Source organism: Alteromonas sp. ABV4_150, assembly GCF_056311745.1.
In genome coordinates this window covers 1-230,686 of the sequence record NZ_CM149971.1, presented here as the reverse complement: position 1 = coordinate 230,686, position 230,686 = coordinate 1, and the positions used below count along the sequence as shown (strand labels likewise).

The following is a 230,686-nucleotide window of genomic DNA, read 5'->3' as shown; positions in this document are numbered from 1 at the left end:
ATGACATTATTATAAAAGGCTGGGTTACCGAAGATGAGCTTATTCAAGCAATGCAAACCTCAAAGGTGTTTATTTTTGCATCGCGCGAAGAAGGCTTTGGGTTTCCTCTTGTGCAATCAATGGCCTCTGGAACACCAGTAGTAACTTCTGAAGCTGACGTGCTTATAGAAATTGGACAAGATGCGGTTTGTAGCGCAAAAGCTGAAGACTCTCTTGCGCTGAGTAGTGCTCTACGTAGCCTTCTTACAGACGAACAGCTCTACAATGAAAAAGTACAAAAAGGCCTAACGATTTCATCCAAGTTTACTTGGGAGCATACCGCCGAACATATTGCGTCTACATACTTGACATTATTGAAATGAAAATAAAAAAAGGAATGTATTTCTTGATTTCCAAATTGGTGGAACCTTTGCGATGGCGTTTTGAGCTGTATTTTGCTGAAAAATTTGATCTTTATGGCTCACTTTCATTCTACTTAAAGCAAAAGTTCACAAGGAAAAAATACTTAAAAACCGCTCCTGTCGTTTACATTTACGCAAACAAAAGAAACGTTGGGGACTATATTTCCCATCTTGGTTTAAAAGAAATAGTGGGTAAAGACGGCCCTGACCTCTTTTGTTCTCCCGTATGGTTAAAGGAGTTTAAAGCGCACATTGACTACTTAAAACAGCATAACCCAAATGTGCTGCTGGTAATTGGCGGAGGAGGTCTTTTACAGCCAGTCTTTGAACCTTTTTGGCAGGTTGTGCTTCAAAGTGGATTGCGTTTCACCGCGCATGGTATTGGCATTAATAAGATGTCTGGAAGAGGGGAAATGAAAGGTGATTTATTTCCTAAAATCGCGAAAGGCGCCGACCATCTAGGCGTGAGAGATGAATATACTTTCAACTTTTTAGAGCAATATGCACCCAAAAAACTATTTCTTACCGCTTGTCCCTCAATAAACTATTTGGTTCCTCGTTACTGGCAATCACAAGCACGTTCTTCAAACATTCTTTTACATCTAATCCATCCGTCAGATGTAAGGTTGGCAGGTGCTGACCTAGATACAATATCAAAAAATCTGATGGCTGTGGCTGAAGCTTTGGGTTTGGAATATCAAGAACATACTAATATGGATTCTTCTCATGTTCGTATGTTGAAAAAGGTAAGTAATGCTCGCGTTATTGTGAGTAGTCGTCTGCACGGCTGTATAATGGGGTTCGGTATGGGGATTCCTTTCTTGCCGTTACTGTGCGATGACAAAATGAAGGCATTCTTGACATCACATACGGATGTTGACGGGGTCAATGTTAAGCAAGCAGAAGACGCCTCTGTTTTGAAGCATAGAATTGAGTTGCTTCTAACTGAATGTAGCAGCGACCGAAAGAAGGTTGACGTGAAGCTTGTTGAAAATGCAGAAGCGGGCAGTTACATAAGTAGCCTAGCGTCAAAAATCGCTAAAGATTAACCAAAAATGCAATAAAGCAGCAAGTCATAGTGTTAATGCAAAAATACTTTGTGGAATTGCGTTCTTTGTTTGAATTCAGAAAATAAGGATTTAAAAGTTTGAACTTAGCAAGAAAAGTGGCCAGCAGTACGTCGTTGATCCTTATTGTTCGATTATTCCAACGTGGCATAGGTATTATAAGCCTGCTGATTCTTGCGCGTTTATTAACGCCCGAAGATTTTGGCGTAGTCGCTATAGCTACAATGCTTGTTTTTCTTTTTGATACATTGTCCGAGGGAGGCACTCAGCAATATATTATTCAGAAGAAGACACTGGAAGATAACGACATTGTAACGGCATGGACGATTTCAATATTGTCTAAATTAGCGCTGTTTGTTACGCTGCTTGCGCTTACGCCTGTTCTAGCCAACTTTTTAAACGCTCCAGAAGCTGAATCTGCGATACGTGTTATGGCACTTGTGTTACCAATTTCAGCTTTTGCAAGCCCCCAGCTCTTTACGCATAGAAGAGATTTGGAATACGGTATTATTTCTAAAATACTCTTAATTGAAAGAGTTGTTAGTTTCTTAGTCACAGTGGTGCTAGCTTTCATTTTAGAGAATTATTGGGCCATGATCGTTGGTGTGCTGGCGGCATACTCCAGCAAAACACTGCTCTCTCATTGGTATGCGCCTTACCCTTTAAAGTTTTCATTGAGCCGCATAAAAGAGCAAATGAGTTTTTCACTGTGGATGCTCATGCGTTCTATTTTGGGGTACGTGCGCGCCGAGTTCGACGTGATTTTTATTAGTAAAATGTATGGTGCAGATCAGCTTGGTGGTTTTAGTTTAATGAGAAATCTTTCATTCTTACCAAGTAGAGAAATAATTGCTCCCGTATCTAATGTATTCCTAGCAAGCTTTTCTGAAATAAAAAGAAGGGGGGCTCCAATTGGCGATCACATTGTGGTTGTGCTTACCATACTGCTTTGTCCGATTTTTCCCATTATCGGTTATCTACACGTTTTTAATCAAGAACTTGTTTCGCTGTTTTTAGGACAGCAGTGGCTGCCCTTTGCGCACTTATTGCCACTATTAGCTATGTTCACGATTACATTTGCTGTATCCACTTTTGTTCAGCAAGGGCTTATTGCAAATGGCGATGTAAAGCTTTTATCGGTTTATGAAATAGTAACACTGAGCTTGTTATTGGGCTTAATTGCGTTTTTCTTCTCAGGCAGTATGGAAGAATTTATTATCACAAGGTTAGTATTCTCTTTCATTGTTCTAAGCATCTTGTTGATATTTTGTTTTATGCGGTTTGGGCTGCCCATAGTTAGCTTACTGTTTATATGCACGTTGTTGACCACGGCGTGTTTTGCTGCTGTCTTGTCAGCGCAACTGTTCAAGGGACAGGGTATACTCTACCTTGTATTAGGAAGTTCTCTGTACTTTGGAGTTTATCTTGTCGTGTGTTTATTTTTCCTATTTTTGTTTAAAAAGCACAAGGTGCTCGAAAAAGTCATCTCTTTAGCCGCGCGGTTTATTCGGGCAAGAGTGAACAAATAATCAGGGTGGCCTCACAAACATTTATCATCTGAACATCCGAATCAATCCTAATCTAAGTATAACTGTAGGGTGATCGGTATTTTTAACGATTATTTTCAATAGAATAGAGATATAAGTATAGTATCTTCAGACACAAATGGCGGTTGCGTAACTAACCATTTAACCACTCATAAGCACATATTAGATGTAAGTTTTGATTGGGTTCAAAATCTAAAAGACTTATAGTAAATCATGTTTACAGAGAGCACTTATTGACGATTCAAAACAATTTAAAAAGGAATTTTGTACGTGGTCTTAGATGATAAAATTGAGAAACTTCCGTGGTTTCTTCCCGCGACTCTTATATTGGCGTTTAGTCTTTTTATACCTAGTATCTTCGACATTGATGATTTAGTAATTAATATGATAATAAAGGGTACGGCTATCGCGAGCGAACCACTGCCCTATCTTTACTATTGCAACTACTATTTCGGCAAGTTTTTATCGTCGCTGTACACGACTTTTCCTGACATAGCATGGTACTACTATTGGCTCACGGCCTTACATTTTTGTTCTGATTTAGTACTGGGGTATTTCCTTTTTCGCCCGAAAAAGATATTGCCAGTGCTCGGCTACATTACCTACCTCACCACAATTTCCTTAAACGTGTATCTTACTATCTCATACACGGCTGTTATTGGTATTTCTTCCGCGGCTATAGCGGTGGCATACTTCAACTTTGTCCACGTGAAGAGTAGTTGGAGAGTTGGGGGAGTGCTGTTTGCGCTGTTATTTGCCGCAAGTTTTACCCGATTTGAACCGGCTTTTATAGGAATGGCGATATTTGCACTGCCTTCTCTTTATCTTCGCAGAGGCGATTTTACGGATCTTCAAAAAGGGAATTTTACCTGTTTAAAACTGTGGTTACCCATTATCCTTATTGTAGTTGTTATCCCTTTATCAACAACGTTGGCCTCAAGCGAGAAATTTAAAGAATCTGGCTGGACAGAGTTTCGCGAAGTAAACAAGTTAAAACAACAAATAAACGATTATGGACGCGTGAGCGATGATACTTCTCTCGACGAAAAATTAGCGTCTGTTGATTTGACGAGACAAGATTTAAATGTATTCAAAAACTGGATTCTATTTGACAAAGAAATCTCGAATAGCCAAACCCTAAAAGAAATTGTTTCTGAGTGGGAGGCACCCTCATTAAATAAAGTGTTGAATGTCTCGTTTCAATTTATTAATTCTCCTCATTTTCTGGTTGTCGCATTGTTCCTATTGATTATTCATATAGGTCTCAGTAAACACGAACGCGTTTTGTCATATATATGCTTAGCTTCTGCAATACTTGTAGCAATGATTTTTGTTTTGTATTTTCAGCGGGCAACCGGCTTTGTCGTCATGGCATTTTATGCATCAGTTTTGGCTTTATACTCTATGGTTTTCGCTCATCACGCGAGTGGAGGAGGTATGAATAAGTGGGCGCTTTCGGTAACGCTTTTTTCGTTGCTTTTTATCCCCTACTACTGGGCAAAGTTCATGTTACTGAAGCAAGAAGGGATGGTATATTCATATAACCTGTTCCAGAGTTTACCTAGAGAGCAATTATATGTGATTCATAGTCAAAACCTCCTTCAAGTCGATCCAAGTAATAATTTGAAAGAGTTTGAGGGCTTAGAAATAATGCTTTTGGGTACGCCTTCTCTCGCTCCCTTTACAGATGTGCGCTTATCCGAATTGGGCTTCAGCAATTACTACGAAATGCTTTTACATTCAAACACTCGATTTATAGGCGAAGAGGAGCGATTAATACAGTTGAAAAGGTTTATCGAACGCCGTTCTGGGGCGTCGACTAAAGCCGTGAAAGTGAATTCGCACAAGTACATATTAGTCTCAAGTAGCGAGCCAAGCTAACAATATGTGTTTAATGCGCATAACAATTTTATCTCATTATTTAACTTTCATCTTTTCGAGGTGACTGCGTTGCTCGTTGTAAACGCTCGATTCACATATTTAGTTATCTGAGTGATCGCTATTGACCTCATTCATAATTAAATATCTAGGTCTTCTTTTCGTCTCCATATACGTTTTTGCAACGTACTCACCAATCATCCCCAAGCTTAATAGTTGTACACCGCCTAATAGGTACATGGGTAAAACAGACGATGTCCAGCCAGGAATAGCATCGTCGGTCATGAGGTAGGTATATACCGCCCACATTGAGACCATCATACTTATGACGAAAATAGCGAAACCCAACCCTGAAATTAATCTCAGTGGCGCAATTGAAAACGAGGTTACTCCTTCTAAAGCAAGAGCGAGCATTTTCTTTAATGGATATTTGGACTCACCAGCAAAGCGTTCTGAACGGGTATAAGTGACCTGTGTAGTCCTAAACCCTAACGTTGGTATAATGCCTCTAAGAAACAAATTTACCTCGCCGTAGTTCTTTAACGCTTCGATAGTTTTCCGAGACATCAACCTAAAATCTGCATGATTGTAAACAATGTCCACGCCAAGCTTTTTTAACAGCCAATAGTAACCTTGAGCTGTATTGCGTTTGAAGAACGTGTCTGTCTTGCGAGAAGCGCGAACACCGTAAACAATGTCGTTACCCTTTTTGTACGCTTCGATCATAGTGGAAATAACTGAAATATCGTCTTGTAAATCAGCGTCAATACTTACTATTGCATCACCGTTAGCGTTTTCTAATCCGGCTAACAATGCAAACTGATGTCCTCTGTTGTGCGCAAGCCGTAATCCCTTGATATGTAAATTTTCTTTTCCTAGTTCTGAGATTAGATGCCACGTTCCGTCTTTACTTCCATCGTCTACTAGCAACATATGGCTATCTGATGCAATTTTATTATTTGCAATATCTCGCTGTAACAAAGCGGTTAATCGGCTGACCGTTTCAGGCAAAACTTCCTCTTCGTTGTAGCACGGTATAACTATTGATAAGACTGGTGCAGCAATTTCCATTTGAGATCCCTTTCGATTATTTATAGGCCCAATGCTTCAATAACAAGAAGTTTGAAACAGTTACGAAACACGTTGCGATGACTTGACTAACGATATAGTCAATATGATGCATTTCTGATAAAAAAAACACAATTGTTGAATTAATAAGCAAGCCGAGGGATGCAATGATTGAAAATCTACTTACCGCTGCGATGTGATTAGCTGAACTCTCGAATGAAAAATAATAATTTACGGTATAATTAAAGCCAGCGCTGACAAAATATCCAATAAAGGAGGCAATATAAGGAGCTACGCTTGTTGTCTCTACTAACAAGATTAAAAAGGCGTATTGGATAAGGGTGGCAATTCCGCCTACACTCAAAAACTTCGCAAAGAGCTTCATGTCAAGCTTTCTTAATCTATACTATACAAAATATCGATAACGGATAAAGTTATTGAGGTAATTTTACCTATTGTAAAATAAGAGCTTTTGCTAAATTAGTAAAAAATCCTCCCAAGATTACTCCGATGTTAAGCTGACTGTTTTTTAGAGTCAACAGGCAACATGCAATTCATTGGACTATGTGTGCGAACATAATTGTGCGTTAAGGAGAAAAGGTGTCTCAACGATCTACTTAAGAATTTAAAATACCAGCTGTTAACCAAGTGACCGACAAAGGCTCTTCGGTAGCTAGCGTTTCTAAGAGGCTAGGTATCAAAGCTGTCGTTTTAGACTTGTATCTCGCGCTGTGGTTGGTCGATGAGTTATTGCATGAAATCAGAACTTGTTAGTCAGTGCGGTATAGCGACGAATGCAGAAAAAGCAGGTGCTTATATACTCAGGTTGCGGTATTCAATGAATTACGCAACGCTGCCTAAATTGACGAGTGGTGCACTTCAGAGCTGAGTTCGCGCCTTTTAACAGAGCTTAATCTTAAGGCCAGCCAGCCTGGGAGGAAACTGCCACGACAATGCCTTTGCAGAGAGCTTCTTCCAACTAGCCAAGAGAGAACGAATAAATAGAAAAGTTTATACTACACGTGAACATGCAAGAGCCGATATATTCGATTAGACCGAAATGTTTAATAACGCTAGACGCAAGCATGGTGAAGCGAATAATATGCCCCCATTGGCTTATGGAAAGCTAGAAGAATTCACACGAAAATCAGTCTGGTAAAGTCTGAACGATTCATCATTTTCTTAGTTCTGCGCTTAATTCGCTAAAGGCGGGCAAGTTGATTGAATGAAAGGGAATTCTGTTGAAAAATAGATAGTGAGTCGCAGCAATTAATAGTGCAATGATAATTCAACTTATTATTTTCACTTTTATTGAATATGTTCACTTTCCCGTTTGATAGAACAGGATAAATAGATAGTAATGGATAAAGAGTTTGCTCGCTCAAAAGGCGAAGATGACCCCCTAGGAACCGAGCTATCGATTTCAACGCATATAAAATGGCGAATAAAACTCGTTTTTTTATCGTTTCTCGCGTTTGTCATTTACGGCAGTTTAGTTCCGTTGCAATTCAACGAACTATCTTTTAGCAATGCACTTCAGTTGTTTTTGTTACTTGATAAAAGCGATCTTGCATTAACTGCGACAAATCGGTCCGATTGGTTTACAAACTTCCTATTGATGATGCCTCCGCTCTACACAGCTATGTTGCTAAAGTCTGAAAGACCGCTAGGAATCAACTCTTTGATGTACGCTACTGCAACGGTTTGCTTGCTAATTACTGTTTCGTTATTGATTGAATTTTCACAGCTGTTTATAAAACAACGAATCAGCTCATATCGGGATGTCTATACACAAAGTTTTGGGATGATATTGGCGCTTGTACTTTTCTATGCAACCCGCAAAAAGGCACATGGACTATTAGTGAAGTTGTCGTCAAAATCACAGTTAGATAAATGGGAAGTCTATGGGGTTTCATTATTAGGCGTCTTGCTTATTTACAATATGATGCCATTCGATTTAACGCTAAGCTTTACTGAACTCTTCAAAAAGTGGGCTAGCGGAAAGATTTCGCTTGTTCCTTTTTATAACAAGACAATAACTCCATTAAACCTGATATTTAATAGCATTGTAGATACTGGGATTTGGGTAATAATTAGCTTTTGCTTCATAAAATCACATAAATACTCTGCTTTAAGACTTTTATCAATTTTACTCAGCGCAGCGTTGTTTATGGAAGTTGCACAACTATTAGTTTTAAGTCGTTACAGTGATTCTACGGATATAATTACTGCCCTACTTGGTATTTTGATAGCATTGAAATTGTTCAGCGCACATGAAAAGAATCTTAACGTTTTTGCCACCAATAGCATACTGACCCATTTATTAATTATTCTCTTGTATTACCTTACCCTTTTGTTTTTTTACACGTACCCAATTGAAATTACCACTAAATCAGCGCTATCTGTTAAGTGGGATGATTTCTTCACTATTCCATTCCTGGTCTACTGGCAGGACGCTCCGTTTAATGCAGTCACACAATTGTTGAGAAAGGTTCTGTTGTTTATTCCTTTCGGTATCCTCACCCAGTCCCTTATTTGCGAGATTGATATAAAACAGCGCAAAGGCGCGATTTCGCCTGTAGCTCCAAAAGCTAAATCACTAAAACTGCTCGCAATATCGAGCGTTGTTCTCATGATTTTCTCACTCGAACTAATGCAGCTACCAATTGTAGGTAAAGTTTCATCAGGCTCAGATTTAGTATTAAACATAATAGGGTTAATAATCGGTAGCATGGTTTTTCGATTCCATTCAAAAAGCGCAGAATTAAAACCTACAGAACAAACGGGTACTAAACAAGTTGCGCAAAGAACGAATTGGTTGATAGGGTATTTTATATGTACTTGTTCATGTTTAATTTTTTGTTTAACAATGCTTTCGCTTGAAGCAACCCCCTATAATATCAAAGAACTGTTTAACCAATATCCAACAATTATTTCTGCATTCTTGGTATCGACGTTTACTACAACATTAATCTTTTACCCAGTGTGGTTTGCTAAAAAGTGCAAAGCTCGAACAAAATTGGAACTCAAGCATTTAGTGAAAAATGTGGTGTTACTCGCGCTTTTAGTCGCAATAATCAGCGTTATAATTTTTCCTTATGAAGCATTGCACGATATCGTGGGCTACCCAAAATGGTCGTCGGTACCACATTGGTTGGAAATTTCTTACCGACTATTCTGGCTTGTTATACCTTTCATTTTTTTATATCTGTATCAATCCAGCAAGAGGCTGGTGAGTGGAGTAGTTGATAAGGAGTTTAACTTGAATCTAAAGCTTAGCTGTCTTTTTTTGTTTTTAATATTACCGTGTTCATATACGGTTGTAGTAATCCATGCAGGGACTGATAACCTAACTGAACTTCTAGAAAATAATGGATACAGTGTCGGAATTATAAGTATTATTATCTACGTGTACTTAATACTTTTTCTGTCTTCTAATTACAGCCGACTTAGCCACCGTGCTCTTTCACTTTACCCGGTTGCCTACGCATTTATCATTGTACTATCAGCTCCTTTGTCGTATTGGCTCATACAATTCGCTCTTGTCGACTACATTTTGAAATACGAAACCTTGTTCACACCCCTACAGTTTTTATTTAGCCCGAATAGGGAAAGTCTTTACTCTGTAGCCAAAACTAAATACATTTTTTATGGCGTGCATTATTTAGCTATCATTTTGTTCGCACTATGCTTTGCGACTCAGCGCCACTATTTTCATGTTAGTGAGAACAAATTTCAATGGAAAAATTCTTTATGAGCAGCCTGCCAATCAACACATTAAAAGCTGCTATAAGTTAATCTTCAGTTTTCTTCTTTTATAACATAAACAGTGCTGATAAAAGTGGAACTGAACGCTTCTACTGCACTGCCTCACAATAGTAATATTGTACAAGCTCATCACTGTTTCGGTGTGATTGCCATGTTAATGTGGTCTTAATCGAATTTGTCTTCATCATCACCTTTTCGGTGCCATCGATGCGCATGCCATAGGTTAGAGAGTAACCTTTATCACGATTGGCTTTCCCATTCTGTAAGCTTTCTGATAATTTCGCGCTCCAGTTGCTTGGCTATGATCTGGGCATGCCTAACGGAGACATGGTGCGCGTCTTGATAGTACAAATGCTCTTTATCATAACCATAACACTTGTTGTCATCACAGAAGCTATCATCAAAATCAATAACCCAACTGTTTTTGAAATAATTTTTGAAATGCTGCGTTTTTATATCGTGTGACTCTCGCTCAATAGAGGCTATATTAACATCTTCATATGCCCTAAAGTAATAATCAGGGATATGTGTTTCCTGCTTTGGGAATTGCGCGATAAACAAACTTCGGATCCCTGTCTGTTCGTAAAATGACTCAGTAAGTTTAATACCCTGTCCGAGCGCTCTATCAGTGTTCTGTTCACCATTAATTTCTAACAACTCTAAGTCAATGTAATTGTTCCAAGCACTGACATTTAACACTAGATCATATTCCTGCGGATTAGATTGCAGATATTCTCTAATAAACTCATTGTGCTTGTAACAGTCTTGATTACGTTTTCGGTGGATACCAATAAGAGAGGGGCAACCAGAAGTGTTAAACGCATCCACGTTTATTTCTTCGCTGAACTCAACTAAAGCTGACATCAATGCAGAAGCATGAGAATCTCCCCACAATAATATCTTGTATTTTGCATTTTGGGATTGATGTAATTGACAAATTTCATAATACCCTTTTAATCGTTTTACGTCAGTGCATTCATCACGGTATGGCTCATTTCGGATTCCAGCTTTATACATGGCCAACGCGTCGGAGGGCAGGTTAATGACCTCGTCATTTTTGTATACGGTAAAATAAGATATTGATGCGACAAATATGATCACGCTGGCGATGGCGGTATTTCTCATTATCGGTTTACGATAGGTTTGCGGGTTTCTAAAAGGCCTTTCAATAAATTGATAAGATAGATAAGCAAACAAAAATGTCAAAACAAAATAAGCAATCAGCATCACCGGCGATTCTATGTCCCAGTACCAATTGATAATAACGAGCAATGGCCAATGCCATAAATACAAGGAATATGAAATAAGGCCGACAAATACTAGTGGTTTACTGCACAATAACTCATAGCATAAGCCATCCTGAGATTTATCAGCTATTACCAACAGAGTACCTAGTACTGGCAATAAGGCGTAATAACTCGGAAAAGCGAGTTTGCTGCTGTATGAAAATACAGCCAATGTAATTAATGCAATACCGATTTCTCTGAGATAAAGTCGCCGAGTTGGATTTAATAAGCCGTGGCACATTAATATCGCCAATAATGCGCCTAGGCCCATTTCATAAAATCGTGTAGGCAACACATAAAAACCAACGAAACTCATGCTGTTAGGCGCGTATTTAACGGATAGTGCCAGTGAAATTAGACACGCTAAAATAATGATTGGAATGATAAATTTTTGCTTAGCACGAAAAAACACTGCTATGACTAAAAATGCAGGGAAAAGAAAGTAAAACTGTTCCTCTACACTTAAACTCCATGTATGCAACAAAGGCTGTAATTCTAATGACGGACTAAAGTAGCCTGATGTTTGCCAGAAAAAGATATTGGAGACAAACAAAATTGACGAGACGGCCGAGTGTATCAGTATCGAGAATTGGTCGGGAGGATAAACAAAAGCAAGGCTTAATACCGAGAATAGAACAACAGTATAGCCGGCAGGTAACAAGCGTCTTGCTCGTCGCAAATAGAAATCTGTGAATGAAAATTGTTTAGCGATAATTTTAGGGTAAATGATACTGGTGATTAAAAATCCACTGATCGCGAAGAATACATCCACACCGACATAGCCGCCCCTAATCCAATCCAATTTAGCATGAAACAATATTACAGGAATAATGGCAATTGACCTTAAACCGTCAATATCTGCTCTGTACTTCATGATTTTTTCCCTAACAACCCTTAACTCGTTGAGTATAAGTAAAACAAACTATCGATACCACGCCTCACACTATTGTGAAGTTTCGTCATTGCTTTGATGAAATTTCCAAGTTTATGATAGTTAAGTTTTTTCTTCCAAAAAGACTCGCGCCCCATTGTGCCATGCCGGTCACCGGTTGAGATAGTGTTATCAATCGTGTGAGGCCATGTGTCACTGTAAGTGTTTTTCTAAATATGTGCGAGCATTGGATTCAAGCTTTATAATTTAAGTGTCAAATTCTGCCGCAATTGTTTTTAGTCGCTTTGATACGTTACCCCTGAGGATGCTGTCATTCAAGGCTACATAGTACCCATGAACAAAGGCAAATTATGTAATTTCTCTTTTATCTTTATAAAAGATGTCAAATGAATCAACACTATCATTAAAGAACTAGCGGCATATCTACCCGGTCTTTTCGATATGCCAGTATTTACTTTTACGGGTACTCTATAAAAGTGTTTATCCTGTCCACTGCGAGTAAATTTCTTGTATATGACTAAAGTTAGCGAGTGGTGCACTTCGGAGTTGAATTCGCGAGTAATAAAACGGCGTTAGCACTTCGGTTTAATTGGAGAGCAATCTCGTGCATCATAGTAGGGATAAGCTCTGGAATTGTTGCAATTTCACCTGACTCTTAACCAATATTTAGGAGACTTTCTCAGTCAAAATTTAATATAAATCTATTAAGAAAAGTATTTAGCAGTGTATTTATAAATAAAATTATTCATGTAAACCCTACACTGCCGTAAACTCGTATTTCCCTTTACAACTTGCGCCATATCAGATGCTGAAAACATGACACCTGATAAGTTAAACGTCTCTTAAAACAGTGGCCAACAACGTACAGCATTCTAGCCATGTTATTGCAATATTTAATGCTTACTCTTTCCAAGTTACATTAGTGAATTTCCCTTTAAGTGAATACTCGTAAATAGCGCGTATTTTAAAGTAGTTATTACCGTATAGATTTACTTTTTTACCTAACTTAGCCGCCGCAATGGCTACGTGCAGCCTGTTCGTGTTAATCGTTTCAAAGGCATTAATGTGAGATAAAAAACGAAATGTAGACAGCTTGGCGAGCTTAGGTTCGCACGAACTCAACTCATAAAGTGCCGAAACGTCCACGTTGTCTGATGGAATGGGAATGTCGGTTTTTTCAACGTCTATTCTAAATGCATTGAGTTCACCGCTTTGAGGTTTGCTCGGGTAGGGATGACCAAACAGTGATTTTAATGTGTAGGCAAGGTAGTGCTTCAGCGATATACCAAAATCTTCATTTTTAAAAAGTACGCGGCGCTTCAATTCTGAACCAACACTACCCAATGCCGATTGGCTGGCAGGTTTTGATAGCATCTTTTCCACATCTGCGCTCAACACCATGTCGTCGTGAAGATATACGTTGGCTCTTGTTACCATTTTGCTAGCAAATTCATAAGAAACTCGTTCTCGGCAAAAGAGATGAACGGTTTCAGAAAGCGATTGCAATAACTTTTCTGCACCAAAAAGCGTGTGAGGTAACAATATAAAGGCTTTCACGCGAGAAGCGTATTTTTTGATGTAATACCCAACACGGCTATTTTCACCACCAAAATTGCCGCCTCCACCATAAACAAGAATATCATTGTCTGAAATATCTTTTTCTGACTGGCAGCATTTGTACTCTATATTGTTTCTTTCAAAAAATTGATACGTTGCACATGCGATAAGTGAGTCACCTGCATTGCCAGGATTGGGAAGGTAGTTTACCTTTCCACCAAGCTGTTGGATTAACACTACCAACTCATCATCTTTCTCTTTATTCATTTTAGTTTCTTTTCAATCCAGCTATAACAATCGTCAAATGCATCCTGCTCTTCATAAAGATAATGCATCCCATGTAAGTCATTCACTTTTACTGCGAGGTTTGAGCGCCATTTTACGTCGCTATTTTGTTCTAACTCGTAGTCTCTTATCACGTCTTGCATCATTTGAGTGGCTACGTCGCAATTTCTGTTGTTTAAAATATACTCTCTTGGAGAGAAGGTTCCCTCATTGTTTAATAAACTCAATACCTTAATTTCAAGATCTTGCTCGTTTGCAAAGTAACCTGTTTGTGCATTTATAAAATCGTATTTTTCACCGTAATTATGGTTTTCTCTCATTATTACCGGTGTATCACACAGCATTCCTTCAATAATCGCCCTATTGTTACCCTCAAACTTTGACCATAAGACGTTTATTTTTGCCCGCTTATATAATTCAGCGACTTCTTTAGGTGTTATCCATTCGTAAATCTTTACATTGTCAGCAAGCCCCATTTCATCTGCATACGAAAGGATATCAGATTGTGATATGTCACCAGGGTATCCGACTAATACAATCTTGAAGTCGGGCTTTCTTGACACTACGCCCTTCAAAGCTTGGAAAAGTGCTCTGTGACGCTTGTACTTCGCCCATGCAGCCACAACAATTAAATCTATGTCTCTTTCTTCATCTTTAAGGGGGGGAGCGAAATTCTTATAATTTATAAACCAGCTTGGGCCGACCTTAATTGGAATAAGATTTGAATTGAGTGCTTTAACGAAGTTGTAGTCTCTTTCTTCATAGGTTTGAATGAATATTGGAAACTTTAGCTGCGTGTAAATAAGAATATTCGACTCGCAAAACCCTGCCCAACTAGGCTCCAGAATGAGATGATAATTTTTTAAAATTTCTTCTGCTTTGAAAAAGCGCAGGAACAAAGGGAAATAGTAACTATAGTTAATAATAATTACGCCTTTCTCAGACCCATTTGGCTTTTTCAGTACGGTGATAATTCCATTTAGCATCTTTTCTGGTGCGGTAAAGAATTCCGCCGTATTTGATAGAGGCTCAACGGCATTAATAAATGCGTCCTGTATTTCGTTTTCATATTGCTGACCGTTAACGAAATACCGTTTAGCGTACTCTACACCTAGTGAGTAACTGCCAGACCACCCCGTTCTGAAAACTGCTGAAACCAGAGCGAACGCCTTACTTCTAGAACCAAGTTTCCATAGTGCAAATGCACATAACCTTACACACGCAACAAGTAGCCCTTTTTTGCTGTTGTGATCGAACTTAATAAATTCTATTAATCGATCCTTACTATGTCCCAACTTCATATTTATCGCTTCTTTTGGGTGATTAAGTTAACAAAAGTTCGCAATATGCGCTTAACGCTCATAGCATTCCCTTTGCATAGAAAAAGATTTAACGAACATTGCAAAGAGAAAAGGTGATCGTTTTTCTCTTCAGCGATATAAGAAAAAATAAGATAAGCACGGCATTTAGCTTCTTTTTTTAACGTACTGTTTCTCAACTCATCGTCGTTGAAGGTTTCATGAAGAATTTCGAGATGCACAGGTAATAATGAGCGTGCATTGCGAGACGTAGATTGGGGTTGAACTCTATAATCTAAAAGCACTTCGTCACATAGAACAATTGGATGCTCCTTAGCAATTTGAAGCCATAGTTTCCAGTCTTCCAGCGCCACTAAAGACTCATCAAAGCCGCAAAAGCGTTTAAAAATATCCGACTTAATTAACAGTGATGAAGTAGTGATAAAATTTTCGACAGCTAAATGCGCGAATATATTTTCGTCATAAAGGCGGCTGTAAGTAGAGCGGTAAACCGTTTTGTCCTCGTATCCCAGACCTACATATTGCGAATCGCAGTGCGACCATGCCGCGTCTCCCATTGTATCTAATTGGCGTTCAAGCTTGTTTGCATACCATACGTCGTCCGAGTCACAAAATGCGATAAAATCGCCCGAAGACTTCGAAATAGCATTGTTGCGGGCCGCAGAAACACCTTGATTTTTTTGTCTCATAGCAATTATGCGGTCGTCACGTTCTGACCATGTATTTATTATGGACCACGTCTCATCTGTGGAACCATCGTCAATCACTATAAGCTCAATGTTTCGGTGAGTTTGATTCAGCACACTGCTTATCGATTCTTCTACGTAGTGAGAAGAATTATAAGCAGGCATAATGACGCTCACTTTTTGATTATTCTGTTTCATTTTTTTTGAGTGGATACTTTACGTTTGTAGGTAAGAAACAAAGGTGGCCTAGCATATTTTCCTAGCGTGTCGCCTGTTGTTAAAGAAATAAATAGCCTACCTTGCTCAGCATCATAATCGGCTCCACCTATTGCCAATCCTTTGTACCTTGCAGGCAAAGGAAACTTGCCGTGTTCGTATGGTTGAAGATTGTAGGGCATTATTAAATTAAGCTTGGCTTTCAGTAAATCTACCACGTCCCATGCCCAATAAAAGCTATAGTAATCAGATGCATCGTATGGGCATGGCCCTCCGCATTTGTGTCCATTGTTTTGCTCAATTTTATAGCCTATACCACTTTCATGACCTGCTGACTTACCCAGTGTCAAATAAGTGCGTGTACCAGGGATAATGAAACCAAAAGAGGCCCCCGAAGACAGTGTCCACATCTTGTTTAACCCGTCTTCGTTAATACTTAAAGGTTTAAAGTCCGGTTGAAATTCATACACGCTGTGGTCGTAAAGTGGGTTTTTCATGGAAAAGTCGAGCAGGGCCTGTGTTTGAACGAACCCGGATGGGCCGTAAATAACATCTTTTCTGGGGTTAAAGGCAAATGCCGTCGGGCCAATAGACAACCTAGAGGATATCGCTGCGTTAGATTGTGAGCCCGTGATGTGCGAAGCGTCAAAAAGGTCGGTTAAATTAGACGGAATTTCGCTTAACCAGCCAGCTGCATGAGCTGCGCCTTGTAATTGGTAAGGGCCGTACATCTTGCTCTCAGCAAGATTATTTGCATCCCATATCATAATACTCGTATCAGTTTCCGTGGCCGTTGCATCATACCAGTTGATGTAGTTGACCATTAACGCATTATCAATTTGCTTAATGCCAGTAATGCGAAAGTAACCCCCGATACCGGTTGAAACTCTTGGGTTATTTATTAGCGGAATAAAGTTCTGCAGAACAGTTTCGCCTTTCACAAAATCCCTCAAGTCTTCTGACTTTGTTATTGGTGGGATAAGGAATTCACCAATGCCTCCCAATCTTGGGTTGCTAGCCACAAGCATCGATTTTTTAGATGTACTAAGACTGAATATACCCAATGAAAAATCGACAGTTGAGTTCTCCGTTTCGCCTGCGCGTTTGGTCGATAGCCGGAAACCGCCTTCGTATTCCCATGCCGAAATGTCAAGTTTAGGAGCGTGAATTAATTCGTACGCTTGTTCAACTTGCGAGCATGTTAACAACGCTTTTTTCTTTTTTAGCCCCAGGTATTGCAATACTTCTTGTCGTTTTTCGTCACATTGCTCGCTGGCAGAAGCCGTAGTCACACAGGTTAAACCGAAGACACTAACCACAATTAGCAGGAGAAGTTGAGTAGAATTTTTTATCAAACACATAGTTATCTTCCTGTTATTTCCCGATAAAGATGAGCGTATTGTGTCACCATATTCTTCGCAGTAAACTTTTCGCAAAACAGCCTATAGCCATTTTCGCCCATTTCCTTGATAGATATGGGGGATGAGCAAAGTGTATTGATAGCGCTAGTGAATGCCTTCTGATTTGCGTTTTCTGTAACCAGGCCAGTTTGCTGGTGCTCTACAATCTCGGAATTTCCTCCTGCATCGGTAACAATGCAAGGCTTAGACAGTGACATAGCTTCAAGCAGCGTCATTGATGTGCCCTCACTCAATGAGGAAAGTAGGAAAATATCCATAATGGCCAGATGGCGGCTTGGTTCTTTTATATAACCAGTAAAGCGCACATGAGCTTCAATTCCTTCTTTTTGCACAAGAGCTTCAAGTGTTGGTCGCATTTCACCGTCTCCAACAAGTACAAGGACTAAATTTTGATTTTCTTTCAAAGCTGCTGAGAATGCTTTTATCATCATTTCTTGATTTTTAATCGGGTCAAAACGCGCTATCGTGCCAAGGACAATACTTCCTTCTGGAATGGCTAGTTCGCTTTTTGTAATGGCCTTTATTGTATGATCGACTTCAAGTGGTTTAATGCCATTATAAATAACGTCTATTCGTGCTTTAGGAATAAACTCATATTCTTCGAGTGCGTCTTTGGTTGCGTGCGAGATTGCCGTTGCCTTTTTAGTTGCTCTCATTAAAACTGGGTTTACAAGCTGGCGTTTCCAGCTTGTTGAATCAGGGTAAAATCTACCGTGTTCTGTGAAAATAACTTTGGCTTTAGTGAACAATGCGGCAAGCGTGCCGTAAACCCAAGGAGTATACTGATGGCAATGCACGACGTCGATGTCATAGTGCTCGATATGACGTTTTAACGATTTAATAAGCGAAGTGTCAAAGCCAGGTTGACGATGAGCGGTAGAGATATCCGTGCCAGCTTTTCTCAGCTCTTCTCCCCAAGGTCCTAAAGGCTCTTCAATACAGAATATCGACATCGCAATGGAACGATCAGAATTGCCGTCAATAATATTCTTTATTACCATTTCAGTGCCGCCAATACGCATGTCATAGGTAACGTGTAGAACTTTAATCATATACCTTCCATCTTCATCTTTTGAGTTCTATCGTTGTGCGCACGGGACTGCGAAAACGAAAACTTAGAGCGAGACTTCATAAAAGGCAACTCTACGAAGCGATACAGACACTCAGACAACAGCAGAGTAATAAACAACGCCGCTACGTAGTAGATTGAAAAAGCAGTGTTGTTAAGGTCGAGTTTATTTAATACTGCGAGTGCGTCAACGTGCAGCAAGTACATGGCATAAGATCGTGTAGATATGTGCATGACAGCGCGCGACGCCATACCTGTTGGATTGAAGTTGGTTTGCTCGCCCCAGACAATCCAAATCCCAAACATGAATGCAAGCCCCAAGCTGCTAGGGTCACCGATTTCCCACTCACGATTGTACCTGGCGATATAGAAAAACGCGTAGGCTGCAATTGAAGCAATAAAAAAAACGTTAATTTTTTTCTGTGCTTCACCCCAAACATGCTGCCTATAGTGCTTCAAATAAGCTAGTAATACACCCATCGCACAACAATCTAACCTAACGTGAGTTTCGGTATGAGAGGAGTAAAGTTCGAGGTACCGAAAAATAGAAGGGCAAACTAATAACGTTAATAAGACGAAAACTTGATACTTTTTGTCGAGAGCTAATGTAAGTACGAACAATGGGGCAATAAATAAGTAAAATTGCTCTTCCACGGATAAAGACCAACTTACATAGAAAACACTAAGATCACCAAGGTAGTTTTGCAAAAAGAACAGATGAGGCCAGGGAAAAGAGAAATCTTCTTTTGTTAAGTAAAGCTGTAAAATAGTGACAAGTAGCACAGCATAATAAGCTGGCATAGTTCGCATCCACCGCCTGATCCAAAAGCGCGGTACATCAATATCACCAAATTTTTTCTTTTCCAGCAATAATTGGTTGCCTATTAGCCAGCCTGACAACACAAAGAAAAGGTCCACGCCAGTTCCTCCGAATTGAAACGGCGCCAAAATGGCAGGTGCACCAAAAGCTAAAATGCTGTGTGCGGTAAACACTAACATAATGGCGAGAGCTCTAAAGCAATCCAATGAAAAATTACGCTGCATATTTTGCAAACCACATTTGATACATCAACATGCTCCACAGTACTATGCCGTGGTCAGCTTTACGCGTTTGATGTTCTTCCCAAAGTTTCTTTATAACACCGCTATCGAATACGGCGTTAAGCCCACGCTGTGAATCAATGATTTGAGATTCAGACAGTGATTTCAATTCACCTCTAAACCACTCATCTAATGGCGTGCTGAAGCCCATTTTCTTTCTATACAACAGTGAATCGGGGATAAAGGGCTTAAAGACTTCTTTAAGTAAGTATTTTTTCTCACCGTCGCGATATTTATGTGAAGAGGGGAGGGTAGCGGCGAACTCTGCAACCTGATAATCCAGAATAGGCGCTCGTACCTCTAACGAATTTGCCATACTCATGCGGTCGACTTTTACCAAGATGTCGCCTGTCATGTAGGTCTTGATGTCTGTGTAAAGAATTTTGCTTAAATGGTCCGGACCGTCGGCTTTGTTATACATGTCTAAGGTATATTGACTAGGGTGGTAATTGGCGAGCTGCTGTGCAACCTCAGGCTTAACTAAGCTTTGCCACATTTCGTCAGTCATCATACTGTTGGTAATGTAAAAGCCCATAGCAGGCTCGTGAGATAAGCTTGTGAGTAATGATTTCGCTTTTTTACCGACTGTGCCTGGCACTTTTCCAGCCATCTTAGCCAAATGCGGAAAAACAGACTTTCGAACCGTTTCGGGAAACTTACTTCTAAGTTTATTTTCAACGTCGTCAACTGAGTATTTTTCGTAGCCCGCAAACATTTCATCACCACCATCTCCCGCAAGGGCGACGGTTACCGCTTTCCTTGCTAGTTCCGAAACGAAGAAGGTCGGCACTAATGAGGGGTCAGCAAAAGGCTCATCAAAAAAGCTTACGATATGTTCTAGTCTGTCGCTAACGTTTTGGTGAACGGTAAATTCATGGTGCTCTGTTTCGTATTTTTCAGCTATTTCACGAGCGAAATCCGCTTCGTTAAATGCTTTATCATCAAATCCTATGGTACAGGTTTTTACGGGAGTTTCGCTGGCTTGTGCCATCATAGCCACAACACCCGAGCTATCCACACCGCCGCTTAAGAAAGCGCCAAGCGGAACATCACTGATCATTCTTTGTTTAGTGACTTTTTCAAGTAAGGTCTTTAACTGCGCTTTATTGGCATCTTCACTGGCACTTGTGGTGTTTTTAAAGCTCAAATCCCAATATTCATGAATGTTGAAACCGTCTTTATTAAGAATTAAATAATGAGCAGGTGGTAACTTGTGAATATGCTTAAAAATACTCTTTGGGTCGGGAACGTATTGATATGCAAAGAAGTCATATACGGCGTCTAAGCGAATTTCCCTTGGAATGTTCTCCAACGCCAATATAGCTTTAATTTCAGAGCCAAACGCAAATCGACCATTATCATTAAAATAGTAAAGGGGTTTTTTACCCAATCGATCTCGTGCAATAAACAGTTCTTGCTTGTTTTTGTCCCACAGAGCAAAGGCAAACATTCCGTTTAGTTTATCTAAACACTTGGTTCCTTCGCGTGCATATAGCTCTAAAATAACTTCGGTATCTGTATGGCTTTTAAATGTAACACCGTCGTTTTCAAGCTCGGCTCGCAATTCAAGGAAGTTGTAGATCTCGCCATTAAAAACAATAACCAAGTCACCATCTTTTGAGTACATGGGCTGATTGCCTGCTTCTGTGAGATCAAGAATACTCAGCCGCCTATGACAAAGGCCGATATGTTCATCGATATACATGCCGCTGGCATCTGGGCCTCTGTGATGAATAGCCTTGTGCATAGCTTCTAATGAAGTTTCACCGCCTTCGTTGAAATTAAAAAGGCTAAATCCTGCAATGCCACACATGAATGGTTATCCCTACAAACTGATATAAGGCCGAAGAATTGACCCAGTTACAATGGTAAATTTTAAGGGAAGTTCACGCCAAATGTTTTCGGCTATTTCTCTTACCCTGCTTGAGCCTGACTTAGCGTCGCTTTTAGCGTCTATCAACTCATTATTTTTATCAAAACTCTGCCAGTTAAGCAGTTGAGGTTCTGCGCCCCATTGTTTTTTAAATTTATATGTGCCTTCTTCAAAGGTTGAGCGGCCAAAGTCAAAAACTTTCACGCCATTGTCGGCGCAATGGGAAAGCAAAGACCAATACAACAACATATTAGGAGCAAGGCGATTGAAGTCACGAAGTGTTGAGGCCCATGGAATAGAAGCGTTGTCACCCGATTTTATGATAACGCCACCACCAATAGGCTGGCCATCGTGATAAACCACGCTAATTAAACTACTTTGGCCGTAACTTTTTATAATTGCCTTAAACCATTTTTCGGCATGAACAGGAGAGCCGAGATCTCTCATGTTTTGAGCATATACGTTGTAGAAATCACTTACTAGGACGTTCGATGTGCCTAACTCAAAGGTAAGCCCATTTTTTTCCGCCTTCCTTATTTGGCTGCGTAATTTAGATTTGAAACTTGATAACAGTATTTCACTTGACTCAGGCAGTGGCAAAAGCATACGTACTTTTTTGTTTTCAAACTGGATTTTGTCTAAAGGTGATTGTTCTATACCTCTAATTTCCAATTTTTTTCCTGTTACGTTTCGCATCTGCGCAGCAAGAAGCGCATGCATGTCATTTAACACCTTGTCGTTGTCGGCTAAGCCATAGCCTACATCGCAATAAGGTAAAGAACATATTTGCTTGCCCAGCAAAGGTATATTCATTAAAACAGCAGGGAAAACACCAACAACTTGCCCCGTATTAGCACATGTGGCAATAACGCCAAGCATTGAATGACCGTAAGCGGCCTTTACTGCTTCAAGCCACGCAAACTTGTGATAAGCGGAAGCATTTTTGTGTTGTGATACATAGGCATCCCACAAAGGTTTGTCGCTGGCTGACGCTATTCGTAACTTTGTATTTTTATGTGCCGTCATTAATTTTGGTCACCCTTAATAACACCGCTTGAAGCGCTGCGGTTACTTAAATGCACCTTGGCTTCTGAGATAGTGCAAAATTTTACATTGGCATTTTTCGCTAAGTGTTGAGTAACAACCTCAATGCGCTGGCATATTGTTTCAAATGCATTTGGCCCATCTAAAAGGCCCGTTGCTCCGTCGATTAAACTAGAGCTGTGTAAGTACATATGAATAACGGGTTGTTTTTTCTGAATGCTTTGGTCGACTAACGCAAGCATGTCTTCGATTTCGGTAAGCTCTGGACTCAAATAAATCTTTCTTAAAAGTTTACTGTGCCAAAGCAAACCGACAGATTTAAACCAATTAAAAGGTGGTTTAGATAGTCGATTATGAATGCGTTCACCAAGAGAGAAGTTTTGAATATTAAACCCTGCGGTAACAGGGATCTCAAGCAGTTGACGCTGCTCTCCAGGAGCCAGTGCGTTGTCAAACGAAGGCCAATAAGGCGATTCTGGTGCACCTAGGCAGCTAAAATAGTCGTTCCTGTAAAAAGGATAAACGCTTGAATCTACGACATAGCCTCTTGATGCAAGTAATCTAAGCATTTTGGCACTTACGCCCCATCGCCCGCTTCTAAAGGACTGTGGGCGAACGCCTATTTCGTCGTGTAAAAGGGCGTTTAGTGCATCGAGTTTTTGCTCTACTTGCTCTAAAGGAAGGTTTATTACGTGAGATTCAGCTTCGGTTGTCTTACCGAAATAGGGAGGGTTACACCAAGGGTGTAGATGTGCTCCAATTTCCGCGCTGTTAGACTTAGCAAAGGTTCGCAGAGTTTGACTGCCAACATTATTGCTTGCAACGGCGTAATCAACAAAATACGTAGGACGGATACCAAGACTTTCACAGAAAGTTTGAAATGCAGGAAGCTTTTCAACGTTTTCAACTGAACAGTTATGCTGCGGAAACTCTTCGTCCCACTGCCATTCTTCTTCAGTATCAATAGTTAAAACAAATAACACGTCCTGTTTATGCATTTACACTCTCTTTCAGGATTCCTTCGAATAATTCAAGGTATTCATCAGCCATTCTCTTAGCAGAGAAATTGGCTTCTACAAACGACTTTGAGTTTTGAGCTAGTGAGGTGGCGAGTGCTTTGTCATCTAGCAGTCTCTCCCAATCTTTCTCAAGCTGCTTGCTGTTGTGAAGAGGAGCCAATAAACCAGACTCGTTGTGTGTTATTAGCTGGTCGATACCCGCAATGTCATAAGCAGACACCGGAATTTCCATGGCGCATGCTTCCATTAAGCAGCGAGGGATGCCTTCAAGCGTCGACGTCATTACGAACAAGTCAAAGTCGCGCAGCAGCTGTAGCCTGTCATTTCTAAAGCCTAAAAAATGAATGTCGCTGGCACTAGCCAGTGTTTTTGAATACGCCTCTAAGCTGGGGCGGTCTTCGCCGTCACCCAGCAGTACTAATTCAATATCTTGACGCTTTTTATATAAAGACTCGAAGCAGTCTAAAATGGCTTTTATATTTTTCCGGCTGATCATTTGGCCCACAAAGCCAATGGTCTTCTTTTCTTTTGGCTTGTCTGTTTTTGTTTGTCTAACGGCTTCTACTTCAGACAAGTCTACGCCATTTTGGATATACTCAAGCTTGTCAGGCGATATATTAAACTTCTCCACATCACTCATTAGTTGCTTAGAAAGTGGAACAACTTTGTCGGCAAAGCGCATCGACTGACACCCTAACCAAATAAAGAGACGGAGTTTCAAGTCAGCAGCATTTTCAAAGCCGTGGGGTGTTACAACACACGGAATACCTGCTTTTCTAGCCGCCATTACGCCCAAAATATCTGACTTATAGCCGTGAGTATGGATAATATCGATATCTTGTTCTTGAATTAAATCCGCCAATTTCGAAACGGCACGCAGGTCAAAACGACCCTGCATAGGAATGTGGTGAGTTTTTCCTATCGCTTTGAACTGTTTTACAAGCTCTAGCTCTTCTGTACCCGGCTCTAAGGTAACAACAAGTTCACTCGAAACACTATCTGGCAAATGCTTTGATAACGCTAACACCCATCTTTCTGCACCGTAGAAACCGGTTGAACAAATAAACTGTAAAACTTTCATTGTTATTTATGCGAGCTGGTACTAACAGCGCCGCGTACTCCTATTAATGTTCCAAGTGCTCTAGCCGGAAAATAAAGCAGATAAAAAAGTGAACAATGCCACCAAGTTACTTGCTGCTTAACAAGCCTTTTTAGTCGCCACGTGTACGCGGTAAAAGGCAGTAAAGCGCCTACTAACATAACTATAGCGACAATAGGTTGCGAGAATATTATCGCGAGAAAAGCCAGTAAAAGACCACCTGTAAATGCAAAAGGAACAACAAAACTTGGCCATTCTCTCAGCGGAATGCGCCTTCCTTTTAAAGATGCAACATTGGACTGGCCGCGCCATATTTCTTTTTTATACATCGGTGCGTAAGCTTTGTCTTCGCCAATGTGAATATACTGGGTTTGTGAGGTATAAAACAACTCACCTAATTTACTAACCTTATCGGTAAAGAAATAATCTTCACAAGTAAGAAGGTGTTCAGGAAACTTACCTGCCGCTTCAAATGTTTCCTTTAAAAGAAATAAGTTGCGGCCAGGTAGAAAACTGACAGGCACATCAAGTTCAGCATTGCTTAACGCCGTTCTGATTCTCTCTAAAGGCGGCGCGTTAGGGCTGTTCACCTGCATGGCGCTGACTAAAGCCGTATTGTCTCGTGTTTTGAGAGTGTCAATCATCACGTCTAGCCAATTCGAAGCAAGTGCAACATCTGCGTCTAAAAATGCCAAGTATTCACCTGTCGCCAAGCCGGCGCCCAGATTTCTAGAATGTGAAATCGTATTATCTTCGTTGTTATATACAACACGCAAATTTACTGTTTCGATAAATGCGCTGAGCGTATTTGAAATTTCTTTATTCTGACTTACCAAAACAACTTCGTATTGTTCTTTAGGTGTTGTTAGGCCCGCAATACTTGTTAGTGTTTCTATGAGCATGTCTTCACGCCCCTTATGCGGAATGACAAAAGACGTATTAATACTCATGGTTTACCTAACCATTTTTGAAGTTGTGGAAAACGTTTCACTAGCTGTTTTCTCTCTCTTGACGGAGATAAATCGATAAGGTTAGACAAAAGAAAACTCAATGAATTGGATTTCTCTGTTAAGGCCTGACCTTTTTGTGTAGAAGTCGATGAAAGAGGGCGGGCAGCTTGCTTAAAACCGGAGTAATGACCGTTTTGCATCATTAAACAAAGTACGCGCGTGGTACCCGTTTCTGTACTCGTACTAAGGCGCTGATAAATTGTATCTGCTAGTTGCTCGGCTTTTTGCTCAGCAAGTGAACGTTGGGCTTCAGTTAAATAGTTAGATGCAAAATGCAGTACGCATAGTTTTCTTAGGTCTTGCCCACTCCACGTTTGATTCGGAAACTCAAGTATGTCAGGCTTGTCCAGATAAGCATATTCGTTCACTGCCATCCAATTGGCATAGTGAGTAAGTGAGTCTACTGCGTATTGATAGCTCGAGTCACATTCACAGCGCTGTTCTTTAAGTGATATAAATCGGCAAACTGCTTGTAGGAATACAGTATAAAACCACGTTGCTTCGACATTATCCAATTGCAATTGGTCGAAGTCATCTGTGGGGGAGACCGTATTCGCTATAATATAGGACGCGGCTTCAATGTCACTATCACAACCTTGTAGTTCGTATCTATCTAGCCTTGCTTGCAGGTAGTTACCTGTACCTCTGTCTAGAGGGTACTTTCCTGTTTTTACATTTTTAACACCAGGAATATCGCTATTTTTAAACGCAAGCAGGGCGCCTACAAACGTACCGTCGCCTTCATAATAATTGGTTACCCATTGCGTTATGGATAATGCGGCGTCTCGAGACGGTGTGTAGCCAGTAAGCAAATGATGCAAAGTGAGACCATTGGTATAACAATGTTGCCCACCCGGACCGCCGCCTCCAGCATGATCATCGTAAACACCAGACGGCTGATGTTTAGAGTACGTTCTATGAGAAGCTGTATATGCCTGAACATAATGGTCGGTATGCCAAAACAGTCCGCCGCTATACTCGGGCTTATCGTCACTGGTGTGATAAACATCTATATCTGCAACGTGCTTGGCAAGATCATCGGCTAGTTCAAACCAACGAGGATCGCCGCTTAACAACCACTGCATCAGCATTCCAAATATAGGGTCGTATTGATTATTGTAATGTGACACGAAAAAGGGCTCGTCAGGTGCGAGTGCCTTTTCGTGATCCGCATACAGCTCACCAAAATGTCGCCAGCCAAACTCGTCGATATCAAGCCGCTTTTGATAAAAAGAAGACGGACCTTCAATGCCACTTTTTATAAGTGAGTCAAACTCGCATGGTTTAGAAGGGAGAAAAGGCAGTACAGATGCCTTTCTTAACCAAGTGCTATCAATGAGTACCTGTAGCGATTGGATTTCAAAAGGTGCGATTGAGATGCATCGTGTCTTTTGTTCACCAGGTTGAAGTTCAGTACATTCGCTATGCCTTGAACCCAATAAGCTAACGTTTAGCGTGTTTGCTGATAAATGTGCTGAAGAAGGAAAATTTTGCCAAAATTTATCAACATGAATGCTAAAAGTGCTACCGCTGTTTGAGATGGTAATTTGCGGTTGTGCTTGGTCACCTGAAAGCAATAGGTGGTCTGATTTATAAAGCTTAAAACCGCGAAACGTAAGCGAGTTAACGTTGTTTTGATTTACATGAACTGGACTTTGCCAGTTCTCAAAGCCACTGGAAGCCTGATGCAGTGTCAGTTCTTCATGTTCAGATGAACTGAAGGCATCAGAATTTAGCGTCAGCGTAGGCTCTAGCGATTTACCTTTGAACGAGATACAGCATTCTTTTAAATAAATACTGTTTGGGTCTCCCAAGTCCCACTTCCCATTTGGGTGTGACGCAGCGCTTGGGTTTCGCATTGTTAAATGAGCACAAACCGTTCCAGTACTAAGGAAGATTGACGCTTCTGTTTCCACAATCAGCTTTTTATCGCTGCCAAGCCTAATCTCGTATTCTTGTTCAACGGTTAATGCGCTGTATTCGTTGTTATTGCAATGAAGAGCATAAGAGAATGCAATAGGGGTTATCGATTGAGGAGTAATATCAACAATATCGAAAGAGCTGGATAAGTGCTTGTTGGTTGCAAACTCAAAAGGCTTGGCTTTGTTAATTGTAAACGTTTCGCCACTGCCCAGAGACAAAGAAAGCGCCTCATCGTTATCGTTTACAGGTGAGACAAGCTTGTTCAATGGTGAGTCGCTCACCACCGCTTCTAGCGTCAGAACTATTTCATCGCTTACCGAATGGTGCTGTAAATCAATCAAACCTTCACATAACAACCACTTTATTGAACCATCTGGCCATAGCTGCGAGGTTTTGATAAAAGCATCAGTTAGGAGTATTTCGTTTGCGGCAAGCCGAAATTGAGTGACGGCGGGCCACATTCCCTTAGGGCAGGGCAACCCTGTTTTAAAATGTCCGCACGTCTCTTTGGCTAAAGAGGCAACCTGGATAGTTCCAACCGTTTGTGTCATTACTGCTTTCTTTATTTCTTCCGTGAGCAATGTTCTTGATGAACATATGCATAATGACTCTAGTATGCCAATGGAATTGCCACTTGTGTAGCCTTCATCACTAATTTGTTACTTTGACCTTATATTTGCTTCGAAGTAGTATGACTACAGGACAAGTAAAAATACTGAAGATAGCTTGGAAGGCGCTGATGTCGAAAGTTTGCGTGTTGTCGCAAAGAGTACCGTATCCCCCAAATAAGGGCGAAAAACTTAGAACATATCATCAAATTGAATTTCTAATTCGCTTAGGGTACGAAGTCGAAGTTTTTTCTCTCATAGAAACTGCAGAAGATAAGAAAAATGCCGAAGCGTTAGCCAAGCATCTTGGAATTTCGGTTAACTCTTACCAGTTAGGTAGTAAATTCACGCGTTATGCTTCGGCCTTACTGCAAGGTTTGCCCATAAGTGTTGGGGCGTTTTACTCAAAAACACTTCAACATGTTATTGATGAAAAACTGAAAGAGGGTAAGGATGCGCTGCTGTTAACCGCGTCGAGTTTAAGCTATTACATCTTCAACTCGCCTTATTACAACACTACCCATTGTCGCTTGTTTATGGACTTCATGGACGTTGATTCAGATAAGTGGGCGCAATACGCAGATTCTTCTTCTTTCTTAATGCGCTACGTATACCAGCGTGAAAGCAAAGGTATAAAAAAGCTTGAGGCTAAAACAAACCAACGGTTTGATGAGTGCTTTTTGATTGCAAGCGAAGAGGCGCAGCTATTTAATTCTTCAGTAGACTCATCGAAAGCGATAACCGTGCTTGGAAACGGATTAGACTTCGATGCGTTTTATCCAGCGAAAACACAGCCTTGCGCGGCTACAATAAGCACTGGGCCGCATTTCTTGTTCACGGGCGTGATGGACTACAAACCTAATGTAGACGCGGTTCTTTGGTTTGTTAAAAATTGCTGGCCACTCATTCGTGAAAAAGCACCGAATGCAAAATTTACCGTGGGTGGTATGAACCCTGTTGAAGAAATAAAGGCGCTGTCAGACCGCGATGGCATAGATGTCACGGGCTTTGTCGATGATATATTGCCTTATTTTCACCAAGCTCATGCGTTTGTGGCGCCATTTAGGTTGGCAAGGGGCGTGCAGAACAAAGTGCTTCAAGCGGCAGCATGTAAATTACCGATAATAACCACGTCTATGGGAGCTGAAGGGATCTCGTTTGCCAACGCCGACAGCATGTGGATAGTAGATGACGTAGAGAGCTTTGTAGCTGCATGCGTGGAAAGTATTGAGAACTTTGAGCTATCACAACATAAAGCTCAACGTAGCTATCAAGCAATAGTTAGCGAATATAGCTGGGAACAACAACTGAGCCCATTGAAAGTGGCAATGGCACGAATATGAAATCAATAATTAAGAAGAGTTTTTTTGCCCTTTGTGCACTTGTAATGTTTCCTTTCACGCTTATGTATTTAATGCTGTCTATTGTGGTAAACAAAGACTCGCTGCTTTCCTCTTTTAGCCAGCTGCTATCGCTTATACCCGGTAAACTAGGGTGTTATTTACGTTCGGGCTTTTATCGGTTTGTCATGACCTCGTGTGCACCAAACGTTCTCATCGGTTTCGCCACGTTGTTTTCACAACAAGATACTGAGATTGACGAGGGGGTGTACATAGGGCCGCAATGTAACATTGGTAAATGCGCTATTGGGAGAAATACTTTGTTGGGAAGCGGTGTGCACATTATGAGTGGCAAAGGACAACACAATTTTTCTGACCCAGAAAAGCCGATTAAAGATCAGGGCGGCGTTTTCACCAAAGTCTCTGTAGGAGAGAACTGTTGGTTGGGCAACGGTGCACTGGTTATGGCCAATATTGGCAAAGGAAGTGTGGTAGCAGCAGGTTCTGTAGTTATTGATGATGTGCCTGCGGGGGTTATAGTAGGTGGGAACCCTGCGAAGGTCTTGCGTGCTTTGCGAGAGTAACTGCTGCATTTGCCAAGTAATTTCTCAATCGTGTGAGAACACCTTTGAATGTCATCGTTGGAATTTGTAACGAGTGAAATACAACAGTGTCATTGGACAAAGTTTGTTTGTATTGACTTGCTCCTCCCATAAAATCGTACCAACTTAACCCTTGTTGCGCATAATACTCCATTAAAGCAAGATGCAGAATATAACCAGGCTTAATATGCTTAGATGCAAACTCAAGGTTTACTCCAGAGCAGTAAAAAAAGACCGCGTCTTTTTGTACGAAGTTGAGTGTATACCCTAGCAAAGCATCTCCTGCTGTAACTTTTGCTATTTCACAAAGCTTGCCATTACTTATCAAAAAGTTCTTAAGCGTGCCTTTGAAGACCTTATTTTCAAATCCGCTCCCAAAGGTAGAGTCTCCCCATCGCTTTATGTGAAGTATTTCTAATTGCTCTAGAAATAAGAGTTTTTGTTCTAAACATTCAGCAATTGTCACGTTAATTGCACCAAAGCGAAGATGTACTTCTTTTATACTCCTTCTTAACTTGCTTCTACTATTAGCTGAAAGGCGAGAGATTAGCTGCTCTATAGTAAGTTCTGGTGAAAGAGAACGACGAAAACCATATGAAATATGAGCGTCATTGCGTAAGTCGTTCAAGTATTTTTTGGGAAAAAGAAATTCACATGTCATTGAAACATTAAGAATATCGAAATTTTGGCTTTTTAGTTCTTTTAAGAGTAAATCAAAGAAACGGTTTTGATTTTCAGGTAAGCCAAGTGACGTGTTGTACTCTATCCACACTTGGTCGTTATCAGGACAACCAGTTTGGTTTATATGGGCTAACTTAAAAGTCAGCCCATATTTCTTTTTAAAGCTCTCACCGATTAACGCAAAGTGACTCACAGTACTTTGTTCGTAGAGCAAAAACATATGAACCGGAAATGTCTTTTGGGAAAACCATGCTTTGATAAAACCCTCACTCAAAAACGGCGAAAAGTTATCACAGTTTACTTCATGTAAGGCAGTGGAGAGTTGCTCCCAAGTTACATTTGTTAGCCATTGTGTTTCTTCCATGTACTAATTTTTTACGTCTTTTGAAATACGCTCGTACAAAGATAAATCTTCTTCAGTCAAACTCGACTTTTCGACAGTCGCTAAAGCCTTCTGAGCTTGGGTTTGTTCGTCAAGATGCATGTGTGCGTTTGCTAACAAAAGCGCATTAGCGTTAGAACTAACATTATTTGAAAACGGGGTTATCTCATCATAACGCTCTGAAGAAGTTAAAATGCGAAACAACGTATCTAAATAGTCTTGGTTTGATGCATTTAATTCAACGACTCGCTTGGCAATTTCAAAAGCTTTGTCGTTTTTACCGTCAAGGTAAAGGACCCATGCATAGTTATTTAATACATCAGTGTTACCACTTGTTTTACTAATGATGTCTTCAAAAATAGCTATCGACTGAGCGTTGTCATGTCCTATTAATGACTCAGCTAATAGTGCTTTTATTGATAGGTCGTTAGGATGTTGCTCAAGGTGCGCTTTAAGAACCCCATAGTCGACATTGCCACGCCTTAGGTTTAGCGCATGAAGTAATTTAAGCGTATGAGAATTGCTTGACTCGTTATAAGCTCTTGTGAGCAATGATGTCGCTTCATCCAAATTATTTTGCTTAATAGCGTAGGTACCGTTTAGGTAATCTAACAGCTCTGATGGAGCGTTCGACTTTTTCTCAATCTGTCCGATTTTATACTTCGCTTTAGATAAGTTCCCTTGATGAATGTAAAGGGAAACTAGCTTTGCATCTAACGCAAGGCTTTCTTTTGGTCGGTCAAGAGAGTGCGGGACTTGTTCTAGTACTGAGATCGCTTCTTTTAATTGGCCTGTGTTCTCAAGGTATGTTGCAAATGCAATATTTGGGCGTGTGCTGTCAGGGAACTGTTTATTCCATGCCTTGACTATATCTCTTGCTTGATTGGCGTTATTCGAACGGCTCGCTAGGTAGAACTGTAATTCCCAGTATTGATTGATTAGTTTTGCCTTTTCGGCATCTGTAGTGTTTAGAGTTCTTTGAGCAAGCTCATTTGCGCCTTGAGTAGCGAAAATACCCGCCTTCATCAATTTAAAAAGAACATTGTCGTCAAATTCTGAAATAGCTTTATCAATATAGGTATGTAATTTCGATTCGTATTCTTCATTTTTAGAAAGCTTTTGGAAAGCAAGGTATAACTTGAGCACAACGACATCGTTGAGATTATTTTCTAGTATTTTATCAAGAGAATTCAGTGCACTCTCATAATCTTTGTTCTTCGCAGCAGACTGAGCCATGAACATGTGAGCAGCTCTATTTGTAGGCAAAAGCTCCAAAGAGTCTTGATAAACTAACGCTGCGCTATCTCTGTCACCTTTAGCAATAAGGATGGCAGCTTTATAGTTCATGACTTTTACTTTGTCAGTTGTTCTTTCCAGCCACTTGTTTACATACTTTAGCGCTTCGTCAAATTGAGCCTTGTTCATCATCATCGCAACTTGAATGAGATTATAAGTGCTATCTGAAGTGTCGCCTGGTTTACTTAGTGTTTCAGAACTCCCTTCACGTGCTAACTCGATAAGTCCGCTAAGCACCCTTGCTCTAGGCGATTCGCTTTGAGCGAGCTTTGATTGAAGCGTAATCCACTCTCTGGCATGGCTTTCTGTGCCTATAAGCTGTCCAATGGTAGACACATCCAGCTCTGAGAAGCTTTCTTGAGTTGCTAGAGTTTCTAGTGCATCGTCGGTAATGCCCAGTTTGACTTTGGTAGCAACAAGCATGGTATTTGCCAATTCGTTGTTTGGTGCCATATTTGTTGCTTTTTCAAAGCTACTTAATGCTGATTCATAATTTTGAGAATTGAACTCTAAAAGCCCTTTCGTTAACGAAACAGAAGGCATATCTATTCCGTAGGTATCAGCTAAAGATATGGCGTTATATGCTTCATCATGTTTATTTTCGCTTAATAAAATTAGACTATTAAGGTAATTAGCCATTGGGTTTTTAGAAAATCTCGCAAGAACAGGGGTTACAAGTTCTTTCGCTTTTTTAAAGTCATTATTAACTAGCAAAGCTTGAGCTAATGGCATATTGATGTTCAATACGTTAGGGTTATTTTTCTTATACGCATTATAAACTGTTATCATACCGTCAATATTATTCGACCGCCTTAATAGATCGCCCATCACAAGCAGTTCAATATCGGATGTGGAATTGTCAATTAGTGGTGAAACATCTAAGCTTGTAAGAGTGTTGCTATTAAATGCTTCAAAGACGCTAAATACGGCCGTGTCGCCTTCTATTCTTTCTAAATCTATAGAGTTTGATCGTGCGACGCTAGACCACGCTTCTGCCAACATACAATCGCGACAAGTACTGTTTTTATCTATAAGTCTTTGGAAACTGCTATCAAAACTAAGGATAGCTATTTGTGCGTTTAAGCTCTCAGCTTTGCTCTGTTCGGATGGGGTTAGCGCTTCAATATCTACTTTTTCGAGTTGCTGTTTGGCACCAATTATGTTGCCATTTAGTAAGTAAACTTCTGTAAGCAATAGTCTGAGTTCAGATGTTGGCTCCTCACTCATCGCTTGTTTAATTAATACTTCAGCCTTTTTTGATTGCCCATTCTCAAGTGCAACTTTGGTTTCCTGAACGTAATCTTGGTGAGCCTTTGGTGTGCATCCGATACAAGTTAATAGAGCGAGAGTAGCAAATTGAATATTTTTTTTTAGCATTTTAACACTTCTAACGTCCGTGAGTTTACCTTGATAAAGGTATCGTGCTTTTTAATAAGTGACAAGAAGTATTAAGATAGTATAAAAAAAAAGCCGGATTACAATCCGGCTTTTCTTATAAAGACAATGATTACTTTTGCTTTCTACGGCGAGCTGTTAAGCCCAAGCCCAGCAAGCCGAATGCAGCCATCGCTAGCGTAGTAGGAGCAGGTACAAGCGTGGTCTGAACCGTTGATGATTGAGTAATGGTCAACTGATAAGTACCAGCACTAACGTTTGCCCAGCCTGACGTGAAAGTCTCGCCGTTACCTGAACGAACAATTAAGTCGCCTAAACCAGGTTGATCAATTGCTATATCGTTAAATGTTACGCCTGATGGGCCATCTGTAAGAGACACTGTATCTCCAGTGATGCTTGCAAGTTGAATACCAAATGTCGCTTTAGCTGTAGCTGTAGCCGCTCTTAAACTATCATTAGCGATATCCGGCGAGATAAATGCATCAACTAAGTAATCCAACAAAGCACTAAATCGCACATTAATATCTGTCAGCGCATCGAGTGTAAATTGCGTAAGGATATCGTTTGCGATGTTACTATTGGCACCCGCGCTTTCATCGTTACCAGCAGCAATACCCGCATCCGCATATGTAAAACCGCTAGCACCAGCACCTAGCGCACTGCCTGAAACTTGAGCGTCAGCCACTGAATAGTAAAAAGCGTCACTCGCAACTAAATTGGCACCTTCAACAGACTGGCCATTGTTGGTAAGACCTAAAACTCCGCAAGAAGAACCTAGGCAGAGTAAGTCTGCATCAGAATCAGCTGTGGCAGAGGATTTTGAATCTAAATCTGAATCTGAAGCGCCATTGTTATCAGCGAACGTACTTGTTGACCTTGTGCCACCCGGAAGGACAGAAATAAAGTCAAGAGGGTTAACTTGATCAGGTTCCAAGTCGCCGTCAGTATCGATTTGAACAAGAAGATTATTTAATTCTAAATAAGCTGTTGCAGATACTCCAGCTGTTGCATTCGAAGCTGTAACAAGAGCTCCCGCAATCGCTGCATATTTGATAGTTGTTGCAAATTTCATTTTCCACGCTCCGTTGTTTTGAACAGTAGGTCTGTTATACGTTGTTAACATAAGCATGCAACGTGCCATTTTTTAAGTGTTTAATTTTTAATGTTTTATTTTGTTTTCATTTGCGTGTTGTAAAATTTTTAGACACTAATTTATATTTTGAAGGAGAGATGACATTACAAGGATCAAAATAAGATTTAAGTTCAGGGAGCTCAAAAGGTAGCGGTAGATGCTGTCGATTGAGAAAGTGATTGGAAAGCGTAGACATTCTATACTGAAGGAAGCCCATGGAAGCACACTTAAGCATTATTTCTTGATAGCAAGCTAAAGCTTGTTCTTCCTCCTCCTCTTTTTGTCTATCCCATGAAAGAGATAATACACACTCCATTGTTCTTTCATTTATAAGGGTTACTGAGATTGGACTTTCTAAACTATACTTCTTACATGTTTCACTCATGATAGAAGTAATTAATTTAAAATCTTTGCTCGATATTTCAGAGCAGGGCGCGCCCCATAGCAAACCTACTTTGTCTTGACTTGGATTGGGCACCTTATCTGTTAACTTTTGAAGGTTTCTCCAATAAATGGTTCGAAGAAATTCATTGCTAGGAGTTCCTTGTTTTATTTTACATAATTCTATTAGGCTCTTTCTCAGAGCAAGTTTAGCGCCTATTTTTCTGGCTATACCACTATTACTGGAAACTAGTTTTTTAACTAAAGCTCTATTATGTTTAGGAGTAATAGACAGCGTTTTCTTAATAAAGCTGAGCTTTTCTTTGTCAATGAATAAAGGTTTTACACCTAGTTTTTTCATCGCGGTCTTAAGATCTTTAATATGCGCTTTGACTTGGTTTTTGGTTCCGTACATCCCTCCTGAAAGCGTCCAATCATCTAAACCGAATTTGCGGATCAACTTGTTTAACTCTTCGTAATCATACGATTTAATTAGATTTGGAAATTCTACAGCAAGTAATTGGAGTGTCTTCATGTTGTTTCCAATGTGTGCAGCACTGTGTATGGTGTTTTGTTTTCTCAGGATTGCACAAGTATCAATCATTTGATCAATATCTTCTTCTTTGAATGGTATGAAGTAAGCAACGAAACAATCAGGTTTTTTCAAAAGCTTAATTGTAAGGCTTGTTACAATTGAAACATTATTTTGAATCACGAGACCTGTCAGGTCAGGGCCGATGCTATAGGTTCTGGTTGCTATTTTCCCGTCAATTTCAAATGATGTACCATCGGTTGATGTCACAAAATGTGTAGGTGCTTCTTCTTTATTGTTGGGAGTGATAATTTCTGCATGCAGAATATTCTTAGCGTGCTCAGCGAGTGGAGTATGACCAAAACCCCGTTCAAGATAGTTTCCGATGACGCTTGCAAATTTTGGCGCTCCAGTAGTGTCATGTATATGGATATCACCGTTTTTTATTAAAAATTCACTAATGGCTTCTTGTGATACTCCTGGTTCTACTGTTATGTGTCCTCTTGATTTCTTGTAGTAACTTATTCTTTTAAACTCACTTAAATCCAAGGCAATACAATTTGAAGCGTAGGGCTCTTTACCTCCATAACCTAAGTTGGCGCCTCTACTGTAGGGGTGAACAGCAAATCCATTGCATTTTGCAAGTTCTATTATCTTAATTATTTCCATATATCGCGAAGGTCCATCGGATTCGGAAGGATATGGTTTAACGACCAATATAGCTGAATTTTTTTCTGGATACGTGATGTACGCATCGTTAGTGTCGACAAATAATATCTGTGATGACCGAAAGCCAGAAGTTAGTAGAAGGTTTTTCAGCTGCTCAAACCCAAAGTCTAATGTTCTCATAAATAGTTCCTAACGCACCTGAAAAATATCGCAAGACTGGAATGCAATGTATTTGGTAAAGAGCACCAGGCTCGGCAAAAGTAATTAGAGTGTTTAGACGCTTCTCTAGTCTCGAGGATACTTCTCAACTTGATGCTGTATGTTTTTCAACATTATTTTAAAGCTAGGCCTTAAATTAGCGTAGAGCAGTGATGGGTTGATATAATAGGGTGCACGCCTACCATGATAGTCAATAACGGGACCAACCTGCTCAAACTGAATGCCCACAAACCTCATACTTCGGGCAAGACGTGGTTCCATCATAACATACGTATGTTTTATATTATTGTGCATAACTAAAGCTGCAGCAGAGAAGTAAAGCCCGATGGCGATAAAGGGGAAACACCTTAATTCATTTTCAGAATACGTATGTTCATTAATTACACCTGTCGCAGCACCAGAAAACCGGTCCATCTGACGCTTCCGAAACTCAAGTGGAACTGCGAGTCGAGATATCTCGCAAATGTCTTTCCGTGCAAAGTTACGTGGGTTCAGAGTTTCATGAGTAATTGAATTAATGCAGTATTTCTCAATAGGGAGAAGTTGGTTTTCTATCTGGGGTCTAACCAAACGTACTGTCCCAGCATAGTGACCTGAGCCTTTATGTCTTATTAAACAAGGGCTCGAGAATTTATCGAACTCGTCAGTTTCAAGACAATTGTTTTTGAGTGGTTCAAACTCGAGCTCTTCACAATAAACTTTATGTCTAATATTAAAGCTCTCAGTACGTGTATTTTCGGACTGCGCAACTACTGGCTCTAAGAAATCGGAAAAGTGTTTTGAGATGAACTTGGCTTCTTGGAGTTTTTCCAACCCCCCAAGAGCCTTTCCCAATCTACTGTCCCGACCGACAATTGACTTCACGCGTCCTATTATTGTTTTATTAGCCACTAAACTTTGGTCCACACAAAAAACGTCCTTCAAAACAGTCTAGCAAATCTTTTCGATAATTTGCCTAATCCTTTTATACTATTTTTCCAAAACATGGTATTTCACTATTGCCAAGTATTCGTATATCGCTCTTCTAGTGCGCTCTAATGCTAGAATTGAAGGAAGTGAAAGGAAAGGATTTAATTCCCCAGAGCTTTGAAAATCAACTTGAAAAATCTCTGAGTTTATATCAGTGTTTTTTAGGATCTGAGCTAATCGATATTGGTGAGTGGCGCTTGTTACGGTTACTAGAGTTATGTGGCCAAATCTAGTTTTTAATGCTTCAACCTCTGATAGTGAGTCGGTACCTTCAGGTATTGAAATCACTTTATCAGGAGTTAGCCCTAATGTTTCAAGAAATTGCTTTGCTTTTTCTGAATATTTAACATCTTTATCAGCAAGGAAACTTCCCCCCGTAACTATAATCGGGATTTTCAATTCATCAGAAAAAATCTTAGCTTGAATCAACCGTTGGATTGAACACTCGTGCCAACGCGAAACTTCTGGTAGATCGTATTGCGTTTGATAGTAGCATGCAGGAACAAATATAGCGTCACTTCTAGTTAAATCGGATGAATGATAGCGTTTGCTGTTGTACTCTAACGGATAAAGTAAAAGGTTTGCCACCCATGGTTGAGAGCAAACCATCAACACAAGTACACCCATTAACAAAATTTTCTTCCCAGTGTTCAAATAATTTGCCCGTTTGAAAGCATATGACATTAGTATTAGCAATACGCTGATAGTTAGAGGGGATATTAAAAGTAGAATTATTTGTTTTAAAAAATCCATTGTTATCTTACGGTGTAGTTCGGTTAAAGTTATTAAGCTAACGCTCAACTGGGAAAAAATACATGAAAACTTTAATTATTTGGATTTTAGTGCTGTTGGGATTACTGACTCAGAGTGTAGCAGCAGATAATGATGTTACCTCTTTTACTTCTATTGTGAAATCAGTCTCCAAAGGAACTGTTGCCGTAGCTGTTGATGCGCCAATTAAGCACAGTGCACCAAGGGTATTAGGGACGGGGTTTATTGTAGCAAACGGTTTTTTTGCAATTACAAATTATCACGTGGTATCTGAAGATTTAGACCCCACAATAGTTGAAAGTTACGTAGTCCTAAGTGGTGAAGGTACAGTAGTAAAAAAAATTAAAGCAGAAGTCTTAAAGATTGATCCTAAGCATGATTTAGCATTGTTAAAGTTGGACTCCCCCTTACCTGCATTGAAACTTGGAGATGATGAATTGTTAGAACCTGGGTCAGAAATCGCGTTAACGGGCTTTCCAATTGGCGCTATTTTGGGTTTATATCCTGCTACACACAGAGGGTATATTTCTGCAATAACGCCAGACGCAATCCCAGCGTTAAATAGCAACCAATTAACTAATACCATGATGGCACGCTTAAAGAGCGTAAGCCTAATTTATCAACTGGATGCAATTGCTTATCCAGGCAACAGTGGTAGTCCCTTGTACGACCCTCGAACAGGAGAGGTAATTGGTGTAATAAACAAAGTTCTAGTAAAAGATACAAAAGAAAGTGCACTTGCTTCACCAACTGGTATTTCATATGCAGTACCTATTCGGTTTGTAACCACCCTGTTGAGGGGAGCTACAAATTAACTCTATAACAGTAATTAGATATTTTATGGTGCATTATTTGCTAACTGTTTTTTATTTTCTTAATTCAAACTATAGAAACTTTGCCGACCAAGAGCTGAGCTTTATGTAGCATAGTTAACTGACAAGGCTAGTTTTATAGAATTAGGTTGTATAAGACTTCTATCGCTCGTTTGAACTAGAATAAAGCACGAGCGTATCAGTGATACTTTAATTTAAAATACGAAATCCAAGGGATTAATAAATGAAAATCTTAGTCACCGGAGCAGCTGGTTTCATTGGTGCAGCTGTATCGCAATACCTTATCAATCGTGGTGACCAAGTTGTCGGGATTGACAACATTAACGATTATTACGATGTAAATTTAAAGCACGCTCGATTAGACGAGATTAAGTCATCACCAGCGGCTGATTTATTCTCATTCACGGAAATGGGCGTTGAAGAGCGCGACAAAATGGCAGCGCTTTTTGAAGAGCACAAATTTGATAGAGTGGTGCATTTGGCTGCTCAAGCTGGTGTGCGTTATTCTCTTGAAAATCCTAACGCTTACGTCGACTCAAATATTGTTGGCTTTGTGAATATTCTAGAAGGGTGTCGTCATAATAAAGTCGAGCATTTGGTGTACGCGTCATCTAGCTCAGTTTACGGTGCGAATGAAACTATGCCGTTTTCAGAACAGCATAACGTAGATCATCAAGTTAGCTTGTATGCGGCTTCTAAAAAAGCTAACGAGCTAATGGCTCATACTTATAGTCACCTGTATAACTTGCCTACAACGGGGCTGCGCTTTTTCACTGTTTACGGGCCTTGGGGCCGTCCAGATATGGCGCTGTTCAAGTTCACGAAAGCAATTCTAGAAGGCAAAACAATACAGGTTTATAACTACGGTAACCACCGTCGTGATTTCACTTATATCGATGATATCGTTGAAGGCGTAATTCGCTCATTGGATAATGTGGCTAAACCTAACGAGAATTGGGACGGCGGCAACCCAGATCCAAGTACGAGTAAGGCGCCCTATAAGGTATACAATATTGGTGCGCAGACACCAGTTCACCTTTTGAAGTTTATTGAAACCCTTGAAAGCGCTTTGGGTATTGAGGCGAAGAAAGAACTTCTTCCTATTCAGCCGGGCGATGTGCCTGACACCTATGCTGATGTGTCGTCGCTCGTTGAAGATACTGGGTACCAGCCATCTACCGATGTTGAAACTGGCGTAAAGGCGTTTGTCGATTGGTATCGTGACTTTTATAAAGTGTAAGCGCTAGCGACTGATAATTACTTTCTGAAATCGTTACAGTGCACTGCTTCTCATAAATCCCGCACACTTTTTGGGCAAGAACTCTTTCGTGGTTGCATAACCGAGCTCAAAAAGTGTGTTCTTAATTTCAGGTGTAAGCGAAAAATCTACCGCGGAAATCTCCCCGGTATTTACCACCACCGTATTGTGCCAATACTTCGCATTGACGTACTCCCTAGAAATTGCCGTCATAAACGTGCGAATTAGCATGCTGACGTATTGCGGCAGTTGAAGTAAGTTCTTTTTAATAGCCTTGCGTTTTTGTTCGGTGCTTTGCAGTCTGAAGCATACTGATGGCGTGCCATCACCTCGCCAGTCTTCAAACAGAGCATCTTCAGACAATATAGCCCCATCTACTAGCAAGTGCTCTTTGAAAGGCTTAAATGAAAAGATTAGGGGTATCGACATAGAATACCGTACTGCCTCTGATACTTTCATATCAGGAGAGGTCTGCTTATTAAATAAAACTGGCCCGCCGCCATTTACGTCGGTAGCGAGTATATGCAGGTTAAGGGGGAGGTCGGCAAAGACTGCGCCCTCTAATTGTTCGTCAATCCACCGCTGAAACACATCGCCAGAAGAAAGACCGCCTTCTCGAAGCAATCTCACAATCGAAAACTCTGTGAATTGCTTGAAATCGGTAACGAGTGCTAGCTCTCGCATTTGCTCGACAGTGTACCCTTTGGCATAAAGTGACGCGATAATAGAGCCGCCAGATACGCCAACCAAAGTATCAAAATAAATGTTCATATCGTGCAGCGCTTTTATGATGCCGATATGGGCACTTAAGCGCGTACCCCCGCCTGAAAAGATGGGCACAATTTGCGTTACATCTTCTCGTAAAAGTTTATTCGGTATTGCCGGTGAGGCTATCTGCATGTGCATACTCCAAACTAAGGAGGCCTCGCGCAAAGTGTTTTAACTTAGGCCGTAAAACGAAATGCACTTCCTCTCAATAAAAGCGTAGTTTATTGGTAAGGTATCAGCAAAGTATGAGAGGTTAGAAGAGAGGAATCTTTAGTATAAGGTGTTGCTATATCGCTACATTGAATACTGTTCTGTGCCGTTAACTGTAAGCCCAACTGGCCCTTCACACTTTGCAATTGTTTGAACAACGTGGAAACGACCCATAAAAAAGGCTCACTTCTGGGCTAACAGAGTGAGCCATGTTTATATGCATTTGTGTCGCTAACGCGCTTTGTGACCTTGCTTACAAGCCTGAGATTCTAACCAATAAATACACGTCTAAAATTAACTCGCGGCAAGCTTCGCTTTCATTTCGCGGCGACGGGCGTGCAGTAAAGGTTCTGTGTAACCGCTAGGCTGCTCTTTACCTTTGAAGATAAGGTCGCGTGCGGCTAAGAAGCCAATTGAGCTGTCTAAATCAGGTGCCATCGGAATGTACTCAGGGTCATCTGCATTTTGCTCATCTACCAGCACTGCCATACGAGCCAAAGACTCTTTTACCTGATCTACACTTACAATGCCGTGCTCTAGCCAGTTAGCGATATGCTGCGATGAAATACGCAAGGTTGCGCGGTCTTCCATTAAGCCTACATTGTTTATGTCTGGCACTTTAGAGCAGCCTACACCTTGGTGAACCCAGCGCACTACGTAGCCCAATATACCCTGAACGTTATTGTCTATTTCACGCTTGATGCCTTCACGCGTAAGTGTAGATGCATCTTCTAACAATGGAATGGTAAGTATGTCAGCAAGGCCATCAAAGTCTTCATCTAATGACTTCTGAACGTCAAACACATTCACATCATGATAATGAAGTGCGTGCAGTGTTGCTGCAGTGGGTGAGGGTACCCAAGCGGTATTAGCACCAGCTTTAGGATGGCCAATTTTAGCGGTCATCATATTTTGCATTTCATCAGGTATCGGCCACATGCCTTTACCGATTTGCGCTTTGCCAGAAAGACCGCAACGAAGACCTACAGCCACGTTGGCAGTCTCATAAGCCTTAATCCATGCCATAGACTTAAGGGCAGCTTTCTCTGCAAAAGGCCCGGCTAGCATTGAGGTATGAATTTCATCACCGGTTCTGTCTAAGAAACCTGTGTTGATAAATACAACACGTGAAGTGGCTTCAGCAATACAAGCCTGAAGGTTGATACTAGTGCGGCGCTCTTCATCCATTATGCCCATCTTAAGGGTGTTGGCTGGAACATCGATAATTGCTTCAATAGCACCAAACAATTCGTTAGAGAATGCCACTTCCTCTGGACCGTGCATTTTAGGTTTAACAATGTAAATACTGCCCTCGCGGCTGTTTTTAAATTTACTGTTTCCTAAAAGGTCATGCTTTGCGATAAGTGAAGTGACTAAACCGTCCATGATCCCCTCTGGCACTTCTTCGCCGTCAAAGAGCATAGCATTGTTAGTCATAAGGTGGCCCACGTTTCTAACAAACATAAGGCTTCGACCAGAAAGTACTAGTTCGCCGTCTTTTAGCTTGTCTTGCGAAGCGTGTTTAGACGGCTGATAGCTTCTGTCGTCGTGCATGGCGCGAACAAGATGCTTGCCGCCCTTTGTCATTTCAATGCTTAACGAGCCTTTCATCAAACCTAACCAGTTGCTGTACACCAAGGTTTTATCTTCAGCGTCAACAGCAGCAACGGAATCTTCGCAGTCCATAATGGTGGTTAATGCAGCTTCAACCAGTACGTCTTTTACGTTTGCGGCATCGCTCTCGCCAATAGGGTGAGTCGGGTCTAGTTGAATTTCAAAATGCAGACCGTTGTGTGCAAATAGCAGGCTTGACGGTGCGCTAATGTCACCTTGGTATCCTTGCCATTGCTCTGTGTTCGCTAAGGTGGTTTCATCGCCGTCGACAAGAGTGATCGCTAATTTACCCGATTCAATCTTATATTCAGTAACGTCAGCGTGGCTGCCTTTCGCTAGCGGTATCATGCTATCTAGATAGTCTTTCGCTTTCGCAACGACTTTGGCGCCGCGTACGGGGTTGTAGCTCTTGCCAGGCTCGGCGCCACCGTCATTGCTTATAACGTCAGTGCCGTATAGTGCGTCGTAAAGGCTTCCCCAACGGGCATTTACCGCATTAAGTGCATAGCGAGCGTTGTTGATTGGCACTACTAGCTGAGGGCCTGCCATTGTTGCTATTTCGGCGTCTACATTTTGTGTTTGTGCACTTACTTGTGACGGCTGCTCAACAAGGTAACCAATGCTTTTTAGGAAGTCGGTATATTCGTTTCCGTTTACCGGGTTACCAGCTTTATGATAATCGTCGATAGCGCGCTGAAGCTGTTCTCGCTTTTCTAATAGTGCGCGATTTTGAGGAATGAATTTTTCGAAGAGGGTTTCTGCACCTTGCCAAAAGGTGTCTTTATCTACGCCTGTGCCAGGAAGTGCCTGTTCATTAATAAAGTTATCGAGTTGTTCGGCAACCTGTAGTCGGCCTCTAGTAATATATCCTTGCATAACTACCTCTATACGTTTGTCTGTTCACCCAGTGTAGTGTGTATAGAGATAGTTTTTTAATTTATGGTTTGTATTTCTGCCATATATTTTGTGAATGTTCAGCCCGCATTCATTTCGCTAGCTACATCGCTGATTAAGCGGCGCAACCAAATGTGACCTGCGTCGTGGTGAAGTAGGGCACTCCACGCCATTTTTAGCGCAATTGGTGGTATGTCGAAAGGCGGCTCTTTAATCACCACATCTGGGTCGTGTTTGAATAAACGCGCCGCTTTGCTTGGTAAGGTAGCAATAAGCTTTTGCTTTTTCGCAATCTGAAGCGCTGCATGGTAATGACGAGTAAATACGCGAATAGCACGCTGTTTGCCAATTTTTGTAAGCTCAGCGTCTACCCAACCCAACTTTTGAACTTCGTTCGGGTCAATACCTACGCCAACACCAAACCCCGTTTTACTTACCCATATATGCTGGGCACTCAAATACCCTTCGAGATCGCATTTTTCTACCAGCGGGTGGTCAGCACTCATCACGCAGCTAAACGAATCGTACCAAATAACTTTTTGGTGAAATGACAAAGGAAGTTCATCGAAGCGATTAATTGCCATGTCCACTTTACCTTGTTCTACATCGTGGAAAGTCACATCGCTAGGCGTAATGAGATCAAGGGTAATATTGGGTGCTAGGTCGGCCAGTCTTCCAACCAGTTCAAGTAACAAAGTGCTCTCTGCATAGTCACTGGTCATAATGCGAAAGGTTCTGTCACTGGTTAACGGGTCGAAATCAGTTTCTGGCTGAATAGAGCTTTCTAATCGACTAAGTACATCGCGGATAATAGGCTGAAGTTCAAGCGCGCGCTTGGTGGGGGTCATCCCATCGCTGGTACGAACTAAAAGCGGATCTTTAAATAGATCGCGAAGTCGCTTTAAGCCGTTACTCATTGCTGGCTGAGTAATGCTTAGCTGGTTTGCAGCTTTCGTTACACTCCCTTCGCGCAACAGCACATCTAAATAAACCAATAAATTCAGGTCGACCTTCGCTATATTCATTATTCTAATGCTCTTTTTAAACCTAATTAAATATAGCTATTATAAAGCTTTTTTATTTGATTGTCAGATAAGCGTTTAGTCTTAACTTTCTCAATTTTATAACGGTAAATTATTGATAAATATGATGTATATGAATTTATTATGAGGTTTTGGAAAATATGGCTCCATTTATTTTTCTTTGAAAATATAAATGAAATGAATAGCGTGCACAAAAAAGGGCACCCGAAGGTGCCCTGTAGGAAAGGTTGGGATACTTTCCGTTTAACTCATTGCCTGTTCGCGTTATACGTCGAACTGGTTCATGGTGTTATCTTCACCAGACGCTTTAAGTGCACCCTCACCTGAGAAGTACTCTTTGTGCGTATCACCTAGGTCAGAACCTGCCATCGCTTGGTGCTTAACGCACGCTAGGCCTTGGCGAATTTCTTGACGCTGAACACCGCGAACATAAGCAAGCATACCTTCTTCACCGAAGTAGCCTTTTGCAAGGTTATCTGTAGATAGTGCTGCAGTATGATAAGTCGGTAGCGTAATAAGGTGGTGGAAGATGCCTGCTTCACGCGCTGCATCAGCCTGGAAGCTCTTGATCTTCTCGTCCGCCGCTGCTGCAAGTTCGCTGTCGTCATAATCAGCAGACATAAGTTTCGCGCGGTCATAACCAGAAACGTCTTTACCTTCTTCTGTCCAAGCATCAAATACTTGCTGACGGAAGTTAAGCGTCCAGTTGAATGATGGAGAGTTGTTGTATACCAGTTTAGCGTTTGGAACTTGTTCGCGAATAGCGTTAACCATTTCAGCGATCTGACCAACGTGAGGCTTTTCAGTCTCAATCCAAAGTAGGTCAGCACCGTGCTTAAGTGACGTTACACAGTCAAGAACTACACGGTCAAAACCTGTGTTGTCTTTAAAGCGGAACAAGCCGTTTGGTAGACGCTCAGGCTTAACCAATTTGCCACCTTGCTTAAGAACTAGGTCACCTTCATTTAGGTCGCCTGCGCTTGCAACTTCAGTAGTTTTAAGGAATGCATTGTACTGAGCAGCTAAGTCGCCTTCTGATGTAGATACTGGGATCTTCTGAGTAAGGCCAGCACCTAGTGAGTCAGTACGTGCAACAATTACACCTTCATCAACACCTAGTTCAAGAAATGCATAGCGTACTGCATTGATCTTCGCTAGGAAGTCTTCGTGTGGAACGGTTACTTTACCGTCTTGGTGACCACATTGTTTCGCGTCTGACACTTGGTTTTCAATTTGGATACAGCATGCACCTGCTTCAATCATTTGCTTTGCAAGTAGGTACGTAGCTTCTTCGTTACCAAAGCCCGCATCGATATCAGCGATGATTGGAACTACGTGAGTTTCGTAGTTGTCGATCTCAGCTTGAATCGCAGCTACATCACCACCGTTTTTCTTCGCGTCGTCTAGTTTGTGGAAAAGGTCACCAAGTTCACGTGCGTCTGCTTGACGAAGGAAAGTGTAAAGCTCTTCGATAAGTGCAGAAACTGACGTTTTTTCGTGCATCGATTGGTCAGGAAGAGGACCAAACTCAGAGCGAAGCGCTGCTACCATCCAGCCTGAAAGATAAAGGTAGCTTTTGTTAGTTGTGCCCTGGTGCTTTTTAACTGAAAGCATTTTCTGTTGGCCTACAAAGCCATGCCAGCAGCCAAGTGACTGTGTGTACTGAGACGAATCTGCGTCGTATTCAGCCATGTCTTTGCGCATGATACTTGCTGTATAGCGAGCAATGTCTAAACCTGTTTTAAAACGGTTTTGAACCTTCATACGTGCAGCGAATTCTGGGTTGATACCTTCCCAAGCTCCGTTTTGTGCTGCCTTTAATGTGGCGAAGTTATCAATGTCTTGTTGATATTGCGACATGAGCGTCTCTCCCGACTATAATTGAAATTCTTAACGTTGTTTATGTTCACGCTGTAGGGCGTTCCCGTTGATTCCATTTCATCCTAGTGCGGGATTTTGAATAAGAGAAATATATAATTTGCATTGCGGTCATTCATTTTGTGAATGTTTTATTGGGGCGTTGTTGTTGTGTTGTCAAACTTCAAGCTAAGTCAGGAGACGCTCATTTCATGCTCCGGTAATGTGCGATAGCAAATTCATTCATTTATCGCTAAAACAGCATAGAGGGGCTTTACTGGAAAAAACGCGATATTAATTAAGAGAGCATGTTTCACCTTGTTCGCCTATATTTAAACTACCTTTAGGTAATAACAACGCACTGCGCGCGTAATTTCGGTGAAGGCAAACACGCGTTGACGTATTTGAGTGAGTCGCTGGTAAATAGCTAATGCTAGTCAATAAAGTTCCCAAGGTTTGTGACCATTGCCAAGGTGGCTTTACTGGTAAAACCTTAATTATGTTGATTTTTTCAGCTGTCTATTAGCTAAAAGGGTAATAGCTTTGTTATGACTGTAAGAGTAACTTTAGCGATAAGTTGTTGTGGCTAAGCCAATTAATATTACGATGTTAAATTGGCTCTAGGCCTTTGATAGTAAAATGAATAAGTGGGCGTTATGAGTAACAGTGTATTGTCGTCGGTGGATCAAAGAACCAAGCTTGTAGGGGAAAACAGGCTTGAGCTTTTGATGTTTCAGCTTGGAACCCGTCACATTTTTGCCATGAATGTCTTTAAAATCAAAGAAGTTATCAATGTACCCAAGCTTAACATTATGCCTGGTTCCCATAATAACCTTAAAGGTGTAATGAATTACCGCGGCAGCTCTATTCCAATTATAGACTTGCGTCAGGCGATAAAAATGCGCGGAGCAGCCACGGAAGCTACGGCGAAAAACGTTATTATCACCGAATACAATAGAAGCGTGCAGGGCTTTATTATAGGCGAAGTTAAAAATATCGTTAATACCTCTTGGGGGACCATACAACCGCCCCCTAGCGGAATTGGTAAATCTAATTATTTAACCGCCATAACTCAGGTGAATGTTGAGGGTAAACAGGAGCTGGTTGAGATAATAGATGTTGAAAAAGTGCTCGCTGAAATCATCGATTACGATACATCTATCTCTGAGGAAGTGTTAGACCAAGATATCGTTAATCACTTTGTAGGCAAGAAAGTGTTGATTGTTGATGATTCCAGCACGGCAAGAAAACAAATAAAGGATACATTAGAGCAGCTTGGTATCACGATTATCGAACGAAAAAACGGTGCTGAAGCGTTAGCATTACTCAAAAAGTGGGCCGACGAAGGGAAAAAACCTACGGATGAAATTTTGCTTATGTTTACTGACGCAGAAATGCCAGAAATGGACGGATATCGGCTTACCTCAGAGGTACGTAGCGACTCTCGAATGAGCAATCTGTTCATAGCACTCAATACTTCATTAAGCGGTAGCTTTAATGATGCTATGGTTGAAAAAGTAGGTTGTAATAGATTTATCTCTAAATTTCAGCCTGATATGCTTGTAGACGTGGCGCAGCAGCGCATGCGTGAATACCTTGCAGCTCAAAGCAAATAGGCTTTCCTTTATCTAAAATCGTCCATTTAGACGAGGTGACTACACGGTCATCTCACCACAAGCTTATTTTATCCAAAAGCTTTGAGCATATTGCCTGCCTGATTTACACTATTACCTCTTATCGCTTTGCTAATACCTTTATGATCACCAAAGAATCATTCGCGATAATTTCGATTTTTGCAGTAACTGCGGCTTATAACGTCAGCAGGTATCTTTACTTACTCAGGGAAGTTTAAATGATTAAACAATTTGTTCGCACATCATTGCTAAGTTGTGCGTCTATTGCTGTTCTTGCGGGCTGTGGTATCACTGAATCAAAGACCGAATCAGCAAACGCAAACAATAGCCAATTCAAAGGCGTGCCGAAAAATATCATTATGGTTGTTGCCGACGGTATGGGGCCAGCTTACACCACTGCTTATCGCAATTATGTAGATGATCCGTCAACACCAGAGGTAGAGACGGTTGTGTTTGACGACATTTTAGTAGGTAACGCGTCGACTTACCCCGCTCGTGTATCGGGTTATGTTACCGATTCAGCAGCTGCCGCAACAGCGCTTGCCACAGGTGTTAAGTCATACAATGGTGCGATAGGTGTTGATGTTGATAAACAGCCAGTGAACTCGGTGATGTACCATGCCAAAAGTAAAGGTATGCGTACTGGTTTAGCTGTAACCTCACAAATTGTTCATGCAACACCAGCGTCATACATTGCACACAATGAAAGCCGCAAGAACTACAACGAAATTGCCGAGGATTTCTTCGACGTACGCGCAAATGACGAGTTTGTGGCAGACGTAATGTTAGGTGGTGGTACTTCCTATTTTGAAAGAGAAGACAGAGATATTCTGGCGCAGTTCATTGATGCGGGCTACGAATATGCCGACACATATAATCGTCTGGCTTCGGTACCAGCAGGAAGTAATGTGCTTGGTCTGTTTGCTCCTGTAGCGCTGCCAGCAGTGCTGGATGATAAGCGTAAAAACCGTCTCGAGTACTTAACTCAACATGCTATCAAGCACTTAGAAAACGACAATGGTTTCTTCCTTTTAGTAGAGGCGAGCCAGGTAGATTGGGCGGGTCATGCGAATGATATCGCGTCTGCCATGGCTGAAATGCACGACCTAGCGTTAACAATGGAATATCTGCGCGACTATGTAAAAGCTAACCCGGATACACTGGTTGTACTAACTGCTGACCATAGCACCGGCGGTTTAACAATTGGTGCAAATGGCGACTATCGCTGGAGTCCTGAACACCTTAAGTCAATGTCAGCCTCGGTAATGACGATAGCGCTTAATATGGCTAATGAAGAAAATCCTGGCGAGTATGTTGCGCAGAAGCTTGGGCTTTCGTTAAGTGAAGAAGAGTTAGCCACGTTAAATAGTGTATCGAATCAAGATGATAAAACTCGCTTTATGGCGGTGAAAACCTTCCTAGATACAAAAACAAATACAGGGTGGACTACAGGCGGCCATACTGGTGTAGATGTTGAAGTGTTTGCTTTTGGAGCTGGCTATCAGTCGTTCATGGGGCAGATTGACAATACCGATATTGCTAAAACCATTTTCAACTTTATTGATAAAAAACAGCCTATGAAAATCAATAATGACGCAAATGAAGTATCAAGAAAGGTGACCACCAATATCGAGCTTACGTCTGATGAAGATGATGACGGCTTATGCGACTTTAAAGAAGACTGGCGCTGTAACTAAGCGTCGGCTGTACGTGCGGGCTAGGGCTTTTGTAGCACAGTGCATTATTGAAGCAACACATAGCCAATAGAACTTAACTAAAATGGAAGCGCCAGCGTTTTTTAAACAGGCGCTTTTCTTTTATTTACAAAAAAATATTAGCAAAAAAGAGGTCAAACGAGACAATGGAAAGCGAAATGCTATCGTTACTGCAGGATATTTATGACGAAGTCGAGCCTATGCTTGGCATGGGTAAAGTCGCGGACTATATCCCGGCGTTAGCCACTGTTAACCCTCGTCAGTTTGGCATTTCTATTTGCGATATCAATGGGCACATCACGTCTATTGGTGACGCTAGCGTGCCCTTTTCTATACAAAGTATCTCAAAAGTTTTTAACTTGGTTTTGTCCATCAATCACTACGGTGAAACCATGTGGGAGCGGGTGGGGTGTGAGCCATCTGGGCTGCCGTTTAACTCCTTAGTGCAGTTAGAATACGAACACGGTATTCCGCGCAACCCTTTTATTAACGCAGGTGCGCTGGTGGTCAGCGATATGGTGCAATCGCGCTTTGCATCACCTTTTATTGCCATGAGAGATTTTGTAAGACGGTTAAGCTGTAATGGGGAAATTATAGTTAATAAAGAAGTTGCCGATTCGGAGTTCGAGCACCGTTCTCGTAACGCGGCAATGGCGTATTTGATGAAAGCCTATGGCAATTTCGAAAACGACGTGGAAGATGTGCTTCGCAATTACTTTCATAATTGCGCATTAGAAATGAGTTGTGAAGACTTAGCGCGTTCGACAAGCTTCCTTGCTAACGCGGGCTTCTCAACCTGCGCAAATGAGCAGGTGTTAACACCTTATCAAACTAAGCAGGTGAACGCGCTCTTGGCAACCAGCGGTATGTATGATGAAGCGGGCAGCTTCGCGTTTAAAGTGGGTCTGCCGGGTAAAAGTGGGGTAGGCGGTGGTATTGTTGCCGTGGTACCTGGTCGTTTCACTATTTGCGTATTTTCTCCTGCTCTTAACAGTGTGGGGAACTCTCAGCTAGGCGTGGCGGCGCTAACTTCGCTAAGTGAACGGATAAACTGGTCTATTTATTAATATCCCGTCAATTCCATGAAGCCGCTCCCTGAGTGGGAGCCTTCTATTTCGACTCTTCCCTCATAGTAGGGAAATAAACTGTTATTCCACTGGTTTTCTTTAAACGCGCTAACGGAAATATCGATGTTTTTTGTCGGTAACTGTATGCGCCACGCTGTGGGAACGGAACGGACTGAGCTGCCTTGTTCACCTTCTACTTTGCTTTCTACTTGAATTGGCTCATAGCCTGTTGGCGTAATAGATAGGCTGTCTTGCTTGATGGTCTCTTTCATTCCATCTTTAGTTATGAAGCTGGCCGTTGTGAATACTTCCGCGTTTTGAGTTTTACTTTTCTCTTCACTGTCAGTATTCGCATGCATTCGAAACGCCATGAGTTTGCTTCCGTCGTTTAAATGCAGCGAGAACCAGTCCCACCCCAGCGCCTCACTGTTGGCCAAGTGGCTCGTCCACTCGTGATCAAACCAGCCTTTACCTTCAACTTTTATGTTATTGTCCTCTATGTTTAAAGTGCCCTTCGCATTGATGAATGGCTGGCTGTAATAGTAAGAGCGAAGCCGTTCGTCTTGCGTCTTTTTGCTATAGCCATTTTCGCCCTGTTTTATAAAAGGGCCCGAAGAGTCTAAGTTAAGCACAACATTAATGGCTTTATTAATTGGAACTACGTCATTATTTAACTGTGTATCTGCAGGTGAAGCTCTATCTACAGCACCATTTTGAGCTTCATCGTTTCTAGGTAGCGCACTTTCAGGAGGTTTGGAGGTTGCATTAGACGGCTTATTTATATCGCGCGTATGGTGTTTACCAAAAGCAAAGGTTAACGTGGAGGGAAACATAGCTTTGCTTTCTACTTTGACTGCGGCTTCCGACATTGGTTGTGCTGCCTTCCAAACCCAATCATCTATGACCGTAGTGAAGGGGCTTTGTTTTACGTATGCGTTACCTACGCCACCGCTCGCAAACCGCTCTTCAAAATAATGATGCTCTAGGGTGTGCAGTGAGGCGTGCCCCATCCATTGCTGTCCGTTAGTCCAGTTTCGCGTGGCTGATTTATCAGTACTCATATTGGCGGCCGTATCGGTATTGAATCGAAAAAGCGTATATTGCAAGCCGAATTCCTGACCGTTCTCGCCACTTAATACAAAGGTTAAGTACCACCATTCTAATTGAAAGTCGGAATGGCTTTTATGATCTTCAGGAAGCTCAACATACGTGTTTCTTTCTACTGAAGTAAAGGCGTTGCTCGATTGCATCTCGCCAAAGAAACCACGAGGTGAAGAAGCTTTTGAGGACTCACTACTCTTGCTTTGCTCGTTTATCTTTGAACTGTCATTGCAGGCAGACAAGAATGAGCAAGTGAGAAAAAGCAATAAACAGCTAAACTTGCTGAAAGGCCAACGAGAATAGTGGCTGGTGCGATTTAATGTATGCGTCATAGCTGGACTTCCTGCCTTAAGTCGATTTTGGGTTTGAGTTTCCCTAGAGGTAATAAAAGCACCAGTGATACGATAAGCAGAGAAAGGCTCACACTAGAAAGAATGACGTCTACTTTAATTGAAAGAGGGTATACCCAGTTAAACGCGTATCGATTGACTAAATTTATAAAGACGTAAGCTAAGTAGATGCCAAATGGAATAGCGAGCAATGCTGAAACAAAACAAAGTAACAGGTACTGCATAAATAGCGATGCCTTAACTTTAAGCTGGCTAACTCCCAGTGCTCTTAGTACAGACAGTTGCGCTGAGCTGCCTATAGTCAAAACGGTTAAAGACACCGCGAAGGCAATGCCTGCAACGAGCAAGGTTGTAATATTCAGGCCGTCGGTCAAAACAAAAGTGCGGTCAAACGTATCCATGGAGGTATTTAAAAGCGCTTGCCTGCTATAGAGGGTTATGTTGGCTTCATCTCCAAGGTGAGCTTTTAGCTGTTGTTCCAGTTCATCTTTTGTGAAGGGAACGTCGCTAATCGCTGTCACCTTTCGGTAGACGTTTGGCTTAGGGTATATAGCCAACACGCCGGAAAATAGGTTATTTCTTACTACAATGTTTTGTTGGTTGAATAAAGGGAGTGGCGCTAAAACTTGCCCATTTAAGTTGCCATAGTCAGGGTATATACCAAGCACTTTCCATTCAGGCCGTGTTGAGAAAATACTTGTATTTGAAGACCAGCTTGGCGAGTCGTTGGCAGAACTGGCTTTCGTCCCGTCAGCTTGATCGGTTGTTAAGTTTGTAGATTGGGTAACGTTTGAACTACTTCCATTTATAGCTTTGCGAAACCTTATATCAGCTATATTTAGCGTGTCACCTAATTCAGCATTAAGCGCGAAGGCGAGTTGCTGATTAATAAATACCCCTTTCCCTTCTTCGAACGCCCGCCAAGCTGCACTAAGGTCGTTTTTTATTACACTATCGAGGACCAGACCCTCTTGACCACTTTGGTGAACTGGGTAGCTACTAATAGAAATGTAAGTAGGCGGGAGGGCATTTACTTTGCTTACTTCTACTGTGCCATTTAAACGTAACACATCACCGTCAGCTTTTAGCAAAGGCGTTACGGCCAATGGTGATAGTGAATTGTCCGATAGTGATTCTATATTGCTAAGTGGCGCGTCGGTATAAAGGTAGAAAGGCGCGTAAAGCCTTTGATTTAACCATTGCTCCGTTGCACTTCTAAAGCTGTCGGTCATGGTATTCATGCCGATATTTGCTGTTAAGGCAATGAAAAATGCGCAAACAGCAAGACGTGTCTTGCTAGACAACAAGTGCATATTAGCAATCACGTAATGAAATACAGGCCATTGTCTTGGCACAAATGCGCTAAGTAGTTTTGCTACGATGGGTAGCCACAGAAGCACAAGTCCGCAGCTTGTAAGTAGTAATAATGCAACAAAAAATAATGCAGAAGCCGCAGAGGTAACAAAGGCTTCAGTAATAAATAGAAAAACCAAGGCCGCTGCTGATACAAGGCCTGCAGTCCTTTGCTGCATCATTTTCTTTTTTGTGGGGCGCACAGTTAACGCATTTGAAAGCTTAACGATAGAAGCTAAAGAGAAAACGACTAAGGATGTAAAAGTCGTTATTAAAGCGAATCCAAAAATAAAAAGGAGGTTGACGTCAGGGGTAATAAATACGGCGTTAAACAAAGATGTGAAGGTACCACTTATTACCGGCGATAACATCGATGCGGCTTGAAAACCAATAAACATGCCTATTGGAATACTGATCACGCAGTAAATCAGCAGCTCAACAAAGAGTGCCCCACCTAATACGCGTTTTGATATGCCTAGCTGTCGTAATCGAATTACGTTGGGTAAACGTGTGCGATACATCAAGTTTAGCGCGTTCAACACTATAAAAAGTGATACCACGCCCATAAGCGCGCTCATTGCCCACAGGTTCAATCTAAAGCTATCCGGTAACGAGCCGGTATCATTGTCATTACTGGATTGTTTAACAGATATTCCAAGTAATGTTTCTATCGTTTTAAGATCTTTTTCTAAAAGCGGCGAGAGAGCAACTAAGCTCGTAAGCGGCACAAAACTTTTATGTTGTTTTGGAATATCGTCAGCCCCGGGCTGTGCATTATCCTTGCCGTGAGCATTGTCTTTGCTATCTTTGCTATAAGAAGGGCTTATTCCTCCTCTATAAAAAGCGTCAATAGAGAGCAAAATAGTATCTTGCGGCACAAGACTACTAACATGAGCATTAACCGTCACAGGCCAATAGGGGGGAGGTGTCGACGTTGTATAGTTCTCATTTAGCGTATTGTGACAGCTGAGTTTGGTATTTGTAACAGGGTGAAGTAGCCCATTTACGGAAAAGATATTTGGAGGATTAGCACGCAATATCCGTGCTGCAAAGGCTTGCTTACTTTCTTCAGCTCCTAAAAAAAGAGACGAGAGCGAAGCGTTTTCATCAGCAGCTCGGAATGTGCTTCCTAGAAAAGGCTGAATATCAACGCCAAGCAACTTGAGGGTAATTGGTGTTGCTTCCCTCATCACTGCATGAAAGGGTAATACTGCGTTCAGATATAGCTATAAGCTGGGTAAAGCCATGCCTGCGAAGGGTGGCATAGTCTTCCTTTGTAAAGCCTTTATAAGTAAAGCGCTGATGTGTGGCCTGCTCATCTTTAACGCTGTCTTGCGAGTGTTTACCTTGTTCAAGCTGTGCTCCGCTGCCGACCGGGGTGATGACCCTGCCAGGAAAAAGGCCTTGATTCGACTGCAACAGTTCACCCTGTGTAGCACCTTCGTTTATCAGTAAAACGCTAACAAGCCCAGCATTGGCCAAAACTATTGCGGCCATGATCATCAAGGGTTCCCACGGTCTATGTCTTGCCATTGCGAGAAGGCTAGAGAGGCTTAGCAATAAAGTGCGTGGCAAGGCGCTTTCTCTCTATTATTGGGTTTAATTTTAAGAATACCCATATGGTTAAACATCACCGCCTTAGAGCTCGTTTGCCGAAATATGCGGTGAAACAGGGGCGCTATTCATACGCTCAGGCTTTGCCTCTTCCAATATGCCTTTATGAAGCCGCAAAACACAATCCGCTTTTACCGCGACGTCTTGGCTATGAGTCACCACAACAAGAGAAGTGTTGGCCTCTTTACAGGTTTTAAAGAGTAAGTCAGACACGGTTTCGCTGGTGGTCTCGTCTAAATTGCCAGTGGGTTCGTCGGCCAAAATAAGCGAGGGGCGATGTACAAGTGCTCTAGCAATGGCACAGCGCTGCTGTTCACCGCCAGATAACTGACTTAGCGGCTTTTGCGCTAAAGGTAATATCCCAAGCTGCTCCATTAACGCTAGTTGGTAGTCGTTATCTACATTACCTTTTAGCCTTGCAGTAAAGGCAATGTTGTCCCACGCATTAAAGCAGTCGAATAGATTGAAGCTTTGAAACACAATACCTAAATGCTGTTTGCGAAAATTATCGATATCCTTCGCTTTAAATGTGTTATCGAGTTTGCTATTGCCAGCAATCGACAATCCATTTACCGAAATATCTCCTCCGTCGGGTGTCTCAAACCCTGCAATAAGCGAAAGCAAGGTAGATTTACCGCAGCCTGAAGCACCCTGAACACTCACCGATTCACCTGTCTTTACAGCAAGGTCAAGGTTGTTGATGAGCGGAGCCCCTGTCTGTGAAAAAGATTTCTTTAAGTCTTTTATTGTCAGCATAATTCGCCGTTTTGTAGTTAACCGTTTTGGTGTAAACATAAGGAAGCGAGAATGCACGCAATACGCAGTGCTGATGGCTTACTGCTAAAGGTGCTTTGCGCGCTTTATATTGGCGCTAGCATGCTCTGATAGAACGGTTTATTTTACCATTGAAAGTATACGTAATACCCACGCTTTTTGGTTAAAAGCGGTGTGGAAATTTGGTGGGCTAATATTCTTGTGCGTTTTAGGGTATTGCTGAGGAGGCTTAGGATACCAGGTAGGTAGCAGCCTTAGTCGTAGGGCGGGGCGTTAAGCCCCTTATGATTTTCTTTTTACTGATTAATAAAGTTATCGAGTTCTTCGCCAGTAATTTTTTTGATTTGAGCAAATAAATACCAGAGCGCTGCAATAAGTAAAATCATGCTTGGGATCACAATGACTGGGTAGCTAAGCGCAGTCATTCGGCCTAACTCTTCAGTATATGCCGTCGTGCCCGGCTCACTGACCAAAATCATCTTTGCCAAAATGTAGTTAAGTGCAGAAGAGAGGAAAAATGAACTCGCGACAATGTAAGAGCTTACCGCAACCTTCTTTTTAAATTCTGGCTGCTTTCCCTTGGCATCCAACACCTGATTGAGGTGAGGCCAGTTTATGATCTGGTCGTTAAGAATAAGCATTTTGACCAGGGGTTTATTAGTGTATTGGGTCACTAACACCGCTATACCGATAATGCCCGGAATGGCCGCTTCTTTAATCGCAATATACTCTGCTGGCAGTTTAAGCAAGCTAAACCCACCGGTAAGTAACACGCTGATAATCCCAAGAACAGAAAAACCATTTACCTTTCCTGATTCTTTCAGGTCCCATAAACCATAGCCAATGGGGAAGCTAAGTGCGGCTACGATACTCCAAGCCGGCCCTAGGTAATCTTCTGAACTCGCATAACTCATTAACACCACGGGAATAACAATGTTAAACGCGAGGTTGCCGAAAAAGCCTTGGTTTTTTTGTGTAGGTTCTTGTACTGCTGACATATCTAATTACAACGTCTTATCTTGAGGCTAATTATACGTAAACTAATTAGCGTGCCCAGTGCCATGCGGCAAATAAGCCGCCAATAAAGCCAAACAGATGATATTCAAAGGAAATAAATTTTGATGTGGGAAGCACACCAACCAGCATCCCTCCGTATAGCGCTGCAACTACTAGTGAAATAAGCAAATACCGCACTTTGTTACTTCTAAAACCTGCCAGCACAAGGAAGCCGAAGTAGCCATATACCATGCCGCTCGCGCCAATATGCGTAGCGCTTCTGCCAAACAGCCATACGCCTAAGCCACCTATAAGCAGTGCACTTAGCGTTGCGATGAGAAACGTACGTTTTCCCCATTGCATGGTAAGCCACATAAACAGCAAAAGAGGCACTAGGTTGGCCATCAAGTGAGTCGGCGTTCCATGAAGAAAAGGTGCAGTAAAAATATAAGGCAGAGTTGATAGGGTGCGGGGCACCACTCCAAACTGATTAAGTGCATTGCCAGTAAGTAGATTTGCTATTTCTATTACGATTAAAAGTGCGCCCAACGTTAGCAGTACGCGAATTTGAAATGAAAGCGGCTTCATAGAAAGGCCCCTTAAATAAATTACAAAATAATATGGGGAAGGTAGCGAGAAAGATCTTGAGTTATCGCTGAGGCATCTTCTCTAACCGAAATACCCGCTGGCATGTCATCTACTAACCAACTACCTATAAGCGTATGATTACCTTCAAAAACAGGCAATGGTTCAAAAGCTTGAACAATAAAACCTTCTTCACCGTAAGGGCCATCACTCAAAACGCTCTCAACGCCACTTTCGATAATTGATACGTTGGCTCCCTCTCGAGAAAAGAGGGGCTTTTTAATCCATTTACCAGACAGACTCTTTGTATTTGTTTCATCTGAAAAATAAGCGGGAAGTAGGTTGGGGTGACCTTCAAACTTTTTCCAAAGCTGGGGAAGCAGCGCTTTATTTGAAATAATTGATTTCCACGCGGGCTCCAACCAATTAACTTGGGCGTCTCCTAACACATCGCCAAACTCTTCGCGCAGCATAAATTCCCAAGGGTAAAGCTTAAAACAATCAGTAATAGGGGTATCTTGAAGATCAGTAAAAACGCCAGTGTCAGCTAGCCCAATATCTTCGATAAACACAAAGTCAGCCATAAGCCCAGCTTCTTTGGCGCAGTCTTGAAGGTATTGCACGGTTCCGCGGTCTTCTACGGTATCTTTACAGCACGCCATATGCAGTTGATTTATATTGTAGTGCAGCGCAATTTCACGAAAGCGATGGACTAACTTTTCTTGCAAGCTGTTAAACTGATCGGCATGCAGAGCAAGTTTACCAGCATCAACATTTTGAGAAAGCCACAACCATTGCCAAAACCCAGATTCATACAGGCTGGTGGGCGTATCTGCATTATTCTCAAGAAGTTTTGCCGGCCCTTTACCGCTGTAAACAAGGTCAAGGCGAGAGTACAAACTTGGGGCTCTTTCGTTCCAGCTATTGCGCACTAAATCCCAATGCTGCTCGGGGATGCAAAAGCGAGTAAGTAATTCCTCACTATTAACCACATCTTCGGTCACTGCCAAGCACATTTGATGTAGTTCGGCTGTGGGGTCTTCAATGTCGTTTTCAATTTGCGCTAGCGTGAATTGGTAGTAGGCACTTTCATCCCAATACGGTTCGCCATACATGGTGTGGAAATGAAAACCAAACTCGTTAGCCAACTGCTGCCAGCCCTTTCGAGGCTGGCTAGGCATTCTAAACATAGTTATCCGCCCCAGCCGCCTTTACGACTGCTGCTACCCCAAGATGATTTAGCGCGCACACTGCTGCCAAAGCCGCCACGTTTCATAGTGCGATTAACCGTTGGTTTTGGTTTGTAAACACTTTTATTTACACGGTACTTTCTTTTTCGAATATCGCCATCGAACACATAGCCGTCTGCCGTTATCCAGCGTGAACGAAACGGTGAATTATATGAATAGGAAGTATATAAGGGCTGTGAGTAATAGCGATTTGGCGATAGCAGAGAGCTCACCATGTAGCCTGCCATGAACGGCATGAAAAAGCTGCCGCTGCTGTTGTTTACGTATTGGCACTGATTAGGGCCAAACTCGTGCTCACAGTCATATTCAGAACTAAAGCGCGGACTGGTGCGCATGGCCTCGTCGACCGCTGTCTGGTAGGCAGCTTCGCAGCGTTCTACAGCATCAGGAAAATCCTGTTTACAGTCTTCTAGCGAGGTGTAAATGGTGGCGTCTTCTTTTTCACCGCCACAACCACTCAAAATAACGCTGGCCACCCCCAATGCTAAAGGCTTAACGTTAAAACCTTTGCGCATGCTGTCAAGGTTGATGTGCTTAGTGCGCTTCATAACAGTTCGCTCACTTTGCTGGTTATCAATACTTTGACGTTCTAGGTTACTTTTATCAGTCATCGCTGCCCCCTTAATAGGTCATGCAAGCGGCATTGAGTAAGCCTACGGCAATAGACATGCTGGCAAGCATAACACCTGCAGAGACTTCATTATTGTTTATGCGCTCAGCGATTTTCGGCATAAAGCTGAATCGTAAAATAGCAAACGCTAGAGACTGAGCAACAACCGCAACAAGCGCCCAAATAGCAAAATCTACTACAGCAACAGAGTTTGAAGCTGCGCTGCCCAGGGCAATAGCAAAACCGATTATAGCGCCACCAAATCCAATAGCTGCAGCTACATTTTTTTCTTCTTTTACCAGCTTCCATTCATCATGAGGTGTAACCAAGGCGTACACCAATTTGAAGATAAACAAGAAAACAATCGATAGGCCGAAGTACAGCGCAAAGTTATCCAGGCCGGCCAAAGAGTGCATAATGGTATCCATAGTTATTCCTTTTTATTAACCGTTTATCGTAATATCTGCAGGCTCAACATCGAAGCCTGTAGAAATCACTAAGCATCTGTCTAAATTGTTACCCACTTGTTTTTCTTCACCAACAACAAGCAAGGTCTCAACTCTATCGTTACTGATAGGGCGTTCGTATAACATCATAAACTGATCTGTTTTACTGACATCACCGTCTTCTTCGTAGGTTGTTTCGGTAACCGCAACAGGCGGCGATTCGTCGCCCACAGCCCCCCATACGCGGGTATAGACCTTACCGTCAAGCTCATAGGTGGGCTGGCTGATAACGTTTTTCAAGCATTCGTTCCACTGAGCAGTATTACCAATGGTTTTCGTTTCATAAAAGTGCCACAGCTTAACATCGGTAATGTGATTCTCAGACAAGCCGCCGTCGGTGACTACCTGTAAAAATCCATCATCGTCGGTGTAAAAGCGAAGTAGGGTGCCACCTGTATCTAAAGGCGCTTCGCCTACCGCTTGGATAAGCTGAGAACGGGCTGCACCTTCAATAGTGAGCTCCGGTTCTAATAGCGAAAGTTTCAAGTTATCTAACTCGAAAGAACCACCTAAATACAGCCCCATTATTTCCGGGGACTTAGGTTTATTAGGTTCTGATTTTTTAAATAGTTTACTAAACATATTTACGCCTCTTAATCAGCGTCCAGTGAAGACCAGTTTATTGAATTAATGCGTCGCTCAGCGATGTAAAACAAGGTATCACCTGGGTTTAACGTAGCGTCTAACGGCGGGTTCACCACCATTTCTTTCACAAGGCCATTGGGGGCATAACCGATAAAGATCGCGTCGTGTTTACGCTTTAAATTGATAAATAACTTGGCAACGGAAATCGCTTGGCAACTTTGCGGTATTTTTACTGAAAATTGTGCTTGCCCTTCATCAATACTTAGCAAATCGTGATGGAGCATACTTGAACCAGGATCGAATGCAGCTTTAACCAGCATTTCTATTGCAACACTGGGTGTGCATTCCACTTTAGGGCAGTGGTCCTGAAGCAAATTAACTAAGCTGTCATCGTCGAAATAGGCCACCTGATGTGCATCGGGGTTGCGCTTAGTACAATATAGCGCAGTAGTCATGGTGACATCATCTTGCGGGTTATCGATAACAATAGTTTTGGCAGAGTTTACACAAGCGCGGTCCATGTCTTCGTCTTTGTTGAACGAATCGACTTTTACAAATTCAATGACGCCGGGCATCGGGTTGGTAATATCAGCTTTTACGCAAAGTACAATGTCAGGGCGTTCAGACATTGCATCTCGTTCTTGAAGAATCAAGTCAAGCAGCATCATAGTGCGCTGCTCATTCCACCCAATCACCAAGATATGTTCATTAAGCATCAAGCTATTCATACCCAATAATCCTTTCTTCCACGTTAAAGAAACCCAAGCTGCAATTCGGCCAATTACCATGGCGAAGATACTCAAACCAAGCGGTATGACGTAAAGCGCTACAACCAGTTTCCCCGCTGGCGTGACGGGAGATAAATCACCATAGCCCACTGTAGAGGCGGTGACCGCAAGCCAGTAAATAAAATCGGCGTTGGCAATTAAATCGTGCTCGTCTGCAGCGTAAAGTAGCCAATAGCTTGTTACTGCGTAAAACGCGGTCGCACCGACAATAGTGTACCAGCGTGATTCTGCAAAATATTGCAGCATGATTTTTCGCAGTTTTATCCATGGAGACATAAAAGAAACAGCCCTTGTTATGCGTGCCCTTACTCTGCCTTGAAGTACTTGATTTGTCTAGGTTAGCGCTTTACTTAACGGTAATTTACCCAGGAAATTATTGTAACAAGAATTAAAAATGGGAGCGCGTAGCTCCCATTTTTCTAACTTATTTGCCTAAAATTCGCGCTAGCTCGTCATCGGCCGAGGTTTTACCCCCTTTGATGCCCGCTTCGGCTAGGCGTTTTTCTAGGTCGCTGCTCGACTCCTCGCTAGCTAGTTCCTCGGCTGCTTGAAGTTCCGCGTTGCGCATCTTTTGCTTATCCTGAATTCGAGACAAAGACTCAGTCGCTGTCTTCATTTTGCTGTTCGCGCCCATGTGGCGTGAAGATACTGCAACCTGCGCTTTTTGAACACTTTCAGTAGCTTTGACCATATCCACTTGCTGCTCCAAGCGACGCAAATTCGCTTTAGCTTGCTGAATATTATTAGCCAACTGCTTTTCAGACTGTTTGAACTGATCAAGGTAGGCTTGTTCTTGCTCACGTTCTTCTTTCAACTCTGATACTTTCTGGGCACAGTCAAGAGCAAGCTGACGATCATTATCTATCGCTTTACGCGCATGCTCTTCGTACTCGGCTATTGACGAGTTAAAGCTATCTACTTTTTGTTGAGAAAGTTTACATTTCGCCAAAATCTGCGTTCGTGCATGGTCAGACTTACGTAGTTCTTCTTTGGCTTCTCTGATTTCTTGTTCCAAAATTCGAATCGCCTGACTGTCTGCAACAGACTGCGCAGCTTCGGTAGCACCACCTTTTACTGCAGTAATTAGTTTTTTCCACACTGACATTCGCTTCTCCTTAAGAAGTAAATTTTAGTTAAGGTGTGTTTCGTAGGCATCTAAGAAAGATGCAACATTTTGAAACAGGGTTTCCACTTCAATAACAATACTTTCGGCTTTCGACTGGGCACTTAGTGCACCAAAGGCAGTGTAATACTCTTCGCCACCAATATTCGAAATGCCTACCGTGGTAAGAGGAAACACCATGTGAGTAGACAGTATTTCATGGTCAAGCGCAGGCTTATCTTTTACTTCCGATGCGGCGAACAAGAGACTTTCTACCAAAATTTGCTCACCGCTAATTGCAAGCCATGCATCAATGCCGTCTTGATTAGCAATAAGTAAGCAGTTCTCCTCATGTGTTACCACAAAGTCATCGTGCTCTTTAAATAAGGCTTCGATGCTTTCCAGTTCCCAGCTCATACCTTTCTCCTTTAGTTATTAAAGCGATAATGTTGAAAACGAATGTCGTATATGTGGTGTCTTACAACGCATTGCTTTGCTTAAAACTGTGTTGAAACACAAAACTTAAAACCTAGCATTACTAAAAGAACAACCGCAGTTACTGTAACGACTATTTTCGTCTTCGCCAATATCTTGACTTGCAGTGTAGACCTGTTGTGCCATAATCGTCAACATTAAATACATGCTATAAGTGTAAAAAAGTGTGTTTTTGTAAAATATATATCACATTTGTGTGGTTTTTGGAGGCTGTGTGAACACAGGAAATACGCAGAGTGCAAAGAATGCATGGCGACAAACGGTTGCAAGAGTCGTGAAATCTGAAATGTCTGTGCGCGGCGTAAAATATCAAGCGCTAAGCCAAAGGTTGGAAGAGATTGGTGTGGAGCAAAGCGCAGATAACCTTAGAAATAAGGTAAATAAAGGTATTATGGGCGCCGATTTACTTCTGCAGATTTTGTACGTGTTGAAGGCGCGTCCATTAGATGCGGCGCTTTTAGAGGAAATCTTAACTGATCTTCAGCAATAAACAGCGTAAAATACTGCCGTTTATAAGATATCGATATTCAACTTACCTGTCGCGCAGAGGAATCGAAGATTTGCAATAACGTTGCGATGAGTGAAGGCAGGCAGGGAAAACAAGCAGATAAAAAAATACCCAGCAAGTGCTGGGTACGAATGATAAGGAATGTTTATGGGAGAACATCATCACTATCTGCAGGTATCTTAACCGTTTAAGGAGTTAAGTGCTATTTAATAAATTGAATTGTACGTATATTGTTCAATATAAAGTTATTTTATAATATACGTTAATTTTTAATTTGTTGATAATCAATATTTTTTGTTTTTATTTTGACTTTAGCTTAATTTGTGAATCTATTTTTATTAGCCTTTAGTTGCAACTTAAATAACACTTAACATTCCACTTTTGTCTAACTTTTATGCCGTAATTTAGTCGTATTTATGAAACTATCAGATTTTAGCTTCGAGCTGCCCGAAAAACTTATCGCCAAATACCCAACTCAGCAACGTACAGCGAGTCGCTTGTTACATTTAGATGGGAAGACTGGCAATGTAGCGCACACGATGTTCGCTGACATGCTGAAATTTGTAGAGCCAGGTGACCTCTTGGTGTTCAACAATACGCGGGTTATTCCTGCGCGTTTACTTGGTAAAAAAGAGACTGGCGGACAAGTAGAAGTGCTGATTGAGCGTATTACGTCAGACAATACTGCGCTGGCACATGTTCGCGCGAGCAAGGCACCTAAACCCGGAACCAAGCTTATTCTTGAAGAAAAAGTGAATGTGACGGTTACAGGGCGAGACGATGCGCTATTTATTTTGCAGTTTGATCACGATGAAACCGTACTAACGCTGTTGGAAAATCACGGCCACATGCCGTTACCTCCTTATATAGACCGTCCAGATGAAAACTCAGACAAAGAACGCTATCAAACTGTTTATAACCAAAAACCAGGCGCTGTTGCAGCACCAACCGCAGGACTTCATTTTGACGACGCTATTTTAGAAGCATTAAAAGAGAAGGGGGTGAACTTGGCTTTTGTGACCCTGCACGTTGGCGCGGGTACGTTCCAGCCTGTGCGCGTTGATAATATTCAAGAGCACAAGATGCATGCAGAGTTCGCCGAAGTACCACAAGACGTTGTTGACGCTGTTCTAACCACAAAGGCCAACGGTAAACGCGTTATTGCAGTGGGTACAACCTCTGTACGCTCTTTGGAGTCAGCGGCAAAGGCAAGTGCAGAGCGCGGTGACGAGGAAGTTATTGCGCCATTTAACGAAGATACTGAGATTTTTATCTACCCTGGTTTTGAGTTTAAAGTGGTAGACGCAATGTTCACCAATTTTCACCTTCCAGAGTCCACGCTAATGATGTTAATTAGCGCGTTTGCCGGTAAAGACAACGTAATGAATGCCTACCAAGAAGCGATAGAGAAAGAATATCGATTCTTTAGCTACGGTGATTCAATGTTTATTGAGCGCGCCTAAACATATTTGACCACGATACAAGGCATGTAAATCGGTATTTTGCATGCCTTTCCATCTTAGTTACAGATAAACATAGATACGGGGCATGATCTCAGCCAAATTACTGGTATAATCGCCGCCAATTTATTTTTATACCCAGCGCAAAAGCGCACCAAAGTGGGAATGCTTTCACATGCAATTTGAGTTGTTAAAAACCGAAGGCCGAGCACGACGCGGTCGTTTGGTGTTTGAACGCGGTGTTGTTGAAACCCCAGCGTTCATGCCAGTAGGTACTTACGGTACTGTTAAGGGAATGACCCCTGAAGAATTAAAAGACAGCGGTGCACACATCTGTCTTGGAAATACCTTTCACCTAATGTTACGCCCTGGTACTGGCATTATCCGCCAGCACGGCGATCTGCACGACTTTATGAATTGGGACAAGCCGATCCTTACTGACTCGGGCGGCTTCCAGGTATTTAGTTTGGGTGACTTGCGTAAAATCACTGAAGAAGGCGTAACGTTCCGCTCGCCAATTAATGGCGAAAAGATTTTGCTTACGCCTGAAAAGTCGATGGAAGTTCAGCGTGATTTGGGTTCTGACATCGTAATGATTTTTGACGAGTGCACGCCGTACCCTGCTACTGAACAAGAAGCGCGGGTTTCAATGGAAATGTCGTTGCGCTGGGCGAAGCGCAGTAAAGAAGCTCACGGCGATAACCCCGCAGCACTGTTTGGTATTATCCAAGGCGGTATGTACGAAGGGCTGCGCGACGTGTCACTTGCTGGTCTTGAAGCGATTGGCTTTGATGGCTATGCCATTGGCGGTCTTTCTGTAGGCGAGCCAAAAGAAGATATGATCCGCATCATCGACCACACTGCGCCTAAAATTCCAGAGGATAAGCCTCGCTATCTAATGGGCGTTGGTAAACCAGAAGATTTGGTTGAGTCTGTGCGTCGCGGTATCGATATGTTCGACTGTGTAATGCCTACGCGTAATGCGCGGAACGGTCACTTATTCGTGACAGAAGGCGTTATTAAAATTCGCAACGCGAAACACCGAAACGACACCTCGCCATTAGATGAGAATTGCGATTGCTACACTTGTAAAAACTATTCTCGCTCATATTTACATCATTTGGACAAATGCAACGAAATCTTGGGTGCGCGCTTAAACACCATCCATAACCTTCGTTATTATCAGCGTGTGATGCAGGGTCTTCGCGATGCGATTGACGCGGGTACGCTTGACGAGTTTGTACAAGAATTTTATGAACAAAAAGGGTTGCCGGTTCCGGCACTATAACAACGATAATATTTGGGGAATTTTATGAGCCTATTTATCTCTAACGCTTACGCACAGTCTGCTGGTGCGCCGCAAGGTGGCGGCATGGAAATGATTATCATGCTAGCTGTATTCGGTTTAATCTTTTACTTCTTGCTTTACCGCCCACAGGCTAAGCGTGTGAAAGAGCATAAAAACCTAGTATCTTCACTAGGCAAAGGCGATGAAGTACTAACACAAGGTGGTTTGGTAGGCAAAATCACTAAAGTGTCAGAAGAAAAAGACTTCATCGAAGTTGCACTTAACGATTCAAATAACATCGTTGTTCAGAAGTCTTCAGTAACTGCTGTGCTGCCTAAAGGCACAATGAAGTCACTGTAAGTAACAATCGCCGGGGCCGGGACGCTTCCCGGTACTGGCACGAAAGGATTATCCAGTGCTAAACAAAAACTCTATTTGGAAAGTACTGAGTGCACTCATTGTTGTTGCGATGTGTGCACTTTATGCGCTTCCTAACATTTACGGCGAAGACCACGCCGTACAAATCTCAGCAGGCCGTGACGCTGTGGTAACAGATGCCACTGTTGAACAAGTAAAAGCCGCACTTAGTGAAAAAAACATCTCTCCAAAACGTGTTGAGTTTGAAGGTGAACAAATTTTAGTTCGCGTTTCTGATTCTGATACACAACTAATCACTCGCGAAACTTTAGAAAAAGCCCTTGGCGATGATTATTACGTTGCTATGAACCTGGCCCCTGATACGCCAGAATGGCTTGAAGGTTTAGGTGGGGCGCCGATGAAGCTAGGTCTTGACCTTCGCGGTGGGGTGCACTTCCTAATGGAAGTGGACATGACCGAGGTTATTACCAAGTCTCTTGAAGATGCAGAGGGTGGTTTTCGTACTTCATTGCGCGAAGAAGGCATTCGCTATCGCGGTGTAAAGCAAGTTGACGATCATATCGACATTACCTTCCGCGATGAAGATACACTAGATAAGGCCGAGTTCTTTTTGCGCAATCAAAGTCGCGACCTTACTTTTAACCAAGTGGATGACTTAACCCTTCGCGCTATTTTTGCTGAAAGTAAGCTTCAAGAAATTCGCGACAACGCGGTTAAGCAAAACATCACGATTATTCGTAACCGTGTTAACCAGCTTGGTGTTGCTGAGCCTCTCGTTCAAAAGCAAGGTGCTGACCGCATTGTTGTCCAGCTTCCAGGTATTCAAGATACCGCCCGTGCGAAAGAAATTCTGAATGCCACCGCAACACTAGAATTTCGCATGGTAGACCAAAAGAACGACATCCGTGACGCTTTAAACGGTCGCGTTCCTCCTGGCTCTCAGGTGATAGAAGATCAGCAGGGCATTCCTCAGCTGCTTGAAAAGCGTATTATGCTTACTGGTAGCCACATTATTGATGCGAATAGCGGTGTTGATGAGTACGGGCTTCCGAACGTAAACATCTCGCTAGACTCTGAAGGCGGTAATAAAATGTCTCGCTCAACCCGCGGCAACATTGGTAAGCCAATGGCTACGGTCTTCATCGAGTACAAATCTACCGGTGAGAGAAATGACGACGGTAAGCTTGTATTTGAAAAGCATGAGCAAGTTATCTCGGTTGCCACCATTCGTGCGCAACTGGGTAGCAAGTTTCAAATCACAGGTCTTGATTCACCGAAAGAAGCCCGTGACTTAGCGTTGCTACTTCGCGCAGGTGCACTGATTGCACCAATTCAGATTGTTGAAGAGCGTACCGTTGGACCGAGCTTGGGTAAAGAAAACATTGAGCTGGGCATGCAGGCTATTATGTATGGTCTAGCTGCAGTACTTGTTTTCATGTTGATTTATTACAAAGCGTTTGGTGTGGTAGCGAACATTGCACTTATTACAAACCTAGTGATGATTGTAGGCATTATGTCGATGATCCCTGGTGCAACACTTACTCTTCCGGGGATGGCAGGTATTGTTCTAACCGTTGGTATGGCGGTAGACGCAAACGTGCTAATTTTCGAGCGTATTCGAGAAGAGCTACGTGAAGGGCGCAGTCCGCAACAAGCTATCCATCAGGGTTACGACAGCGCGTTTTCAACCATATTGGATGCAAACATCACTACTTTCATTGCTGGTCTTATTCTGTTTGCAGTAGGTACCGGCCCAATTAAAGGCTTCTCTATTACGCTAATGATTGGTATCGCAACCTCTATGTTTACCGCTATTTTGGTTACTCGCGTTATTGTTAACGCAGTATGGGGTGGTAAACGTCTTGAGAAATTAGCGATTTAAGGAGCGTAAAATGCAGTTATTAAAATTATCCGAAACCGTTAATTTCATGCGCCTTCGCATTCCTGCGATGGTGCTGTCGACAATTCTTATTATCGGCTCGTTCGTTTCTTTGGGTGTAAATAGCCTTAATTGGGGTTTAGACTTTACAGGCGGAACGCTTATTGAAGTTGGCTACGAAGATGCGGCCAATTTAGAAGCTATTCGCGTTCAGCTTAATGAATCGAATTTCGAAGATGCTATCGTACAAAACTTTGGAAGTAGCCAAGACGTACTTATCCGTATTGCTCCTCGTGATGGCGTTAAAGCCGTGACTATTGGCGAGCAGGTGCTGGCTGCCCTGCGTGCTGACGGTACTGCGGTTGATATGCGTCGTATCGAGTTCGTAGGTCCTAACGTAGGTGAAGAGTTAACAGAGCAGGGCGGCCTAGCGATGCTAGTCGCACTTTTGTGTATTCTAGTTTATGTCGCGATGCGATTTGAATGGCGATTCGCTTTGGGGTCAGTATCGGCGCTAATGCACGATGTAATTCTCACGCTGGGTCTATTCTCGGTACTTCAAATTGAGTTCGACCTAACGGTACTAGCAGCGGTGCTTGCGGTAATTGGTTATTCACTTAATGATACCATTGTTGTATCTGACCGTATTCGTGAGAACTTCCGCAAAATTCGTAAAGGTGAGCCAGTTGAGATTATCAATATCTCACTAACGCAAACCCTAAACCGAACTATCATCACCTCATTAACCACGGTGTTGGTATTGGTCGCGTTATTCTACAAAGGTGGTGCGCTTATTCACGGATTTGCCACTGCTTTGTTGTTCGGTGTAGTAGTAGGTACTTACTCGTCTGTCTATATTGCGAGTTCAGTAGCGCTTGCGTTGGGCATCAGCAAAGAAGACCTAATGCCACCACAAGTGGAAAAGGAAGGCGCGGATTTAGATCCTATGCCTTAGTCCTATCTTCGTGATACGTACAAAAAGCCGCATCTATGATGCGGTTTTTTTATGCCTAACGGCCACAAAAAAGGCGCCGTTAATAGCGCCTTCACTCAATGTTCCAATGTGGGTTCAGTCCCAATCTGCGTAGCAAAATCTTACTTAAGGTGCTTCTTACTTAAGATGCTTCTTACTTAAGGTGCTTGACTAGGCCTTGAACCACCTTCACGCTACCAGCAACAATCTCGCCTTTGTGAAGTGGGTCGTTACCACCTTTAAAGTCTGTGACCAATCCGCCAGCTTCACGAACAATAAGCTCACCTGCTGCGATATCCCAAGATTTAATGCCGCGCTCCCAGTAACCGTCGTGGCGGCCAGCTGCAACGTAAGCAAGGTCTAGCGCTGCACTACCTGCGCGGCGAATGTCGCCCACTTCGTGGAAAATTTTGTTAAGGCTTAGTGCATACTCGCCAAATTGAGACTTGTTCTTAAACGGTAAGCCAGTAGCAATAATGGTTTCAGAAAGGTCACGAGGCTTAGAGGCGCGAATACGATAACCGTTAAGCTGGGCGCCTTGACCACGGCTCGCGGTGAATAGTTCGCTGCGAATAGGGTCGAAAACAACCGCTTGATCTAAGCGACCTTTATGAAGAAGTGCAATAGATACGGCAAAGTGAGGAATGCCTTTTACAAAGTTAGTGGTGCCATCTAGTGGATCGATAATCCACTGATAGTCAGTTTCTGTGCCCAAAACTTCACCCGATTCTTCACCTAGGAAGCAATGGTTCGGGTATGACTGCTGAATTTTGGCAATAATTGCTTGTTCTGCTTCTTTATCAACTTGAGTAACGAAGTCGTTTAAGCCTTTTGACTCTGTCGCTACTTCATTATGTTTTTCAAAACCACGAACAATAACTGTTCCAGCCGCACGCGCAGCGCGCACCGCAATATTCAGCATAGGATGCATAGATAAACCACCAATTGTAAAAGACCAATGAAACAAACTAGCTGTATAAAAAATAGCTAGTTGCTTTCGAAAACGGGCGGAGTCTACCAGAATCTATGCGCGATGCAAATGAAATCCCAGCACAATAGCGTGAATAGCCATCTATACTGCCGCTGTGTTAAACTTCACGCCATTAAAGTCTAAAAGATAGTGCGACAAAACCGCATATTATCGAATTAAAGACGCTATCCAAATAAGTACGTAGGTATTACACGCATGCTCGAGAATATTCGCATTATTTTAGTTAACACGTCTCACACGGGAAACATCGGCTCGACAGCAAGAGCTATGAAGACCATGGGGCTGAGCAGCTTATATCTTGTCGACCCAGTAAATGAGCCAGACGGCCAAGCCAGTGCATTGGCGGCAGGGGCTGGTGATGTGCTTGCTAACGCGAAAATTGTAAGCACGCTGGAAGAGGCAGTTAAAGACTGTGGCTTGGTAGTAGGGACGTCTGCACGCTCTCGCACGCATTCATGGCCTATGTTAGGCCCGCGCGACTGCGGCGAGAAGCTGGTCCAAGAAGTAGAAAAGTACCCGGTAGCTTTGGTGTTTGGGCGTGAGAACAGTGGTTTAACTAACGAAGAGCTGCAGCAGTGTCACTTCCATATGTGTATTCCAGCCAACCCTGAATACAGCTCGTTGAATTTAGCCGCAGCAGTGCAAACACTTTGTTATGAGATTCGCATGGCCTATCTAAATCGCGAAACCTATCCAAGCATTGAGGAAGAATATCCACTAAATGACGATTTAGAGCGTTTTTATACCCATTTGGAAACCACGCTTGAAGGCACGTCGTTCATACGCAAAAGTCATCCAGGGGTGGTTATGACTAAGCTGCGCCGCTTGTTTAACCGAGCACGTCCTGAGTCTCAAGAGCTTAATATATTGCGCGGTATATTGGCGTCTATTGATAAATCGGTGAAGAATGCTAACTCAGGCGATGCAGACCCTGCACCAGCGATAGAAGAAAAAGAGTAAACACTATGTTCGCCCGTATAAAAGATGATATTCAAGGTGTATTTCATCGCGACCCAGCGGCCAGAAACACCTTTGAAGTGCTAACTAACTATCCTGGCCTTCACGCTGTCTGGCTTCATCGCATCAGCCATAAATTATGGAAGGCTGAATGGAAATGGCTGGCGCGCAGTTTATCTACGTTTAGCCGATGGCTTACGGGCATCGAAATTCATCCTGGCGCTACGCTAGGGCGGCGAGTATTTATCGACCACGGTATGGGTGTGGTTATTGGTGAAACCGCTGAAATTGGCGATGATGTAACGCTTTACCACGGTGTTACTCTTGGTGGAACAAGTTGGAAAGCAGGCAAGCGCCACCCAACCCTCAAAAATGGTGCAGTTGTCGGCGCTGGCGCCAAAGTGTTGGGGCCTATTGTTATTGGTGAAAATGCCAAAGTAGGGTCTAATTCGGTCGTGGTAAAGGACATTCCTGACGGTGCTACCGCGGTTGGAATTCCTGGCCGCGTTATTATTTCCAAGCAACAAGATGCAAGTGCTACCGTTAACCCGCAAAGAGACAAAATTGCGCAAAAATATGGGTTCGATGCCTACGCCGTAGCGCCAGATAACCCTGACCCGGTAGCCAATGCTATGGGCATCATGCTTGAACACATGCACCAAATGGACACCAAAGTGGAAGAGATGTGCAAGGTTATTCAATCTTTGGGCGGTGAAGTATGCACGGACAACTTGCATAACATTAGCGCTGAAGATTTCGCTGAAACGGGTTTCGACCTAACGGAAACCCAAGAGCGAGAGAGGGCGCATTCTTCTTTCGATCCCGCGATATAAGAAATGGCTGTAGGCAGCGGAGCGCTCTAATTTAACTGCAACTGGTTAACTGTGCCTATAAAAATAGCAAGCGACGTATCAATGACATCGTCGATATCGGCTTGATATTGGCTGTTTACCCATACCATTGCACTATTAATTAAGCTGCCTGTTAGCGCTGCACCAACAAACTGCATTTGCGTATCAGATAGTTGTTTTGTGTCAGGCAAAGACGAAGTTAAATAAGACATCATCAAAGCGGCAAAATCTGCTGAGCAACGACTATAAAGCCGGTCAACACGTTCACTTACGCCTAATACTTCGGCGTGCGTGATTCGGGCAAACTTTGGGTCAGACATGGATCGATAAAAGCATTCTAGCCCAGGACGGATGCGCTGCGACGGCTCGCTATTTTCTCTTGCTTTTTCAAGCACCTCTTTTAATTGATGACGAAAATCATCCATCAGTTTCTCGTAGCAGGCTACGAGCAAATCTTCTAAGTTCGAGAACGACTCATAGAAATAACGGTTTGTTAACTCTGTTTGTGCTGTCAGCATACGCATAGTTGTAGACTGAAATCCCACTGTGCCAAACAGTAAAATACCTGCTTCAATAAATCGCTGGCGGCGCAGCACAATTCTCTCGGACATTGAGATGCCTGAATACGTGCGCTCTGTTGATGCTTCGGATGTTAAAGAATTATTTTTCATAGTCAGCATATTATGCATTGACGACTCAGTTGCAACAACATATATTAAAGTGACAACGCTTGTTATCACTTTGAGGTTTGCATGCAAAACACAGTGCCATTTTTAGATGTATTGATTGTCGGAGCAGGTATTTCAGGTATCGGCTGCGCTTATCACTTGCAAAGTAAGTGTTCGGATTTGACCTACTCCATAATCGAAGCTCGTGCAGATCTGGGAGGGACCTGGGATCTATTCAAATACCCCGGTATTCGTTCAGATTCAGACTTGTTCACGTTTGGGTATGACTTCAAGCCTTGGAAAGAAAAGAAAGCTATTGCTGACGGTAGCTCCATCAAGGCATACATCGAGCAAACAGCAAATGAGAATGGCATCAGAGAAAAAATACGCTTTTTAACACGAGTTGTTGAGCTAAATTGGCAAAGTGATAAGCAGTATTGGTTAGTGACCTTACGCTCAGAAGAAACAGGGCATACTGAAAAAGTCGCAGCCAGATGGGTTTTTAATGCATCGGGTTATTATCGTTATGACAAAGGGTATACACCTGAGTTTAACGGACAGTCGAATTTTTCAGGTGACATCATACATCCCCAGCAATGGCCCGAAAATTTAGAGTATGAAGGTAAGCGCGTAGTTGTAATAGGAAGTGGCGCTACTGCTGTCACATTAGTACCTTCAATGGCAAAAGCGGCTTCTCACGTAACCATGCTGCAACGAACGCCCTCGTACGTATTGCCCGTTCCAACACAAGATCCTATAGCGAAGCATTTAAGACCTCTAGTCGGCGATAATTTAGCTTTCAAAGCTGCTCGACGATTTAATATTGCGAAGCAGCGTTGGGTATATGCTTTTTGCCAACGCTTTCCTAATCGAGCTCGAAAAATTATACGTGATTTGAATGCTAAAATGCTGCCTGAAGGATTTCCGGTTGATACGCACTTCAACCCCCCTTATAACCCATGGGAGCAGAGACTCTGCGCAGTACCAGGAGGAGACCTGTTCAAAGCGTTATCAAATGGTAGTGCATCGGTAGTAACAGACAATATTAAAAACTTCACAGAAACAGGTATTCAACTTGAATCTGGGGAGCATATTGATACAGATATAATAGTTACTGCTACGGGACTTAATCTGCTGCCACTAGGGGGGCTCGTTCCGAAAATAGATGGAAAGGCAGTATCGCTTCCTCAGTGTGTTACATACAAAGGGATGTTACTAAGTGGCGTGCCTAACTTTGCTATTGCAGTAGGGTACACATCCTCTTCGTGGACTTTAAAAATAGGTCTTCTGTGTGAGCATTTTACGCGGTTATTGAATCATATGAAGCAGCACGATTATTTACAATGTACGCCTATTGCAGACCCAAACATGGAAACACAGCCGTTGCTAAATTTCGGTGCAGGATATATTCAACGCTCAATCGAGCAGTTACCGCGTCAGGGGACCCATTTCCCTTGGTCGATGTCTTGGAACTATGCAGAGGATGTAAAGATATTTCGTAAAGGTAAGGTGGACGATCCTGCCTTGGTGTTTGAGAAGAGCCTTGAGACAAAAAATACTGCCGAGGTGGCACTATGAGCCTAGCCTTACACCAAGAACAATTTATTACGCTAAAGAATGGGGATACGTTTTGCTATGCGGAGCATGGTAACGACACACAAGGTACAATTTTGCTTATTGCGGGCCTTGGGCTGCAATTAGTGTACTGGCCAAGCGCCTTAATAGAGCGGTTGGTGACTAGCGGTTACCGAGTAATTTGCTTTGATAACCGTGATGCAGGACGTTCAGTTCGAAGCACCACTCCTCACCCCAATTTGCTTCAACAGTTAAGAGGAAAAGCGCCAAATGGAGCCTATGGGCTAGAGCGTATGGCAGAAGACACTGCGCAGCTTTTGGCAGGATTAAACATCAATAGTGCACACGTAGTTGGTATGTCGATGGGGGGAATGATAGCGCAAACACTGGCAAGTACTTACCCAGATGTTGTTGATTCAATGACCTCTATATTTTCAACTACTGGAAGTAGAAAGGTTGGCCAACCCTCTTACTCTACGTTATGGCGAATTGCCAGAGCAAAGGCACCGAAAAGTGAAAATGACGCGATTATAAATTATCGCGCCATGATGACTCATATAGGCGATATCAATGCAGAAGGGGCGACAAGTCAATGGCAACAGTATGCGAAGCTTGCCTGGCATCGAAACGGTTCTAAAAGTGACTCAAAAGCTGTATTTCGCCAAATTGGCGCCATTATGAAATCAGGTGATCGCACTCGATTACTCAACAAAGTGTCAGCCCCCACATTGGTCATTCATGGTGATGTTGATCGCATGGTGCACCCAAGTGGCGGTGTTGCGACAGCAAATGCTATTTCTGGCGCAAAGCACCAAGTGTTACGTGGCCTACGTCACCAAATAGATACGATACAGTCTCATCGAATAGCCGATAGTATATTAGGCCATATTAAATTACACACGGGGCATAAACATGGAGCTTAAAGGAAGTGTCGTAGTATTAACGGGTGCCGCAAGTGGAATTGGTAGAGCATTAGCTATTCAGCTATGTGCATCGGGGTGCAACTTAGCGCTCGTCGATCGCGATGAGGGGGGATTGAAAGAAACAGTTTCGTGCTTACCTTCTCACAGTCAGAGAGTAACCTTGCACATTTGTGATCTGTCTATAGCCGAAGATGTGAAATCGCTGCCAAATAATATTCTCACAAAACACAATTCTATCGATGTGCTGATAAATAATGCAGGAGTAGCACTTGGAGGTAGTTTTGAACAAGTTAGCGAAACAGATTTTAACTGGCTAATGAAAATTAACTTTGACGCTCCAGTTTCGCTTATTCGCGCTATATTACCGACTATGCGCAAAGTCGGTAGTCCCACAAAAATAGTCAATATTTCAAGTCTTTTCGGGCTAATTTCGCCACCTGGGCAGGCTGCATATAGTGCTAGTAAGTTCGCCATTCGCGGTTTTAGTAATGCCCTTAGATATGAATTGAGAGATACAAATGTAACCATCTTAGTCGTGCATCCAGGGGGCATTGCCACGTCGATTGCTGATAATGCTAAAGCACCATCAAGTGCCAGTGACGCTGAAATATTTCGCCAGCGCAGATTGATGAACGCATTTCTTAAGTTCCCACCTCAAAAAGCGGCGAGTGTGATTATTAAAGCTATTGAAAATGATAAGTCCCGCTTGCTCATAGGGCTCGATGCAAAAATTTTGTCGTTTATCGAACGGTTGATGCCAGTATCTTATTGGAGCGTGATTGGAAAACTGATGAAACGATAATGTTTAAACCCTCTTCGTTAAACCGGTTTGGTTTTCACTAAGCTGCGCCGTTTAATAACCGAGCACGGCCTGAGTCTAAAGAGCTTAATATATTACGCGGTATATTGGCGTCTTTCGATAAATTGATGTAAAAGCCCATCCCACTGAATATTTGGGATGGGTATGCTTTGTTATTGGTTCTGAAGCTTTTTCAAAACGTTATGATGGCATTGCGCGAAGCGTTCTGAATGCTTCTCCGACATGCTCACTAATAAAATGGCGAGTGTACTCGCTAAGAAGCCAGGAATAAGTTCATAAACATCACTAGTGTTAAGTCCAAATCCTAGCGAAACGTTCATATTCGACCACAAGATAGTCGTTAGACCTCCGCAGACAATTCCTGCAATGGCGCCGTTTTTCGTCATTTTATCCCAATAAAGGCTGATAAGGATCAAAGGTCCAAACGCTGCCCCAAAGCCTGCCCATGCATTTCCTACTAATGATAGCACGCTGTTACTTCTATCTTGTGCAAGAAAAAGTGCGACGAAAGCTACTCCAACAACCGAAAGTCGTGCAACGATGACTCGTTCTTTTTGACTCGCTTTTTTTCTAATGAAAGCGTAGTAAACGTCTTCTGTTATCGAACTCGATGACACTAATAGCTGAGAAGAAATCGTACTCATTATCGCAGAGAGGATAGCCGCTAATAAAAAGCCTGTGACCCAAGGATGAAAAAGCGTGGTAGACATCACGATAAAGATTGTTTCAGAGTCCGCTATGGTAAGCCCGTTTGCGGCGGCAAAAGCTGCGCCTGTTAACCCTACACCAATTGTTCCTAGTGTGACGGTCAACATCCAACTCATGCCTATTCGTCTAGCGGCAACCAGGTCTTTCAATCCACGGATTGCCATAAAGCGCACTATGATATGTGGCTGACCAAAATAGCCAAGCCCCCAAGCCATGGCTGAAACAACAGTAATAAGGGCAGTATTTTGAAAGGAGAGTAGGGAGGGTTGCAGGCTTTCTAACTGGGTTATCGTTGTGTTTATACCTCCTATTTCTAAAACCGCCACCACAGGCACCAAAACTAATGCAACCAACATAATACAACCTTGCACGAAGTCAGTAACACTAACCGCGGTAAAGCCACCGAATGTGCTATACGAAACCACAACTAACGCTGTGAGGTAGATTCCTGTCTCGTAGCTTAAACCAAATGAGGATTCAAACAGTTTGCCACCTGCAACCAAGCCGGAGGTGGTGTATATGGCGAAAAATACAATGATGACGGCGGCACACAATACACGGATTATGCGACTGTTATCGTTAAATCGACGCTCTAAGTATTCAGGTATTGTCACGGCATCATCAAGTTGTTCTGTATACACGCGTAGCCTAGGGGCGAGTAGCCTGTAATTTAAATAGGCGCCGATGGTCAATCCGATGGCCATCCATATACCATTTATTCCGACTAAAAATATGAGCCCAGGAAGACCCATTAAAATCCATCCGCTCATGTCAGATGCACCCGCGGACAGTGCTGTCACCGCGGGGCCAAGTTGACGTCCGCCAAGCATGAAGCCCGATACGTCATTTTTTGTAGAAAAGTATCCGTAAGCACCAATTCCTAATAGCACAATAAAATAAAGTGCCAACGATAGATAAACACTATCTAGCATAATTCTCTCTTCTTTTTAGTATGATCAAATAGGGGCTCTGGAAACGAGCCCCTATGCTATATAGGTATGATTAGAAGTTTGCCGATAGTCTCAAGTAGTAACTACCACCACCAAGTCCAGCAGGGTGGTTAAGCGGATATATAGCGCCTAGGAAGCCGCCATCTCTACCCGTAAAACCTGCGGTTTCCCATTCGTCAGGGAACTCGTCAAACAGGTTTTTGGCACCTACTGCAACAGACATATTCTCATTAATGTCGTAGGCTAATTCAGCATCGACAACAAACATACTGGGTGTTACAACCGGCAGCGTTTCATCATTGAAGAGTGACTCATACACTTCACCGTAGTAGTTTACGCGAACAAGTGCGTTAAATGGTTCGAAGCTATGATCAACAGTAAAGGTTGTGCGATAGTCAGGCAAGGCGTCTTCTACTTCACGAGCCCTTGCATCTGATACGGTTTCACCTTGATTGGTCACTTCGGTGTCGGTGTAATTCACTGCCAATGTGAACTTTGTATATGAGTTGTCCCAGTTGATAGGGTAGTTTGCAACCACATCTACACCTGATGTTTCGGTATCGAAGTCATTAACAAAGAACGAGATTTGGCTTACGGTAGCTGCCTCAGCTATGCCACCTGCGACTAACTGGTCGCGCTGTTCTGGTGTGAGTTCACGAGTAACTTGTGCAATTCTATCGTCAACTTTTATATTGAAGTAATCAACGGTCAACGATAGGTCACCTAAAGATGTGGTAAAACCTAAACTCACGTTGCGAGCGTCTTCAGGCCCTAACTGACCTCCACCAAATAGCGCCGCAAATGGACTTGTAGTCGAAACAACTAATAGCTCTTCTAACTGTCCATTATTAAAGTTAGTCGCTGCTCTTTGTAAGTTAGACTGTCCAACACTAGGGGCCCTGAAGCCGGTGCTTACTGCCCCACGTATTGCGAAGTCATCATTAACCATATAACGAGCGGTTAACTTTCCATTCGTGGTAGTACCAAAATCACTGTAGTCTTCGTATCTAATTGCAAGGCCAAGTAGCAAGTCATCGGTAACATCCGCTTCAAAATCTACGTATGCACTTGAACTATTTCTAGAGAAATCTCCAGAGATGCTTGGATTGAAGCCTTGGAATCCGTTAGAGCCTACTGAAAAGCCTTGTGAAACAAATTCACCGGCCGTATAAGAAGCCTCGTCTCCGGGAGTTATTTCAAACGATTCATCATGATACTGAAGGCCGAAAGCGACGTTTAAATCTGATGCGAATGCAGCAACTTCAACAACCTTTGAGAAGTCTGCGTTGAAAACGGTTTCATTCTCAATTTGCGCGCCTAAGTAAAATTCAGTAGGAGAAGCAGAACCTAACGATGCGTTAACGGTATTGTAAATTTCATAAGACAAATTATTTTCGCCGTTAACCACACTTACGTCGTAAGTTAAACCGCTATCGAATTCACCTTTAAACCCAAGCGCTATACTGTAGTCCTCTACACTTCCCCCAAAACGAGGCGTAAATCCACCCGGGAACCATGAAAAGAATGAAAAGCAGTTATCGCCAGCACCATTTACAAAGTTCTGTGCATCGTCAAAGCTGGTCGTTGGAAGAGGTCCTGTAGGACAGCCTTCACCGGTAGAGTCGGCAAAAAGTGCGTCTGAACCGCTAGCGAAAACGCCTTGTCTGTTAGTTGGATTACGGTAGTAAAAGCTACCATCGACGTCACGAGTCGCGTAGTTTGCAAAGCCATAAGCTTGCACGTATTCATTGATATCATAGCCGCTATTTACAAAAAATTTGTAATCGTCAGAGACTTCGGGGGCACCCCATACAACCACCGGGTTTTGAATAGGAAAACCTGCAGCATCTAACGCAGTTGCGCCGCTATTGGTCCCTTCGCCATCCTGAATACCTCGGCTAGTTGGGCCTGAATCTTTTGCTTGAAATGAAGCGACCAAGAAGCCATCGTCACCCAAATGGAATCCATAGGCACCTGAAACCTCAAACGTTTCGCCATCGTTGTAGTATGACTTACCATACTGAGCAGTAATCATTCTTGTTTCAGGATCATCTTCAAGTGCATAGTTGATTACGCCCGCGATTGCATCAGAACCATATTGCGCAGCCGCACCATCTCTTAAGATTTCTACGCGTTTTAGTGCCGCACCAAACAATGGCGTTACGTCTACACCTTGCGCTCCACGGTTAACACCAGAAACAAGTTCGCCTACTACCGCACCGCGATGACGACGCTTACCATTCACTAATACAAGCGTTTGGTCTGCTGCAAGTGAGCGAAGGTTTACAGGGCGCACCATACTTGCTGCGTCAGATATAGGTTCTCTGCTTGCGTTTAAGGAGGGGACAACAGCTGTTAGTGCGTCAATAGCATTAGTACTGCCCTGACGCATTAATTCTTGAGAATCCACAATGTCTATTGGACTTGGCGTTTCCATCGCCGAGCGTGCTTGCGCTCTCCTTGAACCCAATACGGCTATTTGTTCATAGTCAGCTGCGTCATCTGCTGCCTCTTCGGTTTGCGCGTATGCCTTTGCAGAAAGGTAAGCTGTCGAAGATAACGCTATAGCTATCGACAGCGGTAAGAACTTTCTTTTGTTGAAGTTATAGTTCATTTTATTTCCTCTACTTGTTGTTTGTTGTTTGTTGTTTGTTGTTTGTTGTTTTCTTAATTGTTTTAGTTTTAGATTAGCAGGCAATCGCTAGTAGCGATGCGTTCCCTCCTGCTGCAGTTGTGTTAATACAGACGTGTCGCTCAAAAGTACAGCATTTTTGAACGTCTTCTGGCGAAGTTGTGAGTGATAGTATTGCTCCTTCTCGTAGTGATAATGCTTTTCTTATTTCTCTTAATCGATTTTTTTCGCTGTGAGTAACTACCCCGTAAAAGCCACTCAATTTAGTTAAATCGTTTGCTGAAAGAGTGCCATCAATAGCGTTGGCACCTTTTGCGCCTTTACAGATAATAAGAGGTATCGCCCCAGCTTGTTTAACCGCTTGAGACTGACGAACCGCTTCATCGAAATGTTCTCCAAGACACAAAATAACGCCCTTGCCGAATTCTCTAAGTACATTCAATTCGCCTGTAGGTCCTGGCATAGTGGTTTCGTTAAGTATGTGACGATTGTGAGTTTGGCCGAGGCTGTTAATCTTGTTTTGGACGACGTCAAAGGCGAGTGTTTCTTTATCAATGTCGTGAGACGCCAAATTCAGCATGGTAGATTCAGACTTAATGAATTTACTTAGGTAATGTGGTCCACCTGCTTTTGGTCCTGTACCGGAGAGGTTCTCTCCGCCGAAAGGTTGTGAGCCAACGATGGCACCAACCTGATCGCGGTTCACGTAGATATTGCCAACGTTTAGGCTTGATACGAGTTTTTCTACGCGAGAATCGATTCTGCTGTGAATGCCAAACGTTAAGCCGTAACCACTTGCGTTTACGCGCTCTACTATTTGGCCAATGTGCTTTGCTTTAAACTTTGCAACATGTAAGACAGGACCAAAAATCTCAGTCTCAAGTGCATCAATTCCTGATGTTTCTATAACAGTAGGTGGTATAAAGTAACCATCATTTGGCACTTTACCTTCAAATGACACAGCAATGTTGTCTGCGTTTTCGTTTATATAAGTACTTATGGTGTTCAGCGCTTGTTCGCTAATTACAGGTCCAATATCCGTGTCTAAATGCCACGGGTCAGCAACTTTTAATTCATTAATTGCACCGCGTAGCATTGATAAAAAGCTTAGGTAAATATCTTCCTGAATATAGAGCATGCGTAACGCTGAGCAGCGTTGGCCAGCAGATTGAAACGCAGAGCGCACCACGTCTTTTACTGCTTGCTCTAAAAGCGCGGTAGAGTCTACGATCATGCAATTAAGACCGCCCGTCTCGGCAATTAACGGCGCGTCAGGGGCGCAATGCTCAGCCATGTTGCGGTTGATGCGTTGCGCGGTGAGCGTTGAGCCTGTGAAACATACACCGTCGATTTTCGGAGAAGCTGTTAACGTATTTCCGACCGTAGCTCCTTCTCCTGGAACCAGTTGAAATACGTCACGTGGTACACCCGCTTGATAGAGTAACTTTGTGGCAAACCAAGCGGAAATCGTTGTCGTTTCGGCAGGTTTTGCTACAACACCATTTCCACTCGCCAGAGCGGCGGCAACTTGGCCGATAAAGATAGCGAGCGGAAAGTTCCAAGGAGAAACACAAGCAAAAATACCACATGGTTTCGATGTTTTTTGGTTTATCGCTTCCGCCGCATAGTAGCGTAAGAAGTCTACTGCTTCGCGAATTTCAGCGACCGCATCAAACGCATTTTTTCCCGCCTCGCGACAGAGTATGGCAAAAATTTCTCCGCTGTTTTGTTCGAGTAAGTCCGCGGCCCGATTAAGAATTGCACCCCTGGAGCGTACGCCTTGTTCTCTCCAAATGCGGGCACTATCAATGGCTCTGAGCACATCAGACTCATCTGCAAAGACAACTGAACCAATCGCGTCATTATGATTAGCAGGGTTTACAACTTCAAATGATGTCTTGTGAGAAACGTCATGGTTTACCAGTGGGGTAGCCTGCCATTGCGTATTCGAAAATTGGTATCGCAATTCATTGAATGCATCTTGGTCTATGGGCTGAAAGAGATCGAATCCTTTAGAGTTTTTGCGATGTCCACCAAAAATGGCCTCAGGCATAGCAATAACCGATGGCTTAGGGCTCTGAACTTGAGTGAGTGGGTACTGGGTGACTTGTGTTACGGGTACCGATTTATCGACAATCTGATTGACGAAAGATGAATTTGCGCCATTTTCCAGTAGTCGACGCACTAGGTATGCAAGCAGATCTCTGTGTTTACCTACTGGTGCATAGATTCGGCATTTTAGTTGCTCTTTTGATAAAAGGTGGCGGTAGAGACTTTCGCCCATACCGTGAAGACGTTGAAACTCAAAACCCTTTGTATCATCTGTCATTTGTAAAATGGCGGCGACAGTACATGCATTATGTGTTGCAAACTGAGGGTAAATTACCTGTCGCATATCTAAAAGTTTTTTAGCACAGCATAAATATGACGTGTCGGTTGCCGCTTTAGAGGTGTAAACCGGGAAGTTTTTAACGCCATTTACTTGCGCTTTCTTAATCTCCGCATCCCAATAAGCACCCTTAACAAGTCTTACTGTTATTTTGCGAGATAGTCGCGTTGAAAGTTCAAATAGCCAATCTAAAACGTGTGGAGCTGCTTTATTATAGGCTTGAACCACAACACCGAAGCCGTCCCACCCTTCTAAGCTAACATCACTTAATACGTCTTGAATAACCTCAAGCGACAGATCAAGTCGATCAGATTCTTCAGCGTCTATGTTTAGCCCTAAATTGCCAGACTTGGCAAGTTGAGCGAGCTCCAGCACCTTTGGTGTAAGTTCTTCTAGAACGCGATCTTTGTTTATAGATTCATAACGGGGATGAAGAGCCGAAAGTTTTATTGATATGCCCGCGTTTTGATGTATGTCGCAATTTTTAGGCTGCTTGAGCAGGTGTTCAATCGCATTTTTGTATTCAGCAAAATAGCGCTCAGCGTCGTGTTGTGTCAACGCCGCTTCACCCAACATATCATAAGAATAACCAAAGCCAGCTTTAACATTCGCTTGCCCGCGCTTCACTGCTGATGAAATAGATTCGCCTAATACAAACTGATGCCCAAGCTCTTTCATTGCCATTTTTACGGCAACACGAATAGTAGGCGCACCAAGGCGCTTAACAAGTGGCTTAACTTTTTTGGTAATGCGTTTCTGCTCGTTGTTGCTGAGTACTTTCCCAGTTAGCATTAACCCCCAGGTTGCCGCATTAACTAAAGACGAACTAGACTGGCCTAGATGCTTATCCCATTCGGAAGAGGCTATTTTATCTTCGATTAATTCCTCGGCAGTAAAACCATCTGGCACCCGCAGTAATGCTTCAGCCAAACACATCAGAGCGATACCTTCATCCGTTGAAAGACCATACTTTGCTAAGAAGGTCTCCATTAAGCTCGGCTTAACATCATTGCGAAGGTGATGAACAAGCTTTTGTGCATACTCTTTTGTCAGCTCTTCATGGGCTAAAGGCAAAGATAGCTGGTCAACAAGCTTCTTTATCACAACGGATTCGTCTTCTCTGATTGCGTTGCTGATGTCAGTTCTCGAATGTAGTTTGCATACGTCAAGCATACAGTTAGGTCTCGTTAAAGTGATTAAAGTCTGAGCATGATTCTACGCTCTGAGGTGTGGTTTTATTTCCTTAAATTAATCGATTAAGTATGGTTATGCGGCTTTTTTATTGCTATTTTTAGGTTGTTTTGGCTTTAAAAAGGGGTTTTTTAGTGAATTTGGATGCTTATGATAAAAAGATCATCAAGGAGTTATCCTCCGATGGCCGAATGTCCGTAAGTGAATTAGCGGATCGGATAGGGCTTTCAAAAACACCGTGTCAGAATCGACTAAAGCGACTTATAGAAAACGAATACATATTAGGTTTTAAAGCGATTGTTAATCATGCAAAGCTGGATATGGAAATGGTAGCGTTCACAGAAGTCACTATGTCAGATACAAAAGAGTCAGCGCTTGCAGCTTTCAATACAGCAGTCAGCAAAATACCTGAGATAGAGCAGTGTCATTTAATAGCGGGAACATTCGATTACCTCCTTAAAATACGAACTAGAAACATGAATCAATACCGTAAAATATTAGCGGAAACTGTTTCTGTTCTTCCGTTCATAGAGTCGACGTCAACTTATGTTTCTATGCAACCTATCAAAGAGCAAGGGTAAATAAACTTGGTATTACCTTTAAGAAAGCGAGCATTGACGGCAGAGCAACGGCAACATAGAGCAACGAAAGATCAATGCCCCTGCGTTAGGGATACACGGTGATGTGCAGCGCATGGTTCATTCAAATAGTAGTGCTGCGACAGCCAAAGCAGTTCCAAGAGTAAAACATCAGGTTCTGCGCGGGTTACTCCATCAAATAGATACCGTGCAATAACATTGGATAGCAGACAGTATTCTTGCTCATATTCACTTGAATGCAAACAAATAGCGCTTATGTGGTTGGGGCCAAAATGAAACGAAAGCCTTGATGTACAAAAGCGATTACCCGCATCAATAATACCTGACTAGTTTACTGGGTCTTATACTTGACCATTTTAGTCGGGTATGTGAAAATTCCCGCACTACAAAACGGCGGGAGAATCCAATGAAACTCACTTCTAAAGGGCGCTATGCGGTTACCGCAATGCTTGACGTCGCTTTGCATTCAAAGCGTGGTCCAGTGCCTCTTGCCGACATTTCAGAACGACAAGAAATTTCTTTATCTTATCTAGAACAGCTTTTTTCTCGACTGCGTAAAGAGCAATTAGTAGACAGTGTTCGTGGGCCTGGCGGCGGCTACTTATTAGGCCGTGAAGCTAGCAAAATCGCCATAGGCGAAGTCATTCGCGCCGTCGACGAGTCTATTGATGCGACACGCTGCCAAGGACAAGCAGACTGCCAAGGCGGCGATCGCTGTCTCACGCATAGCTTGTGGCAAGACCTAAGTGATCGCATTGCGGCGTTTCTAAATTCAATAACGCTGGGCGAGTTAATGGCAAAGCGTGATGTTCAAGAAGTAGCCGACCGTCAAGACGGAAACGCATCACTTCGTAATATCACCAAAGATATCGAAGTTAGTATTCAACTTTAAATTGGTATTGAGTAACGAATGGCTTTATCAACACCCATTTATTTAGATTACGCAGCAACAACACCGGTAGACCCAAGTGTGGCCGAGGCAATGGCGAAATGCCTAACGCTGGAAGGCAACTTTGGTAATCCAGCGTCTCGTAGCTATCGCTTTGGCTGGATGGCAGAAGAAGCGGTTGATGTTGCTAGAAATCAAATCAGCGACGCGCTTAATTGCGACCCTAGAGAAATTGTTTTTACTTCGGGGGCCACTGAATCGAACAATCTTGCTATAAAAGGCGTCGCCCAAGGTTATGCCAATAAAGGTAAACATATCATTACCGTTAACACCGAACATAAAGCGGTGTTAGATACCTGTGAGTACTTACAAAGCCAAGGCTTTGAGGTTACCTATCTTGAAGTATTGCCAAACGGTTTAATTGATTTAAATGATCTCGAAAACGCGTTGCGCGACGACACTATTTTGGTGTCAGTGATGCATGTAAACAATGAACTTGGCGTTATCCAAGATATTCAAGCTGTTGGCCAGCTTTGTCGTGACAAAGGCGTTCTTTTACATGTTGATGGTGCGCAAAGTGTTGGCAAAATTGCCATAGATTTAGCTGAGCTTCCGGTTGATTTGCTGTCTATATCAGCGCACAAGGCATATGGCCCGAAAGGTATGGGGGCGTTATATGTGCGTCGCCGTCCGAAAATCAATCTGGTGGCACAAATTCATGGCGGTGGTCACGAGCGCGGTATGCGGTCGGGTACACTAGCCACTCACCAAATTGTTGGGATGGGTGAAGCCATCGCGCTAGCCTCCTCAAAAATGGAAGAGGACAGCGCGCGCATATTAGCGCTGCGTGAATCACTGTGGCAGGGCCTTCAGCAGCTCGACGATGTCTATTTAAACGGCCACGCTACGCAGCGTATCCCGGGTATTTTGAATGTGAGCTTTGCGGGTGTAGACGGCGAAAGCTTAATGATGGGCTTAAATGATATTGCCGTATCTTCAGGGTCGGCATGTACGTCAGCGAGTTTAGAGCCTTCGTATGTGTTAAAGGCGATTGGCCGCAGCAACGAATTGGCGCATGCAGGAATTAGATTCAGCGTGGGGCGTTTTACGACCCAAGAAGACATTGATTACGTAGTAAACAAAGTGGTTGATGTAACCACACGACTACGAAAAGCGGTTTCAGCATAAACGCCTATACCGTCGTTGAGCACCCGTTTTTGTAGTAGGCAAAGCGTAGTTAGTGTTAGCGCATTCTCGTTTATTTTCGTGAATGTGGAAGAAAATTAATGCGCGTTTGAAGGAAATTGACCTTTAAGCAGCGTTTAAAACGCGTAAGTGGCCATAAATTAATGGCTGAATATTTGAGTGAAATAGTCGGGTATTATATACTACGGCACCAAAATTTTAGGCTGTCCGCAATATAACTGGCAGTTTCGACAATGCTGTTGGGGAATTACCCAAATAAATTAAGTTGTTGAAGTTGAAAGTCTATATAAATTACCAAGACCGTGGGGTGATTTATTTGCCAGTTAAGTAGAAAGGTTAGTGGCAGCAAATGCAGGCAAACAAGTGAGATCCCAACATGAGTGAACAGATCGAACAGGCGTTAGAAAGAAAGTACGATGCGGGTTTCTATTCAGAGATCGAATCGGAAACGTTTGAAAGCGGCCTGGACGAGTCGGTTATCCGCCGCATATCAGCAATGAAAAACGAGCCTGAATGGATGCTTGAATGGCGTTTGAAGTCTTATCATGCATGGCTAGAAATGGAAGAGCCTGATTGGGCGCATGTCGACTATCCGAAAATCGATTATCAGGCCATTTCTTATTACTCGGCACCAAAGAGTATGAAAGATAAGCCTAAGTCGCTAGATGAAGTTGACCCTGAACTACTTCGCACCTACGAAAAGCTGGGTATTCCACTGCACGAGCAGGAAATGCTGGCAGGCGTAGCAGTAGATGCGGTATTCGACTCGGTATCGGTTGTAACTACGTTCCGCGATAAGCTTGAAGAAGCGGGCGTGATCTTTTGCCCAATTTCTGAGGCAGTACAGAAGTACCCAGACCTTGTAAAGAAATACATCGGCTCGGTAGTGCCGCGCACAGATAACTATTTTGCTGCGCTTAATAGCGCTGTATTTACTGACGGTTCATTTGTTTATATTCCAAAAGGCACACGTTGCCCAATGGAGCTTTCTACTTATTTCCGTATTAACGAAATGAACACCGGTCAGTTCGAGCGTACCTTGATTGTTGCTGATGAAGGCAGCTACGTAAGCTACCTTGAAGGTTGTACTGCACCACAGCGAGATGAAAACCAGCTGCATGCGGCAGTGGTTGAGCTAGTGGCAATGGACGATGCGCAAATTAAATACTCAACGGTACAGAACTGGTACCCAGGTGACGAGAACGGTAAAGGCGGTATCTACAACTTCGTGACAAAACGTGGTGTAGCGCATACTAATGCCAAAATCTCGTGGACACAGGTTGAAACCGGCTCTGCGGTTACGTGGAAGTACCCAAGCTGTGTACTTAAAGGCGACAACAGTGTAGGTGAATTCTACTCAGTAGCGCTAACGCGCGGTCGCCAGCAGGCTGATACCGGAACTAAGATGATCCACGTGGGTAAAAATACCAAGTCGACCATTATCTCTAAAGGTATCTCAGCGGGTAACAGTAACAACGCCTATCGCGGGCTGGTTCAAATGGGCCCTCGCGCAGACGGCGCACGTAACTTCACCGAGTGTGACTCGCTACTTATCGGTGACAAATGTGGCGCGCACACATTCCCGTATATCGAAAGCCGCAACCCTTCAGCCATTGTTGAGCACGAAGCAACAACATCGAAGGTGAGCGACGAACAATTATTCCTGTGTCAGCAACGTGGCTTAGACACAGAAAAGGCCGTTTCTATGATTGTTAACGGTTTCTGTAAAGAAGTATTCAAAGAGCTGCCAATGGAATTTGCCGTAGAAGCCGGCAAGCTGCTCGAAATTAGTCTTGAAGGTTCAGTGGGGTAATCAATGCTTAGTATCAAGAATTTACATGCCAGCGTGGAAGAGAAAAACATCATTAAAGGTCTTAACCTTGAAGTTAAACCTGGTGAAGTACACGCTATCATGGGCCCCAACGGTGCCGGTAAAAGTACACTAGGCTACGTCCTATCTGGTCGTGACGGCTACGAAGTAAGCGAAGGCGAAGCCACGCTTAACGGTAAAGACCTATTAGAGCTTGAAGTAGAAGAGCGTGCCCGTGAAGGCCTTTTCCTTGCGTTCCAATACCCAGTTGAAATTCCTGGCGTAAGCAATATGGAATTCATGAAAGAGTCGGTTAACGCTATGCGCGAACAGCGCGGCGAAGCGCCATTAACTGCTGCTGAGTTTTTGAAGAAAGCAAAAGAAGCGTGTAAGCAAGTACAGCTTCCATTGGATTTCTTGAAGCGCGGTGTAAACGAAGGTTTCTCTGGCGGTGAGAAGAAGCGTAACGAAATCATGCAAATGATTTTGCTTGAGCCAACGCTTTGTATTCTTGATGAGTCTGACTCTGGCCTTGACGTTGACGCACTTCAGGTTGTTGCCGATGGCGTTAACAGCCAGCGCGATGGCGAGCGAAGCTTCATCGTTGTTACCCACTATCAGCGTCTTCTAGACTATATCAAGCCTGACTTTGTACACATTCTTGCCGACGGCAAAATTGTGAAAAGCGGTGACGCGTCACTAGCGCTAGAAGTCGAGAAGAGCGGATATGCATTCCTAGGTAAAGCGTACGAGGAGGCTGAAGCATGAGTCAATGGCTAGAACAGGTCATTGATGCGGCGCAAATCTCCGATTACTTAGCGCCCGTGCGTCAGCAGGCCTTAGAAAAGTTAAAAGCTGATGGTTGGCCAGCCCGTAGAAACGAAAGCTGGCGTTTTACGCCGCTCACGCCTGTAGAAAAGCGTGAAGCGAAACAAGCTGTTCAAGCAGACAGCCTGCCAGTTCCAGCAATAGAAAACCTGAATGCTATCGACTTAATTTTCGTTGATGGTGTATTGGTAACGCAAGTAAACACCTTGAACGTGCCTGCTGGCATGACAATTACGTCGCTCAATACCGATGATTCGGCTACGCAGCAAGCGATCAGCAGTGTTTACGGTCAAGTTAAGCCAACCCGTCATATGTTTGGTTTGGTTAACGACGCGCTTTGCCAACACGGTATATTTATCAATGTTGAAGCAGGCGTAAAAATCGACACGCCGGTACGCATCGTGAACATGGCTTCACAAAATGTAGACGCTCATACGCGCGTGGTAGTGAAAGTAGCAGAAGGCGCAAGTGCTACTGTTATCGAGCAAGGTTTTGGCGATACGGAAAGTTTAACCACAGCGTTTGCTGAATATGATTTGGCGGATGATGCTCACCTAGAGCACTATCGTTTTGCTATGTTTACTGGCAAAGCTAAGCAATTAGGCGGCAGCCACTTTAAGCTTCATAACCGCACTACGCTTAACAGCACTATGGTGGGCTATGGCAGTGAGCTATCTCGTTTAGACGTAGATATTCACCATGCTGGTGAATTCGCTGACGCGAAAATGAACGCTATTTATCTTCTAGCAGAAGGCGAGCTATTCGACCTTCACTCTACCATTGAGCACGCGATGCCTAATGGTACAACAGAAGAAAACGCGCGCGGTATAGTTGGTGACAAGGCCCGTGCGGTATTTAACGGTCGCATTCATATTCATCGTGACGCGCAAAAAACACTTGCTGAGCTTAATAACCGCAATCTATTGCTATCTCGCCGAGGCGTCATTAATACCAAGCCTGAACTAGAGATTTATGCTGACGACGTGAAATGTGCCCATGGTGCGACTGTGGCAGAGATTGAAGAAGAAGCGCTGTATTACATGCTTACTCGTGGTATTTCGCGTAGTAAAGCACTAGTTATGCTGAACTTCGGTTTTATCCAAGAGCTTATCAACGATGTGCCAAACGTAGCAGTACGTGAGTGGCTTGCGCCTATCTTGAGCGAGCGTTTCGCCCAGATGGAGGTGAAATGAGTTTAGACGTTGCAGCACTTCGTGCCCAGTTTCCTATTTTATCGAAAACGGTAGACGGCAAACCGCTGGTATACCTCGATAACGCGGCAACAACGCAAAAACCACAGGCGGTGATTGACGCCTTGGTAGATTTTTACACGGGTACGAACGCAAACGTGCACCGCGGAGCGCATCATTTATCGGATGAAGCCACGCGCCGCTACGAAAATGCACGTACCAGCGTTGCTACGTTTATTAACGCTAACGTTCGCGAAGAAGTCATTTGGACTGCCGGTACCACCGAAGCTATTAATATTGTCGCTAATGGTTTAAGTCAGCTACTTACTGAAGGCGATGAAGTGATGGTGACCGAGCTGGAGCACCACGCTAACTTAGTGACTTGGCAGCAAGCTTGCCGCCGCTCGGGGGCAACGTTAAACGTTGTGCCTATTTTCGATAATGGTGAGCTTGATGTTGAAGCGTTCGACAGATTGCTGTCTGAAAACACTAAGCTGGTGGCTTTTCCCCATGTATCGAATGCGTTAGGCACGGTTAACCCAATTAAGACACTTACCCAAAAAGCGAAAGCAGTTGGCGCATGGGTGCTGGTTGATGGCGCACAAGGCATTGCTCACGGCGGTGTTGATGTACAAGACATTGGCTGTGATTTTTACGCATTTTCAGGCCACAAGCTATTCGGCCCAACTGGCATTGGGTGTCTGTGGGGCAAAAAAGAAGTGCTTGAAACCTGGCCAGTATGGCAGGTAGGCGGCGAGATGATCAAAGATGTGACTTACCATGAAGCCACATGGGGTGCATTACCAAACCGCTTAGAAGCAGGCACGCCAAACATTGCAGGTGCGATAGGTATGGGCGCCGCAGTAGATTGGTTTAGCGCCCTTGATATTAATGCGCTGCACGCGCATGAGCAGAAGCTACTTGCTTACGCTACCGAGCAAGCCGAAGCGCTTGACGGCATGCGTATCATTGGTACTGCTCCTAATAAAGTAGGGGTGCTGAGCTTCCTACTTGATGGCGCTCACCCTGCGGACGTAGGCTTCATTCTGGATAGACAAGGCGTGGCAATTCGTACCGGTGATAACTGTGCACAACCGCTAATGAAACGCTTTGGTATTCCGGGTACTGCCCGTGCGTCGTTCTCAATTTATAATACGCTTGAAGAAGTAGACAGCTTGTTCGCTGCGCTTAAGAAAGCAAAAATGATGTTGGCCTAAGGAGGCATTATGAGTGTTGAAACTTTCGTACCTAGTACAAAGCTCATTACGCTAACTGACAGTGCCGTTAAGCATTTCGAAAGTAAGCTTAAAGACAAGCCTGGTCAGTTAATTCGTTTATCAACAAAAGTAAGCGGCTGCACCGGTTATGCTTACGTGCTTGATTTCGCTGATGGCGCACAATCAGGGGATGAAATTGTAGAGATTTCTCCTATTGTAAATGTGGCTGTCGCAGCCGATGCAACAGACCTTTTGCGTAATACAGAAATCGATTACGTGACTGAAGGTGTGAATGGCGTCATCAAGTACAACAACCCTAACGTGGTTGATGAATGTGGGTGTGGCGAGAGCTTCAACGTGGGCTAAAGCCTGCGTTCATAGCCCACAACGAGTATTACCAAGAGTACAAAGTCGTATATGAAGCAAAAAATGGTGACCACCGAGCGCGAATGTAAGGCGCGTTTGGTTCCTGCAGGCAATCCCACCGTTATACCCGAAGGTGAGTTTGTTAATATCACGCAAGAGCTAGGTGGTAACTACACCGTGACTTGGCGTGGTAATATGTATCGAATTGATGGTACAGATGCTGGTGCTATTGGCCGTAAAGCCATGATGCTAAGCTTTGACGCGCCAGAAGATGGCAACATTAGTGAGCAGCAAGTGTGGGATGCTTTAGAAACTATCTATGACCCAGAAATCCCCATCAACCTAGTATCGCTCGGCCTTATCTATAGGGTGGATATTGACCAAGCATCTAGAGCTGTAAATATCGATATGACGCTTACAGCACCGGGCTGTGGTATGGGGCCAGTTTTAGTAGGTGATGTGGAATATCGTGTGGCTATGGTTCCTCATGTTAAAAACGTGAACGTTGAGTTGGTTTTCGACCCAGCTTGGTCACGAGACATGATGAGTGAAGAAGCACAGCTTGAAGCGGGTTTGTTCTTTTAAGCGGTAGATGAGCCGCCTACCTATAATTATTTTTACACAATTACGGAAATAGCAATGCAACTACCTAGCAGTGACGAAATTATTGATGATTTAGCGTTCTTCGACGATTGGGAACAGCGTTATCAGTACATCATTGATTTAGGGAAATCTATTCCGGGCTTGCCTGAAGATGCTAAAACTCCCGAGCGTTTGGTCAAAGGGTGTCAGAGCAGCGTGTGGCTGGTTGAGTCTTACGACGGTAACAAAGTCAACTTTGATGTCGACAGCGATGCAGTTATCGTTCAAGGCCTTCTTGCGTTAGTTCTTGCCGCTTATAATGACAAAACGCCTAAGGAAATTTTAGCGTTTGATATCGACGGTTACTTTGAAGCGCTAGATCTTGAGCGTCATATTACCCCAACCCGAGGTAACGGTTTACGGGCTATAGTGGGTAAAATTCAAGAGCTTGCAAAAGCTAACGTCTAAAACCTAGTACTTTATCGATGGGTTAGTCATCTCACTTAACGTTCATCACCGATAGCAGCCACAGTAAGTGCAGATATTATTGCTTTAAAATATCTGCCTTCACAAAATAATGTATACTCTGTCATCATATTGTCACAGCTAGCGGGTTAATCTGACGCTACATTGCAAGTAAAAACAATACGTTACGCCGAATTTAAAAAGGCGCTGGTCAAGCCGTTATTAATTGCCTATAATTCGCGGCCAAAATTTAAAGATACATACACTATTTGTTTGGAGAGAGAACATGGCTCTTGAGCGTACTTTTTCGATTATCAAGCCTGATGCGGTAGCTAAAAACGTAATCGGTGCAATTTACAACCGTTTCGAATCTGCAGGTCTTCGCATCGTGGCGTCTAAGATGATCCACATGAGCAAAGAGCAAGCAGAAGGCTTCTATGCAGAACACAAAGAGCGTCCTTTCTTCGGCGCACTTGTAGACTTCATGACGTCTGGTCCAGTTATGGTTCAAGTACTAGAAGGCGAAAATGCAGTTCTAGCTAACCGTGAAATCATGGGCGCAACTAACCCAGCTGACGCAGCTGCAGGTACACTTCGTTCAGACTACGCTGCGTCAATCGACGAAAACGCAGTTCACGGTTCTGACGCACCTGAGTCAGCAGCACGTGAAATTGCTTACTTCTTCTCTGAAGAAGAAATCTGCCCACGTACTCGCTAAGATTACGTATGTAGATAAACGGGGCTATAAGCCCCGTTTTTTGTTTCTGAGCGCCTGAGCACGCTTTATGCTGCTTTGCTCGGCGCTCATTTAGGCAAGCTAAACCACGCTTCTCGCGCATTGCCTAAAGCGCGCTCAGATTCTCAGAAGATAGATACACGCTTTATGCTGCTTTGCTCGGCGCTCATTTAGGCAAGCTAAACCACGCTTCTCGCGCATTGCCTAAAGCGCGCTCAGTCACTCAGAAGAAAGATGCACGCTTTATACTGCTTTGCTCGGCGCTCATTTAGGCGAGCTAAACCACGCTTCTCGCGCATTGCCTAAAGCGCGCTCAGATTCTCAGAAGATAGATACACGCTTTATGCTGCTTTGCTCAGCGCTCATTTAGGCGAGGTAAACCACGCTTCTCGCGCATCGCCAAACTTAACGTTTCTCTGCGTTAAATCGGCTTTTTCTCAAATCTCATCTGTGGTAAAATCCGCGCAAATTTTAATCAGCGTATTTGTTTTTCTTAAATGTCGCTTAAGGCATAACCGAATCGCTGGTTTATACACCATATTCAGCAGTCAGAGGGGCACCCCTCGAAGGTAAAAGGGTCATCTTATTCATGGCAAAAACTAACTTATTAAACTTAAATCGCGAAGGCTTGCGCAATTTCTTTAAAGAAATGGGCGAGAAGCCATTTCGTGCCGACCAGGTAATGAAATGGATTTACCAGCACGGTGTTAGCGATTTCGAGGAAATGAGTAACCTCAACAAAAACCTTCGCGCGATGCTGATTGAAAATTGTGAGATTAAAGCGCCTGAAATTGCTTACTTTCAAGAAGCGAGCGACGGCACTATTAAGTTTGCACTTACCCTTGAAGGCGGTCAGGAAGTTGAGTCAGTTTGGATCCCTGAAACTGATCGTGCGACTTTATGCGTATCTTCACAAGTAGGTTGTGCCCTAGAGTGTACCTTCTGTTCAACGGCGCAACAGGGTTTCAACCGTAACCTGAGCGTGAGCGAAATTATTGGTCAGGTATGGCGTGTAGCTACTTTCCTTGGTCTATCAAAAGATTCAAGCAAACGCCCAATTACCAATGTAGTAATGATGGGTATGGGTGAGCCGCTTCTGAATCTCAAAAACGTAGTGCCGGCCATGGATATCATGCTAGACGACTTTGGCTTTGGTTTATCTAAGCGCCGCGTTACGCTAAGTACATCTGGCGTTGTACCTGCACTTGATATGCTAGGCGATCAGATTGACGTGGCACTTGCTATTTCACTACATGCGCCCACCGACGAACTGCGTAATGAAATTGTACCGGTTAATAAAAAATACAATATAGAAGCCTTCTTGGCAGGCGTACGTCGTTATCTGGCTAAGTCTAAAGCTAACCAAGGTCGCGTGACGGTAGAATACGTTATGCTTTCAAACATTAATGACAGCACAGAACAAGCGCATCAGCTGGCTAAGGTATTGAAAGACACCCCTAGTAAAATAAATTTAATACCTTTTAATCCATACCCGGGTTCGCCATACACATGTTCTAGCAATTCGCGCATTGATAGATTCTCAAAAGTGCTTATGGAATATGGGTTTACGACAGTTGTGCGTAAAACTCGTGGCGATGATATTGACGCGGCATGTGGTCAATTAGTGGGCGATGTAGTAGACAGAACGAAAAGATTGTTAAAAAAACAGGTGAAGGGTGAAGCAATTTCAGTAAAAATGGCCCAATAATCATTAAGATAATAGGGTAAGACTATGGTTGCAGGATTGCGAACTTCACTTAGAGTTGGATTATTAAGCGCGGTAATACTCGCTGCTGGTTGTGTTAGCAACGGTCAGTCAGGCATGTATGGTGGTAACTTCGATCACGAAGAAGCCGCCAAAACGCGTATGTCTCTTGGTCTTACCTACCTACAAAATAATAACTACACGCAGGCGAAAAAGAACCTCGACAAGGCGCTTGAGTTTAACCCTCGCTCCGCAGATGTACAGTACGCTATGGCATATTACTATCAGCTAGTAGGTGATAACCTGAGGGCTGAAGAGTTTTACAAAACTGCTATTGACCTAGCTCCCAACAATGGTGATATTGCCAACAGTTATGGGGCATTTAAGTGCCAAAATGGCGATTACGAAAAAGCCAAAGCGTACTTCTTTGAAGCGATTAATAACCGTCTGTATGCGAACGCAGCGCAAACCTACGAAAACTTGGCCTTGTGTGCTCAAAGCCAAGGGAAGCTCGATGAGGCAATTGGTTACTTTGAAGATGCTTTGCAGCACCAACCAGCCCGAGGTAAGACGTTATTTTTGCTTAGTGAACTCTATATAGTGTCACAACAGTGGGACCTAGCTGAATCAACACTTCAAAAGTACCAAAGGGTTGCGAAGGTTACACCAGATTCTTTGTGGTTGTCTTACGAGATTGCCAAAGGCAAGGGTGATGTGGAAAAGGCCGCGGGGTATGGCGATATGATGTTATCGCTGTTTCCTGAAAGTGAACTCACGAAGCTATATACAGTCCAGCGGGAGCGGTTACAAAAGAAAATCGTAAAAACCTCTAAGGCTTCTAATAATGCAGAAAAGGCACAAGAGGTCACTGTTGAACAAGCAACTAAAGAAAAAGCCCCGCAGCAAACTAGCGAAATAGCGAGTGAGTCTGCGTCTTTTAATGAAGACGCAATTAACCAACCAATTCAGGAGACAAGCGTTAAGCAAAAGCCTGTCGCCTCAGTAGCAGATGAAGGTGACGAGAAAAACACTGAATTATCTGAGAATAACGATAAATTCCATGTAGTAAAAGAGGGTGAAAACTTATATCGTATTTCTTTATTGCACAATATAAGAATGGCAACACTGCAAAAGTGGAATAACCTAGAGAATACTGGCGCTATTATTGCTGGTCAGACGCTTTGGTTAGTACCACCAAGTATGCAGGAGGAATAAGGTTTAATGGTGTCAGAAGAAAACGCGAATAAAGAAGTAACTTCGCAACATCAAGAAAATGCGCCAAGCCCAGGGGCAATGCTTAAAGCACGTCGCGAAAAGCTAGGTTTGTCTCAGCAAGATATTGCCGATAAATTGTTTTTAAAGGCTCAACAAATCAATGATTTAGAAAGTGATGTAATTGATGAAAACTCTTCAGTTACTTTTACTAAAGGCTACGTCAGGAATTATGCCAAACAATTGGGAATGAATTCCCATGAGGTTATAGAGGCGTTTGAACGTTTCCATAATCAAACATCAGTGCCTTCCTCGGAAAAACTACAGAGTTTCTCTAAACGTGTCGCAAAACAGACACACGATGACCGTTGGATGATGGTGACGTATGCAATCTTACTTCTCATCATCGCGGGGGTTGTCGTGTGGTGGTATCAACAGCCAAGCGACGATGCCGTTTCTGAACTGCCTTTAAATGAGGCTGTAAAGAGAGAGGCGGCAAACACACCAATTTCTTCAGAAAATGGGGCTGCAACGGGAGATATAGGCGGTGCTAACTCTTTCCAAGGCGACGCGTCTGACACATCACTAACGCAAGAGCAGGATTCATTTCAAACGAATAATGCTTCTGATGCAGGCTCCGATGACGCTGCCAAAGTAGGTGAAAATAGCGATGTTAGTGACCAGAGTAATGGTTTTACCCAAGGCGGTGACCTAGACGATGGGGCCATTTCTTCTCCTGATACTGCAGTTGATGACAGTAACAACCTAACCGCACTGGTAAATGCGTCAGATAGCGATAATGATTTGTTAGCCGAAAGCTTCGTTAGACACTCAAGCTGACGCGGCGCCAATATCGATGGTTTTCACCTTTGACGATGACTGCTGGGTTAATATTAAAGATGGTACCGGTGAAGCCATTGCTTACGGGGTAAAACAAAAAGGTCGTGTAATGGAAATTCAGGGCGTTCCTCCTGTTGAAGTTACGCTCGGCGCACCGGATAATGTGCGCATATCAGTTAACGGCGACGCTGTTGATATTTCTCCATATCAAAATGGCAGAACAGCTCGCTTTGTACTTCCTTTATAGGTAATTAGATGTTTGCAGAAAGCCCTATTAAGCGCAGAAAGTCTACGCGCATAAATGTAGGTAACGTTCCCATAGGTGATGGCGCTCCCATCGCTGTTCAATCTATGACAAATACCCGCACCACTGATGTTGCTGCGACTGTTGATCAAATAAACCGTATTGTTGCTGTGGGCGGCGAAATAGTTCGTGTATCAGTTCCTACAATGGAGGCTGCTGAAGCCTTTAAAGAGATTAAGCAACAGGTAAGTGTGCCACTCGTTGCAGACATTCACTTTGACTATCGCATTGCGCTTAAAGTAGCGGAATACGGTGTGGACTGCCTGCGCATCAATCCGGGAAATATCGGTAACATGGAGCGAGTGCGTTCGGTTGTTGATTGTGCAAAAGACAAAAACATCCCTATCCGAATTGGTGTAAACGGTGGCTCGTTAGAAAAAGATTTACAAGAAAAGTACGGTGAACCCACGCCAGAAGCCCTTGTCGAGTCGGCTATGCGCCATGTAGACATTTTAGATAAACTCAATTTTGACCAGTTCAAAGTCAGTGTTAAAGCATCGGATGTTTTTCTTGCCGTCGGCGCATATCGCTTGCTGGCGCAACAAATTGATCAACCTCTACACTTAGGTATTACTGAAGCTGGCGGACAGCGCGCAGGTGCCGTTAAGAGTGCGGTGGGGCTAGGCATGCTTTTAGCCGAAGGCATCGGCGATACCCTTCGTGTTTCACTGGCGGCCGACCCAGTAGAAGAGATAAAAGTAGGCTTTGATATTTTGAAGTCACTTCGCATTCGCTCTCGCGGTATTAACTTTATAGCGTGCCCGAGCTGTTCTAGACAAGAGTTCGATGTTATTGGCACCGTAAACGCACTAGAGCAACGGCTAGAAGATATTCTTACTCCAATGGACGTGTCTATCATTGGTTGTGTAGTAAACGGTCCTGGCGAGGCCGAAGTGTCTGATTTGGGCCTTACTGGCGCGCGCAATATGAGCGGTCTTTACGAAGACGGAAAGCGCGTAAAAGAACGCCTTCCAAACGATGATTTGGTCGACAAGTTAGAAGCCAAAATTCGCGCCAAGGCATCACGCATGAGTGAGCAAAACAAAATTCAGGTCTCGGTAAAAGACTAAGAGAATTTTTGTTCATTGTTGTTTATTCCCAAAGCCCCTATAATGCGGGGCTTTTCACTATTTAGCAGTATGAGAATTTCACGTGGCTAAAACTATTCAGGCAATTCGAGGCATGAATGACTGCCTACCGGAGATTTCCGGTACATGGCAGAAGGTAGAATCTGTACTTCGTCAAGTGGTGGCGAGCTACGGTTACCAAGAAATACGTACTCCCATCGTTGAAAGCACTGACCTATTCAAACGTTCTATCGGTGAAGTTACCGATATCGTTGAAAAAGAGATGTACACCTTCGAAGATAGAAATGGCGATAGCTTGACGCTGCGCCCTGAAGGAACCGCAAGTTGCGTACGTGCAGGTAACGAACACGGTTTATTATACAACCAGCAGCAGCGCTTGTGGTATATGGGGCCCATGTTCAGGCACGAACGTCCACAAAAAGGTCGCTATCGCCAGTTCCATCAATTTGGTGTAGAAACCTACGGCATGGACGGCCCTGACATCGATTTGGAAGTTATTCTTCTTAGCGCACGTTTTTGGAAAGCGTTTGGCATCGATCAGCATGTAAAGCTACAAATAAATACTTTAGGTTCAAACGAAGCGCGTGCGGCTTATCGCGATACGCTGGTTGAATTCTTAAAAGAACGCGCAGACCAACTTGACGAAGATTCGTTACGTCGACTTGAAACGAACCCACTTCGGGTACTCGATTCTAAGAACCCTGATGTGCAAGCAGCTATAGCCGATGCGCCAGCGCTAATCGATCATCTTGATGAAGAATCAAAAGCACATTTTGATACGCTCTGTGCACGCTTAACCCAAGCTGGTATCGAGTTCGAAATAAACCCTCGCCTAGTACGTGGGTTAGATTACTACAACCGTACAGTGTTTGAATGGGTTACCGATAGCCTAGGTGCACAAGGTACAGTATGTGCTGGCGGTCGTTACGATGGCTTAGTTGAGCAGTTAGGCGGTAAAGCTACACCTGCGGTTGGTTTTGCTATGGGCATTGAGCGTTTAGTGCTGTTGTTGACAACACTTACAGAAGAAGGTCAGGATACGAGCTTCGCTGACATATATGTCACGGCAATGGGTGACGATGCACAGTCTTACGCAATTGAAGTGGCGGAACATCTACGAAATACCCTTCCTAATACGCGCGTAATGATGCATTGTGGCGGCGGTAACTTTAAGAAACAATTGAAGCGTGCAGATAAAACAGGAGCACGTTTAGCGCTGCTTTTAGGTAATGATGAAATGCAGTCTCGCGAAGTCGGTGTTAAACCACTGCGCGACGGTCAAGAACAAGTTACGGTCAGCTTTGATGCCTTATCTGGTAAGGTTGCAGAGATGCTGAGCGCAAAATAAAAAGAGGACATCATGGAACAGTTCGCAACAGAAGAACAACAAGTAGAAGCGATTAAGCGTTTTTGGAAAGAGCACGGTACAGCTATTATCGTCGGCGCTGCGCTAGGTTTAGGCGGCTTATGGGGCTGGAGAGCGTATTCTGAAGCGCAAATTGAAAATAAAGAAGCTGCATCGGTTGCGTATCAAAATGCGGTAGAAACATTTGGCACCGAAGGAAGTGACGCGAAAGTTAAGGCCTTCATCGAAGAAAATAAAGATAGCGGGTATGCGAGTATTGCCAGCCTTCTTGCGGCTAAGCAAGCGGTAGATGCAGGCGATTTAGATGCTGCTGCTTCGCACCTAAATAGCGTTGTTACCTTTGCTGAAAACGATGAAATGAAGGTGCTAGCGTCGCTTCGTTTGTCTCGGGTGCAAATTGAAATGAACCAGCTTGATGCGGCGTTGTCTACGCTTAGCAATGTTACTAACGACGCATTTACAGCAGAGGTTTCTGAACTAAAAGGCGATGTGTATCAAAAACAAGGCAAGTTTGACGATGCTCGTTTAGCTTATTCAAATGCGTTAGAAAAAAATGCCAACAATCCGCTTTTACAAATGAAGTTAGATAACCTGTCGGTTTCTGCTGCACAGTAAGCGATGCCCACTGGGCTGGTGTAAATAATAAAGAGGTACGCAATTTGTTTCACAACACGTGTGGCCGTAAAGGTCGATTTGCTCGCACGATAGGTATGGCACTGGCAGTGTCTATCACAATGTCTGGCTGCTCTACGATTTCAGACTGGTTTGCAGATGAAGAAGAACTGGAAATTCGTCGTTTAAAGCCGATTGAAGCTAAGTTTACTCCTGAATTAGTGTGGGACCGTGATATTGGTGATGGTGTAGACCATTACTTCTCACGTCTGCGCCCTGTATATGCTTATGACAAGCTTTTTGCTGCTGATCGTCATGGCACTGTTGTCGCGATGGAGCCTGATACAGGAAAGGTGTTGTGGGAAAAAGACTTCGCACAGTTTCGTTCTGAAGGCATGATGAGTTCAATCACTAAGCTATGGCAAAGTGGTGAAACAGCCCGTATTGGCGGTATTTCTGTTGCAGATAGACATGTATTCATCGGTACTGAAAATGGCTATGTAGCGGCAATGGACGCAGAAACAGGTGAGCTTGTGTGGGAAGCGACGGTACCTGGAGAAATTCTTGCAGCCCCAGCTGCTGATGAGGGGATCCTTGTGGTCAACACTGGCGCTGGAAGTTTGTTTGGCTTTAATACCCGAACCGGCGAGCAAATGTGGAGACACGAGGGCGATACCCCTCCATTAACGCTTCGCGGTATCTCAGGCCCCATTGCTTCAAACGGCGGCGTTATTGTGGGTACCTCGACCGGTAAAATTCAAGTAAACCTTATTGAAACCGGTGTTCTCGCTTGGGAAACGGTAATTGGAACACCTTCTGGCGCGACAGAACTTGAACGTATTGTCGATGTTGATACTACCCCAGTACTTTATGGCGGAATAATTTACACCGTTTCTTATAACGGCACATTGGCTGCTGTAGAGCTTCGTTCAGGTCGCGTTATTTGGAAGCGTGAATACGCATCATTCCGCAATCTGAATATCAATGGCAACAGTATTTTTGTTGTAGACAACAACTCTAATGTTTATGCCCTTGACAGACGAAATGGCGTAGAGTTGTGGTCTCAGGGGCTGCTCAAACAGCGTTCGCTAACTGCAGCGACCCCGGTGGGCGAGCATATTGTAGTAGGTGACAACTGGGGCTTCTTACATTGGATAGAGCAAGAATCTGGTGAGGTAGTGGCTCGACTAGATGTGGGCGGTGATGACGAAGATGACGCTATTTTCGCGGCACCGCTGAACGTTAACGGTAATATTATTGCTGTGACTAGAAATGGCGAAGTAGTCTCGGTACGCACGCCAAACTAGCACTTCATAATTTAATACATCCCTTTAAGGGCGTTTTAGGTGTGACCTAGAACGCCCTTTTTATTTGTTATTCAATTCGTAGCTTGGCATGAATATTTTTACCTTGATGTAGAACCACAATACCTGCGGTAACACGCCGCGATTACGAACATTTTAATTCTCGCTGAGTGGGCAATTATCTATGCGGATTGGTATTAGGTAGTGAACAAGGTATAATGCGCCCATTCTTTAAAGCCTCATCGCAAATTCTGAATCGTTAGAGAACAGACTTCCTAAACGTTACTTGATTACAATGTGTATGCGGCTTGTGCTTTTTAGCTTTCATGACCCTTAGGATCTGATAAATGTTACCCGTTGTTGCTTTGGTAGGCCGCCCTAATGTTGGCAAATCAACCTTGTTTAATCGCCTCACTAATACCCGTGATGCACTTGTTGCAGATTACCCTGGGTTAACTCGCGACCGTAAATACGGCCAAGCGAAGTTTGAAAAGCGCCAGTTCATTGTTGTTGATACCGGCGGTATTACAGGTGATGAAGAAGGTATTGATGCCGAAATGGCGCAGCAGTCTTTATTGGCGATCGAAGAAGCCGATGTGGTTTTATTTTTGGTTGATGCAAGAGCTGGGATGCTACCCGCCGACCAAGGGATTGCCGATCACCTCAGGCGTATAAATAAAAAAGTGTTTGTTGTAGCCAACAAAGTGGACGGTATCGACGGCGATAGTGAAAGCGCAGAATTTTATTCTTTAGGTTTAGGCGAGATAAAGCAAATTGCAGCGGCTCATGGCCGTGGCGTTAGCCAATTACTGCAGGACGCCCTGAAGCCGCTGGAAGCCGACTTTCCAGACATGGAAATCGTCGACGAAGAGCCAGAGGAAGAAGAAGATGCTGAAGCTCAGCGTCAGCGTCTACAAGAGTTGCCTATTAAGCTAGCTATTGTAGGAAAGCCAAATGTAGGTAAATCTACACTAACAAACCGCATTTTAGGTGAAGAGCGGGTTGTTGTGTATGATATGCCGGGTACAACCCGTGACAGCGTCTATATTCCTATGGAAAGGGATGAACGCGAATACATTCTTATTGACACTGCTGGTGTAAGAAAGCGCAGAAAGATCAGTGAAGCCGTAGAGAAGTTTTCTATCGTAAAAACCCTTCAAGCAATTGAAGAAGCAAACGTCGTGCTATTAGTTATCGATGCCAGAGAAGGCATTACTGATCAAGATTTAAGCTTACTTGGTTTTGTTTTGAATTCAGGGCGCTCGCTAGTTGTTGCTGTGAATAAATGGGATGGGCTAAGTATCGACGTGAAAGACGACATAAAGCGTGAAATGGACCGACGCTTGGGCTTTGTCGACTTTGCCCGTATTCACTTTATTTCAGCGCTTCACGGCTCGGGTGTGGGCAACCTATTCGAATCAGTGCAAGAAGCCTACATGAGCGCGACCAAGCGCATTAACACTGCGTTGCTTACTCAGATTATGGAAATGGCACAGGACGACCATCAGCCACCGCTTGTTCGCGGCCGTCGGGTTAAAATGAAATATGCCCACGCAGGTGGTTACAACCCGCCCGTTATTGTTATTCACGGCAATCAGGTTGATGACTTACCAAGCTCTTACAAACGTTTCTTAATGAATTATTTCAGAAGAGCACTAGAAATTATGGGCACGCCTATCAAGATAGAATTCAGAGAAGGCAACAACCCGTTTGAAGGTAAGAAGGCTAATTTGACCTTGGCGCAGCAGCGTAAGCGCCGCCGTATGATGTCTTACTACAAAGACAAAAAGTAACTCTAAAAGCACCTCTAAAAATTAAGGCGCTATTTCTCATTTAGTTGAAGTAGCGCCTTTACTCTCTCTCCCTCTCGCTGATTCATAATTACAATTGAGTTGTAGACTTTACGCTATTCGTAGTTTTTGCGTTGCTCGCCACTTGTAGTAATACCGTCTTGCCCCTTTATGAATGAAGCATTACTTTACAGGCAAGTGTTGGCCCCTTTTTTGCTGCTACATGTGCTTAGGCTTAAGGAAAACGCACTGTAGTTAATTGAAATCGGACGTTATTTTGTCAGTAGAAAAATTATTTAGAAGCTCGCCCATACTTCAAAAAAATCAAATGTATAACTGGTTTGACAGATACAAACCCGAGGAACAGCAGACGGTCTATATTCTCAGCAGTGACATAGAAAAAAAACCAAGACTGAGATTATCGTTTACAAAACGAAACGGAGTGCGAAAAGCTTAGAGCTGGCTCTCCAAGAGCAAGGTACGAACCTTTTTCATCATTTCAGATTCTCGCGGCACTTCAACCTTCACGATTAACTGATTGACAATATTGTCTGAAAAGTCAGGAGGAAAAGTCGTAGACACTTTTACGATTTTATCTTGTAGCTTAAAGACATAGGTTGTCGCGTAAATTGTTGGTGATGTTTCAGATGCCGCGCTCAGCCCCAATCTCCATCCTCTTAATGCGCTGTTAACCTCGTAGCGTGAGGCTGGACTGATTTGAGACAAAGTTAACTGCTGTAAATCGGCTGTAGCACTAGCTCTTTGCAGATCACTTTCTAGTTGCTTAGGAAGTAGCTCGTTTTCATCTAAAGAAAGCTGATCTAAAAAGGGATATACGGTGACATCAACGAGCGCATCTTCAAACTCAGGGTGTATATAGCGAGTAATTGCACCGTTAAACGGGTCTGGGTATAACTGAGTATCTAATTTAGTGAAGTCGCCAATGGCGCTTGGTACCTGTAATCCTCCTTTATAGTCGCTGGCTTCTAGCGCGTCAAACAAAAACTGGCTGGTAAATAATCCAGTATGTTTGGCATGTTGAATCCAGCGGGCAATCAACGATTGCGCTTCTTCTTCGGCTAAAGGGGTTTCCGTTTTCACATCTTTGTTCTCAACGGCACTCGCATCAAATGAAGATGAATCAATTTCTATCCCTCGCCATTGTAGAGTGAATTCTGCAAATTGTTTTGCGTGCTGTCGATGCATGCCAGGCGCTGCGCCAACGTTAGCAATCAATAGTTCGTAGTCGTTTCCTTCGCCATAAGGGAACAAATGACTGAATTCTCCTGATTCGCTTAGAAGTTTAATAAAGCTGTCCGGCGAAATAGCATCTTCAAAACACAAGTTAGTGGATTGTGAAGCATTAGCTTCGCTTAATGCTCGCTGGGCTCCACAAGCCCTGAGTAACGTCTCGCTTGGGTAGGTAGAAAAAACAGAGACAGGTTGATTGACCATAGAAGCAAAGGTGAAGTCAGGCACTAATAACAGAACAAAAACGCACAAAGGTGTCAAAATTTTTGGTACAGCGAACCGCAGTGACTTTAGGCTCCAAAATGCACAGGCCCGCTGGTAAATACTGGAAAAGGAAAACGCGTTTACTTGAACGGGCATAATACTAAAGGCTACCTATTGCCGCTGAATGTTTGTCACTGTACTGGTTATTTCACCGTCAGTCACCCGAGATTTTATCTCATCACCTACATTTACTTTATTCACGCTATTAATGGCTGTTTTGTCGGACAAAGTAATGCTGTAACCACGTGCGAGCGTTGAAAGAGGACTTACGGATTGTAAGAGGCTAACTTTACCACCAAGTTCATTTTTTTTGCTTCTAATAAGTGTATTCATGCTTGATAAGAGCTTAGTGCTAACATAGTTTAATTTGTCTTTTGCACGCGCCACGTTTGCTGATGGCGATTGTTTGTTTAGCCTGTAATCAAGACCTTGTAATTGCTTCTCTGCTTTTGCCAAGTCGTTTTGCATCTTATGCGCTAAACGAAGTTGTAGTCTGTCTAACGTTTGCCACTGCGATTGAATGCGGCTTTGTGGATGCAACGCATTTAACCGTTGTTTCTTTAAAACAAGCTGTTGTTTACTCGTTTGAAGATACTGATGTATTGCCCTTGCTAAGCGTTGCTTTTGCTGACTTAACGTTTGGTAAAGAGCGGCAGAATCCTGACTTAAGATTTCGGCAGCAGCAGATGGGGTAGGGGCGCGAACATCAGCGACGAAGTCACTAATGGTGAAGTCTACCTCATGGCCTACGGCGCTAACTATGGGCAAAGCACTTGCAGCGACTTCTCTTGCCAAGCTTTCATCATTAAAACACCACAAATCTTCTAATGAACCTCCGCCTCGCGTAAGTAACAGCACATCCACTTCTGCGCGGCGGTTAGCCGTTCTTAACGCATTAATTAACTGTAAAGGTGCGGTTTCACCCTGAACCATCGACGGATAAACAATAATTTCGGTTTGTGGGCTTCGTCGTTTTAATACACTTAATACATCGTGAAGCGCTGCACCGCTTGATGAAGTTATTACGCCGATGCGATTAATACGCTCAGGTAGCGCACGCTTGTTAGCAGTATCGAACAAGCCTTCATTGTTGAGTTTGAACTTTAAGGCTTCGAATGCTTGCTTAAGCGCACCTTCGCCATCGCTTTCCATGTGTTCGACAACCAGTTGATAGTCGCCGCGTGCTTCGTAAAGGCCAACCGACGCGCGCACTAAAATTTTGTCGCCTTCTTTAGGGCGAATGCGAACATTGCGGTTCGATCCCTTGAACATGGCCGCGCGCACCTGCGCTTTGTTATCTTTCAGCGTGAAATACCAATGTCCAGAAGCCGCTGCCACAAAATTGGATATTTCAGCCGATAGCCAGATAAGGCCGATTTCGCCTTCTAATACGGTTCTGGCTAAGCGATTTAGCTTGGTAACTGTTAAAATTTGTCGAGACGTAGATGGCGAATTTGTAAACATAAAAAAAATCACTGGGTTTAATACATTTAGAGTTTACCTGAAAACTAAAAAACACTACAATTGCGCCGCAATTAACCCTCAACTGAATAGGTGTTGTTGCATGCTACGTATCATCCAAGAAGCCCTGACGTTCGACGATGTGTTGCTGGTTCCCGGCCACTCGACCGTCCTCCCTCACACTGCAAACTTACAAACCCGTCTAACCCGTGGTGTAACGTTAAATATTCCAATGGTGTCTGCTGCCATGGACACGGTTTCTGAAGCCCGTCTAGCCATTGCGCTAGCCCAAGAGGGTGGTATCGGTTTTATTCACAAAAATATGAAGCCTGAAGAGCAAGCTAAACACGTACGTGAAGTTAAGAAATACGAAAGTGGTGTGGTATCTGACCCGGTAACGGTTGAAGAAAATGCGACCATTGGTGAAGTTATCGCGCTTTCTAAGCGTCTTGGTTACTCTGGCTTCCCGGTGACTGACAAAGATAATAACCTAATTGGTATTGTGACAGGCCGCGATCTTCGCTTTGAAAAGCGTTTGAATTTGCCTATTAGAAACGTAATGACCGGGAAGGATGATCTGGTTACCGTTAAAGAAGGTGCAAGCTCTGACGTAGTGCTAGATTTAATGCATGAACACCGCATTGAAAAAATTCTTGTTGTTGACGATGCGTTCAAGCTTACAGGCCTTATCACCGTTAAAGATTTCCAAAAAGCAGAAAACAAGCCTAATGCGTGTAAAGACTCGCTAGGTCGTCTTCGCGTAGGTGCGGCAGTTAGCGTTGGTGCAGGTACTGATGAGCGTATTGCCTTACTTGTTGATGCAGGTGTGGATGTTCTACTAATCGACACTTCTCACGGTCATTCACAAGGCGTTATTGACCGTGTTAAGAAAGTACGTGCTGACTATCCTGATGTACAAATTATTGCGGGTAATGTGGCAACAGGCGATGGGGCAAGAGCACTTGCTGATGCTGGCGTAGACGCGGTTAAAGTGGGTATTGGCCCTGGTTCAATTTGTACTACCCGTATCGTAACCGGTTGCGGTGTACCGCAAATTACAGCGGTATCTGATGCCGTAGAAGCGTTAAAAGATACAGATATCCCCGTTATTGCTGACGGCGGTATTCGTTTTTCTGGCGACATTGCCAAGGCTTTAGCGGCTGGCGCAAGCTGCGTAATGGTTGGCAGCATGCTAGCAGGTACTGAAGAAGCGCCAGGGGAAGTTGAGCTTTTCCAAGGCCGTTACTATAAGTCATATCGCGGCATGGGTTCACTAGGCGCTATGGATCAAAGCCACGGTTCGTCAGACCGTTACTTCCAAGATTCAGACAACGCTGAAAAACTAGTACCAGAAGGTATTGAAGGCCGCGTAGCGTATAAAGGTCCTATTGCCAATATCATTCACCAGCAAATGGGCGGTCTTCGCTCGGCGATGGGCTTAACAGGCTGTGCTACCATCGAAGAGATGAATACTAAAGCGCAATTTGTGCGCGTAACCTCCGCAGGAATGGGTGAGAGCCACGTACACGATGTAAGCATTACCAAAGAAGCGCCAAACTACCGTTTAGGTTAAGGCGACCGACGACTGCGAGGCTGGTAATACACCAGCCTTTGTTCTTTTATTTAACGGGTAAAAATAAAACATGACCACAAATATCCACGACCAACGCATACTTATTTTGGATTTTGGCTCGCAATACACGCAATTGATAGCACGTCGTGTTCGCGAAATCGGCGTTTACTGCGAGCTTTGGGCTTGGGATGTGACCGAAGAGCAAATCCGCGAATTTAATCCTCAAGGGATTATCTTGTCTGGTGGCCCAGAGTCAGTAACCGAAGAAGGCTCACCGCGTGCACCTGAGTATGTGTTTGAAGCCGGCGTCCCCGTGCTAGGCGTGTGCTATGGCATGCAAACTATGGCGCACCAGTTAGGCGGTGGCGTACTGGGCTCAGACAAGCGTGAATTCGGTTATGCACAAGTAGAAGTGATTAAACCAAGTCCTCTGCTGGATAAAATTGAAGATGCCATTGGCGACAACGGTGCGGCGCTTCTTGATGTATGGATGAGCCATGGCGATAAAGTAGCAGCTATTCCTGAAGGCTTTGAAACTATTGCGCAAACGGCTTCTTGCCCGCATGCGGCAATGTATAACGCAGAGAAGCAATTCTACGGCGTGCAGTTCCACCCAGAAGTGACGCACACTCGCCAAGGTATGCGTTTACTTACTCACTTTGTAATGGATATCTGTAAGTGTGAAAAGCTGTGGACAGCTGGCGCTATTATTGACGATGCTATTGAGCGTATTAAAGAGAAAGTCGGTGACGAACGTGTGATATTAGGTTTATCGGGCGGTGTAGACTCTTCGGTAACGGCTATGTTGCTTCACCGTGCTATTGGTAAAAACCTTACCTGCGTATTCGTAGATAACGGATTGCTGCGCCTTAATGAAGCCGATCAGGTTATGGAAATGTTTGGTGACCACTTTGGTTTAAACATTATTCGTGTCGATGCTGAAGGCCGTTTCCTTGACCGCTTAAAAGGGATTGAAGATCCTGAGCTTAAGCGTAAAGCTATTGGTAACGAATTCGTTCGTGTATTCGATGAGGAAGCGAGCAAGCTTGAGAATGCTAAATGGTTAGCACAAGGTACTATCTACCCAGACGTGATTGAGTCAGCAGGCTCAGCGACCGGTAAAGCCCACGTGATTAAGTCGCACCACAACGTGGGCGGCCTTCCAGAAGATATGGAACTGGGTCTTGTTGAACCACTGCGTGAGCTATTTAAAGACGAAGTACGTAAAATCGGCCTAGAGCTAGGTTTGCCGTACGACATGCTATACCGTCATCCATTCCCTGGGCCAGGCCTCGGCGTTCGTGTACTGGGGGAAATTAAGAAAGAATACTGTGACCTACTACGTCGTGCTGACGCTATCTTCATTGAAGAGCTTTATGCAGCTGATTTGTATCAAAAAGTCAGCCAAGCGTTTACCGTATTTCTTCCTGTACGCTCGGTTGGCGTAATGGGCGATGCGCGTAAATACGACTGGGTGGTAAGCCTTCGCGCTGTAGAGACCATCGACTTTATGACGGCACATTGGGCACATTTACCCTACGACTTCCTAGGTAAAGTGTCGAATCGCATTATTAATGAAATTGACGGCATAAGCCGCGTAGTATACGACATTTCTGGTAAGCCACCTGCTACGATAGAGTGGGAGTAGTTATTTAGTTAGTCGTGTTGCTAAAGGCCGGTTAGTGAACCGGCTTTTTTATGTCAAATGCCCTTGCATAAAAATGTGGATAGATAAATGCGGTTAATGATTTTACCTGTTAATAACTTCCTTCAGCATAAACAGACGATAAGAAAGAGTTCCAAGAGCCGCTTCAGTAACCTCTAAAACACCAAAATAAATTACGGAATGACACATCGTAAAAGAGAATACAAACTGTCAATTTTGTTTACAGTTTTTAATTCTAGTTAGGTTCTTGAGTGAGATTGGATTTAAATTGAGGGGATTTGATAGCAAAGTAAACACGCAAGAGATATTCCTCCGCACTCAGGATAAAGATAGTTCTGGCAAGGAAAGAGTAGAACTAAAAACAGGAGTGCGCTGGTCTTCTGAGAACCAATTTGTTTTTACTTACGACCCTTATACCGGTAAGTTGGCAATAGAAATTATAAATGACCTGAACCCCGATGGATTCGTATTTAGTCAAACAATATCTGATGTTTGGCAAATTAATTCTCTCAAGCTAGACGTTGCTGATAGAGATGGCGATGAAATAAAATTCCAAAGTTTAAACGTAAATGGCTCAGCTTTAGACCTGACTGAAATAATGTCCGATCTTGGTAATACTAGGTTTAGTGATTACGTTATCACTGATCTTGCTGATATAGGTAGTGGTGTTTTGAATATATCGGGAAGCTTTTCGTTAAGCGGTAACTTTTCAAGTCAGGAGAATAGTTTAATTGCTATCTACGCAAGTGGAATAGCTGCTGAAAGGTCGGACTTCAAACCTGTTCCAGCACCTCCTGTTGTCGCACTTATTATTGGCGGCGTCATTGCTTGTTTATGGAACCGGCGCCAAAAACGTTTAAAAACTAGTGAAATAAAATGCGTTTTGTTTTTTCACTGCGATGTTATAAGACCATCTTAACAATTCTGTTTTGAATAAGGCACTATTGCTCATAGCTTTCTGATAAAAGCCTTTTGGTATTATATGTTGCAACAGCGCTTGCGAAATGTACGATAAGAATGCCAGTCAAAAGGGTGACTGGCATTCTTTATGGGTAATACTCCACTTAATAAAAATACAAAAGGCTCACTAGCCGGCATCTAAAGGGTTTACCCAAAGCTGCTCATCACCTTTTACAGTCCAAGAGCGTTCTTGAAGCATTTTAATAAAGGGTTCCATTTCGGGAGGGCATACGTTACGGAATTTAGAGTTCTCTTCTTCGGCAACGCGCACAAGATCATCTATTTGTTGCTGTGGGTCGAGTTGATTAGCCATTAATCTCGCCACATCTTCCATTACTGAAACAGGTAACGTTGTTGTTTCGGGGTTGAACCAGGTGGCCATTGTGTCTTCTGCACGATCGTTAAATCCGGTTTGGTAAGCGCCGGGCAATACCGAACAAATTTCAATTCCAGAACCTTGCAGTTCTACTTTCAACCCTTCAAGCAAACTCTCTAGCGCGTGCTTAGTCGATGCATATACAGAAACCGTGGGGACAGTCATAAGTCCAACGGTTGACGTTACAGTGACAATCTTGCCTTTTCCTCGCTTGGCCATTTGAGGTACAAAACCTTGAATCATGGCAAGGGTGCCAAAAACGTTTACTTCGTAGTTGTGTCTTACGTTATCTAGAGGTATTTCAGCGGCAGGACCGCCTTCAATGACCCCAGCGTTATTGATCAATACATCGATTTCGTGCTTGAACGCTGCTCGACGCTGCGCTTCATTTGTAATGTCAAGGACAATTACATCCAGCACTATGCCGCGTTGTTCGGCCTCGATAAGCAGCTGCGTTTTTTGGGGGGGATAATGGACTGCTGCAATAACGTTGTGACCATTAGAAGCCAACTGAAGTGCTGCTCCTTTACCAAAACCAGACCCAGCACCGGTAATAAGTATACGTTTAGACATTCGTACTCTCCATCTTGCAAAAATAATCTTGAACAAAAGAAAGGCACAAACAGAGTTGTGCCTTAGCAAACAGTGTTATGCAATTACGCTATTGAGTATCTGACGAGCCTCAGATAGCGTAACGCTCTGGTTTTCGGTGAGAGCGGTAAGGCCGTGACTCTCAAGCTTAGTAAGAACGGCTTCAACTGCTGCATTTTTGTCACAGCTGTGTTCGGTTAGTTGAGTTGCCACACCTAGATCATGATAGAAACTTTCAATTGCATCGATGGTGCGTTCAGCTAAATCAGAGCCAGCAACAAGGTTAAATACGTTCTGGCCCATTTGCTCTAGCTTTTCGCGCTTGTACTCAATTTGATTGCGAAGCAATGAAGGTTGAATAATGGCCAGTGAACGAGCATGGTCAACATGCCAAAGTGCCGTCAGTTCATGGCCTATCATATGCGTTGCCCAATCCTGCATAACCCCTAACGAAAGTAATCCGTTTAGAGCTTGGTTTGCAGTCCACATAAGGTTAGCGCGCCATAAATCATTGTCCCGTTCGGCGTAGCTTTCCCCGAGGGTTTTAAGCGCGCGTAAAAGTGCTTCAGAATAGCCGTCTTGTACTAAAGCGCCTTCAGGCTTAGTAATATACTGTTCACAAACGTGAACCCATGCGTCAACAATGCCGTTGATTAGCTGCTTTTCAGGCAGTGTTTTCATCACATCTGGGTCCATTACCGCAAACTGAGGCTGAACAGATTCTGAGGCAAATGCTAAGCTTCTGTTGTGTTTCCTGTTTTGTGATCACTGAGTTACCGTTTGATTCTGAACCAGTTGCAGGGATAGTCAGGATCACGCCGATGGGGGTAGCAATTTCTGGCTTATAATCGCCAGTCAGAATGTCCCAACCATCCCCGTCATAGTGGGCTGCGGCGGCTGCGTACTTTGCACCATCAATAACCGACCCTCCACCGACAGCAAGAATAAAGTCTATATTTTGCTCTTTTATAAGAGCAACAGCTTTATCCATGGTTTCTTTTGTAGGGTTAGCCTCAACACCAGAGAACGCTACCCAAGTATGTTCGCTAAGCGCATTTTCTACCTGTTGGTATACGCCGTTCTTCTTCACAGAGCCGCCACCGTATACAACGAGTATCTTCTTCGAAAGCGCGATTGCATCAGTAATACTGGCAATTTGGCCTTGGCCAAAGAAAATTTTGGTTGGGTTTAGGTACGAAAAGTTCATGTTTGACCTCGTTGTTTTCTAAATTAACGTTCAAATTATTTACAATGTGTGCATAATAGTCCTCATGAAATGACCTTAAAAGGTCAATAAATCCAATTAGCATGACTAATCCTACAAACATGAAGCCTCTAGGGGAAAATGATGTCGTTGAAATCTCTTATGCAAAGATATGTGGAAGTAGAAGGCCTTCACGATTTAGAAGGTGATTACCCTACTAAAATTGAGAATGTGCGCTTTTATAGAAGCGCTAAGGGGCATGCGCGACAACCCACAATGTATAAGTCGGGGCTTATTGTGTTAGGCCAAGGGCAAAAAGCACTCTATGCCGGAGGAAATCGCATTCCTTACGGAGCGGGTGACTGCTTAGTCATGGGGGTACCTATGCCCGTGGAGTGCGAAGCGTTTCCTAATGAGGATGAGCCCTTGCTTGGTTTAGGTATAGAAATACCGCTGCCTATTTTGCAGAAGCAAGTTACTGCAATAAAAAGTCACTCTGCACAAATACACATGATGAGCAGAGGCAATGAGTCAAGTATTCGTAGGGAACCTATTGATAAACACTTTGAGAAAGCCTGTATTCGCTTGATGGAAGCACTTTGCGACGATCTTCAGGCAACAGCTTTGGGGCAAAATTTACTTGAAGAAGCAGTGTTTTTCGCACTGCTGAGCAATAGCGGGGATACATTATTTACGCTTGCAGACCAAGAGGGTAAATATGCGCGCATCGCCGCTATTCTGCAACATATTCACACCCACTATTCAGGAGCGTTAAACGTTGGGGAGTTGGCGTCTACCGCTAGTATGAGCATTTCTGCTTTTCACAGTGCCTTTAAAGAGGTTACGCTTGAATCACCAGTGCAGTACATTAAAAAAGTACGCTTGAACAAAGCGCGCGAATTAATTTGTTTTGAGCAAAAGAGAGTCAATGAAGCAGCAGACCTTGTTGGCTACTCAAGTGCCGCGCAGTTTAGTCGAGAGTTCAAGCGCCACTTTAATCAAAGCCCTAAAGAGGCATCATTTAGCGCGTAGCCTTAATTTCTTTCCGTTAAATCCTTCACCGCCAAAATGCAAAATTGTAGCTTTAGTCATGTTAATTGGCTTTATGGGTGTTAATAGCGGCTCTTTAAAAGACTAATATGCAACCTTCTGTAGCTCAGCTACCACTAATCACCTCAGCAGAGTCAAAGGTAGTGGGTCTGTATATTTGTTTTATTCAGTAGAATATTAAAGGGTAATCGCAAAAATGAAGCATCCAATTAAAGTTGAGCAGATAGGAATTCTTGCGCTCACTCTAGGCGCATTTACGCTGGGTCTAGGGGAGTTTGCAATGATGCCTATGCTGCCTTTATTTTCCGAGTCTTTTTCGGTGACGCCGAGTGAGAGTAGTTACGCAATCAGTGCATATGCACTTGGTGTAGTGATCGGAGCCCCTGTGTTTATGCTCTTAACATCTAAGATGAACAAGCGAGCATCGTTAATACTGTTCGCATTTATGATGGTTGTCTTCAATGGCTTAGGAGCATTTGCTCAGTCGTTAGATCAGCTGGTAATTACACGTTTTCTTAGCGGGTTGCCCCATGGCTGCCTTCTTCGGTACTGCAGCTATTGTCGCGGCAAAAATGTCTAGGTCAGGCCAGACGTCGTCGGCAATAGCTAAGGTCTTCCTTGGACTTACCGTGGCCATGATAGTGGGTGTGCCAGCGGCAACCTTAATTGGTCAGAACATCGGGTGGCGAGCCTGCTTAGTGCTTATAGCATTACTGTCTCTAGCTTCGCTGCTGTTGCTTCGAAAGCTACCAGATATCACGGAAACGCAGCAATCAAACATTAAAGATGAATTTGGTGTACTTAAAAATAGTGCTGTGTTGTCGGTATCATTAGTTGTTATTGTTGGGTTTGCAGGCATATTTTGTATTTATACATATGTTGCAGATACGATATTGGCACAAGGTCAATTTCCTGAATATACCGTTTCAATCGCAATGGCAATGTTTGGTATTGGCAGTACTGTGGGCAATGTCGTGTTGAGCAAAATAGGTGATCGCTATCCTCTCGCCACGGTGGCTCTTACATTAAGTGTGGCTGCCGTATTTTCGATAATATTTGTAGTGGTACATGACAACCTGCTTTTGTTATATGGTGTAGTTTTCTTTATTGGTTGTACCGTGGGACTCGCATCAATCATACAATCTTTAATGATGAGTCTATCACCAACTGGCCATTCTATGATTGGCGCTATTGTGCAGTGCTCATTTAATACGGCTAATGCGATTGGTCCTTGGGCAGGTGGTGTCTACATTGCCTCTGGTGCCAATATTAACGAAGTAGGGAATGTAGCTGCATTGCTGTTTGGTGGCGGCGTGGTTTTATGTTCGTTGAGTACGTTAATCATGAATAAAAAGCGAGGCTACGAAGGACTTAACTAGGCCAGTAGCTAAGCTTACCTTAAGAAACGGGGCATGATTTGCCCCTCTACTCTTTTATACAAATATTGCTGTTAAAACAACGATATCGTTGTATGTAGTGCGTGCGGTATGAGATGCTATATGTTGGTATGTAATTTAATACTCTGGATGTAACCATACCGTCATAAAAATATCATTTAATGGCGACGTCCTTCTTTAAATTTATACTAAAGGTTAAGCCGTGTTCAATTACACAAGCATCAGCCGTTTGGTGATGACGCCTGTTCTCGCCAGCTTTTTAATTCTTGTACTATTAAACGGTGCCTCAATTCTAAAGTCTTTCTCGTTACTTAATTCATTCGATGAGTTAGAAAACACCCTTGTTCAGTCTGAACGGGATGTTAATACCACGCTAAGTGCATTCAAAACCCAGGTTCAAGAGTGGAAAAATGTACTGCTGCGTGGTCACAAAGAAAAAGACAGAGAAAAATACTGGGAGCGATTTAAACAGCGTGAAGCTGATATTACTCGGCAGTTCGACATGATGCTATCAAGCGATGTGGTGAGTGATAGCGTGAAGTCCGATATCAGGCAGTTTCAAAAAGCCCACGCAGTCATGGCAGAAAAATACCGAGAAGGCTACGACGCATTTGTTAACTCAAGTTTTGACCCTAAAGTTGGCGATAGCTTTGTGCGCGGTATTGATAGGGAGCCCGCTAAGCTTTTATCAAGCATTGCATCAGAAATTGCAGCAGATTCTGCTAACGCAATAGCTGAGCTTAAAGCCAATACGCGCACTATGCTTTGGATAATTCTTTTGGCAGCTATTGCATTGTCAGTACTTTCAGTTGTGTATGTTATTGCTCGCTTGCGCTCTCAAGTTATCAAGCCAACGAAGGCTGTTGCTGCGTGTATATCGAACTTAGCTAATAGCCGCTATGACTATGAATTAACTTACACAAGTGAGCACGAACTGGGTATGTTGGCTGATTCCGCACGAGCTTTGCAATATAAGTTAAATGATTCGGTTGCACAGCTTCAACAGGCAGAGCGAGAAATGGAAAAGGCTTTCGGCACCCTTGGTAACGTCAGCCAGTCTATTATGGAGGGAGCAAATGGTCAGCGCGATGCATCGCGCTCACTTGATAGCAGCACAGATAAACTGAAAGAGATTGTACAAAATTTAGTGGCCATTACTGACCAAGTTGCTGTTGCTACGAATAACTCTGAAAAGAACGTGGCGAGTTGCTATGCCACGTTCGAAAGCGCTAATGCAGGCTTTAAGCAGCTAGCTAAAACGGTAACGGAATCAAGTAATATCGTGTCAGAACTGCAAAGCCGCAGTACCAATATTCTAAAAGTGGTAAATGTTATTAATGAAATTGCCGATCAGACTAACCTGCTGGCTCTAAACGCAGCAATTGAGGCGGCTAGGGCAGGCGAACATGGCCGTGGTTTTGCTGTGGTAGCCGACGAGGTTCGAGCACTTGCAGCTAAAACACAGCAGTCGACCAAGGAAATTAACGACATTTTAAGTAGTTTTGAAGCTGAAGCAAAAGGGGCCGTTGCGGCGATGTCGTCAGGCAAGCAGCTGTCAGACACAAACGCAGCAGAAGCAGCGACAGCGCTTGAAACTCTCAATAACGTGGTGAGGGACATTCAAGAAACGGCCAGTGTAGTGGTGGCGCTTAACGAAGCGGCAGATGAGCAAGAAGCCGTACTTCAGCAGGTGGAAGCCATTATAAGTAACGTAGTAACATCGTCAGAAAAGTATCATCAGCTAGCGCAGCGTGATGATATGTCGCGCTCCATGAAGAGTATGTCAGAAAACGTTGAAAAGGTAGTGAACAGTTTGACCCGATAACTGGGCTTTGTCAGTATTAGTACTAGTCCATAAAGATAATAACCTACTCAGCGAGCAATTATCTAATCGGATTGGTATAACGTGAAACATGAATAAAGGAGTGCATAAACAAGTCGCGCTCCTTTTCTTTTTGCTGATACCGATTTTATGCTCCCATAAACTAGTACAGATAATAATGACACCACCACTCGTATTTCACCCTATTTATAGCCAATTAGATCTTCCCGAGCGACACCGCTTTCCTATCGAAAAATATGTGGGTATTCGAGATGAACTTGTAAAACGCGGTGTCGATAAAGCGCGCTTTATTACTCCGTCACCTGTCGATTTATCCTTTCTTACGACCTATTACAACTCGGACTATGTCGATGCGCTCACTTCCGGCGCACTAGACAAAAAAGCCATGCGCCGTATAGGCTTTCCTTGGTCACAGCAATTAATTGAACGTACCCGAACCGCCGTTGCAGGCACGTGCTTAACAGCAAACCTAGCGTTAGAGCATGGCAAAGCCTTGAATTTAACCGGGGGGTATCATCACGCGTTCGCGGACTTTGGTTCTGGCTTTTGTCTATTTAACGATTTGTACTTAGCGGCAAAAACCATGCAGCAAAATCCAACCATTGATAATGTACTCATTATCGATTTAGATGTGCACCAAGGAGACGGCACAGCCAAGCTCGCTGAAGATGATCGCGATATCTTCACCTTATCAATTCATGGCGAAAAAAACTTTCCATACAGAAAGCAGCATTCGGATATTGATATAGGGCTTGCTAAGGGAACGGAAGACGACGAGTATTTAAGCACGCTTGAAGAAGCGCTTACGTTGGCTAATAGGCAGTTTCAACCGGATGCCATTATCTATGACGCAGGTGTGGATGTTCATGTGAACGACGATTTAGGGCATTTGCATATATCCACTCAAGGTGTTTATGAAAGGGACAAGACAGTATTTGCTTTAGCTGACCGTTTAGGTGTGCCAATTGCGGCGGTCATTGGTGGAGGATATCAGAGGGATATTGCTGCGCTGGTAGATGTGCATATTCAGCTTTATCGCGCTGCGGGTGTAATTGACTAGATGAAACAAGTTGCTATCGAACAATAGCAAGCGCGCTCAAACGGTTGATATAAACGAATCGTTGATGGCGCGCTTTGTAATTAAGCGTACTTATCTGTTTTACAAAAAGTGCAGCTGAAAACCAATACCAATGCGTTCCTGAGAGCGGTTATAGTCGATAAGAGAGTCGCCATAGCCATTGAAGTACTGGAGCAGTAACTCATATCGGTCAGATATAGGGTAGGTAAAATCTAGCTGAATGCTGCCTCTGTTTTCGTCAAAATCCAAGTTATTTCTCAGCAGTGCAAGCACCTTGAAAGCCCCAATTTTCCTACCGTAACCCAATTCCATTCTGCCATAGTAATCTTGAATGTCCGGGTTATCATCTCCTGTAGGATCAAGCGGATCCGTCTTTTCGTCTTCAGGAATACGATACCAAGTTTTAAGGTAGTATATATCGTCGTTGTCGCTAAACACTATTGATGCAAAAAGGCGGTTCCAACTACGAGAGCGCAGACCACTTTGACCGTTCGACATGTGATTGAAGCCGAACTGGAAGGTATTAAATTTGTAACCAAGTACCGAATAGTCAGCGGTTTCTTGCCAGAAAACTTCTGGCTCGTAATTGGTTTCACGGAAGGGCTTCGACGCCTCACTATTATAAAGCTGCCAAAAAGAGGTGACCGTAAAGCCAAAGTACAAGCCGTCAAATCCAGTATCTTCCAAGTACAGCGGTAGCTTAGCGCTCACTTGAAACTTAGCTTCTTTATTATCTACATTTTCTTCTGTTAACTCTTCATTACCAAAGGTGTTTGGGTTAGAAACGTAAGTAATAGGAAGTAAATAGTTTTGTCTGTGCTGTGTAATAGCAAAAACGTTATCCAGTGCTTCTTTATCGCCCTCCAGGCGTTCATCTAGCGCACTTTCTGTAGTTGTGTCACGCTTAATGATATCTATAACCTCAATACCGCTTTCTTCTTGCGGCCGCTGCTCATCTGCCTTATTAACAACGCTTTCCTGTTCGCTGTTCTCAATAGGCGACGTTTGTTCGCTTGCCGCTTCTTGAGCGCATACCGACGTGCAGGCAGCAAACGCTGCCAATATTATAAAAGGCTTTAACACAGACACCTTAAATTCTCCGTTACAAGGGGTTGTTATATTTTATTGAAGTCCAATGTTTGGCCTTCTGAGGAAGCAAATACGTGTAAATTAGACTCTGCCACTGTGACATATTCATTACAATGTTTTACAACGTCATCTATATCGTTGTCGGTGCGTTCTGGATCATGACTATATAAAGCTAATTGCTTAACATGACTTGCCATGGCTAGTTTGACCGCTTCTTCAGCAACGGAATGGCCCCAACCGTTTTTGGCGGGCATGTCAGATAACATGTACTGTGCGTCGTGAATGAGCAAGTCTGCATTATTAGCGAACTTAGCAAAATCTAGAAAATCTGTTTCTTTTTTATAAGGAGGGTAGAGCTCGTTATCGGTGATATAAGCAATTTTGGCACCGTCGGCCTCAATACAGTAGGCGCTTCCGCTGCCTGGGTGATTCATGGCCAAGCGAGTAATAGTCGCACTTCCGATGGTAAATGCATTTTCTGTTGCAGAATATTCAATAAGGCTTATGGAAGACTTTAACGCGCTTTTCGGTACGGGAAATAATGACCCTTCCATTTGTTTTAAAATTTGATCTGGTTCATTGAGCTGGGTAAGGCCTGGGTAAATGTTTATTTCCCGTGACTCTTGGTAAATAGGCGCGAAAAAGGGAAAGCCTTGAATGTGATCCCAATGGTTATGACTTAATAAAAGATGGATTGGCGTTGTTTTCTTAACTAAGTGATCGCCAAGCAAACGGATACCTGTGCCTGAGTCGAGGATGATATCAGTACCATCCTCGAGCTCAATGTGAACGCATGCGGTGTTGCCACCATAACGAACGTAAGCTGCCCCCGGAGTGGGTATTGACCCTCTTACGCCATAAAATGTTAACCGCATACGCCCTCATCTACTTATCTAATGGGCAAGTTCAGGTGTTAGAGTGCGGCTACAAAATCTTTTGCTGCGCTGAGATCTAATAACTGTTTCTCGCCAGTACGTCTATTTTTATATTCAACCTGTTGATTATCCAGATTTCTTTCACCAATGACAATGCTGTGAGGTATGCCAATTAACTCCATGTCATTGAACATAACACCCGGGCGTTCTTTTCTGTCGTCAAATAGTACTTCTACGCCCAGTGCAATAAGGCCTTCGTAAAGCGCTTCTGCAGCTTCTTTAATGCGGTGAGACTTGTGCATATTCATAGGTATTAATGCAATTTTAAACGGTGCAATAGGATCTGGCCACTTTATGCCAAATTTATCGTGATTTTGCTCGATAGCTGCAGCAACAATGCGTGATACACCAATGCCGTAACACCCCATAGTAAGCGTTTGATGCTTACCTGATTCACTGAGCACACCGCAATTCATAGCTTCTGAATATTTGCTGCCAAGTTGGAAGATATGACCCACTTCGATACCGCGCTTGATATCAAGTGTGCCTTTACCGTCAGGAGCCGCATCGCCAGCGACGACATTGCGAATATCTACCCTAGAAATATCATCAGACCAATTTACGTTGATATTCATTTTACCGCCAGCGCCAGCGCCTGTTGTAAAATCTGCTAGGGCTGCAGCACTCGCATCCACGTTAGCTGGGATTGGAAGGTTAGTTGCGTCTGCAAAATAGGGTACTACACCAAGCACTTCTTTCGCTTTGTCGAATGACGCTTCAACCAGCGGTGTAGCAACACCTTCAATTTTCTCTGCCTTAACATCGTTAAGTTCGTGATCTGCACGCAGTACCAGCGCGACCCAATTGTCTTCTTGTACTTCTTCGCCTTTGTCATTTGTTGCGTTTGCTGCTTTTACTACTACAACTTTGACTGCATTTGTTATATCGGCGTCGATACTTTTGAGTATTTTTTCGAAATCTTTTCCTTTCGCATCTTTCGTTTCTACCGAAGCACCGCTTGCTTGGGCTTTTTCTGGCGCCACAGCGGCGGCCATTTCAACGTTAGCCGCATAGTCGCTGCCTGATGAGAATGCAATGGCGTCTTCACCAGAGTCAGCTAGCACATGAAACTCATGAGAATGATTTCCACCGATTGAGCCTGAATCGGCTATTACTGCTCTGAAGTCTAGGCCCATACGCGAAAAGATGTTGCAGTAAGCGTTATACATTTTCTGGTAGGTTTTTTCCAAACAGCTTTCTTCTAAGTGAAAGCTATATGCATCTTTCATGGTAAATTCACGACCGCGCATAATACCAAAACGAGGACGAACTTCGTCGCGGAATTTAGTCTGGATTTGATAAAGGTTCAGTGGAAGTTGCTTGTAGCTACTAATTTCATTGCGTACAAGAGCCGTAACCACCTCTTCGTGAGTTGGGCCTAATACAAAGTCGCGCTGGTGGCGGTCTTTAACGCGAAGCAGTTCCGGGCCGTATTCTTCCCAGCGCCCTGACTCTTCCCATAGGTCAGCAGGTTGAACAACGGGCATAAGCACTTCAATTGCGCCTGCTTTGTTCATTTCTTCACGAACAATATTGGCTACTTTATTAAGTACACGAAGACCTGACGGCAGCCACGTGTAAAGACCTGAGGCAAGCTTTCTTATCATACCAGCTCTCAGCATAAGCTGGTGGCTGATAACCTCTGCATCAGCAGGTGTTTCTTTCTGCGTGGCAAGCAAATATTGACTAGTGCGCATGTAAAGCAGGTATCCTGTTTTCAATGTATTTATGACTGTTGGTATGCTGGCCTTTTGCAATAAGTTATACGCATTATGCAATTTACGAAATTATTGCTAAATGCGTTAACAAGAGAGTGGCCATCACACGTTTGGCGGTATTCTAATTAACTGTGAGCCATTTCGCCACAGACTGTTGACACTAAAAGTGCAATTATCCTAAATGAACGAGCTCAGTGACCCAAACGACATTATTTTTCACTTTAAAACCTACATCAATATCGTACAGGGTAACGCGATAGGTTTTCTCGTCGTTATCCAGTTTTTGTTTATACGCTGGGCGTGGGTCTTGCGCCAGTACTGCTGTAACTAAAGCGGTAAAGTCGCTGTACTTTTTGTCTATTTCAGAAAGCCTTGGCTTGAGCGTATCTAAGAACGCTACGTGGCGTTGGGGAATGGGGCTGATTTCGTCAAGCTTATCGCTCGCGTTTGGAACACTATCTGCGTAACCAATATAAGGTTTAATATCGACAAGTGGCGTACCGTCTACTAAATCCACGCCTTCTACAAGTAAATGCGTTTTGCCGTTATCGTGCACTAGCCCTTTATTTTTCACAACAGACATGCCAATGCTGTTCGGTCGATGAGTGCTGCGAGTCGCTAATACACCCATAGTGGCATTGCCGCCAAGCCGAGGCGCCTTTACTGTATTTTTCCAACCGCGCTCAATATTCTGATGAAAGATAAAAAGCAGCCACAGATGACTATAACTTTCTATCCCCTTTAGCATATGGATATCGTTAAACCCTTCTTCAAACGCAATTACCCCATGAGCTTTTGCTAAGTTAGGTTGCCTCGGGATGGCAAACTTTTGTTTGAAAGGCGTAGCGATAGTTGCGATTGTCGATACAGTAAATGAAGTTGGGGGAGTCACGGGTCTGCTTTAACCTAATTGAAAATAATTTTTGCTGTCATATTACTCTCATACTTAACAGGTAATGTAACAGTGCAAGTGAAAACTTGAACCAAATACAGCATTTTTTCGGTTCACGAATGGGATGTTTATTTGGGTTCCCTGGATTAATCCAACTTTTTGGGCCTGAACAGTTATTGCACTAGGACTTTTTCTAGCACCAGTTTACAAAACTTGTGTGCATAGCAGAGCAAATTAAAACACTTGTGTTTTACTGCACAGGCTTATCTTTTTTCATTGTTTCCAATACGTTCTTAAAATAAGGGCAGCCTAGTGCCCGCGCCTTATCGATGTTATGACTGAATATCTTTTCCGCATCCTCTTCTTTTTTCATATAGCGAGTAATGTCTGCTTCGCGAATTAAATGTAAAAGCGGGTAGGGTGAACGGTTCGTGTAGTTTTCAGCATCGTTAGAGTCGCTACCGTCAAACACATAGTCAGGGTGAAAGCTCGCGAGTTGATAGGTACCGCTGTACCCCCAGTCATGCAGCATATTATTGCCAATAGCTAGCACATCAAGATACTCATCAAAATCATCAAGGGTTGGATGTGCCAGTGCGATAAGCGTGGTGGCGGTGCTTTCATTCTCTTCCAAGTGGCGAAGTTCATCGTACAAAGATTGAATAATGTCCCCTGCATCCCCCGCTATTACTTTACAACGAATTTGATTTGGTGTTCTTACATAGCGCGCAAAGGGGCAGAAATTGTGTTTTATCACAATATCATCAACCCACTTAAGCGTTGCATCAATTACGTGTTGTTCGCTCAACGGAGATATTGGTTCTGCCATAAAGAAGTTATTCAATTTAGTTCTGTATTTAAAGAGAGAGGGGAGTATAAAGCAAAAAGGCAGAAATTTAATTTCTGCCTTTAAAATTTGAGTGAATCTTTGTGCTTTAGGAATGAAACTTAACGTACGCCTCAAGCGTGTTTTCTATCAAACTTGCAACTGTCATAGGACCAACACCCCCAGGTACAGGAGTTATCCAGCCTGCACGCTCTTTGGCTTTTTCAAAATCAACATCGCCTATTAACGAGCCATCATTAAGACGATTAATGCCTACATCAATTACAATCGCACCAGGCTTAACCCAGTCGCCTGGTATAAAGTTAGGTTTGCCGACAGCTACAACAAGTAAGTCTGCACGCTGGACATGGCTTTTAAGGTCTTGGGTAAACTTATGACAAGTGGTAACAGTGCAGCCTGCTAACAATAATTCAAGACTCATTGGGCGGCCCACAATATTCGACGCGCCAACAATAACGGCGTCTAACCCCTTAACAGGGCGTTTAGTAGACTCGATCATGGTCATGATGCCCTTAGGAGTGCAGGGCCGTAAAGCGGGAATGCGTTGAGCAAGGCGACCAATGTTATAGGGGTGGAAGCCATCAACATCTTTATGAGGGTGAATACGCTCTAGCACTTTCTCTGCGTTGAGACCGGCAGGCAGTGGAAGTTGAACCAAAATGCCGTCTATCTCTTTATCTTCGTTTAGCTCGTCCACTAAGTTAAGTAAGGTTTCTTCCGTAGTGTCGGAAGGAAGGTCGAAAGAGCGAGAAACGAAACCAACTTCTTCACAGGCTTTACGCTTATTTGAAACATAAACTTGAGAAGCGGCATCACTGCCTACAAGAACAACGGCAAGGCCAGGTTGTCTTTTACCTGCTTGGGTAAGTGATTCAACATAGGATGTTACGTGTTGGCGAACTTGTTTGGCAATTAATTTGCCGTCAATAAGATGGGCGGTCATAGTCTTGTACGATTCTTATATGGTTGGGTGGTCAACAAGTGCCCTTTATTGTTTCATAAAACAGGGGGAATACTCTAGCAATTATTAGATAGTAGTTATTGGCCGTAACCGAATTTATATAAGTTGGACTTAACCGTATAGCTCGTGTAACTGAGTAACCGTTCAACACAAAAGTTATAACGAGAGACCAACAACTTCAAAAATTGTCTTCGTGATAGTAAGCAAAGCCCTTTTCTTAACGCTTAGTTGTCCGGGCCATCTTGCACGATTAACTTTTCCATATCAGTAATATTGCAAACCCGTTCGCGGGCTGCTGGGCTCTACTAGCTGCTGGGCTCTACTAACTATAAGTAGCGAAATATAAGCAAGATTGTACAAAAAAACATGATAATGAGTGCTTTGTGAGCGGTTAGTGATTTTATTTAAAAAAGTGTTTGACGAGGTGGGGGGATGTCAGTAATATTCGCACCCCGTAACGGCACAGAGGCTTATGCATCTTGGTCGATACGGCAGTCGGTGAGTGGCGCAGCTTGGTAGCGCACTTGTTTTGGGTACAAGGGGTCGCAGGTTCAAATCCTGTCTCACCGACCACTTTTTGCAGCGAAGATTCGCCAAGCGCCCGTAGCTCAGCTGGATAGAGCAACGGCCTTCTAAGCCGTGGGTCGCAGGTTCGAATCCTGCCGGGCGCGCCATGCGAGTCAGGTAGGTCCTGATAGCAAGGCTGAATTTTTGTATCTACACTGCTAGTATAAAGCATGTAGACTGCAACACACCTATGGTGGGCGTAGCTCAGTTGGTAGAGCCCCGGATTGTGATTCCGGTTGTCGTGGGTTCAAGTCCCATCGTCCACCCCACTTTTAGCGGAAGTGGTGGAATTGGTAGACACGCTGGATTTAGGTTCCAGTGCTTCACGGCGTGAGAGTTCAAGTCTCTCCTTCCGCACCATATTTTCAAGCTTTTTTAAAAGCTTAAATTAAGCATTCCTGTCGGTGAGTGGCGCAGCTTGGTAGCGCACTTGTTTTGGGTACAAGGGGTCGCAGGTTCAAATCCTGTCTCACCGACCATTTATGCTTATTTGACTTAGCAACAACCCGCAGCTCAGCGAATAAATCAAAGAGTGTTAAAGGTTGAAGTCAAATCAGACTATCGAGCAGCAAAGTAAGATCCTGACAGTTCGATAGAGGTTTATGTGTTTATCAGTTCGCACGTAAACAATCACAGGATTACTGTGGTGGGCGTAGCTCAGTTGGTAGAGCCCCGGATTGTGATTCCGGTTGTCGTGGGTTCAAGTCCCATCGTCCACCCCACTTCTAGCGGAAGTGGTGGAATTGGTAGACACGCTGGATTTAGGTTCCAGTGCTTCACGGCGTGAGAGTTCAAGTCTCTCCTTCCGCACCATATTTCTAAGCTTTTTTAAAGCTATGATTTATACATTTTTATCGGTGAGTGGCGCAGCTTGGTAGCGCACTTGTTTTGGGTACAAGGGGTCGCAGGTTCAAATCCTGTCTCACCGACCATTATCTCTTATTCTCTGTTTTTCTATCTTCCCTCAATAGCGTCTCAAACCGCTAGTTAAAGTCGTTTTTCAATCTATTTTTCTTACTAGTTTCGCAATTTGTTTAAAATGCGTTCAATTGGTTGTTACAAACTTGTGTTTCCCTCTCGACTCTTGTGGTGTGCGGCTGTATACTACCGCGTCTTTTTTTAACCAGTACGTTTGTTTCAGGTTGGCTTTGTGGCACGATTTTGTGTCCTAACTTTGATTTTATAAACGTCGAATAACGACCTTCTACCCCGGAGTGATATGCAATTAATGCATGACGGGAGAGGGGATTGAGAACAAAACGCCTGTAGAGGCGTATAGTTGAGGTAACATAATGCAAGTTTCAGTCGAGACGACCCAGGGTTTAGAACGCCGTCTTACTATCACCGTTCCATCTGACACGGTTGATTCAGCAGTTAAGTCACGCCTACAGCAGTTGGCAAAAACACAACGCATCAACGGCTTCCGTCCAGGTAAAGTTCCTGTAAGCGTAATCAAAAAGCGTTTCGGCCAGGCAGTTCGCCAAGAAGTTGCTGGCGATGTTATGCAGCAAAACTTCTACCAAGCAGTCATTCAAGAGAAAATTCAGCCTGCTGGTATGCCAAAGTTTGAACTGACCAAAGACGAAGACGGTCAGGACCTAGAATTTGTCGCATCTTTCGAAGTTTACCCAGAAGTAGAAGTGAAAGGTGTTAGCGATATCGAAATCGAAAAGCCAGTAGTAGAAATTACTGACAAAGATCTTGATAACATGATGGAAACGCTTCAAAAGCAGCACGCATCTTGGAAAGAAGTTAAGCGTAAAGCGAAGAAAGACGACAAAGTTATCATCGACTTTGTTGGCTCTATCGACGGTGAAGAGTTCGAAGGCGGAAAAGCAGAAGATTTCGCGCTAGAGCTTGGCAAAGATCGCATGATCCCAGGTTTCGAGAAGCCACTAGTTGGTGCGAAAGCGGGTGAAGAAGTAACCATCGAAGTTACTTTCCCAGAAGATTACCACGCTGAAAACCTAAAAGGTAAAGACGCAGTTTTCCAAGCGACAGTTAAGAAAGTAGAAGGTCTAGACCTTCCAAAAGTTGACGAAGAGTTTGCTAAGCTATTCGGTGTTGAAGAAGGCGGTGTTGACGCACTTAAAGCTGAAGTTCGTAAGAACATGCAGCGTGAGCTAGACCAAACGCTAAAAGCGCAAGTTAAAGAAGACGTTATTGCTAAGCTAGTTGAAGCTAACGAGATTGATATTCCTCAAGCGCTTATCGATCAAGAAGTGAATGCACTTCGCGAGCAAGCTAAACAACGTTTCAGCCAACAAGGCGGTGGTCAGAACCTTCCAGACCTACCAGCTGAATTGTTTACTGACAACGCTAAGCGTCGCGTATCTATTGGTCTACTTCTAGGTGAAGTAATCAAAGAAAACGAACTAAAAGCAGACGAAGCTAAAGTTAACGAGATGATCGAAACTGCAGCTTCTGCGTATGAAGATCCGCAGGAAGTTGTTGACTACTACAACAACAATCAAGAGCTTATGCAGCAAATGCAAAACGTTGCGCTAGAAGAACAAGCTATCGAGTGGGTTCTTGAGCAAGCAAAAGTTACTGAAGTAACTAAAGCTTTTGACGAGGTTATGAACAAACAGGCGTAATTTTTTACTGTCTGATTGACAATACTTGTCAGCAACTGCTTAAATGCTCGGAGCCTTCCGAGCATTTTTGTTTTTAACGCTAGATAATCAAGGTAGCTATGACTAATACCCCGTTTGACCCAATGAATGCACTTGTTCCTATGGTTGTTGAGCAAACCTCAAAAGGTGAGCGCTCATACGACATTTATTCTCGTCTCTTAAAAGAAAACGTAATTTTCTTAGTAGGGCAAGTTGAAGATCACATGGCCAACCTCATCGTTGCTCAAATGTTGTTCTTAGAAGCTGAAAATCCAGAGAAAGATATTTTCCTATACATCAACTCGCCGGGCGGCTCTGTGACTGCTGGTATGGCAATCTACGACACAATGAGATTCATTAAGCCGGACGTGAGCACAGTGTGTATGGGCCAAGCTGCAAGCATGGGCGCATTTCTACTATCTGCAGGAGCAAAAGGTAAGCGTTATTGTCTACCTAACTCGCGCGTAATGATTCACCAACCGCTTGGTGGCTTCCAAGGTCAGGCATCTGATTTTGAAATACATGCGAAAGAAATTCTGTCTATTAAAGAGAAGTTGAATCGCCTAATGGCAGACCATACCGGTCAAGACTATGAAAAAGTCGCGCGCGACACAGACAGAGATAACTTTTTAAGTGCAACCGAGGCAAAAGATTACGGCCTAGTTGACCAAGTTTTAGCAAATCGATCTGACGTAGCCGGAACTAAGTAGTATAGTTATAGATGACCCGAGCCAGTGCATAGCACGAATTTGGTTTTCGGCTCGGGTAAGGCAGAGGCAAAAGTAATGAGTGATAAGCAAAGCGGTGACGGTGATAACAAGCTACTGTACTGTTCGTTTTGTGGCAAAAGCCAACACGAAGTAAGAAAGTTAATAGCAGGCCCGTCGGTTTTTATTTGCGACGAGTGTGTTGAGTTATGTAACGATATCATTCGCGAAGAAATTAAGGAAATCGCGCCTAAGCAAAAGCAGGACGCTTTACCTAAACCAACAGAAATTCATGCGCATCTTGATGATTATGTTATCGGTCAAGAACATGCGAAGAAGGTGTTGTCAGTAGCGGTTTATAACCACTATAAGCGTTTGCGCAATGGCGATGTTCACGAAGGCGTAGAACTTGGAAAAAGTAACATTCTGTTAATTGGCCCTACCGGTAGTGGTAAAACACTATTAGCAGAAACACTTGCACGTTTACTTGACGTGCCATTCACAATGGCTGACGCAACCACGCTGACGGAAGCGGGCTACGTGGGTGAAGATGTTGAGAATATTATTCAAAAACTACTTCAGAAGTGTGATTACGACGTTGAGAAAGCGCAGCGCGGTATTGTTTATATTGACGAAATCGACAAAATCTCTCGTAAGTCTGACAATCCATCAATTACTCGCGATGTCTCGGGTGAAGGTGTTCAGCAGGCGCTTCTTAAGCTGATTGAAGGCACAGTTGCGTCGGTTCCTCCGCAAGGTGGGCGTAAGCATCCTCAGCAAGAGTTTTTGCAAGTTGATACTTCAAAAATACTGTTTATCTGTGGTGGTGCGTTTGCGGGCCTTGATAAGGTTATCGAGCAGCGTGCTCAGAAAGACACAGGTATTGGGTTTGGTGCTACGGTTAAGTCTAAAGACAACAGTAAGCAAATTAGCGAACTGTTCAAACAGGTTGAGCCTGAAGATTTAGTGAAATACGGGTTAATTCCAGAATTCATCGGTCGTCTTCCTGTAGTTACCAGCCTAGAAGAGTTGAACGAAGAGGCGCTAATTCAAATTTTACGTGAACCTAAGAATGCAATCACCAAACAGTATGGTGCGTTGTTCTCTATGGAAGACGTTGAACTTGAGTTCCGTGACGATGCACTCAACGCTATTGCTAAAAAGGCAATGGATCGCAAGACCGGTGCTCGAGGCCTTCGTTCAATTGTTGAAGCTGTTTTGCTTGATACAATGTATGACCTTCCTTCAATGGAAGATGTTAGCAAAGTGGTTATCGATGAAACGGTAATTCGCGGTGAATCAAAGCCCATTTTGATTTACGACAGTAATGAAAAAAAGGCCGCATCTGAATAGATGTTAGCTTGATTCAAAAAAGGTCCTGCGGGACCTTTTTTTGTTTCTAAAGGTTGATAATTGGTCGTAAGTAACCTTGTGATAACTGACAGCAACTGATGAGGTAATATCGAAGGTGGTTGATATTTAAGCGAACAAGAGCAGTAAAGCTATCCTTTCTACTAGATTTTTTAGTTTTGTGTTGCCATTCGGTGCAAAATCGATAATGGTTATATTAAGGTCGACTGGCCCTAGAGCAGGGAAGGTAAGGTTAAGGAATTAACACACTTTAATAAGTTTCGATTGAACTTTGCTCTTGCATCCCCATATAAAAATGACATTTCAAAACTAATTGAGAACAAGTATGACAGTTGAGCGTGAAAATCGCATTGAAATTCCTGTGCTTGCCTTGCGGGACGTGGTTGTTTACCCGCATATGGTCATACCCCTATTTGTTGGGCGTGAGAAATCAATCCGTTGCCTTGAAGCGGCAATGGATAATGACAAACAAATTTTTCTAGTAGCACAAAAAGACGCGGGCGTTGATGAGCCTGAAGCAGATGACATTTACACTGTAGGTACCATTGCTACTATCCTACAGCTTTTAAAGCTTCCTGACGGTACTGTAAAGGTACTTGTAGAGGGTAGCGTACGTGGTGCAATCGAAAGCTATAAACAATCAGAGCCTTTCTTTGTCGCTAACGTTGATAAGTTAGAAGATGAAGGCATTGATGAGAGTGAGCAAGAAGTCTTGATTCGCTCTGCAGTCTCACAGTTTGAAGGTTATGTGAAACTGAATAAGAAAATCCCGCCAGAAGTACTGACTTCACTTAATGGGATTGAAGATGCGGCGCGTCTAGCAGATACCATGGCTGCGCACATGCCTCTAAAGCTTACTGAAAAGCAAAAAGTGCTAGAAATGCAGGGTGTTAATGAGCGCCTTGAGTATTTGATGGCACTGATGGAAGGCGAAATTGATTTGCTGCAGGTGGAAAAGAAAATTCGCACCCGCGTTAAAAAGCAAATGGAAAAAAGCCAGCGCGAATATTATTTGAATGAGCAAATGAAAGCCATTCAAAAAGAATTGGGTGAGTTAGACGATGCGCCCGATGAGTTCGAGGCACTATCTAAAAAGATTGCCGACGCGAAAATGCCGAAAGAGGCAGAAGATAAGGCGAAAGCTGAACTTCAAAAGTTAAAAATGATGTCACCGATGTCAGCAGAAGCGACTGTTCTTCGAAGCTACATTGATTGGCTTACTAGTGTTCCTTGGAATAAGCGCTCGCCGGTGAAGAAAGATCTTTCACGGGCTGAAGATGTGCTTAACGAAGACCATTACGGCCTAGAAAAGGTAAAAGAACGTATTCTTGAATACCTAGCGGTTCAACAGCGTGTTAAAAAGCTTAAAGGCCCAATTCTATGTCTTGTGGGGCCTCCAGGTGTAGGTAAAACCTCGCTTGGCCAGTCTGTCGCTAAAGCGACGGGACGTAAATATGTCCGTATGGCCTTGGGCGGCGTGCGAGACGAGGCCGAGATACGTGGTCACCGTCGTACCTACATAGGCTCACTGCCGGGTAAACTCGTTCAAAAAATGGCGAAAGTCGGGGTTAAAAACCCACTATTCTTGCTTGATGAAATCGATAAGATGTCATCAGACATGCGAGGAGACCCTGCGTCAGCCCTTCTTGAAGTGCTAGACCCAGAGCAGAACAACAGCTTTAGCGACCATTATTTAGAAGTGGATTACGATCTATCTGACGTTATGTTCGTCGCAACCTCTAACAGCATGAATATCCCTGGTCCGTTGCTTGACCGTATGGAAGTAATTCGACTATCAGGTTATACCGAAGACGAAAAGCTTAACATTGCGAAGAACCATTTAATTGGTAAGCAAATGGAGCGCAACGGCCTTAAAGCGAAAGAGCTTGAGATTACAGATTCTGCTGTCATCGGCATGATTCGTTACTACACGCGCGAAGCGGGTGTTAGAAGCTTAGAGCGTGAAGTGTCTAAGGTATGCCGTAAAGCGGTTAAAGATATCTTACTTACGAAAAGCAAAGATAAGGTGGTTGTTACTCAAGATAATCTTAAAGACTATCTTGGTGTTCAGCGCTTTGACTACGGCAAAGCCGACAAAGACAACCAAATCGGTCAAGTTACCGGTTTAGCTTGGACTCAAGTTGGTGGCGACCTACTGACCATTGAAACCACATCGGTTCCAGGTAAAGGAAAAATGACTTCTACAGGCTCTTTGGGCGATGTCATGCAGGAGTCAATTAAGGCAGCGATGACTGTGGTAAGAAGTCGCGCTGAAAAGCTTCGCATTAATGACGACTTTTATGAAAAGCGTGATATTCATGTGCACGTTCCTGAAGGTGCAACACCAAAAGATGGCCCAAGCGCGGGTATTGCAATGTGTACCGCTTTAGTATCTTCACTAACAGGTAACCCTGTGAAGTGTGATGTTGCCATGACGGGTGAAATTACTCTTCGCGGTGAAGTACTTGCTATTGGTGGTCTAAAAGAAAAGTTACTTGCAGCACACCGTGGTGGCATCAAAACCGTGGTTATTCCGAAAGATAACGAGCGAGATTTGGAAGAAATTCCAGACAATGTGAAGAAAGATTTATCCATTCACCCGGTTAAATGGATTGATGATGTTCTTGATATTGCGCTTCAGGAACCCGTTGAAAGCTTCGAAGTGGCTAAAAAGTAACTGATGTGATTGGCTGTAGACCTTTGTTTTTAAGGGCTTGCAGCCTTGTTTTTTCTATAAAACTGCAATAATTGACTAAATTATGTGCATTAAGCGATAGAAAACCTCATTTTTTTTAAAATAGGGCTTTCATGTCGTAAAAGTTGTGTTACCTTTAAATGGTTATCGCTTGAAGCCTTGCCACAAAAGGGATTGCAGCGATTAATTTAAAAAGTTAATTATTTGTGACTGAAGCTTGATGTTAACGATCAAGCTTGCTATAACGTTCAAGCAAAATCGTTTTGGACAAACAGTATAATAACAATCGAAGGGGATCTAATTGTGAACAAGTCTCAACTTATCGACCAAATCGCTGCTGGTGCAGACATTTCTAAAGCAGCTGCTGGCCGCGCTCTTGACGCATTCACTGACTCAGTAACTGCGGCGCTTAAAGACGGCGAACAAGTTGCACTAGTTGGTTTTGGTACTTTCTCAGTTCGCGAACGTTCAGCTCGCAGTGGCCGTAACCCACAAACTGGTGAGACTATTCAGATTTCAGCAGCGAAAGTTCCATCTTTCAAAGCTGGTAAAGCACTGAAAGACGCTTGTAACTAAGCAAAAAAATTATAGAAAAAGGCGATGGCTAGTCCATCGCCTTTTTTATTTCTAAAACAAAGAATTCAATATTGGGGTCAGAGTAACGACTCTGACCCCAATATTTAAAAAGTAAAAATACCCTCGTTAGGCATGTCGATTCTTATACATGCTATTGCAACGCCTTTACTTGACGAAAGACAGTACAAATAGTGTGTTTTGGCGTTTATATTCGGCGGCATTGGGTTATAATCAGCGCTTATTTTATCCTGTCCTCGCCAGCAGGTGATGGGTTAGGGTAATTGTAGTAAGCAACGGAGTTGAAGAACAATCATGCTAGAAAGAATCAGAGAAGGTTCTCAAGGCCCTTGGGCGATGGCGATTATTGCGCTTATCGTTTTGAGTTTCGTATTCGCAGGTGTAGGTAGTTACCTAACATCATCAGGCACTACCGCAGTAGCAACTGTAAACGGCGAAGAAATTTCGGCACAAGAACTAGAACGTGCATACCAAAACCAGCGTGCACAAATGGAGTCACAGTACGGCGAAAGCATCGCGCAGCTTTTCTCTAGCGAACAATACCTCGCAGATTTTAGAAAAAATGTACTGGACAGACTTATTGCTGAAAAGCTGATTCAGCAACAGGCTACCGATATGGGCTTGCGTGTAAGCGATGAACAGATTCGTGAAACGATTGTACAAATGCCTGAGTTTCAGTTTGGTGGTCAGTTTGATAACGAGCGTTTCCAAGCTATTCTCCGTCAAAATGGTTTTCAAGTTGCAGACTTCCGTGATTACCTAAGAACGCAAATGACTCAGAACCAGTTGGCGGCAGCGCTAACGAATTCTTCATTTTCTCTAGATGGCGAAGTGCAACAAGCTAATGCTCTTCAACGCCAAACTCGTGATGCAAAATACGTATTAGTAAGCTCTGACGAATTTGCTGGTTCGCTCGAAGTTACCGACGCTGATGTAGAAGCCTTCTACAACAACAATATTGCTTCTTTCGATACTGAAGAGCAGGTGAAACTGGCGTATGTAAAACTGAGCGTTGAAGACCTTAAAGGTCGTGTTTCTGTAGACGAAGAAGCTGTACGTACTTATTACGATAACAATTTAGGAAGCTATGGCACGGAAGAAGAGCGCCGAGTTTCACATATTCTTATCGAAGCGGGTGATGATGAAGACGCTGCGAAAGCAAAAGCAGAGTCATTAAAAGCGCAGCTTGACAGCGGTGCTGACTTTGCTGTGCTTGCCGAAGAAAACTCTGACGATACATTCTCAGCTGAAAACGGCGGTGACCTAGATTTCATTATACCTGAAATGATGGACCCAGCATTCGATGAAGCTGCGTTTGCTTTAGAAAACGTCGGTGATGTATCTGACGTTGTTGAGACCGAGTTTGGCTTTCACATTATTAAGTTAACAGATGTTAAAGAAGCGCAAGTTAAATCATTCGATGAAGTGGCTAGCGAGATTCGCGATACCCTTCTTTACGATGCGGCAATGGAGAAGTATTTTGAGCTTCAGAATACCTTGGCTGAAATTGCATTTGAGGTGCCAGATACGCTTGAAGATGCAGCTAACGCTGTAGATCTTCCTATACAAGAGTCTGTTCTTTTCAGTCGGAACACGGCGCCTGTTGAACTGAGCTTTCCTGGCTTACTGGATGTTGCTTTTTCATCAGAGTTAGTTGAAGAAGGTCTTAACAGCGATATCATTGAGCTTGATGACGAAACGGTAGTTGTTGCACGTGTTATTGAGCATCAACCACAACGCACTCAGTCGCTAGATGAAGTTCGCGACGGAATTGAAGCATCAGTAAAAGCGGAAAAAGCGAAAGAATCAGCAGAAGCTTGGGCCTTTGATATTGCACAAAAAGTACGCGCAGAAGAAAGTGTTGAAAGCGAACTGGCGGAAAAATCAGTAGCTTGGGAAACGGCTGCAGCAGTGCCAAGATCAGGTGGTACACTGGCACGTGCATTAGTTGACACGCTTTTCTCACTGGGCCTTGAAGGTGAAGATAGAGTTGACGTAGCAACAACAGTTAACGGCGATGTTGCAGTTGTAATGCTAGAAGGCGTAAATGCTGCTCCTGAGCTTGAAAACGAGCTAGGTGAAAGCCTGAAACAGCGTCTTGCTCAAGTACAAGGTCAACGTGTTTATCAGCAGTATATCGATGCGCTTCGCGCAAATGCTGACGTGACTATTTCAGAGTCATTGTAAGTAAAGTTGAGCCACTCAATAGCTGGGTGGCAACAATGAGATAAATAGTAAGAAGCCAGCTTTAACAAAAGCTGGCTTTTTTGATCGACTGCCTTATTTCGCTGATGGTTATCTAGTAGATTCTGCGGCGTCACCAATATTTCGGTAGGTCTACGCACAAATCTGTTAGGCTGTGTTGGGTTAGCGCATAGATAGAGATTACTATAAATAAAAAAGAGCTAATTCGTTAAAAACAACATAAGCGTATAAAATGCAGCAATAACACCGGAAAGCACGAATATGTATAGAAAACCTTGTTTGCCTTGTTCTAGAGTATATTTATTGGCTTGTAAATAACCAAACCAAAGTAATGACAAGATGAGGGGTATCAAAACAATTATTTTTAACACAGTAATGCCTTCTTATTAGTAATACTCTATTTATAACAATGTGCGCAGCGATAGACAAACATTGCGAAGGTCGCAAGAAACTCTCACAAACTTGTACTCATCTTTCTTCTACTACGCACGCTTTGCGTGCATGGGGTTTGTTGTCATGGCTTTGTCGCAAATCTGTTATTAGTGTGTCACTTTAAATTTGTGTAATAGACCCATGTTTCTAAATTGGGTCACATGAATGTCAATTCAGCCTTTACCTTCTCTAGCGCCAGCGCGCAGTATTCACTTCGCCGAAGTATTAATGGCAAGAGAGTCTATCACTCCAATGGATGCAGGTTGTCAAAGCTACCTTATTTATAAACTTGAAAAACTTGGCTTTGCATGTGAAAAACACAAAATAAACGGTGTTAAAAACCTCATTGCCAGATGGGGGCATGGTCCTGTCCACTTAGCATTTAGCGGCCACACTGATGTCGTGCCTCCTGGCCCTCTTGATAAGTGGAAATCTCCCCCTTTCAGCCCGGTCATAAGTAAAAATAAACTTTATGGGCGCGGCGCTGCCGACATGAAAACAGGCATTGCAGCTATGCTAGCTGCGACTGAGCGAACTATTGCCTCTTTAGATCCTGATAAAATATCTTACTGGTGGCTAATCACCAGTGATGAAGAGGGGGAGGCGGAGTGGGGCTCTAAATGGATAGCTGAATATTTAGCATCTAAAAATGTACAGCTCGATATGTGTCTAGTGGGCGAACCTTCGGCATCTGCAAAAACCGGCGATACGATAAAGATTGGTCGCAGGGGTTCGCTTTCAGGCACTATCCATATTGCAGGAAAGCAAGGGCATGTGGCCTACCCAAAGACAGCGGTGAATGCTATTCACAAAGCGAGTAGAGTGGTTAATGCACTAACTCAATATCCATTTGATAAAGGAAGCGATGACTTTCCTGGCACCACGCTTCAAATAACACATATGGATACAGGAAGCTTCACCGATAACATAGTGCCTAGTGCTGTTCGTATAGAGTTTAACGTAAGATACTCGTGGCAGTTTGATCAAGAGCGCTTATCTGCTTTGCTACGCAATATCATCAATACCGTTGATGTAGAAGCCGAAGTCAACTTTTCAAGGCCCTGTGAAGCATACTTAAGCAAGCCTAATAGTAATGCAGAGTGTTGCCTAATAGCTTGCGTTGAGAAAGCCATTAAAGCCGCCACAGGTCGTTACCCAGTGATAAGTACATCCGGCGGCACTTCAGATGGGCGTTTTTTTGCGAGTGAGCATACGCAGGTGGTTGAAGTTGGCGTACCTAACACCACTATTCATCAGGTAAACGAACACATTCACTTATCTGACTTGCTTACACTTGAAGATATCTACACAGATATACTCAAAAATGTTGGCGGTCGATAATTACATTTGATATTTCTAGTAAAAAAGAAAAGGGAGCGTCAATTAGGTGCTCCCTTTTTAGCTTTTGTGTAGGTTTTATAAGAGACGTGTTGCTCCCTAAAACATTAAGCCGTGGCTTTAAGCTGAATGTCAGTTAAATAGCGTTTGCGCTTTTTTTCGGTGAGCGTTTGCATATCAACTACCACCAAACCATCAATACAATCATTGAAATCCGGGTCGACATTAAAACCTAAGAACGCCACACCACCGTCTTTGGACAGTTCAGAGTATTGCTTATAAAGCGTTGGAACGTTAACGCCCATATTAGCCAATAAATCCTTTAGCTCGGTAAATTCGGCTTTGTAATCGTTACCTTTGAATTGATGTAGCGCATCGTTAGCCATTTGATAAGGGCGTTTACAGGTCGCTTCACCAAACTTTGCAGGAAAATACGTGGAGTAAAATTGTACCAATAGGTCTTTAGCTGGTTCTGGATAGGCATTGCTAAGTGACACTGCACCAAATAGATAACGATATTTGGGATAACGACTTAAAAATGCACCAATACCAAACCACAAGTAATCTAAACTGCGTTTGCCCCAGTAGCGAGGCTGAACAAAGCTTCGCCCTAATTCTAAGCCTTCCTTAAAAAGTTTGTCGTTGTTTTTGCCGTAATTAAATAAAGTGGCAGAATAAAGTCCCGTAGGGTGATCGGGCGCTGTCAAAAGTTCTGCATCGCCAAAGCGATAGGCGCCTACAATTTCCAAGTCGCTGTCGTCCCATAGCACAAGGTGATAATAATAAGAGTCGTATTGATCAATATCTCTACGTTTATTGGTGCCTTCTCCCACGGCGCGAAATGCGACTTCTCGCAAGCGGCCTATCTCACGCATAATTGGCGAGCAGCTTTTGTGCTGATACAGGTAGATAGACTTTCCATCACCCGTTTCTCCGAGATGCTCACATTCTCGAATAGCGCGGGCGAGCTCTTTTTTGTCTTCGGGCATAGCAATAGACGCCTGCGTTTCAAAAACGCCTTTCTTGTTGCTGCCAATGCGATATAGGTGGCGCTTAAACAGCTTTACCTGCTCTTTTAGCGGTATATTGGTTTGCTGGTACGCTTCAAAAGGAATAAGTTCGCCAATGCGCATAGGTAAGTGCTTTTTGCGCTGTTTGAACATTTCTTTAACCAGCAGAGCAGTGGCTAGTGGTTTGTATACCATAGATACGCTGTAAAAAAGGGGGCTATTTTTTGCATCAATATAAACCGGCAATATCGGCGCTTTAGCTTGCTTTGCAATACGTAAAAAGCCAGTGTGCCATCGCGTGTCGCGAACACCTTGCGGGCGTAATCGAGAGACTTCACCGGCAGGAAAAATCAATATAGCACCGTCGCTTTTGAGGTGTTTTTGGATAGCCGACAAATGCTGCTTCGGTGTACCACCCTGCATATTATTTACTGGTAGCAACATATCGTGAAGAGGCTCGATAGCCATGAGCATTTCATTGGCCACTACTTTTAAGTCGTGCCGCACTTCACTCACTAGCTTAATTAAGGCAAGGGCATCGAGAGAGCCAATAGGGTGGTTTGCGATAATTACCACTTTGCCTTCGCTTGGAATGCGTTCTTTTTCCACATCACGGGTGGAGTAGCTGATATTGAAGTACTCCAACACTTGTTCAACAAAATCAATGTCTTCATAGTGCGGGTAGGTTTCACCAAACTCGGTAATTTCGCGTTCGTGAAGAAGGTGTCTTAATACGAAAGACAGCGATTTAAACAGAATAGGATTGTTCGCTACTTGAGGATAATGCTTGTTCAGTACGTCGTTTACAGTAAACATAGAACCTGTTTCTCTTTCGGTTTTGGCGAACAATAGCAGGACAATGTGACGCTTTTCACACAGTTTGATGGCAGTTATTTGACAGTGTTAAAAAGATGTTATTGAAGCTGGCTCGACAAGTTTGTTTCGCGTAGAAGGGTTCAACAAAAGCAGTGATAGGGGGCCTGTAAGCCCCCCAGAAAAGTAGCATTAACTACGCAGCTTTTGATCGAGAGGTTTTGGTTGTGATTGATGTTACCGTAGCTGATTCTAGTGAATCGAGATAATGAATAAGAGATAAATTACCATTCATGTCTTCAGCGAGAGCGCTACAGTTTTCTATCCAGTCACCATCATTAATGTAGTGTATGCCGTTTTCAAAACTACTTTCAGGGTGATGAATATGACCACACACTACACCATCTAGCCCCATATCGTCGGCACGCTTGCAGCATGCTTCGCGATATCGAGCAATGGCTTCATTTGCTCCTTTAATGTGCTTTTTAATGTAGCCCGCTAGTGACCAGTATTCTCGCTTGCGCCACGCGCGCAAACGGTTGAATTCGCGATTTAGGAAAAGCAAGAGGTCATAACCTTTATCGCCAATCCACGCATGGAATCTGCCCATGGTCACATCGCCATCGAACTGATCGCCATGTAAAACCAGGTAACGTTTTCCCTGTGCCGTGGTGTGCACCAGCTCACGCTCTATTTCAATATCGCCAAAGGCCATACCAGAGTAAGATTGAATTGGCTCATCATGATTGCCGGGTAAGTACACTACACGTGTACCTTCCTGACTCATTTGCATGAATTTGTGCATGACTTGATTGTGCGCCTTTGGCCAGCGAAATTGTTTGGTCATTTGCCACATATCAACAATGTCGCCCACCAAATACAAGGTGTCTACCGTGATGCTGTCCAGAAAGGAAAGTAAGTATTCAGCTTTGCAGTCGCGATTTCCCAAATGGATATCTGAAAGCCAAAGCGTACGATAATGTGTCTTTTTCATAGCGGTTTCCCAAAGCGATGCCTTGGACCGTCACTATAGGTCTGCAAATTGACACTACCGTGACGCTTGCTTGACTATTGTGTTACAGAAACGCAAGCGCTGTTATAGCCCCAACTTATTCGCCACTTCTAAAAGCTTCTCTCGCATCCATATATTGACTAAATCATCATCGGCATTTTTATGCCAGTACATGTGTACGGGGAGTGGCGGTACCTCAAACGGAAGGGGCAAGATTTCAATATCGAATTTATTACTGAATTGTTGAGCAAATCGCGTTGGCATTGTCAGCAAAAGGTCGCACTGACTCACCACATTAACAGCGGCAAAGTAGTGCTCACATTGAAGGGATATTTTTCGATGTAAATTGTGTTGGGCAAGGGCGAGATCAACAGTGTCCAGCTTGGAATCTTTCAAAGATACGAGAGCATGCTGTGCCGCTGAGTAGTGCTCAATACTGGGATTGTCCAGGTAGTTATTTGTTGGTGCACATACTACCACAAAGGTTTCCTCGCAGATAAACTGAGAACGTATCTCACTGCTGGTAGGCACGAGGGCATCAATGACAATATCGATCTCTTTGTTAGTAAGTGCGGGGGCAAGTTCGGGCCAGGTTACCTGCCTGCTATTTACCGTGATATTAGGCGTGTTTTGAACAAGTTCAGGAATTAATGTTGGAAAAAATATAGATTCTAAAATATCGCGCAGCCCAAGGTTAACCGTGCGTGGTTTATCACCTATGTCGAACTCCACCTTGCCTTTTAAAGTATTTTCAAGGGTTTCAATTGATGTCACGACCGATGTAATGATGCCTTGGCAGAACGGGGTAGGCACGACTTGTCTCCCATGACGAATAAATAGCGGATCATCAAACTTATCTCGTAACCGCCCTAATGCGTGACTTACTGCAGGCTGAGTAATATGTAGTGCATTAGCGGCTTTCGTAATACTGCCGTGCTCATAGACTGCACGTAGCACCACGAATAAATTAAAATCTAATTTTCCATGCATATTATTTATGGGTTTCCATAATAAGGCATCATTTTTATTTATTGTTTAACAGAGTACACTGGCTTTAATGTTAATAAAAGGTTTCTTTTGTAAGGGGCGTGTGCATGCAGGCATCTGTACTTACCGAGGTGTTGTTACCTCTAGCGTTGGCATTTGTGATGTTTGGCATGGGGCTAACCCTAACCCTTGCTGACTTTGCCCGATTGATTAAAGCGCCTAAGGCGGTCGTAACTGGCTTTATAGGTCAAATTATCTTGTTGCCTTTGCTAGCTTTAGGTTTATGTATTGCGTTTGGGGTGCCCGACTATATTGCTGTTGGCGTAATGGTTTTAGCTGCGTGTCCTGGCGGTACTACCAGTAATTTAATCAGCCATATTGCAAAAGCCAACCTAGCCCTTTCAGTTAGCCTAACCGCTATTTCTACTATTGCTTGTGTATTTACCACGCCGTTTATTATCCAATTTGCGATTGATCACTTTGTAAAAGAAAACGCGCCAGAATTTTCTATTATCCAAACCGTTATAGGGCTCGTCGGCGTGTCGATTCTACCGGTCGTTATTGGCATGACAATTCGTCGATTTTATCTGGTGTTTGCCAAGAAAACAGAGAACTTTTTTCGGCAGTTTTCTATGTATTTCATGTTGCTCATGATTGTCGGTGTTCTGGTTTCTGAAAGAAATAATTTAGCCGCGTCCTTTGAAAGCGCGTTTTTGATATGTTTAACGTTAAATCTTTTATCGGTATTGTTAGGCCTCGGGCTTGCTAAGCTTTCAAACTTAGTATTTAAAGACTCGCTCACGCTGGCCATTGAAATAGGCGTGCAAAACGCAGCGCTTGCCATGCTGGTATGCATTACCTTTTTACAAGCGCCTGACTACGCCATCGCTCCCGGCGTGTACGGCATAGCAATGTACATCGGGCCCGCATTATTAGCTCTGTGGGCAAAACGGAATGCCAGAATAGCAGTCAAAGCTACCCCCAAAATACTCGTGAAATAATAATAAGTAGGAAATACACCATGCGCATATTGATTACCGGTGGCGCTACCGGCTTAGGTCAAGCCATTGCTCTTAAGTGGGCGGAAAAATGGATAAACAACGATAAAAATATAAATATTTGCATTGCCGATATTAATCAAGAAAGGGGTGTTGAAACGGTAGATATGCTTTCTGCACAAGGTGCAAATGTGTTTTATGTTCACTGCGATATAACCTCTGACAATGACGTTAAAGCGCTAGCGCAAACTATCGAAACTCGATGGGGCAGCGTTGACTATGTGTTTAATAACGCTGGGGTCGCTACGGGGGGCAGTCTTTTAGACGAAACTATCGATCAGTGGCAGTGGGTATTCGATATTAACGTGTTAGGCATGGTAAGAGTAAGTCGTGCGCTATTACCGTTAATGCGAAAGCAAGGCAGTGGTTACTTTATTAATGTTGCTTCGCAAGCAGGGCTAACGCCTATTCCTTATATGGGAAGTTACAACGCAGTTAAAGCCGCAGTCGTGTCGTTTTCTGAAACTATGAAGTTGGAACTGGCACCAGACAATATAAACGTTAGTGTGGTTTGCCCTAGCTTCTTCAAAACAAATTTAGATGAGTCGATGCGAAGTAGTAATCCTGCCTCGCATAAGATGATCAACAAGTTTTTCGCTAAGGCAGGCATGACTAAAGAAGAAGTGGCAGAGTCAATATATCAACAAGTCAGTCAAAGGAAGTTTCTTATTCTCACTCACAAGTTAGGCAAGCGTGCGTTCTTATTGAAAAAGTTGTTACCCACGCAGCGCTATATTAGCAATATGCTCAATCAAACTAAAACGATGAAACGAGCGATGGAAAAGAGCAATTAAAGAATAAAAACAGGCTTTTTGTTAGCGCCTTATTGCCACAAACCTTGTTAATACTCGCTAATATGAGTTAGGTGATGAGCTGCGAAAGACAAAATTAGTTTCGAATAAATGCGTACCAATAACTAGCTTTGAATAAGCGTTTAGTAAAAAAATAAAAGAAGAACGATATATGCAACAACAGGTAATAGATAAAGCGAATAGCGTGCGTGTAGGCGAAGAGCTAGACGTCGGCGCTGTACACAATTGGCTTAAGGAAAATATTAGTGCCTCGAGCTCATTGTCAGCCGCTATACAAAGTAGCGAAACTTTACCTAAAGTAACCCAGTATTCCGGTGGTGCTTCTAATTGGACATATTGCTTGGACTATCAAAGCAGCGATCAAAAACAGGGCGAGCAAACGTCATTAATTTTGCGCAGGGCACCAGCAGGTACAAAAGCCAAAGGGGCTCACGATATGGGGCGAGAGTATCGATTACAGCACGCGCTAGAGCCTGTCTACCGGTACGTGCCAGAAATGCTTGGGCTCTGTGAAGATGAAAGCGTATTAGGCACTGAGTTCTACTTAATGGAAAAGTTTACTGGCGTGATACCACGAAAGAACTTACCCAAAGGTTTAGAGACAACAGATCAGCAAACCAAGCAGCTCTGCACTAATGTACTTGATAGTTTAATTGAACTTCATAAAGTGGATTATAAAAAAGCGGGGCTTGAGCACTTAGGGAAAGGTGCTGGGTACATAGAGCGGCAAATAAGCGGGTGGAGCGAGCGCTATAGTAAAGCGAAAACCTGGAATGTCCCCTCGGGTAAAAAAATTATGGGCTGGCTAGAGAACAACATGCCTGACCAAGAACGCATATGTATTACTCACAATGACTTCCGGTTCGATAATGTGGTGTTAAAGCCGGATAACTATACCCAAATCATCGGTGTTCTGGATTGGGAGTTAGCCACATTGGGCGACCCGCTTATGGACTTAGGCAACACCTTAGCGTATTGGGTGCAAGCTGATGATGACTTTTTAGCGCAATCAACGCGTCGTCAGCCAACTCACTTACGGGGAATGCTCACTCGTAAACAAGTTGTGGCGTATTACTGCAAAGAAATGGAGATAGATGTTGAAGATTTTGCTTTCTATGAGGTTTACGGACTTTTCCGTTTAGCCGGTATTGCCCAGCAAATCTACTATCGCTATCACCACAAGCAAACCAATAATCCAGCGTTTAAAAACTTTTGGATCTTCATTCATTACTTAATGTGGCGTTGTAATAAGGCCATAAAGGCATCAGGAAAACGATAATGACAACAAGACGCAATATTCTGATAACGGGCGCGAGTTCAGGCCTAGGCAAGGGAATGGCGATTGAATTTGCCAAGCAGGGGTGTAACTTAGCGCTATGTGCAAGACGCTTTGAGAACTTAGAAAAATTAAAAGAAGAGTTACTCTCAATCAACCCAAACATTGATGTGTATATTCGCTCGCTGGATGTCAATGATCACGATGCGGTTTTTGAAGTGTTCGACGCATTCAAAGCCGACATGGGGACCCTTGATAGAGTCATTGTGAACGCAGGAATGGGCAAGGGCGCGTCTATTGGTACTGGGTATTTTCACGCTAACAAGCAAACGGCGGTGACTAACTTTGTGTCGGCGCTAGCACAATGTGAAGCGGCTATGGCTATCTTTAGGGCGCAAAATAGTGGTCATTTAGTAACGATTTCATCTATAAGTGCTGTGCGCGGGTTTAGACGTGCTATGACTGTATACGCGGCAACAAAAGCAGGGCTTACATCAATGACTGAAGGCATTCGAATGGATGTAATGAACACGCCGATTAACGTCACCTGTATTCACCCCGGTTTCATTCGCAGCGAGATAAACGAAAAAGTAGAGAAGGTGCCGTTTATCGTTGATACCGACGTGGGCTGTCGCGCTATGGTGAATGCAATCAATAAAGAAAAGGCGAATGCGTTTGTGCCAAGCTGGCCGTGGGCAATTCTTCACTGGATCATGCGTATCGCACCAGCAAGCTCAATAAGGAAAATGAGCTGAGTGAGTAATACCAGTCCGTGTAGCTAATTACCTATGCGGACTGGTATAAAAAGCAGATACAAAAAAAGCGCCGAAGGGCGCTTTTTTAACTACTAATCGTAAAGATTAACCTAGTGCTTTGATTTGTGCAGCTAGACGGCTCTTATGACGAGCAGCTTTGTTCTTGTGAATCAAGCCTTTAGTAGCCATTCTGTCAAGTACTGGAGTAGCAGCAGTAAGTGCAGCTTGTGCCGCTTCTTTGTCACCGCTTGCAATTGCAGCGATAACTTTCTTGATGCTTGTACGAGTCATTGAACGACGGCTAGCGTTGTGCTGACGACGCTTTTCGGCTTGGATTGCACGCTTCTTAGCAGACTTAATGTTAGCCAAGGTGTAACTCCCAAAATAAATTCATGTCAAAAACGAGGGTGCGGATTGTGCCTACCAAACGCCCAAATGTCAAACGATTTAAAACTTAAATCGTTCCGCATTAAAACGCGCAAGCTATTGAACACAAAGTATGCTCAACACGTTGCACATTCTTTGCGACATTTCTCTGCGACATTTTTTGAAAGAGAGCCATAACGGAATTCTTTCAGGACATTCAAGCGATAGACATGCATAAACAACAGCACCCCATATCGGGCGCGGATTATAGCAAGAAAGTTGTTAAAGGTGCACAACTATTTTGAATAAATCGTTTCGTAGACCATAGGCTTTCGCTATTATGGCTCGCTTGCAACCTATTGTTGCCGCTTTACGCCTAGCAGACGCCTTTAATTAGTTTTTTAAAAAGCGTTTGCTGTTCAGCCTATTTTTACCTCTATTGGAAGTGTGACGTGTCACGGAAGTTAATAAAATCTGGTCTGATTGTCAGTATTATGACCCTAGTCTCGCGGGTTCTGGGCCTGGTACGCGACGTTGTTGTTGCCAAGCTTATGGGTGATGGGGCAGCAGCTGACGTATTTTTCTTTGCCAACAAAATACCTAACTTTTTACGTCGTCTGTTTGCTGAAGGCGCATTCGCGCAAGCCTTTATTCCGGTATTAACCGAAGTTCACGAAAACGACGACAAAAAGCAGTTGAGAGAATTTGTTGCCAAAATTAGCGGTACCTTAGGCGCTATTGTGTTTGTAGTATCTATTATTGGTGTTATTGCATCACCTGTTTTGGCAGCCCTCTTTGGTACCGGTTGGTTTATGGCATGGCTTGAAGGCGATGAAGCGGGCGACAAGTTTGTGCTTGCGTCAACCATGCTAAAAATCACCTTTCCTTACTTAGCATTTATCTCTTTAACAGGGTTGGCTGGCGCAATACTCAATACGCTCAACAAGTTCGCGGTTGCTGCTTTCACCCCGGTTTTACTAAACGTATGTATTATCGCGTGTGCAATATATTTAGCTCCTACGCTGGAGCAGCCCGCTTACGCCCTAGCGTGGGGCGTGTTTATCGGCGGTATTGTACAGTTCTTGTTTCAACTACCGTTTTTGTTCAGGGCTGGGCTTTTGGTAAAGCCGAAGTGGGGCTGGCGCGACGAAAATGTGGTTAAAGTGCGTACCCTTATGATCCCCGCATTATTCGGTGTGTCAGTAGGGCAGATTAACTTGCTTTTTGATACCTTTATCGCCAGCTTTTTAGTTACCGGCTCCATAAGCTGGTTGTATTATTCTGACAGGCTGCTTGAATTCCCTTTAGGATTGTTTGGTATCGCCATCGCTACGGTCATTCTGCCTACGCTGTCTAGAAATCACGTAAGCAATAACCCCAAAGCGTTTGCTGCGAATATCGACTGGGCGTTTCGCATGGTTTGTTTATTGGGCATTCCGGCAGCAGTAGGGCTTGGCGTAATGGCAAGGCCTATTTTAACTGTTATATTCCAACGCGGTGCATTTACTGCTGAAACGGCAATCATGGCCTCTTATTCGCTTACTGCGTATTCTTTTGGCTTACTCAGCTTTATGCTGGTTAAAATTCTTGCGCCAGGCTTTTACTCCCGACAAGACACCAAAACGCCGGTGAAATTTGGTATTTGGTGTATGGCCGCTAACATGGTGTTTAACGTAGTTCTTGCTATACCTTTTGGTTATGTAGGTTTAGCTATTGCAACTAGCATGTCAGCTACGCTCAACGCTGCTTTGCTCTATATAACGCTTCACCGTCAGGGAGTGTTTGCTTTAAGCCGTACATCGGCTCTTTTTATTGCGCGTGTGATAATTGCAAGTGCTGCCATGGGCGGGCTTATTTATTATCGAGACAAAGGCTTAGGCTTCTTTGATTTATCGCTTTCTGCCCAAATGTTAGAGGTAGGAACAACCATTTCGCTATCGGTGATAGTATTTATGACCTCCATGCTCGTGCTGGGCATGCGGCCGAGGCACTTCAAAAGCGGTGGCGAGTAATTTCTAGTAAGAGTGAATCGATAGAGCATGAATGGTGCACGCGCTTGGTATTGTGCTCGCGGTCGGCTATAATCGCGAGCTTTGAATTTCTAGCAGTTAAAAGGTAGTGGCTAACAGTGGAATTTATCCGCGGGCTAAACAATGTAAAACCACACCACAAAGGGTGTGTTCTCACCATCGGTAAGTTCGATGGTGTACACCGTGGTCATCAAGCTGTGCTGGCAAATGTGCTTGAAAAAGCGAAATCGCTATCACTTCCAGCCACCGTGATGGTCTTTGAACCGCAGCCTGAAGAAGTTTTTATGCCTGATAAAGCGCCAGCGCGTATTAGCCCTCTTCGTGAAAAATACGAATTGCTGCGCCAGCAAGGTGTAGATAGACTGCTTGCAGTGCGCTTTAACGCCGAGTTTGCAAAACAAAGTGCCGACACTTTTGTCCATGACCTGCTGGTAGACAAACTAGGTGTTAAATTCCTAGTGGTGGGTGATGACTTCCGTTTTGGCAATGGCCGTGAAGGTGACTTCGAGATGCTTGAAGCGGCGGGGCGTCAGTATGGCTTCGATGTAGTAAGCACCCAAAGTTTTACCATGCATGCACATCGCATAAGCTCAACAGCGGTGCGAGAAGCGTTGGCTGACAGTGATTTCGGGTTATCTACCGAAATGCTAGGGCGCCCATTTGCAATTCACGGTAGGGTTGTACATGGCGAGAAAAAAGGCCGCACCATTGGTTTTCCGACCGCGAATGTCATGCTAAAACGCCAGAAAACGCCAATTCACGGTGTGTTTGCAGTGCGTGTTGATGTTGATGGTAAGCACTTTAATGGCGTTGCGAACATTGGCACCCGTCCCACTGTTAACGGAGTACGAAACCAGCTTGAAGTTCACATTTTCGATTTGTCATCCGACCTATATGGTAAGCCAATAACGGTGTTTCCGATGGCAAAAATAAGAGATGAAATTAAGTTTGATTCTTTCAATGCGTTGAAAGATCAAATTCAAGCGGATGCGGCGCAAGCGCGTCTGTTATTAGCATAGTTAAACGTGATAAAGTCACGTCAAGTTTCTGCGCGTATTGGTTTTATTGAGCTCGATTTTTTAAACGTGGCTCCTTGATCGTGATACCTGCAAGAGCATTATAGTGCTACAACATATTTGGTCGGCCTCGCGTCAGTGAGGGCGACACCCAGTTTTACGTTGAATCTTTCAAATTCAGCATTTTAATTTGAACATCGCAAAATGAATATCGCCTTCACAATGTCTTAGTGCATTGGGTGAAAATTAAGGTAACCGGATAATACAATTTTATGAGTGATTACAAAGCCACACTGAACCTTCCAGAAACTGCGTTTCCCATGCGCGGTAACCTTGCTCAGCGCGAGCCGAAAATGCTTAAAGACTGGCAGGAAAAAGGGGTATACAGCAAAATTCGTGAAGCGAAAAAAGGCAAAAAGCCATTCATCCTTCACGATGGCCCTCCATATGCAAATGGCGATATTCACATTGGTCACGCGGTTAATAAAATTCTTAAAGACATTATTGTAAAGTCTAAAAACCTTTCCGACTTTGACTCCCCGTATGTTCCTGGTTGGGATTGTCACGGTCTGCCAATCGAGTTGATGGTAGAAAAGAAAGTTGGTAAGCCAGGTAAGAAAGTTACGGCGGCTGAATTTCGTCAAAAGTGTCGCGAATATGCACAAAAGCAAATTGACGGCCAAATGGCTGACTTTAAACGCTTAGGTGTGTTTGGTGAATGGGATAACCCATATAAAACCATGGACTTCAAATCTGAAGCCGACATTATTCGCGCGCTAAGTAAAATTGTCGATTCGGGCCACCTAGAAAAGGGCTTTAAGCCTGTTCACTGGTGTACAGACTGTGGTTCAGCACTTGCTGAAGCAGAAGTTGAATACAAAGACAAAGTCTCTCCCGCCATCGACGTTAAGTTTCCAGTAGCCGATGTGGCAGCTATCGCAGAAGCGTTTGGCGTATCTGAAAGCGACTTAACCACACATAAAGCAGGCGTTGTAATTTGGACCACCACGCCGTGGACGCTGCCGGCTAACCGTGCGATTAGCTTACACCCAGAGCTTACCTATACGATTGTAGAGATTCAGCCTTCAAATGAATGGCTAGTGGTAGCACAAGATTTGCTTGAAAGCTGCATGAACCGCTACGGCGTTGAAGATTTCCGTGAAGTGGCAACCTGTACCGGTGCAGCGCTTGATAAGCTTAAAGTTAATCACCCTTTCTTAGACCTTGAAGTACCGTTAATTCTAGGCGACCACGTTACGACTGATTCTGGTACAGGTTGTGTACACACAGCACCAGCTCATGGTGTTGACGATTTTAACGTGGGCAAACAATACGATATCGAAGTGTACAATCCAGTAGGTAACAATGGCGTGTACCTTGAAAACACACCGCTATTTGCAGGCAAGTTTGTATTTAAAGCCAACGATGAAATTATCGAAACGGTTAAAGATAAGGGTAATCTTGTCTTAAACGTAAAATACGAGCACAGCTACCCGCATTGCTGGCGCCACAAAACGCCAATCATTTTCCGCGCTACGCCTCAGTGGTTTGTAAGCATGGATAAAAAAGGCCTTCGCGCTGAATCACTTGAACAGATTAAGCAAACCAAATGGATCCCAGACTGGGGCCAAAACCGCATTGAGAAAATGGTTGAAGGTCGTCCAGACTGGTGTATTTCACGCCAGCGTACGTGGGGTGTGCCTATCCCTTTATATGTGCACAAGCTTACTGGTGAAATTCACCCTGAGTCTGGGGCATTAATGGAAAAAGTGGCCCAAGAAGTTGAAGCGAAAGGCATACAAGCTTGGTGGGATCTCGATGATGCAGCATTGCTTGGTAGCGAACTAGATAACTACGAGAAAGTGACCGATACTTTAGACGTTTGGTTTGATTCAGGTGTTACTCACTACTTTGTTGTAGACCGTCGCGACGACATTCCGGCATCTGCCGATTTGTATCTTGAAGGTTCAGACCAACACCGTGGTTGGTTTATGTCTTCGCTTATGTCCTCTACTGCAATGCACGGTCACGCACCTTATAAAGAAGTGCTAACCCACGGCTTTACGGTAGACGCCCATGGCAGAAAAATGTCGAAGTCGGTAGGTAATGTTGTAGCGCCTCAAGAAGTTACTAACAAGCTAGGTGCTGATATCCTTCGTCTATGGGTGGCATCTACTGACTATCGCGGCGAGATCGCAGTATCAGATGAAATCTTAAAGCGCGCTGCAGACAGCTATCGTCGTGTACGTAATACGGCCCGTTTCCTTCTTGCTAACCTCAATGGTTTTGATGTTAAAGATGCGGTTGCAGAAGACGATATGGTTGCCCTTGACCGCTGGATTGTTGCACGCGCCAAGGCGCTTCAGGAAGAGCTTATTGAAGCGTATGACAACTACGACTTGCTAGTTGTGTCACAGAAGCTTACGCACTTCTGTTCAATTGAACTGGGTTCATTCTATTTAGACGTAATTAAAGACCGTCAATATACAGCCAAAGCAGATGGTTTGGCCCGTCGCTCATGTCAAACGGCCATGTACCACATCATTGAAGCACTGGTTCGTTGGATGGCGCCTATCACCAGCTTTACCGCTCAAGAAATTTGGGAAACGTTACCAGGTGAGCGCAGTGAGTTCGTATTTACTGAAACCTGGTATGAAGGGTTTAATAACTTCACGCAAAGCGAAACGTTTAACGATGCCCTTTGGCATCAGGTGTTAAGCGTAAAAGATGCGGCAAACCAGGCAATGGAGCAGGCGCGTAAAGATGGCGAACTGGGTGGTTCACTTGAAGCGAGCATCTCGCTTTATGCTACCGAGTCACTTTATAACGTACTTGCAAAACTTGAAGACGAGCTTCGCTTCGTACTTATTACATCGGGCGTTTCACTAACCAAAGTCGATGAAGCTCCGTCTGATGCGAAAGCCACAGACGTTGAAGGTCTATGGCTAAGCGTTGATAAAGCAAGCGGTGAAAAATGTGTGCGCTGTTGGCATCACCGTGAAGACGTTGGTTCACATGAAGGTCACGAAGAGCTTTGTGGTCGTTGTGTGACAAACATCGACGGAGATGGAGAAGAGCGTCACTATGCTTAAGCTTTTTCGCGAAACGGGGTTGCGGTTTCTATGGATAAGCGCGATTGCGTTTATCCTTGACCAATGGAGTAAGTACACGGTTATCGATAGCATGTCGCTGTATCAGTCGATACAGGTACTGCCGTTTTTTAACTTTACTTACGTGCATAATTACGGCGCCGCATTCAGCTTTCTAGAGAATGCCGGTGGTTGGCAGCGTTGGTTTTTTACTGCCATAGCCGTTGTAGTAAGTGCAGTTATTTTGTGGTGGCTTAAACAGTCACCTCGTTCGCAAAAAATGCTGCCCGTAGCATTTGCATTTATTCTAGGTGGTGCACTAGGTAACGTTTACGACCGTTTAGTCCATGGTTATGTCATCGACTTCTTAGATTTTTACGTAAACAATTATCACTGGCCAGCGTTTAACATTGCTGACAGCGCAATATTTATAGGCGCGGCTTTACTCATTATCGACATGTTTAAAAATGGCGATAAAAAAAGTGAAGAAGGCGCAGACGCGCAAGTAAGTGGCGCGAAAAGTAGCGAAACCATTAAGTAGTATTTGGAAAGGTTATGACAGATTCTTTAGTAATTGGCGCAGATAGCGAAGTTATTCTTCACTTCGATTTAAAACTTGAAGACGGCTCCGCTGCTGACAGCACTCGAGTTAACAACAAACCTGCCAAAATGGTAATGGGTGACGGCAGCCTTACGCCGAACTTTGAAGCGTGTTTACTTGGGCTTAAAAAAGGTGACAAAAAGTCATTCACATTAGGCCCCGAAGATGCGTTTGGCCAGTCTGATCCGAACAATATTCACTATATGGACAGAAGCCGCTTTGGTGCTGACTTGCAAGTAGAAGAGGGCATGATTCTAGCGTTTGCACAGCCAGATGGTTCGGAAATTCCTGGAATTATTCGAAGTGCTGCTGGCGATTCAGTAACAGTGGACTTCAATCATCCGTTAGCCGGTCAAACGGTTATCTTTGATGTGGAAATCATTGATGTTAAACCTGGCGCTTCTGCACAAGGTGGAAATTAGTTATGCAAATTCATTTAGCTAACCCTCGTGGTTTCTGCGCAGGCGTAGACAGAGCGATTACCATAGTCGAGCGCGCGCTTGAAATGTTCGAACCGCCCATTTATGTGCGCCACGAAGTGGTACACAATAAATTTGTGGTAGATGGGCTACGTGAGCGTGGAGCGTTATTTGTGGATGAACTTCACGAAGTGCCAGACGATAGTATCGTAATTTTTTCGGCGCACGGTGTGTCGCAAGCAGTAAGAAAAGAAGCGGAAAATCGCGGTTTAAAGGTCTTTGACGCCACGTGCCCCTTAGTGACGAAAGTACATATGGAAGTTACCCGCGCTAGCAAAACAGGCACTGAATGTATCTTGATTGGTCATGCTGGTCACCCTGAAGTAGAGGGCACCATGGGGCAGTACAGCAATGAAGATGGCGGTATTTACTTAGTTGAATCCGAAGCTGATGTGGCAACGCTAGAAGTGAAAGACCCAGCAAATCTTTATTATTGCAGCCAAACTACGCTATCTGTTGATGATACCGCCGATGTAATTGACGCCCTTCGCGCTAAGTTTCCTGAAATCAACGGCCCGAGAAAAGACGATATTTGCTATGCCACACAGAATCGCCAAGACGCGGTGCGCGACTTAGCGCAAGACTGTCAGGTACTGTTGGTTGTTGGGGCACAGAATAGCTCGAACTCGAACCGTCTTCGCGAGTTGGCTGAAAAAATTGGCGCAAAAGCGTATTTGATTGCTGACGCAAATTGCATTCAAGAGGAATGGCTAGAAGGTGTAGAGCATATTGGCGTTACCGCTGGTGCATCTGCCCCTGAAGTTTTGGTGCAAGGTGTGGTAAACAAGCTCAAAGCATGGGGAGCGGTTTCAGCCTCTGAGCGTGCTGGACGCGAAGAGAACGTAGAATTTGCTGTTCCTAAAGAATTGAGAGTTAAGCAAGTCGTTTAAACTTGCTATATTTTCAAAGTATAAAAAAACACCGCACTTTGTTGCGGTGTTTTTTTATGCTTTTGTCTACTGGAAATTCAACGACTTGCGAATAGATAATAATACCTTAATGTAAAGGCGTGTTCGCTGCTCAAATGTTTAAATATTTGTTCACGGGAAACGTGTCAGCGGTGCTTAGGACAGATATGAGAGCTTGAGGTTAATGCTCTTGTACGGTGCACGCTAGCTTTGTGGAATCGGTTATTTTAAATGCGCTAGAGTTTATATTTCCAAGCGTCGTATCCCAAGAAATAAGCGCTGCGTTTATAGTCAGGTTGTAACTTTAAAGATAGCTAAAAATTATACGTTTTAATAACCAATGATACCCAGTGTAAAGCGCTTTTGTCTTACTATACTAAATTGGTGATAACACCCATTCTTACGTTTAGAATTTGGCAAAAGTGATGAGAGTTAAAAAGGTGGCGAAAAACCAAGTGAAAGGAAGCACAAACTACGCTCAACGTGGTGTAGGCCTAATAGAGATCTTAATTACTCTATTTATCTTAGCGGTAGGTCTGCTAGGCGTAGCTGCGCTTCAGTTTACCGGCTCTTTCGCTAACAAAGACGCCATCAGCCGAACGCAAGCAGAAATGGTTGCCGCACAAGTAGCGGAGCGATTACGCGCAGCGGCTCGCCCAGCAACAGTTGGCGATGGTATGGTCGCTAACAATGACTATTTCACAGACACAACCTATAACTTCTCAGGCTTAAGTTGCTCGAATGCTACCCAACCCTATTACGGTTGCTGCTTAACAAGACCCGCCAATATTCCGAACTGTGAAGGACAAACCTGTAGTGAAGTTCAAATGGCCAAGTATGATGGTTGGGCACTTTCTTGCTCTGCAGTGCAGACAAACCCCCAAACCACAGTTTCGGTAACCTGTGATGATAACAACGGTGCTGACACTTACAACTGCAGTCCAGGCTCTCGCGTTGAAATATTGCTTATGTGGCCCGTGTCATCCTCCGGAAACCAGCAATACCAACTTAACTCGCGATGTAATAAAACCGAAGGTGACAGTAATGCATGTGTGTTTAAGGACGTCACGTTATGAAGAGCTACCGTCAACGAGCGCAATATGGTTTTTCACTGGTAGAGTTAATGATTACTTTGACTCTAGGCCTTATTATTTCCGGCGCCGTTATACAGGTTTTAATCAGCTCCAGCGTTACAAATAAAGTTAATCAAGCGGTAGCCCAAGTTCAAGAGTCCGGGCGCTTTATTATGGCCCGCCTGTCCGCCGAGTTTTACGAAGTTGGCCGTTACGACCAAATCGTTGCAGATGTAGATACATCTGTTGATATCGTTGCTGAAGCGGCCTATGTGGAAAACCATCCTGTAGCAGTGCCCGGAGACTTCCCTACCAAAAATACATTGGGTAGCGTACAAACCTCCAGCGGTGGCAGCGATAAACTCGTTGTGAGTCTTTTGAGTAATGAAGACTGTACGGGTAACACCCATGGTTACGCGGGCCGTGAATTTCACGTGGTTAATCATTATTTCGTGAGCGGCAGCACCTTAAAATGCACCGGTTACGATGGGCGTGTCTTACTTGGCCTTAAATCACAATCCGTTGACCCTGTAACAATAACATTGCTGGATAACGTAGAAAGCTTTCAAGTGCAGTTTGGCGTGTCAGATGTTATCACAAGCTCTAATGGTCAGGCCGTCACCTACGTAACGGCCGATGATATCAATAATCTAAGAGCACTCAATCAGCAAGTGGTGTCATTACGGTGGGCAATAATGCTTAAAAGCTATCAAAATGAAGTGAGGCAAACTCAGGCACAAAAATATGCGCTCTTAAATGAAGCGTCTAAAACAATGACGACCGACCACTATTATCAAGTCTTTTCGAAGACCTTAGCCCTAAGAAATATGAAGAATTTTGTCAGGAGTTCGAAATGAGGCAGCAAGGCTTAGTTATGGTATTTGCGCTACTTGTTTTGCTGTCTATCACGGTTTTAGGCGTAAGCGCTGTAACCAGCAGCTTGTCTCAATCAAAGATGGCCGTGTCGATGCAGCAAAGCGGTTTAGCATTTGACGCTGCCGAAGCGGCAATAGCAGGCGTGTTTTTTGAATCTGAAGATGAAACCTTGCTCACTGACTCAGCAAAAACAGATCCTCTGTCAGAGGCTAGGCAAGGCACTATTTTTGATCCTGATAACGATACGATGAGTTGTTTCGATGAGAACGAATGGACTGATAGATACATGACCGAAGGCGGCTTAACCATTGGGGATAGGCATACTACAGATGGTACCTATCAAAACGAAAGCTTCTTCAAAAAGCTGGTCGCGGACGGCGTTTATTCGTGAACAAGCGTGCCGAGGGTCAAGTAATGTCATCGGTGGAAGTAATGTCAACTGCCACGTATTTATTATTAGGGGTTGCGGAAAAGTTTCAGGTAAGTCCACTGTGGTTGCCAATAGCCTGGCTGCGTCCGTCTTCGGCCCAGCTTCACAATAGGTATTATGATGAAAAAAATAACACATTACCTTGCTTCTATTACGCTGTTTAGCTGTATTGGCTTTTCCGCCTTTGGTGATGATCTTGATATCTACCTGGGGAACGCTAGCAGTGCGGTTACCTATAACCCAAATGTACTCTTTATAATGGACTCATCGGGAAGTATGGGGTCTTATGATAACACCAGTCAGACCAGAATGCTTCGGGTACAAAACGCGCTGAAAGACGCGTTGCGCTCTGCCACAAACATTAATGCTGGTCTGATGCGATTTTCTGATTATGGCGGGCCAATCCTTTATCCTATACGTAATATTGATGAGGCTGTGCGTCCTGAAATTATTGTTTCAACTAACGACAATAATCATGATGCCCATGAAATCAATGGTAGTGTGACTACAGATAGCAACGACTTGATATTAAGTAGTGGCACACAAACCGTAACTTCTGGTTTGCGCTTTACTGATTTAAACATACCGCAAGGGGCCACTATAGTTAGTGCTAATATTCGACTTACCTCTGAAGGGTTTAACGTAGCAGGCACTTCATTGGTCATTTCAGCAGAAGCATCAGCGTCTAGTACCGAATTTTCTTCAAGCAGTAATAATATTAGCGACCGGACCAAAACAGCCGCCAATGTAGAATGGTTAACTGATAATAGCTTTCCCGCTTCAGGCGAAATTATCACTACACCAGATATAAGCGCAGTAATACAAGAAGTTGTGGATTTGTCTGCTTGGTGTGGCGGAAAAGACATAAATATTCTGATCGAAGGTTCAAGTTCAGATACCGCTAGTGGTCGAGAGGCGAGGGCGAGTGATGTGGGGCAAAGCGGCGCACCGCAGTTAGTCGTGTCATATGACGATTCTACGGCGACGGGGTGTGTGCAAGGCGAGGGTATTTACCAGGTTGGTAACGCTAAAGATAACTCTGAAGAGGATTATAATGGCTACCCTAACACCGGTGGCGAGCTTACTTTTAGTTCTTATTACAATGACTACATCGGCGTTCGCTTTAGAAACGTCAATATTCCACAGGGCGCAGAAGTTACAGAAGCATATTTAGAGTTTACGGCATACAGTACTAGAACTTATGGAAATGCGAGTATGCGTATACGAGGGGTAGCTGCCGATGATGCATCAGATTTTCATCCCAATAAGCGCTATCGGTTGAGGAATCTGCCAAAGACCTCTGGCATTATGTGGTCAATGCCCAGCTTCTACAACAATAACGATTATCGAACGCCCGATATAAGCAGTATTGTTAAGCAAATCGTTGACCGTTCTGGTTGGCAGTCAGGCAATGATATGGCTTTTGTAATGGACGATTTCGTGTCGTATCGAGGAGCGCATACCTATAATTCGCCATCTAAAGCGCCAAGATTGATCGTTAAATACAACGGTGCTGCTACGCCTGGCTCTACTGCATCAGTACGCGAACACTTAATTAGTAAAATTGACGAACTAAGTGCCAACGGCTTTACACCTATTGTAGATACATTGTTAGAAGCCACGAATTACTATGGAGGCCGAAGTGTTGATTATGGCCGCAAACGTGGTGAGAATGATGTCAATAACTCCGTTAGAAGAAGTACTAGGGTAAGTCACCGTAGTTCCTATATTGGTGCGGACTCAATTTTGCCGTCAGGATGTACAGAAGATAATTTATCTGACACCGATTGTGTTACAGAACAAATTCCGACTCCCGCGACCTATATTTCGCCGGTATCTGACTTACAGTGTCAAACCAATAATCACATCGTTTTGTTATCTGACGGTGAAGCAAATAACAATCATAGTGTGTCTAAAATTCAAACGCTGCTAGGTAAAAACTGTACGGGTAGTGGCGGCGAAAAGTGCGGCCTTGACCTGGTCAAAAACATCAGCGATACGTCTACATCGGTTATTGGGCCTAGAGTAATCACGCACACGATAGGTTTCGCGGCGAATAATACCGCTAATAACTTCCTTAACCAACTTGCGCTGCAAAGTGGCGGAGGTTTTTACCAAGCAGACAACAGCACTGATTTGCTTGAAGCTTTCAATACTATTCTACGTTCTGTGAAAGACGTGAACGCCACGTTTGTTTCTCCTGGTGTTGCGGTAAACCAGTTAAACCGTCTTACCCACAGAGACGAGCTGTATTTCGCACTATTTAAGCCCAGCGAAGGCGCAATTTGGCCGGGTAATTTGAAACGCTACAGATTGAGCGGAGACGAAATTCTGGATAAGAACAGCCACGGTGCAGTAGATAGCGAAACCGGGTTCTTTGCCGAGAATTCCCATAGCTATTGGTCGACACTTGCTGACGGCAGTGAGGTGAGTGAAGGTGGAGCCGCTAGTCGTTTGGGGATGAACCGCAACATATATGTGTTTGACGGCACGGGTAGTATAGTGGGTGAGGATAACGCGCTTCATGAAGATAACTCTTCAATTACGACTGAAGACCTCGCGATTCAAAATGAAACTGATGCCGATGACCTTAGAGAAGCAATATTAAAGTGGGCGCGTGGTGTTGATGTAAAAGATAGCAATGGCGATGGCAGTACTAGCGATTACAGAACCCAAATGGGTGACCCTATTCACTCACAGCCTATTATCGTGAACTACGGCACTAATGATTCGGCTATTTTCGTGGCGACTAATCAAGGCATGCTTCATTCATTTGACACTGCTACTGGCGAAGAAAACTTTGCCATTATGCCAAAGGAACTGCTGCAAAACTTACATCATTTCTACCAGGATACTCCATCGCTAGACCATGAATATGGAATAGATGGCGATATGGTTCTGCGAACAGTGGAAGACAAGAAGTATCTTTATGTAGGCATGCGTAGAGGCGGCCGTAACTATTATGTCTTTGACGTTACAGCCAAAGATTCACCTAAGCTTAAATTTCAACTTACCGGTGGCGAGGGAGCGTTGACTAAGCTTGGTCAAACATGGTCGAAACCTACTATCACAAAAGTAAATATGGGCGGTGTGGTAAGAAATGTGATGATTGTTGGAGGCGGTTATGACGACGCTCAAGATGACCGCTCTTTAAGAGCTAACGATGTAGTTGGCAACGCAGTCTACATGTTTGATGCTGATACCGGAAGTCTGCTCTGGCACGCTAGTAACGAAAATTCTAATCTTGACTTGTCCAATATGACCTACAGTATTCCTGGGCGTATTTCTGTCATCGATAGAGATAATGATGGTGAAGCCGACCACATGTATGTGTCTGATACAGGTGGTCAACTGTTCCGTCTGGACATCTATAACGGTGAGTCTGGCGCTGACTTTATAAAAGGTGCGCGTATTGCCGATTTCGGTGGCGATACTGAAGAAACCAATCGCCGTTTTTACTATGGCCCGGATGTAACGGAAATCGCATTAGGTGATGAATTGTATTATGCAGTTGCGCTGGGAAGCGGGTGGCGTGCATCTCCACTTGATACCGTAGTGGATGATAACTTCTACATGCTGAAAGACAGTGGTGTATTCAAACGCGATGAGAACGGCAAATACACGTACATGACTACTGTGACCGAAAGTAAAATGTATAATGCAACTAGCCATGCATTAAACAGCAGCGATGAGAATGAGCGTGCATTAGCAGCCGCAGCTTTTGCCAATAAAGACGGGTGGTATTTGAACTTAACAACGAATGGCGAGAAAGTACTGTCGTCTCCCCTTATTATTGACTACAAAGTGTTCTTTACTACCTATGTTCCGGCTGTAAGTAGCACAAGCGCCTGTGCACCGCCTACTGGAAGTAGTCGCGCCTACCTGGTTAGTATGTTCAACGGCAATGCTGTCACAGATGTGAACAATGACGGTGAGGTAAATGGCGATGATCGCGTTGCTGACTTGAAGCAAACCGGTATTGCACCTGAAACCAAAATACTCATCGAAGATATTGTTAGCCCGGTTGTATGCCTAGGCACCGAGTGCGTGTCTGCAGTAATCGAGGTTGACGAGGACGGTAACGACGAAGCCTGTGCCAGCGCATTTGAATGTTTAGCTGAAAACATCTACGGACGGTTTGAACGTATTCAGCGTGGTAGCTGGCATTCAGAAATCGAAAGGGAATAATCATGAAATTAAAAAGAAACGTACAGGGCTTTTCACTTATCGAACTGATGATAGTAGTGGCTATTGTTGGCATAATCGCTGCCATTGCCTATCCGTCGTATCAGGGGGTGATCGCTGACGGATATCGTGGTACGGGTCAGGCCGATTTATTAGGTTTAGCGTCCGCGATGGAGCGTCATCATAGTGGCTCTTTCAGTTACAAAGGCGCTGGAGCAAGTGGGGGGGATACAGGGGCTCCTTCTATTTTTGCATCACATTCACCTTCTTCAGAGCCAATAGCTAACCGTCGCTATAATTTGACTATTCAATCTGCGAGTGCGACGGATTTTGAATTGAGAGCAACTCCTGTGTCGGGCTCTGGACAAGGGGCAGATGGTACCCTTTACTACTTCAGCGATGGTAGAAAAGGGTGGGACAAAAACAATAACGGCTCGCTTGAAACCGGTGAATATTGCTGGTCTTGCTAACGCTGAACTGATGCATCTTTTTATTACACCTTGGCGAACAATAATGCGCTAAGGTGTGATTATCGGAATACCAAACACTGCCATATCCTCCCAGCGTTGCTCTACATAATCTTGCGTGTGGGCTAATCTCGTAGTATTTAACTGTTGTGTCTGTTCGTCTTGCAACTTTAATGTTGCCTGCAAAAGTACCCGCGTTTTAATCTCGCTAGAGAGTAAATAAACACTAGAGCTCATAAAAATAAAAAGCGCGATGAGTACCTCTATTAACACTCCGCCGTTGCATGCATTGCCTCGGAGAGAACTTAACTTATCATTTTTAAGCGCAGTCACGTTTTTAGCTGGCAGTATGCTTTTGAACTCTTTTTGATGTGGTTTTTTAATCGATGTCATACCAAGTTCCCGGAACAGGGATTATTTTCGCCATCTGAGCACCTGTTTGTAGATTTCTAAGAACCTGCGCTGAGGGTATCAACAGGCCACTAATCTGCTGTTGCAACTGAGCATTAGATACGAATGCGCCTTCGATTGAGCTTGAATCGGCAAGATGAAGTTCATGGGTAGCTGCAGATGTCGAAAGCATGACGATGAGCCCAAAAAAATGAGTATTCGCACTTATAGTAAGATTTCCATCTACCACGATTAGCAAGGTAGGCGCTGAACTCGATGTATGTGTTAGGTCACTATACGACAAAGCGCAGTCTCCATTTATCCAATAGACGGTGGCATCCAGCAAGTTGTGGCAATCAGAAGCTGTCACGCTATTTGGAAAAAATGCTGAACTTAGTTCGGCCACACTTCGATTGAACAACCACAGAGTCAGTTGGCTATCCCATGAAAATAGCTGCGCTGTGGTTGGCAGTCTTAGAAGGGCAGGGTAACGAAGAAAGTTAGCTTTATATTTAATGCTTTCTGTACTGTGAGAAACGCTTACTTCGTAGTGCGTGAGCGGCTGCTGTTCATCACCCTTTAGGCTTTCTTTATGCACTGTAGTCGAGAGAAAAGGCTTGTTTGTAGTGCTTAGTGCCGTTGAAATGCTCTGCGTTCTAAGCGCCATTGCTACACTTTTAAGGTGTTTCTTTAACATTTCGTGAGAGCTTACACTATCTTGTCTGATTTTATGAATGGCATAGTACTGTTGAACGTTTTGCGATGTGGTTATGGTAGTAAAGGTTACTACACTCAGAAGTATGGCGACAATTGCGAGGATCGCCATACCTTGTTGTTTCCCTCTTAAAAAGTAAGGCGTGCATATAAAGCTATGTATGTATGTGGTGGTATTCTTCTTTTCTAATAATGCTTTACCTCTCATTAACTACCTCCACCACAAACGTTTTGCTTATCACAAAGCTGGGGTCTATCACACTTTGTAGGCTGAAGTTAATTTCATAAGCGGCACCCCAACTGCTTTTGTGCAATACATTTGCTGCGAATTGAGTCACTTCGATAGTCTTCGGGTCGGTCAAATCAAACCATCCCCCTTGCGCACAGGTTTTTCCTCCCACTCTGTATTCAATTGACTTATCGTGTAGTCGATACCCAAACATTTCGTCCTGCGTCGCAGAAATAGCGCCGCTGCGATTTTTGTCATAGGAAAACGTAATGCAGCTGTTTGGTGTTTCACCAGCGCGGTGACTAAGAGTCACGTTTGGCTGTGAATGACTGGTACTTGCAAGAGTTAAAAACGGCGTAAGAAAAGTGTTATTTTCAATAAATCCAGCCCTACTTAGATGCCGAGAGACAGTATCCTGTAGTGCTCGCGCGTCTTCTTCTACAGAAGTGGCGTGCTGTAGCGACGATAAGCTCACGTGAGACTTTACACTGTATGTCGTTATCGCTGTTATTAGTATGCCTGACAGAGCGCAAGCCACCATTATCTCTGTAAGACTATAGCCGCCAATTTTATTTGTATTTGAGCAGTTTAACGTCTTTGAGAAAGCTAGCATGGCGTAATGCCTGTAATGTGCTGTTCGCTACATAACTTCACGCGTCCCAGCGGGCTAACAGTGACTTTGGCGGAAAATTGATCGCTGGACAGCTTAAATGTGGTGGCGCTGCCGAAATTGAGTGTACCCTGTTGATTGAAAGCTACAGTTTTGTCTTTTGCGTTTAACGTTGTTAGCTTTGAATTCCATTTGGCGGGAAGCTCCCAATACGCGGCATCATTTTGCGCGCAGTGCCGGTATGTTGAACAGGTACAGTCTTCATCGTCACTGATTATTACGCAGTTCGCATTTTCAAATTTTGTAATTAGGTAAAAAGGCCTTTTACGGGTTAGTGCATAAATACGCGCTTGCTTAGCGGCGTTGGCTAACTGCGACGCAAAATATTTGAAATCGTTTCGTTCTAACCACGCTTGAAATGACGGAACCGCGCTTACCGACAATATGCTTGTAATACATATTACGATAAGTAGTTCAGTGAGCGACATGCCTATTGCGCGCCCATACCCATTCTTTTCTCTGTTTTTATTTCTTCTTTCAGGAAAAGCCATACGCAAGTCCAGTAAAAGTGCTAACGGTAAATTGTTAGGCTTAATTTACCGAAAAACTTATTGAGAGAAAGCTGTACCATGGAAGGGAATGACATTAGATTAGACAGGCAAACTTTTAGGGCTGGATTTACACTTGTTGAGGCGCTAGCGGTGCTGGCGATTGTAAGTATATTGAGTTTGGCAACGACTACAGCGATTATTTCAGCTTGGCAATTAAGCCAAGTAAATCAAGTTAAAGCGTACTTGTTATCAATACAGTCAATGCAGTCGAGAAGTTGGTTAGAGACTGGTGTTTATCTGCCGTTAACCGCACTTCCTCAAGCCAATATGGACAAAGTCAGCATTGCGCAAACAATGAGTCAAAGCGGTGAGTATGAAGTTGCAGCTACGCTCTTATTTAAGAAACAAGATGACAATTGCAGGACTATAAAAATCAATGAAACGTCGTTGGCACCAAGAGAATGCTGGTAACATAGTAATGGGTATGGTCTATCAACTGCGCATACTAGACTCGGCTAGTAATTGTGGAAATTAGCTTAGGCTATCAACTACAAGACAGCGCATTTCCATCTAAGTCTTCTTTTTTACCATCACCGTCACTGTCTACAGCTACTGAAATTCGTCCATATAGCGAAAGTATCAGGGCCGACGCATAGTCAGCATCATTGTCCTTGGGGCACAGCGTAATTGTGGCTGCCGTGCTTATTGCGCCTTGCTGATCAAAGGTTAAGCTTCCTGTTACACCGTAGATAGCGTTTGCAGAATTAAGCGGATCGCTTGCGACAATAAGCGCCTCGCTATTGTCACGGTTACCGTTACCATTTGTGTCGACAAACACCATTTTCGCTTTTTTCCAGCTGCTTGTGCAGACTGTGTAATTTTCTGTCGGACATAAAACGACACTGGCTTGTTCGTCTACCGCAGTAAACCTTGCCCGCTGCACCACGGCACTTAAATTATTGATATCTGATGTTATTTTATTTTTGATAAGAACGCTTTGTATACTTGGCGCGACAGTGGTAAGAATAATCGCCAACACAGCAACAGCGACCAGCATCTCCAACAGCGTAAGGCCTTTTTGATTGATAAAGACTTTTGGATATTTTTTTAATTCTGTTCTTATCATTGTGAGGGTGCTAATTTCCGAACTTTACTGAATTTTAACTCATGAGTTGCACTGAACAAACAGTAGGTAAAGCCAATGCTCAATAGGTGCCTCAGTCACTAGGGCTTACCTAGAAGAAAAACCTTCTTCACCTTCAATTTATTTTTTATTCTATCTTCGATGTAATGATACCACGCGATAAATATGCACTACTCGTCTATCTTTTAGGGTAAACTAAAATACGGTCGCAAAGGTATGTTTTACCGTGATATCGCATAGTTGACCATACGCCTTACGGTTAACTATTTCGCACCACCGATGCCTACGCCCAACAACAATAAAATAAAGACCTCTTGCACTTTCCTTTGAACAGTAAGTGCAATGTAAATCAAAGAGATGCGAGGATATCACTAACATCTGAAGTGATATTGTCGTAGAATCGAGTTCCAGGACGCCTCAAAAATACGTGGATATTACAATGCAAAAACAAGCAGTTATTGATGAAATGAAAGTGCTGCCTGAAATTGACGTCGAATATGAAGTTGCACGTCGAGTATCTTTTATCAAGAAGCAGTTGCTTACCTCAGGTTTGAATTCGCTGGTACTAGGTATTAGTGGGGGAATTGATTCATGTACGTTGGGTCGGTTAGCGCAGTTAGCAGTAAACGAATTAAATGACGAACATCATGAAAATTACCAGTTTATTGCGGTTCGATTGCCTTATGATACGCAAGCTGATGAAGAAGATGCACAAAAATCTATTGATTTTATTCAACCCTCCCATTCGCTAGCGGTGAACGTCAAACCAGGCGCAGACGCAATTCATGCCTCAACTTCACAAGCCCTCGCTAACGCCAACCTTCTTCCTGAAAGTGATGCGAAGCAGGACTTTGTCAAAGGCAATGTCAAAGCGCGTACTCGTATGGTAATACAGTATGAAATTGCAGGTATGGTTGATGGACTTGTTCTCGGTACAGACCATTCGGCTGAAAATATTACAGGATTTTATACCAAGTACGGTGATGGAGCCTGTGATTTAGCGCCATTATTTGGTCTTAGCAAGCGCCAAGTACGTGCAGTGGCAGCCCATTTAGGTGCACCGCATAATGTAATCACTAAGGCGCCAACCGCCGATTTAGAAAGCCTGTCGCCACAGAAAGCTGATGAGCAAGCGCTAGGCATGTCTTACGACCAAATCGATGACTTTTTGGAAGGCAAGCCTGTTTCTGCAGAAGTGGAAGAGAAATTGCTCTATATTTATGAGCGTACACAACATAAACGTGTACCAATTCCAACAATTTACGATGAGTTGTAGTCATGAAAAAAATTGAAGCTATCATTAAACCGTTCAAAATGGACGATGTTAGGGAAGCGCTAGCTGAAGTCGGTATCGCAGGGATGACAGTGTCAGAAGTGAAAGGGTTCGGACGCCAAAAAGGTCATACTGAACTTTATCGTGGTGCTGAATACCAAGTTGACTTCCTACCTAAAATCAAAATTGAGCTTGTGCTAGATGATGACCGCGTTGAACAAGCGGTAGAAGCCATTCAGTCATCTGCTAAAACGGGCAAAATCGGTGACGGCAAAATTTTCGTTTACAGCGTTGAAAGCGCTGTGCGCATTCGTACTGGTGAACAAAACGAAGACGCTATATAAATTAACCGTACTATTCGAAAATGAAAAAGGGAGCCAGCGGCTCCCTTTTTGATACGTTGAACACAATTTAGTGCTTATCTTCTGAGCATTCGCCTGTTTTCGGGTCGCAACAGCTGCTCTCTTCCTGATGCACATGACCGTGCTCCAGCTCTTCTTTTGTCGCTTCGCGCACGTCTACAACCGTTACATCGAACGTCAACGGAATACCTGCTAGCGGGTGGTTACCGTCAACAACAACTTCTTCGTCAGTTGTTTCGATAATGATTACAGACTGCTCACCCTGTGGGGTAGTGGCGCGGAAAGACATACCAACTTCAACATCCATACCGTCGAACATTGAACGAGGTACGGTTTGAACAAGTTCATCAGAACGTTCACCGTAAGCCTTCTCAGGGTTTACAGAAACGTTGAAGCTATCATCTTTCGATTTACCGACAAGAGCATCTTCTAGTCCTTCAATTAAGAAGCGGCGGCCTAAAAGTACAACTAGCGGCGATTTACCTTCTGAAGAGTCTAGCGTTGTGCCGTCTTCGGTAGATACGGTGTAGTGTAGCGTTACAACGCTGTCAGAAGTAATTGTCATAACAAATCCTATCTTGGCCCTTTAAAAATCAAGGGCAATAAATTTAATACAGCAGTAAACTGCTTATCGACGTTTTTTCACAATATTACTTGCTTGCTGCTCAATACTGTACGGCAAGCTATTAGGGTAACAGGTAATAGCGTTGTTATCAGCCAACCTGTGTAAATCTTCGGTGGTAGTGTCGTTATTTAACACGGCAATAAACCAGGTTTCGTTATCGAGCGACGCAACATTCAGTACTTTGCCCGCTATACGCCAATTTTCACCTAATTGCTTTTCAAGGCTATCGCCAGGTTTAATATCTACTTCTTCTTCAAGCTTAAAGCTGTAGGCGGCACGTTTGTTTTTACCTAAGAAGCGTGTTCGTGCAACTACTTCTTGACCCATGTAACAACCCTTATCAAAGTCGATACCGTTAAGCGCATGTACATTAATCATTTGTGGTACATATTCCGCCACCGATTCACCCTGTACTAGGGCGTGTACGCTTTCTATCTGAATGGCGTCAAACACAACGTGGGAATAGCAAGCCACAATTTTTGCCTCTATTAAGGTATTTAATTGCTTTGCGCCGCTTTCATCTAAAAGAACAACAATGCCTTTGCGAGTAGTGTTCGCTACAAATGCCACGCCATGCTCGCTTTCTATTTTCGGTAGCATACTTTTATCAGAGGTATTGTCTTTAACAATTTGTGCGACTTCGTCGTTTGAAAAAAGTTGTCCTAATAGGGCATTGACCTCGTCAGACCTTGCAGCATCGAGTGAAATGAAGAAAGCACTGTAAGCCTGCGTATCATCAATTATATCGACCTTAGAAAATACACCATACTTATTTAGCTGGGCTAACGAGTGACTGCCCGCGTCATGATTTGTAAGCATCAATAATTTGTCTAAATGACGAGTCACGTACCCGGTAGACCACGTCTTGCCTTTATTGTCACAATGCGCAAAATGCCTTGCCGTTTTGTCATCAAGTTTATTGATATTGACCGTGATTTGCCCTTGAAGGTAGCTGTCAGCCTGTTCTCCTTCCAATGAGATGGTCATGGTGTTTGAAAGCTTGGCCATAAACTCATGAGGAAGATTTTGTAATGCTGCGATAGATGTCATATTCACCACTTTAAATTTCGCTGTATGTACTCAAGGTATGGTAAAACCAGCAATATTCAAGGGTAATACACACTAATGTGTACAGATTAAGTTCTATTTAGTTTGTCTATCCGACCAAAAGAGCAGTGATCCCCAGCCGTAGGACATGGTATTATTGATGGCGAATAAAAAACGGTATAAAAGACATATGTTTGAACCAAAAAGACTAGCCCGATTAAAGTGGGCGTGCCGCAGAGGCATGCTAGAGTTAGATGTACTATTGCTTCCTTTTGTAGAAGAAGCCTTTGACTCACTAAGTTACGAAGACCAAGAAACATTTGAACGTTTACTTACCAGTGATGATCCGGATTTGTTTGCTTGGATAATGGGGCATCAAAAGTGCGAAGACCCCGAATTAGCCGCCATGGTGGCGACTATCGTAAATCGTGTCAAAGTATAGAATTTGCATAATACACAATAGACTAAGACAAGTTTTCGGGGAGGTATGTGTAGCTGCCTGCATCATCGCGGCATTATGCAGCCTTCCTCAATACTTGTGGTTCTGGCTGAGCTTCAAGACAACGCTTACATCTGTCGCGGCCACACTCACTTTAGTGATAGGCAAACGTCTGTATGACGCGTTTAGTAACAATATTTCTGCTACCCAATATGCACTCTCTATCACGAGCGATGGTATTATCCGGGCTGTAAGCGACAGCTTGCCTTCATCGGATTCGTCGAACATGGAGGCACCTAGCTTTTTAGTTGATGCCGTAGCCGATGGTACTTCGATGAAAATTCATCAATCCTCACAGCTTTTTACCTGGGGGCTTTGCATTAATGTACTGCGCCATAAACGTAGATGGTTTGAAAAAGACTACAGCCATTTAACGTGGGTTTTAAAAGGTGAGTGCTGCGAGGCTGACTACAGAAGATTGGCAAGAGCTATTGTTTTCGCGAGAAAAGCAACGCCTTAAAGGAATTTAAAAGATGTTTCGTGAGTATACTAAAGCGTTATTCAAGCGCGTTGATGCTAGAGAGCTTATGCAGTTTAAGCCGCCGACTTTGCCGCAGCGCATATATACAAAAACACTCAATGTCGATAATGTGCACTATGCTGACTTTTGCCAAGAAGTCGACTGGCCCGCGAGCGAGCACGTTCATCCTGTTTATATGCAAATGCTTTCGTTACCTTTACAAATCCAGTGTTTGCTAGACAAAAAAAGTCCATTTCCGTTACTTGGGCTTATTCATGCCGGCAACCAAATAGTGGTCTTAGAACATTGTGATTTGAGCGAGCCATTCGAATGTCGCGTACGTTTTCACGATGTGAGACCCCATAGTCGCGGTTGGGAAGTGGATGTCATGTTAGAAGGTCTTCAATCGGGGAGTCTAGTCTACAGGGCGATAAGCAGCTATCTGGTGAAAGTTAAAGCCGTTCACGTAGCGCCACGTGGCTCGACAAGTGACTCAAATGACGAGTGTAATTTAGAAGATAGAACACTCATTGCTGAAATTAACGCATCGGCAAACACGGGGCGACGCTATGCTAAGCTTTCCGGCGACTATAATCCTATACATTTGTCTGCCATATCGGCCAAAGCCTTTGGATTTAAACAGCCCATAGCGCATGGGATGTGGACCTTGTCTCGTGTAGTGTCAGCGTTTGTAAGTCACCAAGGGGACGCTCAATCTATAACCGTGAAAGAAGTAAAATGCCGCTTTAAAAAGCCAGTTTTTTTGCCTAATGACATCCATGTTAAACAGCACTGTCAAACGGACAGTAGTGCACTGTTAGACGTAACCGATAGTGACGATAATCTTGTGCATTTATCCGCGAGCGTGTCGTTTAAATAAGGATAACGTTAAAAGGTGATAGCCCTGGATTAAATATAAAATCTAGGGTTAAGAAAATACACTTGAAAGAGTGGTTACGAGAGCACGCAAGTATGCTCTCTTTTTGCGCTTTTTTGTCTCCCACTGTTTTTGCAAGTGCTGCGTTAAAACAGCATGTGTTCGCTTTAGCCGGCGTTTTTAATTTGTGCGCCAGTTCTACATTAACAGCCACGTATCGCTATGTACTAGTCGGCGCCAGCAAAGCTGTCTTGGGTGATTAGTAAACCTACATCAGACCTTGACAGTTGTTTTCTTGGAGTGAGAATTGTTGGAACTGGATTGCCTAACTGTTCAGGGTGGTCCAAATTGAAATGTAAGCCCCTGCTTTCTTTTCGCTCCATTGCACATCTTACAATAAGCTCGGCAACGGTTACCAAGTTTCGAAGCTCTAGCAGATTATTACTCACTCTGAAGTGTGAGTAATATTCAGTTATCTCTTGCTCTAGCAACTTAATGCGGCGCATGGCCCGTTCAAGGCGCTTGTCTGTTCGCACGATGCCCACGTAGTCCCACATAAATAGTCTAAGTTCGTGCCAGTTATGCTGAATGATAACTTCTTCATCCGAATTTGATACCTGGCTTTCATCCCACGGCGCAATAGCCTCTTCACATTCTGCCCTGTGAAGATTTTTAATAATATCGTCTGCAGCTGCGCTGGCGAACACTACACATTCAAGTAAAGAGTTTGAAGCCATACGGTTAGCGCCGTGTAGGCCTGTATAGGCCACTTCACCAATTGCGTATACATTGTTTAAGTCGGTTTTAGCATTAAAGTCGGTCATCACCCCGCCACAGCTGTAATGCGCGGCCGGTACAACTGGAATAGGCTCGCGGGTAATGTCTATACCGAGAGAGCGGCACTTTCTGTAAATATTAGGGAAGTGCTTAACAATAAAATCAGCAGGCTTGTGACTGATATCTAAATACATACAGTCAGCGCCTAATCGCTTCATTTCATAATCAATGGCCCGAGCGACTACATCACGGGGCGCCAAGTCGCCGCGCTCGTCAAATTTGTGCATAAAGCGGGTGCCGTCAGCGTGGCAGAGGTTTGCGCCTTCACCGCGCAGCGCTTCGGTGATTAAAAAATTGCGTGCCTGCGGGTGGAACAAGCAGGTTGGATGAAATTGATTGAATTCCATATTGGCAACGCGACAGCCTGCACGCCATGCCATCGCAATGCCATCACCGCTCGACACGTCAGGGTTCGAAGTATATTGGTATACCTTGCTGCCGCCGCCGGTAGCCAAGGCTACGAAAGGCGCGCGAATTACTTCAACGTGCTCTTGTTGCCTATTCCAAACATAGGCGCCCACAACGCTGTTTTTCTCTTCTTTTGAAGGGATAAGATCAATCGCATTATAGCGCTCAAATACATGAATATTCGGATGCGTTGATACAGCGTCATTCAATGTGATTTGAAGCGCTTCACCTGTGGCGTCGGCAGCATGAAGAATACGACGGTGGCTGTGCCCACCTTCACGGGTAAGGTGAAAACGCTCCTCTCCGGATTCGCTTTTTTCTGTATCAAAGGGAACACCATAGCCGATAAGCCATTCAAGGGATGCTTTTGCTCGCTCTGCAGTAAACCTTACTGCTGGCTCTTCACAAAGCCCTGCGCCAGCTGCTAACGTGTCTGTTACGTGAGCGTCTATGGAGTCTTGTTCATCGAATACGGCAGCAATACCGCCTTGTGCATAGCGGGTAGAGCCTTCGTTACGGTCACTTTTGCTAAGAACAATAACCTGACAATGGTCGGCAAGCTTTAGCGCCAAGCTTAATCCAGCTGCGCCACTCCCGATAATCAACACATCACAACGGTGTTCTATTGCATTTGAAGTGGAAGTTAGTGAAGACGATACAGATTTCATGTATTTTTATATCAATTCAAACGAGCAAAGGTTCGGCAAGTCTAAAGGATGAGTAGCAAAACACAATCATTCTTGCCTGCTGACCTAAGCATTTTTTAAAAAATTTAATGCTTTTATAGAACTTTTGTAAAAAGAGCGCGTCTACACACATGCTTGTTAGAGCTATTGTGTATTTGAAGTAGGGAGTAATGGCTCGAATGAGCGAGCAGATAACCGACCAACAACTGGTCGAAAAAGTACAGCGTGGCGATAAAAATGCGTTCAACTTGTTGGTAACCCGTTATCAGCATAAAGTGATGCATCTTGTCTCGCGATATGTGAAAAATACTGGTGACGTTGCTGATGTAACGCAAGAAGCGTTTATTAAAGCATACCGTGCCTTACCTAATTTTCGTGGCGACAGTGCATTTTATACTTGGCTTTATCGCATTGCGGTAAACAGTGCCAAGAACTATCTTGTATCTCAAGGCCGCAAACCGCCTGCAAGCGATGTAGATGCTGACGAAGCAGATTTCTACGAAGGTAGCGATGCATTAAAAGAGCAATCTACACCCGAGCGTAGCCTGTTATCTGAGGAAATTGAAGATACCCTGTTTAAGGTGGTTGAGAAACTGCCAGACGATTTGCGTATGGCAATTACGCTACGTGAAATTGAAGGGTTGAGCTACGAAGAAATCGCCAACGTAATGTCTTGTCCTGTTGGTACGGTAAGATCCCGTATTTTTAGGGCTCGTGAGGCGATTGATAAAGTTATTCAACCGTTGTTAGAAAATTAAAAAGAAATAAAATCAAAAAAAGATGAACTTTCTTTTTTCCACGATGACTAACAGCTGTGTTAGGGTAGTTAACGATCACTTTGATCTGGAAATGAATATATGACGCAACAGCAAGAAAAATTGTCCGCATTCATGGATGGTGAGATAGAAGGCAATGAAATCATCGACGCTATTAAGCAAGATGAAGCGCTTCAAGCCAAATGGCAACGTTACCACGTGTATCGCGGTGCAATGCGAAAAGAGGCAAGCGTAGCCCCTCAGTTGGATATCACAGCAAGCGTAGCAGCTGCGCTTGAAAATGAACCGGCGATAGTCGCACCTAAACGCTCGCGTTGGCAGTCAATTCCATTAATTGGCAGTGTCGTTCCTTTTGCGAAGCAGTCAGGTCAGTTCGCAGTGGCTGCGTCTGTGGCGGTGGCAGTTATTTTTGGTGTTCAATACACTAACCAAGAAGCGCCTACTGAGCCATTTATGACAGCGCCAACCATTGCGCCTCAAGGCGGATTGTCTCCAGTGAGTTTGGAACAAACCCGAACTTTGCCGCGCAATGACATGAACGAAATGCTTGAGAAAAAGCGCAAAATTAATGCATTGATTGCTGATCATGAGCAGCAAATAAAGCTTAAGCAAGCGCAGGAAGAGGAAAGTGAAAACGAGACAAGGGGACCAGAGCGTCCGTAGGTTTTCGCTAGGCTAATCAAACTTAGTTGGAGTGCGCTTTCGTAAGTAAATTGCGACTGACATGCATTTCATATTTTAATCATACCAGCATATACTGCTGGTATGTTTGTTTTAAGGCGGGAAAAAATGCGCTGTAGTTCTATCCTTGCACTTTTTTTCATTTCGGGCGCGGCTATCCAGCCTTTGGCAGCCCAAACTACTTCTCCTAACGAAGAGGCAAGTTCTTCTGCTGTACAAGTCCAAACGACTAAGGGCGGCGAGGCTATATCAGAAGGCAACGCTGGTGCGAGCACGCCTCAGCCCCAGTCGGCAAACCAGTGGCTTGCTGAACTTCAAAACATTATTACCAACGCCAATTTCCAAGTGTCTTTCGTACAAACGATAGCGGGAAAAGAGACCATTCCTTACCTATGGCGACACGGAATAATGGAAGACGGTTCTGAACTAGAGCAGTTAAATCTTCAAAATGGGCCTGGTCGCGAGCTTATTCGTGTTAATGATGTAGTGAGCGTATTTGAACCCGACGTTCAACCTTACAGCCTACGGTCAAAGCATATAAATGGTCCAATACCTAGTGCATTGCTCTATCACCCCGAACAACTCAGTTCAGCCTATGAGTTTGTCGCTGTTGGAAGAGCTCGAGTAGCAGGGCGCTCAGCACAGCAAATTCGTATAGTTAGCCGAGATAACACACGGTTTGGCTATCAACTGTGGCTCGATGAGTCCTCTGGCATGTTGTTGAAGCTAAATATGCTTGATTTGCAAGGGGCGTTACTAGAGCAAATTCAAGTTACCGCTTTTGCCATATCGCCTGAACCTGCGGAATACTTTTCGCGAATAAACTCAGCATCTTTACCAGCGCCTATGGCTTTGAGTAATACGCCAAGTCGACCACATAAGTGGGATGTGACATATTTGCCAGCGGGCATGCGAGAAATAAAACAAGATACACGACGCTTAGCATTAACAGGGCAGGTCGTAGAATATAAACTTTTTTCAGATGGCCTAGTGGATGTATCTGTTTATGTACAGCCAGCCAAAGATGCTTTGGGCGAACCTCTAGCTTTGCGAAACGAAGTCAGCACATTTTTAACACTGACCGATGGGAAAGCACAAGTTACGGTGGTGGGGGAAATTCCACTGCAGACCGCTAATGCAATTGCTACGTCTTTACGACCTGTTGCGAATACAGGACAATAGAGAGCAGAGATTTAGCCCCCTAAAACACGGTAAAAAAGCAAGTATGATTAAAGAAACTGCCACAGTCGTTGCCGTTGATGGTGATACGATAACAGTCGAAGCGGCCATTAAATCCACCTGCAATGCATGCCAGGCCCAAAGCGATTGTGGTACTGGGGTTATTTCTCGTGCCATTGCGCCGAAAACACAGCAGTTGTCCTTACGCACGCCTATGCCTGTACGGGTCGGTCAGCAGGTTACAGTAGGCATACCTGAAGCAGGGGTTTTAAGTGCATCAGCATGGTTGTATCTACTACCGCTTATTGCATTTATTGGAGCGTATGCAGCCTTTGTATCACTGCTTAGCACGACAAGTTTTAGTCATGAATTATGGGCGCTATTTCCGAGTGCTTTGGTTACTTTCTTGACCTACAAGCTCATTGCTTTCAAATTAGACCGTGTTGAGCGCACGAAATATCAACCTGTCTTGTTTGGCCAACAAGACCTGAACTAATTTGAGTGTTTGCTTATAAGTAGGTTTGGGCCCTCCAATTTGCTTAAAAAGCGCTGTAGACCCCAAAATAAAAAGCGCGTTCCGTGTTTCAAATTTCTGGGCAAGAGAGAAAAGTCACGCCAAGTTTCCACATTTATACGCTCTGCATTCTATGGGCATTAAAATTTCCGCTATGCCAATTCGCTTTTCGCGCCAGAAATGGGTAAAATCCGCACGCGCTGCGTATAAGCCTTGAAGCAAGGCAAGCAGCATATTTTGTTTAATGAATTTTTCTGCAGGTAATTTCCAGCATTATGCAACAATCGCACATTCGTAACTTCAGTATTATCGCCCATATTGACCACGGTAAGTCTACGCTATCAGACCGTCTAATCCAGCACTGTGGAGGGCTAACCGATCGCGAAATGGCCGAGCAGGTTCTCGACTCAATGGACCTGGAAAAAGAGCGCGGTATTACCATTAAAGCGCAAAGCGTGACGCTGAACTACGAAGCACGCGACGGTGAAACCTATCAGCTTAACTTCATCGATACACCAGGACACGTTGACTTCACTTATGAAGTATCTCGTTCATTAGCAGCCTGTGAAGGTGCACTACTTGTTGTTGATGCCGGCCAGGGTGTTGAAGCACAGACGCTAGCAAACTGCTACACCGCTATCGAGATGGACATGGAAGTGGTGCCGGTGTTAAACAAAATCGACTTGCCGCAGGCTGAACCAGATCGTGTTGCAGAAGAAATTGAAGATATTGTCGGTATTGATGCACTTGACGCTGTGCGCTGCTCAGCGAAAACAGGTATTGGTATTGAAGACGTACTTGAAGTCATCGTAAATAAAATTCCACCACCAGAAGGCGACCGTGAAGCGCCACTTAAAGCGTTGATCATCGATTCGTGGTTCGACAACTACCAAGGCGTTGTTTCACTAGTACGAATCGTTGAAGGTCAGCTTAGCAAGAAAGACAAAATCCAGATAATGTCTAACGGACAAACTCATCAAGTAGATAAAATTGGTGTGTTTACGCCTAAACCATTAGATACAGGCACATTGAGAGCCGGTGAAGTTGGTTTTATCATTGCCGGTATTAAAGACATTCAAGGTGCACCAGTAGGTGATACCATTACCTTGGCTCGCGAGCCAGCTGAAGCTATGCTGCCAGGCTTTAAAAAGGTTAAACCTCAGGTTTATGCCGGTATTTTCCCAATAAGCTCAGATGACTACGAAGACTTTCGCGATGCCCTTGCTAAACTAAGTCTGAACGACGCTTCACTATTCTATGAGCCAGAAAGTTCAGCTGCGCTTGGTTTTGGTTTCCGTATTGGTTTCCTTGGCATGCTGCACATGGAAATTATCCAAGAGCGTTTAGAACGTGAGTATGACCTAGGCCTTATTACCACAGCACCTACGGTAATTTATGAAGTAGAAACAACTAAGGGCGAAACGCTTACCGTTGATAGCCCGGCTAAACTACCGCCAGTAAATGATATCGCTGAAATTCGTGAGCCTATGGTTGAAGCCAACATTCTTGTTCCTCAGGAATACTTAGGTAACGTAATTACGCTTTGCGTTGAAAAGCGTGGTATGCAAACCAACATGACATATCACGGCAAGCAAGTAGCGGTAACGTACGAACTGCCAATGGCTGAAGTAGTGCTTGATTTCTTTGATCGCTTGAAATCTACCAGCCGTGGCTTTGCGTCCCTTGATTACAACTTCAAGCGCTTCCAAAGTTCAGATATGGTACGCGTAGATATTTTGATTAATGGTGAGCGTGTGGATGCACTAGCAGTCATCACTCACAGAGAAAACTCACAAGGTCGTGGTCGTGAACTGGTAGAGAAGCTTCGCGAGCTTATCCCACGCCAGATGTTCGATATCGCTATTCAGGCGGCTATCGGTAACCATATTGTTGCAAGAAGTACGGTGAAGCAGCTGCGCAAAAACGTAATCGCGAAATGTTACGGCGGTGACGTAAGCCGTAAGAAGAAGCTACTTCAAAAGCAAAAAGAAGGTAAAAAGCGAATGAAGCAAGTGGGTAATGTTGAATTGCCGCAAGATGCGTTCCTTGCAGTACTTAAGGTGGGCAAATAATGGCAAATTATTTCTCCTTAATTTTGGTGGCACTCACCTTAATAACAGGACTAGTCTGGCTAGTGGATAGCCTGGTGTTTGCTCCGAAGCGAAAAGCGCGCTTAAAGGCTGCTGCGACTGCAGAGGGTGCGGGCTATGGAGAAGACCCTCAGCTGCCGTATCTGGTCGATACTTCACAACAGATATTCCCTGTTATTGCTTTCGTTTTGGTATTGCGCTCGTTTTTATATGAGCCTTTCCAAATTCCATCAGGTTCAATGATGCCTACGTTATTGGTGGGTGACTTCATTTTAGTTGAGAAGTTTGCGTACGGCGTAAAAGACCCTGTTTTCAGAAGCAAGTTAATTGAAACGGGTGTGCCAGAGCGCGGCGATGTGGTGGTGTTTAAATACCCTGAAGAACCGTCAATAGATTACATCAAGCGCGTAATCGGTTTACCGGGCGATACCGTGGTTTATCAAAATAAGCAGGTTTACATCAAACCTAAGTGTGAATCTGGTAGCAATTGTCCAAAGTTAAAAGCAGTGCCGTTAACGTTCCAAGAGCGCGGTGAGTTTGTACAAGACATGGCGCAACTTATGCGTTACACCGAAGATTTAGGCACAGTAGAGCATGATATTCTACGCCACCCCGTTCGCGAAATTTCACCGGTTAACTTCTACACTCAACCGGGAACCCGAAGTAACGAGTGGATAGTGCCAGAAGGTCAGTATTTCGTATTGGGTGATAACCGTGATAATAGCCGCGATAGCCGTTTCTGGGGGTTTGTCCCGGATGCAAACTTGGTTGGTAAAGCCGTAGCAATTTGGATTTCTTTTGAGTTCGAGCGCAGCCCTTCAGACTTTCTTCCTACGTGGGTTCCAACGGGTATTCGATTTGAGCGTGCAGGTGGCATTCATTAATGCAGGGTATTGATAAATATCGTCGTCTTTATAAGGCGATAGGCTACACATTTACCAATGAGGCGTTATTAGAGCAAGCGCTTACTCACCGCAGTGCAGCCAAACAACACAATGAACGCTTAGAGTTTTTGGGCGATGCTATTTTAGGCATGATTGTGGGGGAAACACTGTTTAAGCGTTTTCCAACAGTACCTGAAGGCAAGCTTACCCGTATGCGCTCAACCTTGGTTAAAGGTGAGACGTTGGCTGAACTCGCTAAAGAAGCCAGTGTGGGTGAATTACTCAACTTGGGGCCGGGGGAGCTTAAAAGTGGCGGTCATCGCAGAAGCTCGATTTTAGCTGACGCAGTTGAAGCTATCTTAGGTGCTATCTATCTCGATTCAGGTATGGACGAAGTTCGTGGCGTTATCGACCGTTTGTGGGAAACTCGCATAAACAAGCTCGACCCTAATGCCCACCCTAAAGACAGTAAAACACGTCTTCAGGAATTCCTGCAAGGTCGCAAGCAGTCATTGCCAACGTACGAGGTGCTGTCTATTTCCGGTAAAGACCATGCGCAAACTTTCGAAGTAAGCTGCAAAGTAGAAAGTCTACCAAAAGCAGTCGTGGCGTCTGGCAATAGCCGTCGTAAAGCAGAACAGGAAGCTGCTCGTTTAACATTGGAGAAGCTTGATGACAACGCATGATGAGTCAAATTTGCCAGAGATGCCAGATATTCAAACTCGCTGTGGCCTAGTTGCCATAGTCGGGCGTCCTAATGTGGGCAAGTCAACGCTACTTAACCGTTTGCTGGGTCAAAAAGTAAGTATTACTTCACGTAAGCCTCAGACCACCCGTCACCGTATTCTAGGTATAGATACTGACGGCGACTATCAAGCGATTTACGTTGATACACCGGGGCTTCACCAAGACGAAAAGCGCGCGATCAATCGCTATATGAACCGCGCGGCATCAAGCTCTTTGGCTGAAGTTGGCCTTGTGCTGTTTGTCGTGGAAGGCGATAGATTCAACGCCGAAGATGAAATGGTATTAAGTAAGGTTAAACAAGCAAACCTTCCTTGCTATCTTATCGTAAACAAGATGGATAAGGTTGAAGATAAAGAAAACTTTATGGTTCACCTTCAAAAGCTTGGTGAAAAACACCCGTTCGAGCACATGATCCCTATCAGCGCTAAACAGGGTAAGATGGTAGACGACATTAGAAGCTTAGTGGCTAAGTCGTTACCTAAAAGTGAATTTTTCTTTCCAGAAGACTATATCACTGACCGTTCAAGTCGTTTTATGGCTGCTGAAATCATCCGTGAAAAACTGATGCGCTTCACTGGCGATGAATTGCCTTACTCTACTACGGTAGAAATTGAGCAGTTCAAAATGGCAGACAATGGTGTTTATCGTATTAGCGGCTTAATTTTGGTTGAGCGCGAAACGCAAAAACGCATGATAATTGGTAAAGGCGGTAAGCATTTGAAAACCATTGGTGAGCAAGCGCGTAAAGATATGGAAAACTTGTTCGACAATAAAGTGTTTTTGGAGCTTTGGGTTAAAGTAAAACAAGGCTGGGCCGACGATGAGCGCGCTTTGCGTTCACTAGGCTACGGCGACGACAGCAACTTCTAACCTAAATCGTAGTTGGCGTTAGAGCGTTAAGCTTTATTCTAACGCTGATTAACATTGCATTCTTAAGTGCGCTAGGCAAACCAAAGCCAAAAGCATTAGCGCAAAGGTTTTGCACAAGCTACAAAAACATTGATAAGCTTAATAACCTCTGTTCAGGAGCGGTATATGGCAATTTCAGATATGCGCAGGCAGTACTCAAAAGGCAGTTTGAGTGAGGCAGATATTACTTCAAGTCCGTTTATTTTGTTCGATAAATGGCTGAAAGAGGCTATTGATGCTGGTATACCCGATCCTACTGCGATGACGGTTGCCACCGTTGACGCTAATGGCCAACCTTCTCAACGTATCGTTTTGTTAAAAGATGTCAGTGAAAATGGCTTTGTATTTTTCACAAATCTTGGCAGTCGAAAAGCACAAGAACTCTCGGTTAATCCCAAAGTATCCTGTCACTTTCCATGGTTCTTTATGGAGCGTCAGGTTCGCGTATGTGGCAGCGTTGAAAAGCTTTCTGTTTCTGAAAATGCAGCGTATTTCTTCTCTCGCCCTAAAGACAGTCAATTGGCGGCCTATGCGTCTAAACAAAGCAAGCCAATTGGCAGTAGAGAGCTTTTGCTTACTCAATTTAAGCAGCTAAAAGATAAGTTTGCCAACAAAGAACTACCCGTACCAGACTTTTGGGGTGGCTTTCGCATAGCGCCTCATCAAATCGAGTTTTGGCAGGGCGGAGAAGATAGGCTTCACGACCGTTTCGAGTATAACAAAACCGAAGATGGCTTGTGGTCAACACAGCGCTTAATGCCGTAAACACTCTGATCGTGAAGGGAGTCTAGTCTTGCAAGAAGACTAGCCAAATACTCAGCGCTTAGTTGACTGTATAGCGAGAAGAGAGCAACGCCATGATTGACAGCCATTGCCACCTCGACCTACTTGCGTCAAAAGTAGACCTTCATGTATCTCTGGAAAGTGCTAAAGCCGCTGGGGTTACTCGCATCATGGCGCCAAGTATTAACCCTCCATCTTGGGAAGCGCTCCAAGCGCTTAGTGAGCAATACGGCAGTATTCTGCCCATCGACACCGCGCTAGGTCTCCATCCCTATTTTTTGACCGATAGTAATCAGAATAGTCAAGCTTCGACCACAGATGCACATGAGCAAGGGATTTCTGAAAGCCTAGAACGGCTTGAAGCCGCTGCCGCTAATCTGCACTTGTCGGTAAAAGCGGTGGGAGAAACCGGTATTGATGGACATATTAATGTGCCATTTACGCTTCAAAAGAGAGTGCTACATGCCCATTTAAAACTTGCCGACGCAATATCGCTCCCTGTTATTTTGCACCATCGAAAAAGCCACCACTTGCTATTAGAAGCCCTTAAACAAGCCAAGTATCAAGGTGTTGGAGTAGTGCATGCTTTCTCGGGTAGTGTAGAGGCAGCCAAAGCCTATATCGAGCGAGGCTTTTACTTAGGAATAGGTGGCACCATAACCTATGAAAGAGCAAGAAAGACGCGAGACACCCTTAATTATCTGCTAGAAAACCATTTCGATAAGATACTGCTAGAGACTGATGCCCCAGATATGCCCATGTACGGAAGGCAGGGTATACCTAATAAACCTCAGTATCTCACTGATGTTGTTGATGTTATACATGAGCTATTCGCTGTGTCGCCTGACCAAACAACATCCATCACAACAGAAAACTATTTACGTTTGTTTAATGCAGCATAGAACGCCCTTGTGTGAAAAGCGCAGATACCCGCTTACGCATTGCCTTTCTTTTTTATTGATTCGATAGCTTGAATAAACCAAGGGCGAGATTTATAAAACGCTCGAGTCAGATAAATGCCTAATATTAATGTCAAAAACACTAAAATACACGCAATAAAGGTGAGTTGATAACGCAGAGCAAGTGGGCTTTCTAGTATTGTTTGCGTATCCATATGAATGTTCACATAGCCTAGTACATTATCATCGTTGTCGGTGATCACCCCAACATAGGTAAGCGGCGTCACACTTTGTGCTTGGCTCATCGTTACTACGCTATCAATTTGAGGTAAAGGCGCAATGTATCTTCCGTCTTTATCGAATACCGATAGAGCGAGAATATGTGGTTCTTTAATCAAGACAGCGGCTACACTTTCAATGTAGTTTCGTTGGGCGTGAGTGCTCGAACGCGTAGATCCTGAATCTGCTTCACTCTCTCGATTAGCAGCTTGCTGAGCATCGAATGCAGGGCGAAGCAGTTTAGCATACTGCCTAGCGATGCTTTCACCAGAAAAACGTGTTTGAACCGTTAGCCAGTCACTTTGATATTGCTGAAGCAATAGTATCAATACAATCACAAGCGCAAACACCGTACTTACAATCAGCGTATGAAAAAGTCTTTTCAATGCCGTGTACAGCGAGTGAGAAGTGCTTTTTGATTGGGAAGGGGCTTTGCTCAGCACGTTTAACAATGCGTATTTCCATAAATGCTATGAGTTGCCTAACAGTAGGTTAAATCTAAATAATTTTAAAGAGGATATTTTATTAGTTAGTCTAATTGGTTAGCATTAGCGCATCATTTGCCAATCACCACAGTTTCTGTGTGCGTTATGAAAGACACATTCACCATCGAAATTAATAATGATGATATTCATCTAGCTTCACACCTAGCGAACATTGTCAGCAGTGAGCACAATACTATAGCGTATTCGCATACGCTTACTGTAATAGGACAAGCTGTTACCCCTTATTTATTAAAAGGCGTATTAGACAAGCTCAAAAACGTATTCTCGCCAGTGAGTGCTGCGTTTCATCATTTGCATCAGCAAATGGGAGACGACGCTATCGAGATAAGAGGGGAGGTAATTAGTGCAAAGCCAGAGCATGTAAAGTCGCTACTTGGCGATGTTAGTGATGCCTACCACCTGGATGTTGGACTGCAAGCCTCTCGACCGTCTTTGTCTAAAGCTGGACTGCTAGTCATGGATATGGATAGCACCGTTATTGCCATAGAATGTATTGATGAAATAGCAAAGCTGGCTGGTGTTGGTGAGCAAGTTGCCGAAGTGACCGCAAGAGCAATGCGCGGAGAAATAGCCTTCAACGATAGCTTGACTCATAGGGTGGCATGTTTAGAGGGAGTACCCATTGACCACCTAAATCAAATACGCGACAGCATTCCTATTATGCCTGGTATTCAGACACTGCTTAGTCATTTAAAAGCGCATAATTGGAAACTCGCTATTGCATCGGGCGGCTTCACTTTTTTTGCCGATCATTTAAAAGCGAGGTTGGGCTTAGACTACGCGATATCGAACACGCTTGCGGTGAAAGACGGGCACTTAACAGGGAAAGTGGAAGGCGAAATTATCAATGCTGATGTAAAAGCTCGCACGGTAAAAGCGCTGTCTGAAAAGTGGCAAATACCATCGAGTCAGACCATTGCAATGGGTGATGGTGCGAACGACTTAGTCATGATGGCTGAATCAGCCTTAGGCGTCGCGTGCCACGGTAAGCCTCTGGTTAATGAAAAGGCGGATGTCGCAATCCGTATCGGCAATTTGCATAGCCTTCTGTATTTTCTAGACAAGTAGCGAGAGCCTGTAATACTAATACAAGCGCTAGTTTTGGCGAAATAAAACTAGCGCTTCTCACTTTATAAATTACCTTTCACTAGCCACAAGCTTCCAAAATCTTGTGATTCACAGCTTTCCGTGATGAGTTTTAACCTACGGGCTCATTTAAATTGGTAGGCTTTGCGATTTCACTATGCGTTGCGCGCAATAGCTTTAGGTTGAGCTGCACTTTTTAGCGTTTTATTTGCTGTAATGTCTTCCATAGCAAAGCCGTATCTTATAAGTACCTCGTCCGTTACGTCGACAAGGTGAGAGCAGGCCGCAATACTCCACATTTTCTTCTCCAACTCGCGAGCTCTATGCATGGCGTACATGGTCACGTAGTTAATTTCTGTTTGCAGCATACTTAAGTCAGGCTTGCCAGTTGTGGTCAACATAACATGTATAGCGACAAACTGACCGCGCACCATAGCTTCTCTTATGAACGCACGGCGTTGCTCATTGTTTTCGAATTTGTGTGAATAACGAGGGATAATCGCCATACGCGGCTCTTTTTGAGACGCATCGAATGAGATGAATAGCTCTTGCCGTAAGGGCATATTCTCGAGCTTAACCGCTTTAATACCACTTTGTACGAAAGGAGAATCTTGCTTTCTATCTCTAAATAAAAACTCCAAGTTCACTTTTCCACGTTCTGCGTATTGCGTGGTAAGGGTAGTGATGCGCTCATCTTGTTTTCCAACAATACAAGCCTGGGGTGTATAGCGAACACCTTCTTTACTCATAAGAAAAGATAACGAGGTGGCGTTCCTTGCATTTATACAGCGGAGCGCTTGCCCCATGCCCTCTACTTCTTCTTCATCACTATCTACTTTAAGGTTGGCCTTGTTCTTTTTAATTAATTCTTCAAAAAAGTTGCGAGCGCTTTTGCCCTCGTCACCTGTGGCTGTTTTCAAGTGAAGGATGTTTTTTTCTACATTATGATAAATAATGTCGTACTGAAGGTGCATTACGTCAAAGTTGTTAGCTATCTCCTGAAGCCGAGGAAACCCTACTTCTACTCTACCTTCTAAGCTACCTTTATAATCTTTTGCCAGTTCTACCCGAAGACCCAACCCGTGAACTGATATATCTTCGCTTATGCCACGATGTACAGTTGAGTCGCCATTAAATCTTGCTTCAATTTGCGTTCTTAACTGGTAGCGGCTTTCAATGCGCTGCTCTTCGTATTTAAAGCGTACGAGTTGAACATTAGAGGCTGCACGACTTCTTGGGTGACCAAAAACTCTCAAATGTGAAAGATTGTCACGATTAAACTTAAGTTCGTTATATGTCTCTTGCCCTGTAACAGAGGTTACGTCTGTCACATGAGCGAGATAACGCAGGTTCTTAAGCTTTGACATCAAACGAGCAGAAGGCGGTGTATTGAGCTTTTTAACCTTATTGCCAACAGAGTCTGGAATAGAAAGCGGAATATGCGCTTGCTCTGGCTCCATGTCTGTCAGAGTTATTTTAAACACTCGCCAACTCGCCTTCCTTGAGCCAAAACCCAAAAATACACGTGACAGCACCTCTTTTTGAAGAAGCTTCTTCATAAGCAGCTGAGTAAAAATAAACTTTATCTGTGTGCAAGTGCGTGAAGCTGAAAACAAAAATTTCACGAACTTCATCAGATTTATTAAGTAGCCGAGTCAGTCTTTCTTGCGATAACAAGAAATTCAAACGACAGTTTTCTTCTTCGTCTTGCCAGTATTGTACCGTTTCACGGTTTACTTCATTTACCATTGCATAGCGTGGCACTAAAGTTTCGTTGACGACGTCGATAAAAACGGGAAGCGTGGGGCTACGAGGTGAAAAGTATTGTTCGCAGGTTTTACTGGTTATCGCCTCAATGGTGTTCGTCATATTCACTTTATAACGGCGTTTGTTACCGTGTATAAAGCTCTCCAAGAACTTGTCGAATGCTGGGCTTGGATGAGTCTTATCGCGCTGTAAGGCTAAGTAGTTAACGTCATTTTTCGTAATAATTTTTACTAACTTGTAAGCAATGCCATTTTTCTTATCCATTGCAAACTCGTTTTCAAGCCCTCTGAAGTAAATAAAGAGCGTTTCACCCTTCTCAAAAAACGAGTCTTTAGACAGTTTTACTTGCAGACCTTCAAGGGATATATCAACGCTTAATCCTCGCATAGAGCGATTTTCAGCGTTAAATATTTCTATCGCAACAGCAAAGTTCATGCGCTCAGTATTGCGTTGTCTGTAATCGAGAAGATTTACTGTAGGTACTTTGAACTGTTCCAAAACCGCTGAACGCTTTTTGAGTTCTGGATTTTCTTTGTCAGCTCTTTCTTGCTCGAGTTCTTTTTCGCGCATTAGGCGAAAATTGTTTTCAGTGTTTTGAACAGCTTCGTATACACCGTAGGTGTATCGACCAAACACGCGCAGTTGTTCTTCAAACTTATCAACGGCTACGTCATCCATGTAGTGGCTTCGCCCTTCGTGCACATACTTTTTGCACTTTCCGTCAACATGGCCGCGCAAATCAATGGTGCGCATACAAGGTTTAGCTAAACGCTTCACTTCCATTTTAATTAGAAAGCGTTTTTCTTTAGGAACGTCAGAAGCAGTTTGAAGCAATACCTGGTTAAATTCAGGCTCGTTAACCATAGGCTTTAGCTGTTCAATAATGTCAGCGTATTGCTTTAAATCTTGACTCATGAATGCGCAACTTTGTTGTTTAGTATCATTATTTTAGTTGTTATCGGCAAATCAGCAAAACTCATTAACCCGTTAATTTCTTATACTTTTAGGGTATGTTTCTGTATGAAAAATGACCGTAGGTTTGTGCTTAATTCACCGTTATTAAGTGTTAGAATACTCTTTTTAAGCAATGGATAAAACTGGAATATGGGAAAACGTAAAACTGCTTATGTGTGTTCTGACTGCGGGGCTGAGTTCCCACGTTGGCAAGGACAGTGCTCGGAGTGTAAAGCGTGGAACACGATAAGTGAGTTTGTGGTTGCCAGTGCTAAAAGTGTCGCGCGCCAAACCACGTCAGGTTATGCAGGTCAAACAGCCGCTAAAATTGAGACCTTAAACGCAATAGATTTAGAATCGCTTCCACGTTTTTCTTCAACGTTCAAAGAATTGGATAGAGTGCTAGGTGGCGGGATCGTCCCTGGTGCAGCTATGCTAATCGGTGGGTCGCCAGGCGCAGGTAAAAGCACGCTCTTGCTTCAAGTGATGTGTCAGATGGCAAAAAGCGAAACTGCCCTTTATGTGACAGGGGAAGAGTCTCTTCAACAGGTTGCAATGCGTGCCAAGCGTTTAAACCTTCCTGACGATAAATTGATGATGTTAGCCGAAACTAACGTGGAAACCATCTGCGATTTAGCGCTTACGAAAAAGCCTAAAATTATGGTTATCGACTCTATTCAGGTTATGCACGTGTCAGATGTTCAGTCGGCGCCAGGCAGCGTATCCCAAGTAAGAGAAAGCGCAGCCTATTTAACACGCTTTGCTAAACAAAATCATATTGCAATGTTTATTGTTGGCCACGTAACGAAAGACGGTAACTTAGCGGGTCCGAAAGTTCTCGAGCACTGTATCGACAGCTCTATGATGTTGGAAGGAGAAAGTGACGGTCGCTACCGTACCCTTCGAAGTCATAAAAATCGTTTTGGTGCGGTAAATGAGCTTGGTGTATTTGCCATGACAGAGAAAGGATTGAAAGAGGTAAGTAACCCTTCTGCTATTTTCTTAAGTCGGGGGGAGAACGAAACGCCAGGGTCCAGTGTAATGGTTATATGGGAAGGCACTCGCCCGTTACTAGTGGAAATACAAGCGCTGGTGGATTATTCGCAGATGTCTAACCCAAGACGAATAGCTGTAGGCCTAGATCAAAATCGTTTGTCCATGCTGTTAGCAGTACTTCATCGACACGGTAATGTACAAATGAACGACCAAGACGTATTTGTGAACGTGGTGGGTGGTGTACGCGTCTCTGAAACCAGTGCTGACTTGGCGTTATTGTTGGCGATGATTTCCAGCTTCAGAAACCGCTCGTTACCGCGAGACTTAATTGTATTCGGTGAAGTAGGGCTAGCCGGTGAAATTCGTCCGGTTCCCAATGGTACAGAGCGCATTATTGAAGCGGCAAAACATGGCTTTAAACGAGCTATTGTGCCTAAAGCGAACGCGCCGAAACAAGCTATTAATGGCATGAAAGTCGTGCCCGTGGCTCGGCTTTCTGAAGCATTAGATGCTTTGGAATAAAGCGGAAGGCATTGATATTAAAGCTGTCGGAAACGCGCAAGAAGACCAACGAATACGGCTTTTTGCGCAGTTAAAGGGGACAGGCTTTTTGAAGCCTTACGAAGACTTGTAGTATTTTTATGTTCTATTTTGGCGCTTGATAAACCGCATTAACCAATGCGTTAAGATCCTTCTCTTCAATACTGGCGTCATCGCTATTTAAAGTAATCAAACGGCGCAGGGCGCTTATGCTGCTCAGATCCATGCGCTCTACTTTGCATCCTAATGAAACAAGCTCTTGCCTGCTGTCCGCGTGGCGATATAACTGCGAGATTGAAAGAGTAATGATGGGGCTGTCTTCGTTGGCTTGGAAGGTAGCAACATAAGGTTCATGGCTGTCGAAAGGTAGGTTTGATAATGCAGGTTCCGTTGCCTGAAGTTTTATGCCCTGCAGAGAAACGTCGCTAACCACCACATCAATGCTGATGTCGTTATGTGCCAGTGTGCCGTTTACATTCAGTAAAACTCGTTGGAATTGACGCTTATCTGTCATTACTCACATACCTAGTTATCATTAACGACTTCAGTATTGGCTAAATTTCTCGTGTTCGCAACGAAAAGCAAACAAATAAAAAAGCCGCTATCGATGACAGCGGCTCTTGGCTTTTAAGGTAAGGAAATGTTTATCCTAAACTCCCTTTATTTAGACATGCGCTTATATTTGAGGCGGTGTGGTTCAACCACATCTTGTCCAAATTCTTGCTTCAACCAGCTTTCGTAGTCTGAGTAGTTACCTTCGAAGAAGTTGATGTTACCTTCATCGCGGTAATCCATAATGTGTGTTGCTACACGGTCTAGGAACCAACGGTCGTGCGAGATAACCATGGCACAGCCTGGAAACTCTAACAACGCATTTTCCAAGGCGCGAAGTGTTTCTACGTCTAGGTCGTTGGTTGGCTCATCCAGTAGTAATACGTTACCGCCTGCTTTAAGCAGTTTCGCAAGGTGTACACGGTTACGCTCACCACCTGACAAGTCTTTGATGAACTTCTGCTGGTCGGTGCCTTTAAAGTTAAAACGGCTGCAGTAGGCGCGGCTGTTAATTTCAAAGTTACCAATGCGAATGATATCTTGTTCGTCAGAAATTTCTTTCCACACGGTGTTGTTTTCGTTCATGTGGTCGCGGAACTGTTCTACCGCAGCAATTTGAACGGTTTCACCTAAATCTATGGTGCCTGAATTAGGTTGCTCAGCACCGGTAAGCATTCTGAACAAGGTTGATTTACCCGCGCCGTTAGGGCCAACGATACCTACAATGGCACCCTTTGGTACTTTAAACGTTAAGTCGTCGATAAGTACGCGATCGCCATAGGACTTTTTAAGGTTGCTTACTTCAATAACCTTGTCACCTAAGCGCTCACCTGGTGGGATGAATAGTTCGTTAGTTTCGTTACGCTTTTGGTAATCGCTGGTAGATAGTTCTTCAAAGCGGGCCATACGAGCTTTACTTTTAGCATGACGACCTTTCGGGTTTGAGCGTACCCACTCAAGTTCCTGTTTCATGCTCTTCATACGTGCCGTTTCGGTACGCTCTTCTTGCTCAAGTCGGTTTTCTTTTTGCTCCAACCAAGAAGAGTAGTTACCTTCCCACGGAATACCTTCACCACGGTCAAGTTCTAAAATCCAACCTGCAACGTTATCAAGGAAGTATCTATCGTGGGTAATAGCGACTACCGTACCTTCATAATCGTGAAGGAAGCGCTCTAGCCATGCCACTGATTCTGCGTCCAAGTGGTTGGTTGGCTCATCAAGAAGCAACATTTCAGGCTTTTCTAAAAGCAGGCGACAAAGCGCAACACGGCGACGCTCACCACCAGATAGTTTACTTACGTCCGCATCCCAAGCTGGCAGGCGAAGGGCATCTGCAGCACGCTCTAGGGCATTTTCTAAATTGTGGCCATCTTTGGCTTGAATGATAGCTTCTAGCTCACCTTGCTCTTTAGCAAGCGCGTCGAAATCAGCGTCTGCTTCTGCGTAAGCGGCATAGACTTCGTCTAGGCGAGTCAGCGCATGCTTAACATCGGCTACGGCTTCTTCGATATTGCCACGAACATCTTTGGTTTCATCAAGCTGAGGCTCCTGTGGAAGGTAGCCCACCTTCAAACCTGGTTGAGGACGTGCTTCACCTTCAATGTCGGTATCTACGCCGGCCATAATGCGAAGTAAGGTAGATTTACCTGCACCGTTTAGACCTAGCACACCAATTTTGGCGCCTGGGAAAAAGCTAAGTGAGATATTTTTTAGAATGTGTCTATTAGGTGGGACGATTTTGCCCACGCGATGCATACTGTAAACGTATTGCGCCATGCTCTATCCTCGCTGAATAAGCGGTGAAAATAAAAAAGTCGTTACGGTGTATTCTACTCGTAACTGGGTAGTTTGCGCCAGTTACTTAACCTCGGTGAATTTGTGCTTGGCGATATTTTAATCGCTCATGCTAAAAAGATCGATTTATGCATCGGTTGGCGAAGCGATTTAAGGTAAACTTGCTTTTATAAAAATGAGTAATTTATAAGCATGGGTAAACATGGGCTTTTGGGGTGAGCTAGCTAGCAAGCAGCGATAGAGAACCCGAAGCGATAGACTCAATACTATTCATATTTCTGAACAGGTAATTAAGATGACCGCTATGAATAAACGCATATACAGTCTGGATGAGCTCGCCAAACATGTAGGTGGGGAAGTGCAGGGCGATGGCAATATCACTATATCTGCGGTTGGTACACTATCTGGTGCAGCATCGCATCAAATTTCATTTCTGACCAACCCTAAATATAAACCACAGTTGAAAGATACTAATGCTGGTGCAGTTATTCTGCACGAAAGCCTTAAAGGTGACAGCCCAGTTCCCGCTCTAGTTGTGGCAAACCCTCATGCAGCGTTCGCCCTCATCGCTCAGTTGTTTGATACTACCCCAGCGGTAGCGACAGGTATTGCTGAGTCAGCGGTAATTGCGCCATCTGCCCGCATCGGCAGTGATGTATCGCTAGGCCACAATGTCATTATTGAAGATAACGTGGTGCTGGGCGATAGAGTCACGGTTGGCGCTAATACCGTTATCCGCAGAGGCACCCATATTGGTGAAGGCTGTACCATTCACCCGAACGTAACTATCTATCATGACGTTGTGATTGGTAAGCGCGTGACAATTCATAGCCAAACGGTTATTGGTGCGGCAGGCTTTGGTTACGCAAACGATAAAGGCGTTTGGATCCCTATTCCACAAACAGGGTCGGTTCGCATTGGTGACGACAGTCAGATTGGCGCAAGCAGCAGCATTGACCGCGGCGCCATGGAAGATACGATTTTAGGCACTAACGTTATTATCGATAACCAAGTACAAATTGGCCACAACTGTATTATTGGTGATCATTCTTGTATTTGCGGCGCTACCGGTATTGCTGGTAGCTGCCATATTGGCAAGCACGTTATTATCGGTGGTGGAGTGGGCATTAATGGCCACATTAGCATTTGCGATAATGTTCAGGTGACTGGCTATACCATGATTGTACAAGATATCACTGAACCGGGTGTTTATTCTTCTGGCCAGCCAGCACAAACCAACCGTGACTGGCGCAAAAATACGGTTCGCCTTGCCAAAATTGGTAGTTTATTTGACCGTGTTAAAGCCCTGGAAAAACAGGTCTGATCTCGCGCTGGCGCAGGTATTTCGTTAAACCTGCGCCATTTATATTAATTTGGTCACAAAGCGGTATACAAGTAACCGAAAATGACTAGAATATGGCTCGAATTTGAGCAATCAGTGCGTAACGCCATATAAAAACCGCAGTTAAGGAGCCCCCATGTTTTCTCGCGAAATGAATATAGCCGACTTCGATCCTGAATTAGCCGATGCAATGTCTAAAGAGGTTGAGCGTCAAGAACATCACATTGAGCTAATTGCCTCTGAGAACTACTGTAGTCCACGTGTAATGGAAGCACAGGGTTCGCAGCTTACTAACAAATACGCAGAAGGCTATCCAGGCAAGCGTTACTACGGTGGTTGTGAGCACGTAGACGTTGTTGAGCAACTAGCTATCGACCGTGCAAAAGCGCTATTTGGTGCAGACTACGCAAATGTTCAGCCACACGCTGGTTCTCAAGCAAACTCTGCTGTTTTCATGGCATTACTTGACGCGGGCGATACAGTATTAGGTATGAGCCTTTCTGAAGGTGGTCACCTGACTCACGGTTCTCACGTAAACTTCTCTGGTAAAACTTACAATGCTGTGCAATACGGTTTGAACAAAGAAACCGGTGAAATCGATTACGCTCAAGTAGAAGCGCTGGCCAAAGAGCACAAGCCTAAAATGATTATCGGTGGTTTCTCTGCGTATTCAGGTGTTGTTGATTGGGCTAAATTCCGTGAAATCGCAGATAGCGTGGGCGCATACTTGCTTGTAGATATGGCCCACGTGGCAGGTCTTGTAGCGGCAGGCGTTTATCCTAACCCACTTCCTCATGCACACGTGGTAACAACGACAACGCACAAAACCCTTGCAGGTCCGCGTAGTGGTTTAATTTTGTCAGCATGTGGCGACGAAGCAATTTACAAAAAGCTTAACAGCTCTGTATTCCCAGGTAACCAAGGTGGTCCTCTTTGCCACGTTATTGCAGCAAAAGCCGTTGCCTTTAAAGAAGCGCTACAGCCAGAATTTAAAGTGTACCAGCAGCAGGTTGTTGCAAACGCGAAAGCTATGGTTTCTGTAATGCAAGAGCGTGGCTTTAATATTGTTTCTGGCGGTACTGACAACCACTTATTCCTTCTTGATCTCATCGATAAGGACATTACGGGTAAAGACGCAGACGCAGCCCTAGGTGCAGCAAACATCACCGTTAACAAAAACTCGGTTCCAAACGATCCACGTTCACCGTTTGTAACCAGCGGCCTTCGTATTGGTAGCCCAGCGATTACTCGCCGTGGTTTCAAAGAAGAACAAGCTAAGCAAGTTGCGACTTGGATTTGCGACATTCTAGATAACATGGGCGATGAGTCAGTTATTAAGCGTGTTCAAGACGAAGTGGTTGCGCTTTGCGCACAATTCCCTGTTTATAAATAAATAGGATTGTGTTTTATTGCGTACTTTGGTACTAATGCTGGACTAACTAGTCTAGGTTCGATTAATAAGCCTAAGTACGCAATATTTAAGGAATATTCATGTTTTGCCCGTTTTGTTCAGAACAAGAAACAAAGGTTATTGATTCTCGTTTGGTTGCAGAAGGGCAGCAGGTGCGTAGACGCCGTGAATGTATGGTGTGTCACGAGCGATTTACGACTTTTGAAAGTGCCGAGCTCGTGATGCCCCGCGTGATAAAGCGCGATGGTTCACGTGAACCGTTTAATGAAGATAAACTTCGTGCAGGCTTGCAACGGGCACTTGAGAAGCGCCCTGTTAGCACAGAAAAAGTCGAACAGTGTATCCTTTCACTGAAATCACAGTTGCGTGCAACTGGTGAACGCGAAGTGAGTAGTGAGCTGCTCGGCAACTTAATAATGAAAGCCCTAAAAGAACTCGACAAAGTTGCCTATGTCAGGTTCGCCTCGGTTTATCGTTCCTTCGAAGACATTCGTGAATTTGGAGAAGAAATTGCGCGATTAGGGGATTAGGTCGAGCACAATTAAAACCTCTTGCACTTAGGGCTACAACAGGAATCCAAGTGAACCACGAAACGGTTAAAAACGATTATTATTGGATGGCAAAAGCCATTCAACTTGCTCAAAAAGGGCGCTTTACCACTTCCCCTAACCCTCGCGTTGGCTGCGTAATTGTTGACGAAAACAACCAGCTAATAGGTCAGGGATATCATATCCAAGCCGGCACTCCTCATGCCGAAGTACATGCATTAAGACAAGCAGTTAAAACACGAGAAGGCGGAGCAAAAGGCGCGACGGCTTACGTTACACTTGAACCATGTAGTCATTTTGGCCGCACGCCGCCATGTGCTGTAGCCTTGGTAGAAGCGAAGGTTGCGCGGGTGGTTATTGCCATGACCGACCCTAACCCAAACGTATGCGGTAACGGTATAAGTATTTTACAAGAAGCTGGTATTGAAGTGGTTAGCGATGTGATGGCTGCAGAAGCTGCAGCATTAAACCCCGGGTTCATCAAACGCATGCTTACTGGCAAGCCTTTCGTTCGCGTGAAATTAGGTATCAGCTTAGACGGAAAAATAGCCCTTCAAAATGGTGTAAGTCAATGGATCACTGGACCCGAGGCAAGGCGAGATGTGCAGCGCTATCGCGCACAAAGTTGCGTGGTACTCACAGGCTCGGGTACGGTAAAAGCTGATAACCCTAGTTTGCTGGTTAGAGAGCAAGAGGCACAGTTCACAGATTATCCCCTAGAGCACATTCGCCAGCCAGCCCGAGTTGTTGTCGATGGCAAAAGCAAGCTCAGCCGAGACTACACTTTATTTAACGACGGCAATACAACTTTAACGGCTACTTCGCAGTCGCATCCAGATACAGCAACACAGCACTATCTTTCGATAGACGAAAAAGACGGTAAGCTCAACTTACATGCACTAATGTCAGCATTAGGCGATAAGCAATATAATGAGGTTTGGGTGGAAGCGGGCCCAGGCTTAGCCGGTGCATTGTTGCAAGAGGGTCTGGTGGATGAGCTAATTTGTTACCAAGCCCCTAAGCTTTTAGGTGAAAAGGGAATAAGTATGGTCAATTTGCCAGCATTTACGTCATTAAGTGAATGTATTTCGCTTTCGCTTATTGAAAATCGTCAGGTAGGGAACGATATTAAGCTTATCTTTCGCCCTGATGTTAGCAACACTCGTGGTCAACGCGATTAAGGAGGAACTTTATGTTTACTGGAATTATTCAAGCGCTCGGTACTATTAAAAAGCTCGATAACCGAGGCAACGATATTCGCCTTACCGTTGCGTCACCTACGCTTGACATGTCTGATGTCGCACTTGGCGACAGTATCGCGACCAATGGTGTTTGCTTAACAGTGACTGATATGGGCCCCGATTATTACTGCGCGGATGTATCGGCCGAAACCATTAAATTAACTGGCTTTGCACATTACAGTGCAGGCTCAACCGTTAACCTTGAAAAAGCGATGCGCCCTAGCGACCGTTTAGGTGGCCACATTGTGTCAGGTCACGTGGACGGCGTGGGCGAGGTTACGCAAATTATCAAACACTCAGACTATGTCGAGTTTTGGGTAAAAGCACCTGAAGCACTAGCGAAATACATTGCGCACAAAGGCAGTATCACCGTCGATGGCATCAGCTTAACCGTTAACGAAGTCAACGGCGCAGAATTCATGCTTTGGATCATTCCTCATACGCTGCAAGAAACAATTATGGGAAGCTATAAAGTAGGCACAGCGGTAAACCTAGAGGTTGATGTTATTGCGCGCTATTTAGAGCGATTAATGCTAGGCGATAAAGCCGCCGAGCCTATAAGCAAAGGCATCGACATGGCATTTCTTGCCGAGAACGGATTTTTAAGAAAATAACCCTACAAGAAGCACACAACATGGCATTTAACACTACACAAGAAATAATTGAAGACATTCGCCAAGGTAAAATGGTTATCTTGATGGATGATGAAGATAGGGAAAACGAAGGCGATTTAATCATGGCGGCAGAGCATGTCACGCCTGAAGCCATTAACTTTATGGTTACTCACGCTCGCGGCTTGGTGTGCTTACCTATGACGCAAGAGCGCTGCCGCACGCTAAATCTTCCTTTAATGGTTGATAAAAACGAAGCGCAGTTTTCTACCAACTTCACCGTTTCTATTGAAGCCGCAACTGGCGTTACCACTGGTATCTCAGCAGCAGATCGCGCAACAACGATTAAAGCGGCTGTGGCTACAGATGCCAAAGCGACAGACATTGTTCAGCCTGGCCACATATTTCCATTAATTGCTAAAGAAGGCGGTGTGTTAAATCGCGCAGGCCACACTGAAGCAGGTGTAGATTTGCCGCGTTTGGCCGGCTTAGAGCCAGCTGGCGTTATTGTAGAAATTCTTAATGAAGATGGCACTATGGCTCGCCGCCCAGAACTGGAGAAGTTCGCGGCCAAGCACAACCTAAAAATTGGCACCATTGCTGATTTAATTGAATATCGCAACTTAAACGAAACGACTATTCAAAAAGTTGCTCAGTGCAATATGCCAACAGAATATGGCGACTTTGAGCTGCACACGTTCAAAGACAGCATCGACAACCAGCTGCACTTTGCGCTTAAAAAAGGCGATATAAAAGAAGATGATCCGACACTTGTCCGTGTTCACCTTCACAATACTTTTAGTGATCTTCTTGGCTCCACGCGCGGTATTCATCGCTCAATGACGTTAGCAGATGGCATGCGCAAAATTTCACAAGAAGGTGGTGTGCTAGTGCTATTAGGCAAAGAAGAGCATATTGAAAGCCAAGTGCGCCGCTTTGCCGCAGAAGATAGAGGCGAACGCCCAGCTGGCGCCGACTGGCAGGGGTCGTCACGCACGATTGGTGTGGGCAGCCAAATTCTAGCATCAATGGGTGTACACAAAATGCGTCTTCTTAGTAAGCCAATTAAATATCATGCACTTTCAGGCTACGGCCTTGAAGTTGTAGAGTACGTGCACGACTAGCACTTGGTACAAGCTCTTTGTTGAATCTCTTGGCGCACACAAATAGCGCTATTAACGTGAGGGTTTGATGAATTAGAGTGGGGCAGTAGGCTCGGTTGCGAACCCTCCACCGCATGGATGCGGTGGCGGAGCGTACAGGGATGTATTTACCGCGTGTTCACAACCGAGCCTGCTGGCCCAATCCACTCACGTCAAAAATACGAATGTAAGTTAAAGAAACAATCGATTTAGTTTAGGCGCAGTTGTGGTATACTTCGCGCCGTTTTTTCTCGAGGAATGAATCCATGCAGGTAATTGAAGGTAATATCAGAGCAACCGGTAAGAAGTTTGCTATCGTTGTATCACGCTTTAATAGCTTTGTTGTTGAAAGCTTACTAGAAGGTGCGTTAGACACACTAGAGCGTCACGGTGAAGTAAGCGATGACGATATCACGGTAGTACGTGTACCTGGTGCTTACGAGTTACCTGTAATTGCTAAGAAATTAGCTGAGAAGAAGTCATTTGACGCCATTATCGCTCTTGGTGCAGTTATTCGTGGCGGCACGCCACACTTTGATTTTGTAGCAGGCGAGAGCAACAAGGGCCTTGCGCAAGTATCACTTGAATACGGCGTACCTGTATCATTTGGCGTAATTACAACAGATTCAATCGAACAAGCTATCGAGCGTTCAGGAACCAAAGCGGGCAACAAAGGTGCAGAAGCTGCACTAGGTGCGCTAGAAATGGTTAACGTTATCGATGCTGTTGAAAAGCTTTAAGGTAAACATTAAGTGAAAGTTTCAGCTCGTCGTAAAGCCCGTGAACTTGCCCTACAAGGCGTGTATTCATGGCAAATGAGTCACAACGATATTCAGCAGGTTGAACTGGCGCTAGCCACCAGTAACGACATGCAAAAGGTAGACATGGCGTATTTTCAAGCGTTGCTTCGCGGTGTTGCACACAACGCAAGCAACCTTGATGCAACCATAAAACCTTACCTTGGTCGTTTGCCGGAAGAGTTAGACGCTATCGAAAAAGCCATCTTGCGCATCGCGACGCTGGAACTCACTGAGCGCATTGACGTACCTTACCGTGTAATTATTAATGAAGCGATTGAGCTTGCTAAGGCATTTGGCGCTGAAGAAAGCCATAAGTTCATTAATGGTGCACTGGATAAAGCAGTGCGCACGTTGCGCAAAGACGAGCGCGACTAACCTTACCGTGGCGGCATGGATTGCCGCTAAAAGGGTTTAAAAATTACCGTGAAAGAATTTGATCTTATCGGCCGCTATTTTTCAAACAGTGGCCACAAACGCAAAGACGTTGTTATTGGTATTGGTGATGACTGTGCTGTAACAACGGTTCCTGAAAACCAACAACTTGCCGTTACTACAGATACCCTTGTTGCAGGAGTGCACTTTTTAAAAGATGCACCGGCTAAGTCTGTAGCATACAAAACCGTTGCTGCTAACTTGAGTGACCTTGCCGCGATGGGGGCTGAGCCCGCATGGATCAGCTTGTCTTTGTCACTGCCTGAAGTAGATGAAGCCTGGCTAGATGACTTTGTATCTGGGTTATACGAACTTACTCAGTACTACTCTGTCCAGCTTATCGGTGGCGATACGGTTAAAGGCCCTATGGCGTTTACTATTACTGCACAAGGTTTTATACCTCCTGGCTCCGAACTAACGCGTAGCGGCGCTAAGCCGGGCGATTGGCTTTACGTTACCGGAACACTAGGTGATGCAGGAGCGGGCTTAGATATTCTGCAAAAAAATCTCAGCGTAAGTGGCGAAGCGAAAGATGTTTTGGTTAATCGCCATTACTTCCCAACCCCTCGTGTTGCGGTGGGTACGGCGATACGTCGAATTGCAACGTCTTGCATTGATATCTCTGATGGCTTACTTTCAGATATAAAGCATATTTTGAAAGCGTCTAACTGCGGCGCTAATGTTCATGTAGATCGTTTACCGCTATCGCGCGCATTAACAAGTGCGGTCACGACTGAGCAAGCCATTGAATATGCACTCTCAGCTGGCGATGACTATGAACTTATTTTTACGGTAAGTGAAGAGCAGCGTGGAAGCCTTGAAACTTCGCTGGCAAGTACCAATGTAAAAGCCACGTGTATTGGCCAATTAACCGGGCATAGCGGTACACTTTCGTTGCTGAAAGATAATGAAAAGTATACGCCAGCTAATCCTTCTGGCTACGAGCACGCCTTTTAGGCGATGCACATCTTACAATAGTAAATTAGGGAAGAGTCATGCAGGCGGAATATCGCGCTAGAGTGAGTATGAAAAATCCAGTTCATTTTCTCGCTCTCGGTTTTGGTAGCGGGCTTGTTCCTTTTATGCCAGGTACATTTGGCTCGCTTGCTGCACTACCGCTACTTGTAGCATGTAGCCAGATCTCAGTGGTTTCCTTCATCGCGCTTACGCTGATATTTTCAGTGGTAGGCATTTATCTTTGTGGCAAGACTGCAGACGATATGCAGGTACACGACCACGGCTCTATTGTGTGGGATGAAATAGCGGGCATGTTCATCACCTTCTTATTCGTACCTATCTCAGCATCGTCTTTACTCGTGGGCTTCGTTCTGTTCAGACTTTTCGACATCTTAAAGCCTTGGCCAATAGGTATTATTGACAAGCGCTTACACGGCGGTACAGGCATTATGCTGGATGATCTTCTTGCTGGCGCTATGGCTTGTGGCTGTTTACATGTATTAATGGTGTTCTGGCCAGCGGCGCTGGCGTTGTTCTAGCTAATTGGGAAGATTTAGAGCCCTTCTGATAGATACTCTACAGAGAAAGGTTAGGTAACAGAAATATTAAGAAAAAGCCCGCAACTAGCGGGCTTTTTAATGACTAGTCAGCTATTAAACTATCTGCCGCCGCAATAATACCTTCGGCGTCAAGGCCGTGCTCTTTGTACATTTCTTGTTGTGTACCTTGCAGGATAAAACTATCAGGTAAACCTAACATTTTGACTGCCTTTAGTACGCCGTTTTGCTGCAAGTGTTCTAGTACAGCACTACCAGCACCGCCCATAATACAGCCGTCTTCTAGCGTAATAAGTGCGTTATGTTTACTTGCTGCTTTTAAAACGGCATCGCCGTCTAACGGCTTAATGAACCGCATGTCGATAACGGTAGCGTCAATGGCTTCTGCTGCTTCAAGTGCATAGGGCAACAAACAGCCGAAGTTCAAAATAGCAACGCTTTCAGATTTATCTTTTGATGTTTCTCGGCAGGTACGTGATTTACCTATTTCAAGCTCCGTCATCGCTTCATCTGGCGTAACTCCCATGCCTGCACCTCGAGGGTAACGGACAGCGGCTGGTTTTTGTAGCTTGTGACCAGTATAAAGCATTTGGCGACATTCATTTTCATCAGAAGGCGCCATTACCACCATATTTGGAATGCAGCGAAGGAAAGCTATATCAAACGCGCCTTGGTGAGTAGGGCCATCGGCACCCACAATTCCCGCTCTGTCTATGGCAAATAATACCGGTAAGTCTTGAATTGCCACGTCATGAATAAGCTGATCGTATGCGCGTTGAAGGAATGATGAATAAATCGCAACAACCGCGTTCATACCGTCTTTGGCAAGACCGGCACCAAAGGTCACCGCATGCTGCTCTGCAATGGCGACATCGAAGTATTGCTCAGGGAAACGCTGAGAAAACTCAACCATGCCAGAACCTTCCCGCATGGCAGGCGTCACAGCCATCAATTTGCGGTCTTGCGCGGCCATATCACATAGCCATTTTCCAAAAATGGCAGAGTAGGTTGGAGCAGAAGGCTTCGACTTGGGTAAGGCGTTATCTGCCGGGTTAAATTTAGGTACCGCGTGAAACTTAATTGGGTCTTCTTCAGCAACGGCGTAGCCTTTACCTTTCTTTGTCACAACATGTAAAAGCTGAGGTCCTTCAAAGTTTCGCATATTGCGGAGGGTATCAACCACAGCGTTTACGTCGTGACCATCAATAGGGCCGATGTAGTTAAAGCCTAGTTCTTCAAATATGGTTCCTGGAACAACCATGCCTTTGATGTGCTCTTCTGCACGACTAGCAAACTCTTTGATTGGCGGCACATTGCTTAGCAGTTTCTTGCCTCCGTCGCGTATAGAGTTGAAAAAGTTACCTGTGAGTAAGCGAGCCAGGTGACTATTTAATGCCCCTACGTTTTCAGAAATAGACATTTCGTTGTCGTTAAGTACGACCACCATATCTTTTTTGATATCACCAGCGTGGTTAAGGGCTTCAAACGCCATACCTGCGGTCATTGCACCGTCGCCGATAACCGCTACCACTTTGCGGTCTTCACCTTCTTTTTCAGCGGCTACCGCCATTCCCAGCGCGGCACTGATCGATGTGGAAGAATGGCCAACGGCAAAGGTGTCGTATTCGCTCTCAGGCGGCCAAGGAAAAGGATGTAGGCCATTTTTTTGACGAATGGTACTCATGCGCTCTGCGCGACCAGTGAGGATTTTATGAGGGTAGGCTTGATGCCCCACATCCCACAATAAGCGGTCAAAAGGTGTGTTGTACACATAATGTAACGCGACGGTAAGTTCTACTGTGCCTAAACCAGAAGCGAAATGACCACTTGTTTGGCTTACACTATTAAGTAAATACTCACGTAATTCATCGGCGAGCTCGCGTAACTTGTCCTGGGGCAGCTGCCTCAATTTTTCAGGTGTTTGCGCAAGCGCAAGCGTTGGGTAATGTTGGAGATCTAAACTCATGTACTTATTATCTTTTTCAACATGGCGCGTGGCTAATGGTCGCGTTTCACCAAAAGCTCGCTAAACGCAATTAAACTGTCAGTATTGTAGGGTAAACGCGTCAATGCTTGAAGTGCATTATTGTGAAGCATTTCTAATTCTTGCTTGGCGCCAGCTATTCCAAGCTTGGCTGGAAACGTGTTTTTTCCCAATGCTTCGTCTGACCCTGCAGGTTTACCTAGCTTTTCGCTGCTGCCTTCAACGTCCAAAATGTCGTCTTGAACTTGAAACGCTAGCCCGATATCGGCGGCATAAGCCATTAAGTCAGCTTTAGTTTGCGGCAGTAAGCCTTCACTGACAATAGCAACCATTTCAACACAGGCCTTGAGCAAAGCTCCAGTTTTTAATCTATGCAGCTGCTTCAGCTCTTCCAATGAAATAGTTTCACCTGTACTGGCTAAGTCGATAGCCTGACCACCACACATTCCTGCATAACCCGCACTTTTAGCAAGTACAGATAGAAGCTGCCCACGTTTGGTTTCGGCATAAGTGCTAAGAGGAGAATCAGCCAGCACCGTAAACGCCAGAGATTGCAGCGCATCTCCCGCTAAGATAGCTGTAGCTTCATCAAAGGCGATATGACAGGTTGGCATGCCGCGACGCAAATCATCATCGTCCATGGCTGGCAAATCGTCATGAACTAAAGAGTAAGCGTGGACACACTCGATGGCCATGCTTATAGCCATCTGGTCTTTTTTAGGTACATCTAGGGTGTTGCCTACAACCTGCACCAGTAGAGGGCGCATGCGCTTACCTCCCGCAAGCAATGCATGACGCATGGCATCTTTGAGGCGCGGTGCATAATCGGGTAAATCATCAATTAAGGTAAGAAGGGATGCATCAGTTTGCTGTTTGACTTGCTGATGCAATGCAGAAAAATTCATAGGTCGCCTGTAAGTTAAAAATGAACGTTTTACGGCTGTTCACTTTCAGGAAGAGTCTGAAGCGTTTCTTCGCCTTGTTCACTAAGCAATATTTTTACCTTTTGCTCGGCGTTTTCAAGAGATTGCTGGCCTTGACGAGATAACGCTATGCCTCGTTCAAATTTTTCCAGTGCTTTATTAAGCGGCAGATCACCGTTTTCCATTTCGTTAACAATGGCTTCTAGTTCAGATAAAGTTTCTTCAAAAGACGCTGATGCTTTTTCTGTCGTCATAAAACACTCAATATATTGGCCAAAATACGTATATCGCGCACATTAACCGAGGGTTGCACAAGGGTCAAATGGTTTGTCGGTATATCGCCTATATCTCAGCAATATAGCTTTTTTTTCATGCAGTTGACCACGTCGAAGATCAAGATATTGTGCTATATTCGAAACAAGCGGCTTGTATTACTTTAAGACAGGGATAGGCAGGCGTATTTCGATTAGGGGGTTAACATATAGAGCAAGGATGTTGCTTTGAAGATAACCTTAAGTCGACGTTTTTTAAAAATCATACTTAATAAAAAACAGATAAATATGATATTTTTCAATAATGTCGTTTTAGTATTTCTATCGCTTGCCGATAGGATAATTGTACATTAACAGCACTGACTGCGCATAAATGGGGAAGAGTGAGTGGATTTAGCAACCGTCATAGGTATGTTGGGCGCCATTGGTTTCATAGTTATGGCTATGATTCTGGGCGGCAGCTTAAGCATGTTCATCGACGTTCAATCGATATTGATCGTATTTGGTGGGACTTTGTTTGTTGTCTTGTCACAATTTACACTAGGTCAGTTCTTCGGTGCAGGTAAGATTGCTGGCAAAGCCTTCATGTTTAAAATTGAATCGCCAGAAGAACTTATTGAGAAAATAGTAGAGATGGCGGACGCGGCGCGAAAAGGCGGTTTTCTAGCTCTTGAAGAAGCAGAAATTTCCAATGAATTTATGCAAAAAGGCGTAGATATGCTGGTTGATGGCCACGATATAGAAGTGGTCAGAGAGACACTCGCCAAAGATATATCTATGACGACAGAGCGACATGACTTTGGCGCTTCGTTTTTTAAAGGTATGGGCGATATTGCGCCAGCAATGGGTATGATCGGAACCTTGATTGGTTTGGTTGCCATGTTATCAAATATGGACGACCCCAAGGCTATCGGTCCTGCAATGGCGGTTGCACTACTTACAACGCTTTACGGTGCTTTTTTCGCTAACGTGATATGTTTGCCAATCGCGTTCAAACTAGCTGTGCGAGCAGGAGAAGAGAAGTTAAATCAAAGTCTTGTGTTAGACGGTATTGTCGGTATTGCTGACGGTCAGAATCCGCGAGTCATTGAAGGCGTTTTGAAAAATTACCTTGCGGCGAGCAAACGCGGAAGCGCAGAGGAAGAATAATGGCCGAAGAAGAATGCCCAAAATGCCCCCCCGAGGGGCTTCCAGCTTGGATGGGAACCTTCGCAGACTTGATGTCACTGCTTATGTGCTTCTTTGTTCTTCTGCTTTCATTTTCAGAGATGGACGTACTCAAATTTAAGCAAATTGCGGGTTCGATGAAGTTCGCTTTCGGTGTACAAAACAAAATCGAAGTAAAAGATATTCCAAAGGGTACCAGTGTAATTGCTATGGAATTTCGACCTGGTAAGCCCGATCCTACGCCAATTGAATCTATACAACAGCAAACCAACGAAATGACACAGCAGATGCTAGAGTTTCAGGCAGGAAACGAGGATTCGGCCGGCGGAAGGCAAAAGCAGCGCGGCGAACAACGCGGCGGTCAGTCCCAACAAACCGCTACTGAGTCATCTTCATCTGCTGAGCAAAGCACTGACCAATCTCAAATGGCTGAATTGATGAAAAAGGTGGCTCAGCAATTAGAAAAGCAAATTTTAGATGGGTCGGTAGAGATGGAGTCGTTGGGGCAGCAACTTACCATTCGTATTCGCGAGAATGGCTCGTTCTCAGCAGGGTCTGCTTTCTTGCAGCCACAATTTCAGCCGGTATTAAGAAAAATTGGTTCATTGTTAGCGGATGTGCCCGGCGAGGTTGAAATTTCTGGACATAGCGACGGCCAGCATATTGCTAATGAGCTATATCGTTCGAACTGGGATTTATCGTCGCAACGTGCGGTAGCGGTGGCTGAAGCTATGCGCACAGCGCCAGGTTTTGATGAAAGCCGTATGTCGGTAGTTGGCAAAGCAGATACTAACCCTATTGTTGAGAATGCCACGACGGCGAGTGATAGAGCAAAAAACCGTCGAGTGGAAATTAATATCAACCAAGGCAAGCCAATGATATCCCAACCAATATCAGTGGTAGACGACTAATTGTCACTCTGTTGTAAGTGTCATACTTACAAAAAAGCGGTGTTATAAAGCACCGCTTTTTTATCAAAGTGATTGCTGGTCACCCAGCTAAGATAGTCAAACTCTAGCCAAATCCTCCCTGTACTGAGGTTTAGATATAACAAGCTGTACAGTGCTAATGGTTCTTTCTAAAAAACCACCTTCGCAATATTTGAGGTAATAGGTCCACATCCGCATAAAGCGCTCGTCGTAACCATCATTTAATAATTCATCCTTAGCCGAGATAAATGCTTCATACCAATGGTTTAGCGTTTTTGCATAGTCCACACCAATGTCATGTAAGTCACGGATCATCATATTCGTGTACTTTTTAAGGTGTGCATTTAACTGGTATTGCGATGGTAAAAAACCACCCGGGAAAATGTATTTCTGTATGAAGTCTACGCTGTTTGAGTAGCTGTCATAACGTCTATCGTCAATGGTTATCGACTGAAGTAACATAAGTCCGTCGTCTTTCAAAAGAGAAGCACATTTTTCAAAAAAGTTTCCTAAATACTCTTTGCCAACCGCTTCAATCATCTCAATGGAAACGAGTTTGTCGTATTTACCGTCAAGTAATCGGTAGTCTTTTTTAAGCAGGGTAATTTTGCTTTCAAGTCCTTCCCGTTCAATCCAATCTTTAGCCCATGCGTGCTGCTCTTCTGAAATAGTCGTGGTGGTGACACTGCAGCCATAATGTTTCGCAGCATAAACTGCAAGGCCGCCCCAGCCAGTACCTATCTCTAAGAGGTGGTCTGCTTCGGTAAGTTGTAATTTGTCACAAATAGTTTTTAGTTTGTAATTCTGCGCGTCGTTTAGTGTTGCATTTGCATCTGGGTATATTGCTGATGAGTACATCATCGTCGGATCTAGAAAGCGGGTATAAAGCTTGTTGCCCAAATCATAATGCGCTTCTATGTTCTTTTTAGCTTGGTCTTTTGTGTTTCGACGCGCAAGATGCTGAATCTTATTGATGGGCATGGTTAGCCACTTGAATTTATTTTCCCACTCATCAAGGGTGGGTAAGTTCCTCGCAAAGATCCTTACCACAGCGGTAACATCGTCGCTGTCCCATAAACCATCCATATACGCCTCACCGGCGCCCACACTGCCGCCAAGTAACAACCGTCGATAGGCTTGCACATCTTTTATATTTACCGTAGCGCGCAAGTCACTTTCGTCTGTGCCAAAACGCGCAATGACATCGCCATTTTCTTGAATAGTTAAGCGACCAAATGGAAGCTGATTCAAACACTTTAAAAATAGTGTTCTACAAGTTTTATCTACAAAAGAGACCTCTGAGGTGGTCAGTAGTACAGATTCACCGAAAGACATTGTTATTGTTCCTGACTCTTTTCTGGGTGTGTATAAAGTGGCGTTCGTTTCAGCAATAGCTTAAGCGCGTGCCAATAAATTCCGGCCACAGTTTTTATTGTCATACTGGGTATACGTTTAAGTGCAGCAGATAGATTCGCATTATCTAAAGTAAATTTTGTTAGATTAATCCCTGCACTGAACTCTTTATCCTCTCTCACGCAATCCATAGCTAGAGAAAGTCTAGATGACGGCTGTGAAATTGACCATTTGTAAGTCATATCCATAGGGTTGAAAGGTGACACGTGAAAAGCCTTAGGCGTATCATCTTGCGTATCCAAGTTTACAAGGTAATGATGGCGCTCATTCCAAGGCGTATTGCTGACTTCTGCAAGCATGTGAGTGTACTTTCCCTCATCATTGCGAAGGTAATAAAAGTTAACTGGGCTAAAATACATTCCCCACATGCGCAATTGGCCGAGCATAAAAACGTCGCCGTGTAGCACTTTACCCTCGTTCAACTTAGTCATTCTCTCCAATACGGCTTGTTTCAACGAAATGGAATCGTCGCCTAGGTAGTCTTCTCGCTTAAAGCGAACCCTCGACTTATTGCTCGTACTGAAGTGTTTTAGCTGACTAGATAAGGCTTCGAATTCGTCGGTATCAAGCTTCAGCCAAAACAGATAAATATCATAGTCAAATTTATGTTGTGTCGGCTTGAAACGTTGGTGATATACCTTACCTCTATAAATAGCACTTTCTATCACAGGGATTCACCAAAACGCGCACAGACGTCTAAAGCACTGGTAACGCCGTCTTCATGGAAACCGTTGTACCAGTAGGCGCCACAGAAATGTAAGTTATCCACGCCACATATCTCGCTTCTTCGCGATTGCGCTTTCACCATACTCGCGCTGTACTGTGGGTGAGCATACTGATAGCTTCGTAAAATACTGTTTTCGTCGATTTCAGGCGTATTATTTAGCGTTACACAATAAGTATTCTTTGCTTCTAATCGCTGTAGAATGTTCATATTGTAAGTGACAGAAGCGGGGCGAAGCTTCCTCGCTCGCATCCTCTTTTAAGCTGTAGTTCCAACTGGCCCACGCCAACTTCCTTTTAGGCAATTGGCTTATGTCTTTGTGCATTACTACATCATTTTCCGCATAAGGAATATTGCCAAGAATATCTTCGTGCAGTGAGGTCGGGGAATGAATCATTTTTAAGGCTTGATCGCTGTGACACGCAAACACGACATGGTCAAACGTTGCAACTGCACCGGATGAATCGGTAACTTCCCACTTGTCATCGCTTTTAGCTACAGAAATGACAGCTGTGGACAATTTGATCTTAGACTCAAATGGCGCAATCAGTGGCGGGATATATTGACTAGATCCACCTTTTATCGTGTACCACTGAGGTCGGTCAGTAATATTGAGCAGCCCGTGGTTATTGAAAAACTGCAGGAAGAAAGTTAACGGAAACTTTCTGGTCTGCTCCAGACTGCTAGACCAAATAGCGGCGCACATGGGCAATATATAGTAGCGCGCGAAATCATCGCTCAGCCCTAATTCTTTGATGATATCTTCCAGCGTTAACGATGACGTGTCGCGCTTCTCAGCCACCATTGCTTTACACGCTTTATTAAAAGTTAGAATGTCTTTTACGATTCGCCAAAACTTAGGCCGAAGAAGATTGCGTCGCTGGGCGAATAAACTGTTTAAGTTATTGCCATTGTACTCAAGGTTCGCTTTTTTACTCATCACAGAGAAGCTCATCTCGGTTGGTTGGTAGTCAACGTTTAGCTTAGTAATAAGCTTGATGAAGTTAGGGTAAGTCCAGTCATTGAAGACGATAAAGCCAGTGTCAATGTGATGAGTGTGCCCGTTATCATCGATTTTCTTTGTTGCCGTATGACCACCAATGTAGTCATTCGCTTCATAAACTGTGATGTCGTTCTGTCGGTTTAGAAGGTATGCGCAGGTTAACCCTGAAATACCTGTGCCTATGATGGCAATCTTATTATTCATTTTAACTTCTCTTATTGTTTTTCTCGCATGGCCAAGGATAGGCGTCTTTGAATTGAAGTAGGCAATATGTGCATAAAGCGCAGGATAAGCCCAAAGAAACGAGGGAAGAAAACGGTTTGCTTATTACTTTCTATTCCTTTAAGCATGGCTTCAGCGGCTTCTTCAGCGCTAATCTTCATTGGCATTTCAAAGTCGTTTTTGTCAGTCAAAGGTGTTTCAACGAAACCTGGTGAGACTGCCTGTACTTTCACGCCTTTATGGTGAAGATCGACTTCTAAGGACTTTGTGAAGTAGTGAAGGGCAGCTTTACTAGAGCCGTAGGCTTGAGTGCGTGTGAAAGGTAATAGACGGGCCATACTGTCGACTATGACGAGTTTGTCGCCATCTTTTAGTCGTGGAATAAGGGCGTCTACACAGTGAACTACGCCAAAAAAGTTAGGCTCGAAAACGCGGCGGAACATTTCTGGCTCGAAGTCGTCAAGGTCTACATACTCACAAGTGCCAGCGTTAAGTACAACGATATCAAACTTAACGTTAGCCAATGCCTGTCGAGTATCTTCTAAATTTGACACATCAAACTGACAACTACTTACATTGCTATATTTACTTAGTTCATCGAGGGCTTCTTTGTTTCTTCCACAGGCAATCACGTGATACCCATTATCAGCGGCCTTGATCGCCAGTGCTTTACCTATTCCCGATGTGGCGCCAGTAATTAGGATAGTCTTCATTTTGCCAGCTTCCCTTTTATCTTTCTGATTATAAAACCTAAAATAGGTACGTGTTCATAAACCATTTCGCCCAAATCATAATAATCTTTATGGTAAATGATGATGTCATCTTTAACCCCAAGCTGCGTTGTACCGTCTAGCGTTATTTTTTTATCGCTGTTTTTGAGCACCAGAGTCATTGTCCAATTTACAAGATGAGTTACATCGGTTTGGTTTTGAGCATTTTGTTGCGAACAACGGAAAATGTCTGATATGTCGAACTTGCACGTTTCAGCTTGGGTAAGAAGGTTAGAAAAGTAATGTTTTACTTCATCTATTCCACGGTGCGTAGTAATGGGGTCGATAAATGTGATGTCACTGGAATAGATGCTTTCCAAATCGTTTGGAGAAATTTGACATATATCTGTGTAAATTTTACAAAAGCGTTTAATCACATCCATACAACTTCCTTTACGGTTCAATTTTAAATATAGACTCACCAGCCGGTTTTTACTTATTCTTGACCTTGTTAATTCTTTTTACGTATTTTTCCGCAAGTCCCTGATCTAGAATCTATTGAGTTTGTTATTTAGCTCATAAGTTACATCAAACGCAGTGCTTAAGATCACGTTTTTCAATCCTGCTGTGAAAAATATTCCCATTCGATCCTATTTGTACTCAGTCGCGTAGTTATTCTTGTGTTTTTGGAAGTGTTGAGTATGAGTGTAGAACGTTTTCCCTTATTTCCTTTATCTGCGCACCTTTTGCCTGAGGGCCGAATGGCGCTGCGTATTTTTGAGCCTAGATATGTGCGCATGGTTAAGCAGGCATGCGCCGAAAATAAAGGTTTTGTGATGTGTATGCTAAATGCAAATGGCGACAAAGATGTAAATGAGCATATCCATAAAATAGGAACGTACGCACAAGTTATCGACTTCGATATGCTCGACGACGGTTTGCTTGGCATAAAGGTTGCTGGTTCTCATTTAGTTGAGGTAAGTAGCATTGAAGTTGAAAAAGATGGTCTTCGCACTGGTAGTTGTAAGGTTATAGAACCGTGGCAGTGCGATTTGGCTCCTCAGCAAATAGCGCCTATGGACGAGCGGCTTAAAGAAATATTTGGAAGTTACGAAGAACTGGCGTCACTCTACGATTCACCAAAGTTTGATTGTCCCAAATGGGTATTAAATCGGTGGTTGGAATTATTGCCAGTTGATGGCTCACAAAAGCAACATTTTTTAGCGCAAAGAGAGTGTACCGGTTTACTCAATTATCTCTCTGCCTTGATAGCTTAAATGTGAGAGCTGTAATCAATATTACAAATTCGTAATCCAACATTTGCGATTTTCGCAAACGCTTTGAGCCTGAACGTCGTAGAATGATACAACCAAAACGGAAAAGCGGACGAATATTATGTTAGTTGGAATTCCATTGGAACAAAGTAACAGCACAATCAAACCTAAAGAGTGTGCTACCGAAATGTCTGATTACCTAGTGGCGGTTGCTGACGCCAGATGCAAACGTTCATTTGCTCGAGTGTTCAACTATTTTGCCCCCCGTCTTCGTTCATATGCGTTAAAGCAAATGGGTAATGAAGCATTGGCGATGGAGTTGGTGCAAGACACAATGTCAAACGTGTGGCAAAAAGCACACCTTTTCAACGCTGAGAAAGGGTCACCATCGACATGGATATTTACCATTGCGCGTAATATACGTTTTGATATGCTGCGTAAGCTGCAGAACCGAAAAGAAGATGTATGTTCTGATGACCTATGGCCAGTGCTTTGCGAGCAGACAGCAGACGCAAATGAAGCGCCGCTTGACGAGCAGGTTACATTGGAGCAAATTGGTCATTTATTTGAATCACTGCCTGTAAAACAAAAAGCGGTAGTTGAAGCCATCTATATCGATGGTAAGTCTCAACAAGAAGTTGCCGATGAACTTTCTATTCCCTTAGGTACAGTAAAGTCACGTACACGTTTGGCACTTCAACGATTAAAGGTCATGTTAAACGACAATGATTAGGTTTCACCCCAGTGCCCAACAGCTTAAAGATTTCGTTGAGGGCACACTGTCACCTGCTACATCTTTAATGGTCTCAGCGCATTGTGACATGTGCGCCAAATGTCAACGCTTTGTAGAAATTGAAACAGAAAGCTTAGCCGCTCAAATGGTATCGGCTGTTAGTGATAACGCATTCGCGACTTCTGAAGCTTCGCTTCAGTTTGGTGACATGGTTTCGCAGATCACGCAACTCCCACAATCCCCTGACGGCAGTTTCGAGGCCGCTGGTGTTTCTGAATATCGAGAAGCTTTTAAAAAGCCTCGCGCACCATCTAAATCAAAAAAATTAAGCACTATTGAATTGGATGGTAGAACGTTTACTTTGCCTAGAACCCTCCACCGATATATCGACAAGACTGGAAACTGGTCAAGTTTAGTCGGTAAGCTATGGCAGGCCCCGGTTGATTTGGGTAATCAAGGCGTAGCCAATTTCATTTTTATGGGCAGTGGTGGCAGTGTTCCAGAGCACACCCATCGAGGAACCGAGTATACCTTGGTCATAGATGGTGAATTCAGTGATGGGCTTAGTCGTTATGATACCGGCGATTTCATTTTTATGGACGGTGATAAAACCCATACACCAAAGGCTGAAGGTAAGGATGGTTGCTTGGTTTTTAGTATTGTTGACCAGCCATTACATTTTACTTCCGGTTTAGCAAGACTGTTAAACCCGTTTAGCCATCTGTTTTTCCGCTAAAGATAGAATGGTTTTGCTAGCTGTATAGCAACCGCAAAATAACAAAAAACGCACTGAAGTGCGTTTTTTTGTTCTAATTACGTGCTCGAAAATCTTTCGCGCTTAAAACCTACCTTAGCTAGCTGATGAATTCGCTATCCGGGTAGTTAAGTCTAAGTGTCTTCATGGCGTTATCACGGAGCTCCGTTAGACCAAGCTGTTCGTAGCTTGAAACCATAATTTCCAAGGCTTGCTGGACCTGCGTAGTATTAGGAAAGTGCTCAATAACATAGCGGCCGCGGTTAGCTGCAGCAACATAAGCCTCTCGCCTCATATAAAAACGTGCAATAGCAATTTCGTAGCGCGCTAGACGGTCTTTAATATGAACCATACGCTGCTTCGCATCAGCCGCATACTTGCTGTCTGGATACTGCTGAATTAGGCGACGAAAGTCTTCAAATGCTGCACGGGATTTTGATGGGTCTCTGTCCGTACGGTCAATATTCATTAGCTCTTGGAACAGATTGCTGTCCGATTCCATGTTAGTTAAGCCACGCATGTAATACGCGTAGTCTACATCAGAATGGTTCGGGTTAAGGCGAATGAATCTGTCGATAGTGGCAAGCGTCTCTTCATTCTTACCCGACTTGTAGTAGCTGTAAATAAGATCTAGCTGTACTTGGTGCGACAAAGGACCAAAGGGGTAACGGGAATCTAGCGCACTTAACGTTTGAGCTGCAGCGCTAAAGTTACCGACCTCCATGCTCTGCTTTGCTCTGTCGTACAGTTGCTGAGCACCCATATTAGCTAAAACGGCTTTCTCTTCTTGATCTGAAGAACTGCATCCTGCGACAGACACTATAGCACCCAATAAAACGGGAGCCAGTAGACGAAATGATTTCATAATAATTCTATTTTCCTGCTAAACAGTTTAATACTTCGCTGTCTAAGCTCATGTGTTAAACAACAACACTTTAATTGCATTCTAACGTACTAACGACGAGAAAAACCATACAAAAACGTAAACAAGGCAGTGTACAGCGTGAATACTTGTTATAATACCCTTTTTTAGACGTAATCAATGGTGTTATGACACAGTCGCCGAACACAATACAATTAGAAGCTTCAACGGAAGCTGCGCATTTTGGTTTACGCTTAGATCAGGTTTTGGCTGATTTGTTCCCTGAATATTCTCGTTCTAAGTTAAAAACTTGGATTCAAGACGGGAATGTTGCGGTAAACGGTGAAGTAATCACCGTCCCACGACACAAAATGCAAATGGATGAACTCATTACTGTACAAGCCGAAATGGATGTGCAGGTAACAAGTGTAGCGCAGGACATCGCGCTAGATATTGTTTACGAAGATGAGCACATCCTAGTTATAAACAAACCTGCTGATTTGGTGGTGCATCCCGGAGCAGGAAACCCAAGTGGCACCGTGCTTAATGCATTGCTGAATCACTACCCTGAAATTGACAAAGTTCCCCGTGCAGGCATTGTCCACCGTCTTGATAAAGACACTACGGGCTTAATGGTAGTAGCAAAAACAATACCTGCACAAACGCACCTTGTTGACCAGCTGCAGCGCCGCGAAATGAGCCGTGAATATGAAGCCATTGCATTAGGTACTATGGTTGCCGGTGGCATTGTAGATGAACCTATCGGTAGGCATGCCACAAAGCGCACGCATATGGCAGTTCGCGAAATGGGTAAACCAGCAGTAACGCATTATCGCGTTATTGAAAAGTTCCGCGCTTATACTCATTTGCGTTTAAAGCTTGAAACTGGTCGTACGCACCAAATACGCGTGCATATGGCGCATATAAAGCATCCGCTGTTAGGCGATCAGGTGTACGGCGGGCGGCCGCGCTTACCTAAAGGTGCGTCTGAGGAGTTTATTGCTGCGCTTCGCGGATTCCAGCGCCAGGCTTTACATGCCGCTCAGCTATCGCTATTTCACCCTGAAACTGAAGAATGGATGACGTGGAAGGCACCGCTGCCTCAAGATATGCAAGACTTGCTGAAGGCGGTTAAGAAAGACACAGCAGACAATGCGCAAGATATGCTTTAAGCAGGAAGTGGGCTATGACATTTTTAGCTGCAAATTCATCTATTACGTCATCGTTGGATTTAATTAGTCCGGCATGGTCATGCCCCGATAATGTTGTTGCTTACACAACGACAAGAATGGGAGGGGTAAGCATAGGTGAATTTGCAGGCTTGAATGTTGGAGCTCATGTGGGAGATGACCTTTTATTAGTTAAAGCTAATAGAAGCCGTATCCCACACAGTGAAAAAATCACATGGTTAGAGCAAGTACACAGTAATCGTGTGGTGTCATTGCCAAGCGCTGATACCACGGCCGATGCTGCGTATTCTTGTTCTGTCTCACACTTTTGCGCCGTAATGACTGCAGACTGTGTTCCCATCTTATTATGTGATGGGAGTGGTCAAGAAGTGGCAGCAGTACACGCGGGGTGGAAAGGGCTTGAGACCAATATTATCAGTAATGCGGTTGGGCAATTTAGCTGCGATGCCAATAAAATCATGGCTTGGATAGGTCCTGCAATAAGCGGTGCTTGCTATGAAGTGGATGCTCAACTGGCGAGTAAATTTCGTCATGTAAAGGGCGCCATTGCTGATAGCCACAATGATGGAAAATACCTATTAGACCTGCCTTTAATTGCTCAAATACAGCTGCAACAAGCTGGCGTAGATACTATTACGCAAAGTAACCTGTGTACTTACTCTGATGAGCGACGCTTCTATTCACATCGAAGAGCAACACATCAAAAGAAACGCACGACGGGGCGAATGGTCAGCGTGATAGGCCTACTTTAGGTTGTTTAGAAAAAAAGGCTCAAGATTTCAGACTCATCAAATATTTGCGCTAAATCAAAATCCCTACAGTATTTTTTATATTTTTGACCAACTTTTCAATCTCATACTTGAATCGCAATTGAGCAGCCTACATAACTAGAACAGGAATAATTGTTCATTTATTAGGTTGAGATTATGAGACTAGACAGATTTACCAGTAAATTTCAGCTCGCGATATCCGATGCTCAATCACTCGCATTGGGGCGAGATCATCAATACATTGAACCTGTCCATTTAATGACTGCCATGCTCAATCAGCAAGGTGGTTCAGTACGCCCGTTGCTTGACCAAGCAAACATTAATGTCAATGCGCTTCGTTCTGCTTTAAGTCAGGCTATTGAGCGCCTACCGCGAATTGAAGGTATTGGAGGCGATGTTCAGTTAAGCAAAGACAGTGGAGTTCTGCTGAACCTTTGCGACAAAATAGCCCAGCAACGAAAAGATGAATATATAACGTCGGAAATCTTTGTCTTGGCAGCGCTTCAAGATAAAGGGCGATTAGGTGAAATTTTAAAAAGCCTAAACATCACTAAAGAAGCTATTGAAACTGCGATAGATGATATGCGTGGCGGGCAGAAGGTGACAGATCCCAACGCGGAAGACGTGCGCCAAGCCCTTGAAAAATACACCACAGATTTAACCGAGCGAGCAGAACAAGGTAAGCTCGACCCCGTGATTGGGCGTGATGACGAAATTCGTCGTACGGTGCAGGTACTACAGCGCAGAACCAAAAACAACCCGGTGCTTATTGGTGAACCAGGTGTGGGTAAAACGGCCATTGTTGAAGGTTTAGCACAGCGCATCATTAACGGCGAAGTGCCTGAAGGCTTAAAGAACAAGCGCGTTCTTGCCCTTGATATGGGCGCGCTAGTGGCGGGTGCTAAATACCGTGGTGAGTTTGAAGAACGTTTAAAGGCGGTGCTTAACGAGCTGGCTAAAGAAGAAGGCCGCGTCATTTTATTCGTTGACGAACTGCACACCATGGTAGGAGCAGGGAAGGGCGATGGCGCAATGGACGCTGGGAATATGCTAAAACCAGCGCTGGCTCGGGGTGAACTTCACTGTGTGGGAGCAACCACGCTAGATGAATACCGTCAGTACATTGAAAAAGACGCGGCACTGGAGCGTCGTTTCCAAAAGGTACTGGTTGAAGAGCCAAGCGTAGAAGACACTATTGCCATTCTTCGAGGCTTAAAAGAGCGTTATGAGCTTCACCACTCGGTAGACATCACGGATCCTGCCATCGTTGCAGCGGCGAGTTTGTCACATCGTTATATCAGCGATCGCCAGTTACCAGATAAAGCCATTGACCTTATTGATGAAGCGGCCTCTAGTATTCGTTTACAAATAGACTCTAAACCTGAGGATATGGATCGATTAGAGCGCCGTATCATCCAGCTTAAGTTAGAAGAACAAGCGCTTGCTAAAGAAACAGACGATGCAAGCCATAAGCGCCTTGAAATGATTGAACTTGAGCGCGAGCAAGCAGAAACAAAGTATGCGGAGCTAGAAAAAGTATGGCTAGATGAAAAAGATGCCATGCAAGGCACCCAAACCATTAAAGGGGAGCTCGAACAAGCAAAGCTTGATTTAGAAATTGCTCGCCGAGCATCTGATTTGAATCGTATGTCGGAGCTTCAATATGGTCGTATTCCTGAACTTGAAGCTAAGCTAGAGCAAGCGGCTGAAAATGAAACCCGTGAAACCACGCTACTTAAAAACAAAGTAACAGACATTGAAATTGCTGATGTGCTTTCTCGGTGGACAGGTATTCCGGTAGCGAGAATGCTTGAAGGCGAGCGCGAGAAGCTGCTGCGCATGGAAGATGTCCTTCATAAACGTGTAGTCGGGCAAGAAGAAGCGGTTGAGGCAGTATCAAATGCCATTCGACGTTCACGTGCGGGGCTTGCCGATCCAAACCGTCCGATTGGTTCATTCCTATTTTTAGGGCCAACTGGCGTGGGTAAAACTGAGTTGTGTAAAGCTTTGGCCGGCTTCATGTTCGATACTGAAGATGCCATGGTGCGTATCGATATGTCTGAGTTTATGGAAAAACACTCGGTGGCACGCTTAGTAGGTGCGCCTCCTGGTTACGTTGGCTACGAAGAAGGCGGGTACTTGACCGAAGCGGTTCGCCGCAAGCCTTACTCGGTCATTTTATTGGATGAGGTTGAAAAGGCACATCCAGACGTATTCAACATTCTGCTTCAAGTGTTGGATGACGGTCGTTTAACTGATGGACAAGGACGCACGGTAGACTTTAAAAATACCGTTGTGATCATGACGTCTAACTTAGGTTCGGACATCATTCAAGATAAACACAACGAAAGTCAGTATGACGATATGAAAGCATCGGTAATGAACGTGGTAGGGCAGCATTTTAGACCTGAATTTATAAACCGCGTAGATGACATTGTGGTATTCCATCCGTTGGGTAAAGAGCAAATTAAGTCTATTGCTAAAATTCAGCTTGCCTCGTTGCGTGCAAGACTTGCTGAAAAAGGGTACAAACTGACCTTGTCTGCCGCAGCCATGGACAAGTTAGCCGATGCAGGTTTCGACCCTGTGTTTGGCGCCCGTCCGCTTAAGCGAGCGATTCAAGTGCAGGTGGAAAATCCACTCGCACAGCAACTGCTAGCGGGCGAGTTATTGCCTGAGTCCACCATTCGAATTGATGCTGACGAAAGTGGGCTATTTGTAGTAAGTAGTTAATCAGCAAACCAAATGTTTAATTTTAAGGCACCGGAAACAGTGCCTTTTTTATTGCTTTATTATTGCCTTGGCACTGTCTTTTCCTTTAGTTTAGTCTGCTAGAGCAATTTCAGCGCGAGTGTTAGGAGTCATACATGGAAACAGCCCGAATTATTAACGCATTTAAACGCGTACTCGGGGAAAGCCATCTTGCCGTTGGAAAACGTCAAACTGAGCACTATCGCAAAGGATGGCGCTCGGGCGAAGGTGAGGCATTGGCCGTACTGTTTCCAAGCACGCTCAAGCAATATTGGGAAGTACTAAAGGTTTGCGTTGAATACAACTGCATCATCATTATGCAGGCTGCAAAAACCGGTTTGACTGAAGGTTCTACACCAAGCGGGGATGACTACGATAGACCCGTGGTGGTTATTAACACCTTAGCCATGGATGATATTGTCCTAATAAACGAGGGTAAACAAGTGTTGAGTTTTCCTGGCGCAACTTTGTTTAAACTTGAAAAAGTGTTAAAGCCCCTTGGGCGAGCGCCGCATTCGGTGATTGGATCGTCCTGTTTGGGGGCGTCTATTGTGGGTGGTGTAGCTAATAACTCCGGTGGCGCTTTGGTGAAACGAGGCCCTGCTTATACGGAGTTATCGCTATTCGCTCAAATAAGTGAAAACGGCGAACTAAAGCTGGTTAATCACTTAGGGATAGACTTGGGTGAAACACCTGAAGAAATTATCGGAAACCTTTCTTCCGGTAATTTTGAGAAATCCCTCCCAGAAACGATAAAAAAAGCGTCAGCCAGTGATTATGAGCGTATAGTTCGAGATGTAAGTGCTGATACCCCCAGTCGCTTCAATGCCGACCCTACAAGGCTATATGAAGCCAGTGGCTGTGCGGGAAAAATTGCCGTTTTCGCCGTGCGCTTAGACACATTTGAAGTGCCAAAAAAAGAACAAACGTTTTACATCGGCACAAACGACGCTGCTGTACTTACCCGCATCCGCAGAGACATTTTGTCGACGTTCGAACATGTCCCTGAAGTGGGTGAGTATCTGCATAGAGAGATGTTTGATATTGCTGATACCTATGGGAAAGATACGATATTGAGTGTTGAACGTTTAGGCACAGATGCACTACCTAAAATGTTTGCACTTAAAGGGCGAGTGGATGCTGTACTTAACAAACTTCCTTTTATGCCTCGTTACCTAAGTGACAGAGTTATGCAGTTTGGCAGTAAGTTTTTCTCTGACCAAATCCCCGCAAGTTTAAGAGCCTACCGAGACAAATACGAACATCACCTTATCCTTAAAATGAGCGATGGCGGTATTGAAGAGGCGAAAACACTTTTAGCCAAGCTTTTTAAAGAAGAGAAGCTTGATGGCGACTACATTACTTGTAACAAAGAGGAAGCATCTAAAGCCTTTTTACTTCGCTTCGCAGCGGCAGGTGCCGCGGTGCGCTATCAAATGCTGCATCACAAACAAGTAGGGGATATTTTAGCGTTAGATATTGCGTTGCGCCGCAATGACGAGTATTGGGTAGAAGCGTTGCCTGAGCACATAGCCAAACATGTCGAAAAGCCACTTTATTACGGCCATTTCTTTTGCCATGTTTTTCATCAAGATTACATACTGAAAAAGGGCAGCGATGCCAAAAAAGTAAAGGCGGACATGTTGGCATTATTAGATAGTCGCGGCGCTAAATATCCTGCCGAGCATAACGTCGGGCATTTGTATGAAGCTGAGAGTACGTTACAGCAGTTTTACAGAGAGCTAGACCCTACCAATACCTTTAATCCAGGCATTGGTAAGATGGAGAAGCACAAACGCAATTGTTCGTGCTGCCTTTAGTTGTATGCGAAAGAGAGGTTTATAGGCTCTCTAATAATGCTCTGGCTTGCGGGCGTCTAAAGAAAGGTCGTTCTACATTTACTGCATATTCTAGCTCTTTCTTCGCTTCGTCAATTCTATCGAGTTTAGCTAGGGTGTACCCCAAATGATAGCGAACATTAGGGTCGTTAGCGTCCCTTGCGAAAGCGTCTCTAAGCATTTTAAGGCTACCCTCATAATCTCCCTGTAGCGCTTTAATATGCCCAAAAGTGTCGAGTATTTTTGATGAATTAGGCTGTAATTCGTAAGCCTGTCGCGCATAGTTTTTCGCGGTAACTAAAGACTTTTCGATATGCATAATAGCTAAGCGGTTAAAGGCCTCGGCTGGGTTCAATAAATTGGGCTCTTCAACAAGCTCTTTGTATAGCTTTATCGATTCGTCAAACTCTTGAATAAAGAAAAGGTACTGTGCCAGAAGGTTTTTCGCCAGTAGGTTGTTTTCACTTTCGCTAACCAATTTGCGGGCAGTATTTAAAAATACATCGACGAACTGTTCGTTCAATGCGTAGTTGTAGATCGCAACAAAGGCTTGTGCAAAAGAAGCGTCGACTTCTAGCGCTTTTTCGAAAGCGTTAATCGCACTTTCATCATTACCTTTATTCGCAGCTAATCTTCCTTTCAGAAAATGGTAAACCGGGTTTTGCTGCTGGTTTGCAGGAATTGTCGCTAACAACGACTGTGCTTTATCGTTTTTCTGTAAATCTAACAGTAAGCTTGTATAGCGCAGGGTAATAAATGTGCTTGTGTTTGCTATGTCGTGTGCGCGAGCCATAGCGTTTAACGCGCCATCGCTATCACCAATGTTTTGGGCTTGGTCGGCATAAGCAATTAATTTGCCCGCGTCGTCGTTAATAAAGTTTCTTACAATGCTGAGTGTTTTTTCGGCATCGGCACGTTGTTTATTAGCAAGCTGAAGGGCTGCTTTTCGAAGAAGGTAATCAGCATTGTCGAAGTCATCTTTAATTATCATGTCTAAATGATACAGGGCATTCTTAATGTCGCCTTGTTGCTGATACAAAGAGGAAACGCGTTCCCTAGCACCGCTATTCGACGGCGTAAGTGTTAGTAAATCGAGATAGATTTGCTTGGCTTCCTCTACCTTGCCTGCTTTGGTCAGGTTAAACGCCTTTAGCATCAGCGTTTCATTATGCTGCGGTGACAAGGTAAGAAGTTCTTCAATCAATTGATTAGAAGTTTCTACATTGCCTAAGCGACTTTCTGTAGCCGCCAAATTGAATTTTGCAGGAAAAAGGGTAGGGTTCTGCGCCAGCGCCTTTTCAATATTGGTTTTAGCTTCTTCTAACTGACCCTGTCTAATCAAAATGCCAGCTTTAAGGTTATATACTTCAGCTTCGTCCGGAAAAAGCCCACTTAGCAGGTTTGCACCTTTCAATGCATTGTCAAACTTCTGCGCTTGTAAATTCATTAGTGAATAAGTGAAAAGAAAACCTGCGTTATCTTTGTAATTAGGCAAATTGTTTTCGAGGATTGAAAGGGCTTCGTCCTGTTTACCCCTCGCTGCCATCAGTTTTATTTTAAAAAGCTGAAGCTTATTTTCATTTGGGTACTTATATTCAAGGTTTTGCAGCAGTCGTTCAGCTTTAAACGCTTTGTTTTGGCGAATAAACAAGTCACCTAGAAGAAGTGCTGAGTCAGGGTCTTCCATTAACGCATTTTGATGACGTTCAAGCAGGGCAAGTGCTTGTTTGTCTTGCTGTGTTGCCATATAGACTTGGCTTAGCATTAATACAGCCTGGAGGTCATCAGGCTCCTGCTGCAAATAGGCATTAAAGTCTTTTGCGGCTGTTTCCATGTTGTTATTAAAGAAGTTCGTTAAACCACTTATGTACAGCAACATGGGTTGAGAGGTTATCAGCTCAGGGTCGAGCTGCGCCATGAAGTCGTTAAGTTCTTTTAGCTTTGCATTATCAATAGCTTGCTGGTTGTCTCTACTTTGTAGCCAACTGTTGAGTAATATGGCTAACGGATCGTTAGGTGTATCCTCAATAATTTCATCGACGAAGAGTTTGGCCGTATCGTAATCTTTCGCTTCTAAATACAAATCCACTAGGTTACGCAGGGCTATAGGGTCGTCGCGGTTAAACGTCAATGCTTTTTGTAAATGCGCGGTCGCTGCGTCGGTATCACCTTGTCGGTAAGCAAGCTGGCCTTTCAATCGCCATGTTATTGCGTTTTCTGGTTCTAACGACATGGCTTTATTGATAAGAGAACTTGCTTTAGATAAATCTTCATTTTGAAGGGCAATAGAGGCTAGACCGTTAATGGCAGGTACGAAGTCTGGCGTACGGGAAACTATGGTGTTGTAATCACGTAAAGCGCATTGCTCATCTTCCAATCTAATACACGCCGTGGCACGAATTAAAAGCCACTCGCGCTCGGCTTCACCCGACAGCTTGTCTATATCAGAGAAGTCTACAATCTCTTGATATCTGTTTAGAAATAGCCATGTGTTACCAAGCGGCTCTGCCAGAAGGTTTATATCGGCACCCATTTCCAGCGCTTCTACAAACTCCATCTCAGCTGCAGTTAGGTAGCCATTAATAAGCAGTATTTCGCCCATGAGGATTTTTGCAGCTAGGTTTTCAGGGTCTTTCTGTAAGCTATTTTTCAGGTGGATATAGGCTTCGTCGTACTCGTTTTGATTAAACGCAGTAAGCGCTTTTTCATAGTCCTCTGACGTAGTAGCAAAACTGTTGAAAGCGATTAATGAAGAGGCAACTGCAGAGACAACGGCGCGTTTTACAACACGCTTTTTATTATTAAAAAAATCCATATTAACCTTCAATACATAGCCAAGCTGCTGGCTGAAAAATAGCATAAAAAAAGGTGGCCTGAGCCACCTTCTAAAGATACGTGTTTTCTACGTGTTTTTAAACCATAAAACGAGACGCTTGCGGCGATAAAGCATCAGTCCGATACCCATTAGCATTAGTGCCGTAGCACCAGGCTCATTGACGTCGGTTGTCGTGTTTTCGCCTTGTCTAGAAATACCTAGCGAGGCTAGTTTAAAGCCTGAACCAGTAAAGTCATCCATACTACCGTTTGGATCAAAATAAGTATTGTATGCGCCGATAAGCCAATATTTTGCTTCGGTCAAAGTAGGATAGGTTACTTCATACTTCCCAAGCCCTTGCGGTGTTCTAGAAATATTCTTATGTGTGATCGAAGTGATGGCACTTGATGAAGCAATATTTTCCCATGTAGTTACAGTGTTCGATGCGTTTTTAAATATGTCGATATCATTGAATCCAACAACGGTTAACTGTTGTTCGTTCCCGGCACCAGTAAGATAGTTGAACTTCGTATTAGTAAGTGCTACTTCTTCACTAAATGAGAAAAGCACCATGTCGAAATCGTATTTCCAGTCACCTTTGTTGTTATCGATAGTATGCCAATCAGTAAGGTTGCCACCATGGTCTCTATTGCGCATTGACAAGCCGTATGTCTTCGAATAACTAAGGCCGTTTTGTCTTACTACACGCTCATCACCGTCGGTGTCAGAATATTCTGTGTCCGCCCAAGTCGTATAAGAAACGTAGATATCAGAATTATCGACTTTAATTGAGTTAGTTGTAGGCTCAAATCCTTTGCTAACTTTCTGAGCAATCATATCGTAGTTGTAGTATTCGAGCATTGAATCACCAGCGTAAGACGCTGACGTACAGATTAAAAGCAACGACGAAAATGAAAATTTTAACAGCTTGTTCATAGTTATTGGCCTTACAGCTTAAATTCAACAAAGAGGCAATTTATTTTTTCTCTAAGCTGGAATTGTGCCAATTTTTCAAGTGTATGTTTTTTATGTATTTTTTGTTGTATTAAGGTGCGAGGGAAAAGAAGTGAGTAAAAAAAACTGACAGGTTATACCACCTGTCAGTGATCTAAAGTCTAATTTCTTTAAATGGTTTTCTTGCGGCGCCACATAACGAACAGCGAACAAGCCATAAGTAGGCCGATGGTACCAGGTTCAGACACTTCAGTGGTATCTGGTGTACCTGTTGTTTCTTCGACAGAGAAACCAATATTGGCGAGTTTGAAAGCGTCGTTGTTAAATTTTCCACCAATATTTCCAAATACTGTATTGTATGCCCCTACAAGCCAATATTGTGCTGACTCAGTAAACGTGAAATCTGCACGGTGATCTAAATATTCACAACTCTCAATGTCGAATGAAGCTGACGTTAGGGCATCTTCAACAATATGACTCCATGTGTTAACGCCAGACGTTAGTTTAGAGGTGTTACTAAGCGCAGCCACAGACACTTGACTATCTCTACTATCATAAAGCCAAGAAAAACTGGCGCCAGTTAGCGTTACCGCAGAATCAAATGAGAGCAATATAAAATCATAATCTCTTTCTACATTTGTGAAGCGGTAGTTTTTCGAGTTATCGCTGCCGCTAGAGAAGTAATTGAGGTTATCAATGGCGTGGTCGGCGTCGCCACGATAGTATGCTTCATCATCGTTTGTTATTCCGTAAGCCCATTTATCTGAGATTTTTTCTAACTTTGCGCCAACGACTGTTTCGCCGGTAACTCCTTGTGTGTCAGAAAAGGCGGACATATTAATATTTAATCCGTCTATTTGAACAAAGGAATTATTCGTCTGATTGGTTTGTGTCACTTTGTCATCGACTAGATCGTAAGTGTATTCTCCCAACGGGGAGTTACATACATTGCTTTGATCGTTGTTTTGGCTCGATGACCCACAGTGAGAATAACTTTGCTTTTTATAGTAGGTAGCGAATGCTGAATTAGCACTCAGGGTAGATAGCAAAGCTGTGGAAAGTAATAGTACAGTTTGCAAAGAAAACGTTTTTTGTAGCGTTCGCATAATTGCTTTCCTATATATGAAGCGCAAAGCACTTTAAGTACACGCCGAGTGATGTAAGCGCACATTATGCGAACACAAACTTGGTAGTACCTAATTTCAACATGGACTTGTATGATATATGAACGGTGAGCTATTTAAGGTATGTAACCGTATACCTAGTTATTAGTTGTTTGTTTAATCGTGAGCATACGCGGTACTGAATAAATAGAAGCCAAGCGCCGGCATTGTGGTAGGAGTACGTGTAATAAATGCAAAGCTAATAACGTTTAGCATCGGCGTTATGTAAAGGAACGAGGCAGTCTTTTTACTTTGCTATGCGTTCCTGCATATCTGTGAAATAATTAGTGCAATTGTATATGTAGAAGTATGAGGACATATGTCTGATCAAAAACGTAAAGGGATATACTTACTTCCCAACTTATTAACAACAGCAGGGTTGTTTTCCGGTTTTTTTGCTGTGGTTTCATCCATGAACGGAAGATTCGAGGCCGCCGCAGTAGCTATCTTCGTCGCTATGATCTTTGATGGCTTAGATGGTCGCGTGGCAAGAATGACAAACACACAAAGCGACTTCGGTGCTGAGTTTGACTCTATGGCCGATATGGTTTCTTTTGGCGTGGCGCCTGCACTCGTTGCTTACAACTGGGGTTTGACTGAGCTTGGCAAACTAGGTTGGTTGGCTGCCTTTATATATGTAGCGGGTGCAGCGCTTCGCTTGGCTCGTTTTAATACGCAGGTGGGGATTGCTGACAAGCGCTTCTTCCAAGGGCTTGCAAGTCCTGCAGCTGCAGCTGTTGTTTCTGGCCTTGTTTGGGTTGGTGTAGAATATGACGCCGTGGGTACTGATTACGGGTTTATTGTCGCTGCAGTAACTGGCTTAGCTGGTCTATTGATGGTCAGTAACTTTAAGTACAATTCTTTTAAAGAGGTAAACTGGCACGGCAAGGTTCCATTTGTTGGGCTGCTTTTAGTACTGCTTATATTTGTTGTTGTTGCAACAGAACCTGCTTTGGTATTGTTCCTTGTTTTTGCGCTATATGCACTTGCCGGACCTATTAATACTTTCCGTACCGTTGAGAAAGTAACGTTAGACGATGTAGTGGGCGATCACGAAGAAGATGCGGACTTCAAAGTCGATAAAAAGAAAAGCAACGAAAGTGTAGACAATAAGCAGGAATAATTACGTAGCAATAATTAGATGTCTTCGTTCAATAGTATAAAGGAAATGCCTTTTTGAACTGATAGAAGAAGGATATTCAAGCTTAAACGCATGCTAAACGTACGAATAGATTAAAAAGCGACCGAACGGTCGCTTTTTTTATATTTATTTAAAAAAGGGTGTTGACGATGTGTCAGGAATGCGTAGAATGCGCGCCTCCTCAACAGGGAACAGCAAGGCGCTAACAACTGATGAGGATGTCAAAAACCAAGTTTAAAAATAAATAAACAAAAGTTGTTGACAAAAAAAAGATGCGCTGTAAGATACGCATCCGCTTCGGGAGAGGCAGCTAGCAAAAGCTAGTAACGTTCTTTAAAAATTTAGACAAGACAATCTGTGTGGGCACTCGTTAAGAGTGTCACAACGACGATTCATATTTCGATATATTTAATTGAAGAGTTTGATCATGGCTCAGATTGAACGCTGGCGGCAGGCCTAACACATGCAAGTCGAACGGTAACATTTCTAGCTTGCTAGAAGATGACGAGTGGCGGACGGGTGAGTAATGCTTGGGAACTTGCCTTTGCGAGGGGGATAACAGTTGGAAACGACTGCTAATACCGCATAATGTCTTCGGACCAAACGGGGCTTAGGCTCCGGCGCAAAGAGAGGCCCAAGTGAGATTAGCTAGTTGGTAAGGTAAAGGCTTACCAAGGCAACGATCTCTAGCTGTTCTGAGAGGAAGATCAGCCACACTGGGACTGAGACACGGCCCAGACTCCTACGGGAGGCAGCAGTGGGGAATATTGCACAATGGGGGAAACCCTGATGCAGCCATGCCGCGTGTGTGAAGAAGGCCTTCGGGTTGTAAAGCACTTTCAGTTGTGAGGAAAAGTTAGTAGTTAATACCTGCTAGCCGTGACGTTAACAACAGAAGAAGCACCGGCTAACTCCGTGCCAGCAGCCGCGGTAATACGGAGGGTGCGAGCGTTAATCGGAATTACTGGGCGTAAAGCGCACGCAGGCGGTTTGTTAAGCTAGATGTGAAAGCCCCGGGCTCAACCTGGGATGGTCATTTAGAACTGGCAGACTAGAGTCTTGGAGAGGGGGGTGGAATTCCAGGTGTAGCGGTGAAATGCGTAGATATCTGGAGGAACATCAGTGGCGAAGGCGACTCCCTGGCCAAAGACTGACGCTCATGTGCGAAAGTGTGGGTAGCGAACAGGATTAGATACCCTGGTAGTCCACACCGTAAACGCTGTCTACTAGCTGTTTGTGACTTTAAGTCGTGAGTAGCGAAGCTAACGCGCTAAGTAGACCGCCTGGGGAGTACGGCCGCAAGGTTAAAACTCAAATGAATTGACGGGGGCCCGCACAAGCGGTGGAGCATGTGGTTTAATTCGATGCAACGCGAAGAACCTTACCTACACTTGACATGCAGAGAACTTTCTAGAGATAGATTGGTGCCTTCGGGAACTCTGACACAGGTGCTGCATGGCTGTCGTCAGCTCGTGTCGTGAGATGTTGGGTTAAGTCCCGCAACGAGCGCAACCCTTGTCCTTAGTTGCCAGCATTAAGTTGGGCACTCTAAGGAGACTGCCGGTGACAAACCGGAGGAAGGTGGGGACGACGTCAAGTCATCATGGCCCTTACGTGTAGGGCTACACACGTGCTACAATGGCATTTACAGAGGGAAGCGAGACAGTGATGTGGAGCGGACCCCTTAAAGAATGTCGTAGTCCGGATTGGAGTCTGCAACTCGACTCCATGAAGTCGGAATCGCTAGTAATCGCAGGTCAGAATACTGCGGTGAATACGTTCCCGGGCCTTGTACACACCGCCCGTCACACCATGGGAGTGGGATGCAAAAGAAGTAGTTAGTCTAACCTTCGGGAGGACGATTACCACTTTGTGTTTCATGACTGGGGTGAAGTCGTAACAAGGTAACCCTAGGGGAACCTGGGGTTGGATCACCTCCTTACCATTACGTCGAAAGACGCACTTGATGCAGTGCCTACACAGATAGTCTTGTTTAAAATGAAGAACGACACAAGTTTATGGGGCTATAGCTCAGCTGGGAGAGCGCCTGATTTGCATTCAGGAGGTCAGCAGTTCGATCCTGCTTAGCTCCACCATCTACTTGACACTGAGCTTGCATAAGCGAAGTACTGAAGGCTTGTAGCTCAGCTGGTTAGAGCGCACCCCTGATAAGGGTGAGGTCGGCAGTTCAAGTCTGCCCAAGCCTACCATTTCCTTACTTTTTGAAAGGAAGGTAACAAAGGTAGAAAACGTGTCACGTTGGACCCGAAATCCTAATGAATATTTACTGTTTCAGTAAGCATTGATTAGGGTTTTTTACTCTAAAGATGAAAGTACTGCTTTTGCAGGAAACATCGATTGTTCTTTAACAATTTGGAAAGCTGATATTAATAGTAATCAATCAAAATTGAGTAACTGAGAAATCGAAAGATGAACTTTTTACTCTACTTGACTGAATTGCTTGTTATCAATTTATTGATAGCAAGGCAATTCTTCCGATTAGCTTGTCATGCATGCGACATAACTTAGACAGAAGTCAAAAGGCTGTTTGGGGTTGTATGGTTAAGTGACGAAGCGTATACGGTGGATGCCTTGGCAGTTAGAGGCGATGAAGGACGTGTAAGTCTGCGAAAAGCTGTGGTGAGCCGACAAAATGCATTTGAGCCACAGATGTCCGAATGGGGAAACCCACCTGTTTACAGGTATCGTTACGTGAATACATAGCGTAACGAGGCGAACGAGGGGAACTGAAACATCTAAGTACCCTTAGGAAAAGAAATCAATTGAGATTCCCCTAGTAGCGGCGAGCGAACGGGGAACAGCCCTTAAGCTGTATTGAATGTAGTGGAATCCTTTGGGAAGAGGAGCGATACAAGGTGATAGCCCTGTACACGACGCAATCTTTACAGTGAAATCGAGTAGGTCGGGACACGTGTTATCTTGACTGAATATGGGGGGACCATCCTCCAAGGCTAAATACTCCTAACTGACCGATAGTGAACCAGTACCGTGAGGGAAAGGCGAAAAGAACCCCTGTGAGGGGAGTGAAATAGAACCTGAAACCGTATACGTACAAGCAGTGGGAGCCCTTCGGGGTGACTGCGTACCTTTTGTATAATGGGTCAGCGACTTATATTTAGTAGCAAGGTTAAGCGAATAGCGGAGCCGTAGCGAAAGCGAGTGTTAACTGCGCGTTTAGTTGCTAGGTATAGACCCGAAACCCGGTGATCTAGCCATGAGCAGGTTGAAGGTTGAGTAACATCAACTGGAGGACCGAACCCACTGACGTTGAAAAGTCAGGGGATGACTTGTGGCTGGGGGTGAAAGGCCAATCAAACCGGGAGATAGCTGGTTCTCCCCGAAATCTATTTAGGTAGAGCCTCGGACGAATTCCATTGGGGGTAGAGCACTGTTAAGGCTAGGGGGTCATCCCGACTTACCAACCCTTTGCAAACTCCGAATACCAATGAGAACTATCCGGGAGACACACGGCGGGTGCTAACGTCCGTCGTGGAGAGGGAAACAACCCAGACCGCCAGCTAAGGTCCCAAAATATTGCTAAGTGGGAAACGATGTGGGAAGGCATAGACAGCTAGGAGGTTGGCTTAGAAGGCAGCCACCCTTTAAAGAAAGCGTAATAGCTCACTAGTCGAGTCGGCCTGCGCGGAAGATGTAACGGGGCTAAGCAATATACCGAAGCTGCGGCAGCATGTTTACATGCTGGGTAGGGGAGCGTTGTGTAAGTGGATGAAGGTGAGTTGTAAAGCTTGCTGGACATATCACAAGTGCGAATGCTGACATGAGTAACGATAATGGGAGTGAAAAACTCCCACGCCGGAAGACCAAGGTTTCCTGTCCCATGCTAATCAGGGCAGGGTAAGTCGGCCCCTAAGGCGAGGCAGAAATGCGTAGTCGATGGGAAACGGATTAATATTTCCGTACTTATATAATCAGTGATGGAGGGACGGAGAAGGCTAGGCAAGCTTGGCGTTGGTTGTCCAAGTGAAAGTGCGTAGGCTGAAAACTTAGGTAAATCCGGGTTTTCAAGGCCGAGACACGAGACGAGCTCCCAAGGGAGTGAAGTTGTTGATGCCCTGCTTCCAGGAAAAGCTTCTAAACTTATGATTATATGAACCGTACCCCAAACCGACACAGGTGGTCAGGTAGAGAATACTAAGGCGCTTGAGAGAACTCGGGTGAAGGAACTCGGCAAAATTGTACCGTAACTTCGGGAGAAGGTACGCCTCTGTTTGTGAACACTTCGCGTGGTAAGCAAATGGAGGCCGCAGTGACCAGGTGGCTGGGACTGTTTATTAAAAACACAGCACTCTGCAAACTCGTAAGAGGACGTATAGGGTGTGACACCTGCCCGGTGCCGGAAGGTTAATTGATGGGGTTAGTTTTCGGACGAAGCTCTTGATCGAAGCCCCGGTAAACGGCGGCCGTAACTATAACGGTCCTAAGGTAGCGAAATTCCTTGTCGGGTAAGTTCCGACCTGCACGAATGGTGTAACCATGGCCACGCTGTCTCCACCCGAGACTCAGTGAAATTGAAATCGCAGTGAAGATGCTGTGTACCCGCACCTAGACGGAAAGACCCCGTGAACCTTTACTACAGCTTGGCACTGAACATTGAACCTACATGTGTAGGATAGGTGGGAGGCTTTGAAGCACAGTCGCTAGATTGTGTGGAGCCGTCCTTGAAATACCACCCTTGTATGTTTGATGTTCTAACATTGGCCCCTAATCGGGGTTGTGGACAGTGTCTGGTGGGTAGTTTGACTGGGGCGGTCTCCTCCCAAATAGTAACGGAGGAGCACGAAGGTTAGCTAATCACGGTCGGACATCGTGAGGTTAGTGCAATGGCATAAGCTAGCTTAACTGCGAGACAGACACGTCGAGCAGGTACGAAAGTAGGTCATAGTGATCCGGTGGTTCTGTATGGAAGGGCCATCGCTCAACGGATAAAAGGTACTCCGGGGATAACAGGCTGATACCGCCCAAGAGTTCATATCGACGGCGGTGTTTGGCACCTCGATGTCGGCTCATCACATCCTGGGGCTGAAGTCGGTCCCAAGGGTATGGCTGTTCGCCATTTAAAGTGGTACGCGAGCTGGGTTTAGAACGTCGTGAGACAGTTCGGTCCCTATCTGGTGTGGGCGTTGGATGATTGATGGGAGCTGCTCCTAGTACGAGAGGACCGGAGTGGACGAACCGCTGGTGTTCGGGTTGTCATGCCAATGGCATTGCCCGGTAGCTATGTTCGGAACGGATAACCGCTGAAAGCATCTAAGCGGGAAGCCGGCCCAAAGATGAGTCATCCCTGAACTTTAAGTTCTGGAAGGGTTGTTATAGACGATGACGTTGATAGGCAGGGTGTGGAAGCGTTGTAAGGCGTTAAGCTAACCTGTACTAATTGCCCGAGAGGCTTAACCATACAACGCCCAAGAAGCTTTAGGCTTTTGAGTGTTGTAGACAAGCTAAGCTCTGTTAAAGAGCAGCAAGTAGAGTGAAAAGTAGTTACTCACGATTGAATTGATATCCAGTTTTCTAGATTGTTACCAGTTTTTCCTGGCAGCCATAGCGATACGGTACCACCTGACTCCATTCCGAACTCAGAAGTGAAACGTATTAGCGCCGATGGTAGTGTGGGGTTTCCCCATGTGAGAGTAGGACACTGCCAGGTCCCATTAAGAAAAACCCGCCTAACGGCGGGTTTTTTGC

General features: G+C 43.9%; 189 protein-coding genes, 10 tRNA genes, 3 rRNA genes and 6 pseudogenes (1 of these 208 cut by a window edge). 126 read left to right on the top strand and 82 right to left on the bottom strand.

The features are described from left to right. From ACYX4M_RS01040 to ACYX4M_RS01025, 4 genes are all read left to right on the top strand, one after another. A protein-coding gene (locus tag ACYX4M_RS01040; protein ID WP_476081512.1) for a glycosyltransferase family 4 protein crosses the window boundary here: on the top strand, nt 1-362 show its 3' portion. The gene continues 829 nt to the left of window position 1, outside the view; the window shows 362 of its 1,191 coding nt (coding positions 830-1,191); its start codon lies off the left edge, out of view; it ends in the stop codon at nt 360-362. After that, nucleotides 359-1,450, top strand: a complete 1,092-nt coding sequence (locus ACYX4M_RS01035) for a polysaccharide pyruvyl transferase family protein (RefSeq protein ID WP_476081511.1) — start codon at nt 359-361, stop codon at nt 1,448-1,450. Before ACYX4M_RS01040 ends, ACYX4M_RS01035 begins: the two co-directional genes overlap by 4 nt. A gap of 98 nt (nt 1,451-1,548) precedes the next feature. After that, nucleotides 1,549-2,997 carry an oligosaccharide flippase family protein gene (locus ACYX4M_RS01030; RefSeq protein WP_476081510.1) on the top strand — a complete coding sequence of 483 codons (1,449 nt, stop codon included), beginning with the start codon at nt 1,549-1,551 and terminating at the stop codon, nt 2,995-2,997. Between the two features lie 288 nt (nt 2,998-3,285). Further along, nucleotides 3,286-4,896, top strand: a complete 1,611-nt coding sequence (locus ACYX4M_RS01025) for a hypothetical protein (protein ID WP_476081509.1) — start codon at nt 3,286-3,288, stop codon at nt 4,894-4,896. Between the two features lie 99 nt (nt 4,897-4,995). Here ACYX4M_RS01025 and ACYX4M_RS01020 read toward each other — a convergent pair whose 3' ends face one another. Next, on the bottom strand, nt 4,996-5,964 hold the full coding sequence (locus tag ACYX4M_RS01020; RefSeq protein WP_476081508.1) for a glycosyltransferase family 2 protein: 969 nt from the start codon (nt 5,962-5,964) through the stop codon (nt 4,996-4,998). A gap of 16 nt (nt 5,965-5,980) precedes the next feature. Then, on the bottom strand, nt 5,981-6,346 hold the full coding sequence (locus tag ACYX4M_RS01015) for a GtrA family protein (protein ID WP_476081507.1): 366 nt from the start codon (nt 6,344-6,346) through the stop codon (nt 5,981-5,983). A gap of 552 nt (nt 6,347-6,898) precedes the next feature. On the opposite strand from ACYX4M_RS01015, the pseudogene ACYX4M_RS01010 reads away from it, so the two are divergent. Further along, a pseudogene (locus tag ACYX4M_RS01010) lies at nt 6,899-7,120 on the top strand (integrase core domain-containing protein); the annotation flags it as partial. Nucleotides 7,121-7,321: 201 nt separating this feature from the next. Next, on the top strand, nt 7,322-9,718 hold the full coding sequence (locus tag ACYX4M_RS01005; protein ID WP_476081506.1) for a VanZ family protein: 2,397 nt from the start codon (nt 7,322-7,324) through the stop codon (nt 9,716-9,718). A gap of 251 nt (nt 9,719-9,969) precedes the next feature. On the opposite strand, the gene ACYX4M_RS01000 is transcribed toward ACYX4M_RS01005, so the two are convergent. The 13 genes from ACYX4M_RS01000 to ACYX4M_RS00940 form a co-directional block, all read right to left on the bottom strand. Then, nucleotides 9,970-11,889, bottom strand: a complete 1,920-nt coding sequence (locus ACYX4M_RS01000; RefSeq protein WP_476081505.1) for an acyltransferase family protein — start codon at nt 11,887-11,889, stop codon at nt 9,970-9,972. 918 nt (nt 11,890-12,807) lie between these two features. Continuing rightward, nucleotides 12,808-13,731, bottom strand: a complete 924-nt coding sequence (locus ACYX4M_RS00995) for a polysaccharide pyruvyl transferase family protein (protein ID WP_476081504.1) — start codon at nt 13,729-13,731, stop codon at nt 12,808-12,810. Next, nucleotides 13,728-15,050 carry a glycosyltransferase gene (locus ACYX4M_RS00990; protein WP_476081503.1) on the bottom strand — a complete coding sequence of 441 codons (1,323 nt, stop codon included), beginning with the start codon at nt 15,048-15,050 and terminating at the stop codon, nt 13,728-13,730. The genes ACYX4M_RS00995 and ACYX4M_RS00990 overlap by 4 nt, the downstream gene beginning before the upstream one ends. Before the next feature lie 2 nt (nt 15,051-15,052). Continuing rightward, complete coding sequence (locus tag ACYX4M_RS00985; protein WP_476081502.1) at nt 15,053-15,952, bottom strand: glycosyltransferase family 2 protein; 900 nt, start codon at nt 15,950-15,952, stop codon at nt 15,053-15,055. Then, nucleotides 15,949-17,331, bottom strand: coding sequence for a hypothetical protein (locus tag ACYX4M_RS00980; protein ID WP_476081501.1), 1,383 nt, complete (start codon nt 17,329-17,331; stop codon nt 15,949-15,951). Before ACYX4M_RS00980 ends, ACYX4M_RS00985 begins: the two co-directional genes overlap by 4 nt. Before the next feature lie 2 nt (nt 17,332-17,333). Beyond that, nucleotides 17,334-18,443, bottom strand: coding sequence for a glycosyltransferase (locus ACYX4M_RS00975; protein ID WP_476081500.1), 1,110 nt, complete (start codon nt 18,441-18,443; stop codon nt 17,334-17,336). Further along, nucleotides 18,440-19,504: an acyltransferase family protein gene (locus ACYX4M_RS00970; protein WP_476081499.1), complete on the bottom strand. Its 1,065-nt coding sequence runs from the start codon at nt 19,502-19,504 to the stop codon at nt 18,440-18,442. The genes ACYX4M_RS00975 and ACYX4M_RS00970 overlap by 4 nt, the downstream gene beginning before the upstream one ends. Continuing rightward, complete coding sequence (gene asnB, locus ACYX4M_RS00965) at nt 19,494-21,374, bottom strand: asparagine synthase (glutamine-hydrolyzing) (RefSeq protein ID WP_476081498.1); 1,881 nt, start codon at nt 21,372-21,374, stop codon at nt 19,494-19,496. The genes ACYX4M_RS00970 and asnB overlap by 11 nt, the downstream gene beginning before the upstream one ends. Before the next feature lie 12 nt (nt 21,375-21,386). Continuing rightward, the gene (locus ACYX4M_RS00960) at nt 21,387-22,460 is read right to left on the bottom strand and encodes a GNAT family N-acetyltransferase (protein WP_476081497.1); all 1,074 of its coding nucleotides are present in this window, start codon (nt 22,458-22,460) and stop codon (nt 21,387-21,389) included. Then, nucleotides 22,460-23,476, bottom strand: a complete 1,017-nt coding sequence (locus ACYX4M_RS00955) for a polysaccharide deacetylase family protein (RefSeq protein WP_476081496.1) — start codon at nt 23,474-23,476, stop codon at nt 22,460-22,462. Before ACYX4M_RS00955 ends, ACYX4M_RS00960 begins: the two co-directional genes overlap by 1 nt. Further along, nucleotides 23,469-24,578, bottom strand: coding sequence for a glycosyltransferase (locus ACYX4M_RS00950; protein WP_020743977.1), 1,110 nt, complete (start codon nt 24,576-24,578; stop codon nt 23,469-23,471). The genes ACYX4M_RS00955 and ACYX4M_RS00950 overlap by 8 nt, the downstream gene beginning before the upstream one ends. A gap of 2 nt (nt 24,579-24,580) precedes the next feature. After that, nucleotides 24,581-25,546: a glycosyltransferase family 2 protein gene (locus ACYX4M_RS00945; RefSeq protein WP_476081495.1), complete on the bottom strand. Its 966-nt coding sequence runs from the start codon at nt 25,544-25,546 to the stop codon at nt 24,581-24,583. Beyond that, nucleotides 25,543-28,080, bottom strand: a complete 2,538-nt coding sequence (locus ACYX4M_RS00940) for a hypothetical protein (RefSeq protein ID WP_476081494.1) — start codon at nt 28,078-28,080, stop codon at nt 25,543-25,545. Before ACYX4M_RS00940 ends, ACYX4M_RS00945 begins: the two co-directional genes overlap by 4 nt. A gap of 140 nt (nt 28,081-28,220) precedes the next feature. Between ACYX4M_RS00940 and ACYX4M_RS00935 the strand changes: the two genes are divergently transcribed. Both ACYX4M_RS00935 and ACYX4M_RS00930 read left to right on the top strand, forming a co-directional pair. Continuing rightward, nucleotides 28,221-29,480, top strand: coding sequence for a TIGR03087 family PEP-CTERM/XrtA system glycosyltransferase (locus ACYX4M_RS00935; RefSeq protein ID WP_476081493.1), 1,260 nt, complete (start codon nt 28,221-28,223; stop codon nt 29,478-29,480). After that, entirely contained in the window at nt 29,477-30,061 is a 585-nt protein-coding gene (locus ACYX4M_RS00930) for an acyltransferase (RefSeq protein WP_476081492.1), read from the top strand. Before ACYX4M_RS00935 ends, ACYX4M_RS00930 begins: the two co-directional genes overlap by 4 nt. On the opposite strand, the gene ACYX4M_RS00925 is transcribed toward ACYX4M_RS00930, so the two are convergent. The 6 genes from ACYX4M_RS00925 to ACYX4M_RS00900 form a co-directional block, all read right to left on the bottom strand. Beyond that, nucleotides 30,012-31,124, bottom strand: coding sequence for a GNAT family N-acetyltransferase (locus ACYX4M_RS00925; protein WP_476081491.1), 1,113 nt, complete (start codon nt 31,122-31,124; stop codon nt 30,012-30,014). The two genes, ACYX4M_RS00930 and ACYX4M_RS00925, sit on opposite strands and share 50 nt — an antisense overlap. A 3-nt stretch (nt 31,125-31,127) precedes the next feature. Next, nucleotides 31,128-33,815, bottom strand: coding sequence for a tetratricopeptide repeat protein (locus ACYX4M_RS00920; protein WP_476081490.1), 2,688 nt, complete (start codon nt 33,813-33,815; stop codon nt 31,128-31,130). Between the two features lie 130 nt (nt 33,816-33,945). Further along, nucleotides 33,946-34,905: an EDSAP-1 family PEP-CTERM protein gene (locus tag ACYX4M_RS00915; RefSeq protein WP_476081489.1), complete on the bottom strand. Its 960-nt coding sequence runs from the start codon at nt 34,903-34,905 to the stop codon at nt 33,946-33,948. A gap of 106 nt (nt 34,906-35,011) precedes the next feature. Beyond that, nucleotides 35,012-36,727 carry an FAD-binding protein gene (locus ACYX4M_RS00910; protein ID WP_476081488.1) on the bottom strand — a complete coding sequence of 572 codons (1,716 nt, stop codon included), beginning with the start codon at nt 36,725-36,727 and terminating at the stop codon, nt 35,012-35,014. A 105-nt stretch (nt 36,728-36,832) separates the two neighbouring features. Beyond that, on the bottom strand, nt 36,833-37,672 hold the full coding sequence (locus tag ACYX4M_RS00905) for a PEP-CTERM/exosortase system-associated acyltransferase (RefSeq protein ID WP_476081487.1): 840 nt from the start codon (nt 37,670-37,672) through the stop codon (nt 36,833-36,835). Between the two features lie 63 nt (nt 37,673-37,735). Then, complete coding sequence (locus ACYX4M_RS00900) at nt 37,736-38,488, bottom strand: YdcF family protein (RefSeq protein WP_476081486.1); 753 nt, start codon at nt 38,486-38,488, stop codon at nt 37,736-37,738. A gap of 62 nt (nt 38,489-38,550) precedes the next feature. Here ACYX4M_RS00900 and ACYX4M_RS00895 point away from each other — a divergent pair, with 62 nt between their 5' ends. Together ACYX4M_RS00895 and ACYX4M_RS00890 are read left to right on the top strand one after the other, a co-directional pair. Beyond that, nucleotides 38,551-39,321: a S1 family peptidase gene (locus ACYX4M_RS00895; RefSeq protein ID WP_476081485.1), complete on the top strand. Its 771-nt coding sequence runs from the start codon at nt 38,551-38,553 to the stop codon at nt 39,319-39,321. Nucleotides 39,322-39,562: 241 nt separating this feature from the next. After that, a complete protein-coding gene (locus ACYX4M_RS00890) occupies nt 39,563-40,579 on the top strand; it encodes an NAD-dependent epimerase (protein ID WP_476081484.1) in 1,017 nt (338 codons plus the stop codon). A gap of 33 nt (nt 40,580-40,612) precedes the next feature. Here ACYX4M_RS00890 and ACYX4M_RS00885 read toward each other — a convergent pair whose 3' ends face one another. From ACYX4M_RS00885 to ACYX4M_RS00870, 4 genes are all read right to left on the bottom strand, one after another. Then, nucleotides 40,613-41,497: a patatin-like phospholipase family protein gene (locus ACYX4M_RS00885; RefSeq protein WP_476081483.1), complete on the bottom strand. Its 885-nt coding sequence runs from the start codon at nt 41,495-41,497 to the stop codon at nt 40,613-40,615. Nucleotides 41,498-41,869: 372 nt separating this feature from the next. After that, nucleotides 41,870-44,065 carry a malate synthase G gene (locus ACYX4M_RS00880; protein WP_476081482.1) on the bottom strand — a complete coding sequence of 732 codons (2,196 nt, stop codon included), beginning with the start codon at nt 44,063-44,065 and terminating at the stop codon, nt 41,870-41,872. A 98-nt stretch (nt 44,066-44,163) separates the two neighbouring features. Next, a complete protein-coding gene (locus ACYX4M_RS00875; protein WP_334057106.1) occupies nt 44,164-45,108 on the bottom strand; it encodes a LysR family transcriptional regulator in 945 nt (314 codons plus the stop codon). Nucleotides 45,109-45,390: 282 nt separating this feature from the next. Next, nucleotides 45,391-46,986, bottom strand: a complete 1,596-nt coding sequence (locus ACYX4M_RS00870; protein WP_474871005.1) for an isocitrate lyase — start codon at nt 46,984-46,986, stop codon at nt 45,391-45,393. 653 nt (nt 46,987-47,639) lie between these two features. Here ACYX4M_RS00870 and ACYX4M_RS00865 point away from each other — a divergent pair. From ACYX4M_RS00865 to glsB, 3 genes are all read left to right on the top strand, one after another. Further along, complete coding sequence (locus tag ACYX4M_RS00865) at nt 47,640-48,599, top strand: chemotaxis protein CheV (RefSeq protein ID WP_476081481.1); 960 nt, start codon at nt 47,640-47,642, stop codon at nt 48,597-48,599. A 236-nt stretch (nt 48,600-48,835) separates the two neighbouring features. Then, nucleotides 48,836-50,314: an alkaline phosphatase gene (locus ACYX4M_RS00860; RefSeq protein ID WP_476081480.1), complete on the top strand. Its 1,479-nt coding sequence runs from the start codon at nt 48,836-48,838 to the stop codon at nt 50,312-50,314. 176 nt (nt 50,315-50,490) lie between these two features. Beyond that, a complete protein-coding gene (glsB, locus tag ACYX4M_RS00855; RefSeq protein WP_179984083.1) occupies nt 50,491-51,399 on the top strand; it encodes a glutaminase B in 909 nt (302 codons plus the stop codon). Here glsB and ACYX4M_RS00850 read toward each other — a convergent pair. The 13 genes from ACYX4M_RS00850 to ACYX4M_RS00790 all read right to left on the bottom strand — a co-directional run bounded on the left by ACYX4M_RS00850 (nt 51,396) and on the right by ACYX4M_RS00790 (nt 63,430). Beyond that, the gene (locus tag ACYX4M_RS00850; RefSeq protein WP_476081479.1) at nt 51,396-52,832 is read right to left on the bottom strand and encodes a lipocalin-like domain-containing protein; all 1,437 of its coding nucleotides are present in this window, start codon (nt 52,830-52,832) and stop codon (nt 51,396-51,398) included. The genes glsB and ACYX4M_RS00850 overlap by 4 nt on opposite strands. After that, nucleotides 52,829-55,393, bottom strand: coding sequence for an FtsX-like permease family protein (locus tag ACYX4M_RS00845; protein WP_476081478.1), 2,565 nt, complete (start codon nt 55,391-55,393; stop codon nt 52,829-52,831). The genes ACYX4M_RS00850 and ACYX4M_RS00845 overlap by 4 nt, the downstream gene beginning before the upstream one ends. Next, nucleotides 55,350-55,700, bottom strand: coding sequence for a hypothetical protein (locus tag ACYX4M_RS00840; RefSeq protein ID WP_476081477.1), 351 nt, complete (start codon nt 55,698-55,700; stop codon nt 55,350-55,352). Before ACYX4M_RS00840 ends, ACYX4M_RS00845 begins: the two co-directional genes overlap by 44 nt. 141 nt (nt 55,701-55,841) lie before the next feature. Further along, nucleotides 55,842-56,573: an ABC transporter ATP-binding protein gene (locus ACYX4M_RS00835; protein WP_476081476.1), complete on the bottom strand. Its 732-nt coding sequence runs from the start codon at nt 56,571-56,573 to the stop codon at nt 55,842-55,844. A 314-nt stretch (nt 56,574-56,887) separates the two neighbouring features. Beyond that, nucleotides 56,888-57,589: a VC0807 family protein gene (locus ACYX4M_RS00830; RefSeq protein WP_179984079.1), complete on the bottom strand. Its 702-nt coding sequence runs from the start codon at nt 57,587-57,589 to the stop codon at nt 56,888-56,890. Between the two features lie 46 nt (nt 57,590-57,635). Continuing rightward, nucleotides 57,636-58,175: a rhomboid family intramembrane serine protease gene (locus tag ACYX4M_RS00825; RefSeq protein WP_476081475.1), complete on the bottom strand. Its 540-nt coding sequence runs from the start codon at nt 58,173-58,175 to the stop codon at nt 57,636-57,638. A 20-nt stretch (nt 58,176-58,195) separates the two neighbouring features. Next, nucleotides 58,196-59,362, bottom strand: a complete 1,167-nt coding sequence (locus ACYX4M_RS00820; RefSeq protein ID WP_476081474.1) for a glutathionylspermidine synthase family protein — start codon at nt 59,360-59,362, stop codon at nt 58,196-58,198. A 2-nt stretch (nt 59,363-59,364) separates the two neighbouring features. After that, a complete protein-coding gene (locus ACYX4M_RS00815; RefSeq protein WP_476081473.1) occupies nt 59,365-60,033 on the bottom strand; it encodes a DUF1190 family protein in 669 nt (222 codons plus the stop codon). Between the two features lie 10 nt (nt 60,034-60,043). Further along, nucleotides 60,044-60,460 (bottom strand): DUF350 domain-containing protein, encoded by a 417-nt coding sequence (locus ACYX4M_RS00810; RefSeq protein ID WP_118493211.1) that lies wholly within the window; start codon nt 60,458-60,460, stop codon nt 60,044-60,046. 15 nt (nt 60,461-60,475) lie between these two features. Further along, complete coding sequence (locus tag ACYX4M_RS00805; RefSeq protein ID WP_476081472.1) at nt 60,476-61,120, bottom strand: YjfK family protein; 645 nt, start codon at nt 61,118-61,120, stop codon at nt 60,476-60,478. Between the two features lie 11 nt (nt 61,121-61,131). Next, nucleotides 61,132-62,187: a potassium channel family protein gene (locus ACYX4M_RS00800; protein WP_476081471.1), complete on the bottom strand. Its 1,056-nt coding sequence runs from the start codon at nt 62,185-62,187 to the stop codon at nt 61,132-61,134. A 148-nt stretch (nt 62,188-62,335) separates the two neighbouring features. After that, nucleotides 62,336-63,016, bottom strand: coding sequence for a PspA/IM30 family protein (locus ACYX4M_RS00795; RefSeq protein WP_476081470.1), 681 nt, complete (start codon nt 63,014-63,016; stop codon nt 62,336-62,338). A 24-nt stretch (nt 63,017-63,040) separates the two neighbouring features. Continuing rightward, nucleotides 63,041-63,430, bottom strand: coding sequence for a DUF2170 family protein (locus tag ACYX4M_RS00790; protein WP_118493217.1), 390 nt, complete (start codon nt 63,428-63,430; stop codon nt 63,041-63,043). A 292-nt stretch (nt 63,431-63,722) separates the two neighbouring features. Between ACYX4M_RS00790 and ACYX4M_RS00785 the strand changes: the two genes are divergently transcribed. The 6 genes from ACYX4M_RS00785 (at nt 63,723) to secF (ending at nt 69,976) form a co-directional block, all read left to right on the top strand. Next, on the top strand, nt 63,723-63,998 hold the full coding sequence (locus ACYX4M_RS00785) for a DUF6471 domain-containing protein (RefSeq protein WP_110289242.1): 276 nt from the start codon (nt 63,723-63,725) through the stop codon (nt 63,996-63,998). 434 nt (nt 63,999-64,432) lie between these two features. Beyond that, the gene (queA, locus tag ACYX4M_RS00780) at nt 64,433-65,479 is read left to right on the top strand and encodes a tRNA preQ1(34) S-adenosylmethionine ribosyltransferase-isomerase QueA (protein ID WP_476081469.1); all 1,047 of its coding nucleotides are present in this window, start codon (nt 64,433-64,435) and stop codon (nt 65,477-65,479) included. A 172-nt stretch (nt 65,480-65,651) separates the two neighbouring features. Beyond that, on the top strand, nt 65,652-66,764 hold the full coding sequence (gene tgt / locus ACYX4M_RS00775; RefSeq protein ID WP_118493223.1) for a tRNA guanosine(34) transglycosylase Tgt: 1,113 nt from the start codon (nt 65,652-65,654) through the stop codon (nt 66,762-66,764). Between the two features lie 24 nt (nt 66,765-66,788). Beyond that, nucleotides 66,789-67,124 carry a preprotein translocase subunit YajC gene (yajC, locus tag ACYX4M_RS00770; RefSeq protein ID WP_025255932.1) on the top strand — a complete coding sequence of 112 codons (336 nt, stop codon included), beginning with the start codon at nt 66,789-66,791 and terminating at the stop codon, nt 67,122-67,124. Nucleotides 67,125-67,179: 55 nt separating this feature from the next. Next, nucleotides 67,180-69,024, top strand: coding sequence for a protein translocase subunit SecD (secD, locus tag ACYX4M_RS00765; protein WP_476081468.1), 1,845 nt, complete (start codon nt 67,180-67,182; stop codon nt 69,022-69,024). A gap of 10 nt (nt 69,025-69,034) precedes the next feature. Further along, nucleotides 69,035-69,976, top strand: a complete 942-nt coding sequence (secF, locus tag ACYX4M_RS00760) for a protein translocase subunit SecF (protein WP_474855401.1) — start codon at nt 69,035-69,037, stop codon at nt 69,974-69,976. A gap of 172 nt (nt 69,977-70,148) precedes the next feature. Here the strand turns inward: secF and suhB are convergent, their stop codons facing one another. Further along, nucleotides 70,149-70,925 carry an inositol-1-monophosphatase gene (gene suhB, locus ACYX4M_RS00755; protein ID WP_014950183.1) on the bottom strand — a complete coding sequence of 259 codons (777 nt, stop codon included), beginning with the start codon at nt 70,923-70,925 and terminating at the stop codon, nt 70,149-70,151. Nucleotides 70,926-71,180: 255 nt separating this feature from the next. On the opposite strand from suhB, the gene trmJ reads away from it, so the two are divergent. Further along, nucleotides 71,181-71,945 (top strand): tRNA (cytosine(32)/uridine(32)-2'-O)-methyltransferase TrmJ, encoded by a 765-nt coding sequence (gene trmJ, locus ACYX4M_RS00750; protein ID WP_476081467.1) that lies wholly within the window; start codon nt 71,181-71,183, stop codon nt 71,943-71,945. A gap of 5 nt (nt 71,946-71,950) precedes the next feature. Continuing rightward, nucleotides 71,951-72,775, top strand: coding sequence for a serine O-acetyltransferase (gene cysE, locus ACYX4M_RS00745; protein ID WP_476081466.1), 825 nt, complete (start codon nt 71,951-71,953; stop codon nt 72,773-72,775). A 26-nt stretch (nt 72,776-72,801) separates the two neighbouring features. Here cysE and ACYX4M_RS00740 read toward each other — a convergent pair whose 3' ends face one another. Continuing rightward, entirely contained in the window at nt 72,802-73,404 is a 603-nt protein-coding gene (locus tag ACYX4M_RS00740) for a TetR/AcrR family transcriptional regulator (RefSeq protein ID WP_476081465.1), read from the bottom strand. A gap of 141 nt (nt 73,405-73,545) precedes the next feature. Here ACYX4M_RS00740 and ACYX4M_RS00735 point away from each other — a divergent pair, with 141 nt between their 5' ends. The 4 genes and pseudogenes from ACYX4M_RS00735 to ACYX4M_RS00720 form a co-directional block, all read left to right on the top strand. Beyond that, entirely contained in the window at nt 73,546-75,039 is a 1,494-nt protein-coding gene (locus ACYX4M_RS00735) for a flavin-containing monooxygenase (protein ID WP_476081464.1), read from the top strand. After that, nucleotides 75,036-75,959 carry an alpha/beta fold hydrolase gene (locus tag ACYX4M_RS00730; RefSeq protein ID WP_476081463.1) on the top strand — a complete coding sequence of 308 codons (924 nt, stop codon included), beginning with the start codon at nt 75,036-75,038 and terminating at the stop codon, nt 75,957-75,959. Before ACYX4M_RS00735 ends, ACYX4M_RS00730 begins: the two co-directional genes overlap by 4 nt. Next, on the top strand, nt 75,949-76,761 hold the full coding sequence (locus tag ACYX4M_RS00725) for an SDR family NAD(P)-dependent oxidoreductase (protein WP_476081462.1): 813 nt from the start codon (nt 75,949-75,951) through the stop codon (nt 76,759-76,761). The genes ACYX4M_RS00730 and ACYX4M_RS00725 overlap by 11 nt, the downstream gene beginning before the upstream one ends. Before the next feature lie 24 nt (nt 76,762-76,785). After that, nucleotides 76,786-76,892 (top strand): annotated as a pseudogene (locus ACYX4M_RS00720) (tRNA (cytosine(32)/uridine(32)-2'-O)-methyltransferase TrmJ); the annotation flags it as partial. Nucleotides 76,893-76,931: 39 nt separating this feature from the next. On the opposite strand, the gene putP reads toward ACYX4M_RS00720, so the two are convergent. The 3 genes from putP to putA all read right to left on the bottom strand — a co-directional run bounded on the left by putP (nt 76,932) and on the right by putA (nt 84,562). Then, nucleotides 76,932-78,419, bottom strand: coding sequence for a sodium/proline symporter PutP (putP, locus tag ACYX4M_RS00715; protein ID WP_476081461.1), 1,488 nt, complete (start codon nt 78,417-78,419; stop codon nt 76,932-76,934). A gap of 70 nt (nt 78,420-78,489) precedes the next feature. Further along, the gene (locus tag ACYX4M_RS00710) at nt 78,490-81,051 is read right to left on the bottom strand and encodes a TonB-dependent receptor plug domain-containing protein (RefSeq protein WP_476081460.1); all 2,562 of its coding nucleotides are present in this window, start codon (nt 81,049-81,051) and stop codon (nt 78,490-78,492) included. A gap of 73 nt (nt 81,052-81,124) precedes the next feature. After that, on the bottom strand, nt 81,125-84,562 hold the full coding sequence (gene putA, locus ACYX4M_RS00705) for a bifunctional proline dehydrogenase/L-glutamate gamma-semialdehyde dehydrogenase PutA (protein WP_476081459.1): 3,438 nt from the start codon (nt 84,560-84,562) through the stop codon (nt 81,125-81,127). A 221-nt stretch (nt 84,563-84,783) separates the two neighbouring features. Between putA and ACYX4M_RS00700 the strand changes: the two genes are divergently transcribed. From ACYX4M_RS00700 to der, 19 genes and pseudogenes are all read left to right on the top strand, one after another. Beyond that, complete coding sequence (locus tag ACYX4M_RS00700; RefSeq protein WP_236547194.1) at nt 84,784-85,230, top strand: Lrp/AsnC family transcriptional regulator; 447 nt, start codon at nt 84,784-84,786, stop codon at nt 85,228-85,230. A gap of 424 nt (nt 85,231-85,654) precedes the next feature. Continuing rightward, complete coding sequence (gene iscR, locus ACYX4M_RS00695; protein ID WP_474807082.1) at nt 85,655-86,140, top strand: Fe-S cluster assembly transcriptional regulator IscR; 486 nt, start codon at nt 85,655-85,657, stop codon at nt 86,138-86,140. A gap of 18 nt (nt 86,141-86,158) precedes the next feature. Continuing rightward, nucleotides 86,159-87,325, top strand: coding sequence for an IscS subfamily cysteine desulfurase (locus ACYX4M_RS00690; protein WP_476081458.1), 1,167 nt, complete (start codon nt 86,159-86,161; stop codon nt 87,323-87,325). A 394-nt stretch (nt 87,326-87,719) separates the two neighbouring features. Continuing rightward, nucleotides 87,720-89,156: a Fe-S cluster assembly protein SufB gene (sufB, locus tag ACYX4M_RS00685; RefSeq protein ID WP_014950176.1), complete on the top strand. Its 1,437-nt coding sequence runs from the start codon at nt 87,720-87,722 to the stop codon at nt 89,154-89,156. A gap of 3 nt (nt 89,157-89,159) precedes the next feature. Beyond that, the gene (gene sufC, locus ACYX4M_RS00680) at nt 89,160-89,921 is read left to right on the top strand and encodes a Fe-S cluster assembly ATPase SufC (protein ID WP_014977037.1); all 762 of its coding nucleotides are present in this window, start codon (nt 89,160-89,162) and stop codon (nt 89,919-89,921) included. Further along, complete coding sequence (gene sufD / locus ACYX4M_RS00675) at nt 89,918-91,174, top strand: Fe-S cluster assembly protein SufD (protein WP_476081457.1); 1,257 nt, start codon at nt 89,918-89,920, stop codon at nt 91,172-91,174. The genes sufC and sufD overlap by 4 nt, the downstream gene beginning before the upstream one ends. After that, nucleotides 91,171-92,388, top strand: coding sequence for an aminotransferase class V-fold PLP-dependent enzyme (locus ACYX4M_RS00670; protein WP_476081456.1), 1,218 nt, complete (start codon nt 91,171-91,173; stop codon nt 92,386-92,388). The genes sufD and ACYX4M_RS00670 overlap by 4 nt, the downstream gene beginning before the upstream one ends. 9 nt (nt 92,389-92,397) lie before the next feature. Continuing rightward, complete coding sequence (locus ACYX4M_RS00665; protein ID WP_476081455.1) at nt 92,398-92,754, top strand: HesB/IscA family protein; 357 nt, start codon at nt 92,398-92,400, stop codon at nt 92,752-92,754. Between the two features lie 51 nt (nt 92,755-92,805). Further along, entirely contained in the window at nt 92,806-93,339 is a 534-nt protein-coding gene (gene sufT, locus ACYX4M_RS00660) for a putative Fe-S cluster assembly protein SufT (protein WP_476081454.1), read from the top strand. 54 nt (nt 93,340-93,393) lie between these two features. Next, the gene (locus tag ACYX4M_RS00655; protein ID WP_476081453.1) at nt 93,394-93,804 is read left to right on the top strand and encodes a SufE family protein; all 411 of its coding nucleotides are present in this window, start codon (nt 93,394-93,396) and stop codon (nt 93,802-93,804) included. Nucleotides 93,805-94,087: 283 nt separating this feature from the next. After that, nucleotides 94,088-94,519, top strand: a complete 432-nt coding sequence (ndk, locus tag ACYX4M_RS00650; RefSeq protein WP_012519000.1) for a nucleoside-diphosphate kinase — start codon at nt 94,088-94,090, stop codon at nt 94,517-94,519. Nucleotides 94,520-95,126: 607 nt separating this feature from the next. Next, complete coding sequence (gene rlmN, locus ACYX4M_RS00645) at nt 95,127-96,245, top strand: dual-specificity RNA methyltransferase RlmN (protein WP_012518999.1); 1,119 nt, start codon at nt 95,127-95,129, stop codon at nt 96,243-96,245. Between the two features lie 24 nt (nt 96,246-96,269). Continuing rightward, nucleotides 96,270-97,457: a type IV pilus biogenesis/stability protein PilW gene (gene pilW / locus ACYX4M_RS00640; protein WP_476081452.1), complete on the top strand. Its 1,188-nt coding sequence runs from the start codon at nt 96,270-96,272 to the stop codon at nt 97,455-97,457. A 6-nt stretch (nt 97,458-97,463) separates the two neighbouring features. Next, a pseudogene (locus ACYX4M_RS00635) lies at nt 97,464-98,541 on the top strand (RodZ domain-containing protein). Between the two features lie 8 nt (nt 98,542-98,549). Further along, the gene (gene ispG, locus ACYX4M_RS00630) at nt 98,550-99,668 is read left to right on the top strand and encodes a flavodoxin-dependent (E)-4-hydroxy-3-methylbut-2-enyl-diphosphate synthase (RefSeq protein ID WP_476081451.1); all 1,119 of its coding nucleotides are present in this window, start codon (nt 98,550-98,552) and stop codon (nt 99,666-99,668) included. 82 nt (nt 99,669-99,750) lie between these two features. Beyond that, nucleotides 99,751-101,034: a histidine--tRNA ligase gene (hisS, locus tag ACYX4M_RS00625; protein WP_476081450.1), complete on the top strand. Its 1,284-nt coding sequence runs from the start codon at nt 99,751-99,753 to the stop codon at nt 101,032-101,034. A 12-nt stretch (nt 101,035-101,046) separates the two neighbouring features. Then, entirely contained in the window at nt 101,047-101,667 is a 621-nt protein-coding gene (locus ACYX4M_RS00620; RefSeq protein WP_476081449.1) for a YfgM family protein, read from the top strand. A gap of 44 nt (nt 101,668-101,711) precedes the next feature. Next, nucleotides 101,712-102,971, top strand: a complete 1,260-nt coding sequence (bamB, locus tag ACYX4M_RS00615; RefSeq protein ID WP_476081448.1) for an outer membrane protein assembly factor BamB — start codon at nt 101,712-101,714, stop codon at nt 102,969-102,971. A gap of 344 nt (nt 102,972-103,315) precedes the next feature. Then, complete coding sequence (gene der, locus ACYX4M_RS00610; protein WP_476081447.1) at nt 103,316-104,761, top strand: ribosome biogenesis GTPase Der; 1,446 nt, start codon at nt 103,316-103,318, stop codon at nt 104,759-104,761. Between the two features lie 450 nt (nt 104,762-105,211). Here the strand turns inward: der and ACYX4M_RS00605 are convergent, their stop codons facing one another. Together ACYX4M_RS00605 and xseA are read right to left on the bottom strand one after the other, a co-directional pair. Beyond that, nucleotides 105,212-106,369 carry a hypothetical protein gene (locus ACYX4M_RS00605; protein WP_476081446.1) on the bottom strand — a complete coding sequence of 386 codons (1,158 nt, stop codon included), beginning with the start codon at nt 106,367-106,369 and terminating at the stop codon, nt 105,212-105,214. A 15-nt stretch (nt 106,370-106,384) separates the two neighbouring features. Then, the gene (gene xseA, locus ACYX4M_RS00600; RefSeq protein ID WP_476081445.1) at nt 106,385-107,737 is read right to left on the bottom strand and encodes an exodeoxyribonuclease VII large subunit; all 1,353 of its coding nucleotides are present in this window, start codon (nt 107,735-107,737) and stop codon (nt 106,385-106,387) included. A gap of 100 nt (nt 107,738-107,837) precedes the next feature. On the opposite strand from xseA, the gene guaB reads away from it, so the two are divergent. From guaB to ACYX4M_RS00585, 3 genes are all read left to right on the top strand, one after another. Then, the gene (gene guaB, locus ACYX4M_RS00595; protein ID WP_476081444.1) at nt 107,838-109,307 is read left to right on the top strand and encodes an IMP dehydrogenase; all 1,470 of its coding nucleotides are present in this window, start codon (nt 107,838-107,840) and stop codon (nt 109,305-109,307) included. Between the two features lie 70 nt (nt 109,308-109,377). Further along, nucleotides 109,378-110,955 (top strand): glutamine-hydrolyzing GMP synthase, encoded by a 1,578-nt coding sequence (gene guaA, locus ACYX4M_RS00590; RefSeq protein WP_476056197.1) that lies wholly within the window; start codon nt 109,378-109,380, stop codon nt 110,953-110,955. Nucleotides 110,956-111,220: 265 nt separating this feature from the next. Next, nucleotides 111,221-111,892 carry a hypothetical protein gene (locus ACYX4M_RS00585; protein WP_476081443.1) on the top strand — a complete coding sequence of 224 codons (672 nt, stop codon included), beginning with the start codon at nt 111,221-111,223 and terminating at the stop codon, nt 111,890-111,892. 168 nt (nt 111,893-112,060) lie between these two features. Here ACYX4M_RS00585 and ACYX4M_RS00580 read toward each other — a convergent pair whose 3' ends face one another. Together ACYX4M_RS00580 and ACYX4M_RS00575 are read right to left on the bottom strand one after the other, a co-directional pair. Continuing rightward, nucleotides 112,061-112,882, bottom strand: coding sequence for an SDR family oxidoreductase (locus ACYX4M_RS00580; protein WP_476081442.1), 822 nt, complete (start codon nt 112,880-112,882; stop codon nt 112,061-112,063). A gap of 75 nt (nt 112,883-112,957) precedes the next feature. Further along, nucleotides 112,958-114,107, bottom strand: a pseudogene (locus ACYX4M_RS00575) (iron-containing alcohol dehydrogenase). A 138-nt stretch (nt 114,108-114,245) separates the two neighbouring features. Between ACYX4M_RS00575 and ACYX4M_RS00570 the strand changes: the two are divergent. The 5 genes from ACYX4M_RS00570 (at nt 114,246) to ACYX4M_RS00550 (ending at nt 119,454) form a co-directional block, all read left to right on the top strand. Continuing rightward, nucleotides 114,246-115,136, top strand: coding sequence for an AraC family transcriptional regulator (locus ACYX4M_RS00570; protein ID WP_474870924.1), 891 nt, complete (start codon nt 114,246-114,248; stop codon nt 115,134-115,136). Between the two features lie 214 nt (nt 115,137-115,350). Then, nucleotides 115,351-115,734: an MFS transporter gene (locus ACYX4M_RS00565; protein WP_476081441.1), complete on the top strand. Its 384-nt coding sequence runs from the start codon at nt 115,351-115,353 to the stop codon at nt 115,732-115,734. Beyond that, nucleotides 115,685-116,533, top strand: coding sequence for an MFS transporter (locus ACYX4M_RS00560; protein ID WP_476081440.1), 849 nt, complete (start codon nt 115,685-115,687; stop codon nt 116,531-116,533). The genes ACYX4M_RS00565 and ACYX4M_RS00560 overlap by 50 nt, the downstream gene beginning before the upstream one ends. A gap of 220 nt (nt 116,534-116,753) precedes the next feature. Continuing rightward, nucleotides 116,754-118,376, top strand: a complete 1,623-nt coding sequence (locus tag ACYX4M_RS00555) for a methyl-accepting chemotaxis protein (protein WP_476081439.1) — start codon at nt 116,754-116,756, stop codon at nt 118,374-118,376. 175 nt (nt 118,377-118,551) lie between these two features. Continuing rightward, entirely contained in the window at nt 118,552-119,454 is a 903-nt protein-coding gene (locus ACYX4M_RS00550) for a histone deacetylase family protein (protein ID WP_476081438.1), read from the top strand. A 99-nt stretch (nt 119,455-119,553) separates the two neighbouring features. Here ACYX4M_RS00550 and ACYX4M_RS00545 read toward each other — a convergent pair whose 3' ends face one another. The 6 genes from ACYX4M_RS00545 to folD form a co-directional block, all read right to left on the bottom strand. Beyond that, nucleotides 119,554-120,561, bottom strand: coding sequence for a phospholipase A (locus ACYX4M_RS00545; protein WP_476081437.1), 1,008 nt, complete (start codon nt 120,559-120,561; stop codon nt 119,554-119,556). 26 nt (nt 120,562-120,587) lie between these two features. Then, nucleotides 120,588-121,436, bottom strand: a complete 849-nt coding sequence (locus tag ACYX4M_RS00540) for an MBL fold metallo-hydrolase (RefSeq protein ID WP_476081436.1) — start codon at nt 121,434-121,436, stop codon at nt 120,588-120,590. Between the two features lie 38 nt (nt 121,437-121,474). After that, on the bottom strand, nt 121,475-123,193 hold the full coding sequence (locus ACYX4M_RS00535) for a proline--tRNA ligase (RefSeq protein ID WP_476081435.1): 1,719 nt from the start codon (nt 123,191-123,193) through the stop codon (nt 121,475-121,477). Between the two features lie 193 nt (nt 123,194-123,386). Then, complete coding sequence (tsaA, locus tag ACYX4M_RS00530; RefSeq protein ID WP_476081434.1) at nt 123,387-124,106, bottom strand: tRNA (N6-threonylcarbamoyladenosine(37)-N6)-methyltransferase TrmO; 720 nt, start codon at nt 124,104-124,106, stop codon at nt 123,387-123,389. Nucleotides 124,107-124,356: 250 nt separating this feature from the next. Further along, complete coding sequence (locus ACYX4M_RS00525) at nt 124,357-124,935, bottom strand: DUF1415 domain-containing protein (protein WP_476081433.1); 579 nt, start codon at nt 124,933-124,935, stop codon at nt 124,357-124,359. Nucleotides 124,936-125,041: 106 nt separating this feature from the next. Continuing rightward, nucleotides 125,042-125,896 (bottom strand): bifunctional methylenetetrahydrofolate dehydrogenase/methenyltetrahydrofolate cyclohydrolase FolD, encoded by an 855-nt coding sequence (folD, locus tag ACYX4M_RS00520; RefSeq protein WP_118493308.1) that lies wholly within the window; start codon nt 125,894-125,896, stop codon nt 125,042-125,044. Nucleotides 125,897-126,410: 514 nt separating this feature from the next. Here folD and ACYX4M_RS00515 point away from each other — a divergent pair. The 15 genes from ACYX4M_RS00515 (at nt 126,411) to dapE (ending at nt 138,441) form a co-directional block, all read left to right on the top strand. Continuing rightward, nucleotides 126,411-126,487: transfer RNA gene (locus ACYX4M_RS00515), tRNA-Pro, on the top strand. 24 nt (nt 126,488-126,511) lie between these two features. After that, a tRNA-Arg gene (locus tag ACYX4M_RS00510) sits at nt 126,512-126,588 on the top strand. An 86-nt stretch (nt 126,589-126,674) separates the two neighbouring features. Continuing rightward, a tRNA-His gene (locus ACYX4M_RS00505) sits at nt 126,675-126,750 on the top strand. A 6-nt stretch (nt 126,751-126,756) separates the two neighbouring features. After that, a tRNA-Leu gene (locus ACYX4M_RS00500) sits at nt 126,757-126,841 on the top strand. Nucleotides 126,842-126,883: 42 nt separating this feature from the next. Continuing rightward, nucleotides 126,884-126,960 (top strand) — tRNA-Pro (locus ACYX4M_RS00495). A gap of 167 nt (nt 126,961-127,127) precedes the next feature. Continuing rightward, nucleotides 127,128-127,203: transfer RNA gene (locus tag ACYX4M_RS00490), tRNA-His, on the top strand. A 6-nt stretch (nt 127,204-127,209) separates the two neighbouring features. Next, nucleotides 127,210-127,294, top strand: a tRNA-Leu gene (locus ACYX4M_RS00485). A 42-nt stretch (nt 127,295-127,336) separates the two neighbouring features. Next, a tRNA-Pro gene (locus tag ACYX4M_RS00480) sits at nt 127,337-127,413 on the top strand. 360 nt (nt 127,414-127,773) lie between these two features. Further along, nucleotides 127,774-129,078, top strand: a complete 1,305-nt coding sequence (gene tig, locus ACYX4M_RS00475; protein ID WP_476081432.1) for a trigger factor — start codon at nt 127,774-127,776, stop codon at nt 129,076-129,078. Nucleotides 129,079-129,176: 98 nt separating this feature from the next. Further along, the gene (gene clpP / locus ACYX4M_RS00470) at nt 129,177-129,806 is read left to right on the top strand and encodes an ATP-dependent Clp endopeptidase proteolytic subunit ClpP (RefSeq protein WP_118493312.1); all 630 of its coding nucleotides are present in this window, start codon (nt 129,177-129,179) and stop codon (nt 129,804-129,806) included. Between the two features lie 75 nt (nt 129,807-129,881). Beyond that, nucleotides 129,882-131,156, top strand: coding sequence for an ATP-dependent protease ATP-binding subunit ClpX (gene clpX, locus ACYX4M_RS00465; RefSeq protein WP_118493314.1), 1,275 nt, complete (start codon nt 129,882-129,884; stop codon nt 131,154-131,156). Nucleotides 131,157-131,499: 343 nt separating this feature from the next. Then, nucleotides 131,500-133,851 carry an endopeptidase La gene (gene lon / locus ACYX4M_RS00460; RefSeq protein ID WP_476081431.1) on the top strand — a complete coding sequence of 784 codons (2,352 nt, stop codon included), beginning with the start codon at nt 131,500-131,502 and terminating at the stop codon, nt 133,849-133,851. Between the two features lie 321 nt (nt 133,852-134,172). Further along, on the top strand, nt 134,173-134,445 hold the full coding sequence (gene hupB / locus ACYX4M_RS00455; RefSeq protein ID WP_476081430.1) for a nucleoid-associated protein HU-beta: 273 nt from the start codon (nt 134,173-134,175) through the stop codon (nt 134,443-134,445). A 312-nt stretch (nt 134,446-134,757) separates the two neighbouring features. Further along, nucleotides 134,758-136,650, top strand: coding sequence for a SurA N-terminal domain-containing protein (locus ACYX4M_RS00450; RefSeq protein WP_476081429.1), 1,893 nt, complete (start codon nt 134,758-134,760; stop codon nt 136,648-136,650). A 615-nt stretch (nt 136,651-137,265) separates the two neighbouring features. After that, complete coding sequence (gene dapE / locus ACYX4M_RS00445; protein WP_476081428.1) at nt 137,266-138,441, top strand: succinyl-diaminopimelate desuccinylase; 1,176 nt, start codon at nt 137,266-137,268, stop codon at nt 138,439-138,441. 104 nt (nt 138,442-138,545) lie between these two features. On the opposite strand, the gene olsF is transcribed toward dapE, so the two are convergent. From olsF to ACYX4M_RS00430, 3 genes are all read right to left on the bottom strand, one after another. Further along, complete coding sequence (gene olsF, locus ACYX4M_RS00440; protein ID WP_476081427.1) at nt 138,546-140,264, bottom strand: bifunctional ornithine lipid synthase OlsF; 1,719 nt, start codon at nt 140,262-140,264, stop codon at nt 138,546-138,548. Nucleotides 140,265-140,457: 193 nt separating this feature from the next. Beyond that, nucleotides 140,458-141,255: a UDP-2,3-diacylglucosamine diphosphatase gene (locus ACYX4M_RS00435; RefSeq protein WP_476081426.1), complete on the bottom strand. Its 798-nt coding sequence runs from the start codon at nt 141,253-141,255 to the stop codon at nt 140,458-140,460. 102 nt (nt 141,256-141,357) lie between these two features. Then, nucleotides 141,358-142,263 carry a LysR family transcriptional regulator gene (locus ACYX4M_RS00430; protein WP_476081425.1) on the bottom strand — a complete coding sequence of 302 codons (906 nt, stop codon included), beginning with the start codon at nt 142,261-142,263 and terminating at the stop codon, nt 141,358-141,360. A gap of 104 nt (nt 142,264-142,367) precedes the next feature. Here ACYX4M_RS00430 and ACYX4M_RS00425 point away from each other — a divergent pair, with 104 nt between their 5' ends. From ACYX4M_RS00425 to ACYX4M_RS00410, 4 genes are all read left to right on the top strand, one after another. After that, nucleotides 142,368-143,261, top strand: a complete 894-nt coding sequence (locus ACYX4M_RS00425; RefSeq protein WP_476081424.1) for a bile acid:sodium symporter family protein — start codon at nt 142,368-142,370, stop codon at nt 143,259-143,261. Nucleotides 143,262-143,281: 20 nt separating this feature from the next. After that, nucleotides 143,282-144,112 carry an SDR family oxidoreductase gene (locus ACYX4M_RS00420; RefSeq protein WP_476081423.1) on the top strand — a complete coding sequence of 277 codons (831 nt, stop codon included), beginning with the start codon at nt 143,282-143,284 and terminating at the stop codon, nt 144,110-144,112. A 169-nt stretch (nt 144,113-144,281) separates the two neighbouring features. Then, entirely contained in the window at nt 144,282-145,409 is a 1,128-nt protein-coding gene (locus ACYX4M_RS00415; RefSeq protein ID WP_476081422.1) for a phosphotransferase family protein, read from the top strand. Next, on the top strand, nt 145,409-146,161 hold the full coding sequence (locus tag ACYX4M_RS00410) for an SDR family oxidoreductase (RefSeq protein ID WP_239257843.1): 753 nt from the start codon (nt 145,409-145,411) through the stop codon (nt 146,159-146,161). Before ACYX4M_RS00415 ends, ACYX4M_RS00410 begins: the two co-directional genes overlap by 1 nt. 105 nt (nt 146,162-146,266) lie before the next feature. Here the strand turns inward: ACYX4M_RS00410 and rpsT are convergent, their stop codons facing one another. Then, a complete protein-coding gene (gene rpsT / locus ACYX4M_RS00405) occupies nt 146,267-146,530 on the bottom strand; it encodes a 30S ribosomal protein S20 (protein WP_014950134.1) in 264 nt (87 codons plus the stop codon). Nucleotides 146,531-146,979: 449 nt separating this feature from the next. On the opposite strand from rpsT, the gene murJ reads away from it, so the two are divergent. From murJ to ACYX4M_RS00350, 11 genes and pseudogenes are all read left to right on the top strand, one after another. Then, nucleotides 146,980-148,539 carry a murein biosynthesis integral membrane protein MurJ gene (gene murJ / locus ACYX4M_RS00400; protein ID WP_476081421.1) on the top strand — a complete coding sequence of 520 codons (1,560 nt, stop codon included), beginning with the start codon at nt 146,980-146,982 and terminating at the stop codon, nt 148,537-148,539. Nucleotides 148,540-148,655: 116 nt separating this feature from the next. Further along, nucleotides 148,656-149,576 carry a bifunctional riboflavin kinase/FAD synthetase gene (ribF, locus tag ACYX4M_RS00395; protein WP_476081420.1) on the top strand — a complete coding sequence of 307 codons (921 nt, stop codon included), beginning with the start codon at nt 148,656-148,658 and terminating at the stop codon, nt 149,574-149,576. 269 nt (nt 149,577-149,845) lie between these two features. Further along, nucleotides 149,846-152,665 (top strand): isoleucine--tRNA ligase, encoded by a 2,820-nt coding sequence (gene ileS / locus ACYX4M_RS00390; protein WP_476081419.1) that lies wholly within the window; start codon nt 149,846-149,848, stop codon nt 152,663-152,665. Then, a complete protein-coding gene (gene lspA, locus ACYX4M_RS00385; protein ID WP_334059676.1) occupies nt 152,658-153,203 on the top strand; it encodes a signal peptidase II in 546 nt (181 codons plus the stop codon). The genes ileS and lspA overlap by 8 nt, the downstream gene beginning before the upstream one ends. A 14-nt stretch (nt 153,204-153,217) precedes the next feature. Beyond that, nucleotides 153,218-153,685: an FKBP-type peptidyl-prolyl cis-trans isomerase gene (gene fkpB / locus ACYX4M_RS00380; protein WP_476081418.1), complete on the top strand. Its 468-nt coding sequence runs from the start codon at nt 153,218-153,220 to the stop codon at nt 153,683-153,685. A 2-nt stretch (nt 153,686-153,687) separates the two neighbouring features. Beyond that, nucleotides 153,688-154,632: a 4-hydroxy-3-methylbut-2-enyl diphosphate reductase gene (ispH, locus tag ACYX4M_RS00375; protein ID WP_476081417.1), complete on the top strand. Its 945-nt coding sequence runs from the start codon at nt 153,688-153,690 to the stop codon at nt 154,630-154,632. Nucleotides 154,633-155,075: 443 nt separating this feature from the next. Continuing rightward, on the top strand, nt 155,076-155,726 hold the full coding sequence (pilV, locus tag ACYX4M_RS00370) for a type IV pilus modification protein PilV (protein WP_476081416.1): 651 nt from the start codon (nt 155,076-155,078) through the stop codon (nt 155,724-155,726). Continuing rightward, nucleotides 155,723-156,580 carry a PilW family protein gene (locus ACYX4M_RS00365; RefSeq protein ID WP_476081415.1) on the top strand — a complete coding sequence of 286 codons (858 nt, stop codon included), beginning with the start codon at nt 155,723-155,725 and terminating at the stop codon, nt 156,578-156,580. The genes pilV and ACYX4M_RS00365 overlap by 4 nt, the downstream gene beginning before the upstream one ends. Then, nucleotides 156,577-157,141: pseudogene (locus ACYX4M_RS00360) on the top strand (pilus assembly PilX family protein). Before ACYX4M_RS00365 ends, ACYX4M_RS00360 begins: the two are co-directional and overlap by 4 nt. 8 nt (nt 157,142-157,149) lie before the next feature. Beyond that, nucleotides 157,150-161,217: a PilC/PilY family type IV pilus protein gene (locus ACYX4M_RS00355; RefSeq protein ID WP_476081414.1), complete on the top strand. Its 4,068-nt coding sequence runs from the start codon at nt 157,150-157,152 to the stop codon at nt 161,215-161,217. Between the two features lie 2 nt (nt 161,218-161,219). Next, the gene (locus ACYX4M_RS00350; protein ID WP_476081413.1) at nt 161,220-161,684 is read left to right on the top strand and encodes a type IV pilin protein; all 465 of its coding nucleotides are present in this window, start codon (nt 161,220-161,222) and stop codon (nt 161,682-161,684) included. Between the two features lie 48 nt (nt 161,685-161,732). Here the strand turns inward: ACYX4M_RS00350 and ACYX4M_RS00345 are convergent, their stop codons facing one another. From ACYX4M_RS00345 to ACYX4M_RS00330, 4 genes are all read right to left on the bottom strand, one after another. Beyond that, nucleotides 161,733-162,074 (bottom strand): type IV pilus modification PilV family protein, encoded by a 342-nt coding sequence (locus tag ACYX4M_RS00345; RefSeq protein WP_476081412.1) that lies wholly within the window; start codon nt 162,072-162,074, stop codon nt 161,733-161,735. After that, complete coding sequence (locus ACYX4M_RS00340; RefSeq protein ID WP_476081411.1) at nt 162,061-162,993, bottom strand: hypothetical protein; 933 nt, start codon at nt 162,991-162,993, stop codon at nt 162,061-162,063. Before ACYX4M_RS00340 ends, ACYX4M_RS00345 begins: the two co-directional genes overlap by 14 nt. Beyond that, complete coding sequence (locus ACYX4M_RS00335; RefSeq protein ID WP_476081410.1) at nt 162,983-163,489, bottom strand: potassium:proton antiporter; 507 nt, start codon at nt 163,487-163,489, stop codon at nt 162,983-162,985. The genes ACYX4M_RS00340 and ACYX4M_RS00335 overlap by 11 nt, the downstream gene beginning before the upstream one ends. 131 nt (nt 163,490-163,620) lie before the next feature. Next, nucleotides 163,621-164,175 (bottom strand): GspH/FimT family pseudopilin, encoded by a 555-nt coding sequence (locus tag ACYX4M_RS00330; protein ID WP_476081409.1) that lies wholly within the window; start codon nt 164,173-164,175, stop codon nt 163,621-163,623. 78 nt (nt 164,176-164,253) lie between these two features. Here ACYX4M_RS00330 and ACYX4M_RS00325 point away from each other — a divergent pair, with 78 nt between their 5' ends. Next, nucleotides 164,254-164,646 (top strand): type II secretion system protein, encoded by a 393-nt coding sequence (locus tag ACYX4M_RS00325; RefSeq protein WP_476081408.1) that lies wholly within the window; start codon nt 164,254-164,256, stop codon nt 164,644-164,646. Nucleotides 164,647-164,719: 73 nt separating this feature from the next. Here the strand turns inward: ACYX4M_RS00325 and ACYX4M_RS00320 are convergent, their stop codons facing one another. Next, nucleotides 164,720-165,301: a GspH/FimT family pseudopilin gene (locus ACYX4M_RS00320; RefSeq protein WP_476081407.1), complete on the bottom strand. Its 582-nt coding sequence runs from the start codon at nt 165,299-165,301 to the stop codon at nt 164,720-164,722. Between the two features lie 457 nt (nt 165,302-165,758). Between ACYX4M_RS00320 and nadE the strand changes: the two genes are divergently transcribed. Together nadE and ACYX4M_RS00310 are read left to right on the top strand one after the other, a co-directional pair. Further along, the gene (nadE, locus tag ACYX4M_RS00315; protein ID WP_476081406.1) at nt 165,759-166,595 is read left to right on the top strand and encodes an ammonia-dependent NAD(+) synthetase; all 837 of its coding nucleotides are present in this window, start codon (nt 165,759-165,761) and stop codon (nt 166,593-166,595) included. A gap of 2 nt (nt 166,596-166,597) precedes the next feature. Continuing rightward, complete coding sequence (locus ACYX4M_RS00310; RefSeq protein ID WP_012517511.1) at nt 166,598-166,936, top strand: P-II family nitrogen regulator; 339 nt, start codon at nt 166,598-166,600, stop codon at nt 166,934-166,936. A gap of 67 nt (nt 166,937-167,003) precedes the next feature. Here ACYX4M_RS00310 and ACYX4M_RS00305 read toward each other — a convergent pair whose 3' ends face one another. Together ACYX4M_RS00305 and ygfZ are read right to left on the bottom strand one after the other, a co-directional pair. Continuing rightward, a complete protein-coding gene (locus ACYX4M_RS00305) occupies nt 167,004-167,519 on the bottom strand; it encodes an FKBP-type peptidyl-prolyl cis-trans isomerase (RefSeq protein ID WP_476081405.1) in 516 nt (171 codons plus the stop codon). A gap of 63 nt (nt 167,520-167,582) precedes the next feature. Next, a complete protein-coding gene (gene ygfZ, locus ACYX4M_RS00300) occupies nt 167,583-168,629 on the bottom strand; it encodes a CAF17-like 4Fe-4S cluster assembly/insertion protein YgfZ (protein WP_476081404.1) in 1,047 nt (348 codons plus the stop codon). Between the two features lie 187 nt (nt 168,630-168,816). Between ygfZ and ACYX4M_RS00295 the strand changes: the two genes are divergently transcribed. From ACYX4M_RS00295 to ACYX4M_RS00285, 3 genes are all read left to right on the top strand, one after another. Continuing rightward, nucleotides 168,817-169,068 carry an FAD assembly factor SdhE gene (locus ACYX4M_RS00295; RefSeq protein ID WP_014950112.1) on the top strand — a complete coding sequence of 84 codons (252 nt, stop codon included), beginning with the start codon at nt 168,817-168,819 and terminating at the stop codon, nt 169,066-169,068. A gap of 94 nt (nt 169,069-169,162) precedes the next feature. Beyond that, nucleotides 169,163-169,585, top strand: coding sequence for a hypothetical protein (locus ACYX4M_RS00290; protein WP_476081403.1), 423 nt, complete (start codon nt 169,163-169,165; stop codon nt 169,583-169,585). Between the two features lie 13 nt (nt 169,586-169,598). Continuing rightward, the gene (locus tag ACYX4M_RS00285) at nt 169,599-170,465 is read left to right on the top strand and encodes a MaoC family dehydratase (RefSeq protein ID WP_476081402.1); all 867 of its coding nucleotides are present in this window, start codon (nt 169,599-169,601) and stop codon (nt 170,463-170,465) included. 224 nt (nt 170,466-170,689) lie between these two features. Here the strand turns inward: ACYX4M_RS00285 and nadB are convergent, their stop codons facing one another. Beyond that, the gene (nadB, locus tag ACYX4M_RS00280; RefSeq protein ID WP_476081401.1) at nt 170,690-172,375 is read right to left on the bottom strand and encodes an L-aspartate oxidase; all 1,686 of its coding nucleotides are present in this window, start codon (nt 172,373-172,375) and stop codon (nt 170,690-170,692) included. Nucleotides 172,376-172,572: 197 nt separating this feature from the next. Here nadB and rpoE point away from each other — a divergent pair, with 197 nt between their 5' ends. The 10 genes from rpoE (at nt 172,573) to ACYX4M_RS00230 (ending at nt 181,858) form a co-directional block, all read left to right on the top strand. Beyond that, nucleotides 172,573-173,151: an RNA polymerase sigma factor RpoE gene (gene rpoE, locus ACYX4M_RS00275; protein ID WP_334059696.1), complete on the top strand. Its 579-nt coding sequence runs from the start codon at nt 172,573-172,575 to the stop codon at nt 173,149-173,151. A gap of 99 nt (nt 173,152-173,250) precedes the next feature. Then, nucleotides 173,251-173,832, top strand: coding sequence for a sigma-E factor negative regulatory protein (locus ACYX4M_RS00270; RefSeq protein ID WP_476081400.1), 582 nt, complete (start codon nt 173,251-173,253; stop codon nt 173,830-173,832). A gap of 126 nt (nt 173,833-173,958) precedes the next feature. Next, on the top strand, nt 173,959-175,032 hold the full coding sequence (locus ACYX4M_RS00265; protein WP_476081399.1) for a MucB/RseB C-terminal domain-containing protein: 1,074 nt from the start codon (nt 173,959-173,961) through the stop codon (nt 175,030-175,032). A 43-nt stretch (nt 175,033-175,075) separates the two neighbouring features. After that, a complete protein-coding gene (locus ACYX4M_RS00260) occupies nt 175,076-175,525 on the top strand; it encodes a SoxR reducing system RseC family protein (RefSeq protein WP_476081398.1) in 450 nt (149 codons plus the stop codon). A gap of 293 nt (nt 175,526-175,818) precedes the next feature. Beyond that, nucleotides 175,819-177,615, top strand: coding sequence for a translation elongation factor 4 (gene lepA, locus ACYX4M_RS00255; RefSeq protein ID WP_179984001.1), 1,797 nt, complete (start codon nt 175,819-175,821; stop codon nt 177,613-177,615). After that, nucleotides 177,615-178,517 (top strand): signal peptidase I, encoded by a 903-nt coding sequence (gene lepB, locus ACYX4M_RS00250; protein ID WP_476081397.1) that lies wholly within the window; start codon nt 177,615-177,617, stop codon nt 178,515-178,517. The genes lepA and lepB overlap by 1 nt, the downstream gene beginning before the upstream one ends. Beyond that, a complete protein-coding gene (gene rnc, locus ACYX4M_RS00245; RefSeq protein WP_476081396.1) occupies nt 178,517-179,203 on the top strand; it encodes a ribonuclease III in 687 nt (228 codons plus the stop codon). The genes lepB and rnc overlap by 1 nt, the downstream gene beginning before the upstream one ends. Nucleotides 179,204-179,222: 19 nt before the next feature. Next, nucleotides 179,223-180,134: a GTPase Era gene (gene era / locus ACYX4M_RS00240; RefSeq protein WP_476082833.1), complete on the top strand. Its 912-nt coding sequence runs from the start codon at nt 179,223-179,225 to the stop codon at nt 180,132-180,134. Between the two features lie 165 nt (nt 180,135-180,299). After that, complete coding sequence (gene pdxH / locus ACYX4M_RS00235; protein WP_476081395.1) at nt 180,300-180,938, top strand: pyridoxamine 5'-phosphate oxidase; 639 nt, start codon at nt 180,300-180,302, stop codon at nt 180,936-180,938. Between the two features lie 92 nt (nt 180,939-181,030). Next, nucleotides 181,031-181,858, top strand: a complete 828-nt coding sequence (locus ACYX4M_RS00230; RefSeq protein WP_476081394.1) for a TatD family hydrolase — start codon at nt 181,031-181,033, stop codon at nt 181,856-181,858. Nucleotides 181,859-181,890: 32 nt separating this feature from the next. Here ACYX4M_RS00230 and ACYX4M_RS00225 read toward each other — a convergent pair whose 3' ends face one another. Next, nucleotides 181,891-182,586 (bottom strand): hypothetical protein, encoded by a 696-nt coding sequence (locus ACYX4M_RS00225; RefSeq protein WP_476081393.1) that lies wholly within the window; start codon nt 182,584-182,586, stop codon nt 181,891-181,893. Between the two features lie 138 nt (nt 182,587-182,724). On the opposite strand from ACYX4M_RS00225, the gene serB reads away from it, so the two are divergent. After that, nucleotides 182,725-183,708 carry a phosphoserine phosphatase SerB gene (gene serB, locus ACYX4M_RS00220; protein WP_476081392.1) on the top strand — a complete coding sequence of 328 codons (984 nt, stop codon included), beginning with the start codon at nt 182,725-182,727 and terminating at the stop codon, nt 183,706-183,708. Nucleotides 183,709-183,881: 173 nt separating this feature from the next. Here the strand turns inward: serB and ACYX4M_RS00215 are convergent, their stop codons facing one another. Further along, nucleotides 183,882-185,210 carry a hypothetical protein gene (locus tag ACYX4M_RS00215; RefSeq protein ID WP_476081391.1) on the bottom strand — a complete coding sequence of 443 codons (1,329 nt, stop codon included), beginning with the start codon at nt 185,208-185,210 and terminating at the stop codon, nt 183,882-183,884. Further along, nucleotides 185,203-186,408, bottom strand: coding sequence for a PilZ domain-containing protein (locus ACYX4M_RS00210; RefSeq protein WP_476081390.1), 1,206 nt, complete (start codon nt 186,406-186,408; stop codon nt 185,203-185,205). The genes ACYX4M_RS00215 and ACYX4M_RS00210 overlap by 8 nt, the downstream gene beginning before the upstream one ends. Before the next feature lie 189 nt (nt 186,409-186,597). Here ACYX4M_RS00210 and radA point away from each other — a divergent pair, with 189 nt between their 5' ends. Further along, the gene (gene radA, locus ACYX4M_RS00205; RefSeq protein ID WP_476081389.1) at nt 186,598-187,965 is read left to right on the top strand and encodes a DNA repair protein RadA; all 1,368 of its coding nucleotides are present in this window, start codon (nt 186,598-186,600) and stop codon (nt 187,963-187,965) included. Beyond that, nucleotides 187,952-188,077 carry a hypothetical protein gene (locus ACYX4M_RS00200; RefSeq protein ID WP_476081388.1) on the top strand — a complete coding sequence of 42 codons (126 nt, stop codon included), beginning with the start codon at nt 187,952-187,954 and terminating at the stop codon, nt 188,075-188,077. Before radA ends, ACYX4M_RS00200 begins: the two co-directional genes overlap by 14 nt. 12 nt (nt 188,078-188,089) lie before the next feature. Here the strand turns inward: ACYX4M_RS00200 and ACYX4M_RS00195 are convergent, their stop codons facing one another. Both ACYX4M_RS00195 and ettA read right to left on the bottom strand, forming a co-directional pair. Further along, on the bottom strand, nt 188,090-188,497 hold the full coding sequence (locus ACYX4M_RS00195) for a PilZ domain-containing protein (protein ID WP_476081387.1): 408 nt from the start codon (nt 188,495-188,497) through the stop codon (nt 188,090-188,092). Between the two features lie 146 nt (nt 188,498-188,643). Continuing rightward, nucleotides 188,644-190,311, bottom strand: coding sequence for an energy-dependent translational throttle protein EttA (gene ettA / locus ACYX4M_RS00190; RefSeq protein ID WP_476081386.1), 1,668 nt, complete (start codon nt 190,309-190,311; stop codon nt 188,644-188,646). A 313-nt stretch (nt 190,312-190,624) separates the two neighbouring features. Between ettA and lpxD the strand changes: the two genes are divergently transcribed. The 10 genes from lpxD (at nt 190,625) to ACYX4M_RS00140 (ending at nt 199,352) form a co-directional block, all read left to right on the top strand. Next, entirely contained in the window at nt 190,625-191,653 is a 1,029-nt protein-coding gene (gene lpxD, locus ACYX4M_RS00185) for a UDP-3-O-(3-hydroxymyristoyl)glucosamine N-acyltransferase (protein WP_476073842.1), read from the top strand. Between the two features lie 154 nt (nt 191,654-191,807). Beyond that, the gene (gene glyA, locus ACYX4M_RS00180; protein WP_179983990.1) at nt 191,808-193,064 is read left to right on the top strand and encodes a serine hydroxymethyltransferase; all 1,257 of its coding nucleotides are present in this window, start codon (nt 191,808-191,810) and stop codon (nt 193,062-193,064) included. Nucleotides 193,065-193,162: 98 nt separating this feature from the next. Then, nucleotides 193,163-193,612: a transcriptional regulator NrdR gene (gene nrdR / locus ACYX4M_RS00175; protein WP_012517538.1), complete on the top strand. Its 450-nt coding sequence runs from the start codon at nt 193,163-193,165 to the stop codon at nt 193,610-193,612. A 50-nt stretch (nt 193,613-193,662) separates the two neighbouring features. Next, a complete protein-coding gene (ribD, locus tag ACYX4M_RS00170; RefSeq protein WP_476081385.1) occupies nt 193,663-194,811 on the top strand; it encodes a bifunctional diaminohydroxyphosphoribosylaminopyrimidine deaminase/5-amino-6-(5-phosphoribosylamino)uracil reductase RibD in 1,149 nt (382 codons plus the stop codon). An 11-nt stretch (nt 194,812-194,822) separates the two neighbouring features. Beyond that, nucleotides 194,823-195,485, top strand: a complete 663-nt coding sequence (locus ACYX4M_RS00165; protein ID WP_476081384.1) for a riboflavin synthase — start codon at nt 194,823-194,825, stop codon at nt 195,483-195,485. 20 nt (nt 195,486-195,505) lie between these two features. Continuing rightward, on the top strand, nt 195,506-196,606 hold the full coding sequence (gene ribBA / locus ACYX4M_RS00160; protein ID WP_476081383.1) for a bifunctional 3,4-dihydroxy-2-butanone-4-phosphate synthase/GTP cyclohydrolase II: 1,101 nt from the start codon (nt 195,506-195,508) through the stop codon (nt 196,604-196,606). 284 nt (nt 196,607-196,890) lie between these two features. Beyond that, nucleotides 196,891-197,364 (top strand): 6,7-dimethyl-8-ribityllumazine synthase, encoded by a 474-nt coding sequence (ribH, locus tag ACYX4M_RS00155; protein WP_025255832.1) that lies wholly within the window; start codon nt 196,891-196,893, stop codon nt 197,362-197,364. Between the two features lie 12 nt (nt 197,365-197,376). Further along, nucleotides 197,377-197,799 (top strand): transcription antitermination factor NusB, encoded by a 423-nt coding sequence (nusB, locus tag ACYX4M_RS00150; RefSeq protein WP_014979773.1) that lies wholly within the window; start codon nt 197,377-197,379, stop codon nt 197,797-197,799. Nucleotides 197,800-197,847: 48 nt separating this feature from the next. Continuing rightward, nucleotides 197,848-198,813, top strand: a complete 966-nt coding sequence (thiL, locus tag ACYX4M_RS00145; protein WP_476081382.1) for a thiamine-phosphate kinase — start codon at nt 197,848-197,850, stop codon at nt 198,811-198,813. 38 nt (nt 198,814-198,851) lie between these two features. Beyond that, nucleotides 198,852-199,352: a phosphatidylglycerophosphatase A family protein gene (locus tag ACYX4M_RS00140; RefSeq protein WP_334059712.1), complete on the top strand. Its 501-nt coding sequence runs from the start codon at nt 198,852-198,854 to the stop codon at nt 199,350-199,352. A 103-nt stretch (nt 199,353-199,455) separates the two neighbouring features. On the opposite strand, the gene dxs is transcribed toward ACYX4M_RS00140, so the two are convergent. Genes dxs through xseB form a run of 3 tightly spaced genes read right to left on the bottom strand, consistent with a single transcriptional unit; the run spans nt 199,456 to nt 202,531 of the window. Continuing rightward, nucleotides 199,456-201,336, bottom strand: coding sequence for a 1-deoxy-D-xylulose-5-phosphate synthase (gene dxs / locus ACYX4M_RS00135; RefSeq protein ID WP_476081381.1), 1,881 nt, complete (start codon nt 201,334-201,336; stop codon nt 199,456-199,458). 32 nt (nt 201,337-201,368) lie between these two features. Continuing rightward, entirely contained in the window at nt 201,369-202,259 is an 891-nt protein-coding gene (locus ACYX4M_RS00130; protein ID WP_476081380.1) for a farnesyl diphosphate synthase, read from the bottom strand. A gap of 29 nt (nt 202,260-202,288) precedes the next feature. After that, nucleotides 202,289-202,531, bottom strand: coding sequence for an exodeoxyribonuclease VII small subunit (gene xseB, locus ACYX4M_RS00125; RefSeq protein ID WP_136782332.1), 243 nt, complete (start codon nt 202,529-202,531; stop codon nt 202,289-202,291). Between the two features lie 405 nt (nt 202,532-202,936). Here xseB and pomA point away from each other — a divergent pair, with 405 nt between their 5' ends. Then, the gene (gene pomA / locus ACYX4M_RS00120; RefSeq protein WP_071815317.1) at nt 202,937-203,698 is read left to right on the top strand and encodes a flagellar motor protein PomA; all 762 of its coding nucleotides are present in this window, start codon (nt 202,937-202,939) and stop codon (nt 203,696-203,698) included. Continuing rightward, on the top strand, nt 203,698-204,627 hold the full coding sequence (locus ACYX4M_RS00115; protein ID WP_334059716.1) for a flagellar motor protein MotB: 930 nt from the start codon (nt 203,698-203,700) through the stop codon (nt 204,625-204,627). The genes pomA and ACYX4M_RS00115 overlap by 1 nt, the downstream gene beginning before the upstream one ends. 96 nt (nt 204,628-204,723) lie before the next feature. On the opposite strand, the gene ACYX4M_RS00110 is transcribed toward ACYX4M_RS00115, so the two are convergent. The 5 genes and pseudogenes from ACYX4M_RS00110 to ACYX4M_RS00090 form a co-directional block, all read right to left on the bottom strand. Next, the gene (locus ACYX4M_RS00110) at nt 204,724-205,980 is read right to left on the bottom strand and encodes a class I SAM-dependent methyltransferase (protein WP_476081379.1); all 1,257 of its coding nucleotides are present in this window, start codon (nt 205,978-205,980) and stop codon (nt 204,724-204,726) included. 2 nt (nt 205,981-205,982) lie between these two features. Next, on the bottom strand, nt 205,983-206,726 hold the full coding sequence (locus ACYX4M_RS00105; RefSeq protein WP_476081378.1) for a DUF1365 domain-containing protein: 744 nt from the start codon (nt 206,724-206,726) through the stop codon (nt 205,983-205,985). Continuing rightward, a pseudogene (locus ACYX4M_RS00100) lies at nt 206,723-207,989 on the bottom strand (NAD(P)/FAD-dependent oxidoreductase). The gene ACYX4M_RS00105 and the pseudogene ACYX4M_RS00100 overlap by 4 nt, the downstream one beginning before the upstream one ends. A gap of 11 nt (nt 207,990-208,000) precedes the next feature. Next, complete coding sequence (locus ACYX4M_RS00095) at nt 208,001-208,720, bottom strand: SDR family NAD(P)-dependent oxidoreductase (RefSeq protein ID WP_476081377.1); 720 nt, start codon at nt 208,718-208,720, stop codon at nt 208,001-208,003. Further along, nucleotides 208,717-209,160: a nuclear transport factor 2 family protein gene (locus tag ACYX4M_RS00090; RefSeq protein ID WP_476081376.1), complete on the bottom strand. Its 444-nt coding sequence runs from the start codon at nt 209,158-209,160 to the stop codon at nt 208,717-208,719. Before ACYX4M_RS00090 ends, ACYX4M_RS00095 begins: the two co-directional genes overlap by 4 nt. A 258-nt stretch (nt 209,161-209,418) precedes the next feature. Here ACYX4M_RS00090 and ACYX4M_RS00085 point away from each other — a divergent pair, with 258 nt between their 5' ends. From ACYX4M_RS00085 to ACYX4M_RS00075, 3 genes are all read left to right on the top strand, one after another. Next, nucleotides 209,419-209,994, top strand: coding sequence for an LON peptidase substrate-binding domain-containing protein (locus ACYX4M_RS00085; RefSeq protein ID WP_476081375.1), 576 nt, complete (start codon nt 209,419-209,421; stop codon nt 209,992-209,994). A 118-nt stretch (nt 209,995-210,112) separates the two neighbouring features. After that, the gene (locus ACYX4M_RS00080) at nt 210,113-210,724 is read left to right on the top strand and encodes a sigma-70 family RNA polymerase sigma factor (protein WP_179983974.1); all 612 of its coding nucleotides are present in this window, start codon (nt 210,113-210,115) and stop codon (nt 210,722-210,724) included. Then, nucleotides 210,717-211,460, top strand: coding sequence for a ChrR family anti-sigma-E factor (locus tag ACYX4M_RS00075; RefSeq protein WP_476081374.1), 744 nt, complete (start codon nt 210,717-210,719; stop codon nt 211,458-211,460). Before ACYX4M_RS00080 ends, ACYX4M_RS00075 begins: the two co-directional genes overlap by 8 nt. A gap of 118 nt (nt 211,461-211,578) precedes the next feature. Here the strand turns inward: ACYX4M_RS00075 and ACYX4M_RS00070 are convergent, their stop codons facing one another. After that, entirely contained in the window at nt 211,579-212,343 is a 765-nt protein-coding gene (locus tag ACYX4M_RS00070) for an outer membrane protein assembly factor BamD (protein WP_476081373.1), read from the bottom strand. A 185-nt stretch (nt 212,344-212,528) separates the two neighbouring features. On the opposite strand from ACYX4M_RS00070, the gene rluD reads away from it, so the two are divergent. The 4 genes from rluD (at nt 212,529) to dld (ending at nt 218,871) form a co-directional block, all read left to right on the top strand. Then, complete coding sequence (rluD, locus tag ACYX4M_RS00065; protein ID WP_476081372.1) at nt 212,529-213,512, top strand: 23S rRNA pseudouridine(1911/1915/1917) synthase RluD; 984 nt, start codon at nt 212,529-212,531, stop codon at nt 213,510-213,512. 14 nt (nt 213,513-213,526) lie between these two features. After that, nucleotides 213,527-214,282 (top strand): peptidoglycan editing factor PgeF, encoded by a 756-nt coding sequence (gene pgeF / locus ACYX4M_RS00060; protein WP_476081371.1) that lies wholly within the window; start codon nt 213,527-213,529, stop codon nt 214,280-214,282. Nucleotides 214,283-214,456: 174 nt separating this feature from the next. Continuing rightward, nucleotides 214,457-217,033, top strand: coding sequence for an ATP-dependent chaperone ClpB (gene clpB / locus ACYX4M_RS00055; RefSeq protein ID WP_334059727.1), 2,577 nt, complete (start codon nt 214,457-214,459; stop codon nt 217,031-217,033). Between the two features lie 134 nt (nt 217,034-217,167). Further along, nucleotides 217,168-218,871, top strand: a complete 1,704-nt coding sequence (dld, locus tag ACYX4M_RS00050; RefSeq protein WP_476081370.1) for a D-lactate dehydrogenase — start codon at nt 217,168-217,170, stop codon at nt 218,869-218,871. A gap of 19 nt (nt 218,872-218,890) precedes the next feature. On the opposite strand, the gene prsT is transcribed toward dld, so the two are convergent. The 3 genes from prsT to xdp1 (ACYX4M_RS00035) form a co-directional block, all read right to left on the bottom strand. Next, entirely contained in the window at nt 218,891-221,704 is a 2,814-nt protein-coding gene (prsT, locus tag ACYX4M_RS00045) for an XrtA/PEP-CTERM system TPR-repeat protein PrsT (protein WP_476081369.1), read from the bottom strand. Between the two features lie 87 nt (nt 221,705-221,791). Continuing rightward, entirely contained in the window at nt 221,792-222,640 is an 849-nt protein-coding gene (gene xdp1, locus ACYX4M_RS00040; RefSeq protein WP_476081368.1) for an exosortase-dependent surface protein XDP1, read from the bottom strand. A gap of 188 nt (nt 222,641-222,828) precedes the next feature. Then, nucleotides 222,829-223,764, bottom strand: coding sequence for an exosortase-dependent surface protein XDP1 (xdp1, locus tag ACYX4M_RS00035; protein ID WP_476081367.1), 936 nt, complete (start codon nt 223,762-223,764; stop codon nt 222,829-222,831). A gap of 376 nt (nt 223,765-224,140) precedes the next feature. On the opposite strand from xdp1 (ACYX4M_RS00035), the gene pssA reads away from it, so the two are divergent. The 6 genes from pssA to rrf all read left to right on the top strand — a co-directional run bounded on the left by pssA (nt 224,141) and on the right by rrf (nt 230,648). Then, nucleotides 224,141-224,944, top strand: a complete 804-nt coding sequence (pssA, locus tag ACYX4M_RS00030) for a CDP-diacylglycerol--serine O-phosphatidyltransferase (protein ID WP_476081366.1) — start codon at nt 224,141-224,143, stop codon at nt 224,942-224,944. A 427-nt stretch (nt 224,945-225,371) separates the two neighbouring features. Continuing rightward, a 16S ribosomal RNA gene (locus ACYX4M_RS00025) occupies nt 225,372-226,904 on the top strand. A 78-nt stretch (nt 226,905-226,982) separates the two neighbouring features. Then, nucleotides 226,983-227,058, top strand: a tRNA-Ala gene (locus ACYX4M_RS00020). Between the two features lie 37 nt (nt 227,059-227,095). Then, nucleotides 227,096-227,172 (top strand) — tRNA-Ile (locus ACYX4M_RS00015). Between the two features lie 350 nt (nt 227,173-227,522). After that, nucleotides 227,523-230,399: ribosomal RNA gene (locus tag ACYX4M_RS00010) — 23S ribosomal RNA — on the top strand. A gap of 133 nt (nt 230,400-230,532) precedes the next feature. Then, a 5S ribosomal RNA gene (rrf, locus tag ACYX4M_RS00005) occupies nt 230,533-230,648 on the top strand. The 16S, 23S and 5S rRNA genes sit together here with 2 tRNA genes alongside, the layout of an rRNA operon. Nucleotides 230,649-230,686 lie beyond the last annotated feature (38 nt).

Coding starts and splice junctions, on each gene's coding strand:
- lspA (WP_334059676.1), top strand. CDS start 152,658: ATGCTTAAGCTTTTTCGCGAAACGGGGTTGCGGTTTCTATGGATAAGC.
- ACYX4M_RS00810 (WP_118493211.1), bottom strand. CDS start 60,460: ATGGATACCATTATGCACTCTTTGGCCGGCCTGGATAACTTTGCGCTG.
- ACYX4M_RS00195 (WP_476081387.1), bottom strand. CDS start 188,497: ATGACAGATAAGCGTCAATTCCAACGAGTTTTACTGAATGTAAACGGC.
- ispG (WP_476081451.1), top strand. CDS start 98,550: ATGTTTGCAGAAAGCCCTATTAAGCGCAGAAAGTCTACGCGCATAAAT.
- ACYX4M_RS00565 (WP_476081441.1), top strand. CDS start 115,351: ATGAAGCATCCAATTAAAGTTGAGCAGATAGGAATTCTTGCGCTCACT.
- ACYX4M_RS00550 (WP_476081438.1), top strand. CDS start 118,552: ATGACACCACCACTCGTATTTCACCCTATTTATAGCCAATTAGATCTT.
- rluD (WP_476081372.1), top strand. CDS start 212,529: ATGACACAGTCGCCGAACACAATACAATTAGAAGCTTCAACGGAAGCT.
- pssA (WP_476081366.1), top strand. CDS start 224,141: ATGTCTGATCAAAAACGTAAAGGGATATACTTACTTCCCAACTTATTA.
- trmJ (WP_476081467.1), top strand. CDS start 71,181: ATGCTCGAGAATATTCGCATTATTTTAGTTAACACGTCTCACACGGGA.
- der (WP_476081447.1), top strand. CDS start 103,316: ATGTTACCCGTTGTTGCTTTGGTAGGCCGCCCTAATGTTGGCAAATCA.
- ACYX4M_RS00230 (WP_476081394.1), top strand. CDS start 181,031: ATGATTGACAGCCATTGCCACCTCGACCTACTTGCGTCAAAAGTAGAC.
- ACYX4M_RS00620 (WP_476081449.1), top strand. CDS start 101,047: ATGGAACAGTTCGCAACAGAAGAACAACAAGTAGAAGCGATTAAGCGT.
- ACYX4M_RS00580 (WP_476081442.1), bottom strand. CDS start 112,882: ATGTCTAAACGTATACTTATTACCGGTGCTGGGTCTGGTTTTGGTAAA.
- ACYX4M_RS00260 (WP_476081398.1), top strand. CDS start 175,076: ATGATTAAAGAAACTGCCACAGTCGTTGCCGTTGATGGTGATACGATA.
- ACYX4M_RS00330 (WP_476081409.1), bottom strand. CDS start 164,175: ATGGCTTTTCCTGAAAGAAGAAATAAAAACAGAGAAAAGAATGGGTAT.
- ACYX4M_RS00790 (WP_118493217.1), bottom strand. CDS start 63,430: ATGAGCTGGGAACTGGAAAGCATCGAAGCCTTATTTAAAGAGCACGAT.
- ACYX4M_RS00920 (WP_476081490.1), bottom strand. CDS start 33,815: ATGCTAAAAAAAAATATTCAATTTGCTACTCTCGCTCTATTAACTTGT.
- ACYX4M_RS00165 (WP_476081384.1), top strand. CDS start 194,823: ATGTTTACTGGAATTATTCAAGCGCTCGGTACTATTAAAAAGCTCGAT.
- ACYX4M_RS00840 (WP_476081477.1), bottom strand. CDS start 55,700: ATGGCCGCAATAGTTTTGGCCAATGCTGGGCTTGTTAGCGTTTTACTG.
- ACYX4M_RS00930 (WP_476081492.1), top strand. CDS start 29,477: ATGAAATCAATAATTAAGAAGAGTTTTTTTGCCCTTTGTGCACTTGTA.
- ACYX4M_RS00200 (WP_476081388.1), top strand. CDS start 187,952: ATGCTTTGGAATAAAGCGGAAGGCATTGATATTAAAGCTGTCGGAAAC.
- olsF (WP_476081427.1), bottom strand. CDS start 140,264: ATGTTTACTGTAAACGACGTACTGAACAAGCATTATCCTCAAGTAGCG.
- ACYX4M_RS00725 (WP_476081462.1), top strand. CDS start 75,949: ATGGAGCTTAAAGGAAGTGTCGTAGTATTAACGGGTGCCGCAAGTGGA.
- suhB (WP_014950183.1), bottom strand. CDS start 70,925: ATGCATCCTATGCTGAATATTGCGGTGCGCGCTGCGCGTGCGGCTGGA.
- dapE (WP_476081428.1), top strand. CDS start 137,266: ATGTCAATTCAGCCTTTACCTTCTCTAGCGCCAGCGCGCAGTATTCAC.
- ACYX4M_RS00525 (WP_476081433.1), bottom strand. CDS start 124,935: ATGGCAGAACCAATATCTCCGTTGAGCGAACAACACGTAATTGATGCA.
- guaA (WP_476056197.1), top strand. CDS start 109,378: ATGACCACAAATATCCACGACCAACGCATACTTATTTTGGATTTTGGC.
- ACYX4M_RS00845 (WP_476081478.1), bottom strand. CDS start 55,393: ATGAGGGAAGCAACACCAATTACCCTCAAGTTGCTTGGCGTTGATATT.
- ACYX4M_RS01035 (WP_476081511.1), top strand. CDS start 359: ATGAAAATAAAAAAAGGAATGTATTTCTTGATTTCCAAATTGGTGGAA.
- ACYX4M_RS00670 (WP_476081456.1), top strand. CDS start 91,171: ATGAGTTTAGACGTTGCAGCACTTCGTGCCCAGTTTCCTATTTTATCG.
- pilW (WP_476081452.1), top strand. CDS start 96,270: ATGGTTGCAGGATTGCGAACTTCACTTAGAGTTGGATTATTAAGCGCG.
- pdxH (WP_476081395.1), top strand. CDS start 180,300: ATGGCAATTTCAGATATGCGCAGGCAGTACTCAAAAGGCAGTTTGAGT.
- ACYX4M_RS00735 (WP_476081464.1), top strand. CDS start 73,546: ATGCAAAACACAGTGCCATTTTTAGATGTATTGATTGTCGGAGCAGGT.
- ACYX4M_RS00665 (WP_476081455.1), top strand. CDS start 92,398: ATGAGTGTTGAAACTTTCGTACCTAGTACAAAGCTCATTACGCTAACT.
- ACYX4M_RS00450 (WP_476081429.1), top strand. CDS start 134,758: ATGCTAGAAAGAATCAGAGAAGGTTCTCAAGGCCCTTGGGCGATGGCG.
- ACYX4M_RS00070 (WP_476081373.1), bottom strand. CDS start 212,343: ATGAAATCATTTCGTCTACTGGCTCCCGTTTTATTGGGTGCTATAGTG.
- ACYX4M_RS00935 (WP_476081493.1), top strand. CDS start 28,221: ATGACTACAGGACAAGTAAAAATACTGAAGATAGCTTGGAAGGCGCTG.
- cysE (WP_476081466.1), top strand. CDS start 71,951: ATGTTCGCCCGTATAAAAGATGATATTCAAGGTGTATTTCATCGCGAC.
- ribH (WP_025255832.1), top strand. CDS start 196,891: ATGCAGGTAATTGAAGGTAATATCAGAGCAACCGGTAAGAAGTTTGCT.
- sufC (WP_014977037.1), top strand. CDS start 89,160: ATGCTTAGTATCAAGAATTTACATGCCAGCGTGGAAGAGAAAAACATC.
- ACYX4M_RS00310 (WP_012517511.1), top strand. CDS start 166,598: ATGAAAAAAATTGAAGCTATCATTAAACCGTTCAAAATGGACGATGTT.
- ACYX4M_RS00975 (WP_476081500.1), bottom strand. CDS start 18,443: ATGATTAAAGTTCTACACGTTACCTATGACATGCGTATTGGCGGCACT.
- lepB (WP_476081397.1), top strand. CDS start 177,615: ATGGCAAATTATTTCTCCTTAATTTTGGTGGCACTCACCTTAATAACA.
- ACYX4M_RS00820 (WP_476081474.1), bottom strand. CDS start 59,362: ATGTTTAGAATGCCTAGCCAGCCTCGAAAGGGCTGGCAGCAGTTGGCT.
- ACYX4M_RS00270 (WP_476081400.1), top strand. CDS start 173,251: ATGACGCAACAGCAAGAAAAATTGTCCGCATTCATGGATGGTGAGATA.
- ACYX4M_RS00805 (WP_476081472.1), bottom strand. CDS start 61,120: ATGTTTAGTAAACTATTTAAAAAATCAGAACCTAATAAACCTAAGTCC.
- ACYX4M_RS00710 (WP_476081460.1), bottom strand. CDS start 81,051: ATGAACTATAACTTCAACAAAAGAAAGTTCTTACCGCTGTCGATAGCT.
- tgt (WP_118493223.1), top strand. CDS start 65,652: ATGCAATTTGAGTTGTTAAAAACCGAAGGCCGAGCACGACGCGGTCGT.
- xseB (WP_136782332.1), bottom strand. CDS start 202,531: ATGACGACAGAAAAAGCATCAGCGTCTTTTGAAGAAACTTTATCTGAA.
- ACYX4M_RS00730 (WP_476081463.1), top strand. CDS start 75,036: ATGAGCCTAGCCTTACACCAAGAACAATTTATTACGCTAAAGAATGGG.
- asnB (WP_476081498.1), bottom strand. CDS start 21,374: ATGTGTGGCATTGCAGGATTTAGCCTTTTTAATTTCAACGAAGGCGGT.
- ACYX4M_RS00915 (WP_476081489.1), bottom strand. CDS start 34,905: ATGAAATTTGCAACAACTATCAAATATGCAGCGATTGCGGGAGCTCTT.
- lon (WP_476081431.1), top strand. CDS start 131,500: ATGACAGTTGAGCGTGAAAATCGCATTGAAATTCCTGTGCTTGCCTTG.
- ACYX4M_RS00095 (WP_476081377.1), bottom strand. CDS start 208,720: ATGAAGACTATCCTAATTACTGGCGCCACATCGGGAATAGGTAAAGCA.
- ettA (WP_476081386.1), bottom strand. CDS start 190,311: ATGGCGCAATACGTTTACAGTATGCATCGCGTGGGCAAAATCGTCCCA.
- ACYX4M_RS00870 (WP_474871005.1), bottom strand. CDS start 46,986: ATGTCGCAATATCAACAAGACATTGATAACTTCGCCACATTAAAGGCA.
- ACYX4M_RS00090 (WP_476081376.1), bottom strand. CDS start 209,160: ATGGATGTGATTAAACGCTTTTGTAAAATTTACACAGATATATGTCAA.
- ACYX4M_RS00955 (WP_476081496.1), bottom strand. CDS start 23,476: ATGCATAAACAGGACGTGTTATTTGTTTTAACTATTGATACTGAAGAA.
- dld (WP_476081370.1), top strand. CDS start 217,168: ATGGAAACAGCCCGAATTATTAACGCATTTAAACGCGTACTCGGGGAA.
- ACYX4M_RS00265 (WP_476081399.1), top strand. CDS start 173,959: ATGCGCTGTAGTTCTATCCTTGCACTTTTTTTCATTTCGGGCGCGGCT.
- radA (WP_476081389.1), top strand. CDS start 186,598: ATGGGAAAACGTAAAACTGCTTATGTGTGTTCTGACTGCGGGGCTGAG.
- ACYX4M_RS01005 (WP_476081506.1), top strand. CDS start 7,322: ATGGATAAAGAGTTTGCTCGCTCAAAAGGCGAAGATGACCCCCTAGGA.
- ACYX4M_RS00795 (WP_476081470.1), bottom strand. CDS start 63,016: ATGTCAGTGTGGAAAAAACTAATTACTGCAGTAAAAGGTGGTGCTACC.
- ACYX4M_RS01015 (WP_476081507.1), bottom strand. CDS start 6,346: ATGAAGCTCTTTGCGAAGTTTTTGAGTGTAGGCGGAATTGCCACCCTT.
- clpP (WP_118493312.1), top strand. CDS start 129,177: ATGACTAATACCCCGTTTGACCCAATGAATGCACTTGTTCCTATGGTT.
- ACYX4M_RS00320 (WP_476081407.1), bottom strand. CDS start 165,301: ATGATAAGAACAGAATTAAAAAAATATCCAAAAGTCTTTATCAATCAA.
- rpoE (WP_334059696.1), top strand. CDS start 172,573: ATGAGCGAGCAGATAACCGACCAACAACTGGTCGAAAAAGTACAGCGT.
- ACYX4M_RS00990 (WP_476081503.1), bottom strand. CDS start 15,050: ATGAAGTTGGGACATAGTAAGGATCGATTAATAGAATTTATTAAGTTC.
- fkpB (WP_476081418.1), top strand. CDS start 153,218: ATGACAGATTCTTTAGTAATTGGCGCAGATAGCGAAGTTATTCTTCAC.
- ispH (WP_476081417.1), top strand. CDS start 153,688: ATGCAAATTCATTTAGCTAACCCTCGTGGTTTCTGCGCAGGCGTAGAC.
- ygfZ (WP_476081404.1), bottom strand. CDS start 168,629: ATGACATCTATCGCAGCATTACAAAATCTTCCTCATGAGTTTATGGCC.
- ACYX4M_RS00740 (WP_476081465.1), bottom strand. CDS start 73,404: ATGTCCGAGAGAATTGTGCTGCGCCGCCAGCGATTTATTGAAGCAGGT.
- pgeF (WP_476081371.1), top strand. CDS start 213,527: ATGACATTTTTAGCTGCAAATTCATCTATTACGTCATCGTTGGATTTA.
- ACYX4M_RS00895 (WP_476081485.1), top strand. CDS start 38,551: ATGAAAACTTTAATTATTTGGATTTTAGTGCTGTTGGGATTACTGACT.
- prsT (WP_476081369.1), bottom strand. CDS start 221,704: ATGGATTTTTTTAATAATAAAAAGCGTGTTGTAAAACGCGCCGTTGTC.
- ACYX4M_RS00410 (WP_239257843.1), top strand. CDS start 145,409: ATGACAACAAGACGCAATATTCTGATAACGGGCGCGAGTTCAGGCCTA.
- ACYX4M_RS00115 (WP_334059716.1), top strand. CDS start 203,698: ATGGCCGAAGAAGAATGCCCAAAATGCCCCCCCGAGGGGCTTCCAGCT.
- ACYX4M_RS00995 (WP_476081504.1), bottom strand. CDS start 13,731: ATGAATAAAGAGAAAGATGATGAGTTGGTAGTGTTAATCCAACAGCTT.
- queA (WP_476081469.1), top strand. CDS start 64,433: ATGAAACTATCAGATTTTAGCTTCGAGCTGCCCGAAAAACTTATCGCC.
- ACYX4M_RS00860 (WP_476081480.1), top strand. CDS start 48,836: ATGATTAAACAATTTGTTCGCACATCATTGCTAAGTTGTGCGTCTATT.
- ACYX4M_RS00420 (WP_476081423.1), top strand. CDS start 143,282: ATGCGCATATTGATTACCGGTGGCGCTACCGGCTTAGGTCAAGCCATT.
- ACYX4M_RS00430 (WP_476081425.1), bottom strand. CDS start 142,263: ATGCATGGAAAATTAGATTTTAATTTATTCGTGGTGCTACGTGCAGTC.
- dxs (WP_476081381.1), bottom strand. CDS start 201,336: ATGAGTTTAGATCTCCAACATTACCCAACGCTTGCGCTTGCGCAAACA.
- iscR (WP_474807082.1), top strand. CDS start 85,655: ATGAAACTCACTTCTAAAGGGCGCTATGCGGTTACCGCAATGCTTGAC.
- ACYX4M_RS00850 (WP_476081479.1), bottom strand. CDS start 52,832: ATGACGCATACATTAAATCGCACCAGCCACTATTCTCGTTGGCCTTTC.
- serB (WP_476081392.1), top strand. CDS start 182,725: ATGAAAGACACATTCACCATCGAAATTAATAATGATGATATTCATCTA.
- ACYX4M_RS00365 (WP_476081415.1), top strand. CDS start 155,723: ATGAAGAGCTACCGTCAACGAGCGCAATATGGTTTTTCACTGGTAGAG.
- ACYX4M_RS00960 (WP_476081497.1), bottom strand. CDS start 22,460: ATGACGGCACATAAAAATACAAAGTTACGAATAGCGTCAGCCAGCGAC.
- nrdR (WP_012517538.1), top strand. CDS start 193,163: ATGTTTTGCCCGTTTTGTTCAGAACAAGAAACAAAGGTTATTGATTCT.
- ACYX4M_RS00880 (WP_476081482.1), bottom strand. CDS start 44,065: ATGCAAGGATATATTACTAGAGGCCGACTACAGGTTGCCGAACAACTC.
- ACYX4M_RS00605 (WP_476081446.1), bottom strand. CDS start 106,369: ATGCCCGTTCAAGTAAACGCGTTTTCCTTTTCCAGTATTTACCAGCGG.
- ACYX4M_RS00865 (WP_476081481.1), top strand. CDS start 47,640: ATGAGTAACAGTGTATTGTCGTCGGTGGATCAAAGAACCAAGCTTGTA.
- ACYX4M_RS00885 (WP_476081483.1), bottom strand. CDS start 41,497: ATGCAGATAGCCTCACCGGCAATACCGAATAAACTTTTACGAGAAGAT.
- ACYX4M_RS00130 (WP_476081380.1), bottom strand. CDS start 202,259: ATGAATTTTTCTGCATTGCATCAGCAAGTCAAACAGCAAACTGATGCA.
- ACYX4M_RS00080 (WP_179983974.1), top strand. CDS start 210,113: ATGTTAGTTGGAATTCCATTGGAACAAAGTAACAGCACAATCAAACCT.
- sufT (WP_476081454.1), top strand. CDS start 92,806: ATGAAGCAAAAAATGGTGACCACCGAGCGCGAATGTAAGGCGCGTTTG.
- clpB (WP_334059727.1), top strand. CDS start 214,457: ATGAGACTAGACAGATTTACCAGTAAATTTCAGCTCGCGATATCCGAT.
- secF (WP_474855401.1), top strand. CDS start 69,035: ATGCAGTTATTAAAATTATCCGAAACCGTTAATTTCATGCGCCTTCGC.
- ACYX4M_RS00690 (WP_476081458.1), top strand. CDS start 86,159: ATGGCTTTATCAACACCCATTTATTTAGATTACGCAGCAACAACACCG.
- lepA (WP_179984001.1), top strand. CDS start 175,819: ATGCAACAATCGCACATTCGTAACTTCAGTATTATCGCCCATATTGAC.
- ribBA (WP_476081383.1), top strand. CDS start 195,506: ATGGCATTTAACACTACACAAGAAATAATTGAAGACATTCGCCAAGGT.
- ACYX4M_RS00340 (WP_476081411.1), bottom strand. CDS start 162,993: ATGAGAGGTAAAGCATTATTAGAAAAGAAGAATACCACCACATACATA.
- ACYX4M_RS00435 (WP_476081426.1), bottom strand. CDS start 141,255: ATGAAAAAGACACATTATCGTACGCTTTGGCTTTCAGATATCCATTTG.
- ACYX4M_RS01020 (WP_476081508.1), bottom strand. CDS start 5,964: ATGGAAATTGCTGCACCAGTCTTATCAATAGTTATACCGTGCTACAAC.
- ACYX4M_RS00560 (WP_476081440.1), top strand. CDS start 115,685: ATGGCTGCCTTCTTCGGTACTGCAGCTATTGTCGCGGCAAAAATGTCT.
- ACYX4M_RS00900 (WP_476081486.1), bottom strand. CDS start 38,488: ATGGATTTTTTAAAACAAATAATTCTACTTTTAATATCCCCTCTAACT.
- xdp1 (WP_476081367.1), bottom strand. CDS start 223,764: ATGCGAACGCTACAAAAAACGTTTTCTTTGCAAACTGTACTATTACTT.
- glyA (WP_179983990.1), top strand. CDS start 191,808: ATGTTTTCTCGCGAAATGAATATAGCCGACTTCGATCCTGAATTAGCC.
- ACYX4M_RS00910 (WP_476081488.1), bottom strand. CDS start 36,727: ATGAGAACATTAGACTTTGGGTTTGAGCAGCTGAAAAACCTTCTACTA.
- ACYX4M_RS00815 (WP_476081473.1), bottom strand. CDS start 60,033: ATGACTGATAAAAGTAACCTAGAACGTCAAAGTATTGATAACCAGCAA.
- tig (WP_476081432.1), top strand. CDS start 127,774: ATGCAAGTTTCAGTCGAGACGACCCAGGGTTTAGAACGCCGTCTTACT.
- ACYX4M_RS00945 (WP_476081495.1), bottom strand. CDS start 25,546: ATGAGTATTAATACGTCTTTTGTCATTCCGCATAAGGGGCGTGAAGAC.
- ACYX4M_RS00925 (WP_476081491.1), bottom strand. CDS start 31,124: ATGGAAGAAACACAATGGCTAACAAATGTAACTTGGGAGCAACTCTCC.
- ACYX4M_RS00570 (WP_474870924.1), top strand. CDS start 114,246: ATGATGTCGTTGAAATCTCTTATGCAAAGATATGTGGAAGTAGAAGGC.
- ACYX4M_RS00875 (WP_334057106.1), bottom strand. CDS start 45,108: ATGAATATAGCGAAGGTCGACCTGAATTTATTGGTTTATTTAGATGTG.
- ACYX4M_RS00110 (WP_476081379.1), bottom strand. CDS start 205,980: ATGTCTTTCGGTGAATCTGTACTACTGACCACCTCAGAGGTCTCTTTT.
- ACYX4M_RS00535 (WP_476081435.1), bottom strand. CDS start 123,193: ATGCGCACTAGTCAATATTTGCTTGCCACGCAGAAAGAAACACCTGCT.
- ACYX4M_RS00350 (WP_476081413.1), top strand. CDS start 161,220: ATGAAATTAAAAAGAAACGTACAGGGCTTTTCACTTATCGAACTGATG.
- nadB (WP_476081401.1), bottom strand. CDS start 172,375: ATGAAATCTGTATCGTCTTCACTAACTTCCACTTCAAATGCAATAGAA.
- ACYX4M_RS00940 (WP_476081494.1), bottom strand. CDS start 28,080: ATGACACAAACGGTTGGAACTATCCAGGTTGCCTCTTTAGCCAAAGAG.
- ACYX4M_RS00970 (WP_476081499.1), bottom strand. CDS start 19,504: ATGCAGCGTAATTTTTCATTGGATTGCTTTAGAGCTCTCGCCATTATG.
- ACYX4M_RS00830 (WP_179984079.1), bottom strand. CDS start 57,589: ATGTCAGCAGTACAAGAACCTACACAAAAAAACCAAGGCTTTTTCGGC.
- ileS (WP_476081419.1), top strand. CDS start 149,846: ATGAGTGATTACAAAGCCACACTGAACCTTCCAGAAACTGCGTTTCCC.
- ACYX4M_RS00950 (WP_020743977.1), bottom strand. CDS start 24,578: ATGAAAGTTTTACAGTTTATTTGTTCAACCGGTTTCTACGGTGCAGAA.
- ACYX4M_RS00980 (WP_476081501.1), bottom strand. CDS start 17,331: ATGTGTTTGATAAAAAATTCTACTCAACTTCTCCTGCTAATTGTGGTT.
- ACYX4M_RS00985 (WP_476081502.1), bottom strand. CDS start 15,952: ATGAAACAGAATAATCAAAAAGTGAGCGTCATTATGCCTGCTTATAAT.
- ACYX4M_RS00835 (WP_476081476.1), bottom strand. CDS start 56,573: ATGCTGACAATAAAAGACTTAAAGAAATCTTTTTCACAGACAGGGGCT.
- pilV (WP_476081416.1), top strand. CDS start 155,076: ATGAGAGTTAAAAAGGTGGCGAAAAACCAAGTGAAAGGAAGCACAAAC.
- sufB (WP_014950176.1), top strand. CDS start 87,720: ATGAGTGAACAGATCGAACAGGCGTTAGAAAGAAAGTACGATGCGGGT.
- ndk (WP_012519000.1), top strand. CDS start 94,088: ATGGCTCTTGAGCGTACTTTTTCGATTATCAAGCCTGATGCGGTAGCT.
- ACYX4M_RS00325 (WP_476081408.1), top strand. CDS start 164,254: ATGGAAGGGAATGACATTAGATTAGACAGGCAAACTTTTAGGGCTGGA.
- nadE (WP_476081406.1), top strand. CDS start 165,759: ATGCAAAAACAAGCAGTTATTGATGAAATGAAAGTGCTGCCTGAAATT.
- ACYX4M_RS00295 (WP_014950112.1), top strand. CDS start 168,817: ATGTTTGAACCAAAAAGACTAGCCCGATTAAAGTGGGCGTGCCGCAGA.
- folD (WP_118493308.1), bottom strand. CDS start 125,896: ATGACCGCCCATCTTATTGACGGCAAATTAATTGCCAAACAAGTTCGC.
- ACYX4M_RS01000 (WP_476081505.1), bottom strand. CDS start 11,889: ATGAAGTACAGAGCAGATATTGACGGTTTAAGGTCAATTGCCATTATT.
- ACYX4M_RS00890 (WP_476081484.1), top strand. CDS start 39,563: ATGAAAATCTTAGTCACCGGAGCAGCTGGTTTCATTGGTGCAGCTGTA.
- ACYX4M_RS00825 (WP_476081475.1), bottom strand. CDS start 58,175: ATGAAGCCGCTTTCATTTCAAATTCGCGTACTGCTAACGTTGGGCGCA.
- ACYX4M_RS00655 (WP_476081453.1), top strand. CDS start 93,394: ATGCAACTACCTAGCAGTGACGAAATTATTGATGATTTAGCGTTCTTC.
- ACYX4M_RS00140 (WP_334059712.1), top strand. CDS start 198,852: ATGCAGGCGGAATATCGCGCTAGAGTGAGTATGAAAAATCCAGTTCAT.
- putP (WP_476081461.1), bottom strand. CDS start 78,419: ATGCTAGATAGTGTTTATCTATCGTTGGCACTTTATTTTATTGTGCTA.
- clpX (WP_118493314.1), top strand. CDS start 129,882: ATGAGTGATAAGCAAAGCGGTGACGGTGATAACAAGCTACTGTACTGT.
- ACYX4M_RS00415 (WP_476081422.1), top strand. CDS start 144,282: ATGCAACAACAGGTAATAGATAAAGCGAATAGCGTGCGTGTAGGCGAA.
- ACYX4M_RS00285 (WP_476081402.1), top strand. CDS start 169,599: ATGTTTCGTGAGTATACTAAAGCGTTATTCAAGCGCGTTGATGCTAGA.
- ACYX4M_RS00085 (WP_476081375.1), top strand. CDS start 209,419: ATGAGTGTAGAACGTTTTCCCTTATTTCCTTTATCTGCGCACCTTTTG.
- ACYX4M_RS00540 (WP_476081436.1), bottom strand. CDS start 121,436: ATGCGGTTAACATTTTATGGCGTAAGAGGGTCAATACCCACTCCGGGG.
- ACYX4M_RS00075 (WP_476081374.1), top strand. CDS start 210,717: ATGATTAGGTTTCACCCCAGTGCCCAACAGCTTAAAGATTTCGTTGAG.
- rlmN (WP_012518999.1), top strand. CDS start 95,127: ATGGCAAAAACTAACTTATTAAACTTAAATCGCGAAGGCTTGCGCAAT.
- era (WP_476082833.1), top strand. CDS start 179,223: ATGCCAGATATTCAAACTCGCTGTGGCCTAGTTGCCATAGTCGGGCGT.
- ACYX4M_RS00210 (WP_476081390.1), bottom strand. CDS start 186,408: ATGAGTCAAGATTTAAAGCAATACGCTGACATTATTGAACAGCTAAAG.
- ACYX4M_RS00800 (WP_476081471.1), bottom strand. CDS start 62,187: ATGTCTCCATGGATAAAACTGCGAAAAATCATGCTGCAATATTTTGCA.
- guaB (WP_476081444.1), top strand. CDS start 107,838: ATGCTACGTATCATCCAAGAAGCCCTGACGTTCGACGATGTGTTGCTG.
- yajC (WP_025255932.1), top strand. CDS start 66,789: ATGAGCCTATTTATCTCTAACGCTTACGCACAGTCTGCTGGTGCGCCG.
- xdp1 (WP_476081368.1), bottom strand. CDS start 222,640: ATGAACAAGCTGTTAAAATTTTCATTTTCGTCGTTGCTTTTAATCTGT.
- glsB (WP_179984083.1), top strand. CDS start 50,491: ATGCTATCGTTACTGCAGGATATTTATGACGAAGTCGAGCCTATGCTT.
- sufD (WP_476081457.1), top strand. CDS start 89,918: ATGAGTCAATGGCTAGAACAGGTCATTGATGCGGCGCAAATCTCCGAT.
- ACYX4M_RS00305 (WP_476081405.1), bottom strand. CDS start 167,519: ATGACAATTACTTCTGACAGCGTTGTAACGCTACACTACACCGTATCT.
- ACYX4M_RS00345 (WP_476081412.1), bottom strand. CDS start 162,074: ATGACATCGATTAAAAAACCACATCAAAAAGAGTTCAAAAGCATACTG.
- xseA (WP_476081445.1), bottom strand. CDS start 107,737: ATGTTTACAAATTCGCCATCTACGTCTCGACAAATTTTAACAGTTACC.
- rnc (WP_476081396.1), top strand. CDS start 178,517: ATGCAGGGTATTGATAAATATCGTCGTCTTTATAAGGCGATAGGCTAC.
- ACYX4M_RS00425 (WP_476081424.1), top strand. CDS start 142,368: ATGCAGGCATCTGTACTTACCGAGGTGTTGTTACCTCTAGCGTTGGCA.
- lpxD (WP_476073842.1), top strand. CDS start 190,625: ATGACCGCTATGAATAAACGCATATACAGTCTGGATGAGCTCGCCAAA.
- ACYX4M_RS00355 (WP_476081414.1), top strand. CDS start 157,150: ATGAAAAAAATAACACATTACCTTGCTTCTATTACGCTGTTTAGCTGT.